Source organism: Enterobacter cloacae complex sp. SHL012, from assembly GCF_049237505.1.
GTDB lineage: Bacteria > Pseudomonadota > Gammaproteobacteria > Enterobacterales > Enterobacteriaceae > Enterobacter > Enterobacter kobei.
The window spans coordinates 1,199,426-1,430,111 of record NZ_JBMKIZ010000001.1 but is presented as its reverse complement, the minus strand read 5'-3'; the positions used below and the strand labels follow the sequence as shown (position 1 = coordinate 1,430,111).

The 230,686-nt window shown below is 55.0% G+C and carries 204 protein-coding genes, 2 tRNA genes and 1 pseudogene (2 of these 207 cut by a window edge); 138 read left to right on the top strand and 69 right to left on the bottom strand.

Annotation, left to right across the window (positions count from 1 at the left end; translation table 11 throughout):
• A protein-coding gene (gene lpxP, locus ACOTY9_RS06720; RefSeq protein ID WP_087529900.1) for a kdo(2)-lipid IV(A) palmitoleoyltransferase crosses the window boundary here: on the bottom strand, window positions 1–399 show its beginning. 522 nt of this gene lie to the left of the window's left edge; 399 of the gene's 921 nt are visible here — the first part of the coding sequence; it begins with the start codon at window positions 397–399; its stop codon lies off the left edge, out of view.
• A 768-nt stretch (window positions 400–1,167) separates the two neighbouring features.
• Between lpxP and tssB the strand changes: the two genes are divergently transcribed.
• The 24 genes from tssB (at window position 1,168) to ACOTY9_RS06600 (ending at window position 31,600) form a co-directional block, all read left to right on the top strand.
• Complete coding sequence (gene tssB / locus ACOTY9_RS06715) at window positions 1,168–1,665, top strand: type VI secretion system contractile sheath small subunit (RefSeq protein WP_014884714.1); 498 nt, start codon at window positions 1,168–1,170, stop codon at window positions 1,663–1,665.
• A gap of 32 nt (window positions 1,666–1,697) precedes the next feature.
• Window positions 1,698–3,242 (top strand): type VI secretion system contractile sheath large subunit, encoded by a 1,545-nt coding sequence (tssC, locus tag ACOTY9_RS06710; RefSeq protein WP_318594572.1) that lies wholly within the window; start codon window positions 1,698–1,700, stop codon window positions 3,240–3,242.
• 18 nt (window positions 3,243–3,260) lie between these two features.
• Window positions 3,261–4,598, top strand: a complete 1,338-nt coding sequence (gene tssK / locus ACOTY9_RS06705; RefSeq protein WP_050861908.1) for a type VI secretion system baseplate subunit TssK — start codon at window positions 3,261–3,263, stop codon at window positions 4,596–4,598.
• Window positions 4,595–5,248 carry a type VI secretion system protein TssL, short form gene (tssL, locus tag ACOTY9_RS06700; protein ID WP_050861909.1) on the top strand — a complete coding sequence of 218 codons (654 nt, stop codon included), beginning with the start codon at window positions 4,595–4,597 and terminating at the stop codon, window positions 5,246–5,248. Before tssK ends, tssL begins: the two co-directional genes overlap by 4 nt.
• A 3-nt stretch (window positions 5,249–5,251) precedes the next feature.
• Window positions 5,252–6,976 (top strand): OmpA family protein, encoded by a 1,725-nt coding sequence (locus ACOTY9_RS06695; RefSeq protein WP_348565357.1) that lies wholly within the window; start codon window positions 5,252–5,254, stop codon window positions 6,974–6,976.
• Between the two features lie 4 nt (window positions 6,977–6,980).
• A complete protein-coding gene (gene hcp / locus ACOTY9_RS06690; RefSeq protein WP_014884709.1) occupies window positions 6,981–7,472 on the top strand; it encodes a type VI secretion system effector Hcp in 492 nt (163 codons plus the stop codon).
• Between the two features lie 168 nt (window positions 7,473–7,640).
• Window positions 7,641–10,280, top strand: a complete 2,640-nt coding sequence (tssH, locus tag ACOTY9_RS06685; protein ID WP_059372467.1) for a type VI secretion system ATPase TssH — start codon at window positions 7,641–7,643, stop codon at window positions 10,278–10,280.
• On the top strand, window positions 10,273–10,827 hold the full coding sequence (locus ACOTY9_RS06680; RefSeq protein WP_348565358.1) for a type IV secretion protein Rhs: 555 nt from the start codon (window positions 10,273–10,275) through the stop codon (window positions 10,825–10,827). Before tssH ends, ACOTY9_RS06680 begins: the two co-directional genes overlap by 8 nt.
• Window positions 10,821–11,288, top strand: a complete 468-nt coding sequence (locus ACOTY9_RS06675; RefSeq protein ID WP_045134534.1) for a putative T6SS immunity periplasmic lipoprotein — start codon at window positions 10,821–10,823, stop codon at window positions 11,286–11,288. Before ACOTY9_RS06680 ends, ACOTY9_RS06675 begins: the two co-directional genes overlap by 7 nt.
• A gap of 370 nt (window positions 11,289–11,658) precedes the next feature.
• The gene (locus ACOTY9_RS06670) at window positions 11,659–14,199 is read left to right on the top strand and encodes a type VI secretion system tip protein VgrG (protein WP_318594570.1); all 2,541 of its coding nucleotides are present in this window, start codon (window positions 11,659–11,661) and stop codon (window positions 14,197–14,199) included.
• Between the two features lies 1 nt (window position 14,200).
• Window positions 14,201–16,222, top strand: coding sequence for a lipase family protein (locus ACOTY9_RS06665; protein WP_248197048.1), 2,022 nt, complete (start codon window positions 14,201–14,203; stop codon window positions 16,220–16,222).
• A complete protein-coding gene (locus ACOTY9_RS06660; protein WP_348565360.1) occupies window positions 16,215–16,988 on the top strand; it encodes a hypothetical protein in 774 nt (257 codons plus the stop codon). The genes ACOTY9_RS06665 and ACOTY9_RS06660 overlap by 8 nt, the downstream gene beginning before the upstream one ends.
• A 108-nt stretch (window positions 16,989–17,096) precedes the next feature.
• On the top strand, window positions 17,097–17,867 hold the full coding sequence (locus ACOTY9_RS06655; RefSeq protein WP_248197046.1) for a hypothetical protein: 771 nt from the start codon (window positions 17,097–17,099) through the stop codon (window positions 17,865–17,867).
• Window positions 17,868–17,870: 3 nt separating this feature from the next.
• The gene (locus tag ACOTY9_RS06650; RefSeq protein ID WP_248197045.1) at window positions 17,871–18,671 is read left to right on the top strand and encodes a hypothetical protein; all 801 of its coding nucleotides are present in this window, start codon (window positions 17,871–17,873) and stop codon (window positions 18,669–18,671) included.
• Between the two features lie 810 nt (window positions 18,672–19,481).
• A complete protein-coding gene (locus ACOTY9_RS06645; protein ID WP_071601076.1) occupies window positions 19,482–19,748 on the top strand; it encodes a PAAR domain-containing protein in 267 nt (88 codons plus the stop codon).
• A gap of 3 nt (window positions 19,749–19,751) precedes the next feature.
• Window positions 19,752–20,912 (top strand): hypothetical protein, encoded by a 1,161-nt coding sequence (locus ACOTY9_RS06640; RefSeq protein WP_180262533.1) that lies wholly within the window; start codon window positions 19,752–19,754, stop codon window positions 20,910–20,912.
• Window positions 20,899–24,303 (top strand): ImcF-related family protein, encoded by a 3,405-nt coding sequence (locus tag ACOTY9_RS06635; protein ID WP_248197044.1) that lies wholly within the window; start codon window positions 20,899–20,901, stop codon window positions 24,301–24,303. The genes ACOTY9_RS06640 and ACOTY9_RS06635 overlap by 14 nt, the downstream gene beginning before the upstream one ends.
• The gene (gene tssA, locus ACOTY9_RS06630; protein ID WP_421637318.1) at window positions 24,303–25,895 is read left to right on the top strand and encodes a type VI secretion system protein TssA; all 1,593 of its coding nucleotides are present in this window, start codon (window positions 24,303–24,305) and stop codon (window positions 25,893–25,895) included. Before ACOTY9_RS06635 ends, tssA begins: the two co-directional genes overlap by 1 nt.
• A gap of 20 nt (window positions 25,896–25,915) precedes the next feature.
• Window positions 25,916–27,679, top strand: coding sequence for a type VI secretion system baseplate subunit TssF (gene tssF, locus ACOTY9_RS06625; protein WP_421637317.1), 1,764 nt, complete (start codon window positions 25,916–25,918; stop codon window positions 27,677–27,679).
• Window positions 27,634–28,737 carry a type VI secretion system baseplate subunit TssG gene (gene tssG, locus ACOTY9_RS06620; protein ID WP_045281768.1) on the top strand — a complete coding sequence of 368 codons (1,104 nt, stop codon included), beginning with the start codon at window positions 27,634–27,636 and terminating at the stop codon, window positions 28,735–28,737. The genes tssF and tssG overlap by 46 nt, the downstream gene beginning before the upstream one ends.
• The gene (gene tssJ / locus ACOTY9_RS06615; RefSeq protein WP_074165035.1) at window positions 28,718–29,254 is read left to right on the top strand and encodes a type VI secretion system lipoprotein TssJ; all 537 of its coding nucleotides are present in this window, start codon (window positions 28,718–28,720) and stop codon (window positions 29,252–29,254) included. The genes tssG and tssJ overlap by 20 nt, the downstream gene beginning before the upstream one ends.
• On the top strand, window positions 29,247–29,699 hold the full coding sequence (gene tssE / locus ACOTY9_RS06610; protein ID WP_023331001.1) for a type VI secretion system baseplate subunit TssE: 453 nt from the start codon (window positions 29,247–29,249) through the stop codon (window positions 29,697–29,699). Before tssJ ends, tssE begins: the two co-directional genes overlap by 8 nt.
• A gap of 14 nt (window positions 29,700–29,713) precedes the next feature.
• Window positions 29,714–30,184, top strand: coding sequence for a hypothetical protein (locus ACOTY9_RS06605; RefSeq protein WP_180253192.1), 471 nt, complete (start codon window positions 29,714–29,716; stop codon window positions 30,182–30,184).
• Window positions 30,185–30,280: 96 nt separating this feature from the next.
• Complete coding sequence (locus ACOTY9_RS06600) at window positions 30,281–31,600, top strand: VasL domain-containing protein (protein ID WP_248197041.1); 1,320 nt, start codon at window positions 30,281–30,283, stop codon at window positions 31,598–31,600.
• A gap of 44 nt (window positions 31,601–31,644) precedes the next feature.
• On the opposite strand, the gene ACOTY9_RS06595 is transcribed toward ACOTY9_RS06600, so the two are convergent.
• Together ACOTY9_RS06595 and ACOTY9_RS06590 are read right to left on the bottom strand one after the other, a co-directional pair.
• A tRNA-Arg gene (locus tag ACOTY9_RS06595) sits at window positions 31,645–31,716 on the bottom strand.
• A gap of 75 nt (window positions 31,717–31,791) precedes the next feature.
• Window positions 31,792–32,721, bottom strand: coding sequence for a formate/nitrite transporter family protein (locus ACOTY9_RS06590; protein WP_063433924.1), 930 nt, complete (start codon window positions 32,719–32,721; stop codon window positions 31,792–31,794).
• A 315-nt stretch (window positions 32,722–33,036) separates the two neighbouring features.
• Between ACOTY9_RS06590 and mlaA the strand changes: the two genes are divergently transcribed.
• Window positions 33,037–33,789 carry a phospholipid-binding lipoprotein MlaA gene (gene mlaA / locus ACOTY9_RS06585; protein ID WP_023330994.1) on the top strand — a complete coding sequence of 251 codons (753 nt, stop codon included), beginning with the start codon at window positions 33,037–33,039 and terminating at the stop codon, window positions 33,787–33,789.
• 44 nt (window positions 33,790–33,833) lie between these two features.
• Here mlaA and fadL read toward each other — a convergent pair whose 3' ends face one another.
• Complete coding sequence (fadL, locus tag ACOTY9_RS06580) at window positions 33,834–35,117, bottom strand: long-chain fatty acid transporter FadL (protein ID WP_014884687.1); 1,284 nt, start codon at window positions 35,115–35,117, stop codon at window positions 33,834–33,836.
• A gap of 372 nt (window positions 35,118–35,489) precedes the next feature.
• Between fadL and ACOTY9_RS06575 the strand changes: the two genes are divergently transcribed.
• The 4 genes from ACOTY9_RS06575 (at window position 35,490) to sixA (ending at window position 40,163) form a co-directional block, all read left to right on the top strand.
• Window positions 35,490–35,774 carry a YfcZ/YiiS family protein gene (locus tag ACOTY9_RS06575; RefSeq protein WP_014884686.1) on the top strand — a complete coding sequence of 95 codons (285 nt, stop codon included), beginning with the start codon at window positions 35,490–35,492 and terminating at the stop codon, window positions 35,772–35,774.
• Window positions 35,775–36,010: 236 nt separating this feature from the next.
• Window positions 36,011–37,321 (top strand): acetyl-CoA C-acyltransferase FadI, encoded by a 1,311-nt coding sequence (gene fadI / locus ACOTY9_RS06570; protein WP_032635967.1) that lies wholly within the window; start codon window positions 36,011–36,013, stop codon window positions 37,319–37,321.
• Window positions 37,321–39,468, top strand: a complete 2,148-nt coding sequence (fadJ, locus tag ACOTY9_RS06565) for a fatty acid oxidation complex subunit alpha FadJ (RefSeq protein ID WP_248197039.1) — start codon at window positions 37,321–37,323, stop codon at window positions 39,466–39,468. Before fadI ends, fadJ begins: the two co-directional genes overlap by 1 nt.
• Before the next feature lie 209 nt (window positions 39,469–39,677).
• Window positions 39,678–40,163 (top strand): phosphohistidine phosphatase SixA, encoded by a 486-nt coding sequence (gene sixA, locus ACOTY9_RS06560; RefSeq protein ID WP_014884683.1) that lies wholly within the window; start codon window positions 39,678–39,680, stop codon window positions 40,161–40,163.
• A 47-nt stretch (window positions 40,164–40,210) separates the two neighbouring features.
• Here sixA and smrB read toward each other — a convergent pair whose 3' ends face one another.
• Window positions 40,211–40,762 carry an endonuclease SmrB gene (smrB, locus tag ACOTY9_RS06555; RefSeq protein WP_014884682.1) on the bottom strand — a complete coding sequence of 184 codons (552 nt, stop codon included), beginning with the start codon at window positions 40,760–40,762 and terminating at the stop codon, window positions 40,211–40,213.
• Between the two features lie 145 nt (window positions 40,763–40,907).
• On the opposite strand from smrB, the gene prmB reads away from it, so the two are divergent.
• From prmB to ACOTY9_RS06525, 6 genes are read left to right on the top strand one after another with little or no spacing between them, the layout of a single operon-like run.
• The gene (gene prmB / locus ACOTY9_RS06550; protein WP_014884681.1) at window positions 40,908–41,840 is read left to right on the top strand and encodes a 50S ribosomal protein L3 N(5)-glutamine methyltransferase; all 933 of its coding nucleotides are present in this window, start codon (window positions 40,908–40,910) and stop codon (window positions 41,838–41,840) included.
• A 60-nt stretch (window positions 41,841–41,900) separates the two neighbouring features.
• Entirely contained in the window at window positions 41,901–42,986 is a 1,086-nt protein-coding gene (gene aroC, locus ACOTY9_RS06545; RefSeq protein WP_318594567.1) for a chorismate synthase, read from the top strand.
• A 2-nt stretch (window positions 42,987–42,988) separates the two neighbouring features.
• Complete coding sequence (gene mepA / locus ACOTY9_RS06540) at window positions 42,989–43,813, top strand: penicillin-insensitive murein endopeptidase (RefSeq protein ID WP_014884679.1); 825 nt, start codon at window positions 42,989–42,991, stop codon at window positions 43,811–43,813.
• Window positions 43,813–44,622: a sulfite exporter TauE/SafE family protein gene (locus ACOTY9_RS06535; RefSeq protein WP_023330989.1), complete on the top strand. Its 810-nt coding sequence runs from the start codon at window positions 43,813–43,815 to the stop codon at window positions 44,620–44,622. The genes mepA and ACOTY9_RS06535 overlap by 1 nt, the downstream gene beginning before the upstream one ends.
• On the top strand, window positions 44,622–45,167 hold the full coding sequence (locus tag ACOTY9_RS06530; protein WP_014884677.1) for an elongation factor P hydroxylase: 546 nt from the start codon (window positions 44,622–44,624) through the stop codon (window positions 45,165–45,167). Before ACOTY9_RS06535 ends, ACOTY9_RS06530 begins: the two co-directional genes overlap by 1 nt.
• Window positions 45,168–45,180: 13 nt before the next feature.
• Complete coding sequence (locus ACOTY9_RS06525; RefSeq protein WP_014884676.1) at window positions 45,181–45,456, top strand: YfcL family protein; 276 nt, start codon at window positions 45,181–45,183, stop codon at window positions 45,454–45,456.
• 97 nt (window positions 45,457–45,553) lie between these two features.
• Here the strand turns inward: ACOTY9_RS06525 and mnmC are convergent, their stop codons facing one another.
• Window positions 45,554–47,551 carry a bifunctional tRNA (5-methylaminomethyl-2-thiouridine)(34)-methyltransferase MnmD/FAD-dependent 5-carboxymethylaminomethyl-2-thiouridine(34) oxidoreductase MnmC gene (gene mnmC, locus ACOTY9_RS06520; RefSeq protein ID WP_348565361.1) on the bottom strand — a complete coding sequence of 666 codons (1,998 nt, stop codon included), beginning with the start codon at window positions 47,549–47,551 and terminating at the stop codon, window positions 45,554–45,556.
• A 158-nt stretch (window positions 47,552–47,709) separates the two neighbouring features.
• Between mnmC and fabB the strand changes: the two genes are divergently transcribed.
• Both fabB and ACOTY9_RS06510 read left to right on the top strand, forming a co-directional pair.
• Window positions 47,710–48,927, top strand: coding sequence for a beta-ketoacyl-ACP synthase I (gene fabB / locus ACOTY9_RS06515; protein ID WP_014884674.1), 1,218 nt, complete (start codon window positions 47,710–47,712; stop codon window positions 48,925–48,927).
• Between the two features lie 68 nt (window positions 48,928–48,995).
• Window positions 48,996–50,174, top strand: coding sequence for an MFS transporter (locus ACOTY9_RS06510; RefSeq protein ID WP_348565362.1), 1,179 nt, complete (start codon window positions 48,996–48,998; stop codon window positions 50,172–50,174).
• Between the two features lie 84 nt (window positions 50,175–50,258).
• On the opposite strand, the gene flk is transcribed toward ACOTY9_RS06510, so the two are convergent.
• Complete coding sequence (gene flk, locus ACOTY9_RS06505; RefSeq protein ID WP_348565363.1) at window positions 50,259–51,263, bottom strand: flagella biosynthesis regulator Flk; 1,005 nt, start codon at window positions 51,261–51,263, stop codon at window positions 50,259–50,261.
• Between the two features lie 113 nt (window positions 51,264–51,376).
• On the opposite strand from flk, the gene pdxB reads away from it, so the two are divergent.
• The 15 genes from pdxB (at window position 51,377) to hisP (ending at window position 65,439) form a co-directional block, all read left to right on the top strand.
• On the top strand, window positions 51,377–52,513 hold the full coding sequence (gene pdxB, locus ACOTY9_RS06500) for a 4-phosphoerythronate dehydrogenase PdxB (RefSeq protein WP_023338578.1): 1,137 nt from the start codon (window positions 51,377–51,379) through the stop codon (window positions 52,511–52,513).
• Window positions 52,514–52,580: 67 nt separating this feature from the next.
• Complete coding sequence (locus ACOTY9_RS06495) at window positions 52,581–53,594, top strand: aspartate-semialdehyde dehydrogenase (protein ID WP_023330985.1); 1,014 nt, start codon at window positions 52,581–52,583, stop codon at window positions 53,592–53,594.
• A complete protein-coding gene (gene truA, locus ACOTY9_RS06490; protein ID WP_014884669.1) occupies window positions 53,594–54,406 on the top strand; it encodes a tRNA pseudouridine(38-40) synthase TruA in 813 nt (270 codons plus the stop codon). Before ACOTY9_RS06495 ends, truA begins: the two co-directional genes overlap by 1 nt.
• 28 nt (window positions 54,407–54,434) lie before the next feature.
• Window positions 54,435–55,094 (top strand): DedA family protein, encoded by a 660-nt coding sequence (locus tag ACOTY9_RS06485; protein ID WP_014884668.1) that lies wholly within the window; start codon window positions 54,435–54,437, stop codon window positions 55,092–55,094.
• A 154-nt stretch (window positions 55,095–55,248) separates the two neighbouring features.
• A complete protein-coding gene (accD, locus tag ACOTY9_RS06480; RefSeq protein WP_014884667.1) occupies window positions 55,249–56,154 on the top strand; it encodes an acetyl-CoA carboxylase, carboxyltransferase subunit beta in 906 nt (301 codons plus the stop codon).
• 70 nt (window positions 56,155–56,224) lie between these two features.
• Window positions 56,225–57,493 (top strand): bifunctional tetrahydrofolate synthase/dihydrofolate synthase, encoded by a 1,269-nt coding sequence (folC, locus tag ACOTY9_RS06475; protein WP_014884666.1) that lies wholly within the window; start codon window positions 56,225–56,227, stop codon window positions 57,491–57,493.
• Entirely contained in the window at window positions 57,483–58,169 is a 687-nt protein-coding gene (gene dedD / locus ACOTY9_RS06470; RefSeq protein WP_023330982.1) for a cell division protein DedD, read from the top strand. The genes folC and dedD overlap by 11 nt, the downstream gene beginning before the upstream one ends.
• Before the next feature lie 219 nt (window positions 58,170–58,388).
• Window positions 58,389–58,877 (top strand): colicin V production protein, encoded by a 489-nt coding sequence (gene cvpA / locus ACOTY9_RS06465; protein WP_000262116.1) that lies wholly within the window; start codon window positions 58,389–58,391, stop codon window positions 58,875–58,877.
• A 33-nt stretch (window positions 58,878–58,910) separates the two neighbouring features.
• Complete coding sequence (gene purF, locus ACOTY9_RS06460; RefSeq protein WP_014884664.1) at window positions 58,911–60,428, top strand: amidophosphoribosyltransferase; 1,518 nt, start codon at window positions 58,911–58,913, stop codon at window positions 60,426–60,428.
• An 89-nt stretch (window positions 60,429–60,517) separates the two neighbouring features.
• Window positions 60,518–61,087, top strand: coding sequence for a UbiX family flavin prenyltransferase (locus tag ACOTY9_RS06455; protein WP_248180834.1), 570 nt, complete (start codon window positions 60,518–60,520; stop codon window positions 61,085–61,087).
• 290 nt (window positions 61,088–61,377) lie between these two features.
• Complete coding sequence (argT, locus tag ACOTY9_RS06450) at window positions 61,378–62,160, top strand: lysine/arginine/ornithine ABC transporter substrate-binding protein ArgT (protein WP_014884662.1); 783 nt, start codon at window positions 61,378–61,380, stop codon at window positions 62,158–62,160.
• 226 nt (window positions 62,161–62,386) lie between these two features.
• Window positions 62,387–63,169: a histidine ABC transporter substrate-binding protein HisJ gene (gene hisJ / locus ACOTY9_RS06445; RefSeq protein ID WP_045281760.1), complete on the top strand. Its 783-nt coding sequence runs from the start codon at window positions 62,387–62,389 to the stop codon at window positions 63,167–63,169.
• An 88-nt stretch (window positions 63,170–63,257) separates the two neighbouring features.
• The gene (locus tag ACOTY9_RS06440) at window positions 63,258–63,944 is read left to right on the top strand and encodes a histidine ABC transporter permease HisQ (protein WP_014884661.1); all 687 of its coding nucleotides are present in this window, start codon (window positions 63,258–63,260) and stop codon (window positions 63,942–63,944) included.
• On the top strand, window positions 63,941–64,657 hold the full coding sequence (locus ACOTY9_RS06435) for an ABC transporter permease (protein ID WP_008502590.1): 717 nt from the start codon (window positions 63,941–63,943) through the stop codon (window positions 64,655–64,657). The genes ACOTY9_RS06440 and ACOTY9_RS06435 overlap by 4 nt, the downstream gene beginning before the upstream one ends.
• A gap of 8 nt (window positions 64,658–64,665) precedes the next feature.
• Window positions 64,666–65,439 carry a histidine ABC transporter ATP-binding protein HisP gene (hisP, locus tag ACOTY9_RS06430; protein WP_014884660.1) on the top strand — a complete coding sequence of 258 codons (774 nt, stop codon included), beginning with the start codon at window positions 64,666–64,668 and terminating at the stop codon, window positions 65,437–65,439.
• A gap of 122 nt (window positions 65,440–65,561) precedes the next feature.
• Here hisP and ACOTY9_RS06425 read toward each other — a convergent pair whose 3' ends face one another.
• The 4 genes from ACOTY9_RS06425 to yfcG form a co-directional block, all read right to left on the bottom strand.
• A complete protein-coding gene (locus tag ACOTY9_RS06425; RefSeq protein ID WP_023330979.1) occupies window positions 65,562–66,071 on the bottom strand; it encodes a GNAT family N-acetyltransferase in 510 nt (169 codons plus the stop codon).
• Between the two features lie 44 nt (window positions 66,072–66,115).
• Window positions 66,116–67,009 (bottom strand): TIGR01777 family oxidoreductase, encoded by an 894-nt coding sequence (locus ACOTY9_RS06420; RefSeq protein ID WP_023330978.1) that lies wholly within the window; start codon window positions 67,007–67,009, stop codon window positions 66,116–66,118.
• Window positions 67,010–67,022: 13 nt separating this feature from the next.
• The gene (gene folX / locus ACOTY9_RS06415) at window positions 67,023–67,391 is read right to left on the bottom strand and encodes a dihydroneopterin triphosphate 2'-epimerase (RefSeq protein ID WP_023330977.1); all 369 of its coding nucleotides are present in this window, start codon (window positions 67,389–67,391) and stop codon (window positions 67,023–67,025) included.
• 75 nt (window positions 67,392–67,466) lie between these two features.
• Window positions 67,467–68,096, bottom strand: a complete 630-nt coding sequence (gene yfcG, locus ACOTY9_RS06410) for a GSH-dependent disulfide bond oxidoreductase (RefSeq protein WP_014884653.1) — start codon at window positions 68,094–68,096, stop codon at window positions 67,467–67,469.
• A gap of 141 nt (window positions 68,097–68,237) precedes the next feature.
• Between yfcG and yfcF the strand changes: the two genes are divergently transcribed.
• Genes yfcF through yfcD form a run of 3 tightly spaced genes read left to right on the top strand, consistent with a single transcriptional unit; the run spans window position 68,238 to window position 70,112 of the window.
• Window positions 68,238–68,882: a glutathione transferase gene (yfcF, locus tag ACOTY9_RS06405; RefSeq protein ID WP_032635979.1), complete on the top strand. Its 645-nt coding sequence runs from the start codon at window positions 68,238–68,240 to the stop codon at window positions 68,880–68,882.
• A gap of 56 nt (window positions 68,883–68,938) precedes the next feature.
• Window positions 68,939–69,490, top strand: a complete 552-nt coding sequence (gene yfcE, locus ACOTY9_RS06400) for a phosphodiesterase (RefSeq protein ID WP_014884651.1) — start codon at window positions 68,939–68,941, stop codon at window positions 69,488–69,490.
• A 55-nt stretch (window positions 69,491–69,545) separates the two neighbouring features.
• Window positions 69,546–70,112, top strand: a complete 567-nt coding sequence (yfcD, locus tag ACOTY9_RS06395) for an NUDIX hydrolase YfcD (protein ID WP_006811396.1) — start codon at window positions 69,546–69,548, stop codon at window positions 70,110–70,112.
• A gap of 3 nt (window positions 70,113–70,115) precedes the next feature.
• Here yfcD and ACOTY9_RS06390 read toward each other — a convergent pair whose 3' ends face one another.
• Entirely contained in the window at window positions 70,116–71,135 is a 1,020-nt protein-coding gene (locus tag ACOTY9_RS06390) for a LacI family DNA-binding transcriptional regulator (RefSeq protein ID WP_014884650.1), read from the bottom strand.
• Window positions 71,136–71,368: 233 nt separating this feature from the next.
• On the opposite strand from ACOTY9_RS06390, the gene ACOTY9_RS06385 reads away from it, so the two are divergent.
• From ACOTY9_RS06385 to ACOTY9_RS06365, 5 genes are all read left to right on the top strand, one after another.
• Window positions 71,369–71,812, top strand: a complete 444-nt coding sequence (locus ACOTY9_RS06385; RefSeq protein ID WP_014884649.1) for a PTS sugar transporter subunit IIA — start codon at window positions 71,369–71,371, stop codon at window positions 71,810–71,812.
• 79 nt (window positions 71,813–71,891) lie between these two features.
• Complete coding sequence (locus ACOTY9_RS06380; protein WP_014884648.1) at window positions 71,892–72,164, top strand: PTS sugar transporter subunit IIB; 273 nt, start codon at window positions 71,892–71,894, stop codon at window positions 72,162–72,164.
• Window positions 72,165–72,185: 21 nt separating this feature from the next.
• Window positions 72,186–73,577 (top strand): PTS ascorbate transporter subunit IIC, encoded by a 1,392-nt coding sequence (locus ACOTY9_RS06375; protein ID WP_014884647.1) that lies wholly within the window; start codon window positions 72,186–72,188, stop codon window positions 73,575–73,577.
• Window positions 73,574–74,404: a transketolase gene (locus tag ACOTY9_RS06370; RefSeq protein WP_023338574.1), complete on the top strand. Its 831-nt coding sequence runs from the start codon at window positions 73,574–73,576 to the stop codon at window positions 74,402–74,404. Before ACOTY9_RS06375 ends, ACOTY9_RS06370 begins: the two co-directional genes overlap by 4 nt.
• Window positions 74,397–75,350, top strand: coding sequence for a transketolase family protein (locus ACOTY9_RS06365; protein WP_058691111.1), 954 nt, complete (start codon window positions 74,397–74,399; stop codon window positions 75,348–75,350). Before ACOTY9_RS06370 ends, ACOTY9_RS06365 begins: the two co-directional genes overlap by 8 nt.
• Window positions 75,351–75,464: 114 nt before the next feature.
• Here the strand turns inward: ACOTY9_RS06365 and pta are convergent, their stop codons facing one another.
• Entirely contained in the window at window positions 75,465–77,606 is a 2,142-nt protein-coding gene (gene pta / locus ACOTY9_RS06360) for a phosphate acetyltransferase (RefSeq protein ID WP_014884644.1), read from the bottom strand.
• 76 nt (window positions 77,607–77,682) lie between these two features.
• Entirely contained in the window at window positions 77,683–78,885 is a 1,203-nt protein-coding gene (ackA, locus tag ACOTY9_RS06355; RefSeq protein WP_014884643.1) for an acetate kinase, read from the bottom strand.
• A gap of 337 nt (window positions 78,886–79,222) precedes the next feature.
• On the opposite strand from ackA, the gene yfbV reads away from it, so the two are divergent.
• From yfbV to ACOTY9_RS06335, 4 genes are all read left to right on the top strand, one after another.
• The gene (gene yfbV, locus ACOTY9_RS06350; RefSeq protein ID WP_014884642.1) at window positions 79,223–79,678 is read left to right on the top strand and encodes a terminus macrodomain insulation protein YfbV; all 456 of its coding nucleotides are present in this window, start codon (window positions 79,223–79,225) and stop codon (window positions 79,676–79,678) included.
• A gap of 92 nt (window positions 79,679–79,770) precedes the next feature.
• A complete protein-coding gene (locus tag ACOTY9_RS06345; RefSeq protein ID WP_008502874.1) occupies window positions 79,771–80,265 on the top strand; it encodes a YfbU family protein in 495 nt (164 codons plus the stop codon).
• An 11-nt stretch (window positions 80,266–80,276) separates the two neighbouring features.
• Window positions 80,277–80,936, top strand: coding sequence for a sugar phosphatase (locus ACOTY9_RS06340; protein WP_421637316.1), 660 nt, complete (start codon window positions 80,277–80,279; stop codon window positions 80,934–80,936).
• Window positions 80,937–81,011: 75 nt separating this feature from the next.
• Complete coding sequence (locus ACOTY9_RS06335) at window positions 81,012–82,844, top strand: SLC13 family permease (RefSeq protein ID WP_023338572.1); 1,833 nt, start codon at window positions 81,012–81,014, stop codon at window positions 82,842–82,844.
• A gap of 52 nt (window positions 82,845–82,896) precedes the next feature.
• On the opposite strand, the gene yfbR is transcribed toward ACOTY9_RS06335, so the two are convergent.
• A complete protein-coding gene (gene yfbR, locus ACOTY9_RS06330; protein WP_023330968.1) occupies window positions 82,897–83,496 on the bottom strand; it encodes a 5'-deoxynucleotidase in 600 nt (199 codons plus the stop codon).
• Between the two features lie 118 nt (window positions 83,497–83,614).
• Window positions 83,615–84,829 (bottom strand): alanine transaminase AlaA, encoded by a 1,215-nt coding sequence (gene alaA, locus ACOTY9_RS06325; RefSeq protein ID WP_003861471.1) that lies wholly within the window; start codon window positions 84,827–84,829, stop codon window positions 83,615–83,617.
• Between the two features lie 940 nt (window positions 84,830–85,769).
• On the opposite strand from alaA, the gene lrhA reads away from it, so the two are divergent.
• From lrhA to nuoN, 14 genes are all read left to right on the top strand, one after another.
• The gene (gene lrhA, locus ACOTY9_RS06320; protein WP_014884638.1) at window positions 85,770–86,708 is read left to right on the top strand and encodes a transcriptional regulator LrhA; all 939 of its coding nucleotides are present in this window, start codon (window positions 85,770–85,772) and stop codon (window positions 86,706–86,708) included.
• Between the two features lie 630 nt (window positions 86,709–87,338).
• Complete coding sequence (gene nuoA, locus ACOTY9_RS06315; protein ID WP_014171000.1) at window positions 87,339–87,779, top strand: NADH-quinone oxidoreductase subunit NuoA; 441 nt, start codon at window positions 87,339–87,341, stop codon at window positions 87,777–87,779.
• Window positions 87,780–87,794: 15 nt separating this feature from the next.
• Entirely contained in the window at window positions 87,795–88,469 is a 675-nt protein-coding gene (gene nuoB / locus ACOTY9_RS06310) for an NADH-quinone oxidoreductase subunit NuoB (RefSeq protein WP_003861482.1), read from the top strand.
• Window positions 88,470–88,558: 89 nt separating this feature from the next.
• The gene (gene nuoC, locus ACOTY9_RS06305) at window positions 88,559–90,361 is read left to right on the top strand and encodes an NADH-quinone oxidoreductase subunit C/D (protein ID WP_014884637.1); all 1,803 of its coding nucleotides are present in this window, start codon (window positions 88,559–88,561) and stop codon (window positions 90,359–90,361) included.
• 2 nt (window positions 90,362–90,363) lie between these two features.
• Window positions 90,364–90,864: an NADH-quinone oxidoreductase subunit NuoE gene (gene nuoE, locus ACOTY9_RS06300; protein ID WP_014884636.1), complete on the top strand. Its 501-nt coding sequence runs from the start codon at window positions 90,364–90,366 to the stop codon at window positions 90,862–90,864.
• The gene (nuoF, locus tag ACOTY9_RS06295) at window positions 90,861–92,198 is read left to right on the top strand and encodes an NADH-quinone oxidoreductase subunit NuoF (protein WP_003861487.1); all 1,338 of its coding nucleotides are present in this window, start codon (window positions 90,861–90,863) and stop codon (window positions 92,196–92,198) included. The genes nuoE and nuoF overlap by 4 nt, the downstream gene beginning before the upstream one ends.
• A 54-nt stretch (window positions 92,199–92,252) precedes the next feature.
• Window positions 92,253–94,976: an NADH-quinone oxidoreductase subunit NuoG gene (gene nuoG, locus ACOTY9_RS06290; RefSeq protein ID WP_421637315.1), complete on the top strand. Its 2,724-nt coding sequence runs from the start codon at window positions 92,253–92,255 to the stop codon at window positions 94,974–94,976.
• Window positions 94,973–95,950 carry an NADH-quinone oxidoreductase subunit NuoH gene (nuoH, locus tag ACOTY9_RS06285; RefSeq protein WP_008500211.1) on the top strand — a complete coding sequence of 326 codons (978 nt, stop codon included), beginning with the start codon at window positions 94,973–94,975 and terminating at the stop codon, window positions 95,948–95,950. The genes nuoG and nuoH overlap by 4 nt, the downstream gene beginning before the upstream one ends.
• A gap of 13 nt (window positions 95,951–95,963) precedes the next feature.
• Window positions 95,964–96,506 carry an NADH-quinone oxidoreductase subunit NuoI gene (gene nuoI, locus ACOTY9_RS06280; RefSeq protein ID WP_003861491.1) on the top strand — a complete coding sequence of 181 codons (543 nt, stop codon included), beginning with the start codon at window positions 95,964–95,966 and terminating at the stop codon, window positions 96,504–96,506.
• 10 nt (window positions 96,507–96,516) lie between these two features.
• Window positions 96,517–97,071 carry an NADH-quinone oxidoreductase subunit J gene (gene nuoJ, locus ACOTY9_RS06275; RefSeq protein ID WP_008500212.1) on the top strand — a complete coding sequence of 185 codons (555 nt, stop codon included), beginning with the start codon at window positions 96,517–96,519 and terminating at the stop codon, window positions 97,069–97,071.
• The gene (gene nuoK, locus ACOTY9_RS06270) at window positions 97,068–97,370 is read left to right on the top strand and encodes an NADH-quinone oxidoreductase subunit NuoK (RefSeq protein WP_003861496.1); all 303 of its coding nucleotides are present in this window, start codon (window positions 97,068–97,070) and stop codon (window positions 97,368–97,370) included. Before nuoJ ends, nuoK begins: the two co-directional genes overlap by 4 nt.
• Window positions 97,367–99,208: an NADH-quinone oxidoreductase subunit L gene (nuoL, locus tag ACOTY9_RS06265; protein ID WP_014884634.1), complete on the top strand. Its 1,842-nt coding sequence runs from the start codon at window positions 97,367–97,369 to the stop codon at window positions 99,206–99,208. Before nuoK ends, nuoL begins: the two co-directional genes overlap by 4 nt.
• A gap of 76 nt (window positions 99,209–99,284) precedes the next feature.
• Window positions 99,285–100,814 carry an NADH-quinone oxidoreductase subunit M gene (nuoM, locus tag ACOTY9_RS06260; protein ID WP_014884633.1) on the top strand — a complete coding sequence of 510 codons (1,530 nt, stop codon included), beginning with the start codon at window positions 99,285–99,287 and terminating at the stop codon, window positions 100,812–100,814.
• Window positions 100,815–100,820: 6 nt separating this feature from the next.
• Window positions 100,821–102,278, top strand: a complete 1,458-nt coding sequence (gene nuoN / locus ACOTY9_RS06255) for an NADH-quinone oxidoreductase subunit NuoN (protein WP_014884632.1) — start codon at window positions 100,821–100,823, stop codon at window positions 102,276–102,278.
• Between the two features lie 90 nt (window positions 102,279–102,368).
• Here the strand turns inward: nuoN and ACOTY9_RS06250 are convergent, their stop codons facing one another.
• Window positions 102,369–103,373, bottom strand: a complete 1,005-nt coding sequence (locus ACOTY9_RS06250; protein WP_014884631.1) for a chemotaxis protein — start codon at window positions 103,371–103,373, stop codon at window positions 102,369–102,371.
• A gap of 64 nt (window positions 103,374–103,437) precedes the next feature.
• Window positions 103,438–104,355 (bottom strand): ribonuclease BN, encoded by a 918-nt coding sequence (rbn, locus tag ACOTY9_RS06245; RefSeq protein WP_045268979.1) that lies wholly within the window; start codon window positions 104,353–104,355, stop codon window positions 103,438–103,440.
• A 71-nt stretch (window positions 104,356–104,426) separates the two neighbouring features.
• Between rbn and ACOTY9_RS06240 the strand changes: the two genes are divergently transcribed.
• From ACOTY9_RS06240 to menE, 8 genes are all read left to right on the top strand, one after another.
• Window positions 104,427–104,888, top strand: a complete 462-nt coding sequence (locus ACOTY9_RS06240; RefSeq protein WP_023338569.1) for a GNAT family N-acetyltransferase — start codon at window positions 104,427–104,429, stop codon at window positions 104,886–104,888.
• A gap of 53 nt (window positions 104,889–104,941) precedes the next feature.
• Window positions 104,942–105,247: a stress response protein ElaB gene (gene elaB / locus ACOTY9_RS06235; protein WP_008500219.1), complete on the top strand. Its 306-nt coding sequence runs from the start codon at window positions 104,942–104,944 to the stop codon at window positions 105,245–105,247.
• A gap of 86 nt (window positions 105,248–105,333) precedes the next feature.
• Window positions 105,334–106,629, top strand: a complete 1,296-nt coding sequence (menF, locus tag ACOTY9_RS06230) for an isochorismate synthase MenF (protein ID WP_282374524.1) — start codon at window positions 105,334–105,336, stop codon at window positions 106,627–106,629.
• A gap of 88 nt (window positions 106,630–106,717) precedes the next feature.
• On the top strand, window positions 106,718–108,388 hold the full coding sequence (gene menD / locus ACOTY9_RS06225; protein WP_348565364.1) for a 2-succinyl-5-enolpyruvyl-6-hydroxy-3-cyclohexene-1-carboxylic-acid synthase: 1,671 nt from the start codon (window positions 106,718–106,720) through the stop codon (window positions 108,386–108,388).
• On the top strand, window positions 108,385–109,161 hold the full coding sequence (gene menH / locus ACOTY9_RS06220) for a 2-succinyl-6-hydroxy-2,4-cyclohexadiene-1-carboxylate synthase (protein WP_348565365.1): 777 nt from the start codon (window positions 108,385–108,387) through the stop codon (window positions 109,159–109,161). The genes menD and menH overlap by 4 nt, the downstream gene beginning before the upstream one ends.
• The gene (menB, locus tag ACOTY9_RS06215) at window positions 109,158–110,015 is read left to right on the top strand and encodes a 1,4-dihydroxy-2-naphthoyl-CoA synthase (protein WP_013098093.1); all 858 of its coding nucleotides are present in this window, start codon (window positions 109,158–109,160) and stop codon (window positions 110,013–110,015) included. The genes menH and menB overlap by 4 nt, the downstream gene beginning before the upstream one ends.
• Window positions 110,015–110,980, top strand: coding sequence for an o-succinylbenzoate synthase (gene menC / locus ACOTY9_RS06210; protein ID WP_063614232.1), 966 nt, complete (start codon window positions 110,015–110,017; stop codon window positions 110,978–110,980). Before menB ends, menC begins: the two co-directional genes overlap by 1 nt.
• A complete protein-coding gene (gene menE, locus ACOTY9_RS06205) occupies window positions 110,977–112,338 on the top strand; it encodes an o-succinylbenzoate--CoA ligase (protein ID WP_179121085.1) in 1,362 nt (453 codons plus the stop codon). The genes menC and menE overlap by 4 nt, the downstream gene beginning before the upstream one ends.
• Here the strand turns inward: menE and ACOTY9_RS06200 are convergent, their stop codons facing one another.
• From ACOTY9_RS06200 to ACOTY9_RS06190, 3 genes are read right to left on the bottom strand one after another with little or no spacing between them, the layout of a single operon-like run.
• Window positions 112,339–113,853: a tripartite tricarboxylate transporter permease gene (locus ACOTY9_RS06200; protein ID WP_348565366.1), complete on the bottom strand. Its 1,515-nt coding sequence runs from the start codon at window positions 113,851–113,853 to the stop codon at window positions 112,339–112,341.
• Between the two features lie 11 nt (window positions 113,854–113,864).
• On the bottom strand, window positions 113,865–114,296 hold the full coding sequence (locus ACOTY9_RS06195) for a tripartite tricarboxylate transporter TctB family protein (protein WP_014884622.1): 432 nt from the start codon (window positions 114,294–114,296) through the stop codon (window positions 113,865–113,867).
• A gap of 11 nt (window positions 114,297–114,307) precedes the next feature.
• Window positions 114,308–115,288, bottom strand: a complete 981-nt coding sequence (locus ACOTY9_RS06190; RefSeq protein WP_032635989.1) for a Bug family tripartite tricarboxylate transporter substrate binding protein — start codon at window positions 115,286–115,288, stop codon at window positions 114,308–114,310.
• Window positions 115,289–115,429: 141 nt separating this feature from the next.
• Between ACOTY9_RS06190 and tctD the strand changes: the two genes are divergently transcribed.
• The 4 genes from tctD to ACOTY9_RS06170 all read left to right on the top strand — a co-directional run bounded on the left by tctD (window position 115,430) and on the right by ACOTY9_RS06170 (window position 119,462).
• The gene (gene tctD, locus ACOTY9_RS06185) at window positions 115,430–116,104 is read left to right on the top strand and encodes a transcriptional regulator TctD (protein ID WP_014884620.1); all 675 of its coding nucleotides are present in this window, start codon (window positions 115,430–115,432) and stop codon (window positions 116,102–116,104) included.
• On the top strand, window positions 116,091–117,500 hold the full coding sequence (locus ACOTY9_RS06180) for a sensor histidine kinase (protein ID WP_023330956.1): 1,410 nt from the start codon (window positions 116,091–116,093) through the stop codon (window positions 117,498–117,500). Before tctD ends, ACOTY9_RS06180 begins: the two co-directional genes overlap by 14 nt.
• A 129-nt stretch (window positions 117,501–117,629) precedes the next feature.
• Window positions 117,630–118,169 carry a YfaZ family outer membrane protein gene (locus ACOTY9_RS06175; RefSeq protein ID WP_023330955.1) on the top strand — a complete coding sequence of 180 codons (540 nt, stop codon included), beginning with the start codon at window positions 117,630–117,632 and terminating at the stop codon, window positions 118,167–118,169.
• Window positions 118,170–118,262: 93 nt separating this feature from the next.
• Window positions 118,263–119,462, top strand: a complete 1,200-nt coding sequence (locus tag ACOTY9_RS06170; protein ID WP_348565367.1) for a nicotinamide mononucleotide deamidase-related protein YfaY — start codon at window positions 118,263–118,265, stop codon at window positions 119,460–119,462.
• A gap of 32 nt (window positions 119,463–119,494) precedes the next feature.
• Here the strand turns inward: ACOTY9_RS06170 and glpC are convergent, their stop codons facing one another.
• Genes glpC through glpA form a run of 3 tightly spaced genes read right to left on the bottom strand, consistent with a single transcriptional unit; the run spans window position 119,495 to window position 123,517 of the window.
• The gene (gene glpC, locus ACOTY9_RS06165; RefSeq protein ID WP_058691102.1) at window positions 119,495–120,685 is read right to left on the bottom strand and encodes an anaerobic glycerol-3-phosphate dehydrogenase subunit GlpC; all 1,191 of its coding nucleotides are present in this window, start codon (window positions 120,683–120,685) and stop codon (window positions 119,495–119,497) included.
• Window positions 120,682–121,899 carry a glycerol-3-phosphate dehydrogenase subunit GlpB gene (gene glpB, locus ACOTY9_RS06160; RefSeq protein WP_348565368.1) on the bottom strand — a complete coding sequence of 406 codons (1,218 nt, stop codon included), beginning with the start codon at window positions 121,897–121,899 and terminating at the stop codon, window positions 120,682–120,684. Before glpB ends, glpC begins: the two co-directional genes overlap by 4 nt.
• Complete coding sequence (glpA, locus tag ACOTY9_RS06155) at window positions 121,889–123,517, bottom strand: anaerobic glycerol-3-phosphate dehydrogenase subunit A (RefSeq protein ID WP_047026911.1); 1,629 nt, start codon at window positions 123,515–123,517, stop codon at window positions 121,889–121,891. Before glpA ends, glpB begins: the two co-directional genes overlap by 11 nt.
• A gap of 252 nt (window positions 123,518–123,769) precedes the next feature.
• Here glpA and glpT point away from each other — a divergent pair, with 252 nt between their 5' ends.
• On the top strand, window positions 123,770–125,122 hold the full coding sequence (gene glpT / locus ACOTY9_RS06150) for a glycerol-3-phosphate transporter (protein WP_014884613.1): 1,353 nt from the start codon (window positions 123,770–123,772) through the stop codon (window positions 125,120–125,122).
• Window positions 125,123–125,133: 11 nt separating this feature from the next.
• Window positions 125,134–126,189, top strand: coding sequence for a glycerophosphodiester phosphodiesterase (gene glpQ, locus ACOTY9_RS06145; RefSeq protein ID WP_348565369.1), 1,056 nt, complete (start codon window positions 125,134–125,136; stop codon window positions 126,187–126,189).
• A gap of 81 nt (window positions 126,190–126,270) precedes the next feature.
• On the opposite strand, the gene yfaE is transcribed toward glpQ, so the two are convergent.
• From yfaE to ubiG, 4 genes are all read right to left on the bottom strand, one after another.
• On the bottom strand, window positions 126,271–126,525 hold the full coding sequence (gene yfaE, locus ACOTY9_RS06140; RefSeq protein ID WP_008500234.1) for a class I ribonucleotide reductase maintenance protein YfaE: 255 nt from the start codon (window positions 126,523–126,525) through the stop codon (window positions 126,271–126,273).
• A complete protein-coding gene (gene nrdB / locus ACOTY9_RS06135; protein ID WP_014884611.1) occupies window positions 126,525–127,655 on the bottom strand; it encodes a class Ia ribonucleoside-diphosphate reductase subunit beta in 1,131 nt (376 codons plus the stop codon). Before nrdB ends, yfaE begins: the two co-directional genes overlap by 1 nt.
• Before the next feature lie 100 nt (window positions 127,656–127,755).
• Window positions 127,756–130,041, bottom strand: coding sequence for a class 1a ribonucleoside-diphosphate reductase subunit alpha (nrdA, locus tag ACOTY9_RS06130; protein WP_014884610.1), 2,286 nt, complete (start codon window positions 130,039–130,041; stop codon window positions 127,756–127,758).
• Window positions 130,042–130,388: 347 nt separating this feature from the next.
• On the bottom strand, window positions 130,389–131,117 hold the full coding sequence (ubiG, locus tag ACOTY9_RS06125) for a bifunctional 2-polyprenyl-6-hydroxyphenol methylase/3-demethylubiquinol 3-O-methyltransferase UbiG (RefSeq protein WP_014884609.1): 729 nt from the start codon (window positions 131,115–131,117) through the stop codon (window positions 130,389–130,391).
• Between the two features lie 146 nt (window positions 131,118–131,263).
• Between ubiG and gyrA the strand changes: the two genes are divergently transcribed.
• Both gyrA and rcsC read left to right on the top strand, forming a co-directional pair.
• Entirely contained in the window at window positions 131,264–133,900 is a 2,637-nt protein-coding gene (gene gyrA / locus ACOTY9_RS06120; RefSeq protein WP_348565370.1) for a DNA topoisomerase (ATP-hydrolyzing) subunit A, read from the top strand.
• 134 nt (window positions 133,901–134,034) lie between these two features.
• Window positions 134,035–136,881 carry a two-component system sensor histidine kinase RcsC gene (gene rcsC / locus ACOTY9_RS06115; protein ID WP_023330948.1) on the top strand — a complete coding sequence of 949 codons (2,847 nt, stop codon included), beginning with the start codon at window positions 134,035–134,037 and terminating at the stop codon, window positions 136,879–136,881.
• A 79-nt stretch (window positions 136,882–136,960) separates the two neighbouring features.
• Here rcsC and rcsB read toward each other — a convergent pair whose 3' ends face one another.
• A complete protein-coding gene (gene rcsB / locus ACOTY9_RS06110; protein WP_003859405.1) occupies window positions 136,961–137,611 on the bottom strand; it encodes a response regulator transcription factor RcsB in 651 nt (216 codons plus the stop codon).
• Window positions 137,612–137,627: 16 nt separating this feature from the next.
• Window positions 137,628–140,300, bottom strand: a complete 2,673-nt coding sequence (gene rcsD / locus ACOTY9_RS06105) for a phosphotransferase RcsD (protein WP_421637314.1) — start codon at window positions 140,298–140,300, stop codon at window positions 137,628–137,630.
• Between the two features lie 743 nt (window positions 140,301–141,043).
• Here rcsD and ACOTY9_RS06100 point away from each other — a divergent pair.
• The 6 genes from ACOTY9_RS06100 to mgtE all read left to right on the top strand — a co-directional run bounded on the left by ACOTY9_RS06100 (window position 141,044) and on the right by mgtE (window position 148,415).
• Complete coding sequence (locus ACOTY9_RS06100; RefSeq protein ID WP_014884606.1) at window positions 141,044–142,159, top strand: porin OmpC; 1,116 nt, start codon at window positions 141,044–141,046, stop codon at window positions 142,157–142,159.
• 115 nt (window positions 142,160–142,274) lie between these two features.
• Window positions 142,275–143,330 (top strand): FAD:protein FMN transferase ApbE, encoded by a 1,056-nt coding sequence (gene apbE / locus ACOTY9_RS06095; RefSeq protein WP_047026907.1) that lies wholly within the window; start codon window positions 142,275–142,277, stop codon window positions 143,328–143,330.
• 72 nt (window positions 143,331–143,402) lie between these two features.
• Window positions 143,403–144,461 (top strand): bifunctional DNA-binding transcriptional regulator/O6-methylguanine-DNA methyltransferase Ada, encoded by a 1,059-nt coding sequence (gene ada / locus ACOTY9_RS06090; RefSeq protein ID WP_348565730.1) that lies wholly within the window; start codon window positions 143,403–143,405, stop codon window positions 144,459–144,461.
• Window positions 144,461–145,117 carry a DNA oxidative demethylase AlkB gene (gene alkB, locus ACOTY9_RS06085; RefSeq protein WP_421637313.1) on the top strand — a complete coding sequence of 219 codons (657 nt, stop codon included), beginning with the start codon at window positions 144,461–144,463 and terminating at the stop codon, window positions 145,115–145,117. The genes ada and alkB overlap by 1 nt, the downstream gene beginning before the upstream one ends.
• Window positions 145,118–145,186: 69 nt before the next feature.
• A complete protein-coding gene (locus ACOTY9_RS06080) occupies window positions 145,187–146,830 on the top strand; it encodes a multidrug ABC transporter permease/ATP-binding protein (RefSeq protein WP_348565372.1) in 1,644 nt (547 codons plus the stop codon).
• 148 nt (window positions 146,831–146,978) lie between these two features.
• The gene (mgtE, locus tag ACOTY9_RS06075; RefSeq protein ID WP_014884601.1) at window positions 146,979–148,415 is read left to right on the top strand and encodes a magnesium transporter; all 1,437 of its coding nucleotides are present in this window, start codon (window positions 146,979–146,981) and stop codon (window positions 148,413–148,415) included.
• Here mgtE and ACOTY9_RS06070 read toward each other — a convergent pair.
• Entirely contained in the window at window positions 148,378–149,667 is a 1,290-nt protein-coding gene (locus ACOTY9_RS06070) for a SulP family inorganic anion transporter (RefSeq protein WP_023330943.1), read from the bottom strand. The two genes, mgtE and ACOTY9_RS06070, sit on opposite strands and share 38 nt — an antisense overlap.
• 187 nt (window positions 149,668–149,854) lie before the next feature.
• Here ACOTY9_RS06070 and mqo point away from each other — a divergent pair, with 187 nt between their 5' ends.
• Window positions 149,855–151,504: a malate dehydrogenase (quinone) gene (gene mqo / locus ACOTY9_RS06065; protein ID WP_014884599.1), complete on the top strand. Its 1,650-nt coding sequence runs from the start codon at window positions 149,855–149,857 to the stop codon at window positions 151,502–151,504.
• Window positions 151,505–151,584: 80 nt separating this feature from the next.
• On the opposite strand, the gene eco is transcribed toward mqo, so the two are convergent.
• The gene (gene eco / locus ACOTY9_RS06060) at window positions 151,585–152,085 is read right to left on the bottom strand and encodes a serine protease inhibitor ecotin (protein WP_045134317.1); all 501 of its coding nucleotides are present in this window, start codon (window positions 152,083–152,085) and stop codon (window positions 151,585–151,587) included.
• A gap of 208 nt (window positions 152,086–152,293) precedes the next feature.
• Here eco and ACOTY9_RS06055 point away from each other — a divergent pair, with 208 nt between their 5' ends.
• Window positions 152,294–152,554: a DUF2534 family protein gene (locus ACOTY9_RS06055; RefSeq protein ID WP_008500962.1), complete on the top strand. Its 261-nt coding sequence runs from the start codon at window positions 152,294–152,296 to the stop codon at window positions 152,552–152,554.
• A 271-nt stretch (window positions 152,555–152,825) separates the two neighbouring features.
• Here ACOTY9_RS06055 and ACOTY9_RS06050 read toward each other — a convergent pair.
• A pseudogene (locus ACOTY9_RS06050) lies at window positions 152,826–153,524 on the bottom strand (recombinase); the annotation flags it as partial.
• 12 nt (window positions 153,525–153,536) lie between these two features.
• Between ACOTY9_RS06050 and ACOTY9_RS06045 the strand changes: the two are divergent.
• Window positions 153,537–154,946, top strand: coding sequence for a hypothetical protein (locus tag ACOTY9_RS06045; protein WP_421637312.1), 1,410 nt, complete (start codon window positions 153,537–153,539; stop codon window positions 154,944–154,946).
• Window positions 154,947–154,974: 28 nt separating this feature from the next.
• Here ACOTY9_RS06045 and ACOTY9_RS06040 read toward each other — a convergent pair whose 3' ends face one another.
• Together ACOTY9_RS06040 and ACOTY9_RS06035 are read right to left on the bottom strand one after the other, a co-directional pair.
• A complete protein-coding gene (locus ACOTY9_RS06040) occupies window positions 154,975–155,988 on the bottom strand; it encodes an acyltransferase (protein WP_348565373.1) in 1,014 nt (337 codons plus the stop codon).
• A 364-nt stretch (window positions 155,989–156,352) separates the two neighbouring features.
• Window positions 156,353–157,429 (bottom strand): acyltransferase family protein, encoded by a 1,077-nt coding sequence (locus tag ACOTY9_RS06035; RefSeq protein WP_248197012.1) that lies wholly within the window; start codon window positions 157,427–157,429, stop codon window positions 156,353–156,355.
• Window positions 157,430–157,537: 108 nt separating this feature from the next.
• Here ACOTY9_RS06035 and ACOTY9_RS06030 point away from each other — a divergent pair, with 108 nt between their 5' ends.
• Window positions 157,538–157,777, top strand: a complete 240-nt coding sequence (locus tag ACOTY9_RS06030) for a hypothetical protein (protein ID WP_248197010.1) — start codon at window positions 157,538–157,540, stop codon at window positions 157,775–157,777.
• Window positions 157,777–158,097: a hypothetical protein gene (locus ACOTY9_RS06025; RefSeq protein ID WP_248197007.1), complete on the top strand. Its 321-nt coding sequence runs from the start codon at window positions 157,777–157,779 to the stop codon at window positions 158,095–158,097. Before ACOTY9_RS06030 ends, ACOTY9_RS06025 begins: the two co-directional genes overlap by 1 nt.
• A gap of 96 nt (window positions 158,098–158,193) precedes the next feature.
• Here the strand turns inward: ACOTY9_RS06025 and ACOTY9_RS06020 are convergent.
• From ACOTY9_RS06020 to ACOTY9_RS06010, 3 genes are all read right to left on the bottom strand, one after another.
• Window positions 158,194–158,270: transfer RNA gene (locus tag ACOTY9_RS06020), tRNA-Pro, on the bottom strand.
• Between the two features lie 71 nt (window positions 158,271–158,341).
• On the bottom strand, window positions 158,342–160,102 hold the full coding sequence (gene yejM / locus ACOTY9_RS06015) for an LPS biosynthesis-modulating metalloenzyme YejM (RefSeq protein ID WP_023330941.1): 1,761 nt from the start codon (window positions 160,100–160,102) through the stop codon (window positions 158,342–158,344).
• A gap of 19 nt (window positions 160,103–160,121) precedes the next feature.
• The gene (locus ACOTY9_RS06010) at window positions 160,122–160,349 is read right to left on the bottom strand and encodes a YejL family protein (protein ID WP_014884596.1); all 228 of its coding nucleotides are present in this window, start codon (window positions 160,347–160,349) and stop codon (window positions 160,122–160,124) included.
• 134 nt (window positions 160,350–160,483) lie between these two features.
• On the opposite strand from ACOTY9_RS06010, the gene yejK reads away from it, so the two are divergent.
• Window positions 160,484–161,491, top strand: coding sequence for a nucleoid-associated protein YejK (yejK, locus tag ACOTY9_RS06005; protein WP_014884595.1), 1,008 nt, complete (start codon window positions 160,484–160,486; stop codon window positions 161,489–161,491).
• A 50-nt stretch (window positions 161,492–161,541) separates the two neighbouring features.
• Here the strand turns inward: yejK and rplY are convergent, their stop codons facing one another.
• On the bottom strand, window positions 161,542–161,826 hold the full coding sequence (gene rplY, locus ACOTY9_RS06000) for a 50S ribosomal protein L25 (RefSeq protein ID WP_014884594.1): 285 nt from the start codon (window positions 161,824–161,826) through the stop codon (window positions 161,542–161,544).
• A gap of 125 nt (window positions 161,827–161,951) precedes the next feature.
• On the bottom strand, window positions 161,952–163,712 hold the full coding sequence (locus ACOTY9_RS05995; protein WP_045281821.1) for a DEAD/DEAH box helicase: 1,761 nt from the start codon (window positions 163,710–163,712) through the stop codon (window positions 161,952–161,954).
• A 280-nt stretch (window positions 163,713–163,992) separates the two neighbouring features.
• On the opposite strand from ACOTY9_RS05995, the gene rsuA reads away from it, so the two are divergent.
• The 3 genes from rsuA to ACOTY9_RS05980 all read left to right on the top strand — a co-directional run bounded on the left by rsuA (window position 163,993) and on the right by ACOTY9_RS05980 (window position 166,536).
• The gene (gene rsuA / locus ACOTY9_RS05990) at window positions 163,993–164,700 is read left to right on the top strand and encodes a 16S rRNA pseudouridine(516) synthase RsuA (RefSeq protein ID WP_014884592.1); all 708 of its coding nucleotides are present in this window, start codon (window positions 163,993–163,995) and stop codon (window positions 164,698–164,700) included.
• A 15-nt stretch (window positions 164,701–164,715) separates the two neighbouring features.
• Window positions 164,716–165,912 (top strand): Bcr/CflA family multidrug efflux MFS transporter, encoded by a 1,197-nt coding sequence (locus ACOTY9_RS05985; RefSeq protein WP_023330939.1) that lies wholly within the window; start codon window positions 164,716–164,718, stop codon window positions 165,910–165,912.
• Window positions 165,913–166,191: 279 nt separating this feature from the next.
• Window positions 166,192–166,536, top strand: a complete 345-nt coding sequence (locus tag ACOTY9_RS05980; protein WP_014884590.1) for a YejG family protein — start codon at window positions 166,192–166,194, stop codon at window positions 166,534–166,536.
• A 3-nt stretch (window positions 166,537–166,539) separates the two neighbouring features.
• Here ACOTY9_RS05980 and yejF read toward each other — a convergent pair whose 3' ends face one another.
• The 9 genes from yejF to ACOTY9_RS05935 form a co-directional block, all read right to left on the bottom strand.
• Complete coding sequence (gene yejF, locus ACOTY9_RS05975; protein ID WP_421637311.1) at window positions 166,540–168,129, bottom strand: microcin C ABC transporter ATP-binding protein YejF; 1,590 nt, start codon at window positions 168,127–168,129, stop codon at window positions 166,540–166,542.
• Between the two features lies 1 nt (window position 168,130).
• Window positions 168,131–169,156 (bottom strand): ABC transporter permease, encoded by a 1,026-nt coding sequence (locus tag ACOTY9_RS05970; protein ID WP_014884588.1) that lies wholly within the window; start codon window positions 169,154–169,156, stop codon window positions 168,131–168,133.
• Window positions 169,156–170,250, bottom strand: coding sequence for a microcin C ABC transporter permease YejB (locus ACOTY9_RS05965; protein WP_059372068.1), 1,095 nt, complete (start codon window positions 170,248–170,250; stop codon window positions 169,156–169,158). Before ACOTY9_RS05965 ends, ACOTY9_RS05970 begins: the two co-directional genes overlap by 1 nt.
• A 9-nt stretch (window positions 170,251–170,259) precedes the next feature.
• The gene (locus ACOTY9_RS05960) at window positions 170,260–172,065 is read right to left on the bottom strand and encodes an extracellular solute-binding protein (RefSeq protein ID WP_063434014.1); all 1,806 of its coding nucleotides are present in this window, start codon (window positions 172,063–172,065) and stop codon (window positions 170,260–170,262) included.
• A gap of 74 nt (window positions 172,066–172,139) precedes the next feature.
• Window positions 172,140–173,696 (bottom strand): cyclic di-GMP phosphodiesterase, encoded by a 1,557-nt coding sequence (locus tag ACOTY9_RS05955; protein WP_248082913.1) that lies wholly within the window; start codon window positions 173,694–173,696, stop codon window positions 172,140–172,142.
• Between the two features lie 127 nt (window positions 173,697–173,823).
• Window positions 173,824–174,393 (bottom strand): bifunctional murein DD-endopeptidase/murein LD-carboxypeptidase, encoded by a 570-nt coding sequence (mepS, locus tag ACOTY9_RS05950; protein WP_014884584.1) that lies wholly within the window; start codon window positions 174,391–174,393, stop codon window positions 173,824–173,826.
• A 415-nt stretch (window positions 174,394–174,808) separates the two neighbouring features.
• Window positions 174,809–175,522, bottom strand: coding sequence for a phosphatase PAP2 family protein (locus tag ACOTY9_RS05945; RefSeq protein WP_014884583.1), 714 nt, complete (start codon window positions 175,520–175,522; stop codon window positions 174,809–174,811).
• A gap of 33 nt (window positions 175,523–175,555) precedes the next feature.
• Window positions 175,556–176,542, bottom strand: a complete 987-nt coding sequence (locus ACOTY9_RS05940; protein ID WP_045134310.1) for a CobW family GTP-binding protein — start codon at window positions 176,540–176,542, stop codon at window positions 175,556–175,558.
• Window positions 176,543–176,665: 123 nt separating this feature from the next.
• On the bottom strand, window positions 176,666–178,132 hold the full coding sequence (locus tag ACOTY9_RS05935; protein ID WP_348565376.1) for a fructuronate reductase: 1,467 nt from the start codon (window positions 178,130–178,132) through the stop codon (window positions 176,666–176,668).
• 205 nt (window positions 178,133–178,337) lie between these two features.
• Between ACOTY9_RS05935 and uxuA the strand changes: the two genes are divergently transcribed.
• On the top strand, window positions 178,338–179,528 hold the full coding sequence (gene uxuA, locus ACOTY9_RS05930) for a mannonate dehydratase (RefSeq protein WP_348565377.1): 1,191 nt from the start codon (window positions 178,338–178,340) through the stop codon (window positions 179,526–179,528).
• Window positions 179,529–179,648: 120 nt separating this feature from the next.
• Here uxuA and yeiP read toward each other — a convergent pair whose 3' ends face one another.
• Entirely contained in the window at window positions 179,649–180,221 is a 573-nt protein-coding gene (gene yeiP / locus ACOTY9_RS05925; RefSeq protein ID WP_014884579.1) for an elongation factor P-like protein YeiP, read from the bottom strand.
• A 161-nt stretch (window positions 180,222–180,382) separates the two neighbouring features.
• Between yeiP and ACOTY9_RS05920 the strand changes: the two genes are divergently transcribed.
• On the top strand, window positions 180,383–180,637 hold the full coding sequence (locus tag ACOTY9_RS05920) for a YkgJ family cysteine cluster protein (protein WP_014884578.1): 255 nt from the start codon (window positions 180,383–180,385) through the stop codon (window positions 180,635–180,637).
• Here ACOTY9_RS05920 and setB read toward each other — a convergent pair.
• Window positions 180,634–181,815: a sugar efflux transporter SetB gene (gene setB / locus ACOTY9_RS05915; protein ID WP_071922037.1), complete on the bottom strand. Its 1,182-nt coding sequence runs from the start codon at window positions 181,813–181,815 to the stop codon at window positions 180,634–180,636. The two genes, ACOTY9_RS05920 and setB, sit on opposite strands and share 4 nt — an antisense overlap.
• Window positions 181,816–182,176: 361 nt before the next feature.
• On the opposite strand from setB, the gene fruB reads away from it, so the two are divergent.
• The 3 genes from fruB to fruA are packed head-to-tail and all read left to right on the top strand — an operon-like array spanning window position 182,177 to window position 185,953.
• Complete coding sequence (gene fruB / locus ACOTY9_RS05910; protein WP_023330930.1) at window positions 182,177–183,307, top strand: fused PTS fructose transporter subunit IIA/HPr protein; 1,131 nt, start codon at window positions 182,177–182,179, stop codon at window positions 183,305–183,307.
• Window positions 183,307–184,245, top strand: coding sequence for a 1-phosphofructokinase (fruK, locus tag ACOTY9_RS05905; RefSeq protein WP_008500936.1), 939 nt, complete (start codon window positions 183,307–183,309; stop codon window positions 184,243–184,245). The genes fruB and fruK overlap by 1 nt, the downstream gene beginning before the upstream one ends.
• A 16-nt stretch (window positions 184,246–184,261) precedes the next feature.
• The gene (gene fruA / locus ACOTY9_RS05900; protein WP_047625337.1) at window positions 184,262–185,953 is read left to right on the top strand and encodes a PTS fructose transporter subunit IIBC; all 1,692 of its coding nucleotides are present in this window, start codon (window positions 184,262–184,264) and stop codon (window positions 185,951–185,953) included.
• Between the two features lie 45 nt (window positions 185,954–185,998).
• Here the strand turns inward: fruA and nfo are convergent, their stop codons facing one another.
• Entirely contained in the window at window positions 185,999–186,856 is an 858-nt protein-coding gene (nfo, locus tag ACOTY9_RS05895; RefSeq protein ID WP_014884574.1) for a deoxyribonuclease IV, read from the bottom strand.
• Window positions 186,857–186,920: 64 nt separating this feature from the next.
• Window positions 186,921–187,967, bottom strand: a complete 1,047-nt coding sequence (locus tag ACOTY9_RS05890) for a YeiH family protein (RefSeq protein WP_014884573.1) — start codon at window positions 187,965–187,967, stop codon at window positions 186,921–186,923.
• 97 nt (window positions 187,968–188,064) lie between these two features.
• Here ACOTY9_RS05890 and yieE point away from each other — a divergent pair, with 97 nt between their 5' ends.
• On the top strand, window positions 188,065–188,931 hold the full coding sequence (gene yieE, locus ACOTY9_RS05885) for a DNA-binding transcriptional regulator YeiE (protein ID WP_014884572.1): 867 nt from the start codon (window positions 188,065–188,067) through the stop codon (window positions 188,929–188,931).
• Window positions 188,932–189,101: 170 nt separating this feature from the next.
• Window positions 189,102–190,571: a lysine-specific permease gene (gene lysP / locus ACOTY9_RS05880; RefSeq protein WP_014884571.1), complete on the top strand. Its 1,470-nt coding sequence runs from the start codon at window positions 189,102–189,104 to the stop codon at window positions 190,569–190,571.
• Window positions 190,572–190,625: 54 nt separating this feature from the next.
• Here lysP and ACOTY9_RS05875 read toward each other — a convergent pair whose 3' ends face one another.
• On the bottom strand, window positions 190,626–192,611 hold the full coding sequence (locus tag ACOTY9_RS05875) for a ligand-gated channel protein (protein ID WP_045268787.1): 1,986 nt from the start codon (window positions 192,609–192,611) through the stop codon (window positions 190,626–190,628).
• 259 nt (window positions 192,612–192,870) lie between these two features.
• A complete protein-coding gene (fghA, locus tag ACOTY9_RS05870) occupies window positions 192,871–193,698 on the bottom strand; it encodes an S-formylglutathione hydrolase (RefSeq protein ID WP_045268786.1) in 828 nt (275 codons plus the stop codon).
• Between the two features lie 138 nt (window positions 193,699–193,836).
• Here fghA and ACOTY9_RS05865 point away from each other — a divergent pair, with 138 nt between their 5' ends.
• The 7 genes from ACOTY9_RS05865 to mglC all read left to right on the top strand — a co-directional run bounded on the left by ACOTY9_RS05865 (window position 193,837) and on the right by mglC (window position 202,031).
• Window positions 193,837–194,985 carry a YbfB/YjiJ family MFS transporter gene (locus ACOTY9_RS05865; protein WP_032636021.1) on the top strand — a complete coding sequence of 383 codons (1,149 nt, stop codon included), beginning with the start codon at window positions 193,837–193,839 and terminating at the stop codon, window positions 194,983–194,985.
• A 102-nt stretch (window positions 194,986–195,087) separates the two neighbouring features.
• Window positions 195,088–195,756 carry a GTP cyclohydrolase I FolE gene (folE, locus tag ACOTY9_RS05860; protein ID WP_014884567.1) on the top strand — a complete coding sequence of 223 codons (669 nt, stop codon included), beginning with the start codon at window positions 195,088–195,090 and terminating at the stop codon, window positions 195,754–195,756.
• A gap of 18 nt (window positions 195,757–195,774) precedes the next feature.
• Complete coding sequence (yeiB, locus tag ACOTY9_RS05855) at window positions 195,775–196,932, top strand: DUF418 domain-containing protein YeiB (protein ID WP_023338540.1); 1,158 nt, start codon at window positions 195,775–195,777, stop codon at window positions 196,930–196,932.
• Window positions 196,933–197,087: 155 nt separating this feature from the next.
• Window positions 197,088–198,110, top strand: a complete 1,023-nt coding sequence (gene galS / locus ACOTY9_RS05850; RefSeq protein ID WP_348565378.1) for an HTH-type transcriptional regulator GalS — start codon at window positions 197,088–197,090, stop codon at window positions 198,108–198,110.
• Window positions 198,111–198,406: 296 nt separating this feature from the next.
• Entirely contained in the window at window positions 198,407–199,405 is a 999-nt protein-coding gene (mglB, locus tag ACOTY9_RS05845) for a galactose/glucose ABC transporter substrate-binding protein MglB (RefSeq protein ID WP_014884564.1), read from the top strand.
• A 79-nt stretch (window positions 199,406–199,484) separates the two neighbouring features.
• On the top strand, window positions 199,485–201,005 hold the full coding sequence (gene mglA / locus ACOTY9_RS05840) for a galactose/methyl galactoside ABC transporter ATP-binding protein MglA (RefSeq protein WP_014884563.1): 1,521 nt from the start codon (window positions 199,485–199,487) through the stop codon (window positions 201,003–201,005).
• Between the two features lie 15 nt (window positions 201,006–201,020).
• The gene (gene mglC, locus ACOTY9_RS05835; protein ID WP_013097952.1) at window positions 201,021–202,031 is read left to right on the top strand and encodes a galactose/methyl galactoside ABC transporter permease MglC; all 1,011 of its coding nucleotides are present in this window, start codon (window positions 201,021–201,023) and stop codon (window positions 202,029–202,031) included.
• Between the two features lie 37 nt (window positions 202,032–202,068).
• Here mglC and ACOTY9_RS05830 read toward each other — a convergent pair whose 3' ends face one another.
• The 6 genes from ACOTY9_RS05830 to ACOTY9_RS05805 form a co-directional block, all read right to left on the bottom strand.
• Window positions 202,069–202,506: a helix-turn-helix transcriptional regulator gene (locus ACOTY9_RS05830; RefSeq protein WP_045134301.1), complete on the bottom strand. Its 438-nt coding sequence runs from the start codon at window positions 202,504–202,506 to the stop codon at window positions 202,069–202,071.
• Entirely contained in the window at window positions 202,503–202,790 is a 288-nt protein-coding gene (locus tag ACOTY9_RS05825) for a hypothetical protein (RefSeq protein WP_047625326.1), read from the bottom strand. Before ACOTY9_RS05825 ends, ACOTY9_RS05830 begins: the two co-directional genes overlap by 4 nt.
• 297 nt (window positions 202,791–203,087) lie before the next feature.
• Window positions 203,088–203,801 (bottom strand): outer membrane permeability protein SanA, encoded by a 714-nt coding sequence (gene sanA, locus ACOTY9_RS05820; RefSeq protein ID WP_032636024.1) that lies wholly within the window; start codon window positions 203,799–203,801, stop codon window positions 203,088–203,090.
• A 127-nt stretch (window positions 203,802–203,928) separates the two neighbouring features.
• Window positions 203,929–204,813, bottom strand: a complete 885-nt coding sequence (gene cdd, locus ACOTY9_RS05815; RefSeq protein WP_014884560.1) for a cytidine deaminase — start codon at window positions 204,811–204,813, stop codon at window positions 203,929–203,931.
• A 129-nt stretch (window positions 204,814–204,942) separates the two neighbouring features.
• Window positions 204,943–205,638 carry a CidB/LrgB family autolysis modulator gene (locus ACOTY9_RS05810; RefSeq protein ID WP_014884559.1) on the bottom strand — a complete coding sequence of 232 codons (696 nt, stop codon included), beginning with the start codon at window positions 205,636–205,638 and terminating at the stop codon, window positions 204,943–204,945.
• Entirely contained in the window at window positions 205,635–206,030 is a 396-nt protein-coding gene (locus ACOTY9_RS05805; RefSeq protein ID WP_014884558.1) for a CidA/LrgA family protein, read from the bottom strand. Before ACOTY9_RS05805 ends, ACOTY9_RS05810 begins: the two co-directional genes overlap by 4 nt.
• A gap of 168 nt (window positions 206,031–206,198) precedes the next feature.
• On the opposite strand from ACOTY9_RS05805, the gene dusC reads away from it, so the two are divergent.
• From dusC to ACOTY9_RS05790, 3 genes are all read left to right on the top strand, one after another.
• Window positions 206,199–207,131 (top strand): tRNA dihydrouridine(16) synthase DusC, encoded by a 933-nt coding sequence (gene dusC, locus ACOTY9_RS05800; protein ID WP_023330920.1) that lies wholly within the window; start codon window positions 206,199–206,201, stop codon window positions 207,129–207,131.
• 151 nt (window positions 207,132–207,282) lie between these two features.
• A complete protein-coding gene (gene mdtQ / locus ACOTY9_RS05795; protein ID WP_348565379.1) occupies window positions 207,283–208,701 on the top strand; it encodes a multidrug resistance outer membrane protein MdtQ in 1,419 nt (472 codons plus the stop codon).
• Window positions 208,702–208,751: 50 nt separating this feature from the next.
• On the top strand, window positions 208,752–209,516 hold the full coding sequence (locus ACOTY9_RS05790; protein ID WP_080286613.1) for an SDR family oxidoreductase: 765 nt from the start codon (window positions 208,752–208,754) through the stop codon (window positions 209,514–209,516).
• A gap of 60 nt (window positions 209,517–209,576) precedes the next feature.
• On the opposite strand, the gene ACOTY9_RS05785 is transcribed toward ACOTY9_RS05790, so the two are convergent.
• The gene (locus tag ACOTY9_RS05785) at window positions 209,577–210,149 is read right to left on the bottom strand and encodes a DedA family protein (protein ID WP_014884554.1); all 573 of its coding nucleotides are present in this window, start codon (window positions 210,147–210,149) and stop codon (window positions 209,577–209,579) included.
• Between the two features lie 157 nt (window positions 210,150–210,306).
• Here ACOTY9_RS05785 and ACOTY9_RS05780 point away from each other — a divergent pair, with 157 nt between their 5' ends.
• The gene (locus ACOTY9_RS05780; RefSeq protein WP_014884553.1) at window positions 210,307–210,894 is read left to right on the top strand and encodes a Yip1 family protein; all 588 of its coding nucleotides are present in this window, start codon (window positions 210,307–210,309) and stop codon (window positions 210,892–210,894) included.
• 167 nt (window positions 210,895–211,061) lie between these two features.
• Window positions 211,062–211,985, top strand: a complete 924-nt coding sequence (gene pbpG / locus ACOTY9_RS05775; protein ID WP_014884552.1) for a D-alanyl-D-alanine endopeptidase — start codon at window positions 211,062–211,064, stop codon at window positions 211,983–211,985.
• Window positions 211,986–212,078: 93 nt separating this feature from the next.
• Here pbpG and ACOTY9_RS05770 read toward each other — a convergent pair whose 3' ends face one another.
• Both ACOTY9_RS05770 and dld read right to left on the bottom strand, forming a co-directional pair.
• A complete protein-coding gene (locus tag ACOTY9_RS05770) occupies window positions 212,079–212,633 on the bottom strand; it encodes a GNAT family N-acetyltransferase (protein WP_014884551.1) in 555 nt (184 codons plus the stop codon).
• Window positions 212,634–212,745: 112 nt separating this feature from the next.
• Entirely contained in the window at window positions 212,746–214,494 is a 1,749-nt protein-coding gene (dld, locus tag ACOTY9_RS05765) for a D-lactate dehydrogenase (protein WP_050862520.1), read from the bottom strand.
• 187 nt (window positions 214,495–214,681) lie between these two features.
• On the opposite strand from dld, the gene bglX reads away from it, so the two are divergent.
• The 5 genes from bglX to ACOTY9_RS05740 all read left to right on the top strand — a co-directional run bounded on the left by bglX (window position 214,682) and on the right by ACOTY9_RS05740 (window position 220,878).
• The gene (gene bglX, locus ACOTY9_RS05760; protein ID WP_023337541.1) at window positions 214,682–216,979 is read left to right on the top strand and encodes a beta-glucosidase BglX; all 2,298 of its coding nucleotides are present in this window, start codon (window positions 214,682–214,684) and stop codon (window positions 216,977–216,979) included.
• Between the two features lie 147 nt (window positions 216,980–217,126).
• A complete protein-coding gene (gene osmF, locus ACOTY9_RS05755; RefSeq protein WP_014884549.1) occupies window positions 217,127–218,044 on the top strand; it encodes a glycine betaine ABC transporter substrate-binding protein OsmF in 918 nt (305 codons plus the stop codon).
• A 12-nt stretch (window positions 218,045–218,056) separates the two neighbouring features.
• Entirely contained in the window at window positions 218,057–219,214 is a 1,158-nt protein-coding gene (locus ACOTY9_RS05750; RefSeq protein WP_348565380.1) for an ABC transporter permease, read from the top strand.
• Entirely contained in the window at window positions 219,207–220,157 is a 951-nt protein-coding gene (locus ACOTY9_RS05745) for an ABC transporter ATP-binding protein (RefSeq protein ID WP_045134295.1), read from the top strand. The genes ACOTY9_RS05750 and ACOTY9_RS05745 overlap by 8 nt, the downstream gene beginning before the upstream one ends.
• A complete protein-coding gene (locus ACOTY9_RS05740; protein ID WP_023330914.1) occupies window positions 220,141–220,878 on the top strand; it encodes an ABC transporter permease in 738 nt (245 codons plus the stop codon). Before ACOTY9_RS05745 ends, ACOTY9_RS05740 begins: the two co-directional genes overlap by 17 nt.
• Here ACOTY9_RS05740 and ACOTY9_RS05735 read toward each other — a convergent pair.
• A complete protein-coding gene (locus ACOTY9_RS05735) occupies window positions 220,853–220,966 on the bottom strand; it encodes a protein YohO (protein WP_010433613.1) in 114 nt (37 codons plus the stop codon). The two genes, ACOTY9_RS05740 and ACOTY9_RS05735, sit on opposite strands and share 26 nt — an antisense overlap.
• A gap of 69 nt (window positions 220,967–221,035) precedes the next feature.
• On the bottom strand, window positions 221,036–221,776 hold the full coding sequence (mlrA, locus tag ACOTY9_RS05730) for an HTH-type transcriptional regulator MlrA (RefSeq protein WP_014884545.1): 741 nt from the start codon (window positions 221,774–221,776) through the stop codon (window positions 221,036–221,038).
• Window positions 221,777–221,993: 217 nt separating this feature from the next.
• Here mlrA and ACOTY9_RS05725 point away from each other — a divergent pair, with 217 nt between their 5' ends.
• Genes ACOTY9_RS05725 through ACOTY9_RS05715 form a run of 3 tightly spaced genes read left to right on the top strand, consistent with a single transcriptional unit; the run spans window position 221,994 to window position 224,909 of the window.
• Window positions 221,994–223,679, top strand: a complete 1,686-nt coding sequence (locus ACOTY9_RS05725) for a sensor histidine kinase (RefSeq protein WP_014884544.1) — start codon at window positions 221,994–221,996, stop codon at window positions 223,677–223,679.
• On the top strand, window positions 223,673–224,392 hold the full coding sequence (btsR, locus tag ACOTY9_RS05720) for a two-component system response regulator BtsR (RefSeq protein WP_014884543.1): 720 nt from the start codon (window positions 223,673–223,675) through the stop codon (window positions 224,390–224,392). The genes ACOTY9_RS05725 and btsR overlap by 7 nt, the downstream gene beginning before the upstream one ends.
• A gap of 46 nt (window positions 224,393–224,438) precedes the next feature.
• A complete protein-coding gene (locus tag ACOTY9_RS05715) occupies window positions 224,439–224,909 on the top strand; it encodes a DUF1456 family protein (RefSeq protein WP_014884542.1) in 471 nt (156 codons plus the stop codon).
• Window positions 224,910–225,003: 94 nt separating this feature from the next.
• On the opposite strand, the gene metG is transcribed toward ACOTY9_RS05715, so the two are convergent.
• Window positions 225,004–227,037, bottom strand: a complete 2,034-nt coding sequence (gene metG, locus ACOTY9_RS05710; RefSeq protein ID WP_023337540.1) for a methionine--tRNA ligase — start codon at window positions 227,035–227,037, stop codon at window positions 225,004–225,006.
• 136 nt (window positions 227,038–227,173) lie between these two features.
• On the opposite strand from metG, the gene apbC reads away from it, so the two are divergent.
• A complete protein-coding gene (gene apbC, locus ACOTY9_RS05705) occupies window positions 227,174–228,283 on the top strand; it encodes an iron-sulfur cluster carrier protein ApbC (protein WP_023330911.1) in 1,110 nt (369 codons plus the stop codon).
• Window positions 228,284–228,378: 95 nt separating this feature from the next.
• Here the strand turns inward: apbC and ACOTY9_RS05700 are convergent, their stop codons facing one another.
• Together ACOTY9_RS05700 and ACOTY9_RS05695 are read right to left on the bottom strand one after the other, a co-directional pair.
• Window positions 228,379–228,834 carry a GNAT family N-acetyltransferase gene (locus ACOTY9_RS05700; RefSeq protein ID WP_014884539.1) on the bottom strand — a complete coding sequence of 152 codons (456 nt, stop codon included), beginning with the start codon at window positions 228,832–228,834 and terminating at the stop codon, window positions 228,379–228,381.
• Entirely contained in the window at window positions 228,809–229,141 is a 333-nt protein-coding gene (locus ACOTY9_RS05695) for an RcnB family protein (protein ID WP_008500887.1), read from the bottom strand. Before ACOTY9_RS05695 ends, ACOTY9_RS05700 begins: the two co-directional genes overlap by 26 nt.
• 477 nt (window positions 229,142–229,618) lie before the next feature.
• Between ACOTY9_RS05695 and ACOTY9_RS05690 the strand changes: the two genes are divergently transcribed.
• On the top strand, window positions 229,619–230,686 hold the 5' portion of the coding sequence (locus tag ACOTY9_RS05690) for a polysaccharide export protein (RefSeq protein WP_250128109.1). The gene runs 72 nt beyond the window's last position; 1,068 of the gene's 1,140 nt are visible here — the first part of the coding sequence; its start codon is at window positions 229,619–229,621; its stop codon lies off the right edge, out of view.

Below are 230,686 nucleotides of genomic sequence, written 5' to 3'. Positions count from 1 at the left end.
AAAGTGAACGCCCACAACCATCACACCGCGGTTTTGCAACTGCGCGCGTTTAAGGTTGTCCAGCCCTTCGACATCAAACCACTTGCGGACGCGTTCATCCGACCAGAACCAGGCCATACCGGTTTCGAGCAGCGCCATACCGATAGATTTAAAGTTTTCAGAGATCAATTTTTCGCGCTCTTCAGCATTGTACTGAGGAAAGCAAAGCTCGATGTTTTTGCGCGCGATGGCTTCGCGACGTTTCAGGAAATAGCGAGAGGCGCTGCCCAGTTTCGACCCCAGCAAACGCAGCACAGGGTAGGGAAGTTGCACCAGCAGCCAGAGTACGCCAAGACCAAACCATGTAAACCAGTAACGCGGGTGTAAAAACGCACGTTCAAATTTGGATTGAGACAAGATAGTAAAACCTATGTGAAGCCTGTAAAGGTAGCGCAGCGTGTGCGATACGACGTGCCATTAAGACCGTTCTTCAAGGTGATGGTTTCAGGCTTTACCGAACTTTACGGCGTTGCCTGACCACTGCTGATTTGGGTGGGCGGCGTAATGTAGCACCGTTATACGTTATGTGCTATTACTCGTTTTTGATTAAAAAAGCGGCAGTCAAGGAGGTGGTTGATTTTACAGTTTTTATAGGCATGTCAGTCATGAGAACACCTTCCACCTGAGTCGGGCAGGAAGCCTCTTCGAGAGAGGATGGATTAAAAGCGCTATTTTTTTGTGGCAGATTCCGTATTCATATTTTTTTTTACCTCTTCGTTTAATAAATAAGAATTTTCTTTGTGAAAGTTCTTATTTATTATTCATCCAATGAATGGAGTGCCTGAGTCCATAATTTATTCATCTTTCCTTTTATCGAGTCTAAAGCAGTTCTCTCCTGTGTTTTTGATATAGTGCTGTGATGCAAATCAAAACAATATTGTTTTTTTAGCATCTGACTGGCTGCAACCTCTTTTACGATACAAATATTTGTTTTACAGAAAAAGAGTAGCTTCTTTTTCTGGGTTGGTCTGATAAGTTGCAATAATATCTTAGAGGAAAATTCTTAAGAATTTTCTAATTGCGGATAAATGATCTGTGTATTTGATTTGCGGTCGATCATTGTTCTAATATTGCGCATCAAGAACGATACCGTGAAGTTTGCATCGCAAAACAAAGAGGGATGATCAAATGTCTGACAGTTTTCAGAATGAAGTGCCTAAGGCACGTATTAACCTGAAGCTTGACCTGCATACTGGCGGAGCAAGCAAGAAAATGGAATTACCCTTAAAACTGCTTGTTGCCGGTGATTTCAGTAATGGTCAGGATGCTGCGCCAATATCTGAGCGTGAAAAAGTTAACATCACCAAAAATAATTTCGACAGTGTTCTTTCCGAATATTCCCCAAAAGTTAATCTGAGCGTCAAAAACACCCTGTCAGATGATGGTGGTGAGGACAATATTGAGCTGACTTTCCAGAGCATGAAAGATTTCACGCCAGAGCAGGTGGCTGCCCAGATACCACAGCTGAAGGCGATGCTGGCGATGCGCAACTTACTCCGCGATCTTAAGGCCAACCTGTTGGATAACCAGACTTTCCGAAAAGAGCTGGAAAAAATCGTTCTTGACCAGTCACTTAGCGCTGAATTGCGCAATGAATTATCCGCACTGGCACCCAAAAAAGCTTAACCATCACGATGTTTTAACGGATTAATCAAGGAATGCTCATGTCTGTACAAAATAATATTGCTGGCGGTGAAAGCATGGTGCTGGAACGTCCTGCTGCGAGTGGGGTTTACGCCTCCCTGTTTGAGAAAATCAACTTAAGTCCCGTCTCTGAATTGAGCGCCCTGGATATCTGGCAGGACGCGCAGGCGATGTCGGATGCGACCGCTGATGAACGTCTGACGGCAGGTATGCAGGTTTTCCTGGAATGTCTGACCAAAGCCGGTGCGAAAGTCGAAAAACTGGATAAAAGCCTGATTGATCACCACATTGCTGAACTCGATTACCAGATCAGCCGTCAGCTGGACGCGGTAATGCACCATGAGGAGTTTCAGGCAGTTGAAGGTCTGTGGCGCGGAGTGAAGTCGCTGATTGATAAAACAGATTTTCGCCAGAACGTGAAAATTGAGCTGCTGAGTATGTCTAAAGAAGACCTGCGTCAGGACTTCGAAGACAGCCCGGAAATCATCCAGAGTGGTCTGTATAAACACACCTATATTGATGAATATGACACCCCAGGCGGCGAGCCAATTGCGGCACTGATTTCCGCATACGAGTTCGATGCTTCAGCGCAGGATGTCGCGCTGCTGCGCAACATCTCTAAAGTCTCCGCTGCTGCGCACATGCCGTTTATCGGCTCTGCAGGTCCAAAATTCTTCCTTAAAGAGTCCATGGAAGACGTCGCTGCAATTAAAGATATCGGTAACTATTTTGACCGCGCAGAGTACATCAAGTGGAAATCTTTCCGCGATACCGACGACGCTCGCTATATCGGCCTGGTCATGCCGCGCGTACTGGGACGTTTACCGTACGGGCCGGATACCGTTCCCGTTCGCAGCTTCAATTATGTCGAAGAGGTCAAAGGTCCGGATCACGACAAATACCTGTGGACGAATGCCTCCTTTGCCTTTGCTTCCAACATGGTGCGTAGCTTTATCAATAATGGCTGGTGCGTACAGATTCGTGGTCCGCAGGCCGGTGGTGCGGTTCAGGACCTGCCTATCCATCTTTACGATCTCGGTACCGGCAATCAGGTAAAAATCCCGAGCGAGGTCATGATCCCCGAAACCCGCGAATTTGAGTTTGCGAATCTGGGCTTCATTCCTTTGTCCTACTACAAAAACCGCGACTATGCCTGCTTCTTCTCGGCTAACTCAAGCCAGAAACCGGCGCTGTATGACACCGCAGATGCAACGGCTAACAGCCGCATCAACGCGCGTCTGCCGTATATCTTCCTGCTGTCGCGTATCGCCCATTACCTGAAGCTGATTCAGCGCGAAAACATCGGTACCACGAAGGATCGCCGTCTGCTTGAACTGGAGCTGAATACCTGGGTTCGCAGTCTGGTCACTGAAATGACCGATCCGGGCGATGAACTGCAGGCGTCTCACCCGCTGCGTGATGCGAAAGTGGTTGTTGAAGATATTGAAGACAACCCGGGCTTCTTCCGCGTGAAGCTGTACGCGATCCCTCACTTCCAGGTCGAAGGCATGGACGTCAACCTGTCACTGGTTTCCCAGATGCCGAAGGCGAAATCGTAAGGCGAGGGGTAATCAGGGATGAAAATTTACCGCCCACTTTGGGAGGATGGGGCCGCTCTGGCCCCGCAACAATTCCAGCAGCAGGCCCGCTGGAGTGAACACGTTGCCGACATGGTCGCCCGGATGGGGTTTTCTCATCCCTGGGGTGTGGTTGTGGCAGAATTTGACGATGCTGCACTGGCGCTCTCGCGCCTGAATGCCATCCGTCTGGTCGTACGTTTCCAGGATGGCACGATTGTTGATACGGATCTGGCAGATAATATTCCGCCGGTCTGTGACTTGTCTGCTGCAAACGGCTCTGAGGCTGTTGAGGTGGTTGCCGCATTGCCGCTGCTGAGCGCCAGTGGTGGCAACCTCGATAACGGACAGGACAGTGAGCGCCCGCGTCGCTGGAAAGCTGAGCGTGTGGTGGTGCAGGAGCTGGCCGGTCACGAAAGCGGGGAACTCGCGATCCTGCGTCATGCGCTGACCCTGCGCCTCTCCAGCCAGGAAAACGCAGCATACCTGACCTGTCCGGTGGCCCGTCTGATACGTAATGCACAGGGGCAGTGGAGCCGGGACCCGTCCTTTATCCCGCCAATGCTGTCTGCTGCTGCCAGTCCGTGGCTTGCCACCGAACTGGGTGATCTGCTGGTCCGTCTGCAGGCCCGTCGCCGTCGCCTGATGGCCATGCGCCGGGAAAGCAATGAGCGGATGGCCGACTTTGCGGTCGCGGATGTCTCCCTGTTCTGGCTGCTCAATGCCCTGAACAGCGCTGAGCCGGTGCTGACGGAACTGCTTCAGACGCCTGAGCGTCACCCGGAACTGTTGTACCGCGAACTGACCCGTCTGGCCGGCAGCCTGCTGACCTTCTCTCTGGAACACGACGCGGGGGATATTCCTGCTTATCAGCATGATGAACCGGAGCGGGTATTCCCGCCGCTGCTGGCACTGCTCGATAAGCTGCTGGAAGCGAGCCTGCCGTCACGGGTGGTGAGTATCCACCTGGAGCATCAGGATCAGATCTGGAAAGGTGCCCTGCACGATGCGCGCCTGCGCGAAGGGGCGGATTTCTACCTCTCCGTACGTTCCTCCATGCCGAACCATGAGCTTCAGACGAAATTCCCGCAGCTGTGTAAAGCGGGCAGCTTTGAAGATGTGTCGGATGTGGTGAATGTGGCTCTGAGCGGGATGGTTATCAGGCCGCTGACCCATGTGCCAGCCGCTATCCCGTTACGCCTTGAGAACCAGTATTTCTCGCTGGATCTGAGTAGTGAGGCAGCGCGGGCGATGCTGGAAGAGGGAAGCTGCACCTTCTATACCCCGCGCTCACTGGGGGATGTGAAACTTGAACTCTTTGCGGTGCTGCGCACATGAATACATCAGAAATAAGTCAAATTGAGCGTATTTTCTACCCCGGCTGGCTGATGGCCAGCCAGCTGCGGGGCGGACAGGAGGTTCGTGACGGGGAAGGTCTCTATCGTCGGGCCTGCCGTCTGGTGCAGGAGGCAAAAGCGGCGCTCACGGAGGCAGGTTACAGCGACATCAGCTGTGACCATATGGTGTATACCCTGTGTGCACTGCTTGATGAGAGCGTGATGAACCGGGGAACCACCGATGATGGCTATCTGACCTGGCGGCGTGACCCGCTGCAGGCACACTTCTTTGGCACTCTCAATGCCGGTGAGGAGTTGTGGGAAAGGATCCGGGACCTGCTGAAAGAAACCGCCCCTGACGCCGCCGTCCTGACCTGTATGCACCGGACTCTGCAACTGGGGTTTGTGGGGCAATATCGTGCCCAGGATGATGAGCGTCGGGAAGATATTCTTCGCGCGCTTGCGGAACGGGTACCGGCCTTTACGCTGGCACAGGACGCTCCCATTGTGGCCCGGGCATCACGCCTGCGCAGCGGCCGTCGCGGGTACTGGCTGAGCTGGGTTGTGGCCGCTGTCGCCCTGGTGGCGCTCTGGTTCTTCCTTTCGTCTTCGCTTACCGAACTGGTAAGCCAGACCGTCAGGCCGGGGTAAGCGATGCGGGATGCATACCGAAGTCTGTTAACTGCCCTGGGTGCTGTACTGGCGCTGTGGCTCATCCTGGGATTCTGGCCACTGTCCTCGGGCAGCCGTGTGGCACTCAGTCTGCTGGTTGTGCTGGTGTCCGTGGTGATGCTCTGGCGTCAGCGCCGGGCTTCTCAGGCACGGGCGACCGCTGTCCGGGAAATTGTGGATGAAAATCTGCCGCCGGAAGATTTTCAGGGTGCGGTGATCCTTGTTTGTGGCGACAACAGCCCACTGTTTGTGTCCGGCTCCCGTCACCGGGAAACCCGACAGGGCTGGTATCTGTGGGTGAAGGATGCGGAGCAGTTGCCACTTCTGGCACAACACCTGAGCCTGGTGCGTCCGGCTCAGGTGTCGCAAATCTCCGTCATGCTGGCGGTGGTACCTGAACAGCACACCTCCGGCGATGATTTTACCCAGAATCTTCGGGGCTGGCAGCGTGCTGTCGTCCAGTGCCGTGCGGCATTTGGCACTATCCCCCCGCTGTGGACCGTGACCTGGGTATCTCCTCCTGTGGCCTGTGCAGAGGCTGAGCCCGTCTGGTTTACCACGGTAAGCCCGCGAAGCGGTATTCAGGTGTATCAGCCCGGTCAGGGCAATGTGTCACTGGCGGATTGGCCTCTGGAAATTGGAACGGACAGGCGTCTTTCGCGTTTGAGCCATGGCCTGTGGCTGGACAGTCTGCTTGCCTGGCAAAACAGCGCGGTGAACGACCTGCTGTCGGTACGGCGGGGGGAGTTACCGGTGATGACGCCCTGCGTGCAGGGTATGTGCATAGTGCCGGTGAGTGGTATCGCGGGCAATCTCTGGCAACAACACATCACTTCCGTGACGGCGCTGCCACCGGATGCCTTTGTGAGCACCGAGCCACTGCCGCTGCCTGAACTGCTGCTGCCGGCGTTGCCGCGCCGACGTGGCGTGAGCCGCAGGATGGTGTTCTGGCGTTATGCCGGATTACTGGGCGGGATTTTTCTCGCGCTGGCGATGCTGGCGTCCTGGATGAACAACCAGCTCCTCATTCGTAATGTTGGCGATCACCTTGCGTTATATCACCAGCTGACGGGTCAGCCTGTTGCCCCGAAACTGCGTGCGCAGCAGCGCCTGCGGGCCGATGGCGCATTGCTGGACGACTGGCAACGTCGCGGGGAGCCACTGCGTTATCGCCTGGGTCTGTATCAGGGACTGCGACTGATTCCGCCTGTTGAGGCCGCAGTCAGTGACTGGGCACCTCCGCCACCGCCGCCTCCGGTCATTAAGAAAATTATTCAGGGTCCGAAAACCATTCGTCTCGACAGCATGTCGTTGTTCGACTCCGGAAAATTTGTGCTCAAAGCGGGGTCTACCAAAATGCTGGTGAATTCTCTGGTGGGCATCAAAGCGAAGCCGGGCTGGCTGATTGTCGTATCCGGCCATACCGATAACACCGGAAATCCGCAACTGAACCAGATGCTCTCGCTGAAACGTGCCGAGGCAGTGCGCAACTGGATGCGAGACACCGGCGACGTACCTGAAAGCTGTTTTGCTGTGCAGGGCTATGGCGAAAGCCGTCCTGCTGCAACCAACGACACCCCGGAAGGGCGTGCGCTCAACCGCCGTGTCGAAATCAGTCTGGTGCCGCAGGCGAACGCCTGTCAGCTACCCGGCAAACACCCGGCGCCATCGCAGGATGATGGCGCATCACAATTAAATGGAGAGTAATTCCATGGCAATTCCTGTTTATCTTTGGCTGAAAGACGATGGCGGCGCGGACATTAAAGGGTCTGTAGACGTTCAGGACCGTGAAGGCAGCATCGAAGTGGTGGCTCAGGAACACAACCTGTACATCCCGACCGATAACAATACCGGCAAGCTGACCGGGACGCGTATCCACACGCCATTCCTGTTCACCAAAGAAATCGATTCCTCCAGCCCATATCTTTATAAGGCTGTGACCACGGGTCAGACCCTGAAGTCTGCGGAATTCAAGTGGTACAAAATCAACGACGCGGGCCAGGAAGTGGAGTATTTCAACACCAAACTGGAAAACGTGAAGGTGGTGAAGGTGAATCCTGAAATGTATGACGTTAAGGATCCTTCTAAAGAGAAGCACAACCACCTTGAGCGCGTTGAACTGCGTTACGAAAAAATCACCTGGACCTACAAAGACGGCAACATCATTCATTCCGACTCCTGGAACGAACGCGCTACTGCGTAAGTCGCAAGCGGGCAGGTTTTCCTGTCCGCTTTTCTCTTTGCTGAACGTCTGCCGCTGCAGGCGCTGAGCAAAGAAAACATCACATCCCGGAAACAGACCTTATGGGCCTCGGTAACGGCCAGGGGCGGTAGCGTGTCAGAAAGGTCCACAACAGTGAGTAAAACCAACATGGAAAACCCGGCAATCCTCCTTCGACGTCTTAATCCATACTGCGCGCGGGCAATGGAAGGTGCAGCTTCGCTCTGCCAGACTCGCGCGCATGCAGAAATTCTGCCGGAGCACTGGCTGCTGAAGCTGCTGGAGCAGGGGGAAGGTGACCTGACGGTGCTGGCTCGCCGCTACGAATGGGATATGGACGGCATCTGGCAGGATTTACTGGGCTGGCTGGATAAACAGCCGCGCTCGGTACGCCACCGGCCGCAGCTTTCAGAAAGCATCCAGTCTCTGATGCAGCAAGCCTGGCTGATAGCCTCACTGGCGGGTGAAGAACATATCCGCAGTGTGCATTTACTGATGGCACTGGTTGAGAAACAAAACCTGGTGCGCTGCAACGGTCTGTGGCCTTTGCTGACCCTGGGCCAGAGTCAGCTTGAGCGTCTTCGACCGTTGCTTGATGCGCAGTCAGATGAACGTCCGGAAGTGCAGCAGGAAGCGGAACTGGCGCAAAGTCATGGTGGAGAAGTCGAGTTCGTCGGGCGCCCTGTGGGTGCAGAAGTAAAAGAGGGAGAACTCAACCCTGCATTGCAGAATGCGCTGGATAAATTCACCCTTGATGTCACTGCGAAGGCAAAAGAAGGCAAAATCGATCCGGTGTTCGGTCGTGACACCGAAATTCGTCAGATGGTGGACATTCTTTCCCGTCGACGCAAAAACAACCCGATTCTGGTTGGCGAGCCGGGCGTGGGCAAAACCGCACTGGTTGAAGGCCTGGCGCTCAGAATCGCCGAAGGCAATGTGCCGGAATCACTCAAAACCGTGGTGCTACGTACGCTTGACCTCGGCCTGCTGCAGGCGGGCGCGGGTGTGAAGGGGGAGTTTGAACAGCGTCTGAAAAACGTCATTGATGCAGTACAGCAGTCCCCGGTACCCGTTCTGCTGTTTATCGACGAAGCGCATACCATCATCGGTGCAGGCAACCAGGCCGGTGGCGCGGATGCAGCCAACCTGCTGAAGCCCGCGCTGGCGCGGGGTGAACTGCGGACAATTGCGGCCACCACCTGGTCTGAATACAAACAATACTTTGAGCGCGATGCAGCCCTGGAGCGCCGCTTCCAGATGGTGAAAGTCGATGAGCCGGATGACGATACCGCCTGCCTGATGCTGCGGGGCCTGAAATCCCGCTACGCCGAACATCACCATGTGCACATTACCGATGATGCGGTTCGTGCCGCAGTTACCCTGTCGCGCCGTTATCTGACGGGACGTCAACTTCCTGATAAAGCGGTGGATCTGTTGGATACCGCTGCCGCCCGCGTACGCATGAGCATCGACACGGTTCCGGAGCAACTTATTCGTTATCGCGCATCTATCACCGCGCTCGACATGGAGAAGCAGGCGCTGCTGGAAGATATCGCGATTGGCAATCAGAGTCATGCTGGACGTCTGAGCGCGATAGAGCAGGAAGAGGTAAACTTGATTGTGGCGCTCGATGAACTCGAAAGCCAGTATGGTCAGGAACTGAAGCTGACCGCTCAATTGCTCGAAAGCCGTCAGGATATCTCGCGCCAGAGCGAGACTCACCAGCTGCATCAGGAGCTTAACGAGATGCAGCGCGGTAACCCGCTGCTCTCCCTGGATGTGGATGTACGTACCGTTGCCAACGTGATAGCCGACTGGACAGGTGTGCCGTTGTCATCGCTGATGAAAGACGAGCAGACCGAACTGCTGACGCTGGAAAATGAAATAGGGAAGCGTGTGGTCGGGCAGGATACGGCGCTTAAGGCCCTCGCTCAGCGTCTGCGCGCGGCAAAAACGGGCCTCACGTCCGAGAACGGCCCGCAGGGCGTATTCCTGCTGGTGGGGCCGAGTGGTGTCGGGAAAACTGAAACCGCGCTTGCGCTGGCCGATGTCATGTATGGCGGCGAGAAGTCACTCATCACGATTAACCTTTCTGAATACCAGGAGCCGCATACGGTTTCGCAGCTGAAAGGCTCGCCGCCGGGCTATGTCGGGTACGGTCAGGGCGGTATTTTGACCGAAGCCGTGCGAAAACGACCATATAGCGTGGTACTACTGGATGAAGTGGAAAAAGCCCACCGTGACGTCATGAACCTGTTCTATCAGGTATTCGACCGGGGCTTTATGCGTGATGGAGAAGGTCGTGAAATCGACTTCCGCAATACCGTTATTCTGATGACCTCCAACCTCGGCAGTGACCACCTGATGCAGTTGCTGGAAGAACAGCCTGACGCCACCGAAGGCGACCTGCACGAATTGCTGCGCCCGATATTACGTGACCACTTCCAGCCGGCACTGCTGGCCCGCTTCCAGACCGTGATTTACCGTCCTCTGGCGGAAGCGGCTATGCGCACCATCGTGGAGATGAAGCTGTCACAGGTCAGTAAGCGGCTGAACCGACACTACGGCCTGCGGACGCATATTGAAGAGAGCCTGTATGACGCGCTGACCGCCGCCTGCCTGCTGCCGGATACTGGTGCGAGGAATGTTGACAGTCTGCTGAATCAGCAGATTCTGCCGGTGCTGAGTCAGCAGTTGCTGAGCCATATGGCGGCGAAGCAGAAACCACACTCCCTGACTCTGGGATGGAGTGAGGAAGAGGGCATAGGGCTGGAGTTTACACATGGCTGATGAAACGCAGGATTGGTTCAGAATCAAAGAGGGTGGTGTCAGACTACTCACGGCGGGGGAAATACAGCTGGCGCAATCCGTTTTTTTATCCACCATTGATTATTCGAAAGTATGGATACACAGAGAAAGTTATCTCCCTTTCAATTTACAGGATAACAATACGGCGATGACCCCGAACGGGGAGATCTATTTTCGTGATCTATATTTCGATGATTTCTCACAGACAACCGACAGTCTTCAGCATCTGTTCATCCATGAAATAAGTCATGTCTGGCAGCGTGGAAAAGGAATGAATGTGATCTTCAGAGGGCTGGTGAGCTGGATGGTGAGTTACCGTTATACCCTTGATGGTCGTCTCTTAAGCGAATATCCGATGGAGCAGCAGGCGCAGATTATTGCAGATAATTTTGTTTTACAGACTTTTGGGTATGAAATCTGGAGTCACCTTGAAAATAAAAGATACCCCGATATTACGCTCGATGGGGATACTTCTGAGTCGGTGATACGTGAGGGATATAAAAATGCTTTGAGGGGCTTTCCATGGTGAGACGTAACTATTTTATTAAGCTTAACTCTTTGTTGTTAACGTTTTTTTGTCTTCCAATCCTGACGGGATGCCCTGGACCAGGTGACAGATTTCGTTTTGATGAAACTGCAAAGGTGAGTAAAAAGGGTGATAATGTTTGCGTGAATATTGATAATGCACAAGATTATCAGCCAGTAGATATGGGTATCAATCTGCGAGGGACGCCTTCAATGGAGAAAGATTTTAATTTTTCCCCCGGCCTTAAGGTTATTGAAGGTGAATTATGTATTCCTCCATCTTATTTTAATTTTAAAGATGGTAGCAAGTATATAGTTGAGTTTGTACTTCATCCAACACTTGATAATAAAGAAGCGAGAAGCTTTGTTGTTGGTGTCGGTATTAATAATGATCAAGTGTATAATTTCCCTTTGACAGATCGCGAATTCGCAAGGCCGTATGGTTCAATTAAGGCTCCAGAATAGCAAGTGTAATAAGTGTCCGTATTTAAATTTTTTTGTAAATATATAGCTTAATCTTTTGTTTCCTGACGTTGGGGTGGCTAGTAGATTGAAATTTTCATCTTATTTCTGTTTGTTATCGTTGGTGTTCTATTTCTACCTGAAGCTTTTATTTACACGTTTGTTAAGCGTTTTATTCCCATCAGTGGTAATGGGGAAAATGCGATGGACAACTTTGAAATGACCGTGTTGCTGGTTAAAGCCCTCATGTGTGCTGTCGTGGCTGGAACCGTAATCACCCTTTTTCGTACTCGCTGAGTACCCTGATTGAACCTGTTACTTACCCGTTGGCAATAAAGTCATGGACTGCAGGTTATCCCATGGAGTCAATATCATGAGTCTGACAGATACGCTTAAGAACACCCTGTCTGCGCTAACTGAAGGCGGGCTGAACCGCTATCGTCTGGATATTCCGTCCTGCACAGCCTTACTGGATGTGGAAACTTTCAGCGGTAAGGAGTTTATGAGTGAGCTTTATTACTACCAGGTTATCTTTACCAGCAGCGATCAAAATATCAGTTCAGCGCAACTGCTGACTAAGCCTGCCACGCTGACCATGGGGACCGGGCCTCTGATGGGGATGACCGGGCAGAAAGTGGTGCATGGTGTGGTGACGCATTTTAAGCGTATCAGTGGCTCACGTGACCAGGCGACGTACCAGATTATTATTGAGCCGTTCCTGTCTTTGCTGCGCAATCAATTCCGTACCCACCGCTTTTTCGTTAATAAGTCAGTACCGGAAGTTGTCACTGAAGTATTGCAGGAGCATGGCCTGAAAGGTTGGGAGTATGAGTTCACCCTCAAAGCTGACTATCCGAAGCGTGAACAGATTAACCAGTACAAGGAAAACGATCTCGCGTTCATTGAGCGTCTGCTGGCTGAAGTGGGGATTTTCTACTTCTTTACCTTGCAACCCGACACCCAGACTGAGGTGGTGCATTTTGCAGACAAGCAGAGTGCATGGACGTTCGGTAAGTCGCTGCCACTGAGCAGTCCATCGGGCATGAGTGACAATGCAGCGGACTCGGTATGGGGGGTTCACGTCCGACAGAACGTAGTTGAGCGCTCTGTCACCGCCAGTGATTACAATCACCGTGAAGCCCAGAATATCCTGACTTCTGTACCGGCAGACATGACGAGGGGTGATGGTGAAGGTGTGACCTACGGTGATGTGTATCACTACCTGCCACGTCATCTTGAACGCGGCGACAAAATCACCCCCGCAGCAGAAACCGGCAACTTCTGGGCACGCCTTGAACATGAACGTTTCCTGTCCGGGCAGACGACTATCAGCGGCAGTAGTAATGATGCCCTGCTTTCTCCGGCCCAGGTGCTGACCATCAGTGAACGTGTGGTGTCGCCTACCCTGCCATCAGAAACGGACAACGGCATTATCATTACCCGCACGAGCTATATCGCCAGTCGTAAAGATGCCCTGATGGTGATGTGGGAGGGGATGCCATATTACGAGAACCGATGCTGGCGACCTGCCGCTAAAAAGCGCCCGGTGGTCAGCGGCACGCTGATGGCGCGTGTGACCAGTGCCAAAGATAACGACATCTACGCCTGGCAGGATGCATCCGGCATGTACCGGGTGAAGTTTGATGCTGACCGTGATGATAAGCGTCAGGGCCAGGAAAGTATGCCTGTGCGTTTTGCCAAACCCTACGGCGGCGACAAGTATGGCTTTCACTTCCCGCTGATACAGGGGACTGAGGTTGCCATTGCGTTCCATGAGGGCGATCCGGATCGTCCGTATATTGCCCATGCCCTGCACGATTCCCGTCATGTTGATCACGTCACGGAAGCCAACAGTACGCGCAACGTCATTCGAACAGCTGGCCTGAACAAGCTGCGGATGGAAGATAAGCGGGGAGAAGAACACGTTAAGATCAGTACAGAGTACGGCGGTAAGACGCAGCTTAATCTGGGGCATAATGTCAATGCAGACAGAGCATTACGTGGTGAAGGCGCAGAACTGCGAACTAATGACTGGGTCAGCGTTCGTGGGGGGAAGGGGGTTTTGCTTACTGCAGATGCGCAACCTGATGTCGGCAGTAAAATGCTTGAAATGGACAGCGCTATTGAACAACTCGAACAGGCTCTCACGCTGGCAAGAAGCCTGCAGGCTGCGGCTAAAGGGGCGAAGGCAACGGTATCCGATATCGACAGCCAGAAGACACTTAACCGTTCACTGAAATATCTAAAAATGCCAGGAATGCTGGCCAGTGCGCCAGCCGGAATAGGCATTCTGAGCCCTGAGGCTGTCCGGCTTGCTTCAGGCGGGGCAAGTATTGGTCTGATGTCCGGGAAAAACACTGATATCAGCACCGGGCAATCGTTCACTGTAGCGGCAAGCGAGGCTGTAAGTTTGTTTGCACAGGCTGCAGGAATAAAAATGTATGCCGGGGCAGGGAAGGTTGATATTCAGGCGCAGGCGGATGCCATGAATGTCTCGGCGCTACAGGACATCACCATCACCAGTGGTCAGGGAAGTGTAAAGGTGAATGCCAGCCAGGAGCTGGTTTTAAGTTGTGGGGGCGCTTATATAAAGCTTAGCGGCGGGAATATTGAACTGGGATGCCCGGGGAATATTTTACTGAAAGCCGCGAATGTCAATCAGACCGGACCTGCCAGTTTAGATACACCACCTGTGACTTTTCCTAAAGGGTACAGCGAAGGGTTTACCACAACGTCATCAGCCAGTGGGGCAGTCAAGCCCTTCACCACATATAAAATTACGACGGCTGAAGGGGACGTTTATGAGGGCATTTCTGGTGCAGATGGAAAGACATCTCCAATATTTACGTCTATGCCATCGCAGTTAAAAATTGAATATCCGCGAAATATTGCCGATAGCCAGGAGGGCGAATAAAATGACTACAGCTGTATCCTCACTATGCCGTAAAAATCCTCATGCTCCATGCGAAGAGCAAATGCCATATTGGGTCGAATTTCAACTTGTAGATGAACAGAATGAACCTGTCGCGAATATGCCATGGACTGTGGAAAGTGCCCATCCGGTTTCCGGGCTAGTAGAGGGATTCACTTATTCTGGTCACAGCGATGCTGACGGGCTAATCAGGGTCGACATGCCGCACGGTCTGGAGCTGAGACTGACTTTAGACAGTAATCAGCTGGTAACGGAAATGGAAAAACGCGCCTTGCGTGTTAGCAGGGATGCGGAAAATGATTCTGTTGTTCGTCCTGGGGCAGAAGGGAAGGGCTATATCTGGCACTATGCGGTAGTGGGAGAGCTCTGCCAGAGTTCCCCAAACCTGGAATTAAGGCCCGGAGAAATGTTGCCCGCATATCACTTCCCTGCAAAAACAGCATTTAAGGGAATTAAAATCCGTACAAATGAACTTGAAAAACGCCATGTGATTGAAATATGCCCCTTCAGGGCCTGGGAGCTTGTTCTGCATCATCAAAAGGATTATTCCATTACGAATGGAATTAACCTTGGGGCAGCAGCAACGCTTGCTTATGCAGATGACAGCACTCTGGATACGGTGTCAATCACGCGCTTTTTTATTAACCAGTGTCAGGATCTTTCCCGCTTGCCTCAGCTTTATAAAGACGGCTCTGCATGGAATACTCTGGTACAGGATATTCCCTTCAGCGATCGGTATTATCCCCCGGTGTTTATGGATACCTCACGGGATACTTCACCTAAGGTGGATAAGAAGAATTCACAGGCAACAGCACAGACAGGAGTCGATACTGCTGCGACAGAGGCAGACGGTGATACGCAGCTTTATTATGTTTATAACGCGAATAAGGTGATCGTTGCCTGGCGCGGAACGGCCAGCTTGTTTGATGTGGGGACGGATCTTGCGTTCAGGCCGGTAAGTTCTCAAGTCTGTGATAAAGATAAAACGCAATGTACTGGCTTACTACCTGCTGGAAAAGTGCATACCGGGTTCTGGAGTGGATACAGAAGAATTGATAAAAAATTTAGTAAAGAAATATCAAAGTTGGAGCAATTGGCCGGTGAGCGGGATTTGTTTATTTGTGGTCATAGCTTAGGTGGCGCATTGGCATTAATTCATTCGGCAAAATTGAAAAATATCAATCCAGTTCTTTACACCTATGGCATGCCCCGAACCTTCACCCGCGATGCCGTAATGCAATTGTCGGAGATTACCCATTTCCGCCATATCAATGATAACGATCCGATTCCAGCCGTACCCGCGGAAGCCAACCTGGATAATGAGTTATATAAACTCTGGGGATGGTTGGGGGGAACGCTCGGTTTTTTCTGGTCAGTGGGTGAACTTCTCGCTTACCAGATGGTTGCCTGGGGAGACTGCTTCTGGCACCACGGTAATACGGTGGCCTTTCTCACCGCCACCCAGAGCAGGGAGTGGAAAGAGTGTAAGAGAGACTTGCCAACGCCGGCAGGGTGTATTCCTATCAGAAATTCACTTCCTCTAAAGGCTAAACTTTACCTCGTGCCTGCGCTGGCGGAACAGGAGATGCAGCAGGCTGGCCAGCAGCAAAAAGAGTTTAAAGCGTCATTAACGCAGGCAGATCTAAATAACTTTTTCCCCAAAGGCAGCAATCCGGACAGAGGCGTTAATTTAAATCTTCTTGAACATTTTATGACCTCCTATATGCCCTATATGTATAACAAGGTGTTAGAGCTGATTGATAATGCCGGGATAGTGGAAAAGCGTACCTTTACTGAGCATCGTTATAATGTTGATTCATTCAGGGAGCAGATGGAAGAAAATAAAAATGGCATACCGGAGAAAGAGTTAGCAAGAAATAACATCTTTCTGAGTATAGAAGGGCTGCTTGGTGTATCGCTTTCCCCTACGTTGTCTATGCCGTCTGGCAACAATACGCTTTTGCGGTTTGCTCAATACGGAGAAGAGGTGATGGAAAATGTATAATCAATCAAAAATTATTCTGCTTTCCCTGGTGTTGTTTTCCTCGGCGGGTTGCAGCATAAGTCGGGCCGTAAATAAAACGTTATCTCCACCGGCCGATACAAAATGGGTCAATATTGAAGTAAAAAATCCGTCTCAGTATACGAAACCGTTTCCGCTCGAGGTCAGATACATCTCGTATGAATGCATGAAAAAAAGAATCAGTGGATTTGATGGCTCAGTGATCATAGAACCCAGCTATAACGTTATTGGGATCCCCATGCAGCAAGAGGGCGGGGATATCTGGAAAGCAAAAGTTGCTATGACTGGCGGTGGCTCGTGTAAATGGACCCTGAGTGCGGTCAATTTAGGTATCGAGTATATCGATGCGACACATCTTGGCAAAGACCTTGTACCTGGCACTGCCGTAGGGGTGTCACTCGCTTTTGACAATGATGCTTCTCGTAATGGGCAATATAAAGCTGTACATGGAGATTTGAAGTTATCGCCGAAATACTATCCGTATATAATAAGGTGGAGGTTAATTCGTAATAGAAGTGATTTGACTCTTTTAGGTGCTCAGGACTTTTTCTTATATCATGTTGTTGATGTGAATAATATTTCATTTGAACCATTGATCGATGAAGGCAAGATTACTCAGTATATTGAGCCAGAAAAGAAAATAAAAGGTGTTCACTCTAAAATAATATATCCAGATGGCAGTGTTATATCCGATGGGACTGTATTTCCTGACTTCGATAAAGTCGATAAGATGAAGGTGGGTAAATAATAATGGAAAGATATTGCATTTAACGTGTGTCGGGTTAATTAACTATCATGCTTATGCGCCAGTATTATGCTTTACGGTTTGCTCAATACGGAGAAGAGGTGATGGAAAATGTATAATCAATCAAAAATTATTCTGCTTTCCCTGGTGTTATTTTCCTCGGCGGGTTGCAGCATAAGTCGGGCCGTAAATAAAACGTTATCTCCACCGGCCGATACAAAATGGGTCAATATTGAAGTAAAAAATCCGTCTCAGTATACGAAACCGTTTCCGCTTGAGGTCAGATACATCTCGTATGAATGCATGAAAAAAAGAATCAGTGGCTTTGATGGCTCCGTTATCACAGAACCCAGCTATAACGTTATTGGGATCCCCATGCAGCAAGAGCGCGGGGATATCTGGAAAGCAAAGGTTGCTATGACTGGCGGTGGCTCGTGTAAATGGACCCTGAGTGCGGTCAATTTAGGTATCGAGTATATCGATGCGACACATCTTGGCAAAGACCTTGTACCCGGTACGGCGGTAGGGGTCACGCTTGCTTTTGATAATGATGCTTCTCGTAATGGACAGTTTGATATTTTATCTGATAGCAATCCTATTTTTTCTTCGACTTATTACCCATTGATTAAAACTAACAAAATGATTCGTGAAAACGATTCTCTAAATATCTTTGGTGAAGAGAATTTTTTACAAAAGAAAATAACTAAATTAACTGGCTCTGTAACTGTTAAGTTTATACCTAATTTAGATGAATCAAAAATAGTAAAAATGGTTGCACCAAAAGAGCATAAAGTTGGTGTGTTTTATAAAATTATTTATCCTGATGGTACTGTTGTATCTGATGGTTCGACTCATCCAGATATCAGGAGAATGGAAAAATAGGATATGTCTAATCAATCAAAAATTATTCTGCTTTCCCTGGTATCGTTTCTTGTGGCGGGTTGCAGCATAAGTCGGGCCGTAAATAAAACGTTATCCCCGCCAACGGATACAAAATGGGTCAATATTGAAGTAAAAAAACCGTCTCAGTATACGAAACCGTTTCCGCTTGAGGTCAGATACATCTCGTATGAATGCATGAAAAAGAGAATCAGTGGTTTTGATGGTTCGTCGGTCACTGAACCGAGCTATAACGGAATGAAAATCCCGCTCCAGCAGCAGGGGAAAAGCGATGTCTGGATTGCTAAGGTTGCGATGAGCGGGGGTGGGTCATGTGACTGGACATTGAGCGAAATTAATCTGGGTATAGAATATACTGATGCTACCCACCTTGGGAAAGGCCTTATCCCGGGTTCTGCTGTTGGTGCAACGGTTGCATTTGATAATGATGCATCAAGAAATGGTCAATTTGACACAGTGGCGGGGAATGATTTTAATTACACTCCAAAATACTATCCTTTTATAAAAAAATGGAATGATAGCCCACAGTCTACTATGCGGGATAAATTATATCTTTTCGGTAAGGAAGATGCGTTTTGGAAAGTGAAGTTGGACTATAAACCTAACGAAAATATTTTAATAAATTACAATCCCTCTATAGACGAAAGTAAAAAAGTATTGATGATATTCCCTAATAAGAAGGGGAAAGATGCTATGTACTCTTTTGTCTATCCAGATGGGAGCGTCATTTCATCAAAAAACACAACACCTGATTTTAGCAAAGTCAACGGATCTGGTGGGAAATAATCTGCTGATCAGCTTTGTTTTCCCTCTTTGAGGGAGACGTGATTTTGCTTACTAAGATAAAGTTAATGATACTGCTTCTGGCCGTTTTTATGGCTGGAGGGGGCAGTCGAGTGATCAATTGAGTACTCTTGCCGCCTGTAGATGCCAATTTTATAGCCATAGAAGTTCACAATCCCTCTTATTACACTAAACAGTTTCCGCTTGAGGTCAGATACATCTCGCATGAATGCATGAAAAAAAGAATCAGTGGATTTGATGGCTCAATTATCACAGAGCCAAGCTATAACGTTATTGGGGGCCTCATGCGGCAAGATAGCGGGGATATTTTGCTGGTGGTGGTTCATGTAAATGGACGTTGGGTGCGGTCAATTTCGGTATCGAGTATATAGATGCGATACTTCTTGGCAAAGATCTTGTTACTGGCACGGTGGTTGGTGTGACTCTCGCCTTTGATAATGATGCTTCTCGCAATGGATAATTTACCTTTGTCATTGAGGATGTAGATTTATCCCCTAAACATTATCCTTATATAAAAATAAAAGTTGAGGGAGGGATAGCTTATCGCTATTTGGTAAGAGAGACTTTCTATCATTGCGTGTTGGTGATGTTAGTTCAATGCCCCCCCCTTAAATAGATAAGGAGGAAATAACAAGGTTTGTTGGGTTAGAAAAGAAAATGAAAGGTGAATATCTAAATGTTATTTGTACGGATAGAAGTATTGCTCCTGAAAGAACGTTTTTCCCTGATTTTGATAAGATCGATAAAATGAAAGTTAAATGATTTTTGTTTATTTTGTTTCGAGAATTCAACATGACAAAAGGCTTGGTTTTGCTTGGTGACAAAACTTCTCACGGTGGAAAAGTGATCTCTGCCTCCTCCAATATTACTGTCGACGGAAAAAAAGCAGCATTAGTCGGGGACATGGTGAGTTGCCCGATTGAAGGTCATGGCACAAATCCAATTGTAGAAGGATCACCGCATCGGACATTCAATGGTCGCGCTGTTGTCGTCGATGGCTGCAAATGCCAGTGCGGTTGTACTGTAATTTCAAGTGCTCAGAACAGCACGGTAGGATAATCAATGGGCTGGGAAAGGACGAAAGCAACAACAATGGAGTTGCCTCCTGAGCCATCTTTCACGGGATGGCTGTTGGCAGGTGGTGTTGCCGCGGTTGTGGGTATTTTGCTGTTTATCTTGCATGCATCAGGCATGGTTAAGGCACTGGCTGTATTCAATATCTGGTGGCTGGCATCCAGCCCGGTTCTTGGCTGGTTTTTCCTGTTTTGTTTGCGGGGATGGTTGTGGGGCAGAACGGTCAATGAACATCAGTTTTTGCAGAAGGAAGCTGAATACGGACAGCAACAGTGGGAAGCCTGGGCTGGACGCTATCTGGCCGTACTTGGAAGCAGCATACTGCTACCTTCCGGAGTGACCTCTTACGCCATTGCCAAATCAGATGCTGCAGACGGGCCGCAATTTCTTTCACTGACCTGCCATTTTGATGCGCAATCAGCGAAGTCCACTTCCTTACTCGAACAGGGTCTGGCCGGTGTACAAAGCGCGATCGCTATGTTGCCTGCGATAGTGCCGTTCAATGTTACCATTGTGAGCGACTTGACTTCGCCGGACTTTGAGACACGGTTTCGTGAATCATGGGGAAGAATTTACCCTGGTCGTGTGCTGACAGGTTCGGTTTCGTTTTGTAAAACTCTCTCTTTTGCCTGGATCGAAGAGCGCCTGAAAAATCCCGTTTTCGATATCGATCTGATCCTGATATTGCAGCATCAGGGTGCTGAACAGTATTCCGATGCACTCGCAGCGATGGTACTTACCAGCGATGATGTTGCTGAAAAATACCAGCTTTCACACTCTGCCCGCATATTGCGACCGATGCCGCTGGACATGACTAATTTCAGGGCTGATATAGGTTTGTTCCTCGAAACACAAACGATCGCCTGTCAGACGTCAAACGTGTTTTGTGATTACGGGCACTGGAATGGCTGGTTTGCTGATCTAATGACCGCGTCTCAATCGCATCTGACACCATGGGTGCCCCAGGAAATTGATGTACTGGAAAAATATAACGGAATTCCAGGGGGCGGGAGTGCGTGGCTTTTAGCCACATTACTGGCCGACATAGTGTTCGTCAGCAACAAACCTGTTTTAGGGCTGTTTACCTCAGGTGCTGATCGTTTTGTCAGTACTGTTACCTCAGGGAGTGGAAATAATGATGCCGGGTAGTACATGGAGCAGAGGGGGGCTTGTCGGCATAATAGCCTGCATCTCAGCGATTATAGTGGCCTTGATCCTGCATTTGGGGCCCTCGTATGGCCTTGATACCCGACTGAAGCAAGTGCTTGCATTTGTTGCCGTATGGATAGTATTGCTAATTGTTTTCTATACGCCGTTCATGTTCCGGTACATGCGGGAAAAGTATCACCGCTGGCGGGAGCAGAAGAACAATGCGTTGCCTTCTGATGAATCAAGAGTTGCCCTGACTCCGCCTCGCAATGTCACCGTTGATACCATCCGCCTCGCCATGCGCAACCTCTACGGTCGCCGCTGGGGCTGTAAAACGCGCATTCTGCTGATAACTGGCCCCGCCGCTGAAGTGGAGCAACTGACCCCAGGCCTGACGGGCCAGCTCTGGCAGGAAGACCGGGGCACGCTGTTGCTGTGGGGCGGCGACCTCAATACCCCAGCCGACAGTGCCTGGCTGACCGCGCTGCGTAAACTGCGCCATCGCCCGGCTGACGGACTGGTGTGGGTGACCTCGGCTTTTGACCAACTCTCAGTACCAGGGCTGGAGCAGCCGCCGCCGGTACCGTCAGAAAGCACCATGGATTCCCTGTCTCATGCCATCAGCAGCCGCATGGATGCGCTGGGCTGGAAGCTTCCGCTGTATGTCTGGTCCCTGCACCCGCGCGCCGGTAAACCGGAAGGTCGCATTACTCAGGCGACTGGCTGTCTGTTGCCTGCCGATTGTCGTACCGAAGCGCTGGCAGAGCAACTCTTCGCCCTGACGCCAGATCTGACTTCACAGGGTCTGCAGCAGACCTGCAGTGAAGTGAAACATAACTTCTTACTGACGCTTGCCGACCAGCTCATTCGTGAGCCACAGAGTGTGACCGCACCGCTGTCGGTGATGCTTAATCCGTACCGCCCGCTGCCGCTGGCGGGCATCGCGTTCAGCCAGCCTTCAGCTGGTACTGAGCGCAGCGTTCAGCACCACTGGGGCATGGATAAACGCTGGGATGTGCTGCCTGAATCTGTCCGGATGCTGCCTGTCGGGCTGCGTCCGCGCAAACCGGGCATTCCATGGCGTAAAGTGTTTGCATCGGTTGTCGCCCTGGCGATGATGGGCTGGGCTGTGTGGATGGGCATCGCGTATGTCACCAACCGCAGCCAGATTGACGGTGCTAATGTACAGGCCGCACTTGCCGCCCGACAGAATCAGCCGCTGGAGCAGCGCCTGCATGCCCTGTCTGAACTGCAGAAAACCCTGGCTCGTTTGCAATACCGTTCAGAGCATGGCGTGCCGTGGTACGAGAAGGCCGGGCTGAGCCAGAACAACGCCCTGCTGGCGGCACTCTGGCCGCGTTATCAGGATAGCGCACTGCCGCTGTTGCGGGATGCATCTGCAAACCATCTGCAAAAACAGATTAATGCCTTTAATGCACTGCCGCCGGACAGTCCGCTGCGTGAGCAGATGGCAAAAACCACTTATGACCAGCTCAAGCTCTACCTGATGCTGGCCCGTCCGGAACATATGGATGCCGCCTGGTTCAGCTCTGCTTTGCTGAACGACTGGCCCAAGCGTAACGGTGTGAAAGACGGGGTCTGGCAGGGGATGGCTCCCTCTCTGTTGTCGTTCTGGGGCGCGCAACTGATTGCGCATCCGGAGTGGAAACTCCGTACTGATGAGGGCATGGTCAGCCAGGCGCGTTCCCTGCTGGTTCGCCTGATGGGCGTGCGTAACAGTGAATCAACGCTGTACCAGAAGATGCTCTCTCAGGTGGCGCACCTGTATGTCGATATGCGCCTCGAAGATATGACCGGGGATACCGATGCATCCCGTCTGTTCAGCACCACCGAAATTGTGCCGGGCATGTTTACCCGCCAGGCCTGGGAGCAGGCGGTGCAGCCCGCTATTGAAAAAGTGGTGAAAGCTCGCCGGGATGAACTCGACTGGGTGCTCACGGACAGTAAGCGTCAGGTGAATAAACAGGATGAAACCTCACCGGAAGCGCTGAAGCAACGCCTGACGGAGCGTTACTTCGCCGACTTTGGTGGTGCCTGGCTGGAGTTTCTGAACAGTCTGCGCTGGAACCAGGCCGCGACGTTGTCGGACTCCATTGACCAGCTGACGCTGATGGCCGATGTGCGCCAGTCCCCTCTTGTGGCGCTGATGAACACCCTCAATGTGCAGGGACGCACCGGACAGACCAGCGAGGCGATTTCTGACTCCCTGGTGAAATCCGCGAAGAACCTGCTGGGCGGTGACAACAAAGATGCCTTTGACCAGAGTGCCGGTGTTCACGGGCCGCTGGATGCGTCCTTTGGTCCGGTACTGGCCCTGATGGACAAGAGCCGCACCGGTGCGCAGGAACTGAGCCTGCAGTCGTACCTGACCCGCGTGACGCAGGTCCGTTTGCGCCTTCAGCAGGTGACCAACGCCGCCGACCCGCAGGCGATGACTCAGACCATTGCCCAGACGGTATTCCAGGGAAAAGCCGTGGATCTGACTGAAACCCGTGACTACGGCAGTCTGATCGCCGCCGGTCTGGGGCAGGAGTGGAGCGGATTTGGGCGGACGGTGTTTGTGAATCCCATGGAGCAGGCCTGGCAGCAGGTGCTGACCCCGGCGGCCGACAGCCTCAATGCCCAGTGGCAGCAGGCCGTCGTGGCTGAGTGGAACAGTGCTTTTGGAGGCCGTTATCCATTTAACAACTCCAGCAGCGATGTTTCTCTTCCGCTGCTCGCCAAATACCTCAACGCGGATTCCGGGCGTATCGCCCGGTTCCTGCAGACCCGCCTCAAAGGTGTGCTGCACAGAGAGGGCAACCACTGGGTACCTGACAGCATCAACTCGCAGGGCCTCGCCTTTAACCCGGCATTCCTCAACGCCATTAACACCCTGAGTCACATTTCGGATGTGGCCTTCACCGAAGGCAATGCTGGCATGAACTTCGAACTGCGCCCGGGCACAGCCGATGGTGTGATGCAGACCGACATGATTATCGACAGCCAGAAGCTGACTTATGTGAACCAGATGCCGGCGTGGAAGCGCTTCACCTGGCCTGCTGATACTGAAGCCCCGGGGGCCAACCTGAGCTGGATTAGCACGCAGGCCGGGACCCGTCAGTACGCCGATATTCCGGGTAGCTGGGGGCTGATTCGCATGCTCGATAAAGCCAGCGTAAAAGCATATCCGGGCGTGGGCAGCAGCTACAGCCTGAGCTGGAAGGCCCCGGACGGTCGCATGCTCAATTATACCCTGCGTACTGAAGCGGGTGAGGGGCCGCTGGCGCTGCTGAAGCTGCGTAACTTCCGCCTCCCGGAAACCATATTCAGCACGACCGGCGCTGCGGCATCAGGTCAGGTCGCCAGCGATGCAGAGGAGGTCTACTGATGAGTACGCTGAACACGTTACTGAGTGCCTGTCAGGCAGAAGAGGAACCATTACTTGTAGCAACCCGTGAGCGTGTGGCGCAGTGGGATAACTGGCTGCAGCCGCTGTCCGGACCCTCGCCCGCTGGCGAAGACCCAGGCTATGACGATGACTTCCAGCAGATGCGAGAAGAGGTCAATAAACTCTCCGGCGCGGATATCGAACTCATCTGTCGTCTGGCGGAGAAGCTGCTGACCACCACTGCCAAAGACATTCGCGTCGCGACGTACTACTGCTGGGCAAAGCTGCATCGTGAAGGCGAGCAGGGGCTGGCTGAGGGCCTTGAACTACTGACCGGACTACTGGAGCGCTTTGGACCACAGCTGCACCCGCAGCGTGACCGCAGCCGTAAGGCCGCGCTGGAATGGCTGGGCGGTTCGCGTATGACTGACAGCCTCTCTCTCTACCCGGAAGTCGTCAGGGAAAATGCGGAACGTACCACCGGTGCACTGCTGTTGTTAGCACATCTTACGGAGAAAGAAGCGGAAGAAACCCGCCCGGAGCTCAATGCGCTGTATGGCGCGCTAGAAAGCCGGTTGCAGAAAGGCGGGGGCGTGGATGCGGTGGTGCCACAGAATGTCTGCAGCGAACCGCAAAACCCGATCGGTCACAGCGATTCCCCGTCAATCGGGCGGATCACCTCCGGTCAGGATTTGCTGGCCCAGGCCCGCACCCTCACCGAATACCTGCGTGAACAGCCGGATGGCTGGCTGTCAGCTCACCATCTGATGAAAAGCCTGCGTCATGACACCCTGCGGGCCATTCCGGCACCGGATGCACAGGGGCGTACCCGTATCGAACCGCCAAGAGCAGACCAGCGTGCGTTGCTCAAGCGTTTGTATCTGCAGCAAAACTGGGCTGAGATGCTGGAAACGGCGGACAGCACCTTTTCCCGCGGTGCCAATCACCTGTGGCTGGATTTGCAGTGGTACATTCACCAGGCGCTGACGAAATCAGGTCAGGACACTCTGGCTGGCATCATTGCTGCCGACCTGAAAGGACTGCTGACCCGCCTGTCCGGGCTGGAGACGCTGGCGTTCAGTGACGGTACGCCGTTTGCGGACGAAGTGACGCTGAACTGGATCCAGCAGAGCGTGCTTGATACCACGGGCGGGTGGGGCAACGACACGCCATCAGTCCCGGTCACCGCCGGTAACGATGACATTCTGGCGCTGGAGCCGGAAGCCGTGGCACTGGCCGACAGTGAAGGCCTGGATGCCGCGCTGGGCTGGTTGCAGACCCGGCCGGGCATGACCACCGATCGTCAGAAGTGGCTGTTGCGCCTGCTGATGGGTCGCATTGCTGAGCAGTACGGAAAAAATGACCTGGCGGTGCATCTGTTTGCAGAGCTGGGTGAGCGTGCAAGAGAAGTGACCCTCAGTGAGTGGGAGCCAGAGCTGCTGTTTGAGGTACAGGCCCGCCATCTGAAACTCCTGCGCCTGAAAGCCGGTCGCAGCGAGGCTGACAAAGCACGCCTTACGCCGGTGATGGACCAGCTGCTGGCCGGACTGATAACCGTTGACCCTGCTCGCGCCGCCGTACTTTGCGGTTAGATCCACAGGAATATGAATAAATGGAAGATTTAACCCTGCGTTATTACGACGCAGAAATGCGCTACCTGCGTGAAGCCGCGAAAGAGTTCGCGCAAACCCACCCCGATCGGGCAGCAATGCTCGACCTGGATAAGGCTGGTACACCCGATCCGTATGTTGAACGTCTGCTTGAAGGGTTTGCCTTCTCAATGGGGAGGCTGCGCGAAAAAATTGACGACGACCTGCCGGAACTGACGGAAGGGCTGGTCAGCATGCTCTGGCCACACTACCTGCGCACCATTCCGTCCCTCTCGGTGGTGGCACTGACCCCGGCCCTGCATTCCATGAAAATGGCGGAAGTGGTGCCCGCGGGTCTTGAGATATATTCCCGTCCGGTAGGGCCGAAGAACACCGTCTGTCGCTACCGCACCACCCAGGATGTGATGCTCAATCCCCTGAGCGTTTCGGGCATTACCATGACCACTGAGCCCGACGGTCGTTCGCTGTTGCGGATGCGTTTTGCCTGCAGCAGCCAGGCAGACTGGTCCGGAGCTGACCTTAGCCACCTGAGCCTCTATCTCGGGGCGGATGCACCCGTCAGCAGCCAGCTGCACCTGATGCTGACCAGGCGTCAGGCTGCCCTGTATATGCGTCTGCCCGGGCAGACCGACCGTATTCGCCTCGACGGGTATTTCTCGCCGGGTGGTTTTGCGGAAGAAGACAGCCTGTGGCCGAAGGGCGATACCGCCTTCAGTGGTTACCAGCTGCTGCTGGAGTATTTCACCTTCCGTGACAAGTTTATGTTTGTTCACCTCAACGGCCTGGATGGCATTACACCGCCTGCCGGAGCGGAGTATTTCGACATCGAAGTCGTGTTCAGCACACCGTGGCCATCAGAGCTGCAGGTCACCGATGACGCGGTTCGTCTGCACTGTGTGCCGGTGATTAACCTGTTCACACTGGAAGCTGACCCGCTCACCATTACCGGGCTTGAAAGTGAGTACCTGCTGCGCCCCAAACGTCTGCAGGACGGACACACCGAGATTTATTCGGTGGATTCGGTGACAGGCTCAAACCGGACCAGTGATGCAGAGTATGTGCCGTTCAGCAGCTTCAGGCACAAGGGCGGGATGATGCGCCGTCATGCACCACCCCGTTACTTCCACACCCGTGTGAAACGCAGCGTCACCGGGCTGTATGACACCTGGCTTATCCTCGGTGGCCACCAGTGGGAAGATGACCGCTTGTTTGAGCGTGAAGCTGTCTCGCTGCAAATCACCGGCACCAACGGCCAGCTGCCGCGCCGTGCGCTACAAAGCACGCTGCTTGACCGTTGTGAGCAGGTGGTCAGTACACAACTTTCAGTACGCAACCTCTGCAAACCAACGCTGCCTGTTTACCCGCCAGCGGAAGACCGTTTCCACTGGCGGGTGCTGAGCCACCTTGGCTCCGGATTCCTGAATATGATGAGCACCGCTGAAGTGCTGCGCGGGACGCTTGCACTGTATAACTGGCAGGAAGATGAACTGAACACCCGACGCCTGGAGGCGATTCAGCAGGTGGCGCATCATCGCCTTCAACGTTTTGAGCAGGGTTACCTCCTGCGGGGGCTGGATATCGAAGTGACCCTCGACAGCAACGGCTTCACTGGTGAGGGCGATATTCACCTGTTCGGCGAAATGCTCAACCGATTCTTTGCGCTTTATGCCGATATGAACCAGTTCAACCAGCTCACCCTCATCGTACAGCCAGAAGGAAAATGTATCCGGTGGAAAGAGAACCACAGTCCGCGCCTGCCCGGCTGATAGCGCTGCTGGGTGACCGGCTGCCATACATGAATTTTTACCGTTTCTGTCGGTTGCTGGAGCAGAGCCAGCCGGATAAACCGGTCACCGGCAGCACATGGCAGGTACGGCATGAGCCGGTGCGCTTCCGGCCCCATCCAGGCATGAGTTTTCCGGCATCTGAAATCAAAGGGATTGAGCAGCCTGAGTATCCGCATCTTCCGCCGACTGTACGTATCACCTTTATGGGGCTCTACGGCGTGGAGTCTCCACTGCCGACGCACTATATCGATGACATTACCCAGCGACGGGAAGGGTATGAGGCCACCGCGGATTTCCTCGATATCTTTAACCATCGGCTGATTACCCAGTATTACCGTATCTGGCGTAAATATTCATACCCGGCGACTTTCGAAGAAGGCGGTAAGGACAAAACCTCGCAGTACCTGCTGGGACTGGCCGGGCTCGGGATTAACGGCTGCACGGACAGTATCGCGACCCCGGCTTCGCGCTTTCTGGCACTGCTGCCGGTCATGTTACTGCCGGGGCGTACCGCAGAAGGCATGGCCTCGCTGGTGCGCCTGCTGGCACCCAACACGCAGGCGAAAATCTGGCACCATGACAAACGCCGTGTGCCGCTGAAGAAGCCACTGACCATGAGCGTCAGCCAGCCCGTCTCCCTGACAAATCGCCCGGTGATGGGCAGCTATGCCACCGATGTGAACAGTCAGGTACTGATGCGTCTGTACACCTCGAATCCGGCTGAAGTACAGGGCTGGTTACCAGGCGGCGAGCTTCACACGGATTTAATGGCATTGCTGCATGTGTATCTTGGGTCACGGCTCGACGTTCGCCTGCAGTTGTGTGTCGATCGTAGCCTGTTGCCGGACGCGACAATGAGCATTAAACCTGAGGTCGGCGCAGTACAGTTGGGCCGCACCGCCGTAATGCGGCCGCTAAATGCGGCGAACACTGCCGCACATTGCAAAACAATAACCATCAATCTTGGCCGCTATGAGCGGGTACAGGAAAATATACACCGCAGGGAGACCGATGAAGATGGCGATTACCGCTGGTAAATTTCCTCTGGCTGCGCTGGCCGCCGGTATCACACTGATGCTGACGGGCTGTGGGCTGACTCAAAAAGTGACTGACGGCACCGTTGCTGTGACCAAATCTATTTTTTATAAGCAGGTAAAAATTCTCCACCTCGATATCCGTGCCCGCGAGGCCGTGAACAACAACGCCGGTGGTGTAGCACTGTCGACAGTGGTGCGTATTTATCAACTTAAAGACCGTAAGACCTTCGACAGCACGGACTACCCGTCTCTATTTAAAGCCGATAGTGAGGCCATTAATGCAGATCTGGTGGCAGAGAAAGATATCCGCCTGCAACCGGGCGGTGCTGCGACGGTGGATATGCCAATGGAGGAGGACGCTCAGTTCGTGGCAGTGGCAGGGATGTTTATGTCACCGGACCAGACGAACAATACCTGGCGCGTTGTGCTGAGCCGTGATGATCTTGATCCGGATAAAGCACGGGTTATTGAGGCGGGCAACAACCGATTGACCCTGCAGGTGCTGAAAGATGAGTGAGTCATCCAGTCCTTCACTTTATGAAACGCTTTACGGCAATTTCACCGGCGGCTTAGATCTTCATCAGGTCAGCGAGGAAAATCAGGTCATTCTGTCGGTACTGGATAACATGCAGCGCGTTCTCAACTGCCGCGCCGGCACGCTGGCGCATCTGCCCGACTATGGCTTGCCGGATATGACCAAAATCCTCCAGGGTATGCCAGGTACCGCCCATGAACTGATGGGCACCCTGTCGGCTGTCCTGCTCAAATATGAACCCCGCCTGAAAAGGATAGATGTGGTCCTGCTGGAGCAAAACGTACCTGGCGAGCTGCGTTATGCCATTGATGCTGAGCTCAAAGGTATCGGCCTGGTGCGCTACGGCACCGAGTTTATGCCGGAAGGGCGGGTTCTCCTGCGGCATCTTAAGCAACAGCAATATCTCGATACGAAAACTCGTCTTTAAGGCCAGAAAACACCATGTCAGTAAAATCACAGTTCCTCAAAAAACTACAGGCCAGACAGCCAGTTCCGGTTGCGTTTACCAGCAAAACTCAGGCCGATATTGCAGCGTTCCGCCAGCGAATGGCACAGCTTCAGGAGCAAATGGACGCGTGGCTGAAAGCTACCGGACTGAATGTGGAGCCGTTCACTGCATCGGTCACGGACCTGCTGGTGGAGGGCGGGGCTTTTGACATTCCCGGTATCGTCCTGCATTACGACGACCGGTCTGTAACGTTTACGCCGGTATTTTTGTACGGTCAGGGCGTGACCGGATGTGTGGAAGCGGCCTTTCACAATAAAGGAAGCATATCGTCACTGGGGCGTTTATTTATGCGTTCAGGTACGGTGAGCGACTGGACCTATACTCCGGCGGATGCATTATCACGTTCTGGACAGCGTTTTGATGAGAGCACATTTTTTGGTCTGATTCTGGCGCTTCTGCCATAGCTGCGGGTACTGCAGCCCCCTCTGAATATGCAGCACGCGAAGCCGCATAAACGACGACCTTCACTCACTCCTGATACGCCAAATGGACGACTGGCCATGAATGACATTATCCCACGTAAAATCAAAACCGGCGGCGACCCGCGCACGCTACCGGACTATACCGCCCTGCGTGATGAGCTGAGTAAGCTCACCCATCCGGCGCGTCCAGACGTTAACTGGCGGCATGTCGAAAAACTTTGTCTTTCACTGTTTGAGCAGAACGGCGTGGAGCTTCAGACGCTGGCCTGGTACACGCTGGCTAGGACGCAGCTGGCCGGATTATTCGGGCTCAATGAAGGCCTGGCGATACTGGAGGCGCTGATTAGTCATCAGTGGGGGGCGATGTGGCCACAGCCGGTTCATGCCCGCATGGAAATCCTCAGCAGTCTGAGTCAGCGTCTGCAGCAACGGATGCGCTCGCTCCCGCTCAATTACAGCGACCTCAGCCAGCTGTACCAGGCTGAGCAACGGCTCACCGCGCTGGGGGAGATACTGCAGCGCCTGGAGCTTAAGCATCATAGCCAGCTGGATACGTTGCGTACCCTGATGCACAACAGTGCTGTCCGGCTGGAAAACAGCGAGGGAGCAACCGTCTCTGCCAGTAGTCCTGTTGAAGAAGATAACGCCCGGAGCGAAGCAGTAAAATGGGTGTATGTCGCACAGTCGGAGTACCCGGCGAATGTTGACGTTCAGACGGCAATACCCGGTCCGATGAAAAAGTGGAAATCTTTCGTCGCCGGGATGGGGACCATGCTGGTGATAAGCGCACTTGCACTATGGGGTTGGCAGTATCTTCACCGTACTGACCCGCTACAGGCTCAGCTTGCAGCCTCATTGTCACCTTTGCCTGTACCTCTGTCACCAGAACAGCTTAAAACGTTGCGCCAGCAATCTTCGTTACCGAAAACGGCGATCGCGCAAACGCAGCAGCAACTTGCCCTGCTGGATAAATTGCCTCCTGACTGGAGTATGACTTACAGCCGAAAACTCACGGAACAGGCTGAGATGTTGTGGCCGGAGCAGGCTAAGCCTCTGGTTCAGCAGTGGCAGCAGCAACGGAATGCCGCGGCGTTACCAACAGAACAACTGAACGGCTGGCATCAGGGAATGGCGACGCTGGAGAAGTTGAGTCACCGCCTGAACGGTCTGGATGAGCAGAAGGGGAAATACATTACCGTCAGTGAGCTGAAGTCAGTGGTTTTTTCCGCTATGCAGTCATTTAATCAATCGATACCGGCTGAAGAACAGCTCCGACGACTGTCGCAGTATCCTGCTGGAAATGTACTTCCTGAAGGGGAGAAGACTCAACTTGAGCTGCATTTAAAACAACTGGCAACACGTTATGCTCAAATAAAACAGGACGCCTCTGCTCAATGAGTTGATGGGGCGAAATTGGCTGAAAAAAGAGAGAAAGGTCAAAGTGTCCCCTGCAGGAATCGAACCTGCAACTAGCCCTTAGGAGGGGCTCGTTATATCCATTTAACTAAGGGGACGAGGCGGCACGAGTATAGCGTTATTTACACTTTGCGTTAAGCGCATCGCCGCCTGACTGCTCAAAGAGTCACCATTCAGTCCGTTTTTTTTGCCGAATTGCCCTCATTCTCTTGCGCCTTTAGCTCAGCTTTGCGTTTGTTAGACATGTCGTTACGGATTTGGGCATGGCTTAACAGCGCGAAGATAAACGTTCCGCCGCAGATATTCCCGGCCAGCGTCGGAAGGGCGAACGGCCAGAAAAAATCAGTCCAGTGAAGCGTACCATTAAAGACCAGATAAAGTATTTCAACGGTACCGACCACAATATGCGTGGTGTCCGCCAGGGCAATCAGCCAGGTCATCAGTATGATCACCACAATTTTGGCGCTGCCTGCGGAAGGAAACATCCACACCATCGTGGCGATAATCCAGCCGGAGATGATGGCGTTTGCGAACATTTCGGCCGGCGTGTTTTTCATCACGTCCATGCCAATTTTCACAAACGCATCCCGGGTAGGTTCATCAAAGATCGGCATATACTCAAACGCCCAGGCGGCGATACCCGTGCCGATAATGTTACCCAGCAGGACCACGCCCCACAAACGCAACAATAAACCGAAATTGCCGAGGGTAGGATTTTGCATCACTGGCAGAACGGCAGTCACCGTGTTTTCAGTAAACAGCTGCTGGCGGGCCATGATGACAATAATAAAGCCGAAGGTATAGCCGAGGTTCTCCAGTAAAAAACCGCCGGGGACACCCTCAAGTTGAACATGAAATATCCCTTTTGCGAGCAGTGACGCGCCCATTGACAGTCCCGCAGCGATGGCTGACCAGAAGAGGGCCATGGCATCGCGCTCCATCTCCTTTTCGCCATCCTGGCGTATATGTTCGTGAATTGCCATCGCGCGGGAGGGGAGGCGATCTTCATCAACTTCTATCTTCTCGCCGCGCGCTTTCTCCTCGCTCTCAATTTCAATATCCTCTTTACTCTCTGCAATTTTGTCTTCACCCACTTCTTTCATAACGGCTCCCGGAGGTTGATCTTTCTTTTAAGCGTAGCGGCTTTTATCAGGATGCCTGTGGGGATGCTCTTAAATTGGCGGCAATGACAACAAAGGTGAGACATCTCTTTCAAAGGCATTATAAAATTGCCAGCGAAACGAATTCCAAAAGCCAGGCTATGCTGAGATCAGAGCCACGGTGTTTATTGCCCGTGCTTGTGCTCATAGACATCGGTAAACGTGCTGTTACAATCACTTGCACGTTTACAGACGGAGCGCCAGATGCTTCGTTACGGATGGCAATCAACGATAGCCATACTGAACAGGGAGATATTTATGAAACTTCGGCTGTCGGCGCTTGCGCTGGGCATGACGATGCTTGTGGGCTGCGCCAGCTCCGGGGAGCAAACGGGACGCTCCGATCCTCTCGAAGGATTTAACCGCTCCATGTATAGCTTCAACTACAACGTGCTGGATCCGTATGTGGTTCGGCCGGTGGCAGTGGCATGGCGCGATTATGTTCCACAGCCTGCGCGTAACGGGCTAAGCAACTTTACCAGCAACCTCGAAGAGCCCGCGGTTATGGTGAACTACTTCCTGCAGGGCGACCCGTATCAGGGGATGGTGCACTTTACCCGCTTTTTCCTGAACTCCATTCTGGGGATGGGCGGCTTTATTGATGTCGCTGGCATGGCGAACCCGAAACTGCAGCGTGAACAACCGCACCGCTTCGGCAGCACCCTGGGGCATTATGGCGTAGGTTATGGTCCGTATGTCCACCTGCCGTTCTATGGCAGCTTCACCGTGCGTGATGATGGCGGCGATATGGTCGATACGCTGTATCCGGTCCTGTCGTGGCTGACCTGGCCGCTGTCGATTGGTAAATGGACGGTGGAAGGGATTGAAACCCGTGCGCAATTGCTCGACTCAGACGGTCTGCTGCGCCAGTCTTCCGATCCTTACATTATGGTGCGCGAAGCATACTTCCAGAATCACGATTTTATTGCCAACGGTGGCAAGCTGAAGCCGGAGGAGAATCCAAACGCGAAGGCTATCGAAAACGAACTCAAAGATATCGATTCGGAATAAATAAAAAAGGTGAGCGATGCTCACCTTTTTCGATTTCAGTGCGCTTAGAACGCGTAGTTAAAGTTCGTACCGAACAGCCAGGCTTTACCTTCAGAGGTAAACTCGTACGGACCTTCCTGGAACGTCACTTTCTGACCGTGCATATAAGATACGCCCGCATCGATGGACGCATTCTCGTTGAACGCATATGTCGCACCAGCACTTAACCAGAAGCGGTCCTGATCCGGAATGGAAATGGAACGTTTGTCTGCCGGAACCGGGCTGTCGTCAAATGCGATACCGGAGCGGAAAGTCCAGTTTTTATCGTAGTAGTAGGTGGTACCCAACGCAATACGATAGGCGTCGTGGAAGCTTTCATCCTTATAGAACAGCGTTTGACCATTGTTGCCGGTTGCTTTCAGCTCCTGGAACTGGCTCCAGCTGGTGTAGGCCAGGCTATAGTGAATAGCCCATTGTGGTGCCACGCGGTTGTAACCGGAGACTTCCCACATTTCTGGTAAATGCAGCGACAGTGAACCTGGAACTGTCTGGTTTGAAGTACCCCATGGAATGGTGGTACCCGCGCCTGGAACCAGGTTGTTGACTGGTGCCAGGATGCCGCTCTTGTAATCGCCGTCGAAGTCAATTTTCACTTCGGAACGATAGGTCAGGCCCCAACGGTTGTTTTTGTCCAGCTCATACAGGATACCGGCGTTCCAGCCATAGCCCCACTCATCACCTTTCAGGCTGGCAATTTTATTGCTGTTTTTCGGCAGGCTGGCAGTCTGCTCGCCGGAGTAACGCTCAATTTTTGCATCAGCGTAGACGGCATCAAAGCCCAGACCAAAGCTCCAGCTGTCGTTCAGACGATAAGCACCGCTCAGGTTCAGGTTCAGCGTCGTAAGATCGGTTTTACCGCCGTATTCACCTGCCGGATAGTTGTTATTGAATTCAGTTGCAAGGCCGTAGTTGGACGTGACGGACGCCCCCCAGCCAAATTGCTCATTAATAGGTGCAACGAAGTGCAGGTTGGGTACCCATGCGGTCGGGGCAATATTGTCCGCTTTCAGGCTCGCACCTGTGTAAGGCGACTTGCCAGAAATGTTGACATCAGGATCGATATATACCGCACCCGCAGAGAAGGTCGGGCGATCGAACATCATGATCAGTGCAGGGTTACGGCTGGCGTTACCTGCATCATCAGCAATTGCACCTTCCCCAGAATACGCGCGGCCAAGGCCAGAGGAAGAAAATTCGTTTAACTGAAAGCCCGCTGACCAGGCGGAAGTGGAGACGATTGCCACTGCGACTGCCAGCGCAGTCTTGTTGAACAGGGTTTTCTGGCTCATGACCATAACCTCATTGAGTTATTTTTATTCAATAATTGTTACATACCGTAACAGGAGCGCGAAGTGTAGGGTCTGAGGTTTGACAGACAAATCAGACCAGTGGCCAGAGTATAGGTCTGACCAGCTGGGATGTTGCAAGTTTGTTTATTAATATTTTCAAACATGTTTCATGAAACGAGATCTGGTTGGCAAAAATGTGACCATCGCGACTCAGTCAAAAGGGTGGTTTTTGTTTTAGATCATTTTTTAGTGTGATATTGGTCACTTATCCGATTTTGCGCCATTAACGGCTGGAGAGAGCCTGCGCCGGGGCGTAAAATAGCAGCATCGTGTTTATCTCGCGCGCTGCGCGAATACAGAGGAAATTGAGCTATGAGTAAATGCAGTGCTGATGAAACCCCGGTTTGCTGCTGTATGGATGTTGGCACCATCATGGACAACTCCGATTGCACAGCGTCTTACAGCCGTGTGTTCACCAACCGCGCTGAAGCGGAAGAAACCCTGTCCGCGCTGAGCAAGCGTGCGCGTGATGTTGAATCCGATCCGTGCGAAATCAAATCTACCTTCACCGAGGTGGACGGCGGCGTGAAGCTGGATATTGACTTCGTGTTTGCCTGCGAAGCAGAAACGCTGATTTTCCAGCTGGGCCTGCGTTAATTCCTGCGGGCTGGTGCCCTCACCCCGACCCTCTCCCACGGGAGAGGGTGCAAACACTAAAAACGGTAACCTACGGGTTACCGTTTTGCTTTTACCTCGGGGCATTTTCTTTTTCTTCTCTGTGTCTTACCTCGCACTTTTTCGTTTCCCCAATTGGCTGAATGTAAAAAAATGGTTAAGACTATTATCAGGTCAGACCACTTAACGTTTGCGTCAATTTTTTACAGGGGAGTGTTATGAGTCAGGCATTACCGCTTATTACCCGTCAGGGCGATCGCATTGCCATTGTCAGTGGTTTGCGTACGCCGTTTGCGCGTCAGGCAACGGCGTTTCATGGCATACCGGCTGTCGATCTGGGGAAAATGGTGGTGGGGGAGATGCTGGCTCGCAGCGAAATTCCGCCTGAGGTCATTGAACAGCTGGTTTTCGGCCAGGTGGTTCAGATGCCTGAAGCTCCCAATATTGCGCGAGAAATTGTCCTCGGCACCGGGATGAGCGTTCATACGGATGCCTATAGCGTCAGCCGCGCCTGCGCGACCAGTTTTCAGGCGGTGGCTAACGTGGCGGAAAGCCTCATGGCGGGCACCATTCGCGCCGGGATCGCCGGAGGCGCTGATTCCTCTTCGGTACTGCCTATTGGCGTCAGTAAAAAGCTGGCCCGTATTCTGGTGGATGCAAACAAAGCCCGCACGACCGGTCAGAAGCTCAAACTCTTCTCGCGTTTACGTCTGCGCGACCTGATGCCTGTACCCCCTGCTGTCGCTGAATATTCTACCGGCCTGCGCATGGGCGATACCGCGGAACAGATGGCGAAAACCTACGGCATTACCCGTGAGCAGCAGGACGCGCTGGCGCATCGTTCACATCAGCTGGCGGCGAAAGCCTGGTCAGAGGGCAAGCTCACCGACGAGGTGATGACCGCCTATACGCCTCCTTATCGGGAACCACTGGTTGAAGACAACAATATCCGCGGTACCTCGACGCTGGCGGATTACGCCAAACTGCGTCCGGCGTTCGACCGTAAACATGGCACCGTGACTGCGGCCAACAGTACACCGTTGACGGATGGGGCAGCCGCCGTGATCCTGATGACCGAATCCCGCGCGAAAGAGCTGGGCATCACCCCTCTGGGCTATTTGCGCAGCTATGCCTTCACCGCCATTGATGTCTGGCAGGACATGTTGTTAGGTCCGGCCTGGTCCACGCCGCTGGCGCTGGATCGCGCAGGGCTGACGCTGGCTGATTTAACCCTGATTGATATGCACGAAGCCTTCGCCGCACAAACCCTGGCAAACGTACAGCTGCTGGCAAGCGAGCGTTTTGCACGTGATGTGCTGGGGCGCGCCCATGCCACGGGTGAAGTGGATCAAAGCAAATTCAACGTGCTGGGTGGTTCGATTGCCTATGGTCATCCGTTTGCGGCGACAGGGGCGAGGATGATTACTCAGACATTACACGAGCTACGTCGCCGCGGTGGCGGGTTTGGCCTGGTGACCGCCTGTGCGGCGGGTGGCCTGGGTGCTGCAATGGTTCTGGAGGCTGAATAATGGAAATGACATCTGCATTTAACCTGACGGTTCGCCTCGATAACGTCGCCGTGATCGCCATTGATGTGCCTGACGAAAAAATGAATACCCTGAAGGCGGAGTTTGGCACTCAGGTTCGCGCAATGCTCAGGCAGATCCGCGAAAACAAGGCCATTCGCGGTCTGGTGTTTATCTCGGCCAAGCCGGATAACTTTATTGCCGGGGCCGACATTAACATGATCGCCCGGGCGCAAAGCGCGCAGGAAGCGGAAGATCTTGCGCGTCAGGGGCAGCAGGTGATGGCCGAGATCAACGCGCTGCCGATCCCGGTGATTGCCGCGATCCACGGTGCTTGTTTGGGTGGTGGACTGGAGCTGGCGCTGGCCTGCCACAGCCGCATTTGTACTGACGATGCGAAAACCGTTCTGGGCCTGCCGGAAGTGCAATTAGGTCTCCTGCCTGGTTCCGGTGGCACGCAGCGTCTGCCGCGCCTGGTAGGGGTTAGCACCGCGCTGGAAATGATTCTCACCGGCAAGCAGCTGCGCGCCCGTCAGGCGCTGAAAGCCGGTCTGGTTGACGATGTCGTTCCCCACGCGATTTTACTGGAAGCTGCTGTAGAACTGGCGCTGAAAGGTCGCCAGCCAAAACGTCCTCTTCCGGTGCGAGAGCGTGTGCTGGCGGGTCCTCTGGGAAGGACGATCCTGTTCAACATGGTGGGCAAAAAGACCGAACAAAAAACCAAAGGCAACTACCCGGCGGCGAAACGGATCCTGGAGGTGATTGAAACCGGGTTGTCACAGGGAAGCAGTAGCGGCTACGCCGCTGAAGCCAAAGCCTTTGGCGAGCTGGCGATGACGCCGCAGTCACGGGCGCTGCGCAGCATTTTCTTCGCCAGCACAGAGGTGAAAAAAGATCCGGGCAGCGAGGCTGAGCCTGCTCCGCTGCGTGCAATTGGCGTGCTCGGGGGTGGGCTGATGGGCGGCGGCATTTCTTTCGTTACCGCAAGTAAAGGGAAACTGCCGGTACGCATCAAAGACATTAACCCTAAGGGAATCAACCACGCGCTGCAGTACAGCTGGCAGAACCTTGATCAAAAGGTCAAGCGCCGCCATATCAAGGCAAGCGAGCGTGATAAAACCCTGGCGATGATCTCCGGCACGACGGACTACAGCGGTTTTGCGCACCGCGATCTGGTGATTGAAGCCGTATTTGAAGATCTGGCGCTCAAGCAGCAGATGGTGGCGGACGTTGAACAGCATTGCGCGCCGCATACCATTTTTGCCTCGAATACGTCGTCATTACCCATCGGCGATATCGCAGCGAAAGCCGGACGTCCTGAGCAGGTGATTGGTCTGCACTTTTTCAGCCCGGTAGAAAAAATGCCGCTGGTGGAGGTGATCCCTCACGCTACAACCAGCCCGCAAACCATCGCTACCGTGGTGAAGCTGGCGAAAAAACAGGGCAAAACCCCCATCGTGGTTGCGGACAAAGCCGGCTTCTACGTCAACCGTATTCTGGCGCCGTACATCAACGAAGCGATGCGGCTGCTGACGGAAGGGGAGAAGATTGATCACGTCGATGAGGCACTGGTAAAGTTTGGCTTCCCCGTTGGTCCTATCCAACTTTTGGATGAGGTGGGAATAGACACCGGCACTAAAATTATACCTGTACTGGAAGCCGCTTATGGCGATCGTTTTGCGCCGCCTGCAAATATTGTTTCTGCAATTTTGAAGGACGATCGCAAAGGCAGAAAAAATGAACGCGGTTTCTATCTTTACGGCGCGAAAGGGCGTAAAAGCAAGAAACAGGTCGACCCTTCTGTTTATGGGCTTATCCCGACCTCAGGTCAGGGGAGACTCTCCGCCGTTCAGTGTGCTGAACGTTGTGTGATGATGATGCTCAATGAAGCGGCACGCTGCTTTGGTGAGCAGGTGATCAAGAGCGCACGGGATGGCGACATCGGCGCCGTATTTGGTATTGGTTTCCCGCCGTTCCTTGGCGGCCCGTTCCGTTACATGGATACACTCGGCGCGGGTGAAGTGGTGGCTATTTTGCAACGTCTGGCAACGCAATATGGCCCGCGGTTTACACCGTGTGACGAATTATTGCAGATGGCGGAACGGGGCCAGACATTTTGGCCTGCAAGGGAAACTGTCCTCGTAAGCTGAGGTCAAAGAAGGGTAAATCCCGACGTGAATGAACCTGTTCTGGCGATTTTGTAAACAGAGATTGACTATACTTACGCCATTGAGGTAAAAAACAGCGTTTCATTCACCGAATGGATCAGGCACAATGCCCGGCCATCGGGTTTTCTACCTCAGAGCATTTATCGCGGGTAGTCAACGCCGGTGATTCTGGTTAACAAAAGCGGTGCAATATGCAAGTTTTTATCATGCGTCACGGCGACGCGGCACTCGATGCCGCCAGTGACTCAGTACGTCCTTTAACAGTCTGTGGTTGCGACGAATCTCGTCTGATGGCCACCTGGCTTAAAGGCCAAAAAGTGGATATCGAACGCGTTCTGGTGAGTCCGTTCCTGCGTGCAGAACAGACGCTGGACGTGGTAGGGGAGTGTATGAACCTGCCATCCAGTGTCGATGTTCTTCCTGAACTGACGCCATGCGGTGATGTCGGCCTTGTCAGCGCCTACCTTCAGGCACTGTGCAATGAAGGTGTCGCTTCCGCACTGGTCATTTCCCACCTGCCACTGGTTGGCTATCTGGTTTCTGAGTTGTGCCCGGGCGAAACGCCGCCAATGTTCACCACATCCGCCATTGCCAACGTCACCCTCGACGAAACCGGCAAAGGGGTCTTTAACTGGCAAATGAGTCCATGCAACCTGAAGATGGCAAAAGCTATCTGACGTGACGTGCGACAGGGCGGGGTGCAAATGTGCTTCCCGCCATGCTGTCAGGGCAACTCAGGCGGTTGCCACTCCTCAACTTCTATCAACACCAGCAATGCGGCATCTCCGCCGTACTCTTTGGGTGCCTGATGAAACGCCATCACATGCGGATGCTGAGCCAGCCACAGCGGCGTTTGCTGCTTAAGAATATGTTTCCCATGGCCGTGCATCACGCAGGCGCAAAACACGTGTTCGCGGCGACAGGCGGCGATCAGTGCCCCCAGCTCCTGTTTCGCCTGCATCTGCGTTAACCCGTGCAGATCGAGAAACAGCTCCGGTGAATAATCACCCCGACGTAATTTTTTCAGCTCAAAGTGGCTGACGTCCTCGCGCACGTATTTCACCGCGCCCTGCGTATTTAGCAGCGGTTGAAACTCATCTGAAAAATAGTGGCTGTTATCAGCCTGCTCCTGCAGCAGTCGTTTGACCGGAACGTCGCTGATTTTTTTACGCTGCGGGCGATGGACAATGGTGTCCTGCGTGATTTTACGCGTCCCGGTCATCAGCTGGCGGAAGAGAGCCTGATCCTCCTCGCTGAGCGATGTTTTCTTTTTCATTCGTCACTCTCATCTCGTATTTCCGATAGTGTACCCGACTAAACGCATTTTTTAACCTCAAGCGCGACGCGTCATTGCTGATTTATCGCCGTCTTCATGGCAAACTAGCCGCCGAAAATTATGCGAGCATGCCCTGGAGGAAAGAGTGGATAAAATATTTGTCGATGAAGCAGTAAACGAGCTGCATACCATACAGGACATGTTGCGCTGGTCGGTTAGCCGCTTCAGCGCCGCCAACATCTGGTACGGTCATGGTACCGATAACCCGTGGGATGAGGCCGTTCAGCTGGTGCTGCCGTCTCTTTATCTGCCGCTGGATATTCCGGAAGACATGCGCACCGCGCGCCTGACCTCCAGTGAAAAACACCGCATTGTTGAGCGGGTGATCCGCCGCGTCAACGAACGCATTCCGGTCGCCTACCTGACCAACAAAGCCTGGTTCTGCGGCCACGAATTCTATGTTGATGAGCGCGTGCTGGTGCCGCGTTCACCGATTGGTGAGCTGATCAACAACCACTTTGAAGGCCTGATCCACCATCAGCCGCAGCACATTCTGGATATGTGCACCGGCAGCGGCTGCATCGCGATTGCCTGCGCCTATGCCTTCCCTGAAGCGGAAGTGGACGCCGTCGATATCTCTACCGACGCGCTGGCCGTCACCGAGCACAACATTGAAGAGCACGGCCTGATCCATCACGTTACGCCAATCCGCTCGGATCTGTTCCGCGACCTGCCGACGCTGCAGTACGACCTGATCGTCACTAACCCGCCGTACGTCGACGCGGAAGACATGTCCGATCTGCCAAATGAATACCGTCATGAGCCGGAGCTGGGTCTGGCGTCAGGCACTGACGGCCTGAAGCTGACCCGCCGCATTCTGGCCTGCGCGCCGGATTACCTGACCGACGACGGTGTTCTGATTTGTGAAGTGGGCAACAGCATGGTACATCTGATAGAGCAGTACCCGGATGTGCCGTTCACCTGGCTTGAGTTCGATAACGGCGGTGACGGCGTCTTTATGCTGACCAAAGCGCAGCTGCTCGACGCGCGCGAATACTTCAGTATCTATAAAGATTAATCCAGCGGGCTTCGGCCCGTTTCACAACGCTCAAACACAAACAACAACATCGGAGCCGTGATGGCAGGAAACAGTATTGGACAGATATTCCGCGTGACCACCTTTGGTGAGTCGCACGGGCTGGCTTTAGGTTGTATCGTTGACGGCGTACCGCCCGGCATCGAACTGACAGAAGCTGATTTGCAGCACGACCTTGACCGCCGTCGTCCGGGCACCTCTCGCTACACCACGCAGCGTCGCGAGCCGGATCAGGTCAAAATTCTCTCTGGCGTCTTTGAAGGCCGCACCACCGGGACCAGCATTGGTCTGCTGATCGAAAACACCGACCAGCGTTCTCAGGACTACGGCGCTATTAAAGACGTATTCCGTCCGGGCCATGCTGACTATACCTACGAGCAAAAGTACGGTTTCCGCGACTATCGCGGCGGCGGACGCTCTTCCGCGCGTGAAACCGCGATGCGCGTGGCGGCGGGTGCCATTGCCAAAAAATACCTGCAGCAGAAATTTGGCATCGTCATTCGCGGCTGTCTGACCCAGATGGGCGATATTCCGCTGGCCATTAAAGACTGGGACCAGGTTGAGCAAAACCCGTTCTTCTGCGCCGATGCCGACAAGCTGGATGCGCTGGACGAGCTGATGCGTGGCCTGAAAAAAGAGGGTGACTCCATTGGGGCGAAGGTCACCGTGGTGGCCGACGGCGTGCCGCCAGGCTGGGGCGAGCCGGTGTTTGACCGTCTCGACGCTGACATTGCGCACGCGCTGATGAGCATCAACGCGGTGAAGGGCGTAGAGATTGGCGACGGGTTTGACGTGGTTCACCTTCGCGGCAGCCAGAACCGCGACGAAATCACGAAAGCGGGCTTCCAGAGCAACCATGCGGGTGGCATCCTCGGCGGGATCAGCAGCGGGCAGCAGATTGTTGCGAATATTGCCCTGAAGCCAACCTCCAGCATTACCGTGCCGGGCCACACGATTAACCGCTCTGGCGAAGAAGTTGAGATGATCACCAAAGGACGTCACGATCCTTGCGTGGGGATCCGTGCGGTGCCGATCGCAGAAGCGATGCTGGCGATCGTGCTGATGGATCACTTCCTGCGCCAGCGCGCGCAGAATGCGGATGTGACGACCACCATTCCACGCTGGTAACCATGAAAAAAACCGCAATTGCTCTGCTGGCGTTGCTCGCCAGTGGAGCCAGTCTGGCCGCCACGCCGTGGCAAAAGATCACCCATCCGGTGGCGGGCAGCGCGCAGTCTATCGGCGCCTTTTCGAACGGCTGTATCGTCGGCGCGCAGGCGCTTCCGCTGCAATCGGATACTTATCAGGTGATGCGTACCGACCAGCGCCGTTACTTCGGTCACCCTGACCTGGTGCTGTTTATTCAGCGACTGGGAAACCAGGTACATAACCTGGGGCTGGGGACGATGCTGATTGGCGATATGGGCATGCCTGCGGGCGGGCGCTTTAACGGCGGGCACGCCAGCCACCAGACCGGACTGGATGTCGATATCTTCCTGCAGCTACCGAAAACACGCTGGACGTCCGCGCAACTGCTGAAACCGCAGGCGCTGGATCTGGTGGCGAGTGACGGTAAGCGCGTGGTGCCCTCCCTGTGGACGCGGGATGTGTCCAGCATGATCAAGCTGGCAGCAGAAGATAACGACGTCACGCGGATCTTTGTGAATCCGGCCATCAAACAACAGCTCTGCCTGGATGCCGGAACTGACCGCGACTGGCTGCGCAAAGTGCGCCCGTGGTTCCAGCATCGTGCGCACATGCACGTTCGTTTGCGTTGCCCGGCAAACAGCCTGGAATGTGAAGATCAGCCGTTACCTCCGCCAGGCGATGGCTGCGGTGCGGAGCTGCAGAGCTGGTTTGAACCGGCAAAACCTGGAACCTCTAAGCCTGAGAAGAAGACACCGCCTCCGTTGCCGCCTTCCTGCCAGGCGCTACTGGATGAGCATGTACTTTAATGGATAATTTCGTCGATCTGTTTATGGTGTCCCCGCTGCTGCTGGTGGTGCTGTTTTTTGTTGCCATGCTAGCCGGGTTTATTGATGCGCTTGCTGGCGGCGGCGGGTTGTTAACGGTACCCGCGCTGCTGGCGGCGGGCATGAGCCCCGCTCAGGCACTGGCCACCAACAAACTTCAGGCCTGCGGCGGCTCGCTTTCGGCATCGCTCTATTTTATCCGCCGCAAGGTGGTGAGCCTCGCCGATCAGAAGCTCAATATTTTGATGACCTTTATCGGCTCGACGTCGGGCGCGCTGCTGGTGCAGCACGTACAGTCCGATATTTTGCGCCAGATCCTGCCGATTCTGGTTATCTGCATCGGTCTCTACTTCCTGCTGATGCCAAAGCTCGGTGAAGAAGACCGTCAGCGTCGCTTGCATGGCTTGCCGTTTGCCCTGATAGCCGGGGGCTGTGTCGGTTTTTACGACGGCTTCTTTGGCCCGGGCGCAGGCTCGTTTTACGCGCTGGCGTTTGTGACGCTGGCCGGTTTTAACCTCGCTAAATCTACCGCCCATGCCAAAGTGCTTAATGCGACCTCTAACCTTGGTGGCCTGTTGCTGTTTATCATTGGCGGCAAGGTCATCTGGGCAACCGGTTTTGTCATGATGGCAGGGCAGTTCCTGGGCGCGCGCGCGGGCTCGCGCCTGGTATTAAGCAAAGGACAGAAGCTGATTCGCCCGATGATCGTCATCGTTTCGGCGGTCATGAGCGCAAAGCTTCTTTATGACAGCCATGGACAGGAGATCCTCCACTGGTTGGGGATGAACTAATGAACAGTACGCATAACTACGAACAGCTGATTGAGATTTTTAACGGCTGCTTTGCTGATGATTTTAATACCCGTCTGATTAAAGGCGACGACGAACCGATCTATCTTCCTGCTGATGCCGAAGTGCCGTACAACCGGATCGTCTTTGCGCACGGCTTTTACGCCAGCGCGCTGCATGAAATTTCGCACTGGTGTATTGCGGGGAAAGCGCGTCGCGAGCTGGTGGACTTCGGCTACTGGTACTGTCCGGACGGACGCGACGCCGCAACCCAGGGCCAGTTTGAAGATGTGGAAGTGAAACCGCAGGCGCTGGAATGGCTATTCTGTGTCGCGGCGGGTTTCCCGTTCAACGTCAGCTGTGACAACCTCGAAGGCGACTTCGAGCCAGACCGTATCGTCTTCCAGCGCCGCGTGCATGCACAGGTGATGGAATATCTTGAGAAAGGCATCCCGGAACGTCCGGCCCGCCTGATCGAGGCTTTACAGAATTATTACCACACGCCGGTGATCACGGCGGAATGCTTCCCCTGGCCGGAAGATCTTTAACTGAGGAAAAAAGATGATCGCAGAATTTGAATCACGCATTCTGGCGTTAATTGATGACATGGTGGAACACGCCAGTGATGATGAGCTGTTCGCCAGCGGTTATCTGCGTGGTCACCTGACGCTGGCTGTTGCCGAGCTGGAGGCAGGAGACGATCATTCTGCCGAAGCAGTGCATGATGAAGTCACCCGCAGCCTGGAAAAGGCGATTCAGGCGGGTGAACTGTCCCCGCGCGACCAGTCTCTGGTGCTGGGCATGTGGGACACGTTGTTCCAGCAGGCTAAACGCTAAGTCATCGTATTTCGCCCGGTGGCGCTGCGCTTACCGGGCCTACGAATATCCCCTCTCCCTGTGGGAGAGGGTTAGGGTGAGGGCACCCGTCCGCACCCTACTTAACCTTCTTCCCCTTCAGCAGTTTTCGCACCCACAATCGATTCGGGTTCAGCCCCGCAAGCGTTGTTCTGTCCAGCGGTAGCGGTTCGTTGCTCATTTGTGCGGCTAAGGCTTCAGCCAGTAGCGGTGCAGAACACAATCCACGCGAACCCAGCCCACCCAGCATAAACAGTTCGGGATAAACCGGTGCAGCTACCGCCGTTTCCTGGTGGTTTGCAAGGTCGTGATAGGCTTCAAGCGTTGCCTCATAGTCCGGCACATTCCCCATCATCGGTAGATGATCGCGCGTTGCGCAGCGCACGCCACAGCGGGCCGCGCCTTCGCTGACGTCAACCTCTTTCGCCCACGCTGCATCCGGGAAGCAGTCAATCAGGCGCTGGCGGTTTTGCTGTTGATCCGCCTCGCTGTAGCGCATATCCGCTTCGCCACGATGATAGCTCGCCCCGATGCAGTGATGACCATTAGACGGATTTTGTGGCGTCAGATAGCCGTCATAGCACAGCACCTGACGCAGTTTGCCCAGTTCGGACGTAGTAGGGATATGACTCACCTGGCCGCCGACCGGATAAACCGGCACGGATTCTGTCTGGATAAACTGGTTGATGCTATGTCCGTTCGCCAGCACAACGCTGGCATGGCTTGCCTCTTTGCCATCAGCAAAACGCAAATTCCAGCGTTCTGTTCGGGACAGCGATTCAACCTTGTGGGCATAGTAGACCGTCAGCCCGCGTGACTGCGCAAGGTCAATCGCCGCAGCGGTCAGTTCAGCCGGGCACAGCCAGCCGCCGAGCGGATACTGAATGCCCTCGCAGCCGGTTTCAATGCCGGTGGTGTTGGCGGCCTCTTGCGCGCTTACCGCCCGCGCAATGTCTTCCGGCAGTCCCAGGGACAGCATCTGCGCGATTTTTTGCTGACTTCTCTCATCCCAGCCGAGCTGCGTCACGCCGCACCATTCATGATCGAACGTCACCGGCAGGGCATCATACAGGCGACGGGCAAAGGTAAAGGCCGCCGGGAAAAACTGGAACAGTGCCGGATCGTGCGCGCTTAAAAGGGGATAGAGCGCCCCCTGGCGGTTGCCGGAGGCCCCACCTGCAGGCGCATCGTCAGCACAATAAAGCGTCACCTGCCAGCCACGTTGGATAAGCGCAAGAGACAGCAGGGCGCTGGCGATCCCTCCGCCTGCTATCGCCACTTCCCGTGACGCGCTGGCGCTGCGCGCAAACCAGGGTGCACTGGCGGGGATGTCCAGCGTCTGCTCCATCCTGCCGACCAGCATGTCGCGCTTGCGGCCAAAACCTTTGGTTTTCTGCATGGTAAAGCCCGCTTCCTGCAAGCCGCGGCGAACAAAGCCTGCTGAGGTGAAGGTGGCGAGCGTTGCGCCCGGACGCGCCAGTCGCGCCATCGCGTTAAACAGATGCTGGCTCCACATATCCGGGTTTTTGGCAGGCGCAAAACCGTCCAGGAACCACGCGTCCACCGTCTGATTCATCGCATCATCAAGCTTATCGGTAAGGTCGTTGATGTCGCCCAGCCACAAATCCAGCGTCACGCGTCCGCCGTCCAGAATCAGACGGTGGCAGCCCCCAATGTGAGACGGCCACTGCGCCTGAAGCTGTTCAGCCCAGGTGGCAAGCTCCGGCCAGCGTTGATGGGCCAGGCGCAGATCGTGCGCGGTGAGCGGGAATTTTTCGAAACTGATGAAATGTAATCTTTGTAGCGTAGCCTCAGGGTGGGCAGCGTGAAACTGGTCAAACGCCTGCCAGAGGGTCAGAAAATTGAGCCCGGTGCCGAATCCGCTTTCCGCGACCACAAACAGGCTCCGCGGATGCTCCGGGAAGCGGGTGCTGAGCTGGTTTCCGTCGAGGAAAACATAGCGAGTTTCTTCGAGTCCGTTATCATTAGAAAAATAGACGTCATCAAAATCTCGGGAAACAGGTGTACCCTCAGCGTTGAATTCGAGGTTGGCGGGATGTATAGCGTTTTGTTTCACGTAAGTTACTCGTCTGACAGGCAGTGGCACGATCTTAACGATGTGAGTCCATCGGTGCAAATTTCCGCAGAAAATGTCTGATCGGACTTGTTCGGCGTACAAGTGTACGCTATTGTGCGACTCGAAACTTACTATAGTGCGACTTACAGAGGTATTGAATGAAACGTGCAGTGATTACTGGCCTGGGCATTGTTTCCAGCATCGGTAATAACCAGCAGGAAGTCCTGGCATCTCTGCGTGAAGGACGCTCCGGGATCACTTTCTCTGAAGAGTTTAAAGATTCAGGTATGCGTAGCCACGTATGGGGTAACGTCAAACTGGACACCACCGGTTTGATTGACCGCAAAGTGGTTCGTTTCATGAACGATGCCTCTATTTATGCTTATCTCTCCATGCAGGAAGCGATTGCAGATGCAGGTCTGAGCGCGGAAGTTTACCAGAACAATCCCCGCGTAGGTCTTATCGCTGGTTCCGGCGGCTCATCTAAAGCGCAGGTATTCGGTGCTGACGCAATGCGTAGCCCGCGTGGTCTGAAAGCGGTAGGTCCGTACGTGGTCACCAAAGCCATGGGCTCTGCGGTTTCCGCATGCCTGGCCACTCCGTTCAAAATCCACGGTGTGAACTACTCCATCAGTTCCGCGTGTGCGACGTCCGCACACTGCATCGGTAACGCGGTTGAGCAGATCCAGCTGGGTAAACAGGACATCGTCTTTGCTGGCGGCGGCGAAGAGCTGGGCTGGGAAATGGCCTGTGAGTTCGACGCGATGGGCGCTCTGTCCACCAAGTACAACGAAACCCCGGAAAAAGCGTCCCGTACTTACGACGCGCACCGTGATGGCTTCATCATCGCAGGCGGCGGCGGTATGGTTGTGGTTGAAGAGCTGGAGCACGCGCTGGCACGTGGTGCGCATATCTACGCTGAGATCGTGGGCTACGGCGCAACGTCTGATGGCGCCGACATGGTTGCGCCATCCGGTGAAGGTGCGGTGCGCTGCATGAAGATGGCGATGCACGGCGTTGATACGCCAATCGACTACCTGAACTCTCACGGTACCTCTACTCCGGTAGGCGACGTGAAAGAGCTGGGTGCAATCCGCGAAGTCTTCGGCGACAACAGCCCGGCAATTTCTGCCACCAAAGCAATGACCGGTCACTCTCTGGGTGCTGCGGGCGTGCAGGAAGCTATCTACTCTCTGCTGATGCTGGAAAACGGCTTTATCGCCCCAAGCATCAACATTGATGAGATGGACGAGCAGGCTGCTGGCCTGAACATCGTGACGAAACCAACGGAAGCGACACTGACCACCGTCATGTCTAACAGCTTCGGTTTCGGCGGCACGAACGCGACGCTGGTAATGCGTAAGTACAAAGCATAAGCGTTTGAATGTATAGTAGAAGGGAACCGGAAGGTTCCCTTTTTTTATGCCTCAACACGGAGTTATGCATGAAGGCTGTTATCCCAGAGAAGAGCGCCCCTTCCGGTAACCTTTCCCTTTTCCGAATCGCCTTTGCGGTATTTCTGACCTACATGACCGTTGGCCTGCCGCTGCCGGTGATCCCACTGTTCGTTCATCAGGAACTCGGCTATGGCAACACCATGGTCGGCATTGCCGTGGGCATTCAGTTTTTAGCCACGGTGCTAACCCGCGGGTACGCCGGACGGCTGGCAGATCAGCATGGTGCAAAACGCTCGGCGTTACAGGGGATGTTTGCCTGTGGTCTGGCGGGCGGGGCATGGCTGTTAGCCGCGCTTTTGCCGGTAGACGCAGGGTATAAATTTGCGCTGCTGGTGCTGGGACGTTTAATCCTTGGCTTTAGTGAAAGCCAGCTGCTGACCGGTACCCTGACCTGGGGAATGGGCCTGGTGGGGCCTGCTCGTTCGGGCAAAGTGATGTCCTGGAACGGCATGGCTATTTATGGCGCGCTGGCCGCTGGTGCACCGCTGGGACTGCTGATCAATAGCCAGTTTGGCTTTGCGGCGCTGGCAGCCACCACCATGGTGTTGCCGCTGCTGGCGTGGGCGTTTAACGGCTCGGTACGTAAGGTACCCGCTCACAAAGGGGAGCGTCCTTCCCTGTGGAGCGTGATCGGCCAAATCTGGCAGCCGGGTCTGGGCCTGGCGCTGCAGGGCGTAGGTTTTGCGGTGATTGGCACGTTCGTCTCGCTCTACTTTATGAGCCGCGGCTGGGCGATGGCCGGATTTACGCTCACCGCGTTTGGCGGGGCGTTTGTGCTGATGCGCGTGTTCTTCGGCTGGATGCCGGATCGCTTTGGTGGCGTGAAGGTGGCGGTGGCATCGCTGATGATAGAGACCGTTGGCCTGCTGCTGCTGTGGCACGCACCGGTCGCCTCTGTCGCGCTGATTGGCGCAGCACTCACCGGCTGCGGTTGCTCGTTGATTTTCCCGGCGCTGGGCGTGGAAGTCGTGAAGCGTGTGGCCCCGCAGGTGCGTGGTACAGCACTCGGCGGCTATGCGGCGTTTCAGGATATCTCATACGGAGTAACAGGACCGCTGGCCGGACTGCTGGCCACCTCGTTTGGATACCCGTCCGTCTTCCTGGCCGGTGCCATTTCTGCGGTCGTGGGGATCGTGGTGACGCTGGTGGCGTTTCGTCGGTCGTAGTTTTTGCCCGGTGGCGCTTCGCTTACCGGGCCTACAACCGCACTGGCCTTAGGCCGGGTAAGGCGAAGCCGCCACCTGGCAGTGTTAAGCAACCAGCCAGAAAATCGCCAGCGCAATCAGTAACGCAATAAACAACAATCCCGGACGGGCAGAAAGCGTTCTGAACGTCTCCACAACGGGCGCAAAAAGCGGGCTGTAGATCGGCTGAATGTTTCTTGCCTCCGGTACGACGCCTTCCCGCTCGGCGCGGCGCACGAAGATTTGATTGAGCACATCCTGCACCTGCGCGGTGGTCAGTACCGTTTGCGGTGTCGCCTGCCAGTTCTGCTGGGCGTAATCCCGAATCGCCTCGAACTCGTGCGGTTCCAGCGGCTGTTTAAGTGCAGCCTGAACGGTATGCAGGGTAGGGGCGCTCTGGGTGCTGAGCGTCTGGCGCGCCTGTAGCCAGGTCACCAGATGGGGAAACTGTTTGGCCGGGATCAACTCGCCCGCCTTTACGCCGGACAGTTCGAGCATGGATTGCCAGATAAGCTTTGTTGACTCGCCGGTGGCGGCGGCCAGTTTGGTCACCATTTGATTCAGCGTGTTGTGCTCAGCAGGCAGCAGCGAACGCTCGGTCGCTGGCCGCAGCTGCGGCTGTGGGATCGACAGCTGATTGTTCTGCAACAGCGTCAGCACGGTTTTAAGCTGGTCTGGCGTCAGCTGGCTCAGGGCCGTCTGGCCATACTGCTGGCGGATAAAGTCGCTGACCGCCTGACGGTTATTTCCCTGGCCGAGCAGCTCGGTCAGTTGCGTGACAATCTGCCGCGTGGTGTGGTTCTGCTGTGCGGTCGTAATACGCTGGTTGAGATTTTGCTCGGCAGCAGGGAAATGTCGCGACTGCAGCGGTGCGTCGTTCCTTACGCCTAAATCATGCTTTACCCCGGCCCAGACTTCCGCGTTTTGCTGTGAAGTCAGCGCAATCAGGCGCGTGATCAGTCGCTCCAGCACGGTGCGCTGTTGCGTGGATAGCGGTTGTTCACCGGCAACGTTTGGCGTGACAGGGCCTTCACCCGGAGGGCGTGGCGGCGTACCTGAAATGGGCTGCATCGTCAAAAATCCTTAAAGTCAAAACTCAGCGTAAACCTGGCAGACGTATATGCCTGGCGGCCAGATTATGGCACACTTGGCAGGTTTACTTCCTCTCAAACAGGTACTCAGACGTGAAAATCCTCGTTGATGAAAATATGCCTTATGCCCGTGAGCTGTTTAGCCGCCTGGGTAACGTTAAGGCTGTCCCTGGTCGCCCGATCCCGGTCAACGAACTGGATGACGCAGACGCGCTGATGGTGCGCTCGGTGACCAAAGTAAATGCGTCGTTGCTCGCCGGAAAAGCGATTAAGTTTGTCGGAACCGCAACGGCAGGGACCGATCATGTGGATGACCAATGGCTGAAGCAGGCGGGGATCGGCTTTTCCGCCGCGCCCGGCTGTAATGCTATTGCCGTCGTGGAATATGTCTTCTCCTCTTTGCTGATGCTGGCCGAGCGCGACGGTTTTGTGCTGAAAGACCGCACCGTGGGGATCGTCGGGGTGGGTAACGTGGGTGGACGCCTGCAAAAGCGCCTGGAGGCGTTAGGTATTCGCACGCTGCTGTGCGACCCACCGCGTAAAGACAACGGTGACGAAGGGGATTTCCGCTCGCTGGATGAGCTGGTTGAACAGTGTGATGTGCTGACGTTCCACACGCCGCTGTTTAAAGAGGGCCCCTATACGTCCCTGCATCTTGCCGATGAAGCACTGATCCGTCGTCTGAAGGCTGGCACTATTCTGATAAATGCCTGCCGTGGCCCGGTGGTGGACAACGCCGCGCTGCTGAAATGTCTGAATGAAGGACAAGACCTCCGCGTTGTGCTGGACGTCTGGGAGCCGGAGCCGGATCTTAACGTTGAACTGCTTAACAAGGTGGACGTAGCCACTGCGCATATCGCGGGCTATACGCTTGAAGGCAAAGCCCGCGGCACAACGCAGGTGTTTGAAGCCTACAGCACGTTTATTGGCCATCCGCAGCAGGTGGCGCTGGATACCTTACTTCCCGCACCTGAATTTGGCCGCATTACCCTGCACGGCCCGCTCGATCAGGCAACGCTGAAAAGGCTGGTGCATTTGGTGTATGATGTGCGCCGCGATGATGCGCTGCTGCGTAAAGTGGCGGGGATCCCGGGTGAATTTGACAAGCTGCGTAAGAACTATGTTGAGCGCCGCGAGTGGTCGTCCCTGTATGTGATGTGCGACGACGCAACGGCCGCGACGCTGCTGAAAAAACTGGGTTTTAACGCCGTTCATCACCCGGCGCATTAATGTCTTCTTAATGCTCCCTGTCGGATACTCCGGCAGGGACGCTTTTTTATTTCTGGAGTAAACCACCATGTCTGAAGGCTGGAACATTGCCATTTTAGGTGCCACCGGTGCCGTGGGCGAAGCCCTGCTCGAAACCCTTGCTGAGCGTCAGTTCCCGGTGGGCGATATCTATGCGCTGGCGCGTACCGATAGCGCGGGTGAGCATCTGCGCTTTAACGGTAAATCCGTCATGGTCCAGGATGCGGCTGCGTTTGACTGGACCCAGGCGCAGCTGGCATTTTTCGCCGCAGGTGCTGAAGCCACGGCGTCTTACATCGAAGAGGCGACCAATTCAGGTTGCCTGGTGATCGACCTGAGCGGTCTGTTCGCCATGGAGCCGGACGTGCCGCTGGTGGTGCCGGACGTCAACCCGTATGTCCTGGCTGACTACCGTAACCGTAATATCATCGCGGTACCGAACAGTCTGACCAGCCAGCTGCTGACCGCGCTGAAACCGCTGATTGACGACGGTGGCCTGTCGCGTATCACCGTCACCAGCCTGCTGTCTGCCTCCGCAAATGGCAAAAAGGCCGTCGATGCGCTGGCCGGGCAGAGCGCGAAGCTGCTGAACGGTATCCCGATTGATGAGGATGATTTCTTCGGTCGCCAGTTGGCGTTCAACATGCTGCCACTGCTGCCGGATCGTGAAGGTTCCGTGCGCGAAGAGCGCCGTATCGTCGACGAAGCGCGCAAAATTCTGCAGGATGAGGGGCTGATGATCTCCGCAAACGTCGTGCAGTCGCCGGTATTCTACGGTCACGCGCAGATGGTAGGTTTTGAAGCCCTGCGCCCGCTGGCGGCGGAAGAAGCGCGCGATGCGTTTGGCCGCGGTGAAGATATCGTACTTTCCGAAGAGAGCGAGTTTCCGACGCAGGTGGGTGACGCCACCGGTAGCGCCCATCTTTCAGTCGGTTGCGTGCGGAACGATTACGGTATGCCGGAGCAGGTTCAGTTCTGGTCCGTTGCGGACAACGTTCGTTTTGGCGGCGCGCTGATGGCGGTCAAAATTGCTGAGAAACTGGTGCAGGAGTACCTGTACTGATGTCAGAAGTGGAACAAAAGCCGGTTCATAAAATTGCCCTCGGTATCGAGTACGATGGCAGTAAATATTATGGCTGGCAGCGTCAGAATGAGGTGCGAAGCGTCCAGGAAAAGCTGGAGAAAGCGCTCTCTCAGGTGGCAAACGAGCCGATTAACGTTCTGTGCGCAGGCCGTACGGATGCGGGTGTTCACGGTACCGGGCAGGTGGTCCACTTTGAAACCACTGCCGTGCGCAAAGATGCCGCCTGGACGCTGGGTGTAAATGCGAATTTACCTGGTGACATTGCGGTGCGTTGGGTGAAAGCTGTGCCGGATGATTTTCACGCGCGCTTCAGCGCGACGGCGCGTCGCTACCGCTATGTCATCTACAACCAGCGTCTGCGTCCGGCGGTGCTAAGCCAGGGCGTAACGCATTTTTATGAACCGCTCGATGCTGAACGCATGCATCGTGCCGCGCAGTGTCTGATTGGTGAAAATGACTTTACGTCGTTTCGTGCGGTGCAATGTCAGTCCCGTACGCCGTGGCGTAACGTTATGCACATAAACGTCAGCCGTTTTGGCGCGTATGTGGTGGTGGATATCAAAGCCAATGCCTTTGTACATCATATGGTGCGGAATATTGTAGGCAGCCTGATGGAAGTGGGTGCCGGACACCAGCCGGAGAGCTGGATTGCAGACCTGCTGGCAGCGAAGGACAGAACGCTTGCGGCAGCCACGGCGAAAGCAGAAGGACTGTATCTGGTTGCGGTAGACTATCCGGATCGGTTTGACCTGCCAAAACCGCCAATGGGCCCGCTGTTTTTAGCGGACTAAACAAAGGTGCAATTAAGGCTTAGACAATATGGACGTAATACGTTTTCTGATTGATTTCATTCTGCATATTGATGTTCACCTGGCGGAACTGGTCGCGCAGTATGGCGTCTGGGTTTATGCCATCCTGTTCCTCATTCTGTTCTGTGAAACCGGTCTGGTCGTTACCCCCTTCCTGCCGGGGGACTCCCTGCTGTTTGTTGCGGGTGCGTTATCGGCCCTACCGACCAATGACTTGAACGTGCATCTGATGGTGGTGTTGATGGTGATTGCCGCAATTATCGGGGATGCCGTCAACTATACCATTGGCCGGGTGTTCGGTGAGCGCTTGTTCAGCAATCCTGATTCGAAAATTTTCCGTCGCAGCTATTTAGATAAAACCCATGCGTTTTATGAACGTCATGGCGGAAAAACCATTATCCTTGCGCGTTTTGTGCCTATTGTGCGCACATTTGCACCGTTTGTGGCGGGAATGGGGCATATGTCCTATCGTCATTTTGCGATGTATAACGTCGTGGGCGCGCTGCTGTGGGTGCTGTTGTTTACCTATGCAGGCTACCTGTTTGGCGACTTGCCGGTGGTTCAGGAAAACCTTAAGTTACTGATTGTAGCGATTATTGTGCTTTCCGTACTGCCTGGCGTTATCGAGATTATTCGTCACAAACGCGCGGCGGCAAAGCAAGCGAAGTAAATGCACGCTGGCGGTTCGACCACTTTTTTATCCAAAGTTTCGGGCTGTTATGTTTTAATGTGCAACATTCATGGTCTGTTGGAGGCAAAAATGGCATTATTCGCCTCTTATAGCAAAACTGGCATACGACCAGGTTCAGGCAGAAAGGTTATCAATGAGCTGGATTGAACGAATTAAAAGCAACATTACCCCAACGCGCAAAGCGAGCATTCCTGAAGGGGTATGGACGAAGTGTGATAGCTGCGGCCAGGTTCTGTACCGTGCAGAGCTGGAACGCAATCTTGAAGTGTGTCCGAAGTGTGACCACCATATGCGTATGTCGGCGCGTAACCGCCTGCATAGCCTGCTGGACGAAGGTTCACTGGTAGAACTGGGCAGCGAGCTTGAGCCAAAAGATGTGCTGAAGTTCCGCGACTCCAAAAAATACAAAGATCGTCTGGCCTCTGCACAGAAAGAGACTGGCGAGAAAGACGCGCTGATCGTCATGAAAGGCACCCTACATGAAATGCCGGTTGTCGCCGCGGCGTTTGAGTTCTCCTTTATGGGGGGCTCAATGGGCTCTGTCGTGGGCGCACGTTTTGTGCGTGCCGTTGAGCAAGCGCTGGAAGATAACTGCCCGCTGATCTGCTTCTCTGCCTCTGGCGGAGCACGTATGCAGGAAGCGCTGATGTCTCTGATGCAGATGGCGAAAACCTCTGCGGCGCTGGCGAAAATGCAGGAACGCGGTCTGCCTTACATTTCCGTGCTGACCGACCCAACCATGGGAGGCGTCTCTGCAAGCTTCGCGATGCTGGGCGATCTGAACATTGCTGAGCCAAAAGCATTGATCGGTTTCGCTGGTCCTCGCGTCATTGAGCAAACCGTTCGTGAAAAACTGCCGCCGGGCTTCCAGCGCAGTGAGTTCCTCATTGAGAAAGGCGCCATCGATATGATCGTCCGCCGTCCGGAAATGCGCCTCAAACTGGCAAGCGTTCTGGCGAAGCTGATGAATCTGCCCGCGCCAAACCCGGATGAGCCGCGCGAAGGCGTGGTGGTACCGGATCAGGAACCCGAGGCCTGATAACTGAAAAGGGCAGGGCCAGATGGCGCTGCCCTTTTGCTTTATAACCTGCTAATGACAACCGGGCATCATGGAAAATAAAAGCATTCCTCAAGCCACGTCGCCCCTGGCCGCGTGGCTTTCTTATCTGGAAAACCTGCACAGTAAAACCATTGATATGGGGCTTGAGCGCGTAAGCCAGGTTGCCGCGCGTCTGGGCGTGCTGAAACCTGCGCCTTTCGTTTTCACCGTCGCAGGCACCAACGGTAAAGGCACTACCTGCCGTACGCTGGAATCCGTCCTGATGGCGGCGGGTTACAAGGTTGGCGTTTACAGCTCACCACACCTGGTACGTTACACTGAGCGGGTTCGCGTGCAGAACAGCGAGCTGCCGGAATCGGCGCATACGGCGTCGTTCGCGGAAATCGAAGCCGCGCGAGGTGATATCTCGTTAACCTATTTCGAGTACGGCACGCTTTCGGCATTGTGGCTGTTCAAACAGGCGCAGCTGGATGTGGTGATTCTGGAAGTGGGTCTTGGCGGGCGGCTTGATGCCACCAATATGGTGGATGCGGACGTGGCGGTGGTCACCAGTATCGCGCTGGACCATATCGACTGGCTAGGGCCGGATCGTGAAAGCATTGGTCGCGAGAAGGCCGGTATTTTCCGGGCGAATAAACCCGCCGTGGTCGGTGAGCCGGATATGCCGCACACTATTGCTGACGTGGCCCAGGAGAAGGGCGCTCTGTTGCTGCGCCGTGGCGTTGACTGGCAATATGAGGTTCAGGATAACGGCTGGCGCTTTAGCGATGCGCAGGGAATGCTGGACAACCTGCCGCTGCCGCAGGTGCCACAGCCTAACGCGGCAACCGCGCTGGCGGCATTGCGCGCCAGCGGATTAGCGGTCAGCGATCAGGCGATCCGCGACGGCATTCAGAATGCGCTGCTGCCGGGACGTTTTCAGATTGTGAGTGAGTCACCGCGCCTGATCCTGGACGTGGCGCACAACCCACACGCAGCGGCGTACCTCGCAGGACGTCTCAAATCGTTACCAAAAACCGGGCGCGTGCTGGCGGTTATCGGTATGCTTCATGATAAAGATATCGGTGGCACGCTGGCCTGCATGGAGAGTGTGGTCGATAGCTGGTATTGTGCTCCTCTTGAGGGGCCGCGTGGTGCGACGGCCGAGCAGTTGATGGAACATCTCGGCAAAGGCGCAATCTATAGTAGCGTGGCTCAGGCCTGGCATGCCGCGATGGCGGATGCTAAACCAGAAGATACCGTGCTGGTGTGTGGCTCTTTCCACACGGTGGCACATGTCATGGAAGTGATGGACGCGGGGAGAACCGGTGGCGAGTAAGTTTCAGAACCGTTTAACAGGAACCATTGTGCTGGTCGCGCTCGGGGTGATTATTCTTCCCGGGCTGCTCGACGGGCAGAAAAAGCATTATCAGGACGAGTTTGCAGCCATTCCGCTGGTGCCGAAACCGGGCGACCGTGATGAACCGGATATGCTGCCTGCGGCGACACAGGCGCTGCCTGCCCAGCCGCCGGAAGGGGCGGCTGAAGAAGTTCGCGCGGGCGATGCCGCTGCGCCGTCGCTCGACCCGTCGCGTCTGGCGGCGAATAACAACATCGAGATTGATCCGGTACCGGTAGAGAAGCCTAAGCCTGTTGAAAAACCGAAGCCGGTAGAGAAACCGCAGCCGAAGCCAACGCGTGATAAAGCGGCAGAGCAACTGGCTGCTGCGTCAGAAACCCCTCCGCCAGCGAAGCAAGACGCAGCCCCGACCGGCAAAGCCTATGTTGTGCAACTGGGCGCGTTGAAAAACGCCGATAAAGTTAACGAGGTCGTGGGTAAACTGCGCAGCGCGGGCTATCGTGTTTACACTTCACCTTCCACGCCGGTGCAGGGTAAAATTACCCGTATCCTTGTGGGGCCGGAAGCGTCTAAAGATAAGCTGAAAGGCTCGCTGGGTGAGCTGAAGCAGATCTCCGGTCTGAGCGGTGTGGTGATGAACTATAGCGCGAACTGATAAGATCTCCCCCTCACCCTAACCCTCGCCCCCCAAGGGAGAGGGCCGGGGTGAGGGGGAGAAGACGTCCACAGAGATGTCAAAAGGACCGTGGCGTTGATTATTTTTTCAGCGCCTTTTTTATTTACGCGCGGGAAGGAAATCCCTACGCAAACGTTTTCTTTTTCTGTTAGAATTCGCCCCGAACTGGATGACAGGGCGTTAAATCGTGGGACACATATGGTCTGGATTGATTACGCCATCATTGCGGTGATTGGTTTTTCCTGTCTGGTTAGCCTGATCCGTGGCTTTGTTCGTGAAGCGTTATCGCTGGTGACTTGGGGTTGTGCTTTCTTTGTTGCCAGTCATTACTACACTTACCTGTCTGTCTGGTTCACGGGCTTTGAAGATGAACTGGTCCGAAATGGAATCGCCATCGCGGTGCTGTTTATCGCGACGCTGATTGTTGGTGCTATCGTCAATTACGTGATAGGTCAGCTGGTCGAGAAAACCGGTCTGTCAGGAACGGACAGGGTACTCGGGATCTGTTTCGGGGCGTTGCGAGGTGTGCTGATTGTGGCCGCCATCCTGTTCTTCCTGGATACCTTCACCGGGTTCTCCAAAAGTGAAGATTGGCAGAAATCGCAGCTCATTCCTGAGTTCAGCTTCATCATCAGATGGTTCTTTGACTATCTGCAAAGCTCGTCGAGTTTTTTGCCCAGGGCATAAACCCTGAGATGTGGCTTAACGAGGAAAAGACGAATGTGCGGTATTGTCGGTATCGCCGGTTTCATGCCGGTAAACCAGTCGATTTATGACGCGTTAACGGTGCTTCAGCACCGTGGGCAGGATGCTGCGGGTATCATCACCATTGATGCAAACAACTGCTTCCGTTTACGTAAGGCGAATGGCCTGGTAAACGATGTGTTTGAAGCCCGCCATATGCAGCGTCTGCAAGGTAATATGGGGATCGGTCACGTTCGTTATCCTACTGCTGGCAGTTCCAGCGCCTCTGAGGCACAGCCTTTCTACGTCAACTCACCGTATGGCATCACCCTTGCCCATAACGGTAACCTGACCAACGCCCATGAGCTGCGTAAAAAGCTGTTCGAAGAGAAACGTCGCCACATTAACACCACCTCTGATTCTGAAATCCTGCTCAACGTGTTCGCCAGCGAGCTGGATAACTTCCGTCACTACCCGCTGGAAGCAGACAATATCTTTGCTGCCATTGCTGCGACCAACCGCCAGATCCGCGGTGCATACGCCTGCGTGGCGATGATTATCGGTCACGGTATGGTTGCCTTCCGCGATCCAAACGGCATTCGTCCGCTGGTGCTGGGCAAGCGCGACCTTGGCGATGGCCGTACCGAATATATGGTTGCCTCTGAGAGCGTGGCGCTGGATACCCTGGGCTTCGAATTCCTGCGTGACGTTGCGCCGGGCGAAGCGGTGTATATCACCGAGAAGGGCCAGCTGTTTACCCGTCAGTGTGCCGACAACCCGGTCAGCAACCCGTGCCTGTTTGAATACGTCTATTTCGCCCGCCCGGACTCCTTCATCGACAAGATTTCCGTCTACAGCGCGCGCGTAAATATGGGCACGAAGCTCGGCGAGAAGATTGCTCGCGAATGGGACGATCTCGACATCGACGTGGTTATTCCTATCCCGGAAACCTCCTGCGATATCGCTCTGGAAATTGCCCGTATTCTGGATAAACCTTACCGTCAGGGCTTCGTGAAGAACCGCTACGTTGGCCGCACCTTCATCATGCCGGGCCAGCACCTGCGCCGTAAGTCTGTACGTCGTAAACTGAACGCCAACCGCGCCGAATTCCGTGATAAGAACGTTCTGCTGGTGGATGACTCCATCGTGCGTGGTACCACCTCTGAGCAGATTATCGAGATGGCGCGCGAAGCGGGGGCGAAGAAAGTGTATCTGGCGTCTGCCGCACCGGAAATTCGCTTCCCGAACGTGTACGGTATCGATATGCCAACCGCCAATGAGCTGATTGCCCACGGTCGCGAAGTGGACGAAATTCGTCAGATTATCGGCGCCGATGGCCTGATTTTCCAGGATCTGAACGATCTTATCGACGCGGTGCGCGCCGAGAACCCGGAGATTCAGCAGTTCGAATGCTCCGTGTTTAACGGCGTCTATGTGACGAAAGACGTCGACCAGCAGTACCTTGACTATCTTGATTCGCTGCGCAACGACGATGCGAAAGCCGTTCAGCTGCAAAACGATCTCGAAAGTTTAGAGATGCACAACGAAGGTTGATCTCTCTGCAGGTGAGGGCGCTCGCCCTCACTTGCAACTCCCCGCGAAATCCTGCACAGTCTGCCCTGAAATCAGTAAGGGCGAAAATCATGAAACGACTCATTGTTGGGCTCAGCGGTGCCAGTGGCGCCATTTACGGCGTACGTCTGCTGCATGTTTTGCGCGACGTAGCGGAAGTCGAAACCCATCTGGTGATGAGCCAGGCGGCGCGACAAACCCTCTCCCTTGAAACCGATCTCTCCCTGCGTGATGTTCAGGCACTGGCCGACGTCGTGCACGACGCGCGCGATATCGCCGCCAGCATCTCCTCAGGCTCGTTTAAAACCGCTGGCATGGTGATCCTGCCCTGTTCAATTAAAACGCTCTCCGGCATTGTGAACAGCTATACCGACACGCTGGTGACGCGCGCGGCGGATGTCGTGCTGAAGGAACGTCGCCCGCTGGTGCTTTGCGTGCGGGAAACGCCGCTACATCTGGGGCATTTGCGCCTGATGACCCAGGCCGCCGAGCTGGGCGCCGTGATCATGCCGCCGGTACCGGCGTTTTATCATCGCCCGCAGTCGCTGGATGATGTGATCAACCAGACCGTCAACCGCGTGCTGGATCAGTTTGATATCGACCTGCCGGAAGATCTCTTCACCCGCTGGCAGGGAGCCTGATTCTGTGCACACATGCTGTGCATGAAAAGAGACGTTGCCCTGTTTCAGGGCAATTATGCAACGGCGATCATATCCTCGACATTTAATTCGTTTTTTCCCTTTTTCTCTCTCCGGTTCGTTCGGCAGACCTGCTATCTTTCACCATTAAGGCAATATCGCAACGTTTTATTAACATATTTAACGTCGAAGTTTTGACCAGACGGCAATGTGGCATAAGACCTGCAAGAGAAGCCTGCAACACAACACACAACACAATACATAATAAAATCACGGTACTTGAGGGTAAATGTATGAAGAAGACGGTTCTGGCTCTGTCTTTGCTGGTGGGGTTAAGTGCGGCGGCAGGTAGCTATGCAGCGCTTCCACAGACGGTTCGTATCGGTACAGACGCAACCTACGCGCCATTCTCTTCCAAGGATGCGAAAGGCGATTTCGTGGGGTTTGATATCGATCTGGGAAATGAAATGTGCAAACGCATGCAGGTGAAATGCACATGGGTGGGCAGCGACTTTGACGCATTAATTCCGTCGCTGAAAGCCAAGAAAATCGACGCCATTATCTCTTCTCTCTCTATCACCGAAAAACGTCAGCAGGAGATTGCCTTCTCTGACAAGCTCTACGCCGCTGATTCACGTCTGATTGCCGCTAAAGGCTCCCCGATCCAGCCGACCATCGACTCGCTGAAAGGCAAGCATGTTGGCGTGCTCCAGGGGTCAACGCAGGAAGGTTATGCCAATGCCAACTGGCGCGAGAAGGGTGTCGACGTGGTTGCCTATCAGAATCAGGATCTGATTTACTCTGACCTGTCGGCGGGCCGTCTGGATGCCGCATTCCAGGATGAAGTCGCCGCGAGCGAAGGCTTCCTGAAGCAGCCAGCCGGGAAAGACTACGCTTTTGCAGGCCCGTCCGTGAAAGACAAAAAATACTTTGGTGACGGCACCGGTATTGGCCTGCGTAAGGATGATACCGAGCTAAAAGCCGCCTTTGACAAAGCGTTTACAGAGCTGCGTAAAGACGGTACTTACGACAAACTGGCGAAGAAATACTTCGACTTCAACGTCTACGGTGACTGAGACCTGACGGTGATGCACTGAAAAGAGGCATCAGGCGAAGGGGTGATCCAGTATGGTGCGTTAAATGCACTATATTGGATCGCTTTGTGCATACTTACGCATTTATAATGCAAAATATCCCGGCCCGAAGGCATTAATCTTTGCCTGAAGGTGGGGATTAATGGCACATTAGCACCACCCCGTCGTCGTAAAAATCCCGTATGAAGACAGTTTGTTGAGGACAAATATGAAAAAACTCGTGTTGTCACTATCTCTGGTGCTGGCCTTTTCCAGCGCCACCGCGGCATTCGCAGCCATTCCGCAGAAAATCCGTATTGGTACCGATCCAACCTATGCGCCGTTTGAATCGAAGAATTCAAAGGGTGAGCTGGTGGGTTTTGACATCGATCTGGCCAATGAGCTGTGCAAACGCATCAAAGCGCAATGTACCTACGTTGAGAACCCGCTGGACGCGCTGATCCCATCCTTGAAAGCAAAAAAAATCGACGTAATTATGTCCTCGCTCTCCATCACTGAAAAACGCCAGCAGGAGATTGCCTTCACCGACAAACTCTACGCGGCCGATTCACGTCTGGTGGTGGCGAAGTCTTCTGATATTCAGCCAACGCTTGAGTCGCTGAAGGGCAAACGCGTGGGCGTGCTGCAGGGCACCACCCAGGAAACCTACGGTAACGAACACTGGGCGCCGAAGGGGATCGAAATTGTCTCCTATCAGGGCCAGGAAAATATTTACGCAGACCTGACGGCCGGCCGTATTGATGCGGCATTCCAGGATGAAGTCGCGGCAAGCGAAGGCTTCCTGAAAACGCCGATGGGCAAAGATTACAAGTTCGGCGGTCCGTCCATTAAGGATGTGAAGTTGTTCGGTGTGGGTACCGGTATGGGCCTGCGCAAAGAAGACAACGAACTGCGCGAAGCGCTGAACAAAGCGTTTGCGGAAATGCGCGCTGACGGTACCTATGACAAGCTGGCGAAAAAGTACTTTGATTTCAATGTGTACGGCGGCTAATCGCTCCGTCAAATAACGTGCGGCCCCTCCCGATGCGGGAGGGGAAAAGACACGGTTTCACCACTCACGATACGACAGGGCTCGCGGTATGCTGTACGGATTTTCTGGCGTCATTTTACAGGGCGCGCTTGTCACCCTTGAGCTGGCTATCAGCTCCGTGGTGCTGGCGGTGCTGATAGGTCTGGCGGGCGCAGGGGCGAAGCTTTCGGCTAACAAACCGCTGGCGCTCATTTTTGAAGGCTATACCACGCTCATTCGCGGCGTACCCGATCTGGTGCTGATGCTGCTCATCTTTTATGGTCTGCAGATTGCGTTAAACAGCGTAACGGATGCGATGGGACTGGGACAAATTGATATCGACCCGATGGTGGCCGGTATTATTACCCTCGGTTTTATCTACGGTGCCTACTTCACCGAAACCTTCCGCGGTGCTTATATGGCCGTGCCGAAAGGTCACATTGAGGCGGCAACCGCATTTGGTTTTACCTCTTCACAAACGTTTCGCCGGATCATGTTCCCGGCCATGATGCGCTATGCGCTGCCGGGCATTGGTAACAACTGGCAGGTTATCCTCAAAGCGACGGCGCTGGTCTCTTTGCTCGGTCTGGAAGATGTGGTCAAAGCCACTCAGCTGGCAGGTAAAAGCACCTGGGAGCCCTTCTACTTTGCGGTGGTCTGTGGCGTGATCTATCTGGTCTTTACGACCGTCTCCAATGGTGTGCTGCTTCTGCTTGAGCGTCGCTACTCCGTGGGTGTGAAGAGGGCTGACCTGTGATTGAGATTATTCAGGAATACTGGAAATCCCTGCTGTGGACGGATGGCTATCGCTTTACCGGCGTGGCGATCACGCTGTGGCTGCTGATTTCGTCCGTGGTGATGGGCGGCATTCTGGCGGTGTTTCTCGCCATTGGCCGCGTGTCGAACAATAAATTTATTCAGTTCCCCATCTGGCTGTTTACCTATGTCTTTCGCGGTACGCCGCTGTACGTGCAGCTGCTGGTCTTCTATTCAGGCATGTACACGCTGGAAATCGTAAAAGGCACGGAAATGCTGAATGCGTTCTTCCGTAGCGGCCTGAACTGTACGGTGCTGGCGTTGACGCTCAACACCTGTGCCTATACCACCGAGATCTTTGCCGGGGCTATTCGTTCCGTGCCTTATGGTGAGATTGAAGCGGCGCGGGCGTATGGCTTTTCGTCGGTAAAACTTTACCGCTGCATTATTCTGCCATCGGCGCTGCGTATTGCGCTGCCTGCGTACAGCAACGAAGTGATTCTGATGCTGCACTCCACTGCGCTTGCCTTTACCGCGACGGTGCCGGATCTGCTCAAAATCGCGCGCGATATTAACTCCGCGACCTATCAGCCGTTTACCGCGTTTGGCATTGCGGCGGTGCTCTATTTAATTATCTCTTATGTCTTGATTAGCCTGTTCCGCAAGGCTGAAAAACGCTGGTTGCAGCATATAAAACCTTCTTCGACGCACTGAGAAAGATGATGGCTGAGAACAAATTAAACGTTATTGATTTGCACAAACGCTACGGCGAACATGAAGTGCTGAAAGGGGTGTCGCTGCAGGCGAATGCAGGCGACGTAATCAGTATCATCGGCTCATCCGGCTCGGGTAAAAGTACCTTCCTGCGCTGCATTAACTTCCTCGAAAAACCGAGTGAAGGCTCGATTGTGGTGAGCGGGCAGAATATTAATCTGATACGTGATAAAGACGGCCAGCTGAAGGTGGCGGATAAGAATCAGCTGCGTCTGCTGCGCACGCGTCTGACCATGGTGTTCCAGCACTTCAACCTCTGGAGCCATATGACGGTGCTGGAGAACGTGATGGAAGCGCCGATTCAGGTGCTGGGCCTGAGCAAACAGGAAGCCCGCGAGCGCGCGGTGAAATACCTGGCAAAAGTGGGTATCGACGAGCGTCAGCAGATGAAATACCCGGTGCACCTCTCCGGCGGTCAGCAGCAACGTGTCTCCATCGCCCGCGCGCTGGCGATGGAACCCGAAGTGCTGCTGTTCGATGAACCGACTTCAGCGCTGGATCCTGAACTCGTTGGCGAAGTGCTGCGCATCATGCAGAAGCTGGCCGAAGAGGGCAAAACGATGGTGGTGGTGACGCACGAGATGGGCTTTGCCCGTAACGTTTCTAACCACGTCATCTTCCTGCATCAGGGCAAAATTGAAGAGCAGGGCCATCCGGACGACGTCTTAGCGAATCCGCAAAGCCCGCGTCTGCAGCAGTTCCTGAAAGGCTCCCTGAAATAACGGGGGTTTTCCCTCTCCCCGTGGGAGAGGGTTGGGATGAGGGCATCAGACCGCAGTACAGCCCAATCGCCCGGTGGCGCTTCGCTTACCGGGCCTACAAAAACCGCAGTGCCGCCCGGCATTCAGACCGCACCACACTCCAGCCGATAGACCCAGTCGTCATACCGCACCCCATTAATTTCATATGCCTTTTCCAGGACCTGCGTACGCACAAACCCGGCTTTCTCCAGCACGCGCACCGACCCGCCGTTATCCGCCAGCACAAACGCGTTAATGGCCTTCACGCCGGTCTGGTTAAAGGCGTAATCACACACCGCGCGCAGCGCCTCGCTGGCAATACCTTTCCCCTGCGCAGCAGGCACAACCGTATAGCCGATATCTGCCTCTTCATGATTCGCCGGGCTGATTTGCAGGCCAATATCGCCAAGCGGGGTCTCCTCATCCCGAAAACGGATCACGAAAACATGCTCGGCCATCAGGCGCGCGGCAAACACGCGTCGGGTCTCTTTTTCCGGCGCGATGGCGGACATATAGCGCATGATGTCGCGGTTTTCACGCAGCGAGCGGAAGAAGGCCCAGTCGGTGGGTTCGAAAGGGGTGAGATGAAGCCGGGGAGTGGTGATGGTTGCCATTGTTACGCCATTTCATCGGAACATGGCGTACAACTGTAACATATTCACCTCACCACATCCCCCAGCGCCTCTTCTAAGTCATACCAGCGGAACGCGAACCCCGCCGCTTCCAGCCGTTTGGGTAGCGCCCGTTGTCCGCCTAATACCAGCACGGACGCTTCACCCATCATCAGGCGGATTACCGTGGCAGGTACGCGCAATATCGCCGGGCGATGCAGGGCGTGCCCCAGAGCGTGAGCAAACTGTTCATTACGCACCGGATATGGCGCGACCATATTAAACGGTCCGCGCAGATCGTTATCCAGCAGCCAGAGAATGCCGTTGACCATATCGTCGATATGGATCCACGCCAGATACTGACGGCCGTTGCCAATCGGTCCACCGAGTCCCAGCTTAAAAGGCGGGAGCATTTTGCCCAAAATACCGCCGTTCGGCGCCAGTACCACACCGGTACGCAGCAGGCAGACGCGGGTACGATCGCTTTGCGCCGCACAGGCGATGCGTTCCCACTGGGCACAGAGTTTATGGGTAAATTCGTTGTGGGGCGGCTCTTCCTCGGTCACCACCACTTCGCCAAGATCGCCGTAATAGCCCGTCGCTGAGCCCGAAATCAGCACCGACGGCGGCGTGTGGCTGTTGCGAATCAGCTCAACCAGCTTCTCGGTGATGTTCCAGCGGCTGCTGCAGAGCCGCTGTTTCTGCTCTTCGGTCCAGCGCTTATCGGCAATGGGTTCACCCGCGAGGTTGATGACGGCATCAAAGCCGTCCAGATTCTGCTGCTCAGCCAGCCCTTTCCAGATGTCGACGCCTGCGCCCAGCACCTGACGCGCTTTTTCCGGGCTGCGCGTCACCACGGTGATGTCATGATGCAGCGCCTGAAGACGCGCAATGAGATGGCGACCAATCAGGCCCGTACCGCCGGTCAGCAAAATCTTCATACAACCTCCAGGTTTATCCCTGGCGTCGCCAGCTTAACGTCATAGAGACGGAGTCGGCGTAGCGCAGGGCGTGAAGTTTATCGATCTCTACTTCAGCATAAGTGACCCAGTGATGATCGCGTGCGATATCGAGCACATCCTGAGTTAATTTCTCCAGCAGAGAGAAGCGGTTGTTCTCCACGTACTGAATGATGTTTTTGGTTATCGTGCGGTAGTTCAGCGCGTCATTGATGTCTTCGCTGGCCCGCGCTTTGTCGGCGGGATAGTGAATAACCACATTAATGACAATATCCTGACGGTTGGCAATCTCTTCCTCTTTGATACCGATGAAGGTACGCAAGCGTAAATTTTTTATACGAATAATCGCGTCTGGCTGTGACATTGCAGGTCTTCTCCGTGTCAGTAATTGCCGCCCATAATACATGAGAGGCTTGCAGGCACACAGCCTCCTATAAGGTTAAATCTGCTGGATTTTTTGCAGTGCGCGTTCGGTGGCCGGGCGGGTACGGATACGTTCAAACCAGTTGTTCACCGCCGGGTAGGACGCGAGATCAATCCGGTGTTTTTCATGGGTATTCACCCACGGCCAGCAGGCGATATCGGCAATGCTGTAATGATCTCCCCCAAGCCACGGCGTTTTTTCCAGCCGCTGGTTTAGCACGCCATACAGACGTTGCGTCTCCACCTGATAGCGTTCTATCGCATAAGGGATGGGCTGCGGGGCGTAAGCGGTAAAATGGTGATTCTGTCCCAGCATGGGCCCAAGTCCGCTCGCCTGCCAGAAGAGCCATTGCAAGGTATGGTGACGTTCACGCAGCTCCCCGCTCAGGAGTTTGCCGGTTTTCTCCGCCAGATAGAGCAAAATTTCGCCGGATTCAAACAGGCTCAACGGTCTTCCCCCGTCGGCCGGCTGATTGTCAATAATGGCCGGAATTTTATTGTTCGGCGAGATAGCCAGAAAGAGAGGACTGAACTGTTCACCTTTGCTGATATCCACGCGAATGATTCTGTAATCCAGTTCGGCTTCTTCGAGAAAGAGGGTGATCTTATGGCCGTTTGGGGTAGGGGCGTAATAAAGGTCAATCATTCTCAACTCCTGTCCATGCGAATAGTAGTGCCACGACAACTGAGTATAGGTAATTGTTGTAAATCGTGAGTTTTCATCAAGTGACAGCGGGGCAAAGAGATTATATGTTGAGTAAAAAACCGATCAGCCGATGAGGATGTTATGAACCAGCCCCTAATCACGTTGTGGTCCGATGCGAATTTCTTTTCCCCCTATGTCATGAGCGTGTACGTTGCGCTGGCTGAAAAAGGGCTTACTTTTACGCTGAAGACCGTTGATCTCGACGGCGGGGAACATCTCAAACCGCAGTGGCAGGGTTACGATCTCACCCGACGCGTGCCGGTGCTGGAGGTTGACGGCTTTGCGCTGAGCGAATCATCAGCGATCGATGAATATCTGGAAGATCGTTTTGCGCCGCCCGAGTGGGAACGGATCTATCCTCACGATCTGCAAAAACGCGCCCGTGCGCGGCAGATCCAGGCGTGGCTACGTAGCGACCTGGTGCCGATTCGTGTAGAGCGCTCGACGGATGTCGTGTTTGCCGGGGTGAAAAAGCCAGCTTTGAGCGCGGAAGGCACGAACAGCGCCCAAAAACTGATTGAAACGGCCACGTCGCTTCTCGCGCATGGCAATCCGAACCTGTTTGGTGAATGGTGCATTGCCGATACCGACCTGGCGCTGATGCTGAACCGCCTGATCCTCAACGGCGATGAAGTCCCTCAGTTGCTGGTGGATTATGCAGCGTTCCAGTGGCAGCGCGCCTCTGTGCAGCGCTATGTGGCACTCTCCGCTAAGCGCGCGGGCTGATAAGCCCTGACGCTTCAGGTATGATAAGGGCAGTGAGTTTTCCGAGGGAGAGACGAATGAAATTGATGTTTGCGTCGGATATCCATGGATCGCTGCCCGCGACCGAGCGCGTGCTTTCTCTGTTTGCGCAAAGCGGCGCGCAATGGCTGGTGATTCTGGGGGATGTGTTAAACCATGGCCCGCGCAATGCGCTGCCGGAAGGCTATGCCCCTGCGCAGGTCGCGGAGAAGCTCAATCCGTTTGCCTCGCGCATCATTGCCGTGCGCGGTAACTGCGACAGCGAAGTCGACCAGATGCTACTGCACTTTCCCCTTACCGCTCCGTGGCAACAGGTACTGCTGGAAAACAGCCGCCTGTTCCTCACCCACGGGCACCTTTTCGGCCCGGATAATCTCCCGGCACTCGCGGCTGGCGATGTCCTGGTTTACGGTCATACTCATATTCCGGTGGCTGAAAAACGCGGTGAAATTTATCACGTTAACCCGGGGTCGGTCAGCATACCGAAAGGCGGATATCCTGCGAGCTATGGCATGCTGGATGGAAATACCCTGAGCGTTATCGCACTTAATGATCAGCAAGTTATTGCGCAGGTAGCGATTAATCCGTAAGTTACACCTCAACTGCAAACGCGCCGAAAGAGCGCTTAGACGAGAAGGTTTCCCGATGGTGGAGCAGAATCATTTGGCAAGTACTGAATGGGTTGACATTGTCAGCGAAGAAAATGAAGTGATCGCGCAGGCCAGCCGCGAACAAATGCGTGCAGAGCGTCTGCGTCACCGTGCAACCTACATTGTTGTGCATGACGGCATGGGCAAGATTCTGGTTCAGCGTCGCACGGACACGAAAGATTTTCTGCCAGGTATGCTGGATGCCACAGCGGGTGGTGTCGTGCAGGCCGATGAAGTGCTGCTGGATTCCGCGCGTCGTGAAGCGGAAGAAGAGTTAGGGATTGCCGGTGTGCCATTTGCTGAACACGGGCAGTTCTATTTCGAAGACGAACATTGCCGCGTCTGGGGCGGACTGTTTAGCTGCGTTTCCCACGGGCCTTTCGCCCTGCAGGAAGAAGAAGTGAGCGAAGTCTGCTGGATGACGCCGGAAGAGATTACCGCGCGTTGCGACGAGTTCACGCCGGATTCGTTAAAAGCACTGGCGCTGTGGATGACCCGCAACGCCAAAAACGAATCCGCTAAGCCGGAAAATAAAGCGGAAAAAGAGGAAGAGGCTGAATAAGCCTTAACAGCTTTCCCGCAGACACAGGCTGGACGCGATGGGTTTATGGTCGCGCCAGTCTCCATCATTCAGACGTTCCAGTAACGCTTTCCCGGCCTCAATCCCAATCTTTCGATGCGGTACCGCCATGGTCGTCAGCGGCGGCTGACAGACGCGGCTGACGTCGCTATCCCCAAAGCCCACGACGGCAAGATCGTCCGGCACTTTGATGCGCCGACGCTGACACTCATACAGCGCACCGCAGGCCAGTTCGTCTGAAACGCATACCAGCGCATCCAGCTCCGGCCACGCCAGCAGAAACTCAGGCAGCTGCGCCGCACCGGTCGAGAAACTCGGCGGCATGGCGGCGTTAATTACCCGGTTCGGCGACAGATGATGGCGCAGCATCGCTTTGTACCAGCCCTGTAAATGCTGTTGAAAAATCCACTGTTCCTGGTTGGCGCACAGCAGGCCGATATTCTGGTAGCCGCGCTTAATAACCATTTCTGTTAGCTCATACATGGCCGCCACGTTATCAATCCCGATATTCATATCAATCGGGTCGGCGCGCATAGCACCCATCTCCATCACCGGGATGGAGGCATTTTTCAGCCAGTGGCGAACGGTGTCGGTATGCTCCACGCTGAGCAGGATCGCGGCGGCAATATTTGACGCCAGCAGCGTTTCCAGCAGCTTTTCCTCCTGTTCAAGACGATGCTGAGACTCGGCCAGCATGATCTGGTATCCGGCAGGCTGAAGCACCTGCTGTAGCCCGGCAAACATCTCTGAACACCCAGCTTCGGAAAGATTAGGAACAACCATTGCGATCGTCCATGACGACGCCGATGCCAGTGCGCTGGCGGCGAGATTGGGCATATAACCCAGTTCCTGCACCGCAGCTTCAATTTTTTCACGCAGTTTATCGGAAACCTGTTCCGGCGTGCGGAGCGCACGGGAGACGGTCATCGTGCCAACTCCGGCAAGCTGTGCGACATCCGCGAGCGTGACTTTTCCGGTACTGCGCCGTTTTCGGGTTAAAGACATACACCTTCCTGCTGACCAGACGCGTTCTTATTTCCTTCACTCCAGGTGACAGGCAGTATACGCCTTAAATCCCTTTTTTTGCTGTGATTTCACACGATGATGGCATTTTGATAGCGCTATCACACTTCTGCATGTTAATCGTTGATAGCGCTATCTTTGTGACCGGGATCGCAGTCAAGGATTGATGGGTTGAATAAAGTTTGCTCATCTTTGGCGTGACGACGGAGTGAAAAGTGCTCAAAAAGTGGATATATGATACAACCATCACGCTTCAGGAGAGCGTTGAAAGCTGGCCTCAGGCGCTGGAGATATGCGCGAAACCGTTACTGGAGCTGCAGGTGATTGAACCGGAATACGTGACAGCAATCATTCAGCAGCACCATGCTTTAGGACCGTATTATGTGCTGGCACCAGGGCTGGCCATGCCGCATGCGCGGCCGGAAGAAGGCGCCAAAGGACTGGGGTTGTCATTACTAAAACTAAAACAGGGTGTCTCTTTTGGTGCCGGGGAGTTTGACCCTGTCGATGTCATTATTATGCTCGCGGCACCGGACAAACATAGCCATATCGAGATGATCTCATCGCTGGCAGAGTTATTTTCCAGCGACGAAGATATGGAAAAATTACATCAGGCTAATACCCTGGAGGACATTAAAACCATTATTGACCGCTTCTGATTTAATTCTTTAATCCGATTATTCACAACATTACGCGCCAGCGTGATGGGGCGTGCTCTACTCATAAAAGGGGACAACAATGAAAATCATGGCTATTTGTGGGTCTGGCCTGGGCAGCAGTTTTATGGTCGAAATGAACATTAAAAAGGTGCTCAAAAAGCTGGAAATTGACGCCGAGGTTGAACACTCCGATCTCTCCTCCGCCACGCCGGGCGCGGCTGACCTGTTCGTGATGGCAAAAGATATTGCCGCCAGCGCCAGCGTACCGGAAAGCCAACTGGTGGTGATCAATAACATCATTGATATCAACGAACTTGAAGCGCAACTGCGCGCCTGGTTCGAAAGACAATAATCCTGATAAGGCGAGGTGGATATGTTTATCCTTGAAACGCTGAATTTCGTTGTTGATATTTTAAAAGTCCCTTCGGTGTTGGTCGGATTAATTGCCTTGATCGGTCTGGTTGCGCAGAAAAAAGCGTTTTCAGATGTGGTGAAGGGAACCATTAAAACGATTCTTGGTTTTATTGTGCTGGGCGGTGGCGCCACGGTGCTGGTGGGGTCATTAAATCCATTGGGGGGTATGTTCGAGCACGCCTTTAATATTCAGGGCATCATTCCCAATAATGAAGCGATTGTTTCGATTGCGCTGGAAAAATACGGTGCCTCTACCGCGCTGATAATGGCGTTTGGGATGGTGGCGAATATTATCGTCGCGCGCTTTACCCGTCTGAAGTACATCTTCCTGACCGGGCACCACACGTTTTACATGGCGTGCATGATTGGCGTAATTCTCACCGTGGCGGGCTTTGAGGGGGTAGGGCTGGTCTTTACCGGATCGCTGATCCTCGGCCTGATTATGGCTTTCTTCCCGGCCATTGCGCAGCGTTACATGAAGCGCATCACCGGCAACGATGAGATCGCCTTCGGCCACTTTGGCACCCTTGGCTACGTGCTGTCTGGCTGGATTGGCAGCAAAGTCGGCAAAGGCTCTCGTTCAACCGAAGAGATGAACCTGCCGAAGAACCTGAGCTTCCTGCGCGACAGTTCGATCTCTATCTCCCTGACGATGATGATTATCTACCTGATCATGGCGGTGAGCGCCGGGCGGGAGTACGTCGAAGCCACCTTCAGCGGCGGTCAGAACTACCTGGTTTATGCCATTATCATGGCGATCACCTTCGCGGCGGGCGTTTTCATCATCCTGCAGGGCGTGCGCCTGATTCTGGCGGAAATCGTCCCGGCCTTTACCGGCTTTTCTGAAAAACTGGTGCCGAACGCACGTCCCGCGCTGGACTGCCCGGTGGTCTACCCGTATGCGCCAAATGCCGTGCTGATTGGCTTCCTGTTCAGCTTCCTCGGGGGGATTGTCGGGCTGTTCATCTGCGGGCAGTTCAGCTGGGTGCTGATCCTCCCGGGCGTCGTGCCGCACTTCTTTACCGGTGCAACGGCGGGCGTGTTCGGTAATGCCACCGGCGGACGTCGCGGGGCGATGATAGGCGCCTTCGCCAATGGTCTGCTGATTACCTTCCTGCCGGTTCTGCTGCTGCCGGTGCTGGGCGCGATTGGCTTTGCTAACACCACCTTCTCGGACGCCGATTTCGGCGCGGTGGGGATTGTGCTCGGTAACCTGGCGCGCTTCCTGTCACCGCTTGCCATCACCGGGCTGGTCGTGGCGCTGTTCGCGCTGCTGGTGGCCTACAACCTGTTTGCGAAAAACAAACCTGCGGGCGGTAACGCGCAGGAAAATACCGGAGCCAAATCATGAATGAGAATGAGATAACCGAGCTGGCGCGCCAGATTCGCCTTGAGACGCTGAAATCGCTGACGCAGCTCGGATTTGGACACTACGGCGGCAGCATGTCGGTGGTCGAAACGCTGGCCGTGCTGTACGGCGCGGTGATGAAAATCGACCCGGCGGATCCGGACTGGCCAGAGCGTGACTACTTTGTCCTGTCGAAAGGACATGCGGGCCCGGCGCTGTACAGCACGCTGGCGATCAAGGGCTACTTCCCGGTGGAGGAGCTGAGCACCCTGAATCAGAACGGTACGCGTCTGCCGAGCCATCCGGATCGCCTGAAAACGCGCGGCGTGGATGCGACCACCGGTTCGCTGGGGCAGGGGATTTCCATTGCTGGCGGGATGGCGCTATCGCACAAGCTCGCGGGGCGACCGAATCGGGTTTTCTGCATTGTCGGTGACGGCGAGCTGAACGAGGGACAGTGCTGGGAAGCCTTCCAGTTTATTGCCCACCATCGTCTGAACAATCTGACGGTATTCGTCGACTGGAACAAACAGCAGCTGGATGGCGAACTGGATGAAATCATTTGCGCGTTTGACCTCGAAGGGAAATTCCGTGCCTTTGGTTTTGACGTGGTGACCGTGAAGGGAGACGACATTCCGGCGCTGCTGGACGTGACGTCGCGCGTGCCGGCGAAAGACGCCCGCCCGCAGGTGGTGATCCTCGACAGCATTAAAGGGCAGGGGGTGCCGTATCTCGAACAGCTCAGCAATTCGCACCACCTGCGATTGACCGCGGAGAGCAAAGCGGCCCTCAACGAGACGATTCGCCAACTGGAGGCTTCACATGATTAAGGTTGCACCGGCAGGACAGAAAGACGCCGTTGAGATGCGCAAGGTCTACGCGGGCTTCGTGGCAAAGCAGATTGAGGCCGGAAGCGAGATTATCGCCCTGGAAGCGGACCTGATGAGTTCGATGGCGATGGACGGCGTGGCGCGTGATTATCCGCAGCACGTGATTAACTGCGGCATCATGGAGGCCAACGTGATCGGTACAGCTGCCGGGCTGTCGCTCACCGGTCGCAAACCGTTCGTGCATACGTTCACCGCGTTTGCCAGCCGACGCTGCTTCGACCAGCTGTTTATGTCCCTGGACTATCAGCGTAACAACGTGAAGGTGATAGCCTCGGATGCTGGCGTGACGGCCTGTCACAACGGCGGGACGCATATGTCGTTCGAGGATATGGGCATCGTGCGCGGTCTGGCGCACTCGGTGGTGCTGGAGGTGACCGACGCGGTGATGTTTGACGATGTGCTGCGCCAGCTTATCGATCTGGAAGGCTTCTACTGGGTACGCACCATCCGTAAGCAGGCGCCGAGCGTGTATGCGCCGGGCTCAACCTTCACCATCGGCAAAGGCAACGTGCTGCGTGAGGGAAGCGATATTACGCTTATCGCCAATGGCATTATGGTAGCGGAAGCGCTGGAGGCGGCGCGTCAGCTGGAGCAGGAGGGGGTCAGTGCAGCGGTTATTGATATGTTCACCCTGAAGCCCATCGACCGTATGCTGGTGAAAAACTACGCTGAGAAAACCGGGCGCATCGTGACCTGTGAAAACCACAGCATTCACAACGGCCTTGGCTCGGCGGTGGCGGAAGTGCTGGTGGAAACCTGCCCGGTGCCAATGCGACGCGTGGGGGTGAAAGAGCGTTACGGTCAGGTGGGGACGCAGGACTTCCTGCAGAAGGTGTACGGCCTGACGGCACATGACATCGTGTCGGCGGCGCGAGAGCTGCTGTAATAAAAAAGGCGACCCTTTGTGGTCGCCTTTTTGTTGCCCGGTGGCGCTAGCGCTTACCGGGCCTACGGTCCTGTAGGCCGGATAAGCGAAGCACCATCCGGCAAGACCTTACAATTACTGCTGCTGTGAAGACTGGATCGCCGTCAGCGCGATGGTATAGACGATATCGTCAACCAGCGCACCACGGGACAGGTCGTTCACAGGTTTGCGCATACCCTGCAGCATTGGCCCGATGGAGATCAGGTCTGCTGAACGCTGTACCGCTTTATAGGTGGTGTTACCGGTGTTCAGATCCGGGAAGATGAACACGGTAGCGCGACCTGCAACCGGAGAGTTCGGCGCTTTGGATTTTGCCACGTCAGCCATCACGGCGGCGTCGTACTGCAGCGGACCGTCGATCATCAGATCCGGACGTTTTTCCTGAGCAATACGGGTCGCTTCACGCACTTTCTCTACGTCGCTACCTGCACCAGAAGTACCGGTGGAGTAGGAGAGCATCGCAACGCGCGGCTCGATGCCGAAGGCAGTCGCGGAATCTGCGGACTGAATAGCGATCTCAGCCAGCTGCTCTGCGGTTGGATCCGGGTTGATCGCGCAGTCGCCGTAAACATAAACCTGTTCAGGCAGCAGCATGAAGAACACGGAGGAGACCAGAGAACTGCCCGGTGCGGTTTTGATCAGCTGCAGCGGTGGACGAATGGTGTTTGCGGTGGTGTGAACTGCACCGGAAACCAGACCGTCAACTTCGTCCTGCTCCAGCATCAGCGTACCCAGCACCACGTTGTCTTCCAGCTGCTCGCGCGCAACGGCTTCGGTCATGCCCTTGCTCTTACGCAGTTCAACCAGACGGGCAACGTAGCTTTCACGAACCACTTCAGGGTCAACGATTTCGATGCCCGCACCCAGCTCAACGCCCTGAGACGCCGCAACGCGGTTGATCTCATCCGGGTTACCCAGCAGCACACAGGTCGCGATGCCGCGCTCTGCACAGATAGCCGCCGCTTTAACGGTACGTGGCTCGTCACCTTCTGGCAGAACAACGCGTTTGCCCGCTTTACGCGCCAGCTCGGTCAGCTGGTAACGGAATGCAGGAGGAGACAGACGGCGGCTGCGCTCGGAGGTCGCGGTCAGGGATTCGATCCAGTCTGCGTTGATGTAACCTGCAACGTATTCCTGAACTTTCTCGATACGCTCGTGGTCATCAACCGGCACTTCCAGGTTGAAGCTCTGCAGGCTCAGGGAGGTCTGCCAGGTGTTGGTATTCACCATGAAGACCGGCAGGCCAGTGGCAAACGCGCGTTCGCACAGCTTGCTCACGCGTGGGTCCATCTCGTAAGCGCCGGTCAGCAGGATGGCACCGATCTCTACGCCGTTCATCGCCGCCAGACACGCTGCAACCAGCACGTCAGGACGATCGGCAGACGTTACCAGCAGGGAACCTGCGCGGAAGTGTTCCAGCATGTGCGGAATGCTACGCGCACAGAAGGTCACGGACTTCACGCGGCGGGTATTGATATCGCCTTCGTTGACGATGGTCGCGTTCAGGTGACGCGCCATATCGATTGCACGGGTGGCAATCAGATCGAAGCTCCAGGGTACCGCGCCGAGAACAGGCAGCGGGCTGGAATCCTGCAGTTTAGCCGGATCAACTTTGATGACTTTCGCTTTGGAAGAGTCGTCGAAGATCTCAGACAGGTCTGGGCGAGTACGGCCCTGATCGTCAACCGGGGCGTTCAGTTTGTTCACGATCACGCCGGTGATGTTGGTGTTTTTCGTGCCGCCGAAGCTGCTGCGTGTCAGTTCGATACGCTCGTTCAGCTGTTCCGGGGTATCAGTGCCCTGGGACATGACGAAAACGATCTCTGCGTTCAGGGTTTTCGCGATTTCAAAGTTCAGAGACTGAGCAAACTGGTGTTTGCGCGTCGGGACCAGACCTTCAACCAGCACCACTTCTGCGTCCTGCGCATTTGCATGGTAGTTGGCGATGATCTCTTCCATCAAAACGTCTTTTTGGTTGCTGGAGAGCAGCGACTCAACGTGACTCATCTTCAGCGGTTCAGCCGCAGGCAGATTGGAGTTTTTGCGAACGATGGTGGTGGTCTGGTCAGGCGCATCGCCACCGGCACGAGGCTGGGCGATTGGCTTAAAGACGCTCAAACGAACGCCTTTGCGTTCCATAGCACGGATTACGCCAAGGCTGACGCTGGTCAGGCCGACGCTGGTTCCGGTAGGGATCAGCATAATAGTACGGGACACGGTTTATCCTCTTTCGTTACCGCCGACACGGGGCGGGTTACAAAACAGCACCGCCAGCATTGCTGGCGGTGTGGAATCAGGCAGTCAGGCGGTGTGCGTCTTGCGCGATGACCAGCTCTTCGTTAGTTGGGATAACGATAGCCGGACGGGTGCCTTCTTTGTTGATGAAGCCAGACTTGCCGAAACGCGCAGCCAGGTTACGCTCGTGATCAACGTCGAAGCCCAGAACGCCGAGTTTGCCCAGAGACAGTTCACGAACCATAGCCGCGTTCTCACCGATACCACCGGTGAAGATAACCGCGTCCAGACGACCGTCCATCAGCGCAGTGTAAGAACCGATGTATTTCGCCAGACGGTGGCAGTAAACGTCCATTGCACGTTTAGCGTCTGCTTTCTCTGCGTAGTTGTCTTCAACATAGCGGCAGTCGCTGGTGACTTCGGTCAGACCCAGCAGGCCAGACTCTTTAGTCAGCATTTTGTTGATGTCGTCAACGCTCATGCCCAGAGTGTCGTGGAGGTGGAAGATGATCGCCGGGTCGATGTCACCGGAACGGGTACCCATCACCAGACCTTCCAGCGGGGTCAGACCCATGGAGGTATCAACACATTTACCGTTGCGGATAGCAGAAACAGAACCACCGTTGCCCAGATGGCAGGTGATGATGTTCACTTCTTCAACAGGTTTGTTCAGGATTTTTGCGGCTTCCTGAGTCACAAAGAAGTGGCTGGTGCCGTGCGCGCCGTAACGACGTACGCCGTGCTCTTTGTACAGGCTGTATGGCAGGGCATAGAGGTAAGACTCTTCCGGCATGGTCTGATGGAACGCGGTGTCGAACACGGCCACGTTTTTGTCTTTCAGATTCGGGAAGGATTTCAGCGCTTCAGCGATACCGATCAGGTGCGCCGGGTTGTGCAGCGGAGCAAAAGAGGCAGAATCTTTGATGCCCTGGATAACAGATTCGTCGATCACGACGGAGCTGGTGTATTTTTCGCCGCCGTGGACGATACGGTGACCAATCGCAGTCAGCTGAGCAGACAGTTCTGGTTTTTGTGCCAGAATAGTGTTAACGATAAAGTTCAGCGCTTCACTGTGAGCGGCGCCTGCACCTAAAGCCGCTTCTTGTTTGCTGCCGTCCATCTTCCACTTGATACGTGCTTCAGGCAGATGGAAACATTCGGCCAAACCAGAGAGGTACTCGTCACCGTTGAGCGCATCGATGATGGCGAATTTCAGTGAGGAGCTACCGCAGTTCAGAACCAGTACTAACTTACTCGACATGGAAGTACCTATTATTGATACGTGGCTAAAAAAACGTCAGTGAGTCTAACAGCGTAACGCATGATGACTCGGACATTTATGATTAACATCATGCCAAACAAACATTGTGGCATGATGGAAGAAATAACTATGATTTTATGCCATTTTGCACAATTTTCAGCCAATGGCATAATGTGCGATAATTTGACGAGTGAATGATTCTCGTCTATGGCCCAATCAGGCTGGCACAGGATACCCGATACGGGGTAGCGATGACAAAATATTTTGAACGTTGTCATAGCCTGTTGTGGTTTTGCACAAAAATTTTAATTTTTATACGTGAAGTTGAGGTAAAGCCATGTCGACACCCGAAACCCCTACCGTGAATTTCTTCAGTCTGTTTCGTCGGGGACAGCATTACGCAAAGACGTGGCCGATGGAAAAGCGCCTTGCGCCAATGTTTATTGAGAATCGCACCATCCGCGCCACGCGCTACGCGATTCGCTTTATGCCCCCTGTCGCCATTTTTACCCTGTGCTGGCAAATAGCGTTAGGCGGACAGCTTGGCCCGGCCGTGGCGACAGCACTCTTTGCGTTAAGCCTGCCGATGCAGGGGCTGTGGTGGTTAGGAAAACGGTCCATCACGCCACTGCCACCTTCTATTTTACACTGGTTTTATGAAGTCCGTGGAAAACTGGAGGAGGCCGGGCAGGCGCTTGCTCCGGTTGAAGGCAAGCCTGATTACCAGGCGCTGGCGGACACGTTAAAGCGCGCTTTTAAGCAGTTGGATAAAACATTCCTCGATGACTTGTGATTGATCATCGAAACGACCAACAAAAAAAGGCACAGTAACAAACCGTTACCGTGTCTTTTTTTTACAGTGCAATGCGCTACAGGAGTCGAAAGATGGAAATGACCCATGCTCAACGTCTGATTTTGTCTAACCAGTACAAAATGATGACAATGCTTGATCCCGATAACGCTGCGCGCTACAGCCGCCTGCAGACTATCGTCGAACGGGGGTTTGGTTTGCAAATGCGCGAACTGGACCGCGAGTTTGGTGAGTTGAAAGAAGAAACCTGCCGCATCGTGATCGACATTATGGAGATGTACCACGCGCTGCATGTTTCCTGGACTAATCTCAAAGATCAGCAGTCCATTGACGAGCGCCGTGTCACCTTCTTAGGCTTTGATGCAGCGACGGAAGCGCGTTATCTGAGCTATGTCCGCTTTATGGTGAATACCGAAGGGCGTTATACCCACTTCGATGCGGGTACCCACGGCTTTAACGCGCAGACCCCAATGTGGGATAAATACCAGCGCATGCTGAGCGCGTGGCACGCCTGCCCGCGTCAGTACCATTTAAGCAGCAACGAAATTCAACAAATCATTAATGCCTGACGGAGGTGCGTGTGCAGTGTAGAGGTTTTCTGTTTGATCTGGACGGTACGCTGGTGGATTCGCTGCCGGTTGTGGAGCGTTCATGGTGCCATTGGGCTGGCAGGCATGGTATCGACCATCAGGACGTACTGAATTTCATCCATGGCAAGCAGGCCATTACATCATTGCGGCACTTCTTAGCGGGGCGTTCTGAGGAAGAGATTCAGGCGGAGTTCACATACCTGGAGCAGATTGAGGCCACCGATACGGAGGGTATCACTGCACTGCCTGGCGCACGCGAACTGCTTGAACATCTTAACGAAGCGCAGATCCCGTGGGCTATCGTCACGTCCGGCTCTGTTCCGGTCGCGCATGCCCGTCACAAAGCGGCCGGTTTACCGAAGCCCGAGGTGTTCATTACCGCTGAACGCGTTAAACGCGGCAAGCCAGAGCCGGATGCGTTTCTGCTTGGCGCTGAACTGCTGGGCCTCGCTCCCGCTGAGTGCGTGGTCGTGGAAGACGCGGCGGCCGGCGTGCTGGCCGGGCTGAACGCCGGGAGTCACGTCATTGCCGTTAACGTTCCGGCGGGGTCTCCCCGGCTGAGTGAGGCGGACTTTGTGCTGGATTCCCTGACGGCACTGGCGGTGTCTAAGGCGCCCGATGGCGTTGTAACCGTCTCGCTAAAAATGTAATCCCATGATTTAGCCCCACGTTGCTGGGGCTTTTTTATGGCAAAATTCCTCATCTTCCACTGACAAGGATAGGTTGTGAACGGTGAACTGATTTGGGTCCTGAGCCTGCTTTTAATCGCCATTATTCTCTTCGCCACAGGCAAGGTGCGCATGGATGCCGTTGCCCTGTTTGTCATCGTCGCGTTTGTGCTGAGCGGCACGCTTACGCTACCGGAAGCTTTCTCCGGGTTCAGCGATCCTAACGTTATCCTGATTGCCGCCCTGTTTATTATTGGCGACGGCCTGGTGCGCACCGGTGTGGCGACCATCATGGGCGCGTGGCTGGTTAAAGTGGCCGGCAGCAGTGAAACCAAAATGCTGATCTATCTGATGCTGACGGTTGCCGGGCTGGGGGCGTTTATGAGCTCAACGGGCGTGGTCGCTATTTTTATCCCGGTGGTACTGAGCGTCTCCATGCGGATGCAAAGCTCGCCGTCGCGACTGATGATGCCTCTGAGTTTTGCCGGTTTGATAAGCGGTATGATGACGCTGGTGGCGACGCCGCCGAACCTGGTCGTCAACAGTGAGCTGCTCCGGGAAGGTTTTCAGGGCTTCAGCTTTTTCAGCGTCACCCCGTTGGGTCTGGTGATTCTGGCGATGGGCGTGGTCTATATGCTGCTGACCCGTTTTGCCCTGAAAGGCGAGAACCAGGACAAAAACAAAGACGGGTGGAAGCGGCGCACTTTCCGCGATCTCATCAAAGAGTACCGCCTCACCGGGCGGGCACGGCGTCTGGCCATTCGCCCCGGCTCGCCGATGGTCGGCCAGCGTCTTGACGACCTGAAACTGCGCGAGCGCTATGGGGCGAACGTGATCGGCGTGGAACGCTGGCGCCGTTTTCGCCGGGTGATCGTCAACGTCAATGGCGTATCGGAATTTCGGGCGCGTGACGTCCTGCTGATCGATATGTCCACTGCGGATGTGGATTTGCGCGAGTTCTGCAGCGAACAACTGCTGGAGCCAATGGTGCTGCGCGGGGAGTATTTCTCCGATCAGGCGCTGGATGTCGGTATGGCTGAAGTCTCGCTGATCCCCGAGTCCGAACTGTTGGGCAAAACCGTGCGCGAAATGGGGTTCCGCACCCGGTATGGCCTGAACGTCGTGGGGCTGAAGCGCGACGGCGTGGCGATGGAAGGGGCCGTCGTGGATGAACCGATCCTGCTGGGGGATATCTTCCTTGTGGTGGGAAACTGGAAGTTGATTAGCCAACTCGGGCAAAAAGGGCGTGATTTTGTGGTGCTCAACATGCCGGTTGAGGAGAGCGATGCGTCTCCGGCGCACAGCCAGGCGCCGCACGCGATTTTTTGTCTGGTGCTGATGGTCGCGCTGATGCTGACCGATGAAATTCCAAACCCCATAGCCGCCATCATTGCCTGTCTGCTGATGGGGAAATTCCGCTGTATCGACGCCGAGAGCGCTTATAAAGCCATTCACTGGCCGAGCATCATTCTTATCGTGGGGATGATGCCTTTTGCCCTCGCGCTGCAAAAAACCGGCGGGGTAGATTTAATCGTTAAGGGGCTCATGGACATGGGCGGCGGGTACGGACCGTATTTGATGATGGTGTGCCTGTTCATTATGTGCGCCACGATCGGGTTGTTTATCTCCAATACCGCCACGGCGGTGCTGATGGCACCCATTGCGCTGGCGATGGCGAAATCCATGGGCGTGTCACCCTACCCGTTTGCGATGATGGTGGCGATGGCGGCTTCCGCGGCATTTATGACGCCGGTTTCATCCCCGGTCAATACGCTGGTTCTGGGGCCAGGAAATTATAAATTCAGTGATTTTGTAAAGATTGGCGTGCCATTCACCGTGCTGGTGATGGTGGTGTGCGTGGTGTTAATTCCGGTTTTATTCCCGTTTTAGCGTGAGCGCAGAAACGTAGGCCGGGTAAGGCGAAGCCGCCACCCGGCTAAAATTACAACGGTGAATCCTGGCTAATCTCATCCAGCGATAAATGGAAGCTCGGCACAAACACCTGCATGAAGTAGTCCATCTCTTCGCTGCGGCGGGATGCCAGCGTTTTTTCCAGACGCGTTTTCGCCAGTAAAAACTCGTTATTGCCCGCAGACAACTCTTCAAGACACTTCAGATAGGCGCACAGCGCGTCGGCCTGTTTGACCAGCGACTTTTCATCTTCCGTATACTGATGCTCGTCGATGAGCGGTTCAAAGATATCGCGCAGCTCCTCCGGCACCATGTCGATCAACTTCTGCTGGGCGATTTTCTCAATGGCCTTATATTCCTGCGCAATCTGCGAGTTGAAATATTTCACCGGCGTCGGCAGATCCCCGGTTAACACTTCTGACGCGTCGTGGTACATCGCCAGCAATGCGATGCGCTCGGCATTCACCTGCCCGTTAAATTTGCGGTTTTTAATGGCGGCCAGCGCGTGCGCGACCATGGCAACCTGAAGACTGTGCTCTGATACGTTCTCTGTTCGCACGTTGCGCATCAGCGGCCAGCGGTTGATAAGTTTCAGGCGGGAGAGGTGGGCAAAGAAATGACTCTGACTCATAGGTTACCTTTTGTCTTCACTGCGACAGGACTTCATTGTGCGGGGAGGGGAGGCAAGATGCAAATTTGCGGATTTTGTAGGCCGGGTAAGCGCAGCGCTACCCGGCAGAATGGCTACGTTACTGATGATAACCTGAGAGGAATCGCCCGAAGCGGCTGATAGCCATTTCGAGATCGTCCTCGCGCGGCAGCGTCACGATACGCACATGGTCCGGCCACGGCCAGTTAAATGCCGTCCCCTGAACCAGCAGCACTTTTTCCTGCAACAGGAAATCGAGCACCATCTTCTGATCGTCGTGAATATTGAAGCGCTTCGCGTCGATTTTCGGGAACATATAGAGTGCCCCATTTGGCTTCACGCAGGAGACGCCCGGGATATCGTTGATCAGCTCCCACGCGCGGTTACGCTGTTCGTACAGTCGGCCACCAGGGACGATAAACTCGCTGATGCTCTGATAGCCACCGAGCGCGGTTTGGATTGCATGTTGTGCCGGCACGTTGGCGCAAAGACGCATAGACGCCAGCATTTCCAGCCCTTCAATATAGCCTTTGGCGTGCTTTTTCGGGCCGTTGAGTACCATCCAGCCCTGGCGGAAACCGGCCACGCGGTAGGTTTTAGACAGGCCGTTAAAGGTAACGGTCAACAGGTCCGGGGCCAGCGCGGCAATGGAGTGGTGTTGCGCCGCGTCATAGAGGATCTTGTCGTAAATTTCGTCGGCAAAAATGATCAGGTTGTGCTGGCGGGCGATCTCAACGATCTCCATCAACAGCTCTTTTGAGTAGACCGCGCCCGTCGGGTTGTTCGGGTTGATAATTACGATGCCGCGCGTGCGAGGGGTAATCTTCGCGCGAATATCATCCAGATCCGGGAACCAGTCAGAGGATTCGTCGCAAAGATAATGGACAGCTTTACCGCTGGACAGTGATACGGCAGCCGTCCACAGCGGATAGTCTGGCGCGGGAACCAGCATTTCGTCACCGCTGTTCAGCAGCGCCTGCATGGCCTGGACGATCAGTTCAGATACACCGTTGCCAATGTAGATATCTTCTACGGTAACGTCACGCATGCCGCGAGCCTGGTAGTGCTGCATAATGGCTTTACGTGCGGAATAAAGTCCTTTTGAGTCGCAATAGCCTTGCGCTGTGGGCAGGTTGCGGATCACATCAACCAGAATCTCATCCGGCGCTTCAAAACCAAATGGCGCAGGGTTACCAATGTTGAGCTTCAGAACCTTATTGCCTTCTTCCTCAAGGCGTTTTGCCTCTTTCAGAACCGGGCCACGTATGTCATAACAGACGTTATCTAGCTTGCTGGATTTTTCGATAGGGGACATGAACCTTTAACCTTTTCGCTATTATTGCCACTCCCTGCCGTGGAAGTCAGCACGGAATAATGTACTCCCCCCACGCTTCGTTTTGAAGGGTGTGCAGTAGAAGATTTTGTGCATGTTGTGAAATTCTGGTGAATCTTTTTTGCTGTTTGTTGACGCTTTTACTGTCGTAACGTAAGGTCAAATGCGCTAGTCAAGGGTGATTGTGCTGAAAATAATTGTAAAAAATGGATATTATCCCGGTGGAAAATAAATGACCCGTAGAGGAGAGACAGAAGTCACGCTGCGTGACTTTTCGTAAAACCTGAGTGTTGAAAAAATCTTGCAGTAATAGCCTGCAGCGGCTAAAAGTTACTCATGTGAAAATAATGTTAAGTGTTATTAATGAATGACCTTAATCGAAATTAAAATTTATTTATTATTAACCAACAAAATGCAACTTTAGTTAATTTTAATAAAATTAGTTGAGAACCTTAACAAAGCGCTTTACTCCTTAATATTGCAATAAGACTTATAAATAAAGTGGATTTGGGTTAAGATGTCTTTAGGTAAAGCAGATGAAAGATACCCAAATGTTGTATATCTGAAACTGGTTTTCCGATTTAATTGATTGTTATTGTTAGAGTTATCTCTGGCTGGAATGTGTAAAACATCTCCTGCTACGTTGACAGCGCTGCGATAAAGATGGCAGAAAAGGTGTCACGCCTTTAATGTAATTTACATAAACCTGCGAACATCTAAATATCCTGAACGTTTAAGAGAATAAAAATATCGTCATGAAACGTGCTTTCTGACTGTTGATATAAAGCAGCACAATAACTATCTGTCAGGCAGTCTGCCGGGCCGGGATGCGAGGGAAAATCTTCAGAGGGAATTGCTTAACTGTTACACACACAGCTTCAACCCGGGCAGCTCCGCACGAGCAACCTGAAAGTGAATAGATATGATAAATGCAAATCGTCCGATAATGAATCTCGACCTCGATCTGCTGAGAACGTTTGTTGCGGTCGCCGATCTCAACACTTTTGCAGCAGCTGCTGCCGCCGTCTGCCGAACTCAGTCCGCCGTTAGCCAGCAAATGCAGCGGCTTGAGCAACTGGTCGGTAAAGAGCTTTTTGCCCGTCACGGACGCAATAAGCTCTTAACGGAACACGGTATTCAGCTACTGGGTTATGCCAGGAAAATTCTTCGCTTTAATGATGAAGCATGTATGTCACTTATGTTTAGCAACCTTCAGGGGGTGTTAACCTTAGGGGCATCTGATGAGTCAGCGGATACGATATTACCGTTTCTTCTCAACCGAATTAGTTCGGTTTATCCGAAGCTTGCGCTGGATGTGAGCGTCAAGCGCAATGCTTTTATGGTTGAGATGTTAAATGAGAATAAGGTCGATCTGGTGGTCACCACGCATCGTCCCGGGCAGTTTGATTGCCTGACGTTGCGCAGATCGCCAACGCACTGGTATTGCGCGGCTGAATATGTGTTGCAAAAAGGGGAGCCCGTTCCACTGGTTTTACTGGACGATCCGAGCCCTTTCCGCGATATGGTGCTGACGGCATTAAATGAAGCCAATATTCCATGGCGTCTGGCGTATGTAGCGTCCACGCTGCCTGCGGTGCGTGCCGCCGTCAAAGCAGGACTTGGCGTAACGGCCCGTCCGGTGGAGATGATGAGCCCTGACCTGCGCGTTCTCGGTAAATCTGATGGTCTTCCTGCGCTGCCAGATACTGAGTATCTGCTTTGCCATAATGCGTCCAGTCATAACGAGCTGGCGAAAGTGGTGTTCGAGGCGATGGAAAACTACCATAACCCGTGGCAGTACGAGCATGTTACCTCCGAAGGAGGGGATGATTCCCTGATCGTTGAAGGTGACTTTGAGTGATCAAACGCTCAAAATTCTGGTAACAAAATGTAAGTGTAAAAAAAAGCCACTCGTGTCGTTTTCGCACGCAGTGGCTTTTTTTTGTCAATATTATCCCTGTTTGACGAAGGGGCTTCATAAATAGGGTCTATTTATCAATGTTATAAATGCTTTTGCTTAAATTCTGTTCGTTTTCAGTTCTAACTTCATCCATAACCTAACGATGTTAAAAAAACAGCAAATATGTTGCTGGTTTTTTGGTTGAATTAACAAAAGCGTGTCTCAGATCAAGAAAATACTCCTATTTGGGGGGAGGAATCGTTGGCAAATCCTGTCAAAATAGGAGGGTTATTTTTTTTACTTCCAAAACGGACACGATTCAACAACCTGCATTTGACGGAAAGTCATGTACCCACCAGGGTTAAAGGGCACCAAATGTTAATGAGAATCGCTCGATGTAATTTAATGTGAAGAAACCTTTGTTAAAGTTGACAAAAGGTTATAGAAAGGAGTAAAAAACCCCATCATTTTGCTGTCTACGTCTCATTTCAGACAGTTAGTGTAAGGTTATTTGTTCCTCCCCATGAATCGATGTGATGCCTATCTGCCAGCAAGAGCAGTGTCGTCGGTATCACTTTTGATGAGTAAGCAATGAGTATGTCAACATCCACAGAAGTCATCGCTCATCACTGGGCATTCGCAATCTTTCTTATTGTAGCCATTGGCCTGTGCTGCCTGATGTTAGTCGGCGGCTGGTTCCTGGGCGGTCGCGCCCGTGCAAGGCACAAAAACACACCTTTCGAATCAGGTATTGATTCAGTAGGTTCCGCTCGCTTACGCCTGTCTGCCAAGTTCTATCTGGTAGCGATGTTCTTCGTCATCTTCGACGTGGAAGCGCTCTACCTGTTCGCATGGTCGACCTCCATCCGCGAAAGTGGTTGGGTGGGCTTTGTCGAGGCCGCAATTTTCATTTTAGTGTTACTGGCCGGTCTGGTTTATCTGGTGCGTATTGGCGCGCTTGACTGGACGCCTGCGCGTTCACGTCGTGAACACATCAACCCGGAAAACAGTATCTCTAATCGTCAGCAGTAACAGCGAGGCAATAAGATGGATTATACGCTCACCCGCATAGACCCTAACGGTGAGAATGACCGTTACCCCCTGCAAAAACAGGAGATCGTAACCGACCCCCTGGAGCAAGAAGTCAACAAAAGCGTGTACATGGGCAAACTCGAACATGCCATGCACGATATGGTCAACTGGGGTCGTAAGAACTCTATCTGGCCCTACAACTTTGGCCTTTCTTGCTGCTACGTTGAAATGGTGACGTCATTCACTGCGGTGCATGACGTTGCGCGTTTTGGCGCCGAGGTACTGCGTGCATCCCCGCGTCAGGCTGACCTGATGGTGGTAGCCGGTACCTGCTTTACCAAGATGGCACCTGTTATTCAGCGTCTTTATGACCAGATGCTGGAGCCAAAATGGGTTATTTCCATGGGCGCATGTGCAAACTCTGGCGGCATGTACGACATTTATTCCGTTGTGCAGGGCGTTGATAAGTTCATTCCGGTGGATGTTTACATCCCGGGCTGCCCGCCGCGTCCAGAAGCCTACATGCAGGCGCTGATGCTGCTGCAGGAGTCTATCGGTAAAGAGCGTCGTCCGCTTTCATGGGTTGTTGGCGATCAGGGTGTCTACCGCGCGAACATGCAATCTGAGCGCGAGCGTAAACGTGGTGAACGTATTGCCGTCACCAACCTGCGTACGCCTGACGAAATTTAATTTGCGCCTGTGGGCCTGGAGAACACCTTCGCATATCACTACTCAAATAGCGCGAAGCCAGGCTTAACAGTCACCACGGACCATTTGCAATGGTGAACAATATGACCGACTTAACCGCGCAAGAAGCCGCATGGCAGACACGGGATCATCTGGATGACCCCGTCATTGGCGAACTGCGCAACCGTTTTGGGCCGGATGCCTTTACCGTTCAGGCGACCCGCACCGGGGTACCCGTTGTTTGGGTGAAGCGTGAACAATTACTGGAAGTGGTCGATTTCCTCAAGAAATTGCCAAAACCTTACGTCATGCTGTTTGACTTACACGGCATGGATGAGCGTCTGCGTACTCACCGCCAGGGTCTCCCTGCTGCGGATTTTTCCGTTTTCTACCACCTGATCTCAATAGACCGCAACACGGATATCATGCTCAAGGTGGCATTGTCTGAAAACGACATGCATCTGCCGACGATCACCAAACTTTTCCCGAACGCGAACTGGTATGAGCGTGAAACCTGGGAAATGTTCGGCATGACCTTCGACGGTCACCCACATCTGACGCGCATCATGATGCCGCAGACCTGGACCGGCCACCCGCTGCGTAAAGACTACCCGGCACGAGCAACCGAATTCGACCCGTTTGAGCTGACCAAAGCCAAGCAGGATCTGGAGATGGAAGCACTGACCTTCAAGCCGGAAGACTGGGGCATGAAGCGCGGTACCGAAAACGAGGACTTCATGTTCCTCAACCTCGGTCCGAACCACCCGTCTGCGCACGGTGCATTCCGTATTATTCTTCAGCTTGATGGCGAAGAGATTGTCGACTGCGTTCCTGACATCGGTTACCACCACCGTGGTGCTGAGAAGATGGGCGAGCGTCAGTCCTGGCACAGCTACATTCCGTATACCGACCGTATCGAGTACCTCGGCGGTTGCGTCAACGAAATGCCTTACGTGCTGGCCGTTGAGAAACTGGCGGGTATCGTTACGCCGGATCGCGTTAACGTGATTCGCGTAATGCTGTCAGAACTGTTCCGTATTAACAGTCACCTGCTGTATATCTCCACGTTCATTCAGGACGTCGGCGCGATGACCCCGGTCTTCTTCGCCTTTACCGATCGTCAGAAAATCTACGATCTGGTGGAAGCGATTACCGGTTTCCGTATGCACCCGGCCTGGTTCCGTATCGGCGGTGTGGCACACGATCTGCCGCGCGGCTGGGATCGTCTGCTGCGTGAATTCCTTGACTGGATGCCAAAACGTCTGGCCTCTTACGAGAAAGCCGCACTGCGCAACACCATCCTGAAAGGCCGTTCCCAGGGCGTTGCTGCCTACGGCGCAAAAGAAGCGCTGGAGTGGGGGACGACAGGTGCAGGTCTGCGTGCGACCGGTATTGATTTCGACGTGCGTAAAGCCCGTCCTTACTCTGGATATGAGAACTTCGACTTTGAAGTCCCGGTGGGCGGCGGTGTTTCCGACTGCTACACCCGCGTGATGCTGAAAGTGGAAGAACTGCGCCAGAGTCTGCGCATCCTTGAGCAGTGCCTCAACAATATGCCGGAAGGCCCGTTCAAAGCGGATCACCCGCTGACCACGCCGCCACCGAAAGAGCGCACGCTGCAACATATCGAAACCCTGATCACTCACTTCCTGCAGGTTTCCTGGGGCCCGGTCATGCCGGCGCAAGAATCCTTCCAGATGATTGAAGCGACCAAGGGTATTAACAGTTACTACCTGACCAGCGACGGCAGCACCATGAGCTACCGTACCCGCGTGCGTACGCCGAGCTTTGCGCACCTGCAGCAGATCCCGTCCGCCATTCGCGGCAGTCTGGTCTCCGACCTGATTGTGTATCTGGGTAGTATCGATTTTGTTATGTCAGATGTGGACCGCTAATTATGCACGAGAATCAACAACCACAAACCGAGGCTTTTGAGCTGAGTGACGCAGAGCGTGCCGCCATTGAGCACGAGATGCACCACTACGAAGACCCGCGTGCGGCGTCCATTGAAGCGCTGAAAATCGTACAGAAACAGCGTGGTTGGGTGCCGGATGGGGCGATCTACGCGATCGCAAAAGTGCTGGGTATTCCGGCCAGTGACGTAGAAGGCGTAGCCACGTTCTACAGTCAGATCTTCCGTCAGCCGGTGGGCCGCCATGTGATCCGCTACTGTGACAGCGTGGTCTGCCACATTACCGGTTATCAGGGCATTCAGGCTGCCATTGAGAAGAAACTCAATATCAAGCCGGGCCAGACCACGTTCGATGGTCGCTTTACTCTGCTGCCAACCTGCTGCTTGGGTAACTGCGACAAGGGGCCGACCATGATGATTGATGAGGATACTCACAGCCATCTGACGCCGGAAGCGATTCCTGACCTGCTGGAGCAGTACAAATGAAAACTGTAATTCGTACTGCTGAGACGCATCCGCTGACCTGGCGTCTGCGTGATGACAAACAGCCGGTATGGCTTGACGAATACCAGAGCAAAAACGGCTATGCCGGTGCGCGTAAAGCCCTTGGCGGCATGGCGCCGGACGACATCGTTAACGCGGTGAAAGAGTCGGGCCTGAAAGGCCGCGGCGGCGCAGGTTTCTCCACCGGTCTGAAGTGGAGCCTGATGCCGAAAGACGAATCCATGAACATCCGTTACCTGCTGTGTAACGCGGATGAAATGGAGCCGGGCACCTATAAAGACCGCCTGCTGATGGAACAGCTGCCGCACCTGCTGGTGGAAGGCATGCTGATCTCCGCGTTTGCACTGAAAGCCTACCGTGGCTACATCTTCCTGCGCGGTGAGTACATCGAAGCGGCGGAAAACCTGCGTCGCGCGATTGCCGAAGCCACCGAAGCCGGCCTGCTGGGTAAAAACATCCTGGGCACTGGCTTTGACTTTGAACTGTTCGTGCACACCGGTGCAGGGCGATATATCTGCGGTGAAGAGACCGCGCTGATTAACTCCCTGGAAGGCCGCCGCGCGAACCCGCGTTCCAAGCCACCGTTCCCGGCAAGCTCCGGCGTATGGGGTAAACCGACCTGCGTCAATAACGTTGAAACCCTGTGTAACGTTCCGGCTATCCTCGCCAACGGCGTGGAGTGGTATCAGGGCATCTCTTCAAGTAAGGATGCCGGTACCAAGCTGATGGGCTTCTCCGGTCGCGTGAAAAACCCGGGTGTCTGGGAACTGCCGTTCGGTACCACCGCACGCGAAATTCTTGAAGACTACGCGGGCGGCATGCGTGATGGCCTGAAATTCAAAGCCTGGCAGCCAGGTGGGGCAGGGACAGACTTCCTGACCGAAGCCCACCTTGACCTGCCGATGGAATTCGAAAGCATTGGTAAAGCAGGCAGCCGTCTGGGTACGGCGCTGGCGATGGCCGTCGACCACGAGATCGGCATGGTTTCGCTGGTGCGTAACCTGGAAGAGTTCTTTGCCCGCGAGTCCTGCGGCTGGTGTACACCTTGCCGTGACGGACTGCCGTGGAGCGTGAAGATCCTGCGTGCTATCGAACGCGGCGAAGGTCAGCCGGGCGATATCGAGACACTTGAGCAACTGTGTCGATTCCTTGGCCCTGGTAAAACCTTCTGTGCCCACGCACCGGGTGCCGTCGAGCCGCTGCAGAGCGCGATTAAATATTTCCGCGACGAATTCGAAGCAGGCATCAAGCAGCCGTTCAGCAATACCCATTCTATCAATGGGATTCAGCCGAACCTGCTGAAAGCACGCTGGTAAAGACAGAATTTTGATTAACGCTCGGTTACGACCGAGCCAACTGGAAGCATGCTAATGGCTACGATTCATGTAGACGGCAAAGAATACGAAGTCAACGGGGCGGACAACCTTCTGGAAGCTTGTCTGTCTCTTGGCCTCGATATTCCGTACTTTTGCTGGCATCCGGCGCTGGGCAGCGTCGGTGCTTGCCGCCAGTGTGCGGTGAAGCAATATCAAAACGCGGAAGACACGCGTGGTCGCCTGGTGATGTCCTGTATGACGCCAGCCACCGAAGGCACCTTTATTTCGATTGATGACGAAGAAGCCAAACAGTTCCGCGAAAGCGTGGTGGAGTGGTTGATGACCAACCACCCGCACGACTGTCCGGTCTGTGAAGAGGGCGGTAACTGCCACCTTCAGGATATGACCGTAATGACCGGTCACAGCTTCCGTCGCTATCGCTTTACTAAACGTACCCACCGTAACCAGGATCTGGGGCCGTTCATCTCTCACGAAATGAACCGCTGCATCGCCTGCTACCGCTGCGTGCGTTACTACAAAGACTACGCAGACGGTCAGGATCTGGGCGTGTATGGCGCGCATGACAACGTCTACTTCGGTCGCCCGGAAGACGGAACGCTGGAAAGCGAGTTCTCCGGTAACCTGGTAGAAATCTGCCCGACCGGCGTATTCACGGATAAAACCCACTCCGAGCGTTACAACCGTAAATGGGACATGCAGTTTGCGCCTAGCATCTGCCAGCAGTGTTCCCTCGGCTGTAACACCAGCCCGGGTGAGCGTTACGGCGAACTGCGTCGTATCGAAAACCGTTACAACGGTACCGTTAACCACTACTTCCTGTGCGACCGCGGTCGTTTCGGCTATGGCTATGTGAACCTGAAAGACCGTCCGCGTCAGCCGGTTCAGCGCCGTGGTGACGACTTCATTACCCTGAACGCTGAGCAGGCGATGCAGGGCGCGGCAGATATTCTGCGTCAGTCTAAGAAAGTGATCGGTATCGGTTCCCCGCGCGCCAGCATCGAAAGCAACTTCGCGCTGCGTGAGCTGGTTGGGGCTGAGAACTTCTATACCGGCATCGCCGAGGGCGAGCAGGAACGTCTGCAGCTGGTTCTGAAAGTGCTGCGTGAAGGCGGTATTCATACCCCTGCGCTGCGCGAAATTGAATCCTACGATGCGGTTCTGGTGCTGGGTGAAGACTTGACTCAGACCGGCGCACGCGCGGCTCTGGCGGTTCGTCAGGCGGTGAAAGGAAAAGCACGTGAAATGGCTGCGGCGCAGAAAGTGGCTGACTGGCAGATTGCGGCGATCCTGAACATCGGTCAGCGTGCGAAGCATCCTCTGTTTGTGACCAACGTCGACAACACCCGTCTGGACGATATCGCTGCGTGGACCTACTGCGCGCCGGTTGAAGATCAGGCACGCCTTGGCTTTGCCATCGCCCACGCGCTGGACAACAACTCTCCCGCCGTTGAACTGGATCGCGATCTGCAAAACAAGGTTGACGTGATTGTTCAGGCTTTGGCAGGTGCGAAGAAACCGCTGATTATTTCCGGTACCAACGCCGGTAGCGCGGAGATCATTCAGGCGGCAGCTAACGTGGCGAAAGCGCTGAAAGGCCGTGGTGCAGATGTTGGTGTGACCATGATTGCCCGTGCGGTGAACAGCATTGGTCTGGGTATGATTGGCGGCGGCTCGCTGGAAGCGGCGTTAAGCGAAGTGGAGTCTGGTTCTGCGGATGCCGTTGTGGTGCTGGAAAATGACCTGCATCGCCATGCTTCTGCCGCTCGCGTTGACGCCGCGCTCTCCAAAGCGCCGCTGGTCATGGTCATCGACCATCAGCGCACCGCGATCATGGACAAAGCACACCTGGTGCTCTCTGCGGCAAGCTTCGCAGAAAGTGACGGTACCGTTATCAACAACGAAGGTCGCGCACAGCGTTTCTTCCAGGTCTATGATCCGGCGTACTACGACAGCAACACCGTGATGCTGGAAAGCTGGCGCTGGCTGCACTCCCTGCACAGCACCGTACAGAGCCGTGAAGTGGACTGGACGCAGCTTGACCACGTTATCGACGCGGTGGTGGAAAAACTGCCTCAGCTGGCGGGCATTAAAGATGCAGCCCCTGAAGCAAGCTTCCGTATTCGCGGCCAGAAACTGGCACGTGAACCGCACCGCTACAGTGGCCGTACCGCAATGCGTGCCAACATCAGCGTACACGAACCGCGTCAGCCGCAGGATAAAGACACCATGTTCGCCTTCTCAATGGAAGGGAACAACCAGCCGTCTGCGCCGCGTTCGCAAATCCCGTTCGCATGGGCTCCGGGCTGGAACTCCCCGCAGGCGTGGAACAAGTTCCAGGCTGAAGTGGGCGGTTCCCTGCGCCACGGTGATCCGGGCGTGCGTCTGATTGAAGCGTCTGAAACCGGTCTGGATTTCTTCACGACCGTGCCAGCAAGCTTCCAGGCCCAGGACGGTAGCTGGCGTATTGCGCCGTACTACCATCTGTTCGGTAGCGACGAGCTGTCCCAGCGTTCACCTGTCTTCCAGACCCGTATGCCGCAGCCGTATATCAAGCTCAACCCGGCGGATGCCGCAAAGCTTGGCGTTAACGCGGGTGCGAATATTGCCTTTAGCTATGACGGCCAGACCATCAGCCTGCCGCTGATTATCTCTGAAAGTCTGACAGCAGGGCAGGTGGGTCTGCCGATGGGTATGCCAGGCATCGCGCCGGTTCTGGCGGGTGCGCGTCTTGATAATCTGCAGGAGGCAAAAGCATGAGTTGGTTAACGCCGGATCTTATCGACATCCTGCTGAGCATTCTGAAAGCGATTGTTATCCTGCTGGTGGTGGTCACCTGCGGCGCGTTCATGAGCTTCGGTGAACGTCGTCTGCTCGGTCTGTTCCAGAACCGTTACGGACCGAACCGCGTGGGCTGGGGTGGTTCACTCCAGCTGGTCGCGGACATGATCAAGATGTTCTTTAAAGAGGACTGGATCCCGCGCTTCTCGGACCGCGTGATCTTTACGCTGGCGCCGATGATCGCCTTCACCTCGCTGCTGCTGGCATTTGCTATCGTTCCCGTTAGCCCGACCTGGGTGGTCGCTGACCTGAATATCGGCATTCTGTTCTTCCTGATGATGGCAGGCCTCGCGGTTTACGCGGTCCTGTTCGCAGGCTGGTCCAGTAACAACAAATACTCGCTGCTGGGTGCGATGCGTGCTTCCGCGCAGACGCTGAGCTACGAAGTGTTCCTGGGACTCTCCCTGATGGGCGTGGTGGCGCAGGCCGGTTCATTCAACATGACCGACATCGTCAACAACCAGGCTGACATCTGGAACGTTATCCCGCAGTTCTTTGGTTTTATTACCTTTGCTATCGCGGGCGTGGCAGTGTGTCACCGTCACCCGTTTGACCAGCCAGAAGCCGAACAGGAACTGGCCGACGGTTACCACATCGAATATTCCGGTATGAAGTTCGGTCTGTTCTTCGTGGGCGAGTACATCGGTATCGTCACCATTTCCGCGTTGATGGTAACGCTGTTCTTTGGTGGCTGGCATGGCCCGTTCTTACCGCCGTTCATCTGGTTCGCGCTGAAAACCGCGTTCTTCATGATGATGTTCATTTTGATTCGCGCAGCGTTACCGCGTCCACGTTATGACCAGGTAATGTCCTTCGGCTGGAAAGTGTGCCTGCCGCTGACGCTCGTCAACTTGTTGGTAACGGCAGCTGTCATTCTCTGGCAGCAGCCATAAGGGGCTATAGACCATGACCTTAAAAGAATTACTGGTAGGCTTCGGTACCCAGGTACGCAGTATCTGGATGATCGGCCTGCACGCGTTTGCCAAACGCGAAACCCGGATGTACCCGGAAGAGCCGGTATATCTGCCGCCGCGCTACCGTGGCCGTATTGTGCTGACGCGCGACCCGGACGGTTCCGAGCGCTGCGTTGCCTGTAACCTGTGTGCGGTAGCGTGTCCGGTCGGCTGTATCTCTCTGCAGAAAGCAGAGACGGTAGATGGCCGCTGGTACCCTGAGTTCTTCCGCATCAACTTCTCACGCTGCATTTTCTGCGGTCTGTGTGAAGAAGCGTGCCCAACCACGGCGATTCAGCTGACTCCAGACTTCGAGCTGGGTGAGTACAAGCGTCAGGACCTGGTGTACGAGAAAGAGGATCTGCTGATTTCCGGTCCGGGCAAATACCCGGAATATAACTTCTACCGGATGGCGGGTATGGCAATCGACGGCAAAGATAAGGGCGAAGCAGAGAACGAAGCTAAGCCTATCGACGTCAAGAGCCTGTTACCGTAAGGAGAGGGCAATGGAATTCGCTTTTTATATCTGTGGCCTTATCGCCATCCTGGCTACGCTGCGAGTGATTACGCACACCAATCCGGTGCATGCGCTGCTGTACTTAATCATCTCGCTGCTGGCTATCTCCGGGGTGTTCTTCGCACTGGGCGCGCACTTCGCCGGTGCGCTGGAAATCATCGTCTACGCCGGGGCCATTATGGTGCTGTTCGTGTTCGTGGTGATGATGCTGAACCTGGGCGGCTCTGAAATTGAGCAGGAACGTCAGTGGTTAAAACCGCAGGTGTGGATTGGCCCGGCAATTTTGTCGGCCATCATGCTGGTTGTGATTGTTTACGCCATTCTGGGCGTGAACGATCAGGGCATCGACGGCACGCCGATCGGCGCTAAAGAGGTGGGTATCACGCTCTTTGGCCCATACGTTCTGGCGGTGGAACTGGCCTCTATGCTGCTGCTGGCAGGCCTGGTGGTTGCTTTCCACGTTGGTCGCGAAGAGCGTGCTGGCGAGGTGCTGAGCAACCGCACTGACGACCGCGCGAAAAGAAAAACGGAGGAGCGCGCATGATCCCCTTAACACATGGACTGATCCTCGCTGCGATTTTATTCGTTCTGGGTCTGACCGGTCTGGTTATCCGCCGCAATCTGCTGTTTATGCTGATCGGTCTGGAAATCATGATTAACGCCTCCGCGCTGGCCTTCGTGGTCGCCGGAAGCTACTGGGGCCAGACCGATGGTCAGGTGATGTACATTCTCGCCATCAGCCTCGCGGCTGCCGAAGCGAGTATTGGCCTGGCGCTGTTGCTGCAGCTCCATCGTCGCCGCCAGAATCTGAACATCGATTCAGTAAGTGAGTTGCGTGGATGAACATGCTTGCCTTAACCATTATTTTTCCGCTGATTGGCTTCGTGCTGCTGGCGTTTTCTCGCGGCCGCTGGTCTGAGAATCTGTCTGCGACCGTGGGCATTGGCTCAATCGGTCTGGCTGCGCTGGTCACAGCGTATGCGGGGATCGACTTCTTTAACAACGGACGTCAGCCTTTCAGCGTGCCGCTGTGGACCTGGATGTCGGTCGGTGATTTCAACATCGGCTTCAACCTGGTGCTGGACGGCCTCTCGCTGACCATGCTCTCCGTGGTCACCGGCGTTGGCTTCCTGATCCACATGTTCGCCTCCTGGTATATGCGCGGTGAAGAGGGTTACTCCCGCTTCTTCGCCTACACCAACCTGTTTATCGCCAGCATGGTGGTTCTGGTGCTGGCCGATAACCTGCTGCTGATGTATCTGGGCTGGGAAGGTGTGGGTCTGTGTTCTTACCTGCTGATTGGCTTCTACTACACCGATCCGAAGAATGGCGCAGCGGCCATGAAAGCGTTCGTCGTGACCCGCGTGGGTGACGTCTTCCTCGCTTTCGCGCTGTTCATTCTTTACAACGAACTGGGCACGCTGAACTTCCGCGAAATGGTGGAACTGGCGCCAGCGCACTTCGCTGCAGGCAACAACATGCTGTGGTGGGCAACGCTGATGCTGCTGGGTGGCGCTGTGGGTAAATCCGCACAGCTGCCGTTGCAGACATGGCTGGCCGACGCGATGGCGGGTCCAACCCCTGTCTCCGCACTGATCCACGCCGCGACCATGGTCACCGCCGGTGTCTACCTGATTGCGCGTACCCATGGCCTGTTCCTGATGACCCCGGAAATTCTGCATCTGGTGGGTATCGTCGGTGCGGTCACGCTGGTGCTGGCAGGCTTTGCTGCGCTGGTACAGACCGACATCAAACGCGTTCTCGCGTACTCCACCATGAGCCAGATTGGTTATATGTTCCTGGCGCTGGGCGTTCAGGCGTGGGACGCGGCCATTTTCCACCTGATGACGCACGCGTTCTTTAAAGCGCTGCTGTTCCTCTCATCCGGTTCGGTGATTCTGGCCTGCCACCACGAGCAGAACATCTTCAAGATGGGCGGACTGCGTAAGTCCATTCCGCTGGTGTATGTCTGCTTCCTGGTGGGCGGCGCGGCGCTGGCGGCACTGCCGCTGATCACCGCGGGCTTCTTCAGTAAGGACGAAATCCTTGCGGGTGCCATGGCGAATGGTCATATCAATCTGATGGTTGCGGGTCTGGTCGGTGCATTCATGACCTCCCTGTATACCTTCCGTATGATTTTCATCGTATTCCACGGTAAAGAACAAATTCACGCTCACGCAGGGAAGGGGATTACCCACCACCTGCCGCTGATTGTGCTGCTGGTACTGTCCACCTTCGTTGGCGCAATGATTGTGCCGCCGCTGCAGGGCGTACTGCCAGACACCACCGAGCTTGAGCACGGTCGCGTTCTGACGCTTGAAATCACCTCCGGTGTGGTCGCTATTGCGGGCATCCTGATTGCGGCATGGCTGTGGCTGGGCAAACGCACGCTGGTGACCGCCGTTGCCAACAGCGCGCCTGGCCGTCTGCTGGGCACCTGGTGGTACAACGCGTGGGGCTTCGACTGGCTGTACGACATGATCTTCGTTAAGCCGTTCCTGGGCATCGCGTGGCTGCTGAAGCGCGACCCACTGAACAGCCTGATGAATATCCCGGCGATCCTCTCCCGCTTTGCAGGTAAAGGCCTGCTGTACAGCGAGAACGGTTACCTGCGCTGGTATGTGGCGTCCATGAGCATCGGTGCGGTTGTCGTGCTGGCGCTGCTGATGGTGTTGCGTTGATCGTTAAGTGAATTTTATTCGAATTCGTTGAAAATCAGGCCCCTGCTGGGGGCCTTAAAAAGGAATGTAAATCGCCATGTTACTACCCTGGCTAATATTAATTCCCTTCATCGGCGGCTTCCTGTGCTGGCAGACTGAACGCTTTGGCGTGAAGATGCCGCGCTGGATCGCGCTGATCACCATGGGATTGACGCTCGCGCTTGGCCTGCAACTGTGGTTGCAGGGCGGTTACTCACTGACCCAGTCTGCGGGCATCCCGCAGTGGCAGTCTGAGTTCATCCTGCCCTGGATCCCACGTTTTGGTATCACCATCCACCTGGCGATTGACGGTCTGTCGCTGCTGATGGTGGTGCTGACCGGTCTGCTCGGTGTTCTGGCGGTACTCTGCTCCTGGCGAGAAATCGAAAAATACCAGGGCTTTTTCCACCTGAACCTGATGTGGATCCTGGGCGGCGTGATCGGCGTGTTCCTTGCCATCGACATGTTCCTGTTCTTCTTCTTCTGGGAGATGATGCTGGTGCCGATGTACTTCCTGATCGCGCTTTGGGGCCACAAGGCATCCGACGGTAAAACGCGTATCACGGCGGCGACCAAGTTCTTCATCTACACCCAGGCGAGCGGTCTGGTGATGTTGATTGCCATTCTGGCGCTGGTGTTTGTTCACCATAACGCGACGGGCATCTGGACCTTCAACTACGAAGATCTGCTGAAAACCCCGATGTCGCACGGTGTTGAATACCTGCTGATGCTGGGCTTCTTCATCGCATTCGCGGTGAAAATGCCGGTGGTTCCGCTGCACGGCTGGCTGCCAGACGCGCACTCTCAGGCACCCACTGCGGGTTCCGTTGACCTGGCGGGCATCTTGCTGAAAACCGCGGCCTACGGTCTGCTGCGCTTCGCGCTGCCGCTGTTCCCGAATGCGTCCGCTGAGTTTGCCCCGATTGCCATGTGGCTCGGTGTGATCGGTATCTTCTACGGTGCCTGGATGGCCTTCACGCAGTACGACATCAAGCGTCTGATTGCCTACACCTCCGTTTCCCACATGGGCTTCGTGCTGATTGCCATCTACACCGGCAGCCAGCTGGCGTACCAGGGCGCGGTGATCCAGATGATTGCGCACGGTCTGTCCGCTGCCGGCCTCTTCATCCTGTGTGGTCAGCTGTACGAACGTCTGCACACGCGTGACATGCGCATGATGGGCGGTCTGTGGAGCAAAATTAAATGGCTGCCAGCGCTCTCCATGTTCTTCGCGGTTGCCACCCTGGGGATGCCAGGCACCGGTAACTTCGTCGGCGAATTTATGATTCTGTTCGGCAGCTTCAAAGTGGTGCCGGTGATCACCGTGATCTCCACCTTTGGTCTGGTGTTCGCTTCCGTCTACTCGCTGGCGATGCTGCACCGCGCTTACTTCGGTAAAGCGAAGAGCGAAATTGCTGCACAAGAACTGCCGGGGATGTCGCTGCGTGAGCTGTTCATCATCCTGCTGCTGGTCGTACTGCTGGTGCTGCTGGGCTTCTTCCCGCAGCCGATTCTGGATACCTCGCACAGTGCGATGGGCAACATCCAGCAGTGGTTTGTTAATTCTGCTTCTACTACAAGGCCGTAAATCGCCATGACAATAACTCCACAACAACTGATTGCGCTGCTACCGCTGCTGATCGTCGGATTGACGGTGGTGGTTGTGATGCTCTCCATTGCGTGGCGACGCAATCACTTCCTGAATGCCACGCTGTCGGTCATCGGCCTGAACGCCGCGTTAGTCTCTCTCTGGTTTGTTGGCCAGGGCGGTGCGATGGACGTCACGCCGCTGATGCGCGTTGACGGCTATGCCATGCTCTACACCGGTCTGGTGCTGCTGGCGAGCCTGGCGACCTGTACCTTTGCGTACCCATGGCTCGAAGGCTACAACGACAACAAAGAAGAGTTTTATCTGCTGGTTCTGATTGCGGCGCTGGGCGGCATTCTGCTGGCGAATGCTAACCATCTGGCCGCGCTGTTCCTCGGTATTGAGCTGATCTCTCTGCCGCTGTTCGGTCTGATTGGTTACGCCTTCCGTCAAAAGCGCTCTCTGGAAGCAAGCATCAAGTACACCATCCTGTCTGCTGCTGCGTCCTCGTTCCTGCTGTTTGGTATTGCGCTGCTGTACGCACAGTCCGGTAACCTCTCTTTCATGGCGCTCGGCAAGAGCCTCGGCGACGGCATGCTCCACGAGCCGCTGCTGCTGGCGGGTCTGGGCATGATGATTGTAGGCCTTGGCTTTAAACTCTCACTGGTTCCGTTCCACCTGTGGACACCAGACGTATACCAGGGCGCGCCTGCGCCGGTGTCGACCTTCCTGGCGACAGCGAGCAAAATCGCTATCTTCGGTGTGGTCATGCGTCTGTTCCTGTACGCGCCGGTGGGTGACAGTGAAGCGGTTCGCGTGGTGCTGGGCATCATCGCGTTCGTCTCCATCATCTTTGGTAACCTGATGGCGCTGAGCCAGACCAACATCAAGCGTCTGTTGGGCTACTCGTCCATCTCTCATCTGGGCTACCTGATGGTGGCGCTGATTGCGCTGCAGAGCGGTGAAATGTCGATGGAAGCCGTGGGCGTGTATCTGGCCGGTTACCTGTTCAGCAGCCTCGGCGCCTTCGGCGTGGTGAGCCTGATGTCCAGCCCATACCGTGGCCCGGATGCCGACTCACTGTTCTCTTACCGTGGTCTGTTCTGGCACCGTCCGATCCTGTCCGCGGTGATGACCGTGATGATGCTCTCTCTGGCGGGTATCCCGATGACGCTGGGCTTTATCGGTAAATTCTACGTGCTGGCCGTCGGTGTGCAGGCACACCTGTGGTGGCTGACTGCCGGTGTGGTTATCGGTTCCGCGATTGGTCTCTATTACTACCTGCGCGTTGCCGTGAGCCTCTACCTGAGCGCGCCTCAGCAGCTCAACCGCGATGCGCCATCTAACTGGCAGTACAGCGCCGGTGGTATCGTAGTGCTTATCTCAGCCCTGCTGGTGCTGATCTTCGGTATCTATCCGCAGCCGCTGATTGATATCGTGCAGCGAGCGATGCCATTAATGTAAAAGTAAAACCCGCCTCGGCGGGTTTTTTTATGGTTTTCTCCCTCTCCCTGTGGGAGAGGGACGGGGTGAGGGCACCAGCCCGCACCAGACCTAAGCCAGCTGCTTCCGGCTAATCAACGGCCCATCAATCTTCTTCATCGAGCGATCCAGCACCTCTTCAATCACCGACGACAGCTCGTTCAGCTCAAACTTCGCCACGTACCCGTCCGCCTTCACCTTGCGAATATGGTCTTCGTTGGCGTTGCCGGAAAGGGAAGAGTGGATCACCACCGGAATATCCTTCAGTACCGGGTCGGTTTTGATTTTGCGCGTCAGCGTAAAACCGTCCATCTCCGGCATTTCGAGGTCGGTCAGCACCAGGGCAATCTTATCGGTGATCGGCACACCTTCGGCCTGCGCCTGAGCGGCCAGCAGGCTAATTTTTTCCCACGCATCTTTGCCGGTGATATGCAGCTGCGCCGGGATCTCCATCGCCTGCAAACCTTTCTCCAGCATCGAGCGCGCCACTTTGGAATCTTCCGCCACAATCGCCACGGAACCCGGCTTGATGTTGAATTTAGTGGTCTTCAGATTCGTGGCGTGCAGGTCGTGATTCGCCGGGGTGATGTCATACAGGATCTGCTCAACGTCCAGCACCATCGCCAGTTCGTTGGTATCGGCCTTCTCGTCCAGGCAGGCAATACTGGTGATGTAGCGCCCGCTGACGGCAGTTTCCGCCGCGTGCACCTGCTTCCAGTCCAGACGCATGATGTTCTCAACCGACTCCACGGCAAACGCCTGCACGCTGCGGGCATATTCGGTAATCAGCAGGATGTTCAGCCCGGTGGTGGGTTTACAGCCCGCCACGGCGGCCAGATCGATAACCGGGATCACCTGATCGCGAATATTCACCATCCCCATCAGCGGAGACTTCATCCCGGCAGGTTTCGTGAACTCCGGCATCGGTACAATTTCGCGCAGCTTGAAAACGTTAATACCAAACAGCTCGGATTTATTGTCGTTCAGAGAGGTGCCAAGACGGAACAGCAACAGTTCAAAACGGTTCGACAGGGTCAGATTCGCCCTGTCATCAATATCTTTCTGGAAATTATCCATTCTACCCTCGAGAGAAATGCTGGCCTTTTAATCGTTATCGGCATCCTGAGGGAAAAATGAAGGGCTAAACGCTGACCTTAGCGAAATCTTCGGCCAGCTCACATTCCGGGAACAGCGCCCGACACTCTGCCAGCAGGCTTTCGCACCCCCGCGCGTCGTAACGCGAGCTGACATGGGTGATAATGAGCCTGCCGACAGCTGCGTCACGGGCAAGCAGCGCCGCCTGACGCGTTGAGCTATGGCCCCGACTGTTGGCTTTCTCTTCCATGGCCGTCTCCAGCGTGGCTTCATGCACCATCACGTCCACGCCCTGAGCAAGCTGAACGGCGGCAGGGCACGGTGCCGTGTCGCCAAAAATGGCCAGTTTTTTGCCCGGCTGAGGTGCGGCGAGATAATCCTGGCCGTTGATGATGCGCCCGTCCTCCAGCGTAACGTGCTGTCCGTGCTTCAGGCGCTGGAACAGCGGTCCAGGCTTTACGCCATCGGCGATGAGCGCGGCGGCATCCAGTGCGCCGGGTTTGTCGTGTTCCTCAATGCGGTAGCCATAGCACTCCACCGGATGATTAAGCGGTCGGGCGGTGACCTGATAATCCCCATCGTCGAAAACCAGGCCTTCGGTAATCTCAACGACCTCAAGCGGATAGTCGGTCCAGGAGCCGCTGAGGCGTAGCGCGGTTTCAACAAATTCCCGGATCCCCACAGGCCCATAAATCGTCAGCGGGTTGGCATTACCGGCCATTGAGCGGCTGCAAAGCAAACCGGGAAGGCCAAAAAGATGGTCGCCATGCAGGTGAGTGATGAAAATTTTATCCAGCTTGCCGGGGTGATAAGCGGTATGTAAAAGCTGATGTTGTGTCCCTTCACCACAGTCAAACAGCCATAGTCCGCCACGGGTGGGATGTTTAAGATCCAGCAGTATCGCGGTCACATTTCGTGATCGGGTTGGCACGCCAGCAGACGTCCCCAGAAAAATCAGTTCCATAATGCAATCAGCCCTTTGCCGAACGGGGAGGGGTTTAGTATAACGTGATGAACCCCAGGAAGGAGAAAGAGATGATCCAGTGGCAAGATTTACACCATAGTGAGCTCACCGTTCAGTCGCTCTACGCGCTGCTCAAACTGCGCTGCGAAGTGTTTGTGGTTGAACAAACCTGTCCGTATCAGGATATCGACGGTGATGATCTCACAGGGGAAAACCGTCATATTCTCGGCTGGAAGGATAACGAGCTGGTGGCGTATGCGAGGATTCTGAAAAGCGAGGACGATTTTGAGCCCGTCGTGATAGGTCGCGTCATTGTCAGCAACAAAGCACGGGGCGAAAAACTCGGCTATCAGCTGATGGAAAAAACGCTGGATGCGTGTCGGAAACAGTGGCCGGACAAGGCGTTATACCTGGGCGCGCAGGCGCACCTGCAACCCTTCTACGGCCATTTTGGTTTTACGCCGGTTACCGACGTTTATGACGAAGATGGCATCCCGCACATCGGCATGGCACGGGAAGTGAAACAGGCGTAATGGCACGTCGTTGTCTATAGTTAGCGGACTGGTGTACTAACATGGAGAAAAATATGTCATTTCAATCCTGGGATACCCGTATCGACGACGACCTGGCTTTGCTGAGCGAAACGCTGGAAGAGGTGTTACGTTCCTCGGGCGACCCTGCCGATCAGAAATATATTGAGTTAAAAGCCCGTGCTGAACAGGCGCTGCATGAAGTGAAAAACCGCGTCAGCCATGCGTCTGACACTTACTACTACCGTGCCAAAAAAGCGGTTTATCGTGCCGATGACTATGTCCATGAAAAACCGTGGCAGGGCATTGGGGTGGGTGCTGCCGTAGGGCTGGTGCTGGGTCTGCTGCTGGCCCGTCGTTAAGCCGCTTAACCACTCCCTATACGTGGGTACTGCTATTTATGTTCAGTACCCCGTATAATATGCGGTTTTAACAGGGAGAGGTTCGCGTGAATTCGATTTTCCTTGCGCTGGAGCAACTGCAAAGCCAGCTTTCGCAAGCGTTACCCGCCACACCCGGCCTGCGTCATTTCGACGTCTCTTTCCCGTTAAACGACGCCTTCGATCCTCTCGCCTGGCTTGGCGAGCAGCAGTGCTATCCGCAATTTTACTGGCAGCAGCGTAACGGTGATGAAGAGCTGGCTGCGCTGGGGGCGGTCACCCAATTTTCCTCTCTGGCGCTGGCCTCACAGTTTTTGAGTGCAGAACATGCGCCAAAAGAGACTCGCATCTGCGGCCTCAACGCATTCAGCCCGGAGCAGGGCAGTCTTTTTCTGCCGCGCCTGCTCTGGCGACGTACCGCTGGCAACGCCACCTTGCGCCTGCAGCTGTGGAGTGAGAGCTCGCTTCAGGACGACGCGCGCACTGCCCTGGAATTACTCCAGCAACTCCGTCCAGCCAGAGCCATTCGTCCGCTGTCTGTCCAGGTTGAGCGCGAAACGCACCTGCCGCAAAAACCGGAATGGTTGACCCTGATCGGCAAGGCGACGGAGACTATCGCGCGCGGCGATTTCGAAAAGGTCGTGCTTGCCCGGGCCACCGATCTGCAGTGTAAACAGCGGGTTAATCCTGTCGCTCTGATGGCCGCCAGCCGCGCCCTGAATCTCAACTGCTATCATTTCTGCATGGTATTCGACGCCCGCAACGCGTTCCTCGGCTCCACGCCCGAGCGCCTCTGGCGGCGACGTGGCAAGCTGCTGCGCACCGAAGCGCTGGCGGGCACCGTCGCCAGCCATACGGATGATAAACAGGCGCAGCGCCTGGGCGAGTGGTTGCTGAATGATGATAAAAACCAGCGTGAAAATATGCTGGTCGTGGAAGATATCTGCCAGCGTCTTCAGCACCATACGCAGACGCTTGAGGTATTGCCTGCTCAGGTCGTCCGGCTGCGTAAAGTCCAGCATTTACGACGCTGTATCTGGACGGAGCTAAAACAGGCCGATGACGAATTGTGTCTGCATGTGCTCCAGCCGACAGCCGCCGTTGCCGGGCTTCCGCGACAGCCCGCGCGTGCGTTTATCCACAACGTTGAGCCTTTCAACCGCGAATGGTACGCCGGTTCGGCCGGGTATTTATCGCCCGATCAAAGCGAGTTCTGTGTGGCGTTGCGCTCGGCGCGCGTCCAGGATGACGCCCTGCGGCTCTACGCCGGGGCGGGCATCGTCAGCGGATCTGACCCGGAGCAGGAGTGGCAGGAGATCGAAAACAAAGCTGCTGGCTTGCGCTCTCTGCTCCTTAGGGATTAATACTGATTCGCGCAATCCCGATTCATATCAAAATTCCAATTTTTTCTATTATTTATACTGTGTCGCATTCTTGATACCGGACAATCTCATGTCAGTAAGTTCTTTTAACCGACGCTGGGCGGCGGTGATCCTTGAAGCCCTGACGCGCCATGGCGTCAGGCACGTGTGTATTGCACCGGGTTCTCGCTCAACGCCGCTGACGCTGGCGGCCGCCGAAAATCGGGCATTGATTCATCACACCCATTTTGATGAGCGTGGCCTTGGGCATCTGGCGCTTGGGCTGGCAAAGGTCAGCAAAGAACCTGTGGCGGTGATTGTCACCTCCGGTACCGCCGTGGCGAACCTCTACCCGGCCCTGATTGAAGCCGGGCTAACCGGTGAAAAGCTGATCCTGCTGACGGCCGACCGTCCTCCTGAGCTTATCGACTGCGGAGCGAATCAGGCCATTCGTCAGCCGGGACTCTTTTCTTCGCATCCTTCGCAGACGGTTTCGCTGCCGCGTCCTACCCAGGATATTCCGGCAAGCTGGCTGGTCTCCACCGTCGATCACGCCATCGAGACATTGCGCAGCGGGGCGTTGCACATTAACTGTCCATTTGCCGAGCCGCTGTATGGCGAACTGGACGATACCGGCCTTGACTGGCAGCGCTCCCTCGGTAACTGGTGGCAGAGTGAAAAACCGTGGCTGCGCGGGCAAACGCATCTTGAGAGCGCGAAACAGCGCGACTGGTTCTTCTGGCGCCAAAAACGCGGCGTGGTTATTGCCGGGCGCATGAGCGCCGCCGAAGGCAGGCGGGTCGCCGAATGGGCGCAAACCCTCGGCTGGCCGCTGATTGGCGACGTGCTTTCCCAGACCGGTCAGCCGCTGCCGTGCGCCGATCTCTGGCTCGGGAATGCAAAGGCGGTCACTGAGCTTTCACAGGCGCAGATTGTGGTTCAGATCGGCGCCAGCATGACCGGGAAACGCCTGCTGCAGTGGCAGGCGACCTGCACGCCGGAAGAGTACTGGCTGGTCGACCCGCTGGAAGGGCGGCTTGACCCGGCGCACCATCGCGGCCGCCGTCTGGTGAGCAACATTGAGAGCTGGCTGGACCTGCATCCGGCGGAAAAACGTCAACCCTGGGCGGTGGCAATCCCCGAATTGTCTCGTCAGGCGTGGGAAATCACCAAAGCGCACTGTGAGACATTCAGCGAAGCCGGTCTGGCGCACCGTATTCGTCAGTATCTGCCTGAACAGGGCCAGCTGTTTGTCGGTAATAGCCTGGTGGTGCGTCTGATTGATGCCTTTTCGAAGTTGCCTGCGGGCTACCCGGTTTACAGCAACCGCGGCGCCAGCGGCATCGACGGGCTGATCTCGACGGCGGCGGGCGTGCAGCGCGCCAGCGCGAAATCGACGCTGGCGATCGTGGGCGATCTCTCCGCGCTTTACGATCTCAACGCGCTGGCGCTGCTGCGTCAGGCTTCCGCACCGTTTGTGCTGATCGTCGTGAACAACAACGGCGGGCAGATTTTCTCTCTGTTGCCAACGCCCCAGAGCGAGCGTGAGCGCTTCTATCTGATGCCGCAGAACGTGCAGTTTGAACATGCCGCGGCAATGTTCAGCCTGAAATACCACCGCCCGGAGAGCTGGCAACAGCTGGAAGCCGCGTTAAGCAGCGCCTGGAAGCAACCGGGCGCGACGCTGATTGAGCTGGTCGTGAACGATGCCGACGGTGCGCAGAGCCTGCAAAGCCTGCTGGCACAGGTGAGTCAGCTGTGATCCTCGCAGGCGTGCAGCAGACCGGAGAACCAGGCTATCCCTGGCTGGTCTTTTTGCACGGTTTTTCCGGAGACTGCCGCGAGTGGCAGGTTGTCGGGGAGACGCTGAGCGAGTATCCCCGGCTCTATCTTGACCTGCCGGGGCACGGTGAATCCCGGAATATTACCGTGACGGGGTTCGAGGAGATGAGTACGTTACTTACCCGAACACTGATTAGTTACAACATACTTAACTACTGGATGGTGGGGTACTCCCTCGGCGGCCGCATTGCGATGTTTCACGCCTGCCAGCAGCCGAAGGGGCTGTTGGGCGTGATGGTTGAGGGCGGACATCCGGGCCTGCAGAACGCCGACGATCGCCATGCGCGGCGGGTATCCGACCACCGCTGGGCGACACGTTTTCGCACCGAACCGCTGGATAAGGTCTTTGCTGACTGGTACCAGCAGCCGGTGTTTGCCTCTCTCCCGGACGCTGAGCGGAAGGCGCTTATTACCCTGCGCAGCCAAAACAACGGCATAACGCTGGCGAAAATGCTTGAAGCGACCTCGCTGGCCGGGCAGCCGGATTTACGTCCCGCGCTCAGCACCCGCCATTTCTCTTTTGATTACCTCTATGGCGAACGTGATAAAAAGTTCGCGGCCCTTGCCGCTGAACTGCACGCCGTTCGCCATGAAATTCCAAACGCCGGACACAACGCCCACCGGGAAAACCCCGCTGCGGTCGCCGCGAGTCTGGCTCAGATACTGCGTCTTCGAACAAAGGACACTCTATGATCTATCCTGATGAAAACATGCTTTACGCGCCGGTCGAATGGCAAGACTGCTCCGAAGGCTACACCGACATTCGTTACCACAAATCCGCTGACGGCATCGCCAAAATCACCATCAACCGTCCGCAGGTGCGTAACGCCTTCCGTCCGCTGACCGTCAAGGAGATGATCCAGGCCCTGGCGGATGCTCGCTATGACGATAACATCGGCGTGATTGTCCTGACCGGCGAAGGTGAGAAAGCCTTCTGCTCCGGTGGCGATCAGAAAGTGCGCGGTGACTACGGCGGATACCAGGACGATGCGGGTACGCATCACCTGAACGTGCTCGATTTCCAGCGCCAGATCCGCACCTGCCCGAAACCGGTGGTGGCGATGGTGGCGGGTTACTCCATCGGCGGCGGTCATGTGCTGCACATGATGTGTGACCTGACCATTGCCGCCGAGAACGCCATCTTCGGCCAGACCGGTCCGAAAGTGGGCTCTTTCGACGGCGGCTGGGGCGCTTCCTACATGGCGCGCATCGTCGGGCAGAAAAAAGCGCGTGAAATCTGGTTCCTGTGCCGTCAGTACAACGCCCAGGAAGCGCTGGATATGGGCCTGGTGAATACCGTGGTACCGATTGCCGATCTCGAAAAAGAGACCGTCCGCTGGTGCCGTGAAATGCTGCAAAACAGCCCAATGGCGCTGCGCTGCCTGAAGGCGGCACTCAACGCTGACTGTGACGGTCAGGCGGGCCTGCAGGAGCTGGCGGGCAACGCCACCATGCTGTTCTACATGACCGAAGAGGGTCAGGAAGGACGCAACGCGTTTAACGAAAAACGCCAGCCTGATTTCAGCAAATACAAACGGAACCCGTAATGCGTCGCGCGCAGGTTTACCGCTGGCAGATACCGATGGACGCGGGCGTGGTGCTGCGTGAACGGCGGTTAAAAACCCGTGATGGCTTCTTTGTGCATCTCCAGCAGGGTGAGCGAGAAGGCTGGGGCGAGATTTCGCCGCTGCCGGGCTTTAGCCTGGAATCGCTCGATGATGCACAGGCTGCGCTGCTGGCGTGGGCAGGTGCGTGGCGCGAGGGCGCGAACCCGGCGTTGCCGGACGTGCCTTCTGCGGCCTTTGGTATCAGCTGTGCGCTGGCAGAACTGGAGGGCAGCCTGCCGGAAGAGGGCAATTACCGCGCGGCACCGCTGTGCACGGGCGACCCGGACGAGCTCTTTGCGTTGCTCTCCACCATGCCGGGCGAGAAAGTGGCGAAAATTAAGGTCGGTCTCTACGAAGCGGTGCGCGACGGAATGGTTGCCAACCTGCTGCTGGAAGCGATTCCCGATTTGCACCTGCGTCTTGACGCAAACCGCGCCTGGACGCCGCTTAAGGCGCAGCAGTTTGCGAAATACGTCAACCCGGCGTACCGCAGCCGCATCGCCTTCCTGGAAGAGCCGTGCAAAACCCGCGACGATTCGCGCGCGTTTGCTCGTGAAACGGGGATTGCTATCGCCTGGGATGAAAGCCTGCGCGAAGACGATTTTGAATTTATTGCCGAGCCGGGCGTCAGCGCAGTGGTGATTAAACCGACGTTAACCGGCAGCCTGGCGAAGGTCCGCGAGCAGGTTGCCGCGGCGCATGCGCTGGGTCTGACGGCGGTGATCAGTTCGTCGATTGAGTCCAGCCTTGGGCTGACCCAACTGGCACGTATTGCCGCCTGGTTAACGCCTGACGCTGTCCCCGGCCTCGATACGCTGAACCTGATGCAGGCTCAGCTTCTCCGCCAGTGGCCGGACAGCGCGCTGCCGTGCCTCAGCGTTGAGGCGCTGGAGCCGCTGCTATGAGTTTTACCGACTGGCCATGGCGGCACTGGTGTGCGCAGTTTGCCGATAAACCTGCTCTCAGGCTGAACGACGACGCGCTGAGCTGGCAACAGCTGTGCACGCGTATCGATCGCCTTGCCGCGGGCTTTCATCAGCAGGGGGTGGAGGAGGGTGACGGTGTTCTGCTGCTGGCCTATAACCACCCGCAAACGCTGATGGCATGGCTGGCGCTGCTCCAGTGCGGCGCGCGTATTCTTCCAGTGAATCCACAGCTGCCGCGTCCGCTGCTGGACGTGCTGCTCCCCCAGATGACCCTGCGCTTTGCGCTGGTGCTGGACGGCAGCTACGACGCTCTTCCTGCCCTGAGCATGCGTGAGCCAGCCGACGCGTACCGCGTTGCATGGCAACCGGCGCGGCTGGCCTCGATGACGCTCACCTCCGGCTCGACCGGGCTACCGAAGGCGGCGGTGCATACCTGTGCCGCCCACCTTGCCAGCGCACGCGGCGTGTTGTCGCTGATGCCCTATGGGGACAACGACGACTGGCTCCTTTCGCTGCCGCTGTTTCACGTTTCCGGTCAGGGAATTTTATGGCGCTGGCTGGTGGCCGGGGCACGCTTAACGGTGCGCGAGAAACAACCTCTGGAACAGGCGTTACGCGGCTGCACCCACGCCTCGCTGGTGCCGACCCAGCTCTGGCGTCTGCTTAATCGTCACAAGCCTGTTGCACTGAAAGCGGTGCTGTTGGGCGGGGCTGCAATCCCCGTTGATTTAACACAGCAGGCGCGCGAACAGGGTATTCACTCCTTCTGCGGTTACGGCCTCACCGAGTTTGCCTCTACCGTCTGTGCGAAAGAGGCAGACGGAGAGCCGGACGTAGGGTATGCGCTGCCGGGCAGAGAGGTGCAGGTCGTTGACGGTGAAGTCTGGATCAGGGCTGAAAGTATGGCTTCCGGCTACTGGCGGGACGATGCGCTGATGCCGTTGACCAATGCGCAGGGATGGTTCGCCACCCGCGACCGTGGGGAATGGCATAACGGGCGACTGACGATTTTAGGCCGCATAGACAATCTCTTTTTCAGCGGAGGAGAGGGGATCCAGCCGGAATCGCTGGAACGTGTTATCGCCGCACACCCGCAGATTAACCAGGTGTTTATCGTCCCGCTGGACGATGCCGAGTTTGGACAACGTCCGGTGGCGGTGGTGGAGTGCGAGCCGGGAACGGATATCGCGCAATTTCCTGACTGGATCCAGGGCAGACTGGCGCGCTTTGAGCAGCCGGTCCACTGGCTGGTACTGCCGGCGGAGCTAAAAAATGGCGGGATTAAGATCTCCCGCCAGGCGTTAAAACAGTGGGTGAATGCCCAGCTGTCGGCGTAATTATCCGATATCCGGCTCCGGTTTGCGCTGGCGACGGCGCAGCAGGCGTAATATCGGCGGCACCACAATCACCATGATTGCCAGCGCTAACAGGACCTTCGCGACGCTGCTGTCCCACAGGATCGACATATTGCCGTTACTGATGGACAGCGCGCGGCGCAGGTTCTGCTCCAGCATCTCGCCAAGCACGAACCCCAGAATCAGCGGTGACATCGGGAAGTGCATCTTACGGAGTATGTATCCCAGCACGCCCAGGACCACCATCAGCACCAGGTCAAACGTGGTGCTGTGCACCGCGTACACCCCTACAGCAGAGACGGCGGCAATCGCCGGGACCAGGAACCACAGGGGAATGGTCAACATGCGGGTGAACAGCCCAATCAGCGGGATATTCATCACCAGCAGCATCACGTTAGCGATCAGCAGGGCGGCAATCAGCCCCCAGACAATATCCGGCTGCTCGGTAAACATTGCCGGTCCCGGCGTGATGTTGTAGAGCGTCAGGGCGCCCATCATCACCGCCGTGGTGCCGGAGCCCGGTACGCCAAGGGTCAGCATCGGGATAAACGAGCCACAGGCCGAGGCGTTATTGGCCGCCTCAGGCGCCGCCACGCCGCGAATATCGCCTTTACCAAAGCTGTCGCTGTTGCCGCTGAGCTTTTTCTCGGTCATGTAGGTAATGGCGCTGGCGATGGTGGCCCCGGCGCCCGGCAGGATGCCGACAAAGAAGCCAATTACCGATGAGCGCAGCGTGGTGCCGATGCACTGCGCGCCCTCTTTAGCGCTAAAGAGCATCCGGCCGGTTTTGCGCACCAGCGTCTGCCCGCTGCTGGTATGTTCCAGCATCAGTAAGATTTCAGAGACAGAGAACAGACCAATCACGACCACGATAAACTGCACGCCGTCGGACAGGTGAACGCTGTCGAAGGTAAAGCGATAGACCCCGGTGTTGGCATCCACGCCGACGGTGGCTAACCCTAAGCCAATCAGCGCGGACAAAAACGACTTGAGCGGATTTTGCGCCATCATGCTGCCGAGACAGGCAATGGCAAACACCATCAGGGCAAAATATTCTGCCGGACCAAACGCCAGCGACCACTGGGCCAGCGCAGGCGCAAACAGAATGATGCCGCCAATGGCAACCAGCGAGCCAAAGAACGAACTGACCGCTGAAATGGAGAGCGCCACGCCCCCGCGACCCTGTCGCGCCATCGGATAGCCATCCAGCGCGGTCATGATCGCCGCCGCATCTCCCGGCACGTTAAGCAGGATCGACGAGATGCGCCCGCCATATTCACAGCCGATATAGACCGTTGCCAGCAGGATCAGCGCCGATTCCGCAGGCAGATGCAGGGCAAAGGCCAGCGGAAGTAAAATTGCTACCCCGTTGATCGGCCCAAGACCCGGCAGCAGGCCGACAATCGTGCCCACGAAACAGCCGATCAGGGCGATCACCAGGTTTTCCGGGGTCATCGCCACGGCGAACCCCTGTGAGAGGTAAATCCAGGTATCCATAGCGTGCTCCGTTAATTAAGCCAGGCGCCGAGCGGTAACGTCACGTCCAGCAGGCGGTCAAAGGCGTACCACAGTAAAATCCCCATCACCACGCCTGAGATCCCTGCCGCAGGCAGGGTGGCGTTAAACAGCATGCCGATCACCATCGTCAGGATGGCGGTCGCCACCGGGAAGCCGAGCCATTCAAAGCCCCAGGCGTACATCAGCAGGACAATGACCATCACCAGCAGACGCTGCAGAATGCGACGCGGTGGCCACTCGACGGTGTCCGGGTGGCGCAACAGCAGCGCCACCGAGCAGAGCAGCATCAGGCCGACGATGCCCATCGGGAAGGGGCGTGGCCCTACGGGTTCATAGCTGTATTCGCTGTGGATCTGCCAGGCGACAAACATCCCGCCAACGCAGAGCAGCAGCCATATCCCGGCAAAAATACGATCGCTCATAGCGCCTCCGGTTATTTCGCCAGACCAAAGGCTTTCGCCTGCTCGCGGTAGTCATTCACCTGTTTTTTGACGTACTCATCCAGTGGCTTACCGGTCAGGTTAAATTCAAACAGCCCGCGCAAATCGCGCTGTTTCTTAAACTCTTCGGTCTGCTGGAGTGTGTTGAACGCGTCGACCCACCATTGGTACTCGGCATCGGTCACTTTTGGCCCGACGAAGAACCCGCGGATGATCGGCCAGACCAGGTTGTAACCCTGCTCTTTGGCGGTCGGCACGTTAGCCAGCTGTCCCGGCAGACGGTTTTCCGAGAAGACCGCCAGCACGCGGATTTTGTCCCCGTTCAGGTAGGGCACCATCTCGCTGAGATCGCCGGAAACGGCCTGAACGTGGTTGCCCATCAGTGCCGTAACCGGCTCGCCGCCGCCTTCAAAGGCCACGTAGCGCATTTTGTGTGGGTCAACCTTCGCCTGTTGCGCGAGAAGGGCGGCTTTCATCCAGTCCTGGCTACCGATCGACGCGCCTGCGCCAATCACCACGCTGTTCGGATCTTTTTCCATGGCGGTGAGCAGGTCTTTCAGGGACTTCCACGGTGAGTCGGCACGCACGGCAATCATCCCGTAGTCGGTACCGACGGTCGCCAGCCAGCGCACGTCATCCACGCCATACCGGCCAAACTTGCCCTGAGACAGGTTCAGCAGTGAACCACCGGAGAAGGCCACCACCGTCCCCGCTTCCGCAGGTCGTTGTGCGACGATGGCGTTATAGGCCACCGCGCCCACGCCGCCGGGCATGTAGGTCACGCGCATCGGTTTCTCGATGGCCTTCGTCTCCAGCATGCTGACCTGAATCAATTTGCAGGTGAGATCGAAACCGCCACCCGGTTTGGCCGGGGCGATACATTCGGTACGGGACGGGGCGTCCTGCGCCTGAACGACAGAGGTACTCAACAGGAATGCGCTTGCAGCAAGGGTAGAAAGTAAGTGTTTTTTCATCGTTTATCCTCACGCCGGGGTACGGGTATGGGTCTTTTTTCTGATTATGTGAACCGCCTTGTAGCGGTTCCGTTGCGTGATTGTTAAAACAATAACCTTTCATTTCCCTTTCAATGGGGAACCAACTTTACAGGATGTGACATGCGTCTCTTACTCGCAGAAGATAATCGTGAGCTGGCTCACTGGCTGGAGAAAGCGCTGGTGCAGGAGGGCTTCGCCGTGGATTGCGTGTCTGACGGGCGTGCCGCCGACCATCTGCTGCAGGGGGAACATTACGCGGTTGCTATTCTGGACATCGGCATGCCCGGTTTTGATGGCCTGGAAGTGGTCCATCGCCTCAGAAAACGGGGGCAGACGCTGCCCGTCCTGTTCCTGACTGCGCGCAGCAACGTGGCGGACCGGGTAAAGGGCCTGAACGCCGGGGCGGATGATTATCTGCCAAAACCGTTTGAGCTGGAGGAGCTTGACGCCCGGCTGCGTGCCCTGTTGCGCAGAAGCGAGGGGCGCACGCAGGAACGCCAGCGTCTTGGGGAGCTGGAGTATGACGACGAGGGCTTTTTCCTGCTCCGCGATGAACCGCTTTCCCTGACGCCGCGCGAGCTCTCTCTGCTGAAAGTGCTGATGCACCGCCGCACCCGTCCGGTTTCGCGGCAGCAGCTTTTTGACCAGGTGTTCAGCCTGAACGACGATGTCAGCCCTGAAAGTATCGATCTTTATATTCACCGCTTGCGAAAGAAGCTCACCGGCAGCGGCGTGCGGATCACCACGTTACGGGGGCTGGGATACGTGCTGGAGTGCGGCGATGAGAGGGTTTAAGCCGCAGTCGCTCTACCTGCAACTGCTGCTTTTTCTTGGCCTGCCGCTACTGTTGCTGTGGGGATTGTCAGCCTTTAACAGCTACGTCAGCGCGTTGCAGGCGGCCACGCAGGCTTACGACCGCACGCTGTTATCCTCTGCCCGCACCATCTCGGAACGGCTGGAGGTACGCGACGGCAAGCTGGCGGTGGACGTGCCCTGGGTGGTGCTTGATAGCTTTGAGCTCAACATGAACGACCGGCTCTATTACAAGGTGGTCGACCCCGACGGGCGGGTGATCTCCGGCTATGACGATCTGCCGAAGATGCCGCCTGCAACATCGCGTACCACGCTCTACCCCGCGCTGGCGTGGTTTTACCATACCGAATATCGCGGGCAGGCGATTCGGGTGGCGCGTCTGCTGCAGCCCGTGAATCAAGATTCTATTTTTGGCATGGCGGAAATTTACGTTGCGGAGACGCTCCAGTCACGCCGCTATCTCGCCAGCCAGTTGCTCTTTTCATCCTGGGTTTCGCAGGGGCTGCTGGTGCTGCTGACGCTGGTGCTAACCGCCTGGATGCTGCGCCGCGTGTTGCGCCCGATGCGCCAGCTCTCCTCGCTGATGGTGCGGCGCGAGCCGGGCCTGCTGGCACCGCTGCCGGAGCTGCTGCCCTGGTCCGAGACCCGGCTGCTGATTGTGGCTTTTAACCGCTATATCGACCGTCTGCGCGGCGTGCTTTCGCGTCAGGAACGTTTCAACGCGGATGCATCGCACCAGCTCAAAACGCCACTGGCGGTACTTAAAACACAGGTGTCTGTCGCGCTTACTCGCCAGGATCCCGCTTTGTGGCAGGAGAGTCTGCGGGCAATGAACGCCACGCTGGATGAGACTATCGTACTCACCGAGCGGCTGTTGCAGCTTTCGGCGGTGAAGGGGAGAGAGCAGGGCGATCGTCAGTTCTCGCCTGTGGATCTGGTTCAGGTGGTGCAGAACTGCTGCTTCTCCCGACTGGCGCAGGCGCGGAGCAAAGGGATCGATCTGGGTTACGACGGTGTGGAGCAGCCGGTCATGATCGAAGGCGATGACGTCCTGCTGGGCGAACTGTGCGCTAACCTGCTGGAGAACGCGATTAAATATACGCCAGCAGGCGGGACCGTGACCGTTTTCCTGCGCGCGGAGGCCGGTGCCGTTGAGCTGCGCGTTGAAGACAGCGGCCCCGGCATTGAAGAGGATCAGATCCACCAGGCGATGCTCCCTTTCCACCGCCTGGACAACGTCGGGGACGCTGCCGGTTCCGGGATCGGGCTGGCACTGGCGGGTGACATTGCCCGGCTGCACCGCAGCCATTTGCAACTCAACCGCAGTGAATCCCTGGGTGGCCTGTGTGTCAAAATGCGCTTTCTGTTGCTTGCATAAAAAAGCCGCAAGTTTCAAATCGTTACAATCTTCCCCCCCGCCGCACGCAGAGTGCTTGATCCCCGGGAGACTCAGGTTAAAATCTCGCGGTTTTGGGACTTCTCTATAACATTGCGCGGGATCATGACAATGAAAAAAGTGGCATTACTGGGCTTCGGCCTGATGGTTGTATCTGCGGCGGCTAACGCCATCAGCTTCAACGGCTCGGCGGGTCAGGACTATACCCACCTGGGCTTTGGCCTGGGAACAGAGACTTCCGGTCTGGCGATGACCGGTGGTTGGACGCATAACGATGACGACGGCGATGCGGCAAGCCTCGGTCTGGGTCTGAACATTCCTCTTGGTCCATTCCTGGCGACCGTCGGCGGTAAAGGTATCTATACCAACCCGAACGACGGTGACGAAGGGTATGCGGCAGCGGTGGGTGGCGGCCTGCAGTGGAAAATTGGCGACAGCTTCGGTCTGTTTGGCGAGTATTACTACTCTCCGGACTCGCTCTCCAGCGGTATCGACAGCTATGAAGAAGCCAACGCCGGCGCGCGCTGGACCATCATGCGTCCGATTACCATCGAGGCGGGCTATCGCTACCTGAACCTGGCGGGCAAAGACGGCAACCGCGACAACGCGCTGGCCGACGGTCCCTATGTGGGCGTAAGCGCAGGCTTCTAATCCTGTCGGCGCGGCGTTCCGTCGCGCCAGTTTCTCTCTTCTCCCTCCCGCGTTTGCGCTATAGTGTTTTCACCAAATAAGCGGGAGAACACAATGATTAACGTGGAGATGTTATCCACCGGCGACGAAGTGCTGCATGGACAAATTATTGATACCAATGCTGCCTGGCTTGCCGATCTTTTCTTTGAGCAAGGATTACCGTTAACGCGTCGCAATACGGTAGGCGACAATCTTGTGTCGCTGGTCAGCATTCTGCGTGAGCGGAGCGAACACTGCGATGTGCTGATCGTGAATGGCGGACTCGGTCCTACCAGTGACGATCTCAGCGCGCTGGCCGCCGCAACCGCAAAAGGTGAAGGGCTGGTGCTGCATGAGGCATGGCTTTCACAGATGGAACGCTTTTTCTCCGAACGTGGCCGCGTTATGGCCCCCAGCAACCGCAAGCAGGCTGAAATCCCCGCCAGTGCTGAGCTGGTTGATAACCCGGTCGGCACCGCGTGCGGGTTTGCCCTGCAGCTGAACCGTTGCCTGATGTTCTTCACGCCCGGCGTACCTTCCGAATTTAAAGTGATGGTTGAGCAGCAGATCCTGCCGCGCCTTCGCGACCGTTTTACCCTGCCTGAACCTCCGCTGTGCCTGCGACTGACCACGTTTGGCCGTTCTGAAAGCGATCTGGCCCAGAGTCTTGACCACCTGCAATTGCCGCCGGGCGTGTCCATGGGCTATCGCTCCTCTATGCCGATCATTGAGCTCAAGCTGACAGGACCGGCGACGCAGAAAGCGGCGATGCTGGCCCTGTGGCCCGAAGTGCAGCGCGTGGCGGGCGAGAGCCTGATCTTTGAAGGGACGGAGGGGTTGCCTGCGCAGATTGCGAAGCACCTGCAGGATCGTCAGCTGAGCGTGACCTTAAGCGAGCAGTTCACCGGTGGCTTGCTGGCGCTGCAATTGTCGCGCGCCAGCGCGCCGCTGCTGGCCAGCGAAGTGGTGCCGTTCCAGCAGGAGACCCTGGCGCAAACCGCCCGCTGGGCCTCGGAGCGACGGGTTAAACATTTTGCCGGTCTGGCGCTGTTCGTGGGTGGGCTGGATGAGGAACACCTTAACGTCGCGCTGGCGACGCCGGAGGGGACCTGGGCTCTGAGGGTCAAAATGAGCATCACTCGCCACAGTCTGGCGGTGCGTCAGGAAGTCTGCGCCATGATGGCGCTGAATATGCTGCGCCGCTGGCTCAATGGCAAAGAGGTTGCCAGCGAGCACGGCTGGATTAACGTTGTTGAGTCGCTGTTCGTCGAGTAATGTTTGTGCCGGGGCGTTCGCCCCGGCCATGTTCAGCCCAGCGCGTTCGCCAACAGGGTAATCGGATGCTCACAGCGCTTGCTGGTGGACATCTCAATCTGCCATTTACAGGTTTCGCAGTCGGTCACCACGATATCCGCGCCGCTCTCTTCAATCTGGCGGAACAGCGGGGCGCCAATCGCCTGGGAGGTTGCGTAGTTTTCGCGCTTAAAGCCGTAGGTTCCCGCAATCCCGCAGCAGCGCGAATCCAGCACCGTCAGCTCAAGTCCGGGAATTAACCGCAGCAGCTCAAGCGTATAGAGCGACCAGCCCATTTTCTCCATATGACACGGGGTGTGATACACCACTTTCAGGGGCAATTTCCCCAGCGGCAACGTCTGCCCGCTATCGAGCTTGCGCCACAGGAAGCGTGTCGCCAGCTCGATGTGCTCGCGCAGGCCGGTATTATCCACGTCCAGCAGATGCGGGTACTCATCGCGCAGGGTGAAGGTACAGGTGGACGAGGTCGCCAGCACCGGAATACCTTTATCGACAATCGCTTCGCGCAGTGACGTGACATTGCTCTGAGCCTGCCTGCGCGCTTTATCGGTAAACCCGTTGGCGATCAGCGGTACGCCGCAGCACTTCTCTTTGTTCAGTAGCTGAACGCCCGTTCCCATGGCGTTCATCACCTTCAGCAGATCTTTGCCCAGCTGCGGGTGGTTGTAATTCACATAGCAGCCGTGGAAAAAGGCCACCTGGTCGGCGTACTGCGCCTGCTCCGCCGCGACGGATTTGTACCAGCGGCGGAAGGTGCCGTGAGAATATTTCGGCAGGCTGCGGTGATGGTCTATCTTCAGCGTGGCATCCAGCAGCTGGCGCACCGGCTTGAGCGAGGTCGCGGCATTCACCAGCGGTGCAAACGGCGTCGAGACGCTGCCCATCAGATCGGTATGGCTCAGAATTGCGTCACGCAGCGTCGGCTTTTGCGTGCTGTAGCGCGCCCGGGCGCGCTGGATGATATCGCCGATTTTCACATCCGACGGGCAGGCAACTTCGCAGCGTTTGCAGTTGATACAGTATTTCAGCGCCTCGTCGTACAGCTTACCGTCCTTCAGGCGCAGACGCTCGCCGTCCGGCCCGGCCTGCTTTGGTCCGGGATAGCGCGGGTTCACGCCGCTGACCGGGCAGACGGTCGTGCAGACCGTGCATTTAATGCAGCTTTCAAAACGGGTATCGTTCATTGTTCCGCCTCCGCGCGCTGGCTAATCTGCTCTGCCACATACAGCGCCGTGACGGCGCAGACCCCGCCACCGCACCCCTGAGTTATGGGATCGTATCCGCCCAACAGCGAGCCAATGGCAAAGAGATTCCTGACGGGCTTACCGGAAAGTTGCGGGTGCAGCTGGTTATCAACCATCACGCCGAACTGTTGCCAGGGCTGCGGCGAGAAGAAATCACTCTGATACCAGTCCGCGCGGGAGGCGCCTTGCCGGACATCAAGCCCCATAATGGCTTCCCGGATGCCCTCCCGGCTGCTCAGCAGCCCGTTGCTGAAGAAACTGCCGCTTGCCAGCACCGTATAGCGGGCGCGAAGCGGAATATCACCGTGGTTGCGGGTCCAGATTTCGCTCACCGCGCCGTCCGTCAGGGTGATTTTTTTCACCTCGTCACCCGCCATCCACACGCCGCCCTGCGCCACAAACTGGCGCTGGAGCTGGGTATGCAGGCGAATGCCGGGCACGGAAGGGGGAAGCGTTGGCAGCAGGCCGAGCGAGCAGGGCAGACGGTCCGACAGCCAGTGCCACAGGCGGTTATCGCTGAGTCCAAAGCAGGCAGGCATCAACAGCGTATCGCAGGTTTCACCGAGCGGTCTGAGCGCCTCATACAGCAGCGGCCATCTGTCTTCGTTATCCAGAAAGCGGGCGATATTCACCGCGCGAAACTCGCTCGGGTTTTCGCGCAGGACATCCAGTTCAGGCAGTTCTATCTCTGCCGTCTCGGCGTTCACGCCCTGGCGACACAGTGACGCCGCCGCAAGATGGGGCTGAAAATCAAGAAAGCCGCTAATACCCACGACCCGTACCCGTCCTGTGCTCACAGGGGCAACGGGGACCTCCTCCGGGCTGAGCCATGCGGAACGCAGGGTGCCAAGCGGCGTGATGCGTTGATGATTTTGCCTGGCGCTCCCCTTCAGACGCGCACCGCAGTCAGCCAGCAGCGCTTCGGTTTCCAGCGCAAAGCGGTCAATATGCTGCGCGCCAACCCGATGATACGGGTGCTCTGGCGGCAGTTTGTCGCGGTACGTGTCGTCCACCAGATCCAGCGATCCCGAAGAGAAGTGCAGGGCACTCTGGCCCCGGGTGATAATGGCGCAGCGCAGCCCCTGCTTCGTGAGCTTGATGCCACAGAGCAAGCCCGCCAGCCCGCCGCCGACAATCACGGTATCAAATTTCATCGTGTTGCTCCTTCTCAAGACCGCAAAGCCCCTGGTAGACCCAGCGGGTAAACTCGCTCTCACGCAGGGCATCGCCCCAGGCGACAGGCTGAATGCCTTTCCAGCGCTCGTTTAAAAAGGCGCTGAGCTGATCGAGCGACTGGGTGGCAGTCGTGGTATGAAAACGCTGCAGCAGACCCGCCGCACGGCAGGCGCACAGTTCACCCTGGCAGGTTCCCATGCCGACGCGGGTGCGACGGCGGAGATCGAGCAGGCTCTTGACCGTCAGGTTCTCCACCGCGTATTGCACCTCGCCCGCGGTGACGGCTTCGCACTCGCACACCAGGCTGCGGCTCAGCCGACCTTCGCCGAGCCAGACCGGCGTTCTGTCCCCGTGGCGGTAAATCGCGGAACCGCGCAGCGGGGCGGGCAGGGAGATGATTTTTTGCAACGTTTTTTCGGTGGACTGACGCGATCCCGGCAGCGGTTGTTCTGCCGTCACGCACGGTTCGGTATTCCCCAGCTTGCGGCAGACTGCATCGGTGGCCCATTCTGCCATCAGGCGGTAGGTCATTAATTTGCCGCCTGTAATGGTGATAAATCCGTCCATGCCGTCGCGTTCGGCGTGGTCGAGCAGCACGATGCCCCGGCTAACGTTACGTCCGCTCGGATCGTTATCGCTGGCGACAAGAGGACGCACGCCCGCGTAGGCACGCAGAATACGCGTCTGGGCCATCACCGGGGCCAGTTTCTCGCCTTCACGCAGCAGGATATCCACCTCTTCGGCGGTCACGCGGTTGTAGTCAATGTCGCTGTAGTCGACGTGGGTTGAGGTCGTACCAATCAGCGAAATGGTATCGCCCGGCACGAGGATATCGGCATCAGACGGTTTGCGGCAGCGGTTGATCACATGGTTATTGATGCGATGGTCGAGGATCAGCAGCGAGCCTTTCGCCGGGAACATGCGCACCGACAGGTCAGCGTATTCTGCAATGCGCTGCCCCCAGATCCCCGCGGCATTAATGACGACGGAGGCAAACAGCTCGCTGTGTTCGTGGTATTGCGTATCAAACACCCGCACGCCGCAGACGCGATGGCCTTCGCGGATAAGTCCGGTCACTTCATGCCCGGTCAGAATGCGCGCTCCATGTTCCCGGGCATCCAGCATATTGGCGGCGGTCAGGCGGAACGGATCGACGGTGCCATCCGGGACTTTCACTGCGCCAATAAGCGCCGGGTTGACTGACGGTTCCAGCTGCCGTGCCCGCGCCGGATCCATGGCCTCCGCCTGAATACCTGCTGCGTTACAGGCGGTGATAAAGGTTTCCTGAAAGGCGAGGTCATCTTCGGGAAGGGTGATAAAGAGGCCATCGGTCGGTTCAATGCAGTGGCGGGCGATACGCTTGAGGATCTGGTTTTCCGCAATACATTCCCGTGCCGACTCACCGTCAGTGACGGCGTATCGCGCGCCGCTGTGGAGCAGACCGTGGTTTCGCCCGGTCGCGCCCGTGGCAATATCGTGGCGTTCCAGAAGCGTGACGCTTAATCCGCGAAGGGCGCAATCGCGAGCGATACCGGCGCCGGTGGCACCACCGCCAATGATAATCACATCGCTGTAGCGAGGATCGTGAATTGTCATTGTCTTCCCTCAATGTTCGTTTTTTTATCATTTAGCCACATGAAAACTGTGGTTTGTTTGATTTCGAACATAAACGCGCGAAATTCGAAAGTGAAACGTGATTTCATGCGCTTTTTTGCGCATTCTGTCATATTTCTGTAACAATCTGTGCGTTGATTCACAGTAACAATCACCATGATTTCTTAACATCCCCGGCTCTGGAATTCAGGTGCGAGCCACCTGCTCATTCAATTCAAGGCCACGGAGGCTGTCATGCTCAGTATTTTCAAACCCGCGCCGCATCGGGCGCGTCTGCCAGAGGCAGAGATTGATCCGCTATACCGTCGTCTGCGTTGGCAAATTTTCCTGGGGATCTTCTTCGGGTACGCGGCGTACTATCTTGTGCGTAAAAACTTTGCGCTCGCCATGCCGTATCTGGTGGAGCAGGGCTTTTCACGCGGCGATCTGGGGTTCGCGCTGTCGGGGATCTCTATCGCGTATGGTTTTTCCAAGTTCATTATGGGGTCCGTGTCGGATCGCTCGAATCCGCGCGTGTTTCTGCCCGCCGGTCTGATTCTGGCGGCTGCGGTGATGTTGTTCATGGGTTTTGTGCCGTGGGCAACCTCCAGCATTGCCGTTATGTTCGTGCTGCTGTTCCTCTGTGGCTGGTTCCAGGGGATGGGATGGCCGCCATGCGGACGTACCATGGTGCACTGGTGGTCGCAGAAAGAGCGCGGCGGCATTGTGTCGGTGTGGAACTGCGCGCATAACGTGGGTGGCGGTATTCCGCCGCTGCTGTTCCTGCTGGGGATGGCCTGGTTCAACGACTGGCACGCTGCGCTCTACATGCCTGCGTTTGGCGCCATTCTGGTGGCGATTATTGCCTTCGCGCTGATGCGCGATACGCCGCAATCCTGCGGCCTGCCGCCGATTGAAGAGTATAAAGACGACTACCCGGATGATTACAGCGAGAAGCATGAAGAAGAGCTGACCGCGAAGCAGATCTTCATGAAGTACGTGCTGCCTAACAAACTGCTGTGGTACATCGCGGTGGCCAACGTGTTCGTTTATCTGCTGCGGTACGGCATTCTGGACTGGTCACCGACCTACCTGAAAGAGGTGAAACACTTTGCGCTGGATAAATCCTCCTGGGCCTACTTCCTGTATGAATACGCGGGGATCCCGGGCACGCTGATCTGCGGCTGGATGTCGGACAAAGTGTTTAAAGGTAACCGTGGTGCAACAGGCGTGTTCTTCATGACCCTGGTGACCATCGCCACCGTGGTGTACTGGCTCAACCCGCCGGGCAACCCGGGCGTAGACATGGCCTGTATGATCGTCATCGGCTTCCTGATTTATGGCCCGGTCATGCTGATTGGCCTGCATGCCCTGGAACTGGCACCGAAAAAAGCGGCGGGCACGGCGGCAGGCTTTACCGGTCTGTTCGGCTACCTGGGCGGTTCAGTCGCGGCGAGCGCCATCGTGGGCTACACCGTGGACTTCTTCGGTTGGGACGGCGGCTTTATGGTGATGATTGGCGGTAGCGTGCTGGCGGTACTGCTGTTGATTGTCGTAATGATCGGTGAGAAACGTCACCACGCTGAAGTGCTGGCGCGTCGTCAATAAGGAACATGACCATGAAATTATCTCATTTAACCACCGGTCTGCTGCTGGCGGGCCTGATGACAGGCTCCGCGCTGGCGGCGGATAAAATCGTGATTGCCCACCGCGGCGCGAGCGGCTATCTGCCGGAGCATACGTTGCCGGCGAAAGCGATGGCCTATGCGCAGGGCGCGGATTATCTGGAGCAGGATCTGGTGATGACGAAGGACGACCAGCTGGTCGTCCTGCATGATCACTATCTTGACCGCGTAACGGACGTGGCGGAGCGTTTCCCGGACCGCGCGCGTAAAGATGGCCGTTTCTACGCCATTGATTTCACCCTGGCGGAGATCCGCTCCCTGAAGTTTACCGAAGGGTTCGAGATTGAAAACGGCAAGAAGGTACAGGTCTATCCGGGACGTTTCCCGATGGGCAAATCTGACTTCCGTATTCACACCTTCCAGGAGGAGATAGAGTTTGTTCAGGGGCTGAACCACTCGACCGGTAAAAATATCGGTATCTACCCGGAAATCAAAGCGCCGTGGTTCCATCATCAGGAAGGGAAGGATGTTGCCGCGAAAACCCTGGAGGTCCTGAAGCAGTACGGCTACACCAGCAAGAAGGACAAAGTTTACCTGCAGTGTTTTGACGCCGCCGAGCTGAAGCGCATTAAAACCGAGCTGGAGCCGAAGATGGGGATGGATCTCAATCTGGTGCAGCTGATTGCCTACACCGACTGGAATGAAACCCAGGAGAAACAGCCGGACGGGAAGTGGGTGAACTACAACTACGACTGGATGTTTAAGCCAGGCGCGATGAAGCAGATTGCGCAGTACGCTGACGGCATCGGGCCGGATTACCACATGCTGGTGGCAGAAGGCTCCACGCCGGGTCACGTGAAGCTGACGGCGATGGTGAAAGAGGCGCATGCCAGCAAGATGCAGGTCCATCCGTATACCGTGCGTGCAGACCAGCTGCCGCCGTATGCCACGGACGTGAATCAGCTTTATGAGGTGTTGTATAACCAGGCGGGCGTGGACGGGTTGTTTACGGATTTCCCGGATAAAGCGGTGAGTTTTTTGAAGGATTAACACTGGAATTGCCGGGTGGCGGCTGCGCCTTACCCGGCCTACGAACTAACCCTCTCCCACAGGGAGAGGGAACCAGGGCAATTACATCTCGATCTCAATATCGCCTTTTGCCCGGCAGCAGCAGGGCAAAATTTCCCCTTCGTTGATAAAGGCCAGCGGTTCAGTCAGCCAGTCCACCTGGCCGGCGACCAGACGGCAGCGGCAGGAGCCGCAATAGCCGGAACGACACTGGTACTCTACTTCTACCTGATGCGCCTCAAGCGCCACCAGCAGAGAAGGATGCTCCTCCCGACACAGCACCTCAGTGCCGGAAAGACTTAACGTAACGCGTGACATCAGAGCTGGAAGTCGCTCAGGTCGTCAGTGTTGACTTCAGAATCAATCTGACCGACCAGGTAAGAACTCACCTCCACTTCCTGAGGCGCAACCTGCACGTTATCGGACACCAGCCAGGTGTTGATCCACGGGATTGGGTTAGAACGCGTCTGGAACGGCAGGTCGAGACCGACAGCCTGCATACGGATGTTGGTGATGTACTCAACGTACTGGCAGAGAATGTCTTTGTTCAGGCCAATCATGGAACCGTCGCGGAACAGGTAGTCTGCCCACTCTTTCTCCTGCTGAGCTGCCAGCACGAACAGGTCATAGCACTCCTGCTTGCACTCTTCGGCGATTTCCGCCATCTCCGGGTCATCCGTGCCGCTGCGCAGCAGGTTCAGCATGTGCTGGGTGCCGGTCAGGTGCAGGGCCTCGTCGCGGGCGATCAGACGGATGATTTTGGCGTTGCCTTCCATCAGCTTACGCTCGGCAAAGGCGAAGGAGCAGGCGAAGCTCACGTAGAAGCGGATCGCTTCCAGCGCGTTGACGCTCATCAGGCACAGGTACAGCTGTTTTTTCAGCGCGCGCAGGTTCACGGTAACGGTTTTACCGTTCACGTTATGGGTACCTTCGCCCAGCAGGTGCCAGTAGCTGGTCATCTCGATCAGTTCGTCGTAATAGTGCGCAATGCCTTCCGCACGCTTCTGGATCTGCTCGTTGGTGACGATATCGTCAAACACCACCGCCGGATCGTTCACGATGTTGCGGATGATATGCGTATAAGAGCGGGAGTGAATCGTCTCGGAGAACGCCCAGGTTTCCACCCAGGTTTCCAGCTCGGGAATGGAAATCAGCGGCAGCAGCGCTACGTTCGGGCTACGGCCCTGAATGGAATCCAGCAGCGTCTGGTACTTCAGGTTGCTGATGAAGATATGCTTTTCGTGATCCGGCAGCGACTGGTAATCAATGCGATCGCGGGAGACGTCTACTTCTTCCGGACGCCAGAAGAAGGAGAGTTGCTTTTCAATCAGCTTTTCGAAGATGTCATATTTTTGCTGATCGTAGCGTGCCACGTTGACCGGCTGGCCAAAGAACATCGGCTCTTTGAGCTGGTCGTTTTTCGTCTGTGAAAATGTGGTGTATGCCATTGCGGTGAGTCCTGTTGAGATTTTATTGCCCGGCAACACTGCGTTTGCCGGGCCTACAAAACCGTAGGCCGGGTATGCGTAGTGCCACCCGGCGAAGTGCTTAGATCTTACATGCGCCGCTTTCGCAGCCATCGTCCTGAATTGACGGTACCATGTCGTCCTGCGCGTCTTCTGCACCGTCACGGGTGTTGTGATAGTACAGCGTTTTCACGCCAAATTTGTAGGCGGTCAGCAGGTCTTTCAACAGCTGCTGCATCGGTACCTTGCCAGACGGGAAACGCGTCGGGTCATAGTTGGTATTGGCAGAGATCGACTGGTCGATAAACTTCTGCATGATACCCACCAGCTGCAGGTAGCCGTCGTTGTTTGGCATTTCCCACAGCAGCTCGTAGTTGTTCCCGAGTGTTTCGTAGTCCGGTACCACCTGACGCAGCACGCCGTCTTTCGACGCTTTAATGCTGACGTGGCCGCGCGGCGGCTCAATACCGTTAGTGGCGTTGGAGATCTGCGAAGAGGTCTCAGACGGCATCAGGGCAGAGAGCGTGGAGTTGCGCAGACCGTGAGTCTTGATGGACTCGCGCAGGCCTTCCCAGTCAAGGTGCAGCGGCTCGCTGACGATCGCATCCAGGTCTTTCTTGTAGGTGTCGATCGGCAGAATGCCTTTTGCATAGGTGGTTTCGTTGAACCACGGGCATGCGCCTTGCTCTTTCGCCAGTTCGTTAGACGCTTTCATCAGGTAATACTGAATGGCTTCGAACGTCTGGTGCGTCAGGTTATTGGCGCTGCCGTCGGAGTAACGCTTACCGTTTTTCGCCAGCCAGTAGGCGAAGTTAATCACGCCGATACCCAGGGTACGACGACCCATCGCGCCACGTTTAGCGGCCGGAATTGGGTAATCCTGGTAGTCCAGCAGGGCGTCGAGCGCGCGAACCGCCAGCACGGCCAGCTCTTCCAGCTCGTCCAGGCTTTTAATTGCACCCAGGTTGAACGCAGACAGCGTACACAGTGCAATTTCGCCATTTTCGTCGTTCACGTCTTCCAGCGGCTTGGTCGGCAGGGCGATCTCAAGGCACAGGTTAGACTGGCGTACTGGCGCAACCACCGGATCAAACGGGCTATGGGTGTTGCAGTGGTCAACGTTCTGGATGTAGATACGGCCGGTAGAGGCACGCTCCTGCATCATCAGGGAGAACAGGTCGACCGCCTTCACGCGCTGCTTGCGGATGCTGTCGTCTTTTTCATATTTGGTGTACAGACGCTCGAACTCGTCCTGATCGGCGAAGAACGCGTCGTACAGGCCCGGGACGTCGGACGGGCTGAACAGGGTAATGTCTTCCCCTTTCAGCAGACGGGTGTACATCAGTTTGTTGATCTGTACGCCGTAGTCCATGTGACGCACGCGGTTGCCTTCCACGCCACGGTTGTTTTTCAGCACCAGCAGGCTTTCCACTTCCAGGTGCCACATTGGGTAGAACAGGGTCGCAGCACCGCCGCGCACGCCGCCCTGAGAGCAGGATTTCACTGCCGTCTGGAAGTGCTTGTAGAACGGGATACAGCCGGTGTGGAACGCTTCACCGCCGCGAATCGGGCTGCCCAGTGCACGGATACGACCGGCGTTGATGCCGATACCGGCGCGCTGGGAGACGTATTTCACAATGGCGCTGGAGGTCGCATTGATGGAATCCAGGCTGTCGCCACACTCGATCAGTACGCAGGAGCTGAACTGACGGGTAGGGGTACGCACGCCAGACATGATTGGCGTTGGCAGAGAAATCTTGAACGTCGATACCGCATCGTAGAAACGCTTCACGTAATCCAGACGGGTGTCACGCGGGTAGTTTGAGAACAGGCAGGCGGCCACCAGAATATAGAGGAACTGGGCGCTTTCGTAGATCTCACCGGTAACGCGGTTCTGAACCAGGTATTTGCCTTCGAGCTGCTTCACCGCCGCATAGGAGAAATTCATATCGCGCCAGTGATCGATAAACCCGTTCATCTGCTCGAACTCTTCTTCCGTATAGTCTTCCAGCAGATGCGTGTCGTATTTGCCCAGCTCAACCATTTTCACCACGTGATCGTAAAGCGCAGGCGGCTCAAACTGGCCGTAGGCTTTTTTACGCAGGTGGAAAATCGCCAGACGTGCAGCAAGGTACTGATAATCCGGTGCGTCGCGGGAGATCAGATCTGCCGCTGCTTTGATAATCGTTTCGTGGATATCAGACGTTTTGATGCCGTCGTAGAACTGAATGTGGGAACGCAGTTCAACCTGGGAGATAGATACGTTGTTCAGTCCTTCTGCTGCCCAGTCGAGAACTCGATGGATTTTGTCCAGATTGATACGCTCGGTCGTCCCGTCGCGCTTTGTCACCAGCAGACTCTGATTCATGTGGGTTTTACCTGTCCGTGAAATAAAAAATATCCCCCGCTTATCCACAGAATCGTCTTGTGACTAACTCTGTGGATAAATACTACATATAGGGGGTTTGCGATAAGAAAAACGCTATATGGTGAGTATTCTAGTATCGAATCTTTTCAGCACAAGGGTTGATTTTGACGTTAAATTGAGGTTGTGAAAGGGTAAAAAAGGCTAAGTCCTCGTACCGTAAGGCCTGGACGACATGTCAATAATTAAGAAAAAAAATTCAAAATTTGATCGAGTGCTGATTTCTTCAACGGGAGGGCAGAATTGCGCAACATGATGTCGCGCAATCTTTATAAGAATAACGAATGACGTTAGTCGTTTTTGGCGGTTGTATGCAACATATAGTTAACATCCACGCCCGGGGCGAGTTTGAATTTATCGGTCAGCGGATTGTAGTGCAGGCCGGTAATGTGCTGCTCTTTAAGCCACGTCCGATCAACCCAGCTCAGTAATTCAGCAGGCTTAATGAATTTCTTCACGTCGTGCGTGCCTTTTGGCACCATGCGCAGCACATATTCCGCGCCGACGACGGCCATCAGCCAGGCTTTACCGTTACGGTTGATGGTTGAGAAGAAGACCTGACCGCCCGGTTTCACCAGTTTTGCGCAGGCGTTCACCACGGATTGCGGATCGGGAACGTGTTCCAGCATCTCCATGCAGGTCACCACATCATACTGGTGGGCATGTTTTGCCGCGTGTTCTTCCACGGTTTCCTGCACGTATTCAACCTGGATCCCTGACTCCAGCGCATGGAGACGGGCCACCTGCAAGGGTTCAAAGCCCATATCCAGACCGGTGACCGTCGCGCCTTCGCGCGCCATGCTCTCCGCCAGGATGCCGCCGCCGCAGCCGACATCAAGCACCTTCTTACCGAACAGGCCGCCGGAACGCTCCGCGATATAGCCCAGACGCAGCGGGTTAATGCGATGCAGCGGTTTGAACTCACCTTCGAGATCCCACCAGCGGGACGCCACCGCTTCAAATTTGGCAATCTCTTCGTGGTCAACGTTGTGAGCCACCGGGGATTTTTCGGCATTCATGGGCGCTTTTACTCCTTATTTAGCAAGACAAAGGAGTATATCAGGCAATCCCCATGAATAAAGCGTATAGGTTTACCTCAATCACCGCGGCTGTGTTATAATTTGCGACCTTTGAATCCGGGATACAGTAGAGGGATAGCGGTTAGATGAGCGACCTTGCGAGAGAAATTACACCGGTTAACATCGAGGAAGAGCTGAAGAGCTCCTATCTGGACTATGCGATGTCGGTCATTGTTGGCCGTGCGCTGCCGGACGTCCGCGATGGCCTGAAGCCGGTACACCGTCGCGTACTATACGCCATGAACGTATTGGGCAATGACTGGAATAAAGCCTACAAAAAATCTGCCCGTGTCGTTGGTGACGTAATCGGTAAATACCATCCCCATGGTGATTCCGCGGTGTACGACACTATCGTCCGTATGGCGCAGCCATTCTCGCTGCGTTACATGCTGGTAGATGGTCAGGGTAACTTTGGTTCTATCGACGGCGACTCCGCCGCGGCAATGCGTTATACGGAAATCCGTCTGGCGAAGATTGCCCATGAGCTGATGGCCGACCTGGAAAAAGAGACGGTTGATTTCGTTGATAACTACGACGGCACGGAAAAAATCCCTGACGTCATGCCGACGAAAATCCCTAACCTGCTGGTGAACGGCTCGTCCGGTATCGCCGTGGGTATGGCAACTAACATTCCGCCGCACAACATCACGGAAGTGATCAACGGCTGCCTGGCCTATATCGAAGATGAAGACATCAGCATTGAAGGGCTGATGGAGCACATCCCGGGCCCGGACTTCCCGACGGCGGCGATCATCAACGGTCGTCGCGGTATTGAAGAAGCGTACCGCACCGGTCGCGGCAAGATTTACATCCGTGCCCGCGCCGAAGTGGAAGCGGACGCTAAAACCGGCCGTGAAACCATTATTGTTCACGAGATCCCGTATCAGGTGAACAAAGCCCGTCTGATTGAAAAAATCGCCGAGCTGGTAAAAGAAAAACGTGTTGAAGGCATCAGCGCGCTGCGTGACGAGTCTGACAAAGACGGTATGCGCATCGTGATTGAGATCAAACGCGACGCGGTGGGTGAGGTTGTACTGAACAATCTGTACTCCCAGACTCAGCTTCAGGTCTCCTTCGGTATCAACATGGTGGCACTGCACCATGGTCAGCCGAAGATCATGAACCTGAAAGAGATCCTGAGCGCGTTCGTGCGTCACCGCCGCGAAGTGGTGACCCGCCGTACCATCTTTGAACTGCGCAAAGCGCGCGACCGTGCGCACATCCTTGAAGCGCTGGCGGTTGCGCTGGCCAACATCGACCCGATCATTGAACTGATCCGTCGCGCGCCAACCCCGGCAGAAGCAAAAGCCGGACTGGTATCCCGTCCGTGGGATCTGGGTAACGTGGCGGCGATGCTGGAGCGTGCGGGTGATGACGCGGCGCGTCCTGAGTGGCTGGAACCTGAGTTCGGCGTACGTGACGGTCAGTACTACCTGACTGAACAGCAGGCCCAGGCGATTCTGGATCTGCGTCTGCAGAAACTGACCGGCCTTGAGCATGAAAAACTGCTCGACGAATACAAAGAGCTGCTGGAGCAGATTGCCGAGCTGCTGCACATTCTGGGCAGCGCAGAGCGCCTGATGGAAGTGATCCGCGAAGAGCTGGAGCTGGTCCGCGACCAGTTTGGCGACGATCGCCGCACCGAAATCACCGCGAACAGCTCTGATATCAACATTGAAGATCTGATCAACCGCGAAGATGTGGTGGTCACGCTGTCTCACCAGGGCTATGTGAAGTATCAGCCGTTGACCGACTATGAAGCACAGCGTCGTGGCGGCAAGGGCAAGTCTGCGGCACGTATTAAAGAAGAAGACTTTATTGACCGTCTGCTGGTGGCCAACACCCACGACACGATCCTCTGCTTCTCCAGCCGTGGCCGTCTGTACTGGATGAAAGTCTATCAGCTGCCTGAAGCGAGCCGTGGCGCGCGTGGTCGTCCAATCGTCAACCTGCTGCCGCTGGAAGCGAACGAACGTATCACCGCCATTCTGCCGGTACGCGAGTACGAAGAGGGCGTGAACGTCTTTATGGCGACCGCCAGCGGTACCGTGAAGAAAACCGCGCTGACCGAGTTCAGCCGTCCACGTTCCGCCGGGATCATCGCGGTGAACCTGAACGAAGGCGACGAGCTGATCGGTGTGGATCTGACCTCCGGTTCTGATGAAGTCATGCTGTTCTCTGCGGCCGGTAAAGTGGTGCGCTTCAAAGAGAACGCCGTGCGCGCAATGGGTCGTACAGCGACCGGTGTACGCGGTATCAAACTGGCGGGTGAAGATTCCGTTGTTTCCCTGATCGTTCCTCGCGGCGAAGGTGCAATCCTGACCGTCACCCAGAACGGTTACGGTAAACGTACCGCGGAAAGCGAATACCCGACCAAATCACGTGGCACGCAGGGCGTTATCTCTATTAAGGTTACCGAGCGCAACGGTTCCGTTGTGGGTGCGGTACAGGTCGATGATGCCGACCAGATCATGATGATCACTGATGCCGGTACGCTGGTGCGTACACGCGTATCTGAGATCAGCGTGGTGGGTCGTAACACCCAGGGCGTTATCCTCATCCGTACTGCGGAAGATGAAAACGTGGTGGGTCTGCAGCGCGTGGCTGAGCCGGTGGATGACGAAGAGCTCGATTCCATCGACGGTAGCGTTGCGGAAGGTGACGATGAAATCGCGCCGGAAGCGGACACCGACGATGATGCAGCGGATGACGCTGACGAGTAATGTCTCCTGACGCAAAAAGGGCCGGATTCCGGCCCTTTTCTTTTACGTAAGCAGACAAGTGAACGTTGCGGCAAGCCGCGTTTACCGCTACCTTAACCACATTCTTTTGACCCCGACGGCGGAGCCTCGCCCCTTTGAAATACCTCGTCTCCTTTCGTACCACGCTGAAAGTTTCTCGCTATCTGTTCCGGGCGCTGGCGCTCCTGCTTTGGTTGCTGGTGGTCCTGCTGTCGGTGTTCTACATCGTCAACGCGCTGCACAAGAAAGAAGCGGAGATCCGCCAGGAGTTTAATTTAAGCTCCGATCAGGCCCAGCGTTACATTCAGCGAACATCTGATGTAATGAAGGAGCTGAAGTATATTGCCGAAAACCGACTGACGGCGGAAAACGGCATCCTGGCGCTTCGCGGGCGTAATGACAAAACCGAAGTGCCGGACTTCCAGCCGCTGTTCCCGGACTCCGACTGCTCCACCATGAGCAACACCTGGCGCGGGTCGCTGGAATCCCTCGCCTGGTTTATGCGCTACTGGCGCGACAATTTTTCCGCCGCCTACGATCTCAATCGCGTCTTCCTGATTGGCAGCGAAAATCTCTGCATGGCTGACTTCGGCCTGCGCGACGTGCCCGTCGAGCGTGATGATGCGCTGAAAAGCCTGCATGAGCGTATTGTGAAATATCGCAATGCGCCGCAGGACGAGCGCGGGAATAACATCTTCTGGATTAGCCAGGGGCCGCGCATGGGCGTGGGCTATTTCTACGCGCTGACGCCGGTTTACCTCGGTAACCGCCTGCAGGCGCTGCTGGGCATTGAGCAGACTATCCGCATGGAAAACTTCTTCACGCCAGGCAGCCTGCCGATGGGTGTGACCATTCTGGATGAAAACGGACATCAGCTGATCTCGCTTGCCGGGCCGGATAACCGTTTGAACGTCGATCCGCACTGGATGCAGGAACGCTCGTGGTTTGGTTACACCTCCGGCTTTCGTGAGCTGGTGCTGAAAAAAAGCCTGCCACCGTCGTCGCTGAGTATCGTCTACTCGCTGCCGGTCGATATGGTGCTGGAGCGGATACGCATTCTGATTATGAATGCAATTCTGCTCAACCTGCTGGTGGGAGGGGCGCTGTTTACGCTGGCGCGCATGTATGAGCGAAGAATCTTTATTCCCGCCGAAAGCGACGCCCAGCGTCTGGAAGAGCACGAGCAGTTTAACCGTAAGATAGTCGCCTCGGCACCGGTGGGGATCTGTATTCTGCGTACTCAGGACGGGACCAACATCCTGAGTAACGAGCTGGCGCACAACTATCTGAACATGCTGACGCATGAGGATCGTCAAAGGCTGACGCAAATCATCTGCGGTCAGCAGGTAAACTTTGTCGACGTACTCACCAGCACCCATACCAACCTGCAGATCAGCTTTGTTCACTCCCGCTATCGTAATGAAAACGTGGCGATTTGCGTGCTGGTGGATGTCTCCGCACGCGTGAAGATGGAGGAGTCGCTGCAGGAGATGGCGCAGGCGGCGGAGCAGGCCAGCCAGTCGAAATCTATGTTCCTTGCCACCGTCAGCCACGAGCTGCGTACGCCACTGTACGGGATTATCGGTAACCTCGACCTGTTGCAGACGAAAGAGCTGCCGAAAGGGGTCGACAGGCTGGTGACGGCAATGAACAACTCCTCCAGTCTGCTGCTGAAAATCATCAGCGATATTCTCGATTTCTCTAAAATTGAGTCTGAGCAGTTGAAAATCGAACCGCGGGAGTTTTCGCCGCGTGAAGTGATGAACCACATCAGCGCCAACTATCTGCCGCTGGTGGTGCGTAAACAGCTGGGTCTCTACTGCTTTATTGAACCGGATGTGCCGCTGACGCTGCACGGCGATCCGATGCGCCTGCAGCAGGTCATCTCTAACCTGCTTAGCAACGCCATCAAATTCACCGATATTGGCTGTATCGTGTTACACGTCTGCCGGGCGGGGGATTACCTGAGCATTCGCGTCCGTGACACGGGTGTAGGCATCCCGGCGAAAGAAGTGGTTCGCCTGTTCGACCCGTTCTTCCAGGTCGGTACCGGCGTGCAGCGTAACTTCCAGGGCACCGGTCTGGGGCTGGCGATTTGTGAGAAGCTCGTCAGCATGATGGACGGTGATATCTCGGTGGATACCGAGCCCGGCATGGGCAGCCAGTTCACCATCCGTATTCCGCTCTATTCGGCTCAGTATCCGGCAAAAGCGACGGTTGACGGGCTGAGCGATAAGCGCTGCTGGCTGGCGGTGAATAACGCTTCGCTAAATGATTACCTGACGGCGCTGCTTACCCATAGCGGCGTGAGGGTGTGCCGCTATGAAGACCAGACGCCGGACGCGGATGACGTGCTGATCGCCGACGAGATGCCGGAACAGGCGTGGCAGGGGAGAGGAACGGTACTCTTCTGTCGTCGCCACATTGGCATACCGGTTGAACGTGCGCCGGGAGAGTGGGTACACAGTGTCGCCACGCCGCATGAGCTGTTGAGCCTGCTGGCACGCATCTACAAAGTGCAGCTGGAAGAGAACGACGGAGCCGGTGAATTGCCGTCACCGGAAGGTCTGGCGTCAGTGAATGACGATATGATGATTCTGGTCGTGGATGACCATCCGATTAACCGCCGACTGCTGGCAGACCAGCTCGGGTCGCTTGGCTACCAGTGCAAAACGGCCAATGACGGTGTGGACGCGCTGAATGTGCTGAGTAAAAATCATATTGATATCGTTCTCAGTGACGTCAACATGCCTAACATGGACGGCTACCGTCTGACGCAACGTATCCGCCAGCTTGGCCTGACGTTGCCGGTGGTGGGCGTCACGGCGAACGCGCTGGCGGAAGAGAAACAGCGATGCCTGGAGTCAGGCATGGACAGCTGTCTGTCGAAACCGGTCACGCTGGACGTGCTGAAGCAGACCTTGTCGGTCTATGCGGAACGCGTCAGGAAAACGAGGATATAAAAAAGGCCCTTTCGGGCCTTTTTTATTTGCCCGGCGGCGCTTCGCTTGCGCGAACACCACCCGGCATTTACTGCGGTGATCAATCCTTGTCCGTCGCGCTCAGCGTCACGGAGGAGAGATAGTTCAGCAGGGCAATATCGTTGTCCACACCCAGCTTCATCATTGCGGATTTCTTCTGGCTGCTGATGGTTTTAATACTGCGGTTCAGCTTCTTGGCAATCTCGGTCACCAGGAAACCTTCAGCGAACAGGCGCAGAACTTCGCTCTCTTTCGGTGACAGACGTTTGTCACCGTAGCCACCCGCGCTGATTTTTTCCAGCAGACGAGAGACGCTCTCAGGCGTGAACTTCTTGCCTTTCTGCAGCGCAGCGAGCGCTTTTGGCAGATCGGTCGGTGCGCCTTGTTTCAGCACAATCCCTTCGATGTCCAGATCCAGCACGGCGCTCAGGATCGCCGGGTTGTTGTTCATGGTCAGAACAATGATCGAGATGTCCGGGAAGTGACGTTTGATATATTTGATGAGCGTAATCCCATCACCGTACTTATCTCCAGGCATGGAGAGATCGGTAATGAGCACGTGTGCATCAAGCTTTGGGAGGTTATTGATCAGTGCTGTAGAGTCTTCAAATTCACCGACTACATTCACCCACTCGATCTGTTCAAGCGATTTGCGAATACCGAACAGTACAATCGGATGGTCATCGGCAATAATTACGTTCATATTGTTCATGTATAAGGCTACCTTGCTACAGCAAGCTTTTGACGTAGTCGTCAATGTCGCTGATGTATTTTTCAATGCCAGAGGCATCTTTCTCACGAATTAGATGTTCCAGCGTTTCACATAACTGCTTGCCGGGAACCAGATTAAGCATGGCAAATACCCCTTTAAGCCGGTGTGCTGTCTGCGCCAGCGCTGCAAAATCATTCGCAGCGGACTCAGTATACAACCGCTTAACATCATCTGGTACTGTATCAACAAAGAGTGAATAGTATCCGCTGGCGTGAAGCTCGGCGTTTTCATTGCCGCCTAACGGAGATTCCGTTATCTCATCCTGCGCCAGCTGCTCTTCTATTAGTTGTAGTACAGCTTCCTGCATCGCATTGCTTATATTAAAGTTGACGCGCAGCTGGCCAGGGCCGATTTTCCGCACGCCTGACTCATCATCGCTTAAAAGCAAGCCCGAGGCAGTAAGATTAGACGGATTATCCGTTAAAAACAGATCAAATTCTTGACTTGCCAGTCGTTCATCCGGCGTGATGCAGGCCGCGCCCCAGTTTTCTAACTGACGCACCACGATGTTGCGAATCTCGTTTGAGGTCACATCCACCATCGCCACCACGTCATCCAGCAGGCGCTCTTCATCTTCTTCCTGCGGATTGACGGCCATTTTCACGTGCAGAGAGTAGCGAGTGCCGAGCGATTCACGTGCTTTGATATTCAGGTGGCCGCCGAGCTTACGCGCCAGCTGATCGCACAGCCAGAAGGTCAGGGCGTTAGCCTTACCGTAATGATCGCTTTGTGTGTCATTCAGGAACGGGAAGTGCAGATTATCAATTTCACTCGTCGTGACGCCTTCCCCGGTGTCCAGAATGCGGAACGTCAGGCGATCTTCTGCCGACTCGTCGGTGCTCACTTCGAGGGTGATCTTGCCGATCTGCGTGGTGGTCACGGCATACTGAATAATCATCAGCAGAATGCGACGTAGCGCTTCGCGATCGCCATGGCGTTCGTCATTCGCCGGTAAATGGTTGTTGATCAGCAGCTGCAGACCTTTACGCTTGATCACCGGCAGGACTTCCGGAACCACTTCATCGATCAGATCCTGAATGGAGAAGAGGGAAGGCGTACCTTTCCAGAAATCATTCTCCAGCATGTTCGCTAACTGGATCTCATCCACCATACGAACCAGCGAGTCGGCCTGGCAGGCAAGCTGGTGGCTTTCAGAGGTGTTTAACGCCGCCGCCTGGGTTGCCAGCGTTTTTAATGGCTGTTTGAAGGCGTCGCCAATATTCTGCATAAAGGCGGCGCGCCCCTGCTGGTTCTTCTCATACAGCCTTTGCGCCTGCTTGAGTTTCTTATTCACCAGCACTTCGCGATCCTGGTCGCGGATAATGAAGATTTGCGTGCGTGGGGCCACCTGACTGCGGAACTGACGGATCTCGTACAGTTCATTATTGATGGTGGCCTGAATAACCCCCTGGTGCTGATCCGCCATGGTGGTGATGTTCTGCAGGTTAAGATGCGGCAGCAGATGGTCTGCAATTTTATTGCTCATCACCGTGCGGTTCGCTTCCTGATCGTGGACTAATACGCCCAGCGGCAGCACGGAAACAATCTCTTCATTGAGCGCGCGTAACACGTGAAGTTCATTCGTGTTGCCCGCGGTGACCGCAGAGGCGTCGCTCTGACGTCCTGGCTGGAAGCGGAAGGTGCTGTAGCCAAACAGGGCCAGCGCCAGCAGGCCGATATTCAGCAGCAACGGCAGCAAAATATTTTGCAGGGTATCGAGCAGCAGGGTGCCAAACGGTACCTGCCACACCAGGCGCATGCCGGTTGAGTTCAGTGACGAGGCAATTTCAATTTTCGAGCCGTTAAAGGAGATGGTGACGCTCTCTGCGGCCTCTTTGTCCGACGCCGCGCGCATGTTCTGGGTACTGCTGTCTGGCTCCATACGGAAGCTGTCGAGTGGCATATCCGGCGGGATCAAATCATTAATAGGCAAATCAAACGCCACGACCGTCGCCAGATGTCCCGGCTGGTTGAACGTGGTACGCAGGGTAAAATAGTGACCATTTTGCCAGGCCAGGCGGCGCAGCGATGAGAAACTTTCACGCTCATCAAGGGCATTCGCCTGCTGCAGCATTTCTGCACGGCGGGAATCGACGATGCCGCCAACGGTCGTCTCTTTAAAACCAGAAGAGAGATCTTTCAATGGCAGCGTCGAGATCAGGATCATGCTGTTGTCCTGACCATTCAGATAGTACATCGACCACGGCACCGTCTCGGCACCCCAGAGGGTATCCAGATAGGTTGAAATACGCTGCGTCATCTCAAGCGTTGCGCTGTCGTGAGAGCCAAAGATAAGCGCCTCAGTCTTACGCTGCGGTTTTTCGAGATAGTAGACATCCTGCTTAAGCCGGGTCTCCTGAAGCCCATCCCCCGATGCGCTTGCAGGCGCTGCGGCAATATTGTCGTAAATCTGCCAGGTGGCGTAGCGCCAGGTATCAATGCGCTTGTGGACGGCATGAGTGATATCAACCACCTGGTAGCTCTTGTCCTTCAGCCAGGCGTTTACCGCGCTCTGCACCATCACGCCCAGGGTGACTAATAACACAACGATCAAAAGAAGAAAGAAACGGGTGATGCTCCCGGGAAGAAGGGAGAATTTGCTCGGGGCGGTAGTTTCAGTCTGACTCATTGATATCTTTAACCCGTAATGGTCGTGCTCTGTGGCGATAGGGCAGTATAAAGGGTAATACCTGAATTTCCAGCGCCACTGGCCTGGAACAGGCGACTTTTTCAGGGAACACTGAGGAAGAGGCGATGTGCGTTAAAAGTGTACAAGTTCACGATGCGTGTACAAATAAAAGAAACTTCTCGCCAGTAAATAGCACGAATTAACAAGAAATTAAGTTTCTGCTGAATTTTTGCACGTTGGTTGACCCTCGTAACGGGATTAGTTAATAGTCGTTACAATTTCGTGCTGGTAGCACATAAAAAGAAAAGTTACGTAAAGAAGGGTAAAAAAAAACCGAATGCGATGCATTCGGCTCAATTAGGGATAAACAGACATTCAAAACTGAATGACGGTAATAAATAAAGTTAATGATGATAGCGAGAGCTATTTTAGAGATTAGGAGCGATCTTGTTTTGTCATTCAGTGCTGTAACGATTTATATCCCAACTCATTGAAATTTAATGGAATAATATTAATTTTGATAATAAATGCTAATTTTCTAAGCTATTTGTGCTTTGTAAAAGTTCCTTGATATTAACATTCTGAAACATGTTGATAGATGAATGAAACATCTTCAAAGTTTTCGTATCATATTCGCATTGGATTATTCTGTAATTTTGCGGAGAATGAAATTGCCGACTGGTTAATGAGGGTTAGCCAGTAAGCAGTGGCAATTATAAGGCATATAACAGAGGGTTAATAAAATGAAAGTTAAAGTACTGTCCCTCCTGGTACCAGCACTGCTGGTAGCAGGCGCAGCAAATGCGGCTGAAATTTATAACAAAGATGGCAACAAATTAGATCTGTACGGCAAAGTTGATGGTCTGCACTATTTCTCTGACGACAAGAGTGCTGACGGTGACCAGACCTACATGCGTCTTGGCTTCAAAGGTGAAACTCAGGTTAACGATCAGCTGACCGGTTACGGCCAGTGGGAATACCAGATCCAGGGCAACACAACAGAAAGCGACAACCAGGCCTGGACCCGTGTGGCGTTTGCTGGTCTGAAATTCGCTGAAGCGGGTTCTTTCGATTACGGTCGTAACTACGGTGTGATCTACGACGTAACATCCTGGACTGACGTGCTGCCAGAATTTGGTGGTGATACCTACGGTGCAGACAACTTCCTGCAATCTCGTGCTAACGGCGTGGCAACCTACCGTAACCAGGACTTCTTTGGTCTGGTGGATGGCCTGAACTTTGCTCTGCAGTATCAGGGTAAAAACGGTAGCGTAAGCGGTGAAAACGACACCGGTCGTAGCACCCTGAAACAGAACGGTGACGGTTACGGTGCGTCCCTGACCTATAACCTGGGCGAAGGCTTCAGCATCGGTGGTGCAATGTCTTCTTCCAAACGTACCGCCGATCAGAACAACACGGCTAACCCAGCTCTGAAAGGCGAAGGCGATCATGCCGAAGTCTATACGGGTGGCCTGAAATACGATGCCAACAACATCTATCTGGCCGCGCAGTACTCTCAGACTTATAACGCAACACGTTTCGGCAACTCTCAGAGCAGCAGCGATATCTACGGTTTCGCTAACAAAGCGCAGAACTTCGAAGTGGTTGCTCAGTACCAGTTCGACTTCGGCCTGCGTCCATCCGTGGCTTACCTGCAGTCTAAAGGTAAGGACATCGAAGGGTATGGCGACCAGGATCTGCTGAAATATGTTGATGTGGGTGCGACTTACTACTTCAACAAAAACATGTCTACCTACGTGGATTACAAAATCAACCTGGTTGATGAAAATGAGTTCACCCGTCAGGCCGGTATCGGTACTGATGATATCGTCGCGCTGGGTCTGGTTTACCAGTTCTAATCGCGTCGTAGTATGACTTAGGGGCCTGGTGGCCCCTTTTTTGTGCGTGTTTTTGGATCTCACAATTGACCCGTTTTGGTGTACTCTTGCCGCCCTGGCATGAGGATAATAATGAATGGATATGACTTTTTTACGCGCCAGCTTTCTGGCTATGCTTTTTTTCCTGACCGCATGTAACGATCCCGCCCCCGTGGCGAAAACCGACGCACCCGCTGCCACGGTGCTCGAAGGCAAAACGATGGGCACCTTCTGGCGCGTCAGCGTGATGAACCTCGATAAAACGCGCACGGAAGAACTTCGCGGCAAAATCCAGGCTCAGCTGGACGCCGACGATCAGCTGCTGTCGACCTACAAAAATGACTCGGCGCTGATGCGCTTTAACCTCTCCACCAGTACGTCTCTGTGGCCGGTGAGTGAAGCGATGGCTGATATCGTCACCGAGTCCATTCGCGTGGGATATAAAACCAACGGTGCGATGGACGTGACCGTCGGGCCGCTGGTGAACCTCTGGGGATTTGGCCCGAATAAACAGCCGGTGGTGACGCCCGATCAGGCGGCTATTGATGATGCCCGTGCCCGGACAGGGCTGCAGCATCTGACGGTGATCAATCAGTACGGCCAACAGTACCTGCAAAAAGATATCCCCGATCTGTTTGTCGATCTGTCGACGGTAGGGGAAGGCTACGCGGCGGATCACCTTGCCGCGCTGATGACGCAGGAAGGCATTTCGCGCTATCTGGTCTCCGTGGGCGGCGCGTTAGTCAGCCGGGGCATGAACGCCAGCGATAAACCGTGGCGCGTAGCGATTCAAAAACCGACCGATCGGCAAAATGCCGTGCAGGCGATAGTCGATATCAACGGACATGGCATCAGCACCTCCGGGAGTTACCGTAACTATTACGAGCTTGACGGGAAGCGCATCTCGCATGTTATTGATCCGCAGACCGGGCGGCCGATCGCGCATAATCTGGTCTCGGTGACGGTGATTGCGCCGACGGCGCTGGAAGCCGATGCCTGGGATACCGGCTTAATGGTCCTCGGCCCGGAAAAAGCGAAAGAGGTGGTTCGTCAGGAAGGGCTGGCGGTGTATATGATCACCAAAGAGGGCGACGAGTTTAAAACCTGGAGCTCGCCGCAGTTCAACAGTTTCCTGGTGAGCGACAAAAATTAAAAAGCAAGGTTGCGGGTTTTTTATCAGTGGCACTCAGGCACGCTACAGGTATGCTTGTAAGAGGAGCTGATGATGAAAAATCCAACCTATATGACCGATGAGGATCGCTGGCAGGCTGTACTGGCTCGCGATCCGCGTGCTGACGATCAGTTTGTCTTTGCCGTGCAAACGACGGGGATTGTCTGTCGTCCGTCCTGCCGGGCACGTCACGCCCTGCGTAAAAACGTCCACTTTTATCCTGATGTTCACCATGCCATTGAGGCAGGGTTTCGCCCGTGCAAGCGCTGTATGCCGGATAAACGCGATCCGCAGCAGCAGAAGCTGGCGAAAGTGGAGCACGCCTGTCGCCTTCTGGAGCAGGATCCTGCGTTAACGCTGGACGGTCTGGCGCAGCAGGTGGCCATGAGTCCTTTTCACTTCCACCGGCTGTTTAAGTCCGTCACCGGGATGACGCCAAAAGCCTGGCAGCAGGCGGCGCGCGGTCAACGTCTGCGCACGGCGCTTGCCCAGGGGGATACCGTTACCGATGCCGTGCTGGCCGCAGGCTTTCCCGACAGCAGCAGCTATTATCGTAAAGCCACGGATGCGCTGGGTATGACGGCGAAACAGTACCGCAAAGGCGACGTGGCGGTGCAATACGCCATCGACGACTGCTCATTAGGACGCTGTCTGGTTGCTGAAAGCGAGCGGGGGATTTGCGCAATACTGCTCGGTGACGACGATGCCGAATTAGCCAGGGAGCTGGCGACGCTGTTTCCAAAAGCAGAGCCCGCGCCGCAGGAAGATGCCTTCGCGCAGCGTATCCGCCAGGTGATTGCCAGTATTGATAACCGCGCAGCGCCGCTTGAACTGCCGCTGGATATACGCGGAACCGCGTTCCAGCAGCGAGTCTGGCAGGCCCTTCGTGAAATTCCCTGCGGTGAAACGGCAAGTTATCAGCAGGTGGCGCAGGCGATTGGACAACCCAACGCGGTACGTGCCGTCGCGGGAGCCTGTGCGGCAAACAGGCTGGCGATTGTGATCCCCTGTCACCGCGTTGTCCGTAACGATGGCGCACTGTCGGGTTACCGATGGGGGACGGCGCGAAAAGCGCTATTGCTAAAACGTGAGGCGAAACGCCTGGAGGGATAATGCTCGATCTTTTTGCGGATGCGGAACCCTGGCAGGAACCACTGGCACCGGGGGCGGTTATTTTGCGTCGCTTCGCGCTCTCCCGTGCGGCGGCGCTGCTTGCGGGTATAGAAGAGGTGACGGCGGTTTCCCCGTTTCGCCATATGGTCACGCCGGGCGGTTACACGATGTCGGTGGCCATGGCGAACTGCGGCGAATTAGGGTGGGCGACGAATGAACGAGGCTACCTGTATGCGCCGAACGATCCCGCGACCGGCCAGCCGTGGCCCCCGATGCCTGCGGTTTTTCAGGCTCTCTGCCACGAGGCTGCCGTTGCCGCTGATTATCCTGACTTCCGACCGGATGCCTGCCTGATTAACCGCTACGCCGTCGGCGCGAAACTCTCCCTGCATCAGGATAAAGATGAACCCGATCTCCGGGCACCCATCGTCTCGGTATCGTTAGGGCTTTCTGCCGTCTTCCAGTTTGGCGGATTACACCGAAACGATCCGCTCAAACGCATTATGCTGGAGCATGGCGACGTGGTGGTGTGGGGCAGGGAATCGCGGCTGTATTATCACGGCATTCAGCCTCTGAAACCCGGGGTGCATCCCCTCACGGGCGAGTACCGTTTTAACCTGACGTTTCGCCAGGCAGGGTTTAGTAAACAAAAATAAGAATTATTCTTGATGTACACGCCGGGCAGTTTACACTGCTGGCTGATTTTTATTGTCCGGATTGCCTGCATGCAACTACTTCACCTTGTCTGGCGTCAGTATCGCTGGCCCTTCATTGCCGTCATGGCGTTAAGCCTTGCCAGCGCCGCATTGGGTATTGGCCTGATCGCGTTTATTAACGTGCGGTTGATTGAAATGGTCGATACCTCACTCTCTTTTTTGCCAGAGTTTCTCGGCCTGCTGCTGCTGTTGATGGCGGTTACGCTTGGCTCTCAGCTGGCGCTAACCGCGCTCGGCCACCATTTCGTTTTCCGTTTGCGCAGCGAATTTATCAAGCGGATCCTGGACACTCAGGTTGAACGGGTGGAGCAACTTGGCAGCGCCTCCCTGCTGGCGGGGCTGACCAGCGACGTGCGGGCTATCACCATCGCGTTTGTTCGTCTGCCGGAGCTGGTGCAGGGGATCATTCTGACCTTTGGCTCGGCGGCTTATCTTGCCTGGCTCTCCAGTAAAATGCTGGCGGTGACCGCTCTGTGGATTGCCATTACCATCTGGGGCGGCTTTGTGCTGGTGTCACGCGTCTATAAACATATGGCGGTGCTGCGCGAAACGGAAGATAAACTGTATAACGATTACCAGACGGTGCTGGAAGGGCGCAAGGAGCTGACCCTGAACCGCGAGCGCGCCGAGTATATCTTCAATCATCTCTATATCCCGGACGCGCGCGAATATCGGCATCACATCATCCGCGCCGATACTTTCCACCTGAGCGCGGTGAACTGGTCAAATATCATGATGCTGGGTGCCATTGGCCTGGTATTCTGGATGGCGAACAGCCTGGGCTGGGCGGACACCAACGTGGCGGCAACCTACTCACTGACGCTGCTGTTTTTACGCACGCCGCTGCTCTCGGCGGTCGGCGCATTGCCCACCTTGCTGAGTGCGCAGGTGGCGTTTAACAAGCTCAAAAAATTCGACCTCGCGCCATTTAAGGCGGAATTCCCTCGCCCGCAAGCCTTCCCGGACTGGCATACGCTGGAGCTGCGCGACGTGATGTTCCGCTATCAGGACAACGCCTTCTCCGTGGGGCCGGTCAACCTGACGATTCACCGCGGCGAACTGCTGTTCCTCATCGGCGGTAATGGCAGCGGTAAATCCACGCTGGCGATGCTGCTCACCGGACTCTACCAGCCGCAGTCGGGCGAGATTTTGCTGGACGGTAAGGCGCTGAGTGCCGGGAAACCTGAGGACTACCGCAAGCTCTTTTCGGCGGTATTTACCGACGTCTGGCTGTTCGATCGGCTGCTCGGTCCTGAAGGGCAGCAGGCCAATCCTGTGCTGGTGGAAAAATGGCTGGCACAGCTGCAGATGTCGCACAAGCTGGAGCTGCAGGACGGTAAAATTCTTAACCTGAAGCTCTCTAAAGGGCAGAAGAAGCGCGTGGCGCTGCTGCTGGCGCTGGCGGAAGAGCGCGATATCATTCTGCTGGACGAATGGGCGGCGGATCAGGATCCTCACTTCCGCCGTGAGTTCTATCAGGTGCTGCTGCCGCTGATGCAGGAGATGGGCAAAACCATTTTCGCCATTAGCCACGACGATCACTACTTCATTCACGCTGACCGTCTGCTGGAGATGCGCGATGGCAAGCTGAGCGAGTTGACCGGTGACGAGCGTGAGGCGGCCTCGCGTGATGCGGTGGCGCGCACGGCCTGATGCCCTCACCCTAACCCTCTCCCACAGGGAGAGGGGATAGATCGTGGCCGTAATGCCGTTTTTTTCTTCATCCCGTCCCGTTGTTTATTCTTATTTACATATCCTCGCGCTATGCTTAACGCCAACTCATTTAATGGATTTATGATTGATGTCGGTATTAAAGAAAAACAGCGCCAGGCAGCGCGATCAGGAGCGTGCGCGACTCATCTGGCTTCTCACGACCGATAAAGCGGTCACTTCTACGTTATTAGGCAAACTGACCCTGGCTGAGCAATATGATGTCGGCACTTTAGCCGACGATATTGCTGAGGTAGGTGCGCTGGTTGCTCATTTACCCCCGCCGGATCTGGCGGATACGCTCGAAGCACTTCCCTCCGAAGAGCGTCACGCCCTGTGGCGTCTGGTGCAGGATCACGAGCGCGGGCAGGTACTGCTTGAAGCTTCGGAAAACGTCTGGGATGACCTGATCGACGAGATGAGCGACCGGGACATCCTCGATGCGCTGCAAACGCTGGATATCGACGAACAGATTTACCTTGTACAACACCTGCCGCGTAACCTGACCGGTCGCCTGCTGGCCTCCCTGCCTGCCGATGAGCGCGCGCGTGTCCGTCAGGTGATGCACTACGAGAAAAATAGCGTCGGCGCGATCATGGAGTTTGGCGTTATCACGGTGCGTCCGGACGTCACGCTCGGTACCGTGCAGCGCTACCTGCGTCGCCTGGGCAAGATGCCGGATAACACCGATAAACTGTTCGTTACCTCGCGGGATAAAACCCTGCTGGGCGAGCTGGAGCTGAAAACGATCCTGCTTAACAGCACCCAGCGGCGAGTCAGTGAGGTGATGGAAAACGAGCCGATGGTCTTCTCTCCGGAAGACGATGCTGAAAAAGCGGCACGTACCTTCGAACGTGACGATCTCGTGAGTGCGGCCGTCGTGGATTCCGTCGGCAAGCTGATGGGCCGTCTGACGGTTGATGAGATCGTTGACGTGGTCTACGAAGAGACCGATAACGACCTGCGCGCGCTCGGGGGGATCAGCGCCGAAGATGACGTCCACGCCTCCGTCGGTAAGGCGGTGAAAACGCGCTGGGCGTGGCTTGCCATTAATTTGTGTACCGCCTTTATCGCCTCCCGCGTAATCGATGGCTTTGAACACACCATTTCACAGCTGGTGGCCCTGGCGTCATTGATGCCGATTGTGGCCGGGATTGGCGGCAACACCGGAAACCAGACCATCACGATGATCGTCCGCGCGCTGGCGCTGGAAAATATTCAGCCCGGCAATTTCGCCTTTCTGATCTTCAGGGAGATGGGGGTGGCGCTGATCAACGGCCTGGTGTGGGGCGGCATTATGGGGGGCATCACCTGGTGGCTGTATGACGATATGGCCTTAGGTGGGGTGATGATGCTGGCGATGGTGCTGAATTTACTGGTGGCATCGATGATGGGGGTCATTATTCCACTGACCATGACCAAACTGGGGCGCGACCCCGCGGTGGGGTCGAGCGTGATGATCACTGCCATCACCGATACCGGTGGTTTCTTTATTTTTCTTGGGCTTGCAACGCTTTTTCTGCTTTAAGACGACGTTTAATGCGGGCGGGAAGCAGTGCCATGAGGATAATCCCCCCCAGCACCCCAATAGCCAGGTTACCGGTTGATACCGTTGCGGCGACCGTCACCAGCATCACGACGGTTTCCGCAACCGGTGCATTTTTTACCGTTGCGGGCTGAATGCTGTGCCAGCTGAAGGTTTTGATGGCGACTATCGCCATAATGCCTGCCAGCACCGCCATCGGAATTTTAGCCATCACGTCGCTCAGCGCCGTCACCAGCACCAGTAAAACGATGCCAGCCGCTAACGTTGAAATACGGCTTCGGCCTTTCCCCATCTCCACGTTGACGATGGTTTGTCCAATCATCGCGCAGCCTGCGATCCCGCCATAGAGCCCGGCCAGGATATTGCCCACGCCCAACCCGATGCTTTCACGGCGTTTACTGGACGGGGTGACGGTCAGTTCATCCACCAGCTTCGCCGTCAGCAGTGACTCCAGCAGCCCGACGAACGCAATGCTTAACGCGCACGGCCAGATAATGCTTAACGTTTCTATGTTCAGGGGGACCAGCAGTTCCGTCAGTCCCGGTAACCCGCCACTCATCGAGCCTTCATCACCCACCGTCGGCAGAATTTGTCCGCTGGTAACGGTGAACACCGTGAGCACCACTATCGCAATCAGCGGGGAAGGGATGCTTTTGATATAGCGCGGCACCCACAGCACGATAAGCAGCGTGAGCACGAACAGGCCGACGATTAACGGGCTTCGGCTCCAGAAGTGCGGAACCTGAGCAAAGAAAATTAAGATGCCGAGGGCGTTAACAAACCCGGTCATCACCGACTGAGGGATAAAGCGCATCAGCCTTGCCATGCCCAGTGCGCCAAACAGTATTTGGATCACCCCCGCCATGAGAACTGCCGGAAGAATGTACTGCACGCCGTGCTGGTGCACCATCGGGCCAATAACCAGCGCCACGGAACCGGCCGCCGCCGTGACCATCGCCGGACGACCGCCCAGCACAGACAAAGCAAAACACAACACCACGGAGGCGATCAGGCTGACTTTGGGATCAACGCCTGCAACCACCGAAAATGAGATCACTTCAGGGACCAGGGCCAGGGCGGTAATGACGCCCGCCAGCGTTTCACGCATCAGAAGTTTTGGCGAGCTAAGGACCGTGGTGACGCGGTCTTCGCCGGGTACAGCAGAATGGGGTAAGGACATAACTCTTCGCAGATTAGGGCAGGCTTCCGTGCGCGCGATCACAAAACGCCACATACTAGCCAGTAAACCCACGATTTACCAGCCACATCGATAATTCCTTACAAACAACCCACCATTAAATTTCACAATTACAATAATTTCGTAACCTTTAAACAATATTTAAAAGTTGTTACCGTGCCTCCGCAGCTTTTTTCACCTGCAATTTCCACGCATCAAGCACTTTTACACTAAGGCATAAATTATGAAAAAAATGACTGCCATGCTCTTTTCTCTGGCCGTGGGGCTTAACACCGTCTCTATGGCGGCGAAAGCTGACACCCCTAAAGAGCAGGAAACGGACGTCCTTTTAATTGGTGGCGGTATCATGAGCGCCACGCTGGGAACCTATCTGCAAGAACTTCAGCCGGACTGGTCCATGACCATGGTCGAGCGCCTTGATGGCGTGGCGCAGGAAAGTTCGAACGGCTGGAACAACGCCGGTACCGGACATTCGGCACTCATGGAACTGAACTATACGCCGCAGAAAAAGGACGGTTCCATTAGTATCGAGAAGGCGGTAGAGATCAACGAAGCGTTTCAGATCTCACGCCAGTTCTGGTCTCACCAGGTCAACAGCGGCGTGATGCATGACCCGCACTCCTTCATTAACACCGTACCGCACATGAGCTTTGTGTGGGGCGAGCAGAACGTCAACTTCCTGCGCGCGCGTTACGCTGCGCTGCAGCAGAGCACGCTCTTCCGTGGGATGAAATACTCTGAAGACCACGCTCAGATCAAAGAGTGGGCGCCGCTGGTGATGGAAGGTCGTGACCCGAACCAGAAAGTGGCCGCGACCCGGACCGAAATTGGTACCGACGTTAACTATGGCGAAATTACCCGTCAGCTGGTGACGTCTCTGAAGAAGAAAGAGAACTTCAACCTGCAGCTCAGCACCGAAGTGCGTGGTTTTAAGCGCAACGCGGATAACAGCTGGAGCGTGACCGTTGCCGATCTGAAAAACAACGAAGCCGAGCACGTCATCAAGGCGAAGTTTGTCTTTATTGGTGCCGGTGGGGCGGCGCTGAAACTGCTGCAGGAGTCCGGTATTCCTGAAGCTGACGACTATGCGGGCTTCCCGGTTGGCGGTCAGTTCCTGGTATCCGAGAACCCGGAAGTGGTGAATCGTCATCTGGCAAAAGTGTACGGTCAGGCTTCCGTCGGTGCACCGCCGATGTCTGTTCCGCACATCGACACCCGTATGCTTGACGGTAAGCGCGTGGTGCTGTTCGGACCGTTCGCGACCTTCTCCACCAAGTTCCTGAAAAATGGCTCCCTGTGGGATCTGCTCAGCGCCACGACCACCTCTAACGTCAAGCCGATGATGGACGTGGGTCTGGATAACTTCGATCTGGTGAAATATCTCATCAGCCAGGTGATGCTCTCTGACGAGGAACGCTTCGAGGCGCTGAAAGAGTACTATCCGCAGGCGAAGAAAGAAGACTGGCGTCTGTGGCAGGCGGGACAGCGCGTTCAGATCATCAAGCGTGACCCGAAAGAGGGCGGCGTGCTGCGTCTGGGTACGGAAGTGGTGAGCGATAAGGATGGCACGATTGCCGCGCTGCTGGGCGCGTCACCGGGTGCATCTACTGCTGCGCCAATCATGCTGCACCTGATGGAAAAAGTGTTTAAAGATAAAGTTGCCAGCCCGGAATGGCAGGCGAAGCTGAAAACGATTATTCCATCCTACGGTACGAAGCTGAACGGGAATGTCGACGCGACGGAGCAGGAGCTGGAATACACCAGCCGCGTATTGCAGTTGCAATATGTGAAGCCGCAGGCAGCGGATGCTGCGCCAAAGGCGGAACTGAAGCCGCAGGCGGAAAACAAACCGGTTGCGGATATCGCCCTGTAAGGTAAAAGCAAAACGGTAACATTCGTTACCGTTTTTAGTGTTGTAGGTCGGGTAAGGCGAAGCCGCCACCCGACTTAATTTCAACGTACTACCGCTTGTCCGACATTCTCATCCGCTTTCCATACGCGGTATTTCACTTCTACGTTTTCAGGCGTATACACCACGACAGGCAACTTGCTGTTATAGCGCAGCAGACTGTTATCACCCAAATATGCCGTTACAAATTTCTTCTCTTTCTTGCCGTCCGGGCACGCCATCATGGTGGAGACGGGGGAGGTCACTTTGTCGAAGACGTAGTAATCGTAGCCCCAACCTTCCAGCGTTTTGCTCTCCAGCTGGCCGCCCAGTCGGTGCTGGTTACAATCCACTTCCAGCGTTTTACCAATCAACAGCTCCACTTTGTAGTTCGCTTCGTCCTGCAGAACCGGTAGCTGAATCACCTGACGTTTCATCCCTTTGTCCGCTTTCGGATAGGGGGCAACTTTTTCCAGCGGCTGCTCTTTTTGGGTTTCGCTGGCGAAAGCGCCGGTGCTGATGCACGCGGCAATCAGGGCGATGGCAAATTTAGGTGCGTTTTTCATTGTCATTCCTTTATGTCAAAACGAGCAGAATCAGATTAGCATAACACTTATGAATGATTAGCGTCATTTACTTACATTTTCAATATAAGTGGTGTAATAAACCTTACTTACACTATAAATCCAGTTTTTTGTGCTGAAATGGTATCTGGCGGCAGATCGTGTTATTTTGAACGCCACATAATGTTATTCATCTGTAAAGGGAAGAGAGATGGTTCGTGCAAAACTGAAAACACCTGAAGGCCGCAAGTTCCTCCTGGCGCTACTGGTTGTGTTTATGATTGCGGCCGCGTGCGTAGGGCGGGCAACCATTGTTGGCGTTATCGAACAGTACAACATTCCCCTCTCCGCCTGGACCACCAGCATGTATGTTCTGCAATCGGCGATGATCTTCGTTTACAGCCTTGTCTTCACCGTTCTGCTTGCCATCCCGCTGGGTATTTTCTTCCTGGGTGGACGTGAGAAGCACTAAGCGCCGACGTGCGATAAGGAAGCCATCCTGCGGGGTGGCTTTTTTATGCATAAAAAAAACCAGCCATAAGAGGCTGGTTTTCAATGTATTTTTGGTCGGCACGAGAGGATTTGAACCTCCGACCCCCGACACCCCATGACACCCGCATATATAGCTTCTAAGCCGCGCCACTACTGGCTTGCAGGTCGTTTGTCTGTGTAAACAAACAGTGATTTTTACGCATTATATGCACTATATACATCAATGGGTTAGGGGGTAGTTTCGCCATGACCTAGCTTGCCTTAATCTCACCGTGTGGGACCATAACCCAGTCGATATGATTGCTGGTATAAATCTTTGTTGATTTAGCGTCACTATGGGCCATCCTTCCTTGAGGATCGATACCCTGGCTATCAAACAAATGCGCAGCCAGTGCCCTTATCTCGTGAAATGTTGGGCGCTCATCCATCGGAAGATGATCACATAATCTAAGCTTGTCACGTAGTGCAGAGAAGGAACGGCTTAGATAATCAGGTGCTACCTGAGTAGGGTGCGAAACCTCTTTACTACGTTTATTATTTCTTTCTGGTATTCGGTGTACGGCATAAGGACTGGCAACACTATCCCGGCTATCGTCAATAATCCTCTTCAGTTCCCCTCCAATTGGGATCGCTACGTGTGATGCCTCTTTCTTTTGAACCTTCTGACGATGGATGTACAAAGTACCGTAGATTCCGTTATCAGGTTCGTCTAGCCATACACATCCACAAATACCATTTTTCGGTTCCTTAATCGAATATTTTATTCGCGAAACTTCGAGCCGCGCGTGTGTTGTCTGAAGTGCCAAATCCATTGCTGTCCTTAACCATGGTTCCGCCGCGTTTCTCATGGCAATGAAGACGTCCAAAGGAAGACGTTTACGTTTCTTCTCTTCAACGCGGCGCATTTTTTTACGTGCTGCCGGGTTATCCATCATTAATGATTCATCAACAACGAGGCGTTGGTGTATGACGCAGATGGTATTGGCTGGAAAATGGTTAAACAGCCTGTGCAAAGCGCCCGTGCCTTCGGAGTTTTGGGTAATGGCGTCGATGACCTGGCGGCTATTCAACTTGGGGCTGATTTTGTTGGGCAAAATGGCGGAGGGGTCTTGTATGTTGAGTCTCTCAATGGATTCAATGATGTAGAGCTGGGTGATTCTTTAACAATAACATTCTCTGGTGTAGAAATTAAGCTTGGTGATGGAGTGCATGTACACACAGAAACGGCTACTCCAAATAAAGGATATTGTATTGGTTTTGGTGGTTCACTAACTGCAGAGAGTGGCAGGATAAAGGGAGTTGGAATTAGCGGTGGTTCCGTTTCCGCTAATGGCTCTGGTAATCTTGACAATGCCATTGGATTCGCAGGTTGTGAAGATTTCTACGCTGAAGATATATCTATCCCTAATGCTGATAGAAAAGCAGTTACGGCACAGGTAAACGTAGTTAATGGCAAGTTTAAAAACATAAGGATTGGCACTACCGGTTATGACGCAGTGTCCATAGAGGGTGACACTCTTAACCATGCGATCAGATCCAGAAACTTTGTCATTGAAGATATTACCATAGAGTCTGCCGGAAGAGATGGAGTTAATTGCTCAGGTGATTCCGATACTGATCATACTGACCAAATCATATTGAAAAATATCAGGGTGAACAGTGCAACAAGAAATGGAATGACATTTACTCAATGTGATAATGTTTATATCGAGCCTGATACAAGAGTAAACAATTGTGGTGGTTATGGCATTTCTTTTGCATCATGTCTTGAGGTGTCTGGTGGTGCTCAAATACTCAACACCCAGTCCTCTGCACTTGTTCCGGTTAGCTGCAATAGATTCGCATTTTATGCCCGCATTAAAAATGCCGGTCTTTCTGGTGCAGGTATTAACGATGCCATCTATATTAATGCCCCATTATCACCGAATTTTATTAAAGCAATAGTATACGGCATATCGCATCGCTATCTTTTCAATAACGCCAGTTCATTAAATGGACATGTGATTACTTTCCCTTCACATGATTACATGCCGCCAGGGACGGCTGGATTGTTTGCTGGTACAGTTGCAACAGTTAAGGTCGATGCGCCAAGCATGCCAACATTTACAGAAACGGCTAACCCTAACGTAATAAGCTATGAAAGCTTCCTGCTCTCTCCTGCGTCATCATTTACAATGACAACAATGAACGGGGCGTTACCTGGGAAGTTTGTTACTGTGCAGTTTAACAGGAGTGTTACCGTTGCGCATGGTACAACACCAGGAACAATACGTTTGAAAGGTTCAGCCAACGTGACCCCGGCAGCTGGCAGTGTGATGATGTTTTCGTATACATCTGAGGGACTTTGGCGAGAAGTTTCCCGTAATTCCTAATGAAGAAAGCGCCCCAGTGGGGCGCCTATTAGAACATTCTTTTCATAAATGGAATTTTTGAACCGAAATAAGAAAATATACAGGATGTGAAAAACACAATTAGTGTGGTTATTAGTATGTAGTATTCAGTAGGGTTAACATCACCACCTATATGAAATTCTTTTGCCAGAGGCCATATAAACAAGGTGTGTATGCAGTAAACCCCTAGCGCAAAAGAAGAAAACATGTTGGCAATATTAACTATTATAGCATTTTCGATTTTCATGGAGATGAAGAAATAAAATAATGCTATTGCACCTATAATTACAAAAGGTGATAAATAACTATAGAATGTTCCGTTAGGCTTACCTGAGTTATAGCTAAAATGTTTTGTAAGATACATGGTAAGCAAACTTAATAGTATGTATAAAAACAGTGAAGCAACTGCTGCGAAACTATCCCTTTCCGATTGATTGTCTTTTATCCACGCCCCAACAAAAAAGAAACCTATATAACCATATATGGTGGTTAGCTGAAATAACCCTGTGCTAATAGTCATTCCAAAAGTTGAGTTCAATACAGGGATTACTGATGAGGTCAAAAACCAAATGCCGATAAAAATTAATCTCTCTTTCGCACTACTGTTTTTGTATATTTTGGAAATGAAAGGGGTAAACAAATAAAGCCCGAACATTGCATATAGAAACCAAAGGTGTGCAGACGCTGGGCGGTTAAATAGCTCTGTAGCGTTGTAAAGAGGAGCGCCAATATATATGTAATTATATAAATAAAAAACACCACTCCAGAAAACAAGAGGAGGTATTATTTTTGTAAATCTCTTTTTGTAGAAGGTTGTAGCAGATTCGTCTCTTGTGATAAGAAAATAACCAGAGATCATAAAGAAAATTGGGACGCAAACGCGTGAGAATGAATTATAAAAATTAGATACATCCCACTCTGCCTTTCCAATTTTTGGGAAGTTGACGGCAGATACATGGATAAGTATCACCATAAAACTTGCAACTATTTTTAGTAAATTTATATTTGGACTATTTTTATCCATTTTTTAAGTCGCTCATCATCCAGTAAGTAAAATTTCAATGTTTTCGTATACATAGAGTTTAACACCAGACATCCACTTGATCGACCCTCACATTTAGCGATTCTGTATGTGTATATACAGTATTTATCGTGAGGTGAATATGCCACGCACAGCAGACATACCTACCGCCTTGTTGCAGTCACTGAGCCTTTCCTTCCTCCTTCTGCTACCACCTTCACAATGACCACAATGAGCAATCCATATGTCGGTAAAAAAGTTACAGTGAGATTCAATGGAAATGTAACCGTTCAGCATGCCGGGGGAGGGACGTTACGGCTTAAAGGGGCAACAAATGTTACCCCTGCTGCCGGATCGATAATGGTATTCATGTCCTCTTCTGGTTCAATAAGGATTGAGGTTTCAAGAAGTTTTTAACTGAAAAGTACAGGTGATTTGCAATGGCTGGCAATGCTATGGCAAAGGAGACATAAAGAGGCATGCTAAACCATGATTTATAGTGGGTAAATGCGTCTGTCTTTTGAATGCTGTACATGCCAGCCTTGTAAAATACTATGTCCAATAATATAAATGAAAGTATGTGATAGGACATTATTGATTTAGTCCTCTTACCAATAAATAGGAGCCACTGACAACTATTTCCTGAAACAGCGATAGACATAAACATAACGATATAAATACCGCAGGCTGCCTGCGCTATGGTTATCACAGAGCCGTAAGGATATGATGATATTGACATAATGAAATCACTTGTCACACCATAACTACGCAAAAGATAGATAATTACACAGCACATCAGAGCAATGAACGGGCTAGTGAAAACATTTATGAATTGACGTAATGAATTCCCTATCATAAAGAACATTAATGCAACCAGTGACTGCACAACAAGGTTTGCTGCCTGAGACGTCTTGGCTGGACTTATTACATCTATGGCAAATACCCCTAACAGTATACCGGCACAAAATAATATAGCCGCAGCCCCTTCAATTCCTTTGTTATATGTTATCTTACATATAAAGAAGCAGGCTGTAGATGCAATTGTGTAGGCTACCAAAAACCACGCCACAACAAACAGCCTGTTATTAGCAAAGTTATACTGAAATGCGGTGGTTATAGTTGTTATTGGGTTGGAAATGAATGCATTTCCTAACACAGGGATGGAGTAATGCTTTGATATAAGCTCAGAAATAAAACCAGTTATTAAGTAAGTTAAAGCAGCGTAAAGTACAATGGACTTTGAAATAGACTTAAGAAAGTGAGATGTTTTTTTTCTGTAATTTAATGTCATCCCACCTATAAAAAAGAATAACGGCATGTGGAAGGTATAAGGTTTAAAGAGGTTCATCACACTTGCATCGTAGTGCCCAAGCACGACAAAAAAAATCCCAATCGCCTTTGCGTAATCAAGAGTAAGTGATTCAGAACTAGAGAATTTTTGCATTATGTTAACCATTAAACTCATTTTTTTTAGTTTATCACCTTATCGACACTTGATCGATATAGTCGATGGATAATTCTGTATATACATACAGTTATTTTTGAGGTGAACATGCCACGTACAGCAGACAAAAACACCGCCTTCAGTGCAGCAATACAGCTCAACGAGAAGGGTTACCGTTACCTGAGCACAGACAACTTCATAGCGAAGTTGCGAGAGATGAACTGGCACTTAAGTCGGGAAGACGCGAACTCCTGGATTGAACGCTACCAGCCAGATTTCGCTGACAAGACGACAGACGGAAGCGATAACCGTTACTGGATCCTGCGCAACATGGGGAGGGTTTTCTAATGGGCTTTGCTTCACCGGCAATGGATTACCAGGAACAGCGGTTGACCATTGATCTGCTGTGTGGAATTGATGGGAACTGCAGGGTAATAGAAACTTCATGTGGATGGGCAGTAATTAATATTGTGTTAAGGCCAGAGCAGGGAGACACGCTACTGGTAAGAATGGATAACAGAAATGAGTTTGCAAAGCTTTATGGTGAGGCATTAATTACTGAGGATGGTGAAGCTATAGAGGGTGACGCTCTGGATGACGTAGAGGTTTTTGGCGTGCTAACCCATAGTCTTAACCGGGTTGGGAATACCGATTACGTGCCAATTTAATATGGTGTTCAACCATCATTTCACCATAGTTTCACCATTGAGATTTCACAGCAATAAAAAAACCAGCCATAACAGGCTGGTTTTAAAGAGTGTTTTTGGTCGGCACGAGAGGATTTGAACCTCCGACCCCCGACACCCCATGACGGTGCGCTACCAGGCTGCGCTACGTGCCGACGCATAAAAAGATACTACTCGATTCCGTTTCGAATGCAAGAGAATCTGTCGCTAACTGGTTTATAATTAATCAGTTAGCGATAAAGCGCTTCTCATCCGTCAGGACCTGCAGCAACAGGCTCAGCTGCGGTTTCTGGTCCTTCAACCGTTCACCCTGCAGATTATACGTCTGGTAATTTCCGTTACTGTTCAGCACCAGCGTCAGCGTCGGTGTGGTCACCGCCAGCGTGTTACCGTCTGCTGATGTCACCCAATTATGGCGACGCGCGGCGCTGAAGAGATCCTGCCCCTGCGAATACTCGTTTGCTGGCGTACTGACGTGCAGCAGGCGTTGCATCAGGGTCGTCATAACATCTTTATGTTCAGTGAGCATATTGATGCGCTGCGCCGGCGTTCCCGGCCAGTGGATCACCAGCGGTACATGCAGGTTCGGGCGTGACCAGCTCATGCTCTTCGTTTCGTCGCCGAGCGGTACACCATGACCTGCGGTCACAATCACGACAGTATTATCGAGCTTGCCTGATTCGCGTAGCGCGTCAAGAACGCGGCCGATCTGCGCGTCAACATTGCTGGCCGCACGGCTGTATCGGCGGGCAAAGCCAGTCTGGTTGCTGTCGTCAAGCGTGGTGCCGTTAAAGGCCACCCACGAGAACCAGCGGTTATCTTCCTGGGCGTAGCGCTGCAGCCAGTTTATCCACTGGTTTGCGGTCTGGGTATCAGACTGGCTCTGCGCAGCAGGCAGCGAGAAATCAGACAACAGCGCCTGGCGGTAGAGTGGGCTGTTAAAGCCATCGGATGAGAACAACCCTAACTGATAGCCTTGCTGATTCAGTCCGGTAATAAGCGCCGCAGGAATGCGCGCAGCCAGTACGCCATCCATGTATCCGGCAGAAATGCCATAGAACAGGCCAAAGATGCCCGCATCGGTAGTGTTCCCGGAACTCATATGCTGGGTGAACGAGACGTTTTGACTCGCGAAATCGGCCAGCGCAGGCATCTGCTTCTCGTAACGGGAATAGTTCAGACCATCGACGGTAATCAGCAGGACGTTTTGTCCGCGGCCCATATCGCGATAGCGCAGTTCACTCAGCGGATACTGAACGCTGACCGCTTCCGGATTACCCTGTTCGACCAGACGACGCTGATACTCCTGGGCATCTAACAGGCCGTGTTTCTCAAGGAAGCGACGGGCCGTCATTGGGTACGAGAGCGGCAGGTTGGCACGCTGCATCGTAATGGGGCGATAGAAGTTCGCATCCGCCCAGATGTACATGATGTGCGAACTGATAAATGAGATGAAAAAGAGTGCGGCGACGGGCTTGGCGTAGTGGCGGCGTCGGGTCAGGCTGCGGAGCTTTTGCCAGCTCCAGGTGGCGAACAACATCTCAATCAGCAGGATCACCGGGACGCTGATAAACATCAGCTGCCAGTCACGAGCCGTTTCGTTCTGGTCAGGGTTGATCACCAGTTCCCAGACGATAGGGTTAAGATGCAGGTGGAAACGGGTGAACACTTCACTGTCGATAAGCAGTAGCGTCATCCCTGCTGTGGCAAGGATTGCGGATAAGAACCGCATCAGACGCTGCGACATGACGATAAACGTCAGAGGAAACAGGATCAGCAGATAGGTGGCGAATACCAAAAAGCTAAAATGACCGACAACGCTTATCCAGGAGTAGATACGCCCGGTTAGCGTGGTTGGCCAGTCTGCGACAAACAGATAACGACAGCCAATCACCGCCGCTAACAGAATGTTAAACAGGGCAAACCAGTGTCCCCAGCTGACCATCTGGGAGACTTTTTCACGGTAGCGCTGACGATTCGTCACCATAAACTGTTGTTCGTTTCCCTTAATGGGCCTGGTCGTTGCTGACGGATGACTGTAACGCCTGGGCGAAAGATTTTGCGATCGCCTGACGCTGAGCCGGAGCAACGCTGGTGTTGATAAGGTTGGTGACCATATTTCCCAAAACCATCAGGGAGAGATCGGTCGGCGTTTTATGTTTTTCCAGTACGTTGACCAGCTCACTGAGCAGTTGTTCAACGTGTTCATCACTGTAGCGGGAATGTTGTGGCATAAATCAAAATCAGTTTGTTGATGAAAGGGCAACATATTACCGTAGCAACAGCTTTTTTTCCCCTTTTTTATCTGTTGTTGCACACATGTCCTGGTGGTGGTTGAATACCGCCCGGTCTAAAAGGAGAGTTTATCATGAGTCTGGAAATCAACCAGATTGCCTTGCACCAGCTTATCAAGCGTGATGAGCAAACCCTTGAAGTGGTGCTACGCGATTCGTTACTGGAACCCACGGCGACCGTTGTGGAAATGATGGCTGAGTTGCATCGCGTCTACAGCGCCAAAAATAAAGCCTATGGTCTGTTCAGCGAAGAGAGTGAACTGGCTGATAGCCTGCGCCTGCAGCGTCAGGGGGAAGAGGATTTCCTGGCGTTTAGCCGCGCGGCCACCGGGCGTCTGCGCGACGAGCTGGCAAAATATCCGTTCGCTGACGGCGGCATCGTCCTGTTCTGCCACTATCGCTACCTGGCGGTAGAGTATCTGCTGGTTACCGTGCTGAATAACTTGAGCAGCATGCGCGTGAATGAGCAACTGGATATCAGCTCGACGCATTATCTGGATATCAACCATGCGGATATTGTGGCGCGGATTGATTTGACCGAGTGGGAAACCAACCCGGAATCGACCCGCTACCTGACCTTCCTGAAAGGGCGTGTGGGCCGCAAAGTGGCCGATTTCTTTATGGATTTCCTCGGCGCCAGCGAAGGACTTAACGCCAAAGCGCAGAACAAAGGGCTGTTGCAGGCGGTAGATGACTTTACGGCTGAGGCGCAGCTCGATAAATCTGAACGCCAGAACGTGCGTCAGCAGGTTTACAGCTACTGCAACGAACAGCTGCAGGCGGGGGAAGAGATTGAGCTGGAGTCGCTGTCAAAAGAGCTGGCGGGCGTCAGCGAAGTCAGCTTCCAGGCGTTCACCGCAGAGAAAGGCTATGAGCTTGAAGAGAGCTTCCCAGCGGATCGCAGTACGCTGCGTCAGTTAACCAAATTTGCCGGGAGCGGCGGTGGGTTAACCATCAACTTCGATGCCATGCTGCTGGGGGAACGTATCTTCTGGGATCCTGCCACCGATACGCTGACCATCAAAGGCACGCCGCCAAACCTGCGCGATCAGCTTCAGCGTCGCACCTCGGGCGGTAAATAACCGCCATAAAAAACCCCGCCGAAGCGGGGTTTTTCTCGACAGGCTTGCGATTACGCGCGAACGAAGTCGATGTGAGTCAGTTTTGGCTTGAACGCGTGACGCTGAACAGCCTGAACTTTCACTTTTTCTTCTTTACCGCCAACAACGATGGTCAGAACTTCGCTGTAGAATTCAGCTTTGGTCTGCAGGTTCCATACTTTGTCGTGATCCAGTTCGATTGCAACTGGAGCAGCTTCGCCACCGTAAACGATAGCCGGGAACTTGTTAGCGGTACGCAGGCGGCGGCTCGCACCCTTACCCTGCACGTTACGTACTTCTGCTTCGATAGTGAACATTGATTTCTCTCTGTATTTAAAACCCTACTACAGGCGACCCAGCAGCAGGTGAGTGTTCTGCCCCACGGATGTGAAGCGGGCGGCATTTTATACTCAAACGCCGCTCACATCAATGAAAAGTCCTGCTAACCACGCAATTCGTTTGCCCGACGATAGCGACCTTCATAGTCAAAGACCTTCTCACGTACCTGCCAGAACTGGCCTTTTTTGCGGGCGACAACAAAATCCGGATGGCGCAGCAGCGCCTGCTGATGCACGATATCCGCCACGGTGATCCAGCGCAGCGGCACGCCAGGCGTGCGGGTATGCGGGCGGATAAACAGTTGCTCAAATGCCGTGCGCTGGGCTGGCGTCTGTACCCGGAACCGCTCGCTGACGTCAGCGCCGTCCTCGTCGTAATAGGTAATTTTTAGCCACTCGCCTTTTTCATCCGCGCCCGGCTGTAAGGCCATGCCGGAACAGCGCAGCACCAGCGCATCTTTCAGCTTCAGCGCCGCTTTCAGCATGTCGTCCGGGTCGACCAGCACCGTGTCGCACTCACGGCAGCGGCGGGCGGCAATGTCATTTTCGGCGTTGCACTGTGGACAGTTTTTGAAACGAAAACGGAAATCGCACTGCTCGCGATGCCCGTCATCATCTTCAAACCAGCCCTGACAGCGGCGGCCAAAGTGTTCAATCAGCGTGCCGTCGGCGGTGGTTTTCCCCCAGAAGGTGTTGGCAAACCCGCAGGCTGGACAAAACACCTGTACCGGCACGTTGTCACTTTTGCCTTTTGGCGTGCCCACTTCGGGAGAGTAAAGATCGTGCGGGTTACCGGCGTAATCGAGGATCAGACAGTCAGTTTTGCCCGGTGCCAGGCGCAGACCACGACCGACAATCTGCTGATACAGGCTGACGGATTCCGTCGGGCGCAAAATCGCAATCAGGTCGACGTGCGGGGCGTCAAAACCGGTGGTTAACACGGAAACATTCACCAGATAGCGGAACTGCTGGGCTTTAAACGCCTCAATCAGCCTGTCACGCTCAGGGCCGGGCGTTTCGCCGGTAATTAACGCGGCATCGTCAGCGGGGAGCAGTCCGGTAATTTCTCGCGCGTGCTCGACTGTCGCGGCAAAGATCATCACCCCTTTGCGCGTCGCGGCAAACTCCTCAATCTGGCTGATGATATGCGGCGTTATGCGCTTTTGCTTATTCAACTCCTGGTTGAGATCCGCTTCGCTGAATAAGCCGTTGCTCTGCGCCTGTAACCGGCTGAAGTCGTACTGTACCACCGGCATATCCAGCCGCTCGGGCGGCGTCAGGTAGCCGTGTTTAATCATGTAGCGCAGCGGAAGTTCGTAGATACAGTCGCTGAACAGCGCTTTTTCATCGCCACGCACCATGCCGTGATAATGAAAGCGGTAAATCCAGCCTTTGCCCAGGCGAAACGGGGTTGCCGTCAGGCCCAGCAGGCGTAAGTGAGGGTTCACCTCTTTCAGGTGCGTGAGGATTTGCTGATACTGGCTGTCGTCGTCATCGCTGATGCGGTGACACTCGTCGACAATCAGCAGCGAAAATTCGCTGCGAAACAGATCCAGGTTGCGGGCGACCGACTGCACGCTGCCAAAGACAACCTTACCGTGGCTCTCTTTACGCTTGAGCCCGGCGGCGAAAATATCGGCCTCCAGCCCCAGCGCGCAATACTTGGCGTGGTTCTGCGCGACCAGCTCTTTGACGTGCGCCAGCACCAGCACGCGGCCACGCGCCAGGCGGGCCAGTTCGGCAATGACCAGGCTTTTGCCTGCGCCGGTCGGGAGGACAATCGCTGCCGGTTCCCGGTGTTTGCGAAACCAGGCGAGGGTGGCGTCAACGGCTTCCTGCTGATAGGGACGAAGTGTAAAAGTCATGGTGTCTCAGTTTCGTTAATCCGCATATATACCCGTCATACTTCAAGTTGCCTGTGCGTTGGCTGCACTCGTTCACCCCGGTCACTTACTTATGTAAGCTCCCGGGGATTCACTCCTTTGCCGCCTTCATGCAACTCGAATTATTTAGGGTATAGATAGTATGCCACGAAACTTTTTCCCTTGAGTGGCGCAACCAGACCATTATACTGAACCGTTCCTGACTGCTTCTTTTTCGGACGCACGGTCCGACTTCCAGCACCATTAAGGCTAAAAAGATTTCATGCGACTTGATAAGTTTATCGCTCAGCAACTCGGCGTAAGCCGCGCTATTGCCGGGCGCGAAATTCGCGCCAGCCGCGTTACCGTGGATGGCGACATTGTGAGAGACAGCGCTTTCAAACTTCAACCTGAGCATCAGGTTGAATACGACGGCAATCCGCTGACCCAGCAGAACGGCCCGCGCTACTTCATGCTCCACAAGCCGGAAGGCTACGTCTGCTCAACGGACGATCCCGATCACCCGACGGTACTCTATTTCCTCGACGAACCGGTGGCGCATAAGCTGCATGCCGCGGGCCGCCTCGACATCGACACCACCGGGCTGGTGCTGATGACCGACGACGGGCAGTGGTCACACCGTATTACTTCCCCACGTCACCACTGCGAGAAAACCTATCTGGTCACGCTGGAGTCGCCGGTTGCGGATGACACTGCAGAGCAATTCGCGAAAGGCGTTCAGCTGCATAATGAAAAAGACCTGACTAAACCGGCGGTGCTGGACGTGATCACGCCGACGGAAGTCCGTCTTACCATCAGCGAAGGGCGTTACCATCAGGTTAAACGCATGTTTGCCGCAGTGGGTAACCGCGTTGTCGGTCTGCATCGCGAACGTATTGGCGCAATCGCGCTCGATCCCGACCTGGCGCCTGGCGAATATCGCCCGCTGACGGAAGAAGAGATCGCCAGCGTCGGTCTGCCTTCGCACTAATTTCAGGAGATTTCTGTGACCACCAGGCCACACTCGTCGTTCAAAATTGTCTTCATTCTTGGCCTGCTGGCCATGTTGATGCCGCTGTCTATAGATATGTATCTGCCCGCGCTGCCGGTCATTTCCGCGCAGTTTGGGGTACCTGCTGGCAGCGCACAGATGACGCTCAGCACCTATATTCTCGGCTTTGCTCTCGGCCAGTTATTGTACGGCCCGATGGCCGACAGCCTGGGGCGCAAACCGGTTATTCTGGGCGGAACGCTGGTCTTTGCCGGGGCGGCGGTGGCCTGCGCGCTGGCGCAAACCATCGATCATCTGATTTTCATGCGATTTTTGCACGGTCTGGCCGCTGCTGCAGCGAGTGTGGTGATCAACGCCCTGATGCGTGATATCTACCCGAAAGAAGAGTTCTCCCGCATGATGTCGTTTGTCATGCTGGTGACGACGATTGCGCCGCTGGTGGCTCCGATGGCCGGTGGGGCGGTTCTGGTGTGGTTTAGCTGGCATGCGATTTTCTGGATCCTGGCGCTGGCTGCACTGCTGGCCTCGGCAATGATTTTCTTCTTTATTGATGAAACGCTTCCTGCCGAGCACCGCCAGAAATTCCACATTCGCACCACAATAGGTAACTTTGCCTCGCTGTTTCGCCACAAGCGCGTGCTGAGCTATATGCTGGCAAGCGGGTTCAGCTTCGCCGGGATGTTCTCCTTCCTGAGCGCCGGGCCGTTTGTTTATATCGAGCTGAACCATGTTTCTCCGCAGCACTTCGGCTATTATTTTGCGCTCAATATCGTCTTCCTGTTTGTACTGACTATTATTAACAGCCGCTTTGTCCGGCGGGTCGGCGCGCTGAACATGTTCCGCGCCGGGCTGTGGATCCAGTTTGTGATGGCTGTCTGGCTGGTGGTCAGTGCATTCCTGGGCGTGGGCTTCTGGGCGCTGGTGATTGGCGTGGCGGCCTTTGTGGGCTGCGTGTCGATGATATCCTCAAATGCGATGGCGGTGATCCTCGATGAATTCCCGCATATGGCGGGAACTGCATCGTCACTGGCGGGGACGTTCCGCTTCGGCATTGGCGCCATCGTCGGGGCATTACTGTCTATGGCGACCTTCACCACGGCCTGGCCTATGCTATGGGCGATGGCGTTTTGCGCAACCAGCTCCGTCCTCTTCTGTCTTTATGCCAGCCGACCACGGAAAGTGGCTCATTGATGAGCAGATAAGGCCCGACAGGGCCTTTTTTGTTGATACATATCAACCAAACCCGCGTTCGTTTATCCCGTGTTTGTTTATTTTATGTAAAATCTATTTATGTAAAAAGTCACATCATTGTATTCAAAAAGGTTGAGTTAGATCGCAGAAACGGGTACATATAGCGCCGACGTGAACCTCTATACCGATAAAAAAGCGCTGAATAGTGCAGGTTAGCGATGATGTGTTACTATAAATGTAAATAAATTGTGAAGTAAATTTTGCTTCCGGGGAACGAACGTGAATACATTACAACTCTCCATTGTCCATCGCTTGCCCCAGAGCTATCGCTGGTCGGCGGGTTTTGCAGGTTCGAAAGTTGAACCGATTCCGCAAAACGGCGCGGGCAGTGACAATTGCCTCGTGGCGCTCAAACTGTTGAGCCCAAGCGACGAAAATGCGTGGCGGGTGATGGAGCGTCTCAGTCAGGCCCTGACGGATATCGAAGTGGACAGCTCCGTACTGGAGTGCGAAGGCGAGCCGTGCCTGTTTGTTAAAAGCCAGGATGAATTTGCCGCCACCTGCCGTCTGAAAAACTTTGGTGTTGCGATTGCTGAGCCTTTTTCCGGCCAGTACCCGTTCTGAGCGCTAGTCTGCTGCCAGCAGCTGGCGCTTGTAGCTCTGCGTTGGCGCAGTAAATACGCGCTGGCATTCCCCCTGTTCGACCACCTCACCCTGTCGCAAAACAATCACCTGATGGCATAGCGCCCGTACCACCTGCAGATCGTGGCTGATGAAGATATAGGCCAGCCGATGCTTTTCCTGTAGCCCTTTCAGCAATGCCAGAATCTGCGCCTGGACGGTTCTGTCCAGAGAGGAGGTGGGTTCATCCAGAATAATCAGCTCCGGTTTCAGGATCAGCGCACGGGCGATGGCGATACGCTGGCGCTGCCCGCCGGAAAATTCCGCCGGATAACGGTGACGGGTATCGGGATCTAAGCCCACTTCGGCCATCGCCAGTATGACCTCCTGCTCACGCTGCTGCGCGTTCAGGCCGGGCTGGTGAACGCGCAAACCCTCTTCGACAATCTGCAATACGCTGAGCCGCGGGTTAAGTGAGGAGTTGGGATCCTGAAACACCACCTGCATACGCGGGCGCACCGGCAACATCTGGCGGCGGTTCCAGCGGTGCACCGGCATGTCGTCAAAAAGGATCTCGCCCTGAGAGGCAATTAAGCGCAGCAGTGCCAGACCGGTGGTGCTTTTACCCGAACCGGATTCGCCCACCAGCCCCAGGGATTCACCGGGACGCAGCGAGAAGCGGATATTTTTCAGGACCGGGTTTGGGTCGACGATACGCCGCAGAATGCCTTTGCGTATCGGGAAGGAGACGGACAAATCCTCAACGCGCAGCAGCGGAGTGCTGTCCGCTGTGAGCGGAACCGGGTCGCCGGAAGGTTCGCTGTTGAGCAGACGTTGCGTATAAGGGTGCTGTGGCGCGCTCAGCAGCGTGGATGCGCTATTCTGTTCAACGCATCGGCCGTTTTGCATGACCGCGACGCTGTCCGCCAGCTTTTTCACAATACTCAGGTTGTGCGTGATAAACAGCAGGCTCATGTTCAGCTCGTCGCGCAGCTCCCGCAGCAGCGTCAATATTTGCCCCTGCACCGTCACGTCCAGCGCCGTCGTCGGCTCGTCGGCAATTAACAGTTCGGGCCGGGTGAGCAGAGCCATAGCAATCATCACTCGCTGGCGTTCACCGCCGGAGAGCTGATGCGGAAAATCATTCAGCCGTTTGGCCGCATTGCGTATGCCCGTCCGTTCAAGACAATCCAGTATTTCCCCCCGCGCAGCCTCTTTGCGCATGCCCCGGTGCAGAGACAAGACTTCATAGAGCTGTTTCTCCAGGGTATGCAGGGGGTTGAGAGAGACCATGGGCTCCTGGAAGATCATGGCAATTTTATTGCCGCGAATACCGCGCAGGGTATGTTCGTCGGCATGAAGCAGTGAACTGCCGTGAAAAAGAATATCCCCCTGCGGATAGCTCGCCGGTGGTGAAGGCAGCAGCCGCAGGATAGAGAGCGCTGAAACACTCTTACCTGAACCGGATTCCCCCACCAGGGCCAGCGTTTCACCGCGCTGGATCTGCAGCGACAAATCGGTGACCACGGTGCGCGTCTCACCCTGTTTCGAGAAAGCAATCGACAGGTTATCAATACTGAGAAGAGGCTGGGTCATCTTATACCGCCTTATTGGGGTCAAAGGCATCGCGCACGGCTTCGCCAATAAAAATCAGCAGCGAAAGCAGCACGGCCACGGAAAGAAAGGCGGTGATGCCTAACCACGGTGCCTGAAGGTTATTCTTGCCCTGCAGCAGCAGTTCGCCGAGCGACGGTGAGCCCAACGGCAGGCCAAAGCCCAGAAAATCCAGCGAGGTGAGGGTGGTAATGGAGCTGCACAGAATAAACGGCAGGAAGGTGAGCGTGGCCACGACGGCATTAGGCAGCATATGGCGGAAGATGATCCCCCGGTCGCTCACCCCAAGCGCCTGCGCGGCGCGAATATAGTCGAAATTGCGGGTGCGCAGGAACTCCGCTCGCACGACACCCACCAGCGCCATCCAGCCGAACAGAACGGTGATGCCGAGCAGCCACCAGAAGTTCGGCTGTACCACGCTGGACAGCAGGATGATCAAAAATAGCGTTGGCATACCGGACCAGACTTCGATGATACGCTGGCCCCACAGGTCAATTTTCCCGCCGTAGTAGCCCTGAACGGCACCCGCCACCACGCCCATCACGCTGGAGAAGAGTGTCAGCATCAGCCCAAAGAGAATTGAAATCCTTGTGCCATAGAGAATGCGTGCCAGCACATCACCACCGTTAGCGTCCGTCCCCAGCCAGTTTTGCGTCGAGGGTGGGGAAGGGAAGGGGGTCGTGGTGGCAAAGTTTATGCTGTTCGCACCAAAACGCACCGGCGCCCAGAGGGCCCAGCCGTGCTGCTCAATCTGCTGGCGCAGCCACGGATCCTGATACTCCGCCGGTGTTGCAAACGGGCCACCAAAGTCGCTTTCACTGTAGTTAGCCAGCACCGGCACATACCAGCGGTCGTTAAAATGCACCAGCAGCGGTTTGTCGTTGGCGATAAGCTCCGAACACATGCTCAGGACAAACAGGACGGCAAAAATCCACAGCGACCAGTAGCCGCGACGGTTGTGGCGAAAACGGGCCCAGCGGGCCTGGTTGACGGGGCTTAAACGCGGCATCAGCGGCCCTCAAAATCAATTCGGGGATCGACCAGCGTATAGCTGATATCGCTGACGATATTCAGCAGCAGGCCAATCAGGGTGAAAATATAGAGTGTGCCAAACATCACCGGATAATCACGCGACACGGTGGCCTCATAGCCCAGCAGCCCCAGACCGTTGAGCGAGAACATCACCTCTATCAACAGTGAGCCGGTAAAAAACATACTGATGAACGTGGCGGGAAATCCGGCAATCACCAGCAGCATGGCGTTGCGGAAGACGTGTTTCCACATAATCTGCTTTTCGCTGACCCCTTTGGCGCGGGCCGTGACAACATACTGCTTGCGGATTTCATCGAGAAACGCGTTTTTGGTCAGCATGGTCAGAGCGGCAAACCCACCGATCACCGTTGCCAGAACCGGCAGCGTGATATGCCAGAGATAGTCGGTGATTTTCTGATACCACGGCAGCGTGCTGAAATCGGCGGAGACTAAACCTCGTAGCGGGAAGATGTCGAAATAGCTGCCCCCGGCAAAGAAGACGATCAGCAGGACGGCAAACAGGAACGCCGGGATGGCATAGCCGATGATGATGAAGGTGCTGCTCCAGATATCGAAGCGGCTGCCGCTGTAAACCGCTTTACGGATCCCGAGCGGGATAGAGACCAGGTAGATAATCAGCGTTCCCCACAGCCCCAGCGTGACCGAAACCGGCAGGCTTTGCTTTATCAACGTTAACACTGACGCACTGCGAAACAGGCTATCGCCAAAATCAAAGCGGATATAATCCCAGAGCATCTTGAAATAGCGCTCGTGAATGGGCTTATCGAAGCCGTAGCGGTGGGTGATCTCGGCGATCACCTCAGGATCAAGCCCGCGCCCGCCGCGATAGTGGCTTTCACTGATATTCCCCACGCCGGTACGCGCATGGCTCGCGCCCATGCCTTCTCCGCCGCCGCCGGGCATGCCGCCGTTGTTACCAAACTCAATAGCAGCAATCGCCTGATCGACCGGGCCGCCGGGGGCGATTTGCACGATAAAAAAGTTAATGGTGATGATGGCCCACAGCGTGGGAATGACCAGCAGCAGACGGCGAATCAGATAGGCACCCATGATGATTCCTTATCGCCGCTCAGCGGGCAGTCTGGCGGCTTTATTGACGTCATACCACCAGGTGTCAAAGCCCAGCGAGTAGACAGGGCGCACGGCAGGTACGGAGAATTTATCCCAGCGTGCCAGACGGTCTTCGCCCATATACCACATGGGCAGCATGTAGTAGTTCCAGGTTAAGACCCTGTCGAGGGCACGGCCGAGCGGCAGGAGTTTTGCTTTATCGCCCTGCGCCGCCACTATTTTCGCAATCAGCGCATCAATCGCCGGGCTTTTTACCCCTGGCGCATTGTATGATGAGTCGATGTAGCTGGAAGCCCAGGAAATTTGCAGGTCCGAGCTCGGCCACGGCTGAGCCGGCCACAGACGCTGCATCATGTCGTAATCACGGTTGCGCATGCGGTTGGTGATCTGCGCGTTATCGACCTGGCGAATGTTCATGGTAATCCCCAGTCGCTCCAGGTTGTGCTTAAACGGCAGTACCCACTGATCGTTGCCCCCGGATGAGAGCAGCAGCTCAAAGCTGAGAGGCTTACCCGTTTTGGCATCCACGCGCTTTTGATTTTTAAGGTGCCAGCCCGCCTCATCCAGCAGCTTGCTGGCCTTAAGCAGGTTGTCGCGGTCGTAGCCGTCACCGTTTGAGGCCGGGGGCTGAAAGACCGTGGTAAACACCTCCGGCGGCACTTCCGCCTTCAGCGGGGCCAGCAGAACCAGTTCGTCGGCTTTCGGATAATCACGCGCGGCATATTCCGTATTCTGGAAATAGCTGTTCGCACGGCTGTAAGCCCCGTAAAACAGCGCTTTGTTCATCCATTCAAAATCAAAGGCCAGGGAAATCGCTTCCCGAACGCGGCGGTCAGCGAATACCGGACGCTGAATATTAAACGCCAGCCAGCGCGTGTCCTGGGCGGATTCGTTTTTATGCTCGTCTTTAACGATATAGCCTTTCGCGAAATTCTTGCCGATATAACGGGTCGCCCAGTTTTTCGCGCTGCTCTCCACGCGTAAATCGAAGGCGCCCGCTTTGAACGCTTCAAATGCGACATTATCGTCAAGGTAGTAATCATAGCGAAGGGTGTCGAAATTCCAGCGCCCACGGTTTACCGGCAGGTTTGCCGCCCAGTAATCTTTCACCCGGGAATAGACCACGTACTGCCCCATGCGCCAGTCGGTGATGCGGTAGGGGCCGCCGGCCAGCGGCGGCGTGGAGAGCGGGTCGCTGAGCTTATGATTTTTCCAGAACGATTCAGGCATAACCGGCAGCGAAAACAGGCTGAGCATATTCTCTTTATTCGGCTCACTCAGCTCAATGCGCACGGTCAGGGGGGCAATGGCGCGCACCGTTGCGCCTTTATACACAATGCGGAACTGGGGTACGCCTTCGGTCATAAATTTATGAAACGTAAAGGCCACGTCGCTGGCCTTAACCGGCGAGCCATCGTGAAAACGGGCCCGAGGGTTGAGCGAAATTTCGGCCCAGGCGAAGTTATCCGCATAGCGGACATTATCAGCAATCAGCGGATAGTAGCTGCCGGGTTCATCATCGGAGGTCACAAAAAGCGTATCGTAAAGGGATTCCGTTCGCGCCGCCGCGACGCCACGCAGGGCGAAGCGGTTAAAGTTGTCAAATGTTCCCGTGGCGGAGAGCGTGACCTTTCCGCCTTTGGGGGCGGCAGGATTGACGTAATCGAAGTGCGTAAAATTGACCGCGTACTTTGGCTCGCCAATCACGGCGAACGCGATGTTTTCTTTGATGGTTTGCGCCTGGCTCGACAGGCTTGCTAATACCAACAAAAGCAACATGAAGCGCATAAACATCTCGCGGCGGCTCCCTTTTTTACAGACCGGCTCAGTTAAGCTGAATAATAAGTGACGTCACAGGCAATGTGAAATTATTCGGCCTGAGACGACACCTTATTTTGCCAGGTGCGGAACTGTTCCAGCGGCATAGGACGGCTAATCCAGTATCCCTGCAGGAAGTGGACGCCATGCTCACGCAGCCAGGCAGCCTGTTCCGGCGTTTCCACCCCTTCCGCAACGGTTAACATATTCAGCTTTCTTGCCAGCGTCAGCACAGCATCCAGCACCGGAGAGGTGACGGTTTCGGTGCCAATTGCGTTGACAAACCCACGGTCGATTTTCAGGTAGTCCATGGTGAAATGTTCAAGATAGATCAGCGCACTGTGGCCGGTACCGAAATCATCAATGGCGATTTCGAATCCTTCGTTATGTAGCCATTCGAAGAGGCTGCTGGCTTCCCGATGGTTAAGCATGTCGCGCTCGGTGATCTCCAGCACGATCTGGAAGTAATCTGGCGGCAGTAAGCTTTTGAAGGTGCGCATATCATCTTTGAAGCTTTCCGCATGCAGATGCCCCGGCGCGATATTGATCCCCAGTTTTGCGCCCGGCGGCAGCACGGTTTGTAACACCGGCGCATCGCGAATGATGAGGTCAAACAGATGCAGCGTCAGCGGGACAATCAGTTTTTGCGCTTCGGCAAAATTGATAAAGGCGTCCGGTGGGATCTCACCCATGGTCGGGTGTTTCCAGCGCATCAGCACTTCAACGCCCCGCATCTGAAGTGCATCCGTATCCACCACTGGCTGATAAACCACATAAAACTGACCGCGCTTGATGGCGCTCAGAATTTCTTTGCCCGGGTTGAGACGCAGGGTGAGGATGTAGAAGTTAAGCGACCCTGCCGCAATCCCGCATAACAGTCCGAAGAACAGGGCGAAGAGGATCTCGTCGCTCGTCCACTCCCTGGCGTACAGTTTGATGGTCAGAGGGACCTCTGTGAGCGTCGCGGTGCGCGCAGGCGTTTGATGTAAATCACGCGCCCTGACGAGGGTGCTTGAGGCGGTGGATAATGCATTGTCGCCGATGATAATCGCGATGCCGGCAAACTCTTCCTGGCGCGCGGTATAAAGCAGGTACGGCGTCAGGTTGAGATTCACCGAGGTGAATACACCGCCGTCCTTCACTAACGGATTACGATACCAGATGGCAATGGCGGGTCTGTTGGGCAGCATGGGCGTGCCGGGCAGCAGTGCGATATCAATCTGCTTGTTGATGTGCAGTTCGGGTATCAGCTCCTCCATCGGCGTATTCATCGGCCCTGTGGCTGACGAGCAGAACGCCATTTTGTTTCTGACCAGCAGAAAGGCGCGCACGTTGATGCTGAAGGCCGCGCGCGAGGTAAGCTCCGCGTTAACGTCCTGGCAATTATTCAGCGTGAGCGGCTGGAGTACGTCGATCGAGGTTTTCAGCTCCTCGAAATAGTTCTCCATGTAGATGCTCACATCCTTAATTAGCGTATCGAATCGGATTTCCCGCTTATGGTAGCTCCAGAAAAATTGCAATGAGCCCAGGAGGATAGCCGCGATCAGGCCGGTAATAATGCTGATGAACAGTATCTTGCGATGACTGGCGAAGTAGCGGGTGAGCATAAACGTCGTGATTCCTGAATTGCCGCTGATTATATTCAGTGTAACGGGCAAAAAAAAGCACCGCCTAAGCAGTGCTTTTTTTTATTATATCGCCAGCCAAGGGATAACCAGCGATACAATCATGATATTAACTGCGTGTCAGTACGCGGCGCGCTTCGTTGTAGCGCTTCTTCCAGTACGGTTCGTTCATGCTGGAGATGGTGACGCCGCTGCTGGTGGAGGCATGTACAAACTGGTCATTACCAATGTAGATGCCAACGTGTCGACCTGTTGAACCAGCACGGAACAGAACTAAGTCACCGGTGCGCAGTTTGGTGCGGGAAATTGACTTGCCCATCTCCTGCTGTTCGTAGGTCGAACGCGGAAGATCTAATCCAAATTGCTCACGGAACGTACGTTGTACAAAACTGGAACAGTCAATACCTTTTTTAGTATTGCCGCCAAGACGATAACGCACGCCTTTCCAGTCAGCATACTGGTCCATAATACGGGACTTCACGTCCAGATTACGTACCATATTTTCAAATTCATCCTGAGAAGCTTGCAGTGAAGAGGAATCTTCCGTTCCCACAACACGCGTCTCAGGATGCATATTCTTTGCGGTGTTCGATGTACTACATGCAGATAACAGTACCGCGACTGCTATCGCCGGGATCCCCCGTAAGATATATCTCAGAAACGGTTGAGATTTGACCATTTTGTTTATTTTCCCTTGAAGTCCTTAACGACAAATATCGTTATAAAAATGCCAAACGTGACGAGACTAATTATCTGTACACAATGAGACAATTGTTTCTGATGACATTTGTGGCACAGCGCACAAAATTATTCACCATCGAAATAATTATCCCTATGGGGCAAAACGAGTTCGAGATTAACCGATTGCCTGGGGTATTGCGAGTAAAAAAACCGTTTTTTTTATAAGAAATTGTGATACGGAAAGTAAAAATGGGCAATTGCTCAAAATAGCGGCAGATCCGCAGCGTTATCGCGCAATTGCTTCATTTTTATCATGAATACGATGACGAGAATATGACAGCGTGAAAGGATCGGGGGACGTGATCTATCAGGGATCGCAATGATCCCTGACGATTAACGTTAAAAAACGGTAGTTATTTGTTTAATACTTGTTGCTTTCTGCGCGGGAGATAGCGATCAAAAACGGCAATCAGGCGATCGCTCAAGGGGGTCATCAGCACCCACGGCAGACCAATCAGCACTGCTGAAAGAGAACCCACGACAATATCCGTCAGCCAGTGAGCGCCAATCATCACGCGCGGGAAGGCAAATATCACCACAATAAGCAGGGCAATAGTGAATGCCTTCTTGCCGAAATAGCGCAGCATGAAACCCGAAAAAATAAGCAGCATCATGCCGTGATCGCCCGGAAAACTGTCTTTCGACGCATCTTTCGTTGGAATATGCAGCAATTCGCTGACGCGGTAAATATTCGGGAAAGAGAGCGACGGGCTGGCGCGTTTTACCGGCATCAGATGTTGCGCCAGCTGATTAATAACCACCGCAGCCAGAAGCATCACCAGACCGATGATCAGGATACGGCGACGCCCTGTGCCATCCTCTTTGAGCCAGAAAGAGAGCATCAGACCGCCCATCGCCAGCAAGGAAATGCCGTCGAAGGCGCGGTTGTTGGTGATCGCCACCAGCCACAGAAACGCATCGCTCTTCACCAGCGCCTGGTTGAAGAAATGAAACAGGCCTGAATCCAGCGGGAACCAGAAACCGTGATTCGCCGGGATATACCAGGAGAAAAAGAGCGCCAGACCGGCGACATTAAGCAGTAATATCAGGGGAAATCGAGTTGTCATAACGTTCAGCATAGAGTGAAAACTGGGGCAACGTTAGCCGCCTGAACTTAAACGAAGCTTCAACAGGCTGGACTGCAGGGCATTCCAGTCGGCGTTAACCGCACTAATTAACTCTATTCGGCTATCCGGCGGCGCGACGTTTTGCGTTTCGATAAAGAAATCCTCGCCCTGGCGGTTGATCCGCACCATCCCGTCTGGCGTGCGCATAATGCCTTTTACGCGATCAACCGGCGCAAGTCTGGCCCACTCAAGGGTGCCTATGGTGTCGAAAACCGTATCGGCATCGAAAATCCATCCGCAGGCCTGATATCCCTGGCCGCTGTTCAGATTACGTCGCCAGCGCTGGTGCTCTGGCAGGCTAAGCGCCGCCAGTCCCTGTTTAACGGGATGGTGATGAGCATGCTCCGCGCTGGCCGGGAGTTCCGCCAGATTCTGGCGAGGAAGGTCGAGCAGGGCGCTATCGATTTTTCCCTGGGTGGTCTGCACGCGGGTACGATTGCCGCCGAAGTGTTGCCACCACGCCTCCAGCGCGGCCTGGCTTTCCGCCGTGGCGCGATCTTCTTTATTAGCGACAATAACGTCCGCCGAGGCGAGCTGATCGCGGAAGTTCTCATTGGCCACCGCTTTTTCATCAAGCAGCAGACGCGGGTCGAGCAGGCACAGGGTGGCGCGCAGATCGATCCACGGCTCGTAGACCGGTGCGGTCAGCAAATCGAGGATCTGCTTCGGATGGCCCAGACCGGTAGGCTCAATCAGCAGGCGGTCCGGTTTACCCTGACGCAGCAGCGTATTGAGCCCGACCTGCATCGGCAGGCCATTGACGCAGCACATGCACCCGCCGGGGATCTCTTTAATCATTGCGCCACTCTCTGACAGCAGCGCACCATCAATGCCCACTTCGCCAAATTCATTGACCAGTACGGCCCATTTTTCTGCAGGATCTTTATTCGCCAGCAGATGGAGAATTGAGGTGGTTTTACCGCTGCCGAGAAAACCGGTGATGAGGTTCGTTTTGGTCACATGCACTCCAGTCGAGAATTGTGATGCTATAACACTATTCTCTTATCCTGGCGAAAAACGTACCCAATGAGAAGGGGAAGGGCGAACGGAGGCGACGTCCGTTCGCGTTAAGCGCAATAATCGTTAAATATTTAACGTTTCTATAACAGCCTGACGGGCGCCGCGGCGGGTGATGCGCGCGTATGCCTCGCTTACCGCCTCAACAAATACGCTATTCTGGGGGAGATCGTGGCCAAAGACTTCGCTCAGCCCCAGCAGCGCGTTAACGCGGTCAGCGTCGCGGCTGGCCCCGACAATCGCGCGAATTTTATCGCTGAGGGGATCGCGAACATCAATCGCGTTGCCGCGTTCGTCGGTACCGCTGACGTACCGTATCCAGCCGGCAACGCCCAGTGCCAGAAGAGGCCAGTCGGTATTTCGCTCAAGGTGGATGCGGATGCCATCCAGCATCCGTTGCGGCAGTTTCTGGCTACCGTCCATCGCAATCTGCCAGGTCCGGTGTTGCAGCGCCGGGTTGGCGAAGCGCGCAATCAGGCTGTCGGCATAGGCGGTCAGGTCCACATCCTTTATACGCAGCGTAGGCGCCTGCTCCTCCAGCATTAACCGCCGGGCGGCTTCACGGAAGGCGGCATCCTCCATACATTCATTAATATGCGCGTACCCGGCGAGGTATCCCAGATACGCCAGGAAAGAGTGGCTGCCGTTGAGCATGCGTAATTTCATCTGTTCCCACGGCAGAACGTCCTGCACCATCTGGACACCTGCCACTTCCCACTCCGGACGCCCGGCAACAAAATTATCTTCCACCACCCACTGAATAAACGGCTCGCAGCTGATGGCACACGGATCGTCGACGCCGAGCGCATCGGCGATTTCTGCAAGCGAGGCCTCCGTCGCCGCGGGAACAATTCTGTCGACCATCGTGCCCGGAAAACTCACGTGGCCTTCGATCCACTCCGCCAGCGCCGGGGAACGTTTCTGCGCCATGCCAAGCACGGCATTTTTCACCACGTGGCCATTGTCAGGAATATTGTCACAGGAAAGCACGGTAAACGCTGGCAAACCTCGCTCGCGGCGGCGATGTAGCGCCTCGACCAGGATCCCAGGCGCAGAATGCGGTTCGGCGGGGTTGTCCAGGTCGTGCTGGATCCGCGCGTTTTGTCGATCCAGCTTACCGGTCGCGGGATCGATGCAGTAGCCTTTCTCGGTGATGGTGAGCGATACAATCGCCACCTGGGGCTCACAAAATTTCTCAATAATGGCGGACAGGGAATCAAGCTTTGCATTCAGGCATTCATGAACGGCGCCGACAATGATTGGCTGATTTCCTTCAGCACCTTTCTCCAGCACGGTAAACAGATGATCCTGCGTGCGCAGCTGGCCCATCAGCACATCGCCGCTAAAGAGGCTAATCTCACAAATCCCCCAGTCGCCGCCTTTTTCATTCAGCACCCGGTTTGTTAACAGCGCCTGGTGCGCGCGGTGAAATGCGCCAAAGCCAAAATGGACGATCCGGGAGCGTAATTGCTTGCGATCGTAGCGAGGTTGCTGAACATGGGCAGGAAGCGAGGTGGAGGCAATTGTCTTCATGAAATACACACCTGATTAACCATTAATTAACAATGCCAGTGTAAAGTTATATGACAGCAAATAAAATTGGTGAGCCGTAAATATCCCCGTTCTGTGAGTTAGATCAATCAACGTGTGGCGGTATGTTGACCCTGTACGCTAAACATGTATGGTAGTCGTCATTGCAGTAACGCATATTGGTATAACAACTTTAGAGGGTGAGGCAATGGAACAAACCTGGCGTTGGTACGGGCCGAACGATCCGGTTTCTCTTGATGATGTGCGTCAGGCTGGCGCAACGGGTGTCGTGACGGCGCTGCATCACATTCCTAACGGCCAGGTCTGGCCGGTTGAGGAAATTCAACAGCGCCAGGCGCTGCTGGCGGAGAAGGGATTAACCTGGTCTGTCGTGGAGAGCATTCCGGTCCACGAAGATATCAAAACCCATTCCGGGGATTACCAGACCTGGATTGCGAACTACCAGCAGAGCATTCGCAACCTGGCGGCCTGCGGCGTTGATACGGTTTGCTATAACTTCATGCCTATTCTGGACTGGACGCGGACCGATCTGGAATACCCGATGCCGGACGGCTCAAAAGCGCTGCGTTTCGACCAGATTGCCTTTGCGGCATTTGAGCTGCACATCCTGAAACGCCCTGGCGCCGACGCGGATTACACCGCTGAAGAGCAGCAGCAGGCGCTTCAATGGTTTAATGACGCGAGTGCAGCGGATATTGAAAAGCTGACCCGCAACATCATTGCGGGCCTGCCGGGCGCAGAAGAGGGGTACACGCTGGACCAGTTCCGCGCGCGTCTGGCGGAATACGGCGATATTGATAAGAACCAGCTGCGTGAAAACATGGCTTATTTCCTGCGCGCTATCGTACCGGTTGCGGAAGAAGTCGGCGTGCGTCTGGCCGTGCATCCGGACGATCCACCGCGTCCTATCCTCGGTCTGCCGCGCATCGTTTCCACTATCGAAGATATGCAGTGGCTGAAAGAGACGGTCAACAGCATCTATAACGGCTTTACCATGTGTACGGGTTCCTACGGTGTTCGCGCGGATAACGACCTGGTGCAGATGATTGAAGCCTTTGGCGATCGCATTCACTTCACGCATTTGCGCGCAACCTGCCGGGAGGATAATCCTAAGACCTTCCACGAAGCCGCGCACCTGGGCGGAGACGTCAATATGGTCGCGGTGGTCGATGCCATCCTGGCAGAAGAGGCGCGTCGTAAGCAGGCTGGCGATGTCCGTCCTATTCCGTTCCGCCCGGACCACGGGCACCAGATGCTGGACGATCTGCGCAAGAAAACCAACCCAGGCTATTCGGCGATAGGCCGACTTAAAGGGATGGCGGAAGTGCGCGGCGTTGAGCTGGCGCTGAAGATGACGAAGTATCCGGAGCTTCTGTAACCGGAATTGCCGGGTGGCGGCTTCGCCTTACCCGGCCTACAGAAACAAAAAACCAGCTTCAGAGCTGGTTTCGTAGGCCCGGTAAGCGTAGCGCCACCGGGCGAAAAGCACGATACGCTATCAGTCAGCGCGACCCATATAGCGTTTTTCTTCGATATGGATGCGGATCTTCTCGCCTGCGGAGAGGTATTCCGGTACCTGCACAACCAGACCGGTGGTCAGAGTGGCAGGTTTGTTGCGGGCACTTGCGGATGCGCCCTTGATGCCAGGTGCCGTCTCAACGATTTCCAGATCGACGGTCTGAGGCAGTTCCAGCGCCAGCAGCACGCCATCCCAGGTCAGAACCTGCATGTCAGGCATACCGCCTTCAGGGATGAACAGCAGCTCTTCTTCAATCTGATCTTTGGTGAAGATATACGGGGTGTAATCTTCTTTATCCATGAACACGTACTCGTTGCCGTCGACGTAAGAGAAATCAACATAGCGACGGGTCAGGGTCACGGTATCGACAATATCGTCACCTTTAAAGCGCTCTTCCACTTTCAGGCCGGTACGCACATCGGCAAAACGCATTTTGTACAGCGTGGCAGCACCACGGGCGCTAGGGGCCTGAATGTCGATGTCTTTCACAATCAGCAGTTTGCCGTTGTAATTCAGTACCATACCTTTCTTAATTTCGTTCGCTCTTGGCATTGCAATAATCCTGTTTACGGGAGGTAAAAAATATCGCGCCAAATTACTCGTGCGCGGCCTTTCAGGCAAGCGGAATTCGTGGCTTTTGCTATCAACGCACAAAAGGTGTTACTGTGCGCCCGATGCCCGACTGCACGGGCTTCGTCACTGAGAGAGCATGTATGGATTGTCGTCCAGATTGCGGCGCGTGCTGTACCGCTCCGTCCATTTCAAGCCCGATACCCGGAATGCCGGAGGGCAAGCCCGCCAATACCCGCTGTGTTCAGCTCTCTGAATCCAACCTGTGTATGATCTTTGGTTCGCCCCTGCGCCCGAAGGTCTGCTCCGGGCTACAGCCTGGGGTCGAGATGTGCGGCAGTTCGCGCGCGCAGGCGATGATCTACCTGCTTGAGCTGGAAGCGCTCACCGCGCCTTAAACGTCTTTGATTCTCGCCAGACAGCCAATGGTCAGCGTACACATCACCAGCGCAATCCAGAACACCGTGTGGTAGTTCCAGATCTCAGCAACGACCCCGGCCATGGAGCCTGCTATAATCCAGCCCACGCGCGTGGTATTAGTATAAAGGGTGGTCGCTGAGCCTGCCTGGCCCGGCATCAGATCCTGGAAGTAGAGCATGCCAATCCCCGCCAGAATCCCGATATAGATGGCGTTCAGCAGCTGTAAAGCCAGCAGCAGCCCCGGCGTATGGACCGTCAGCATACCAACGTAGAACAGCAGCCCGGCGACGGCCGCGATGCGCATCAAAAAACGTTTTCCGAAACGCTTCGCGTAATAGCCCGCTATCAGCATGGTCGGGATCTCCAGACCGGCAGCGGTGCCCATCATTATGCCGGCCAGTTTCTCCGGCAGATGCAGTTCATCAATAATAAACAGCGGCATGTTAATGATATACAGGCTGTTGGTGCCCCACATCAGCGTGCAGATAATAAACAGCAGCAGGGCATCGCGACGATTACGGCGCGGGGCCTCCAGGACGCCTGTCGCCACTTTGGGCTCTTTGCGCATTGACGGCAGGAAGCACCACACCATCGCACCGCACGCCACAAACGCGACCGCCGCGCTCAGGTACATCATCGTAAAGCCAAACCCCATCGCCAGCGCGTAAGCCAGCGGCGGGCCAATCACCCACGCCAGCGACACCTGAGCACGTAGGACCGAGCTGAACATCACCGCTTCACGCCCGGTATGGTCGGCATGCTCGCGGGCGAGGGCAAACAGCTGCGGGTTGGCGGTTGAGCCAAAGCTGCTCAGAAAAACCCCCACGAACAACAAAATGAAGTAGCTACGGTTCCAGGCAAACAAAACGCAGGCCAGGACGCCCATCAGGCAGCAGAAAACGATCAGGCTTTTACGATCGCCTTTTCGGTCGGAACGGCCCGCCAGGAACTGGCTTACCAGGATGCCGATAATGGCGCTCCCGGTAAAAAAGAAGCCAACCATCGCAGGACGGGCGTGAACCTCGTTGGTCAGGAATAAGCTCAGTGTTGGGGTTTGCAACGCGCCAGCAATGCCCGTGAAGAAGGCAACAATCAGGAACGCCGTTGACGTCAAATCGAAGGGCTTCGGCGAGGTGGCCGCAGGGGTGTTATGCATGTTTTATAATTAGCGAGTAACAGAGAGGGGCGGAGTTTACGCCGTTAGCTAAAAAATAAACAGTGGACGAGGTCAATGATGCCACGAAAAATCAAAATGGCATTTCAACTTCTCATCCTGCTGGCTGAACTTAGCTGAAACTGATTTGCTGAACTTCAGCAAAATTCAGCTGAATGCGGAAGAAATGTGCTGCATCTCTAAATTCTGAGATCGGAAATACGACTTTTCTTGCAAGACATTGCAGAAAGCGCAAGACTTTTTGAAACGTTTCAGCGCTATCTTGTTTTAGCAAACGGAGCAGGCTAGCGTATTTTTTCTCATGTAAGCTGAAACGATTCACTTTCAGCAGGAGAGGAGAACCATGTTCCAGTTATCTGTTCAGGATATTCACCCGGGCGCTCAGGCCGGGGATAAAGAAGAGGCTATTCGTCAGGTTGCCGCTGCCCTTGTGCAGGCAGGCAACGTCGCGGACGGCTACGTAAACGGTATGCTGGCGCGCGAGCAGCAGACCTCCACCTTCCTCGGTAATGGGATTGCCATTCCGCACGGTACAACAGACACCCGCGACCAGGTGCTGAAAACCGGCGTGAAGGTTTATCAGTTCCCGCAGGGCGTGCTCTGGGGCGAAGGTCAGGTAGCGTATGTGGCTATCGGCATTGCGGCCAGCAGCGACGAACATTTGGGCCTGCTGCGTCAGCTAACGCATGTCCTGAGCGATGACGCCGTGGCAGAACAGCTGAAGTCAGCGACAACCGCTGAAGAGCTGCGTGCCTTGCTGATGGGTGAAAAACAGAGTGAAGCGCTGAAACTGGATAATGACACGCTGACGCTGGATGTTGTGGCTTCGGATCTGGTCACGCTGCAGGCGCTGAACGCGGGTCGTCTTAAAGAAGCCGGGGCGGCTGATGCCACCTTTGTGACGCGCGTGATTAACGACAAACCGTTGAATCTTGGCCAGGGTATCTGGCTGAACGACAGTGCTGAAGGCAACCTGCGCAGTGCTATCGCGGTGAGCCGTGCAGCCACAGCGTTTGACGTTGAGGGTGAGCCTGCCGCCATGCTGGTCACCGTGGCGATGAACGATGAGCAGCCAGTGTCGGTGCTGAAGCGTCTGGGCGATCTGCTGCTGAATAACAAAGCTGAAAAACTGCTGAACGCGGATGCTGCCACCGTGCTGGCTCTGCTGACCAGTGATGACGCGCTGACGGATGACCTGCTGACCGCTGAGTTCGTGGTACGTAACGAACACGGCCTGCACGCCCGTCCAGGCACCATGCTGGTGAATACCATTAAACAATTCGAAAGTGAGATCACCGTGGCTAACCTTGATGGCACGGGCAAACCGGCCAACGGCCGTAGTCTGATGAAAGTGGTCGCGCTGGGCGTGAAGAAAGGTCACCGTCTGCGTTTCACCGCGCAGGGTGCTGATGCTGAACAGGCGCTGAAAGCGATTGGCGACGCCATCGCGGCAGGTCTGGGGGAGGGCGCATAATGAGCAGACGTGTTGCGACTATTACGCTGAACCCGGCATATGACCTGGTGGGGTTTTGCCCGGAGATTGAGCGCGGCGAAGTAAACCTCGTGCGTACCACTGGCCTGCATGCTGCGGGCAAAGGGATTAACGTCGCGAAAGTGCTCAAGGATCTCGGTATCGATGTCACCGTGGGTGGATTCCTCGGTAAAGATAACCAGGACGGTTTCCAGCAGCTGTTCAGCGAGCTGGGCATTGCTAACCGCTTCCAGGTCGTTCAGGGCCGTACCCGTATCAACGTCAAGCTGACGGAGAAAGACGGTGAAGTGACTGACCTGAACTTCTCTGGCTTCGAAGTCACCCCGTCAGACTGGGAGCGCTTTGTTAACGACTCTCTCACCTGGCTCGGTCAGTTCGACATGGTGTGCGTCAGCGGCAGCCTGCCGTCTGGCGTGAGCCCGGAAGCGTTTACCGACTGGATGACGCGCCTGCGTAGCCAGTGCCCATGCATTATTTTCGACAGCAGCCGTGACGCACTGGTTGCGGGTCTGAAAGCGTCTCCATGGCTGGTGAAGCCGAATCGCCGCGAACTGGAGATTTGGGCTGGCCGTAAGCTGCCAGAATTAAAAGATGTGATTGATGCAGCCCATGCGCTGCGTGAGCAGGGTATCGCTCACGTCGTGATCTCGCTGGGTGCAGAAGGCGCGTTGTGGGTTAACGCTTCTGGCGAATGGATTGCCAAACCGCCGTCAATGGAAGTTGTGAGTACCGTTGGCGCTGGGGATTCGATGGTTGGCGGCCTGATTTACGGCCTGCTGATGCGTGAATCCAGTGAACATACGTTACGTCTTGCCACCGCCGTTGCAGCCCTGGCCGTGAGCCAGAGCAATGTCGGTATTACCGATCGTACCCAGTTAGCCGCGATGATGGCGCGCGTTGACTTAAAACCTTTTAACTAACAGCAGGAGAGGAATAATGAAAACGCTGCTGATCATTGACTCCGGTCTCGGACAGGCTCGCGCCTATATGGCGAAGACCCTGCTGGGCGCGGCGGCACAAAAAGCACACCTGGACATCATTGATAACCCGGGTGATGCTGAACTGGCGATTGTTCTGGGTGATAAAATCCCTGCGGACAGTGCGCTGAACGGTAAAAAAGTGTGGCTGGGCGATATTAATCGCGCGGTGGCACATCCAGACCTGTTCCTGAGTGAAGCGAAAGGCCACGCGTCGGTTTACAGCGCACCTGTCGCGACAGCACCGACCGCGGCTGCGGCCACCGGGCCGAAACGCATTGTGGCGGTAACGGCGTGTCCAACTGGGGTAGCGCATACCTTTATGGCGGCTGAAGCCATTGAAACCGAAGCGAAAAAACGCGGCTGGTGGGTAAAAGTCGAAACCCGTGGCTCCGTGGGTGCCGGTAACGCCATCACCCCGGAAGAAGTGGCGGAAGCCGATCTGGTGATTGTGGCGGCCGATATCGAAGTCGATCTGGCGAAGTTTGCCGGTAAGCCGATGTACCGCACCTCAACCGGCCTGGCGCTGAAAAAGACCGCTCAGGAATTTGATAAAGCGCTGGCGGAAGCCAAACCTTACCAGGCTACCGGTGCGGCTAAAACCGCCACCGAAGGGAAGAAAGAGTCTGCGGGGGCCTACCGTCACCTGCTGACGGGTGTGTCTTACATGCTGCCGATGGTGGTGGCGGGTGGTCTGTGTATCGCGCTGTCGTTTGCGTTTGGTATTACAGCATTTAAAGAAGAAGGTACGCTTGCGGCTGCGCTGATGCAGATCGGCGGGGGGTCAGCGTTCGCGCTGATGGTGCCGGTTCTGGCAGGCTTTATCGCTTTCTCCATCGCTGATCGTCCTGGTCTGACGCCGGGTCTTATTGGCGGTATGCTGGCCGTCAGCACCGGTTCCGGCTTTATCGGCGGTATCATTGCTGGCTTCCTGGCCGGTTACGTCGCGAAGCTGATCAGCTCGAAGCTGAAGCTGCCGCAGAGTATGGAAGCGCTGAAACCGATTCTCATCATCCCGCTGATTTCCAGCCTGGTGGTGGGTCTGGCGATGATTTACCTCATCGGTAAACCGGTAGCGGGCATCCTGACGGGTCTGACCCACTGGCTGCAAACCATGGGTACGGCGAACGCGGTTCTGCTGGGCGCAATCCTCGGCGGTATGATGTGTACCGATATGGGCGGTCCGGTGAACAAAGCGGCATACGCGTTTGGCGTTGGCCTGCTGAGTACCCAGACCTACGCGCCGATGGCGGCGATCATGGCGGCCGGTATGGTGCCACCTCTGGCGCTCGGCCTGGCGACCATTATCGCCCGTCGTAAGTTCGACAAAGCGCAGCAGGAAGGCGGTAAAGCGGCGCTGGTGCTGGGTCTGTGCTTCATTACCGAAGGTGCAATCCCGTTCGCGGCGCGTGATCCAATGCGTGTGCTGCCATGCTGTATCGTGGGCGGTGCGGTGACGGGGGCCATCTCCATGGCGATTGGCGCGAAGCTGATGGCACCACATGGTGGTCTGTTCGTCCTGCTGATCCCAGGCGCAATCACCCCGGTACTGGGTTACCTGCTGGCAATCATTGCCGGTACGCTGGTGGCGGGACTCTCTTACGCGGTGCTGAAACGTCCGGAAGCGGAAGTGGTTGCAAAAGCAGCGTAAGCGATAAGCAACAAAAAAGCCGGGTGCGAAGCAACCCGGCTTTTTTTATGCCGCCTGTTCAGCGGTCTGCTGTGCCTTGAGCCAGGCGATCTCTTCCGCCCAGATATCCGGATTAATGGTTTCCAGCACCATGGGGATACCGTCGAAACGGGCATCCTGCATAATAAAGCGAAATGCATCGTGACCGATATTGCCTTCGCCCAGGCTATGGTGGCGGTCAACCCGGCTACCAAAGGCGCTTTTCGCATCGTTGAGGTGCATACCGCGCAGGTACTTGAAGCCAACGATGCGCTCAAACTCATCGAACGTGTTTTTCGTTGCCTCGGTTGTACGCAGATCGTAACCGGCCGCAAACGCGTGACAGGTATCAATGCACACGCCCACGCGGGATTTATCTTCCACGCCGTCGATGATCGCCGCCAGATGTTCGAACTTAAAGCCGAGATTGCTGCCCTGACCGGCGGTGTTTTCGATCACCGCGGTCACGCCGTTGGTTTTCTCCAGGGTGATGTTGATGGACTCAGCAATACGCGCCAGACAGGCGTCTTCGTCGATCTGCATCAGATGGCTACCCGGATGGAAGTTCAGCAGCGTCAGCCCCAGCTGTTCACAGCGCTGCACTTCATCAAGGAACGCCTCGCGGGATTTATCCAGCGCTTCCTGAACCGGATGACCGAGGTTAATCAGATAGCTGTCGTGGGGAAGGATCTGGCCCGGCCCGTAGTGGTATTTTTCACAGGCGGCTTTGAAATCATCAATCACGTCGGTGGTGAGCGGTGCGGCGCGCCACTGGCGCTGATTTTTGGTGAACAGGGCGAAAGCGGTTGCCTCGATTTCGGCGGCGCGAATGGCGGCGTTTGCAAGGCCACCTGCAGCGCTGACGTGCGCTCCAACATATTTCATAAAAAGACTCCTGTTAACCCGAAACGCTTATCATAACGGGTTAACAGGAGAACGACGAGAGGGTTTATGCCATCAGGCTGTGTACGGCGAGGTTAATCGCGCCGCCGCCCACAATCAGCCAGATAAAGAGCACCAGCGCCATCAGCAGCGGTTTTGCGCCGGCTTTTTTCAGGGCGCTGACGTGCGTGGTCACACCCAGAGCCGCCATCGCCATGGCCAGCAGCACCGTATCCAGCGTCACCAGCATATCCACGACCGCTTTTGGCAGCAGGTGGAACGAGTTAAAGATAGCGACCACGATGAACAGGATCGCAAACCACGGAATGGTGATTTTGCTTTTCTCGCTGCCACCTGCCGGAGCCAGTTGCTTAACCCGCGCGGCCAGGAAAATCAGGAACGGGGCCAGCATCATGACGCGCAGCATTTTGGCGATGACCGCGGCATTTTCCGCTTCCGGATTGATGGCGTGACCTGCCGCGACCACCTGCGCCACCTCGTGCATCGTCGAACCGATATAGATGCCGTAGGTTTCCGGGCTAAACCAGTGCGCCACCAGCGGATACATAGCCGGATAAAGGAAGATTGCCAGCGTACCGAAGATAACCACCGTCGCGACGGCCACCGTCACTTTACTGGCTTCAGCTTTAACGACCGGTTCCGTTGCCAGTACCGCTGCCGCACCGCAAATGCTGCTGCCTGCGCCAATTAACCAACTGGTCTGCTTGTCCAGGCCAAACACCTTCTGGCCGATAAAGCACGCCAGCATAAAGGTGCTCGAAAGGGTCAGGACATCAATGGCAATCCCGCTCACGCCGACATCCGCAATCTGCGAAAAGGTCAGGCGGAAGCCGTAAAGAATAATGCCCAGACGTAATAAATGTTGTTTGGCGAAAATGACGCCCCCGTCGCAGGATTTCCAGATGTGCGGGTAGACGGTATTCCCGACCACCATGCCGAGCAAAATAGCCAGCGTTAAGGCACTAAACCCGGCACCGGCTACTGCCGGTATACTGCCGCCCCATAAGGCCACACCGGTGACGACGGCGCTGAGCGCGAGACCCGGCACGAAGTGCCACACTGTACGATGATGTTGTAAGGTGAGTTCTGACATAACCTTCTCCTTTGTCTGGCTAAAGGTTACGGCGATCTGGCTTAAAAATAAAATTGATTATATACTTATAATCAATCTATATAAGTGGTAAGTGACCATGCACATTACATTGCGTCAGCTGGAAGTGTTTGCCGAAGTGCTGAAGAGCGGCTCTACGACTCAGGCGTCACAAATGCTGGCGCTCTCTCAGTCTGCCGTTAGCGCGGCGTTGACCGATCTCGAAGGACAGTTAGGCGTTCAGCTTTTCGACAGGGTAGGGAAGCGTCTGGTGGTCAATGAGCATGGCCGCCTGCTTTACCCGCGCGCGCTGGCTCTGCTGGAGCAGGCTATCGAAATTGAACAGCTGTTCCGCGAAGACAACGGCGCGATCCGCGTTTTTGCCAGCAGTACCATCGGTAACTACATCCTGCCGGAAGTGATTGCCCGCTATCGCCGGGATTTTCCCTCGTTGCCGCTGGAGATGAGCGTGGGTAACAGCCAGGACGTCATCAACGCGGTGATCGATTTTCGCGTGGATATCGGTCTCATTGAAGGTCCGTGCCACAACGTCGATATCATCGCCGAGCCCTGGCTGGAAGACGAGCTGGTGGTGTTTGCCTCCCCGGCCTCTTCTTTATTACAGGGCGAGGTGACGCTGGAGCGCCTGGCGCAGGCTCAGTGGATCCTGCGCGAGCAGGGTTCCGGCACGCGTGAAATTGTCGATTACCTGCTGCTGTCTCATTTGCCGCATTTCCAGCTGGGAATGGAGCTGGGGAACTCGGAGGCGATTAAGCATGCGGTGCGTCATGGACTGGGTATCAGCTGCCTTTCCCGACGCGTGATTGCCGAACAGCTTGAGACGGGATCGCTGGTGGAAATTCCTGTTCCATTGCCGAAACTGGTGCGCACGCTGTGGTGCATCCATCATCGTCAGAAACACCTTTCCAGTTCGCTGCAGCGTTTTCTGCGCTATTGCGAGATGTGAAATTGCCCCTCATCCTGGCCCTCTCCCCAAAAGGGGGAGGGAAAAATGATGCTTTACTTATAATCCTGGCCGCGTCATGAAGCTCTCTTATAACTGAGTATTTCTGCCGGAAGGAACGCCGATCGTCTGCTACAATCGCGCCTCATTTATTGAATGGACAGCATTTTCACATGGTTTCAGAAACTAAAACCACAGAAGCGCCCACGCTACGTCGTGAACTCAAGGCGCGTCACCTGACGATGATCGCCATTGGCGGCTCCATCGGTACAGGTCTTTTCGTTGCCTCTGGCGCAACGATTTCGGCAGCTGGCCCGGGTGGGGCATTATTCTCTTATATCCTGATTGGCCTGATGGTCTACTTCCTGATGACCAGCCTGGGTGAACTGGCGGCATACATGCCGGTATCCGGTTCGTTTTCGACCTACGGACAAAAATACGTGGAAGAAGGCTTCGGCTTCGCGCTGGGCTGGAACTATTGGTACAACTGGGCTGTTACCATCGCCGTTGACCTCGTCGCCGCACAGCTGGTGATGACCTGGTGGTTCCCGGACACGCCGGGCTGGATCTGGAGCGCGTTGTTCCTGGTCGTCATTTTCCTGCTGAACTACATCTCCGTACGCGGGTTTGGTGAAGCGGAATACTGGTTCTCTTTGATCAAAGTGGCAACCGTCATCATCTTTATCGTCGTCGGTGTGGCGATGATCGTTGGTATTTTCAAAGGGGCAGAGCCTGCGGGCTGGAGCAACTGGACAATAGGCGATGCGCCGTTTGCCGGTGGGTTCTCGGCCATGATTGGCGTGGCGATGATTGTCGGCTTCTCTTTCCAGGGCACTGAGCTGATTGGTATTGCGGCCGGTGAATCTGAAAACCCGGAGAAGAACATTCCTCGCGCGGTGCGTCAGGTCTTCTGGCGTATCCTGCTGTTCTACGTGTTCGCGATCCTGATTATCAGCCTGATCATTCCGTATACCGATCCAAGCCTGCTGCGTAACGATGTGAAAGACATCAGCGTCAGCCCGTTCACTCTGGTCTTCCAGCACGCGGGACTGCTCTCTGCGGCGGCGGTAATGAATGCGGTGATCCTGACGGCAGTGCTGTCAGCGGGTAACTCCGGTATGTACGCGTCCACCCGTATGCTTTACACCCTGGCCTGCGACGGTAAAGCGCCGCGCATCTTCGCTAAACTGTCTCGCGGTGGTGTGCCACGTAACGCTCTGTACGCCACCACGGTGATTGCCGGTCTGTGCTTCCTGACCTCCATGTTCGGCAACCAGACGGTTTACCTGTGGCTGCTTAACACTTCCGGGATGACGGGCTTTATCGCCTGGCTGGGCATTGCCATCAGCCACTATCGCTTCCGTCGCGGTTACGTAATGCAAGGTCATGATCTGAACGACCTGCCGTATCGCTCAGGGTTCTTCCCGCTGGGGCCAATTTTCGCCTTCATTCTGTGTCTGATTATTACGCTGGGTCAGAACTATGAAGCGTTCCTCGCGGATACTATCGACTGGGGCGCCGTCACGGCAACCTACATTGGTATTCCGCTGTTCCTGATCATCTGGTTTGGTTACAAACTGACGAAAGGAACACACTTCGTTCGCTACAGTGAAATGGAATTCCCGGAACGATTTAAACAATAACCGCAATTCCTCTCTTTCAGCCCGCTCATTCGAGCGGGCTTTTTTATGGGGCGGTTAGAAGCTGTAAGTCATGCCCACGGTATAACGACGTCCATCAAGCACGGTGTCATACGTATCGTAATCAATTTGCTTATCGAGCACGTTATACACACCGGCAGTCACAAGCAGGTTTTTGTTCGCGTTGTAGCGCAGACCCACATCCACCTGGGTATAGGACGGTGTACCCTGGGACATTGATGTACGGCTCAGATACTCAGACGTTTTACCGCGTAGGTTCAGACGACTCCAGAAGCCGACGTCTGGTGTCGCCTGCCAGTCCAGGGTGGTATTGAACATATGTTTTGGCATTTTGTTCAACGGCTTACCGGAGAACTGGCCGCTCTTCTGCTCGGATTCCGTATAAGTGTAGTTGGCAGTCCAGTTCACATCGCGCGTGATTTTCCAGCCGAAGGTAGACTCCACGCCGCGCATGTTGGCTTTGTCCACGTTGACGCGGTCGCTCACGAAATCATAGCTGTGATCGCCAATCGTACAGGCGGGATCGGAACTGCTGTTACAGCGGCGAACTTCAGTAATTTTGTCTTTGAAGTCGGTATTGAACAGCGTCACACCGGCATTAAGATTGTCGTTATTATCCCAGAGCAGGGCGATCTCTTCACTCAGACTCTTCTCTGGTTTCAGGTCCGGGTTGCCAACGATGATACCGTCAAGACGGCCACCACCCGTTACCTGCCCCCAGCTGGCAGACGACTGACGCAGGTCCGGTGCACGGTAGCCCGCAGAAACCCCGCCTTTCAATGTCCACTGATCGGCGAGGTGCCATACACCGTAACCACGTGGCGTCCAGTTAGTACCATAGTTTTGGTCTTTGTCCATGCGCAGGCCGCCGGTTAACGTAAAGCTTTCCGTCATTGCCCATTCATCTTCGGCAAACAGTGCCCAACTCCAGCGTGTCAGTTTGTTCAGGCCATCGGCAGCCTCCAGCTGATTGCCGTTGTCGCGCAGTTTCTCATAGCGATATTGCCCGCCGAGAGTCAGGGTATGATCGGCGAGGAAGATCTGGTTCTGGTTGTTGAAGGTGGTGTTGTACGAGCGCATTTCTCGATCCGGATTATTCGTCTCTTCCTGTTGGATATAGCTGGTGGTATTGAAGTCGTCGTAATAACCGCTGTGGGTTAATGAGTAGGTGGTATGTTCATAGCGGGTTTCGCTTTTGGTATTTGGTGTACAGGTCGTTCCACGGCAGGTTTCCGTCGCTTTCGACATCCCCGGCGTGCTGTTTCTGTCCTGAAGTTCACGGGCAAAGTCGAGGTCGAAATCATTTTGCTCGTCCGGCGTGAAATTCAACGTAATACCGCCGTTACGCATTTTCTGCTCGTTATACCCGTTCACAATCTTATCTTCTGCGCGGCGTGACAAAAGCCCCGTCACTTTTGCGCCAAGCAGCCCGTCAATCAGGGGACCTGAAGCGTAGGCGTTGGTCTGAAAGATATCACCGGAATCATTGTTTTCCTGGAAGGTTGCATCGCCATGCAACGAACCTGTCCAGGCTTTGGTGTTCGACACTTTTTTGGTAATGACGTTGATGACTCCACCCATAGCATCAGAGCCGTAAAGTGAGGACATCGGGCCACGGATAACCTCGATACGCTCAATGGACTCCAGCGGCGGCAGCCAGCCTTGTTCAATGCCCGAGTTGTCGCTGTTTGGGCGGGTACTGCGCGTACTCACGCGTTTGCCGTTCACCAGGAACAGCGTGTACTGCGACGCCATGCCGCGAATACTGATATCACTGCTGCTCCCGCCGCCAGTAACGACGACGCCCGGGACGTCTTTCAGGGCATCGGTGACATCACGGTAGGCTTTATCTTCAATCTGCTGTTTTGAAATCACCGAGATGGAGGCGGGGGCATTCTGGATTTTTTGTTCAAAACCCGTCGCAGTGACGACAACGGTGTCCTGATCGGCTGCGTGAACGAAGGAGGAAAGTGTGGCGGCGCCAATGGCAGCGGCCAGCAATTTAACGCGTGGTATTGTCATTTGTACATTCCATATAAAAAGAAAAAAACTCCATCGGGATAACCCTGAGAACTGTATGTATTTGTCTTGTAAGAACTCTTTGTGATGGAGAAGAGTCTGGAATTGTACAAAAGAATGTATAATTGTAAACACAAATGATAATTGAAATCATTTGCGTTTGATGTGTTGGCAAGAAAATAGCCTGGATTCAAGCGGATAGGATTATGTCAATAAGGGGAAAAGCCCGACAGGCGAGAGGCTATCGGGCAAATAGCGAAAATTACGCGAACAAATGCGCCGCGTGGAAGCGGAGATGATCCTCAATAAAGGAGGCCATAAAGTAATAGCTGTGGTCATATCCTGGCTGAATGCGCAGCGTGAGCGGCCAGTCCTTCTGGCGTGCCGCTTCAGCTAAAACGGCGGGCTGGAGTTGCCCGGCGAGGAACTGATCCGCATCGCCCTGATCGATAAGCATCGGGATCGCATTCGCTGAGTCGCTCGCCAGCATCAGCGTACAGCTGTCCCATTCCTGCCATTTCGTTTCATCTTTGCCCAGATAGTGGGTGAAGGCTTTTTGTCCCCACGGTACCTGCGTTGGGTTAACAATCGGCGCGAACGCAGAGACGCTGGTATATTTCCCGGGGTTTTTCAGCGCCATGATTAGCGCCCCGTGTCCGCCCATGGAATGTCCGCTGATGGCGCAGCGATCGTTTACCGCGAATTCGGCCTGAATCAGCGCAGGTAGCTCGTCACGGATGTAGTCATACATACGATAATGACTCGCCCACGGCTGCTCGGTCGCATTCAGGTAAAACCCGGCGCCTTTACCCAGGTCGTATCCTGCATCATCCGCCACATCGTCCCCACGGGGGCTGGTATCGGGCATCACCAGCGCGATACCCAGCTCGGCCGCAATACGCTGCGCACCGGCTTTGGTTGTGAAGTTTTCGTCGTTGCAGGTCAGGCCAGAAAGCCAGAACAGAACAGGCGGATTCTCTGCCGGAGGCAGGAAAATACTGAACGTCATGGCGCAGTTCAGCGTGGTGGAGTCGTGCCGCCAGCGCTGCTGTCGACCTTCAAAACAACGGTGCTCTTCGAGCAGTTCCATGCAAGGCTCCTTAATGAGAATAGCTATTCATTAGCATCATAATACAGCGTTTTCATTTACCTGTGAGCAACTTTCACTTTCGCGGAACGGCAAGATGTTGCATCATAAATTTACTTTTCTTTAACAATTGGAGCGGTCATGGCGCTGCGTATCGCGCTTAGTGGGTTTGTCGTTCTGGTGGTGGCGATGGGGATAGGGCGCTTTGCCTTTACGCCTCAGGTACCGCTGATGATTGCCGCCGGGCAACTTACGCTCACCAGCGCAGGCCTGGTGGCGGCGATGAATTATCTTGGCTATCTGGTGGGAGCATGGGATGCCATGCGCGCGCACCGCTTTGTTGAAACGCGGCTCTGGCTCGGCATTACGGGTGCGGTTGCATTGACGCTGCTCTCCGCGGCGGCGGATAACGCCGTCGTACATGGCCTGCTGCGCTTTGCGATCGGCTGCATGAGTGGCTGGTCAATGGTACTCATTGCCGCCTGGACCAACGAGCGGCTGGGGCAACTGGGTAAACCGGGGCTCAGTGCTGCGGTGTTTGCCGGCCCCGGCGCGGGTATCGCCCTGAGCGGCCTGCTCGCGGTCTATATTCAGGCGAAATCCCTTTCGGCCGGTGCGGCGTGGCAGATCTACGGCGTGCTGGCGCTCGTGTTGATTGCGCTGGTGGCACGCTATCTGCCGCGTGCGGGTCAGCTTCATCGCCCGGGGACTGCGCCTGAGCCGCTGCGGCTGACCGCGGATTTAAAGCGCCTGGTCTGGAGCTACAGCCTGGCGGGATTTGGCTATATCCTTCCGGCGACCTTTTTATCGCAAATGGCCGCCGTGCGCTTTCCCGGCAGCCTGTTTGCCCAGTTTGTCTGGCCGATTTTTGGTCTCGCCGCTGTGGTGGGGATTGCGCTCAGCATTGCCTTGCGACATATCTCCACGGCTAACCGCAGGCTGGCTATCGTGCTGTGGCTTCAGGGCGCGGGTGTCCTGGCGGCCTGGCTGCTGCCGGGCATCGGCGGTTTGCTGACGGGCGGGCTGCTGGTAGGTGGCGGGTTCCTTTGCGCCGTGCAGCTCTCTCTTTTATACGGCCGAGAGCTGGCACCGAACCACACGCGTTATATGGCGGGACTGCTCACCACCGGGTATGCCATCGGGCAGTTGATTGGCCCGGTGACGTCGGCATTATCGACCTGGCTAACCCACCGGCTGGAGCCTGCGCTGGGGCTGGCGGGCGTCGCGTTGTTCATCGGCGGCGCGCTGGTCTGGAATCGTCACGCTGAAAGGCAACAGCAATTGCAATAATTATCGTCGTGAATACTGGATTATGTGCGTCGCCTCACGCACAATGAGCGCATACTTTTGCCACAACGAGGGCGAAAGACGCCACACCTGCAGGAGAAGAAAATGTCATCACTCAGTAAAGAAGCTGCCCTGGTCCATGAAGCCCTGCTTGCGCGCGGTCTCGAAACGCCATTGCGTCCGCCCGTTGAGGATATGGACAATGAAACCCGTAAAAGTCTGATTTCCGGGCATATGACCGAGATCATGCAACTGCTGAATCTCGATCTGAGCGATGACAGTCTGATGGAGACGCCTAAGCGCATCGCGAAAATGTACGTCGACGAAATTTTCTCTGGCCTGGATTACGCCAACTTCCCGAAAATTACCGTCATTGAAAATAAGATGAAGGTGGACGAGATGGTCACGGTACGTGATATCACGCTGACCAGCACCTGCGAACATCACTTCGTCACTATCGACGGTAAAGCGACCGTGGCTTACATTCCGAAAGATACGGTGATTGGTCTGTCGAAGATCAACCGTATTGTGCAGTTCTTCGCGCAGCGTCCTCAGGTTCAGGAGCGTCTGACGCAGCAGATCCTGATTGCCCTGCAAACGCTGCTGGGCACCAATAACGTGGCGGTCTCTATTGATGCCGTTCACTACTGCGTGAAAGCCCGCGGCGTACGTGATGCGACCAGTGCAACCACCACCACTTCGCTGGGCGGTCTGTTTAAATCGAGCCAGAACACCCGCCAGGAGTTCCTGCGCGCCGTGCGTCACCACAACTAATCTCACAGGGCAGGGACCATGGAGCGAAACGTCACGCTCGATTTTGTTCGCGGCGTCGCCATACTGGGTATCCTGCTGCTGAATATTAGCGCCTTCGGTCTGCCGAAGGCAGCTTATCTCAATCCCGCCTGGTACGGCGACATCACCCGAAGCGATGCCTGGACCTGGGCAATCCTTGATCTGTTTGCCCAGGTTAAATTCCTCACGCTCTTTGCCCTGCTGTTTGGCGCAGGACTACAGCTTCTGCTTAAACGCGGCACCCGCTGGATCCAGTCGCGCTTAACCCTGCTGGTGATCCTCGGTTTTATCCACGGTCTGTTCTTCTGGGACGGCGATATTCTTCTCGCGTATGGGTTAGTCGGGCTTATCTGCTGGCGTCTCATTCGTGATGCGCACAGCGTGAAAAGCCTGTTTAACACCGGCGTGATGCTTTACCTCATGGGGCTTGGGGTGCTGCTGCTGCTGGGGATGATCTCTGGCGAAGCGACCAACCGTTCCTGGATCCCGGATGCTGCAAACCTCCAGTACGAGCAGTTCTGGAAGCTAAAAGGCGGTACGGAAGCCATTAGCAACCGGGCGGATATGCTGGGGGATAACCTTCTTGCGCTGGGGGCGCAATACGGCTGGCAGCTGGCAGGGATGATGCTGATGGGGGCGTCATTGATGCGCACCGGGTGGCTGAAAGGGGAGTTCAGCCTGCGTCATTATCGTCGCACCGGGGCGGGGCTGGTTCTGCTCGGCGTGCTGATAAACCTCCCGGCGGTGATGACACAGTGGCACATTCACTGGGATTATCGCTGGTGCGCTTTCCTGCTCCAGGTACCGCGTGAACTGAGCGCGCCATTCCAGACCATCGGCTACGCGGCGCTAATATATGGCTTCTGGCCGCAGCTTTCTCGCCTGTGGCTTGTCAGCGCAGTCGCCTGCGTCGGGCGCATGGCGTTAAGCAATTACCTCCTGCAAACGTTGATATGCACCACGATTTTCTATCGCTTTGGCCTGTTTATGAAATTCGACCGCCTCGGGCTGCTGGCGTTTGTTATTCCGATCTGGGCGGTTAATCTGGCGTTTTCCGTTATCTGGCTGCGTTATTTCCGTCAGGGGCCGCTGGAGTGGGTGTGGCGTCAGTTAACCGCACATGCTTCAGGGGTATCATTGAGTAATACATCCAGATAACGATCTGGATCACAATCATTAACAAAACGGATGTAAGCGTTTTCATGACTGTGAGCTTCTTCACGTAGTCCCTTTTCTCTCGCTGCCAAAATAGCCACCTTGCTAAACACAGGGGGTGTCTGTGAGTTGCTGCAATCCTTTGAAGGATGGTGAATATGATCACCATTCGTGATGTCGCCCGTCTGGCGGGCGTTTCTGTGGCTACCGTCTCCCGCGTGCTGAACAACAGTGCGCTGGTGAGCCCTGAAACCCGTGAAACCGTAATGAAAGCCGTGACCCAGCTCGGATACCGGCCAAATGCCAACGCGCAGGCGCTTGCCACGCAGGTCAGCGATACCATCGGCGTGGTGGTGATGGATGTCTCAGACGCCTTTTTCGGTGCGCTGGTGAAAGCGGTCGATGTGGTTGCCCAGCAGCATCAAAAATATGTGCTGATTGGCAACAGCTATCATGAGGCGGAGAAAGAGCGTCATGCCATCGAAGTACTGATTCGCCAGCGCTGTAACGCCCTGATTGTTCACTCCAAAGCCTTAAGTGATGAAGAGCTTGCCGGGTTTATGGGACAGATACCGGGCATGGTGCTGATTAACCGGATTGTGCCGGGCTATGCCCACCGCTGTGTTGGGCTGGATAACGTCAGCGGCGCCATGATGGCCACCAAAATGCTTATCAATAACGGCCATCAGCGGATCGGTTATCTTGCCTCCAGCCATCAAATTGAAGATGACGCGTACCGGCGTGAGGGCTGGCAAAACGCCCTGAAAGAACACGGCATTACCGCATCAGAGAGCTGGATCGGCACCGGTACGCCTGACATGCAGGGCGGTGAGGCGGCAATGGTGGAGTTGCTGGGCCGCAATCTGCAGCTTTCTGCGGTGTTTGCGTATAACGACAGCATGGCAGCGGGCGCGCTGACGGCACTGAAAGATAACGGCATTGCGGTGCCGCAGCATTTGTCGTTGATTGGCTTTGACGACATTCCGATCGCCCGTTACACCGACCCGCAACTGACCACGGTGCGCTATCCCATTGCTTCTATGGCAAAACTGGCTACTGAACTGGCTTTACAGGGAGCCGCAGGGCTGCTGGATCCTGGGGCGACGCATTGCTTCATGCCAACCCTGGTGCGTCGACATTCCGTCGCGTCGCGGCAAATTGTGGCTCCGATCACTAACTGATTACATGAGGTGATGTAACCGTTTTCAATCTGTGAGTAAATTCACAGTATCTTAACAAGGCGCTGACTATGATGTCAGCGTTTTAGCAGCTGAAACGCTATGTAACGGTGATTATTCACTTTAACAGTAGCCAATGTGCCGCAAACAACGAATAAAACGCATTTCTGGAGCGTTACCGACCACGGAAGAGAGAAATTTTATAAGTGAACGTCGGCTGTCAGTAACGTTTTATTAACATCTGCCTGCCGCTCGTTATTCACCAGAACTACCCTGCATAAAAAAAAACCGGAGATACCATGAATAAGAAGGTGTTGACCCTGTCTGCTGTAATGGCAAGCATGCTTTTTGGTGCAGCAGCGCACGCTGCAGATACCCGTATTGGTGTGACGATTTATAAATACGACGACAACTTCATGTCTGTTGTACGTAAAGCTATCGAGAAAGATGCGAAAGCAGCGCCAGACGTACAGCTGCTGATGAATGACTCCCAGAATGACCAGTCCAAACAGAACGACCAGATCGACGTTCTGCTGGCGAAAGGCGTGAAAGCCCTGGCGATCAACCTGGTTGACCCGGCTGCAGCAGGCACGGTGATTGAAAAAGCGCGCGGCCAGAATGTGCCAATCGTCTTCTTCAACAAAGAACCTTCCCGTAAAGCGCTGGATAGCTATGACAAAGCGTATTACGTCGGTACTGACTCCAAAGAGTCCGGCATTATTCAGGGCGATCTGATCGCGAAACACTGGGCAGCGAACCCGAACTGGGACCTGAACAAAGACGGTCAGATCCAGTTCGTTCTGCTGAAAGGCGAACCTGGTCACCCGGATGCTGAAGCGCGTACGACTTACGTTATCAAAGAGCTGAATGATAAGGGCCTGAAAACCCAGCAGCTGGCATTAGATACCGCGATGTGGGATACCGCCCAGGCGAAAGATAAGATGGATGCCTGGCTGTCCGGCCCTAACGCGAACAAAATCGAAGTGGTTATCGCCAACAACGATGCGATGGCAATGGGTGCGGTAGAAGCGCTGAAAGCCCACAATAAATCGTCCATTCCGGTATTCGGTGTGGATGCCCTGCCAGAAGCGCTGGCGCTGGTTAAATCTGGCGCGATGGCCGGTACCGTTCTGAACGATGCCAATAACCAGGCGAAAGCCACCTTCGATCTGGCGAAAAACCTCGCTGACGGTAAAGGCGCGGCAGATGGCACCAGCTGGAAAATTGACAACAAAATCGTTCGCGTACCTTACGTGGGCGTAGACCAGTCCAACCTGGCTGAGTTTATCGGTAAATAAGTGAGTTAACCTGTCTCCACTGGGCGCAATTCGTTGCGCCCTTTTATAACGCGATATGCGAGGCCAACAAGGTATAATTATGGTCAGCACAACTACTCAGTCAACCGGTGAATACTTGTTGGAAATGAACGGTATTAACAAGTCATTTCCCGGTGTTAAGGCACTCGATAATGTTAATTTAAAAGTCCGTCCTCACTCTATTCATGCATTAATGGGGGAGAACGGTGCGGGTAAATCAACATTATTAAAATGTCTTTTTGGGATCTATCAAAAAGATTCTGGCAGCATTCTTTTTCAGGGGAAAGAGATCGATTTCCATTCAGCGAAAGAAGCACTGGAAAACGGTATCTCGATGGTTCACCAGGAATTAAACCTGGTACTGCAACGTTCCGTTATGGATAACATGTGGTTGGGGCGTTATCCAACCAAAGGTGTCTTTGTCGATCAGGACAAAATGTATCGTGACACCAAAGCGATTTTTGATGAGCTGGATATTGATATCGATCCGCGCGCTCGCGTGGGAACCTTATCCGTCTCACAAATGCAGATGATCGAAATTGCCAAAGCGTTCTCCTATGATGCGAAAATCGTCATCATGGACGAACCGACATCGTCATTAACGGAAAAAGAGGTTAATCACCTTTTTACCATTATTCGTAAGCTGAAAGAACGCGGCTGCGGCATTGTCTACATCTCTCACAAAATGGAAGAGATCTTCCAGCTGTGCGATGAGATTACCATCCTGCGCGACGGCCAGTGGATTGCCACGCAGCCGCTGGAAGGGCTGGATATGGACAAGATCATCGCCATGATGGTTGGCCGCTCCCTTAACCAGCGCTTCCCGGACAAAGAGAACAAGCCGGGTGAAGTGATTCTTGAAGTGCGCAATCTCACCTCGCTGCGTCAGCCGTCCATCCGCGATGTCTCCTTCGACCTGCACAAAGGCGAAATCCTGGGGATTGCCGGTCTGGTGGGGGCAAAGCGTACCGACATTGTGGAAACCTTGTTTGGTATCCGTGAGAAGGCCCAGGGCACCATTACGCTGCACGGAAAGAAAATTAACAACCACAATGCCAACGAAGCCATTAATAACGGTTTTGCGCTGGTAACGGAAGAACGTCGTTCGACGGGTATTTATGCTTATCTGGATATTAACTTTAACTCGTTAATTTCTAATATTCGTAATTACAAAAATAAAGTCGGACTGCTGGATAACTCCCGCATGAAGAGCGATACCCAGTGGGTGATTGACTCCATGCGCGTGAAAACGCCTGGCCACCGCACGCAAATTGGTTCGCTTTCGGGGGGTAACCAGCAAAAAGTCATTATCGGACGTTGGTTATTAACCCAGCCAGAAATTCTGATGCTGGATGAACCTACCCGTGGCATTGACGTCGGCGCAAAGTTTGAAATTTATCAGCTGATTGCCGAGCTGGCGAAAAAGAATAAAGGGATCATTATTATTTCTTCCGAAATGCCGGAACTGTTAGGGATCACAGACCGTATTCTGGTTATGAGCAATGGTCTCGTTGCCGGTATTGTTGACACCAAAACGACAACGCAAAACGAAATTTTGCGTCTTGCGTCTTTGCACCTTTAAGATCAGGGGCTCCTCATGAGTGCGTTAAATAAAAAAAGTTTTCTCACTTACCTGAAAGAAGGCGGAATTTACGTTGTTCTTTTAGTCCTGCTGGCCATTATCATTTTCCAGGACCCTACGTTCTTAAGTCTGCTGAACCTGAGTAACATTCTGACCCAGTCTTCCGTGCGTATTATCATTGCGCTGGGCGTGGCGGGACTTATCGTCACCCAGGGTACTGACCTTTCTGCCGGTCGTCAGGTCGGCCTGGCGGCGGTTATTGCTGCAACCCTGCTGCAGTCGATGGAAAACGCCAACAAGGTCTTCCCGGAAATGGCGACCATGCCGATTTTCGTGGTGATCCTGATTGTCTGCGCCATCGGCGCGGTGATTGGCCTGATCAACGGTATCATCATCGCTTACCTGAACGTGACGCCATTTATCACCACGCTGGGTACGATGATCATCGTTTACGGTATCAACTCCCTCTACTACGACTTCGTGGGCGCGTCTCCTATCTCGGGCTTTGACAGCGGCTTCTCAACCTTCACGCAAGGGTTTATCGCGCTGGGCAGTTTCCGCCTGTCGTATATCACCTTCTATGCGCTGATCGCGGTGGCGTTCGTCTGGATCCTGTGGAACAAAACGCGCTTTGGTAAAAACATCTTTGCTATCGGCGGTAACCCGGAAGCGGCGAAAGTCTCCGGCGTCAACGTGGCCCTGAACCTGCTGATGATCTATGCCCTGTCCGGGGTGTTCTACGCCTTCGGTGGGATGCTGGAAGCGGGTCGTATCGGTTCTGCAACCAACAACCTCGGCTTTATGTACGAACTGGATGCGATTGCAGCCTGTGTGGTCGGCGGCGTCTCCTTCAGCGGCGGCGTGGGTACCGTACTCGGTGTGGTCACCGGTGTGATCATCTTCACCGTGATCAACTACGGCCTGACCTACATCGGCGTGAACCCGTACTGGCAGTACATCATTAAAGGCGCGATTATTATCTTCGCTGTTGCGCTGGATTCACTGAAGTACGCACGTAAGAAGTAAGCTCAACAATGAAAAACCCGCAGCGATGCGGGTTTTTTTATGAGAAAAGTGAGGCTATCAGCGATTTTGAAATGGGCACCAGCCCGGTTTGAAGCCCGAAGGGTTTAAAGATTTTGTTAATGATGTCAGCGGAATAGTTGCCTCTGTTATTTTCTACATCTGACAATGTTTTTCGGGATACGCTGACTAATTTTGCATATTCATCCTGTTTTAGCCCCAACACCTCGACCCTGAGTTTCCTCAGTGCTTCTCCTTGCGTGATTTTACCCAACAATATGTCCCGAATGGCTGCGTGCAAGAGATCCTGACGATCGCGTGTATCGACGCGTGTTAAGCCTGGTGAAACGCGTTGCCTGTTTACCTGCGTTAACTTGTCAGGATCCTCTGCGTCGTCATGATGTCTCCTTCCATTTGCGCTGCGTATACGGGCTAATGTTTGCAGAAACTCTGACTCTGTCTTATCGGGTGTTTTCATAATAAGCCCCAGCGGGAAAGTTTGTCTGGAATAAAGCGAAAACCGATTGCAGGCATTTCCAGTATCTGTTTTGGAACACCGCGCGCCGCCAATCTTTCCGGTAGGTCGACGAGTTGAACGGCTGTCTCATGCAGGGCGTTAAGCAACGTCGAAGGGGGAATCCACTCCGCCAGCTCCGGTTGCGCCACCTGCCGCGGCGCCTCTTTCCTGGGCATAATCCAGAAAGTCGGCTGCCCGCTCGATGACGTCCGTAACCGTAAACGTTTTAGCGCTTGCGAATTCATTCCATTCCGGTACGGATTCTTTAATGCGTAAATTCCCAACAGGGGACATTGTGCCAAATTTTAGCAATAAAAAATTTTGCTGGCTGAGTGGTAATTCACTGATACCAAGCGCATTTATCCAGTAGCGACGACTGGCGCCGGCGGGAATGATATCGTCGATGAATCGCAGCCAGCCTGGATTTCCGTGGTCATTAAAAAAAAGTGATACGGGGTGATTAAGGCAAGTAATGCCACTTATATCTCACATTATCCATTTTTTGAGAGGTTAATGAGTAATATATTACTCATTGTGCAAATTTATTTTTTCTTCTGCAGATCAAGCAGTTGCTCCGGCGTCACAGCCGGGTAACCCTGCGCGTCTTCCGGTACTTCATGCATCGCCGGAATCGGCACCAGCGGGCCTAAAAAGCGCGGTTCACGTTTGAAAATGTAGAGGTCCGCCAGCGCGCCAAAGCGCGCGCCAAATTCGCGCACGCGCACGCTCAGCATATCTTTAGGCGACGGCACCGCGTAGCACTGCGCCTGAATACCCATATGCAGCGCAATAAACAGCGCGCGCTCGCAGTGGAAACGCTGGGTGATGATGATGAAGTCGTTGGTGTCGAACACTTTGCGGGTGCGCACGATGGAGTCGAGGGTGCGGAAGCCTGCGTAGTCGAGCACGATGTCGGCAGGATCCACGCCTGCGGCAATCAGGTCCTTACGCATCGTCACCGGTTCGTTATAGCTTTGCAGCGCGTTATCACCGCTTAACAGCAGATAGTTCACCTTGCCGCTGTTGTAAGCGTTCAGCGCGCCCTGAATTCGGTAACGATAATACTGGTTGATCACCCCGGTGCGGTAATACTTGGCGGTGCCGAGTACCACGCCCACCTGGCGATAGGGCAGGTCCTGCAGGTCATCAAAGATGTAAGGGGCGGTTTTCCAGCTCATCCAGCGGTCGAGACCCAGCACGATCAACAGCAGTATGCCGACCAGGACAGACAGGCTGTAAAAAACGCGCTTTAACATGGAGATGGCTCGTTCGTGGATGAAAGTTCACTCAGGCTACTTTACCCGTCTGGTTAGCGCAAGAAACAGCGACTCAACTGAGGGGTTTTTCAGCAATGTGGCGGACATTTCAGTCCGCCGGAAGGATTTATGCCAGCAGTACGCGGTCGATCGTCGTGCAGCCTAACGCCTTGAGCGTCGCAGCGGTGGCATCCCACTGAATCAGTGGCGCATCGGCCTTTTCGGCCAGAATTGCGCGCTGAATGTCGGGGTAGTCGTAGCCGTTCAGGCTCAGCAGGTTGAGCGCACCCTGCAGCGGCGGCAGCGTTGGGTTAAACGCGGCGTTTTCCGCATAGCTGCCGGTGAAGATACGGCCATCGCGGCACTGCAGCGCCACGCCGCTTGGGGCGTTACTGTACGGAGTGTGGCTCTTGTTAGCCGCACGAATGGCCGCTTCGCTCAGGTCATCGCCGGACAGGGCGAAACCATGATCCTGCTCGTCCATCAGCAGCGTTTTAATGTCCAGATCTTTCGGGCCGAAGGCATCCGGCAGGTAATCGCCCAGCGTATGTGGCGCACGTCCCGGCAGGTTGATGCGCAGTTGCAGCCCGCTGTTCAGCTCGTTCATAAACTGACGGCAGTGGCCGCACGGCGTGTAGTTCACGGTGATGGCGCTCAAGGCCTTTTCACCGCGCAACCAGGCGTGACTGATAGCGCTCTGCTCCGCATGAACGGTTTGCTGCATGGTTGCGCCCAGGAACTCCATGTTTCCACCGAAGTACCAGGTTCCGCTGACGCCGCGCGCAATAGCGCCGACGTTGAAGTGGGAGAGATCGGCACGCGCGCAGGCGGCAGCCAGGGGCAGCAGTGCGAAAGCCAGCGCGTCTTCGTCCAGTCCCGCTGCTTGTTTCAGCATGGTGACCTGCTCTGCCGTCAGCAGGGCGGGGAAATGTGCATCTGCCAGGACGGGAGCAAGGGCTGATTGCAAATTCTCTGCAAGCTGAGCGAAGGCAGCTTGAAAACGTGGGTGCATGGCGTTTGCCTCATAAAGGTTAATGGATCGGTAGTTTACGGAGCCGCTGGGGCTTTATATGTGATCCACTTCTCATTATGTATGCAACTTATGAAATCAAAATGAAATTTGCGCGACGCATCGCAAATTTTAGCCCATCACCGCCAGTATCAACGGGAAAATGAACGGGGCGAGCAGGGAGGTGATAATCCCGCATATCACCAGCGCCAGGGAGCTAAAAGCCCCTTCCTGATAGTCCAGCTCCGCGCAGCGGGCGGTACCCAGGGCGTGCGAGGCGGTACCCATCGACAATCCCCGCGCCGCTTTAGTATGGATCCGCATCGCGTTCAGGAGGGTGTGACCAAACACCGCGCCGAGAATACCGACGAAAATGACGCACATCGCGCTGATGGCCGGGATCCCGCCGAGGCTGCCGCCTACCGCCATTGCGATAGGTGTGGTCACCGATTTAGGCAGAATAGAGGCCGCAATTTGTGGCGAAGCGCCCATCAATAGCGCCACCGACGTGCCGGTGATCATCGCCACCAGGCTGCCCACAAAACAGATAGTAATGATGGATTTCCAGCGGGCGCGGATCTGGTGCAGCTGCTCATATAAAGGAAAGGCGAGGGCCACAACGGCGGGTTGCAACAGGTCGTTTAAAATTTTGCTGCCGGCAAAGTAACGTTCGTAAGGGATGCCGGTGAGCAGCAGGAAAGGAATAATTACCACCATCGCCACCAGCAGGGGGTTGAGCAGCGGCATTTTGAAGCGTGCGGCAAGTTTACGCGCGGCGAAGAAGACCAGCAGGGTTAACGGCAGAGACCACCAGATATTAGCCATCATTTTTTTGTTTTCTCCCCGATGACGTTACGTTCGCCATGTACCAGATGTGAACTCCAGCTCACAACAAGGAAAACCACCAGCGTGCTAACTGCGCAGGAGACCACAATCGGGCCGAACTGGGCTTTGAGCAAATCAAAATACTGCATGACCCCGACGCCGATGGGCACGAAAAGCAGCGCCATATAGCGGATGAGGACGAAACAGCCGGGGTTAACCCACTTTGCGGGCAGAATTTGCAGCGCCAGTAAAACAAAGAGGATCAGCATGCCGATAATGCTGCCAGGAATGGTGATAGGCAGCAGCGACGCGATAAAAATCCCGGCATACAGGCAGGCGTAAATCAGGACGAATGCGCGCAGATATTGCCAGATAATGTTCAATGATTTGCTCATGGTGATAGTCCTTGATGAAACGCATTCATCATACAATTAAACCTGAAAATGTGCCACGGATCACATCATGAATTTTGAGCATACCAGACATTCCGGAATGGAACGCCGGGCTTTCCACATACATACAGAGCAGCTACTATAGCGCGTCTTTTTTCACAGGTACTCAGAATGCGTGTTTTACTGGCCCCGATGGAAGGCGTGCTCGACTCTCTTGTGCGCGAGCTGCTTACCGAGGTGAACGATTACGATCTCTGCGTGACGGAGTTTTTGCGCGTGGTCGATATGTTGCTGCCAGAAAAGTCATTCTACCGTCTCTGTCCTGAACTGCACCGCCAGAGCCGGACGCCTTCCGGTACGCTGGTGCGGATCCAGCTGTTAGGCCAGTATCCTGAATGGCTGGCGGAAAACGCCGCCAGGGCCGTGGCGCTGGGTTCTTATGGCGTCGATCTCAACTGCGGCTGTCCGTCAAAGCTGGTCAACGGCAGCGGCGGCGGGGCAACGCTACTCAAGGATCCTGAGCTGATTTATCGCGGCGCAAAAGCCATGCGCGAGGCGGTACCCTCGCATCTGCCGGTCACCGTGAAAGTTCGTCTGGGCTGGGACAGCGGAGATAAGCAGTTTGAAATTGCCGATGCGGTGCAGCAGGCTGGGGCCACCGAGCTGGTGGTGCATGGCCGCACCAAGGAAGATGGTTATAAAGCTGAGCGGATTAACTGGCAGGCGATTGGCGAGATCCGCAAACGGCTCACTATTCCGGTGATCGCTAACGGCGAAATCTGGGATTACGAAAGCGCGCAGGCATGCCTGAAAGAGACGGGCTGCAATGCGGTGATGATTGGCCGCGGTGCGCTGAACGTGCCCAACCTCAGTCGCGTCGTGAAATATAACGAACCGCGTATGCCATGGGCTGACGTGGTGACGCTGCTGCAAAAATACAGCCGTCTGGAAAAGCAGGGTGATACCGGTTTGTATCACGTCGCGCGCATCAAGCAGTGGCTGAGCTATTTACGTAAAGAATACAGCGAAGCGCTGGGGTTATTTCAGGCGATCCGCACGCTCCAGACGTCGGCTGAAATTGCGCGGGTCATTCAGTCAAAATAACTAGCGGTAATATTTAAATTTAAATAATTCACTAGGTGAATATTTTGCTAATTATGTAAATGTATAACAATTTGCGGATTGCCACGCGTTACTAAAAAACGGAAAGTCATCAAGCGTAAGTTGCGCCTTTATTTTTTGAGTGCATGGCGTAATGAAACGTTTTCTTATTTTATCTCTGAGTGCTCCCCTTGTTTTTATGCTGGCTGCGTGCGCACCGGAACATTCCACGGTAGCGCCAATAAAAACGCAGGCGACAGCTGCATCTATAAATACCCGACTTAACCATGCGGACTGGCCGAAAAACGAATGGTGGAAAGAGTATAACGACCCGCAGCTAAATGCGCTTATTGCGAAAGCGATAGCGGATGCCCCGGATATGCAAATTGCCCGGCAACGTATTACGCTCGCGGAAGCACAGGCGAAGGCCGCTATTGCTGCCGATGGCCCACAACTGGATTTTTCTGCGGATGTTGAACGGCAGAAAATGTCGGCAGAAGGCCTGATGGGCCCGTTCGCGCTGACCGATCCGGCAGCGGGAACGACCGGCCCATGGTACACCAATGGCACCTTCGGCCTCACGGCGGGGTGGGATCTGGATCTGTGGGGGAAAAATCGCGCCCGGATTGCCGCGCGTATCGGTAAAGTGAATGCGCAAAAAGCGGAGCTGGAGCAGACTCGCCAGCTGCTTGCCAGCAGCGTTGCGCGCCTTTACTGGGCGTGGCAGACCCAGGCCGCTGCCGGGGATGTCCTTTCCCAAATTAAGCAGGAGCAGAAAAATATTATCGATGCCGATCGTGAACTGTATCAGCACGGTATTACCTCCTCGGTGGAGGGCGTCGAAACCGATATTTATGCCAGCAAAACGGATGAAAAGTTAGCGGACGTGAAGGGCAAAATGAAGGCCATTGAGGCGCGACTGACTGCGTTGACCGGTACATCGGCCATAGCGCTTACGCGCCATGCGTTGCCTGCGACAGAAGCCTCGCTCCCTTCAACGCTGGGATATGAACTGCTGGCGCGCCGCCCGGATCTTCAGGAGGCGCACTGGTATATCGAAGCCTCCCTGAGCGAGGTGGAGGCCGCCAGAGCAGCATTCTATCCTGACGTGAATCTGATGGCCTTCTTACAGCAGGATGCCCTGCACCTCAGCGATCTGTTCCGCTCTTCCGCTCAGCAGATGGGCGTGACCGCCGGTTTGACCCTGCCGATTTTCGACAGCGGCAGGCTGAACGCCAATCTGGATAGTGCCCAGGCGCAGAATAACCTCTCTGTCGCGAACTACAACAAAGCGGTGGTGGAGGCGGTGAATCAGGTGGCGCGTACGGCCAGCGAAGTCGAAACCCTGTCGGCAAAAAACCGTCACCAGCAGCAGGTCGAAAAAGACGCGGCACGTGTAGTGGCGCTGGCGCAGGCTCGTTTTAGGGCAGGTATCCTTGCAGGGGCGCGGGTCAGCGAAGCCAGAATCCCGGCGCTTAAAGAACACCTTGAGACGGTCATGCTGAAAGGACAGTATATCGACGCCACGCTGCAACTGACGTCGGCGCTGGGGGGCGGCTATCATCACGGCTAAAAAGAGGCGTTATCTATACTTATCTCTTTGGTGTTTTTCAGGAGGTGAGTATGACCAGAGTAGCGATTGTTACCGCATCGGATTCCGGGATTGGTAAAACCACGGCCCTGATGCTGGCAGAGCGCGGGTTTGATATTGGCATTACCTGGCACTCTGATGAAAAAGGTGCGCTGGAAACCTGCCGTGAAGTGGAAGCGAAGGGGCAGCGAGCAGAGGCTGTCCATCTCGATTTAAGCACGCTCCCGGAAGGTGCTGAAGCCATTGACGTGCTGATTGCGCGTTTCGGTCGGCTGGACGTGCTGGTTAACAATGCCGGGGCGATGACCAAAGCGCCCTTCCTGGAGATGCCGTTTGACGACTGGCGGAACATCTTCACCGTCGACGTGGACGGTGCGTTTCTCTGTTCGCAGATTGCGGCACGGCAGATGGTGAAGCAGGGGGAAGGAGGGCGAATTGTCAACATTACCTCGGTGCATGAGCACACGCCGCTGCCGGAGGCCAGCGCCTACACCGCTGCGAAACATGCGCTCGGCGGCCTGACCAAATCCATGGCGATAGAACTGGTTAAGCACAACATTCTGGTGAACGCCGTCGCGCCGGGTGCCATTGCCACACCCATGAACGATATGGACGACAGCGAAGTGAAAGAAGGCTCAATGCCGGAAATCCCACTGGCGCGTCCCGGACATACGAGAGAAATCGCCAGCCTGGTGGCGTGGCTGTGCGACAGCGACGCCAGCTATACCACCGGGCAATCGTTTATCGTTGACGGGGGTTTTATGCTGGCGAATCCGCAGTTTAAGCCGGAGGGATAGCTACTTTTTGCCCTCTCCCTGTGGGAGAGGGTGAGGGGCAGGGCATCAGGCCGCATCCGGCTACGCCTCATCCCGCGCCTTTTCCCGATGTTTCAGCCACAGCCTGACGCCAATCACCGCCACAACCACGACAAGCAACCATGCCCAGTGCTTCAGATGCTGGTCGAGATTATGCAGCCACGGACCTATCACCTCGCCTCCCACGTAACCGAGCGTCGTAAAGATCAGCGCCCAGGCAACGGCGCCAAGAATATTCAGCGGCAGGAAAATTTTCGGGGGCAGACGGCTGGCGCCAATCAGTATCGGCCCGATTATCCTGAAGCCGTACATAAAACGGGTGCCTATAACGAACAGGTAAGGGTGGCGCTGGATCAGGCGCTGCGCGCGGTTAATTTTCTTTTTGTGTTTAGCGAAACGCTTGAGAAGCGTCGGACCAAAGCGCAGACCCAGAAAGTAGAGTAGCTGATCGCCAATCATGCCGCCCAGCGCGACCGCAGCGACGACCAGCGGAAATTTCAGTAAGCCCTGATGCGCGGCGACGCCGCCTAACAGCGTGATGGTTTCACCTTCTGCCACGCTACCAATGACCAGCGCGGCATAGCCATATTGTTCAATGAGTGCGTTAATATCCATTACGTAAATGTTATCTCCCTCAGCGTACCTCGTTTAATCATATACCCCATGAATCAACAGCGGGGAAATCAACGGAAATTTCCCACTGTACATAAAATAATCTAAAGCCTGCATTATACTTAAGGTATCGCTGACGGGCCGACAACAAGGGGGCGCTATGAACCATGTCTGGGGACTTTTCTCCCATCCCGATCGTGAAATGCATGTCATCAAAAGTGAGAACGAAACGGTCTCGCATCATTACACCCACCATGTGCTGCTGATGGCCGCGGTGCCGGTAATATGCGCGTTTATTGGCACAACACAAATCGGCTGGAATTTCGGTGACGGCACCGTGGTTCAGCTTTCCTGGTTTACCGGGCTTTATCTTGCCATTCTCTTTTATGGCCTGATGCTGGCGGGCGTGGCGGTCATGGGGCGTGTCATTCACTGGATGGCACGTAACTATCCGCAACGTCCATCGCTGGCGCGCTGTATGGTCTTCGCTGGATACGTCGCGACCCCGCTGTTCTTAAGCGGTATTGTTGCACTGTATCCACTGGTCTGGTTGTGCGCACTGATCGGTACGATTGCTCTCTGTTACACAGGTTATCTGCTGTATCTGGGGGTTCCAACCTTCCTGAATATCAACAAAGAAGAGGGGCTGAGCTTCTCCAGCTCCACACTGGCTATCGGTGTGCTGGTGCTGGAGGCGTTACTGGCACTGACGGTTATTCTTTGGGGTTATGGATACCGTCTCTTCTAAGCTCACTGCATTGCTGGCGTAAATGCCAGCAATGCAGCATCTGTTCACGATTATCCGCTGGCGACAAAGCACTGTGACGGCTATGATGCCGAAGCCAGCCTGCGTTTATCCGTCGACGCAGGCGGTGTACGTCATTACGTGCGTGAATAATTATCAGAAGTCTCACCATGCTGAAATTCCGAGTCTCTTTACTTAGCCTGGCGCTGTTGCTGGGGGCGTCCGCTGCTGTGCCAGCCGTCGCTAAAACGCCCGCGGTGACCACTGCTGCTGCCCAGCCGCAAATTGCATCCGGCAGCGCGATGATTGTCGACCTCAACACCAATAAGGTGATTTACGCCAGCCATCCGGACCTGGTGCGCCCGATCGCTTCAATAACCAAATTAATGACCGCGATGGTGGTGCTTGATGCCCATCTGCCGCTGGACGAAAAACTGAAAGTGGATATCAGCCACACGCCAGAGATGAAAGGGATCTACTCTCGCGTGCGCCTGAACAGCGAAATCAGCCGTAAAAACATGCTGCTGCTGGCGCTGATGTCATCCGAAAACCGTGCGGCCGCGAGCCTGGCACACCACTATCCTGGCGGTTACGACGCGTTTATTCGCGCGATGAACGCCAAAGCCAAAGCGCTGGGGATGAACAATACGCACTATGTTGAACCGACGGGTCTGTCGATTAACAACGTCTCGACGGCCCGCGATCTGACGAAACTGCTGATTGCCAGCAAGCAGTATCCGCTGATTGGCCAGCTCAGCACGACCCGTGAAGAGATGGCGACCTTTGCCAACCCGGCCTATACGCTGCCGTTCCGCAACACTAACCATCTGGTTTACCGGGATAACTGGAACATTCAGCTAACGAAAACCGGATTCACCAACGCGGCAGGACACTGTCTGGTGATGCGTACCGTGTTTAACGGTAAGCCGGTGGCGCTGGTGGTGATGGATGCCTTCGGGAAATATACTCACTTTGCGGATGCGAGCCGCCTGCGGACCTGGATTGAGACCGGGAAAGTGCAGCCTGTACCGGCCGCGGCTTTGACGTATAAAAAGCAGAAAGCGGAGCAGATGGCGACGGCGCAGAACGATTAGGTACCTCTGCGTGCTGATGCCCTCACCCCAACCCTCTCCCACAGGGAGAGGGAGAACACACTAAAAACGGTAACCCAGGTTACCGTTTTGCTTTTATTCCGGCAGCGTCCAGTCCCCGTCGTTGAGCGGGCGCTGCATAATCACCGTATCCCGCCAGTCGCCTTTCTTGTATCCCACGCTGCGCAGCTGACCGACAATCTCGAAGCCATGCTTTTTATGCAGCCGCAACGAACCGGCGTTGTTATTGCCATCTCCCACTACGGCAATCATCTGCCGCCACGGGCCTTGTTCGCAGCGTGCGATAAGCGCATCCATTAATGCTGTGCCAAAACCGCGGCCGGTGGTGCTGGCGTCCACGTAAATCGACTCTTCCAGGGTATAGCGGTAGGCGTGTCGCGGTCGGTAAGGACTGGCATAGCAGTAACCCACCACGATGCCGCGATACAGCGCGATGAGCCACGGTAAACCGTTCTCAGCCACGCTTTTCATACGCTGGCGCATTTCGTCGATAGTCGGGGGGACTTCTTCAAATGACGCGCGTCCGTGAAGCACATGCCAGGCATAAATTGCGGTGATGGCATGCACATCATCGGGAAGGGCGTCGCGCACTTCCAGTTCGGTTTCGGATAAAACGTCAACAGCCGACATGATGTGCCTGCTCCTCGTGATGGCATGCCGGAGAAACGTTTCTCCGGCGACAGACCGTTACTCTATTACGATTAACAAGTGCTAAACAATCTCTCAAATTTGGCTGTAGGAATTAATCAGACGCTTGCGTTAAGTGCTGCTCCGCGTCTGGGCTCTCTTTCCAGTATTTCTTCCGCGTTGTTTTACCAATGCCGGGGTTCATGCTGTTTGTAGGGTCATTCTCGCGATAAAACTGCTTAAGTGCGTCAGGAGCTTTATAAAGATGCCCGACGTTGTGTTCCGCAGGATATTGTGCGCCACGCTCGTGAAGAAGGGCGAGCATCTGCTCTTTCAGTTCGTGGGCATCAACTCCTTTTTTGACAATGTAATCCTGATGGAAGACATAGCACATAAAATGGCCGTAATAGAGCTTATGCACCAGCTTGCTGTCGATTTCCGGCGGCAAATGCTCAAACCACTCGGTGTCGTTACGGCGCAGGGCAATATCCAGCGCCAGGATATCTTCCACCTCGTCGGAGTGTACTGCCTGGTAACGGATAGCGGCTCCCGCCGCGGCAAAACGGTGCAGGAAGGCTTTGCTGCCCTCTTCAGGGGTACAGGCGAAGAAATCCCCTTCGGCGGTTTTGAAGAAGTCGGTCAGCCAGGCCTGCGCTTCGGCAATCCCGTCCCCGGCCATTTTCAGCAGCAGATGATGTTCGTACTTATCACGCCAGGTTTTCATTCGCTCCGGCAAATGCGCCGGGAAAACGTTGCCCAGTTTCTGCATAAAGCGGTCGGTGAAGTGAGGTTTGAACAGCGACACTTTCTCCAGCATCGCATCGGTGCGGCCCTTCATGGTGAAGAAGAACGGCATTTTGTCGGTGCCGAGCTTGTCGATCATCAGGAACGTATCTTTGCCGTAACGCTCGGCAATGTCGTAAATGTCCCGATGCATATATTCGCCCGCCACCGGCAGGTGGGTGAATTCGCCCAAAATATGACGACGGATTTCGGTTAACACTTCAGGCTGGTTGGTGCCGATATAAAACACCTGCTGCTTTTTCTCTGCCGGGAAGGTGTCGAGACGCACCGCGAAAACGGCAAGCTTGCCCGCACAGCCGGAGGACTCAAACAGACGGTCCGGGTCGGCGTTATAGCGCGCCGGCGTATCGGCGTCGATATCCCGCACGCGGGTCACGTAGTCGTGATCGTGCGCGTGGCGGCCGTCGTGCTGCACGTCTTCGTCCTTCACGCGATCGTCGTCGAGCTTGCTGAGGATCTGCTCTGGCGTTACGCCGAGATCGATTCCCAGGTGGTTCACTAGCGTCAGCTTGCCGTTTTCATCGATACGGGCAAACAGCGACATCTCGGTGTAGGCCGGGCCGCGCTGCACCAGCGAGCCGCCGGAGTTATTGCAGATCCCACCGACGACCGAGGCGCCAATGCAGGAGGAGCCGATCACCGAATGCGGTTCGCGTCCCAGCGGCTTAAGCGCTTTTTCCAGCGAGTAAAGAGTGGTACCTGGGAAGGCGAGTACCTGCTCGCCTTTATCCAGCAGATGCAGCTTGTCGAGGCGCAGAGTGCTGATAATCACGATGTCACGATCGTAATCGTTGCCGTTCGGCGTAGAACCTTCGGTCAGGCCGGTGTTGGCCGCCTGCATTAATATAATCTTGTCGGCGGCAACGCAGGCGCTCAGCACGCGCCACAGTTCCAGCAGCGTGCCCGGAAAGACCACCGCCAGCGCCTCGCCCTGACCGGAGCGGAAACCCTTACGGTAGCGGGCGGTTTTAGCCGGGTCGGTAAGCAGGTGAGAGGAGCCAACCAGGCGCGACAGTTCGTTAATGAATGTTTTGTTATCGTCAGTTCGAACAGAAGACATCTTCCACTCCTTGTGGTGGGGCAAATTTCTCGCTGTAAAGCATAGCGCGATTAACAGTTTCGCGGTCTACTATTCATGAGAAAAATCAGAGAATAACCCTGCAAGCAAAAGAGGGTTTATGGCACACTGCGCTTTTCGCCCGGACCGGTGGCCTTCTTCCGGCGGTTAATGATGAGAGAGTAACGACATGAGATGGATATGTTCTTTAGGTGTCGCCGTCAGCCTGGCGCTGCAGCCTGCGCTGGCAGATGAATTGTTTGGCAATCACCCGCTTACGCCTGAAGCCCGGGACGCATTTGTCACGGAACTGCTTAAAAAGATGACGGTTGATGAGAAGATCGGCCAGCTGCGTCTGATAAGCGTCGGCCCGGATAACCCGAAAGAGGCCATCCGGGAGATGATCAAAGAAAGCCAGGTGGGCGCCATCTTTAACACCGTCACCCGCCAGGATATCCGCAAAATGCAGGATCAGGTGATGGCGCTTAGCCGCCTGAAGATCCCTCTCTTCTTCGCCTATGACGTGGTACACGGCCAGCGCACCGTCTTCCCTATCAGTCTCGGCCTGGCCTCCTCCTTTAACCTCGATGCGGTGAAAACCGTCGGTCGCGTGTCGGCTTATGAAGCGGCGGATGACGGCCTGAACATGACCTGGGCTCCGATGGTCGATGTCTCGCGCGATCCGCGCTGGGGCCGCGCATCGGAAGGCTTCGGTGAAGATACGTATTTAACCGCCACGATGGGCAAAACCATGGTGGAAGCGATGCAGGGCAAAAGCCCAGCAGACCGCTATTCGGTGATGACCAGCGTCAAACACTTCGCGGCCTATGGCGCAGTGGAGGGCGGTAAAGAGTACAACACTGTCGACATGAGCCCGCAGCGCCTGTTCAACGACTATATGCCGCCGTACAAGGCAGGGCTGGATGCAGGCAGCGGCGCGGTGATGGTGGCGCTTAACTCGCTGAACGGCACGCCGGCGACCTCCGATTCGTGGCTGCTGAAAGACGTGCTGCGTGACCAGTGGGGCTTTAAGGGCATCACCGTGTCTGACCACGGCGCGATTAAAGAGCTGATCAAACACGGCACTGCATCCGACCCGGAAGACGCCGTGCGCGTGGCGCTGAAGTCTGGCATTAACATGAGCATGAGCGATGAATACTACAGCAAATACCTGCCGGGGCTGGTGAAGAGCGGCAAGGTGACGATGGCGGAGCTGGACGATGCCACGCGCCACGTGCTGAACGTGAAATATGACATGGGGTTGTTTAACGATCCGTACAGCCACCTGGGGCCAAAAGATTCAGACCCGGCGGACACCAATGCTGAAAGCCGCCTGCACCGCAAAGAAGCGCGTGATGTGGCGCGCGAAAGCCTGGTGCTGCTGAAGAACCGCCTCGACACGCTGCCGCTGAAAAAATCCGGCACCATTGCCGTGGTGGGCCCACTGGCTGACAGCAAACGCGACGTGATGGGCAGCTGGTCTGCGGCAGGCGTCGCCGATCAGTCCGTGACCGTGCTGACCGGTATCAAGAGCGCCGTCGGTGAAAACGCCAAAGTGGTGTACGCCAAAGGGGCAAACGTCACCAATGATAAAGACATCGTCACCTTCCTCAACCAGTACGAGGAAGCGGTGAAGGTCGATCCGCGCACGCCGAAAGAGATGATCGACGAAGCGGTAAACGCGGCTAAGCAGTCGGACGTTGTTGTCGCGGTCGTGGGCGAAGCGCAGGGGATGGCGCATGAAGCTTCCAGCCGTACCGATATCACTATTCCGCAGAGTCAGCGCGATCTGATTGCCGCCCTGAAAGCCACCGGCAAGCCGCTGGTGCTGGTGCTGATGAACGGTCGTCCGCTGGCGCTGGTGAAAGAAGACCAGCAGGCAGATGCCATTCTGGAAACCTGGTTCGCCGGTACCGAAGGCGGTAACGCTATCGCCGACGTGCTGTTTGGCGATTACAACCCGTCCGGCAAGCTGCCGATGTCCTTCCCGCGCTCTGTCGGGCAGATCCCGGTTTATTACAGCCACCTGAACACCGGTCGCCCGTACAACGCCGACAAGCCGAACAAGTACACGTCACGTTACTTCGATGAAGCCAACGGCCCGCTGTATCCGTTTGGTTATGGTCTGAGCTACACCACCTTCAAGGTCTCCGAGGTGAAAATGTCGGCCCCGACCCTGAAGCGTGATGGCAAAGTGACCGCCAGCGTCGAGGTGACCAACACCGGCAAGCGCGAAGGGGCAACGGTGATTCAGATGTACGTGCAGGATGTCACTGCGTCGATGAGTCGTCCCGTGAAGCAGCTGCGTGGTTTCGAAAAGGTTGACCTGAAACCGGGTGAAACCAAAACCATCAGCTTCCCGATTGACGTGGATGCGCTGAAGTTCTGGAACCAGCAGATGAAATACGATGCGGAACCCGGCAAATTTAACGTCTTTATCGGGGTGGACTCCGCTCGCGTGAATAAAGGCGAGTTCGAACTGCTGTAACCTTTCCTGCCTTTGCATCCCCCCGTCCTGCGGGGGATGCATCTTACCTTATGCTAAAAAGGCATTTTGACGGTTAATTCTGCCGTTTTAAGCTACGCTTTTCTCTCAAGCCTCTGAAAAAGGCAGCAAAAAAATGAGGATAGCGGAATGACGATTATTAAGGGGATGTTGGGATCGGCGGCATTACTGGCGGCGCTGAGTGTGCCGTTACAGGCGGCGGAGCCGGTAAAAGTGGGTTCCAAGATCGATACCGAAGGCGCGCTGCTCGGGAATATTATTTTGCAGGTGCTGGAAAGCCACGGTCTGAAAACCGTCAATAAAGTCCAGCTCGGCACCACGCCCGTGGTGCGCGGGGCGATTACCTCCGGCGAACTGGATATCTACCCGGAATACACCGGCAACGGGGCATTCTTCTTTAAAGATGAAAACGATCCGGCATGGAAAAACGCCAAAGCCGGGTATGAGAAAGTCAAAAAACTCGACGCGGAACAGAACAAACTGGTCTGGCTGACCCCGGCTCCGGCCAACAATACCTGGACCATCGCTGTGCGCAAAGATGTGGCGGAGAAAGGTAAGCTGACCTCACTGACGGATCTTAGCCGCTACCTGAAAGAGAAGGGTGATTTTAAGCTTGCGGCGTCCGCAGAGTTTATCGAGCGTCCTGACGCGCTGCCCGCGTTCGAAAAAGCCTACGGTTTCAAACTCGACCAGGCGCAGCTGCTCTCTCTGGCGGGCGGGGATACTGCGGTGACCATCAAAGCCGCAGCGCAGCAAACCTCGGGTGTTAATGCGGCCATGGCCTACGGTACCGATGGCCCGGTGGCGGCGCTCGGCCTGCAGACCCTGACCGATCCTAAAGGCGTTCAGCCGATTTACGCCCCGACCCCGGTCGTGCGTGAGGCGGTGCTGAAAGCCCATCCGGAGATTGCCGACTGGCTCAAGCCGGTCTTCGAAAAGCTGGATGAAAAAACGCTGCAGCAGCTGAATGCCAGCATTGCCGTCGAGGGACTGGATGCCAAAAAAGTGGCCGCCGACTTCCTGAAACAACAAGGGCTTGTGAAGTAACGGGAAAGGGCTGTGCCAATAAAATGTCATAACCGCGTACTGCTGCTGTTGGCCTGCACGGCCATCGCGGCGGTCGCGTTACCGTTTGTGAATGTCGCCCCTAACCGCCTGATGTCGGGGGAGGGAAAAGCGCTCTGGCAGGTCTGGTCGTTTACGCCGGGGTGGCTGGCGGCGTCGCTGGGCGCGTGGGTGATCCTGTCGCTCTGGCAGGGACGCCAGGCGCAGTGGCTGACGCTGCTCCTCTCCGAAGGGCTGTTTATTCTCCTGTTCTGGAGCGCCGGACTGGCGGCGACGCATATGGCGTCGGCGGAAAGTCCACTGGCGAGGACCTCTATAGGCAGCGGCCTCTGGCTGTGGCTGGCGCTCTGTTTGCTGGCCTGCAGCGATGCGATTCGTCGACTCATCTCCAGTGCCGTCTGGCGCTGGGTACTGAATGCGCAGATTTGGTGTATACCATTGTTCCTGCTGTTCAGCGGGGAGCTGAACAATCTCTCGCTGTTAAAAGAGTACGCCAACCGCCAGGAGGTATTTGATGATGCCCTGGCGCAACACCTGACGATCCTCTTCGGCACGCTCCTTCCGGCGCTTCTGCTCGGGATTTCGCTGGGCATGTGGTGTTACCGCCATCCTTCCCGCCAGGGCAGCATTTTTGCCGTGCTCAACGTCATCCAGACGATTCCTTCCGTTGCGCTGTTTGGCCTGCTGATAGCCCCGCTGGCCGGGCTGGTGAAGTCGTTTCCGGTGCTGGGCGCGGCAGGCATCGCCGGAACGGGATTAACCCCGGCGCTTATCGCGCTGGTGCTCTATGCACTGTTGCCGCTGGTGCGCGGCGTGGTCGCGGGGTTAAGCCAGGTCGCGCCGGATGTGCTGGAAAGCGCCCATGCCATGGGGATGAGCGCGCGGCAGTGTTTCTGGAAGATACAGCTCCCGCTGGCGCTACCCCTGCTGCTGCGCAGCCTGCGGGTAGTTGCCGTTCAGACCGTGGGCATGGCGGTGATCGCCGCGCTGATTGGCGCGGGTGGCTTTGGTGCGCTGGTGTTCCAGGGGCTGCTGAGCAGTGCTCTCGATTTGGTGTTGCTGGGCGTGGTGCCCACGATTGCGCTGGCGGTGGTTGTCGACGCGCTGTTTGCCTTATGGCTCGCGCTGCTCAGGAGAAGCGCCAATGATTGAATTTCATGATGTCAGTAAAACCTTTGCGGGTCGCCCGGCGGCGAGCCATCTCAACCTGAACTTTGCCGAGGGCGCGTTTTCCGTGCTGATTGGTACGTCAGGGTCGGGAAAATCCACCACGCTGAAGATGATCAACCGTCTGGTCGAGCATGACAGTGGGCTGATCCGCTTTGCCGGGGAAGAGATCCGCAGTCTGCCGGTGCTGGAGTTGCGCCGTCGGATGGGCTATGCCATTCAGTCCATCGGACTGTTTCCCCACTGGACGGTGGCGCAAAACATTGCCACTGTGCTGCAGCTGGAGAAATGGTCGCGGGCTAAAACGGCTGACCGGGTGGAGGAACTGATGTCTCTGCTGGGGTTAGAGACTGCCTTGCGCGACCGCTATCCGCACCAGCTTTCCGGTGGGCAGCAGCAGCGCGTGGGCGTGGCGCGCGCGCTGGCGGCCAATCCGCAGGTGTTGCTGATGGACGAACCCTTTGGTGCGCTGGATCCGGTAACGCGCGGGGCGCTGCAGACGGAAATGACCCGTATTCACCGCATTCTCGGAAGGACGATTGTCCTCGTGACGCACGATATTGATGAAGCTCTGCGTCTGGCTGACCATCTGGTCCTGATGGATCACGGCGAAGTGGTGCAGCAGGGCGCGCCGCTCGCGCTGCTGACCAGCCCGAAGAACGACTTTGTGCGTGAGTTTTTTGGCCGCAGCGAGCTGGGCGTCAGGTTGCTCTCCCTGCGCACGGTCGGTGACTATATGCGTCGACAGGATACGTCGCTCGCCGGTGAACCGCTACAGGCGCAAATGACCCTGCGGGATGCTCTCTCCGCGTTTGTGGCGCGCCAGTGTGAAGTGCTACCCGTTTCGGATGCCCGGGGGGCACCGTGCGGAAGCTTACATTTTCGCGATCTGCTGGCCGGGGAGGTGACGCGTGAAGGCTCTGCGTGATCCGCTCCTCTGGCTGGTAGCGCTGTTTGTCGCCTTACTGTTTTTGATGCCTCACAGCGCGGTACTGTTCAGCGCACTTTTCCCTGGGCTGCCGCGCCCGGTGTACCAGCAGGAGAGCTTTATTAATCTCGCCGTGGCGCATCTCTGGCTGGTGGCGCTCTCCAGCACTGTCGCGATTGTGCTGGGCACAGGTGCGGGTATCGCGGTGACCCGGCCTGCCGGGCGGGAGTTTCGTCCACTGGTGGAAACCATCGCGGCTATTGGACAGACCTTTCCGCCGGTGGCGGTGCTGGCCATTGCGGTGCCGGTCATGGGATTTGGTCAGCAGCCTGCGCTTATCGCGCTGATTTTATACGGGGTGTTGCCCATTCTGCAGGGCACGCTGGCGGGTATTGCGGCTGTCCCGGCATCGGTGTTAAGCGTGGCAGAAGGGATGGGGATGAGTCGCTGGCAGCGGCTGCGCAAGGTGGAACTGCCGCTTGCAGCACCGGTTATCATTGCCGGGATCCGCACGTCGGTGATTATTAACATCGGGACGGCGACCATTGCGTCTACGGTGGGGGCCAATACGCTAGGAACGCCGATCATTATCGGCTTAAGCGGGTTTAACACGGCTTATATTGTGCAGGGGGCGGTGCTGGTCGCGCTGGCGGCTATCGTCGTCGACCGCCTTTTTGAGCGGCTGGCGATGTACCTCAGCCGACACCGCCACGAACAATAAACGAGTACCCTGCCAGCATTACGCCGCCGATACCGCTTACGGCCATCAGGACAAAAAGGGTAATCACGGCCAGTTTGGTTGCCTTCATCATGTGCTCCTGTTGTTAACGGAACAATTATACGGTGAAGCGCAGCTGTTAATGAACCATTAAATGCCGTTATGGCTCATCCGGGCCAAGGGAATAAACCGGATACCCATTCTCACGCCATTCCGTCAGCAGCTGTTGCTGCGTGGCGGACGGCACTTCGCCACACCAGACCAGCAGAGTCTGGCCGTCGAAAAACTCAGGCTTAAGCTGCGCCAGCGAGTGCGCAAGGACATCCACGCGCCAGCCCTGTTGGGTGGCAATCCACGCTTCCAGCCACAGGCGGGTGGTGTCGTGCACGTTCCAGCCGACCACCAGCGCATCTTTTCCGGCCTTGTTCTTCGCCGAGGCGAGGCAGACGGCAATGTAGTTAATCAGCACGCCGTCGAGCATGCTGAGCAGCGCCTGCAGGGTGGACTGCTGGCATTGCAGGCGTCGACGGAGCGGAATGAAAAGATGGGCGATGAGCGTCTGTGCCGGATAATCGCGGCCCTGCTCTTTGATCCATGCGCGCAGGCGCTGCACATTACCCGCCTGCAGGAGCCGCAGCAGGGTTTCCTGCTGTTCGCGCCAGAGGTGCTGCGTGTCCGGGTCGTCGTGGCTCAGCAAGGACTTCACTTTACCGACCTGCACGCCGTTGTCTATCCAGCTTTTAATTTCGCGGATCCGGTCAATATCGGCATCGTTGAACAGGCGATGTCCGCCGTCCGTTCTCTGCGGTTTAAGCAATCCATACCGTCGCTGCCACGCCCGTAGGGTAACGGGATTGATATCACAAAGGAGTGCCACTTCACCTATCGTGTAAAGCGCCATATTTGCCCCCTGGCTTACGCGTTCCCAGCTTAACTGTAGACCCACTTTGCCGAACCAGGAAGGATTGATTGATTTTTGAACAAATAATGCGAAGGATGCGCGATGATCGGAAAAAGGTGTGATAACGGACACGATTTTGCGCTTTTTTGGGATGCTTCAAAGAAAGCAAACCTGCAACAGTGTATGTTACGCGTTTTTAGCGTGTGCGGTTTTGAGTATGTACGAGTTTAATCTAGTGCTGCTGTTGCTTCAGCAGATGTGCGTGTTTCTGGTCATCGCCTGGCTGATGAGCAAAACGCGTCTTTTTATCCCGCTGATGCAGGTTACCGTACGTCTGCCGCATAAGCTGCTCTGCTACGTCACCTTCTCTATTTTTTGCATAATGGGGACTTATTTTGGTCTTCATATCGAAGATTCTATCGCCAATACGCGCGCGATCGGCGCGGTGATGGGCGGGCTGCTTGGCGGCCCCGTCGTCGGTGGCCTTGTGGGGTTAACCGGCGGGCTGCATCGTTATTCCATGGGCGGGATGACGGCGCTCAGCTGTATGATCTCTACGATCGTGGAAGGGCTGCTTGGCGGCCTGGTACACAGCTACATGATCAAGCGGGGCCGCCCGGATAAAGTTTTTAGCCCGCTCACTGCCGGGGCGATCACCTTTGTGGCCGAAATGGCGCAGATGGCGATCATCCTGCTGATTGCCCGTCCCTTTGACGATGCGCTGCACCTGGTCAGCAGTATTGCGGCCCCGATGATGGTGACTAACACCGTCGGCGCGGCGCTGTTTATGCGCATTCTGCTTGATAAACGCGCCATGTTTGAGAAGTACACCTCGGCCTTTTCTGCCACGGCGTTGAAGGTTGCCGCCTCGACCGAAGGGATCCTGCGCCAGGGCTTTAACGAGGAGAACAGCATGAAGGTGGCGCAGGTGCTCTACAAAGAGCTCGATATCGGCGCGGTCGCCATCACCGATCGCGAAAAGCTGCTGGCGTTTACCGGCACCGGAGACGATCACCATCTGCCGGGCAAACCTATCTCCTCAACCTATACGCTGCGGGCCATTGAAACCGGCGAAGTAGTGTATGCCGATGGTAACGAAGTGCCTTATCGCTGCTCGCTGCATCCGCAGTGTAAGCTGGGCTCCACGCTCGTCATTCCGCTGCGCGGTGAAAATCAGCGGGTGATGGGCACCATCAAGCTGTATGAGGCGAAAAACCGCCTGTTCAGCTCCATCAACCGCACGCTGGGGGAGGGGATCGCTCAGCTGCTGTCAGCGCAAATCCTCGCCGGGCAGTATGAACGGCAGAAAGCCCTGTTAACGCAGTCTGAGATTAAGCTCCTGCATGCGCAGGTTAATCCGCATTTCCTGTTTAATGCCCTGAATACGCTTAAAGCGGTGATCCGCCGTGATAGCGATCAGGCCGCGCAGCTGGTGCAGTTTCTGTCGACCTTTTTCCGCAAGAACCTGAAACGTCCGTCAGAGATAGTGACCCTGTCCGATGAAATTGAGCACGTGAACGCCTATCTGCAGATTGAGCAGGCGCGTTTCCAGTCTCGCCTGCAGGTGTCGCTTTCCGTCCCGGATGACCTGGCGTATCAGCATCTTCCGGCCTTTACCCTGCAGCCTATCGTGGAAAATGCCATCAAACATGGAACTTCGCAGCTGCTCGGGATCGGAGAGATCACGATTGCTGCCAGCCGTTTTAACCATCATCTGGTGCTGGATATTGAAGATAATGCCGGGCTTTATCAGCCTTCCACGTCGGGCGGGCTAGGGATGAGCCTGGTGGATAAACGTCTGCGTGCCCACTTTGGCGACGACTGCGGTATTACCGTGGCCTGTGAGCCGGACCGATTTACCCGTATTACCGTTCGACTGCCGCTGGAGGAAAACGCATGTTAAGAGTGCTGATTGTGGATGATGAGCCGCTGGCACGGGAAAACCTGCGCGTTCTGCTGCAGGAGCAGCCAGATATTGAGGTTGTGGGAGAGTGTGCGAACGCCATTGAGGCCATTGGTGCCGTGCATAAGTTGCGCCCTGACGTGCTGTTCCTCGACATTCAAATGCCGCGTATCAGCGGGCTGGAGATGGTAGGTATGCTCGACCCGGCGCATCGTCCCTACATCGTGTTTCTGACGGCCTTCGACGAGTATGCCGTTAAGGCTTTTGAGGAGCACGCGTTTGATTATTTACTCAAGCCGATTGAAGAGAAGCGGCTGGAAAAGACCCTGAACCGGTTACGCCAGGAGCGAACCGTCCAGGATGTCACGCTGCTGCCAGAGAACCAGCAGCCGCTGAAATTTATCCCGTGCACCGGGCACAGCCGAATCTATCTTTTGCAGATGGATGATGTGGCCTTCGTGAGTAGCCGACTGAGCGGCGTGTTTGTCACCAGTGCAGAGGGAAACGAAGGATTTACCGAACTGACTCTGCGCACGCTGGAGAGCCGCACGCCGCTGATCCGCTGTCATCGTCAGTATCTGGTGAACATGGCGCATCTGAAAGAGATCCGCCTGGAAGACAACGGCCAGGCCGAGCTGGTCCTGCGCGCCGGGCAGACTGTTCCCGTCAGCCGCCGCTATCTGAAAAGTTTGAAAGAGGCGATTGGCCTGTAAAGCTGGTACACTGCGCGCCATTGCATCATCGACATTCGAAGGCTCTATGCTCAGTAACGATATTCTCCGTAGCCTGCGCTACACCCTGAAAGCAAACAACAACGACATGGTGCGCATTCTTGCACTGTCCGACATGGAATCCACGTCTGCAGGCTTTGACACCTGGATGACCAAAGAGGATGAAGAGGGCTTCGTGCGCTGCCCCGACATCATTTTGTCGGGTTTCCTGAACGGTCTGATTTATGACAAGCGTGGCAAAGATGAGTCCGCCCCGGAGCTGGCGCTGGAGCGTCGCGTGAACAACAACACGGTACTGAAAAAGCTGCGCATCGCGTTCTCGCTGAAAACGGACGATATTGTGGCGATCATGACGGAGCAAAAATACCGCGTATCCGTGCCGGAAGTGACTGCCATGATGCGCGCGCCGGACCACAAAAACTACCGCGAGTGCGGCGATCAGTTTCTGCGTAATTTTCTGCGCGGGCTGACCCACCGGGTGCATCACCCTAAAGCGTAAAGGCGGCATGGGTGCGGCCTGATGCCCTCACCCCGACCCTCTCCCACAGGGAGAGGGAGAACAAAAAAGCCGGAGATAATCTCCGGCTTTTTTGTTATTTCACCTGCTGACCCGGCTTCGCGCCTTCGTCAGGGCTTAACAGGAAAATGTCTTTCCCGCCGGGGCCTGCGGCCATCACCATTCCCTCAGAGATGCCGAAGCGCATTTTACGCGGTGCCAGGTTCGCCACCATCACGGTCTGACGGCCAATCAACACCTGTGGATCCGGGTAGGCTGAACGGATGCCGGAGAAGACGTTGCGCTTCTCGCCGCCCAGATCCAGCGTCAGGCGCAGCAGCTTGTCAGAGCCTTCCACGAATTCCGCGTTTTCAATCAGCGCTACGCGCAGGTCAACTTTGGCGAAATCGTCAAAGGTGATGGTTTCCTGAATCGGATCGTCCGCCAGCGGGCCGGTCACCGGTGCTGTAGCGGCCTTCACCTCTTCTTTAGAGGCTTCGACCAGGGCTTCAACCTGCTTCATCTCAATGCGGTTATACAGCGCTTTGAAGGTGTTCACCTTGTGGCTGAGCAGCGGCTGCTGGATAGCATCCCAGGTCAGTTCGGTGTTCAGGAAGGCTTCAGCACGCGCGGCCAGCTGCGGCAGAACCGGTTTCAGCCAGGTCATCAGCACGCGGAACATGTTCAGACCCATGGTGCAGATCGCCTGCAGATCGGCGTCGCGGCCTTCCTGTTTGGCAACCACCCATGGCGCCTGCTCGTCTACATAGCGGTTGGCAACATCTGCCAGCGCCATGATTTCACGAATGGCTTTACCGAATTCACGGCTTTCCCACGCTTCGCCAACCGCAGCGGCGGCGTCAGTGAAGGTTTTATACAGCTCAGGATCGGCCAGCTCTGCGGAGAGCACGCCGTCAAAGCGTTTGGCGATAAAGCCTGCGTTACGGGACGCCAGGTTCACCACCTTGTTGACGATGTCCGCGTTCACGCGCTGGACGAAATCTTCCAGGTTCAGGTCAATGTCGTCGATGCGAGAGGAGAGCTTCGCCGTGTAGTAGTAGCGCAGGCTATCCGCGTCGAAGTGGTTCAGCCAGGTGCTGGCTTTAATGAACGTCCCGCGAGATTTAGACATCTTCGCGCCGTTAACCGTCACGTAGCCGTGCACGAACAGGTTGGTCGGCTTGCGGAAGTTGCTGCCTTCCAGCATTGCCGGCCAGAACAGACTGTGGAAGTAAACGATGTCTTTACCGATGAAGTGATACAGCTCGGCAGTGGAATCTTTCTTCCAGTATTCGTCGAAGCTGACGGTGTCGCCACGCTTGTCGCACAGGTTCTTGAAGGAGCCCATGTAGCCGATGGGTGCGTCCAGCCAGACGTAGAAGTATTTGCCCGGTGCGTTCGGGATTTCGAAGCCGAAGTACGGCGCATCGCGGGAGATATCCCACTGTTGCAGACCGGATTCGAACCACTCCTGCATCTTGTTCGCCACCTGCTCCTGCAGCGCGCCGCTGCGGGTCCACGCCTGCAGCATTTCGCTGAAGGATGGCAGGTCAAAGAAGAAGTGCTCGGAATCACGCATCACAGGCGTAGCGCCGGACACCACGGATTTCGGCTCGATAAGCTCAGTCGGGCTGTAAGTTGCGCCACACACTTCGCAGTTATCGCCGTACTGATCCGGTGATTTGCATTTCGGGCAGGTGCCTTTGACGAAACGGTCCGGCAGGAACATGCCTTTTTCCGGATCGTACAGCTGAGAGATGGTGCGGTTTTTGATAAAACCGTTCTCTTTCAGACGCGTGTAGATTAGCTCCGACAGCTCACGGTTCTCGTCGCTGTGGGTGGAGTGATAGTTGTCATAGCTGATGTCAAAGCCAGCAAAATCGGTCTGATGCTCCTGACTCATTTCGGCAATCATCTGCTCCGGGGAGATACCCAGCTGCTGCGCTTTCAGCATGATCGGCGTACCGTGAGCATCGTCTGCACAGATGAAGTTTACCTCGTGGCCGCGCATTCGCTGGTAACGGACCCAGACATCAGCCTGGATATGCTCCAGCATGTGGCCGAGGTGGATTGAGCCGTTGGCGTACGGCAGGGCGCACGTTACCAGAATTTTTTTCGCGACTTGAGTCATAGTAGGCATTACTTCTTTTAACTGTGAAAAGGGTTTTCGATATTACCAAAAGGGGCATTATTAAGTAAGCACAAACCGCGGCCTTTCAGGTAAACTTGTTGTCTAAGGTCTTATTCACAAGAACAAAGGAGTCGGGATGAGTTCTCAATCCCAGGCCAAATCACCGGAAGCCTTACGAGCAATGGTCGCCGGGACGCTGGCTAACTTTCAGCATCCAACCCTGAAACATAATCTCACGACGCTGAAAGCGTTACACCACGTTGCGTGGCTGGACGATACGCTGCACATTGAGCTGCAGATGCCCTTCGTCTGGAGCACCGCCTTTGATGCGCTGAAAGAGCAGACCAGCTCTGAGCTGCTGCGCATTACCGGAGCGAAAGCGATCGACTGGAAGCTGAGCCACAGCATCGCCACGCTGAAGCGTGTGAAGAATCAGCCTGGCGTGAACGGTGTGAAAAACATCATCGCCGTGAGCTCAGGTAAAGGCGGGGTGGGCAAATCGTCTACCGCAGTAAACCTGGCGCTTGCGCTGGCGGCGGAAGGGGCGAAGGTGGGTATTCTCGATGCCGATATCTATGGTCCGTCCATTCCAAACATGCTGGGTGCGGAAAACCAGCGTCCAACCTCGCCGGACGGTACGCATATGGCGCCGATCGTGGCGCATGGGCTGGCGACCAACTCAATCGGTTACCTGGTGACTGACGATAACGCCATGGTCTGGCGCGGCCCGATGGCCAGCAAAGCGCTGATGCAGATGCTGCAGGAAACCATGTGGCCGGATCTCGATTATCTGGTGCTGGATATGCCGCCGGGTACCGGTGATATCCAGCTGACGCTGGCGCAGAACATTCCGGTAACGGGCGCTGTGGTGGTGACCACACCGCAGGACATCGCGCTGATCGACGCCAAAAAAGGCATCGTCATGTTCGAAAAAGTGGAGGTGCCGGTACTTGGTATCGTTGAGAACATGAGCATGCACATCTGCAGCAACTGTGGGCACCACGAGCCAATCTTTGGTACTGGTGGCGCAGAAAAGCTGGCCGAACAGTATCATACCCAACTGCTGGGTCAGATGCCGCTGCATATCACCCTGCGCGAAGATCTGGACAGTGGAAAACCGACGGTTGTTAGCCGTCCGGACAGCGAATTTGCGGATATGTATCGTCAGCTGGCGGGGCGCGTTGCGGCGCAGCTTTACTGGCAGGGCGAAGTCATTCCGAGCGAAATCGCGTTCCGCGCGGTGTAATTCCTCTGCGCTTTAATGCCGGGTGGCGCTTCGCTTACTCGGCCTACAAATGGCACCATCACGTAGGTCGGGTAAGGCGAAGCCGCCACCCGACGTTAACTCAGCCGATAATGCATCAGATAGTACTCTCCGTCCGGAGAATCACCCGTTGCCTCAATGTGCCAGCCATGTCGCTGGTAAAACGCAATAGCCCGCCTGTTCTTCACCAGACACTTCAGTGCACCCGTGCTGGTAAACGTTTTCTGTACGTGCTCAAGTAACAGATGTCCGACACCCAGGCTCTGATACTGCGGATCAACAAACAGGTTGTGCAGAAAATTATCGTTGGTCCAGACGGAAGCAAACCCCAGGCGATGGCCGTCCTGCTCCGCAACCCAGATGGCTTCGTCCCGGGTAGCGGCGTCGAAATCTTCCAGATGCCAGCCAGAGTCATCAAGCCAGGGCCAGGCATCGCGTCGGGCGTGGAGATAGAGCGTGCGCAGGAAAGGCCGATCGCTCTCCTGCCACGGACGGATGACGATCGTATCAGCGATGATAGAAGATATCCCCATTATAGGCTTTGTAGATTTTGCCATCTGCATCGCCAATCAGGACGTAGTTTTCGCCCATGTAGGTCCAGTGGGTCCCTGCATCCGGTGCCGGCAGGTTACGCAACTGATACTGTTTGATGGTGTATTCGGGCGTTTGATACTGCGCCGGTGCGGTATCGCCGATTTTGAACTTAGTGAAATCAGCGATGAACTCTTGTTCCTCATAGGCTTTGATGCCTGATGGCGCAGCGGCGGTTTGCGGGGCAGAAAATGCGGATCCCGCCAGAGACAGTAATACACCCAGAAGCAGCAATTTACGCTTAGCCATTTTTTCTCCAGTGATATCGTTACAGATGTTTTGTCTGCGGGCGCGCGTATGAAGCAAGGCAGACAGTCCATTTTAAGGATCAACGCAAGCCGTGTATGAAAAAAATGTAACAAAAATGGACAGTTTTGTGTAGTCGAACCGTGTGGGTCTTATTTGTGTGGTCGATATTTACCATTACTAATATTTGTTATTTTTATTAATCTATTCTGAAAATAACTTTTAGCATCAAAATTGCGCGGTTAAGCGAATGCTTTACTGAGGAATACCCTTTAGTATCATCCTTCGGATGAAGTGATATTACTTTTGATTTTATTAGGCGATTGTGCATCGGCTCAGTTTTTTATAGCGGATGTATTCGTTTTTTAGAATTTCATGGTAATGCCATTAAAATAATAACTAATTATATTTCATGGTGTTAGTTGCATTCTTTTTGCAGATGTAACGCCTGGCGCAACGATAAACCAACATTTTATATAAATGAAAAACACAACTGCATTATCACTACTCTTTCTTTTTCTTAGCCAGTTAACAGGGTGTGTATTTTCACCGGGTCAGCACTTAAGTCTGTCTGGAAAAAAAGTTACGCCGAGTGAAGGAATTAATCATCAACTGGATAAACGTGTAGAAATTTTTCCAGTGACCCCTGGGTTGATTGAAAAACTGCGTCCGCCCGTGTCGAAATCTCAGGCGAATCCTAATCTGGATGAGCAGCTCAAAAACTGGGAATACCGTATTGGCACAGGCGACATCCTGACGGTCACCGTCTGGGATCACCCTGAATTAACGACGCCTGCCGGGCAGTATCGTAGCGCGAGCGATGCGGGCAACTGGGTCAACGCCGACGGTACGCTTTTTTACCCCTATGTCGGTAAGCTGCACGTAGCGGGCAAAACAGTTTCACAGATACGTGAAGAGATTACCGCGCGGCTGGATAAGGTCATTGAGAGCCCTCAGGTGGATGTCAGCATAGCCTCCTTCCGTTCGCAAAAAGCCTATATCACTGGTGAGGTAGAGAAATCGGGCCAGCAGCCCATTACCAATATTCCACTGACGGTGATGGATGCAGTCAACGCTGCTGGTGGGCTATCTGCGGATGCCGACTGGCGGAATGTGGTACTCACGCATAATGGTCAGGACTCACGTCTTTCCCTCTATGCCCTGATGCAGCACGGCGATTTAACGCAAAACAAGCTGCTTTATCCTGGCGATATCTTGTTTGTTCCCCGAAACGACGCGCTGAAAGTGTTCGTGATGGGGGAGGTGGTTAAACAGAGCACCCTTAAAATGGATCGTAGCGGCATGACGCTGGCCGAAGCGCTGGGAAATGCTGGCGGCTTAAACCAGAACATGGCCGATGCCACCGGCATTTTTGTTATTCGACAGGTAGCGAAAAAAGGCGACGCGGACAAAATTGCCAACATCTATCAACTGAATGCAGAAGATGCGTCAGCCATGGTACTAAGCACGGAATTTCAGCTGGAGCCGTATGACATTGTCTATGTGACCACCGCACCGCTTTCACGCTGGAATCGCGTCATTACCCAA

Excerpts from the sequence above, each read along its gene's own strand:
- tssB (WP_014884714.1), top strand. The coding sequence starts at position 1,168 with ATGTCTGACAGTTTTCAGAATGAAGTGCCTAAGGCACGTATTAACCTG.
- tssC (WP_318594572.1), top strand. The coding sequence starts at position 1,698 with ATGCTCATGTCTGTACAAAATAATATTGCTGGCGGTGAAAGCATGGTG.
- tssK (WP_050861908.1), top strand. The coding sequence starts at position 3,261 with ATGAAAATTTACCGCCCACTTTGGGAGGATGGGGCCGCTCTGGCCCCG.
- tssL (WP_050861909.1), top strand. The coding sequence starts at position 4,595 with ATGAATACATCAGAAATAAGTCAAATTGAGCGTATTTTCTACCCCGGC.
- ACOTY9_RS06695 (WP_348565357.1), top strand. The coding sequence starts at position 5,252 with ATGCGGGATGCATACCGAAGTCTGTTAACTGCCCTGGGTGCTGTACTG.
- hcp (WP_014884709.1), top strand. The coding sequence starts at position 6,981 with ATGGCAATTCCTGTTTATCTTTGGCTGAAAGACGATGGCGGCGCGGAC.
- tssH (WP_059372467.1), top strand. The coding sequence starts at position 7,641 with ATGGAAAACCCGGCAATCCTCCTTCGACGTCTTAATCCATACTGCGCG.
- ACOTY9_RS06680 (WP_348565358.1), top strand. The coding sequence starts at position 10,273 with ATGGCTGATGAAACGCAGGATTGGTTCAGAATCAAAGAGGGTGGTGTC.
- ACOTY9_RS06675 (WP_045134534.1), top strand. The coding sequence starts at position 10,821 with ATGGTGAGACGTAACTATTTTATTAAGCTTAACTCTTTGTTGTTAACG.
- ACOTY9_RS06670 (WP_318594570.1), top strand. The coding sequence starts at position 11,659 with ATGAGTCTGACAGATACGCTTAAGAACACCCTGTCTGCGCTAACTGAA.
- ACOTY9_RS06665 (WP_248197048.1), top strand. The coding sequence starts at position 14,201 with ATGACTACAGCTGTATCCTCACTATGCCGTAAAAATCCTCATGCTCCA.
- ACOTY9_RS06660 (WP_348565360.1), top strand. The coding sequence starts at position 16,215 with ATGTATAATCAATCAAAAATTATTCTGCTTTCCCTGGTGTTGTTTTCC.
- ACOTY9_RS06655 (WP_248197046.1), top strand. The coding sequence starts at position 17,097 with ATGTATAATCAATCAAAAATTATTCTGCTTTCCCTGGTGTTATTTTCC.
- ACOTY9_RS06650 (WP_248197045.1), top strand. The coding sequence starts at position 17,871 with ATGTCTAATCAATCAAAAATTATTCTGCTTTCCCTGGTATCGTTTCTT.
- ACOTY9_RS06645 (WP_071601076.1), top strand. The coding sequence starts at position 19,482 with ATGACAAAAGGCTTGGTTTTGCTTGGTGACAAAACTTCTCACGGTGGA.
- ACOTY9_RS06640 (WP_180262533.1), top strand. The coding sequence starts at position 19,752 with ATGGGCTGGGAAAGGACGAAAGCAACAACAATGGAGTTGCCTCCTGAG.
- ACOTY9_RS06635 (WP_248197044.1), top strand. The coding sequence starts at position 20,899 with ATGATGCCGGGTAGTACATGGAGCAGAGGGGGGCTTGTCGGCATAATA.
- tssA (WP_421637318.1), top strand. The coding sequence starts at position 24,303 with ATGAGTACGCTGAACACGTTACTGAGTGCCTGTCAGGCAGAAGAGGAA.
- tssF (WP_421637317.1), top strand. The coding sequence starts at position 25,916 with ATGGAAGATTTAACCCTGCGTTATTACGACGCAGAAATGCGCTACCTG.
- tssG (WP_045281768.1), top strand. The coding sequence starts at position 27,634 with ATGTATCCGGTGGAAAGAGAACCACAGTCCGCGCCTGCCCGGCTGATA.
- tssJ (WP_074165035.1), top strand. The coding sequence starts at position 28,718 with ATGGCGATTACCGCTGGTAAATTTCCTCTGGCTGCGCTGGCCGCCGGT.
- tssE (WP_023331001.1), top strand. The coding sequence starts at position 29,247 with ATGAGTGAGTCATCCAGTCCTTCACTTTATGAAACGCTTTACGGCAAT.
- ACOTY9_RS06605 (WP_180253192.1), top strand. The coding sequence starts at position 29,714 with ATGTCAGTAAAATCACAGTTCCTCAAAAAACTACAGGCCAGACAGCCA.
- ACOTY9_RS06600 (WP_248197041.1), top strand. The coding sequence starts at position 30,281 with ATGAATGACATTATCCCACGTAAAATCAAAACCGGCGGCGACCCGCGC.
- ACOTY9_RS06590 (WP_063433924.1), bottom strand. The coding sequence starts at position 32,721 with ATGAAAGAAGTGGGTGAAGACAAAATTGCAGAGAGTAAAGAGGATATT.
- mlaA (WP_023330994.1), top strand. The coding sequence starts at position 33,037 with ATGAAACTTCGGCTGTCGGCGCTTGCGCTGGGCATGACGATGCTTGTG.
- fadL (WP_014884687.1), bottom strand. The coding sequence starts at position 35,117 with ATGAGCCAGAAAACCCTGTTCAACAAGACTGCGCTGGCAGTCGCAGTG.
- ACOTY9_RS06575 (WP_014884686.1), top strand. The coding sequence starts at position 35,490 with ATGAGTAAATGCAGTGCTGATGAAACCCCGGTTTGCTGCTGTATGGAT.
- fadI (WP_032635967.1), top strand. The coding sequence starts at position 36,011 with ATGAGTCAGGCATTACCGCTTATTACCCGTCAGGGCGATCGCATTGCC.
- fadJ (WP_248197039.1), top strand. The coding sequence starts at position 37,321 with ATGGAAATGACATCTGCATTTAACCTGACGGTTCGCCTCGATAACGTC.
- sixA (WP_014884683.1), top strand. The coding sequence starts at position 39,678 with ATGCAAGTTTTTATCATGCGTCACGGCGACGCGGCACTCGATGCCGCC.
- smrB (WP_014884682.1), bottom strand. The coding sequence starts at position 40,762 with ATGAAAAAGAAAACATCGCTCAGCGAGGAGGATCAGGCTCTCTTCCGC.
- aroC (WP_318594567.1), top strand. The coding sequence starts at position 41,901 with ATGGCAGGAAACAGTATTGGACAGATATTCCGCGTGACCACCTTTGGT.
- mepA (WP_014884679.1), top strand. The coding sequence starts at position 42,989 with ATGAAAAAAACCGCAATTGCTCTGCTGGCGTTGCTCGCCAGTGGAGCC.
- ACOTY9_RS06535 (WP_023330989.1), top strand. The coding sequence starts at position 43,813 with ATGGATAATTTCGTCGATCTGTTTATGGTGTCCCCGCTGCTGCTGGTG.
- ACOTY9_RS06530 (WP_014884677.1), top strand. The coding sequence starts at position 44,622 with ATGAACAGTACGCATAACTACGAACAGCTGATTGAGATTTTTAACGGC.
- ACOTY9_RS06525 (WP_014884676.1), top strand. The coding sequence starts at position 45,181 with ATGATCGCAGAATTTGAATCACGCATTCTGGCGTTAATTGATGACATG.
- fabB (WP_014884674.1), top strand. The coding sequence starts at position 47,710 with ATGAAACGTGCAGTGATTACTGGCCTGGGCATTGTTTCCAGCATCGGT.
- ACOTY9_RS06510 (WP_348565362.1), top strand. The coding sequence starts at position 48,996 with ATGAAGGCTGTTATCCCAGAGAAGAGCGCCCCTTCCGGTAACCTTTCC.
- flk (WP_348565363.1), bottom strand. The coding sequence starts at position 51,263 with ATGCAGCCCATTTCAGGTACGCCGCCACGCCCTCCGGGTGAAGGCCCT.
- ACOTY9_RS06495 (WP_023330985.1), top strand. The coding sequence starts at position 52,581 with ATGTCTGAAGGCTGGAACATTGCCATTTTAGGTGCCACCGGTGCCGTG.
- truA (WP_014884669.1), top strand. The coding sequence starts at position 53,594 with ATGTCAGAAGTGGAACAAAAGCCGGTTCATAAAATTGCCCTCGGTATC.
- ACOTY9_RS06485 (WP_014884668.1), top strand. The coding sequence starts at position 54,435 with ATGGACGTAATACGTTTTCTGATTGATTTCATTCTGCATATTGATGTT.
- accD (WP_014884667.1), top strand. The coding sequence starts at position 55,249 with ATGAGCTGGATTGAACGAATTAAAAGCAACATTACCCCAACGCGCAAA.
- folC (WP_014884666.1), top strand. The coding sequence starts at position 56,225 with ATGGAAAATAAAAGCATTCCTCAAGCCACGTCGCCCCTGGCCGCGTGG.
- cvpA (WP_000262116.1), top strand. The coding sequence starts at position 58,389 with ATGGTCTGGATTGATTACGCCATCATTGCGGTGATTGGTTTTTCCTGT.
- purF (WP_014884664.1), top strand. The coding sequence starts at position 58,911 with ATGTGCGGTATTGTCGGTATCGCCGGTTTCATGCCGGTAAACCAGTCG.
- ACOTY9_RS06455 (WP_248180834.1), top strand. The coding sequence starts at position 60,518 with ATGAAACGACTCATTGTTGGGCTCAGCGGTGCCAGTGGCGCCATTTAC.
- argT (WP_014884662.1), top strand. The coding sequence starts at position 61,378 with ATGAAGAAGACGGTTCTGGCTCTGTCTTTGCTGGTGGGGTTAAGTGCG.
- hisJ (WP_045281760.1), top strand. The coding sequence starts at position 62,387 with ATGAAAAAACTCGTGTTGTCACTATCTCTGGTGCTGGCCTTTTCCAGC.
- ACOTY9_RS06440 (WP_014884661.1), top strand. The coding sequence starts at position 63,258 with ATGCTGTACGGATTTTCTGGCGTCATTTTACAGGGCGCGCTTGTCACC.
- hisP (WP_014884660.1), top strand. The coding sequence starts at position 64,666 with ATGGCTGAGAACAAATTAAACGTTATTGATTTGCACAAACGCTACGGC.
- ACOTY9_RS06425 (WP_023330979.1), bottom strand. The coding sequence starts at position 66,071 with ATGGCAACCATCACCACTCCCCGGCTTCATCTCACCCCTTTCGAACCC.
- ACOTY9_RS06420 (WP_023330978.1), bottom strand. The coding sequence starts at position 67,009 with ATGAAGATTTTGCTGACCGGCGGTACGGGCCTGATTGGTCGCCATCTC.
- folX (WP_023330977.1), bottom strand. The coding sequence starts at position 67,391 with ATGTCACAGCCAGACGCGATTATTCGTATAAAAAATTTACGCTTGCGT.
- yfcG (WP_014884653.1), bottom strand. The coding sequence starts at position 68,096 with ATGATTGACCTTTATTACGCCCCTACCCCAAACGGCCATAAGATCACC.
- yfcF (WP_032635979.1), top strand. The coding sequence starts at position 68,238 with ATGAACCAGCCCCTAATCACGTTGTGGTCCGATGCGAATTTCTTTTCC.
- yfcE (WP_014884651.1), top strand. The coding sequence starts at position 68,939 with ATGAAATTGATGTTTGCGTCGGATATCCATGGATCGCTGCCCGCGACC.
- yfcD (WP_006811396.1), top strand. The coding sequence starts at position 69,546 with ATGGTGGAGCAGAATCATTTGGCAAGTACTGAATGGGTTGACATTGTC.
- ACOTY9_RS06390 (WP_014884650.1), bottom strand. The coding sequence starts at position 71,135 with ATGTCTTTAACCCGAAAACGGCGCAGTACCGGAAAAGTCACGCTCGCG.
- ACOTY9_RS06380 (WP_014884648.1), top strand. The coding sequence starts at position 71,892 with ATGAAAATCATGGCTATTTGTGGGTCTGGCCTGGGCAGCAGTTTTATG.
- ACOTY9_RS06375 (WP_014884647.1), top strand. The coding sequence starts at position 72,186 with ATGTTTATCCTTGAAACGCTGAATTTCGTTGTTGATATTTTAAAAGTC.
- ACOTY9_RS06370 (WP_023338574.1), top strand. The coding sequence starts at position 73,574 with ATGAATGAGAATGAGATAACCGAGCTGGCGCGCCAGATTCGCCTTGAG.
- ACOTY9_RS06365 (WP_058691111.1), top strand. The coding sequence starts at position 74,397 with ATGATTAAGGTTGCACCGGCAGGACAGAAAGACGCCGTTGAGATGCGC.
- ackA (WP_014884643.1), bottom strand. The coding sequence starts at position 78,885 with ATGTCGAGTAAGTTAGTACTGGTTCTGAACTGCGGTAGCTCCTCACTG.
- yfbV (WP_014884642.1), top strand. The coding sequence starts at position 79,223 with ATGTCGACACCCGAAACCCCTACCGTGAATTTCTTCAGTCTGTTTCGT.
- ACOTY9_RS06345 (WP_008502874.1), top strand. The coding sequence starts at position 79,771 with ATGGAAATGACCCATGCTCAACGTCTGATTTTGTCTAACCAGTACAAA.
- yfbR (WP_023330968.1), bottom strand. The coding sequence starts at position 83,496 with ATGAGTCAGAGTCATTTCTTTGCCCACCTCTCCCGCCTGAAACTTATC.
- alaA (WP_003861471.1), bottom strand. The coding sequence starts at position 84,829 with ATGTCCCCTATCGAAAAATCCAGCAAGCTAGATAACGTCTGTTATGAC.
- lrhA (WP_014884638.1), top strand. The coding sequence starts at position 85,770 with ATGATAAATGCAAATCGTCCGATAATGAATCTCGACCTCGATCTGCTG.
- nuoA (WP_014171000.1), top strand. The coding sequence starts at position 87,339 with ATGAGTATGTCAACATCCACAGAAGTCATCGCTCATCACTGGGCATTC.
- nuoB (WP_003861482.1), top strand. The coding sequence starts at position 87,795 with ATGGATTATACGCTCACCCGCATAGACCCTAACGGTGAGAATGACCGT.
- nuoC (WP_014884637.1), top strand. The coding sequence starts at position 88,559 with ATGGTGAACAATATGACCGACTTAACCGCGCAAGAAGCCGCATGGCAG.
- nuoE (WP_014884636.1), top strand. The coding sequence starts at position 90,364 with ATGCACGAGAATCAACAACCACAAACCGAGGCTTTTGAGCTGAGTGAC.
- nuoF (WP_003861487.1), top strand. The coding sequence starts at position 90,861 with ATGAAAACTGTAATTCGTACTGCTGAGACGCATCCGCTGACCTGGCGT.
- nuoG (WP_421637315.1), top strand. The coding sequence starts at position 92,253 with ATGGCTACGATTCATGTAGACGGCAAAGAATACGAAGTCAACGGGGCG.
- nuoH (WP_008500211.1), top strand. The coding sequence starts at position 94,973 with ATGAGTTGGTTAACGCCGGATCTTATCGACATCCTGCTGAGCATTCTG.
- nuoI (WP_003861491.1), top strand. The coding sequence starts at position 95,964 with ATGACCTTAAAAGAATTACTGGTAGGCTTCGGTACCCAGGTACGCAGT.
- nuoJ (WP_008500212.1), top strand. The coding sequence starts at position 96,517 with ATGGAATTCGCTTTTTATATCTGTGGCCTTATCGCCATCCTGGCTACG.
- nuoK (WP_003861496.1), top strand. The coding sequence starts at position 97,068 with ATGATCCCCTTAACACATGGACTGATCCTCGCTGCGATTTTATTCGTT.
- nuoL (WP_014884634.1), top strand. The coding sequence starts at position 97,367 with ATGAACATGCTTGCCTTAACCATTATTTTTCCGCTGATTGGCTTCGTG.
- nuoM (WP_014884633.1), top strand. The coding sequence starts at position 99,285 with ATGTTACTACCCTGGCTAATATTAATTCCCTTCATCGGCGGCTTCCTG.
- nuoN (WP_014884632.1), top strand. The coding sequence starts at position 100,821 with ATGACAATAACTCCACAACAACTGATTGCGCTGCTACCGCTGCTGATC.
- ACOTY9_RS06250 (WP_014884631.1), bottom strand. The coding sequence starts at position 103,373 with ATGGATAATTTCCAGAAAGATATTGATGACAGGGCGAATCTGACCCTG.
- rbn (WP_045268979.1), bottom strand. The coding sequence starts at position 104,355 with ATGGAACTGATTTTTCTGGGGACGTCTGCTGGCGTGCCAACCCGATCA.
- ACOTY9_RS06240 (WP_023338569.1), top strand. The coding sequence starts at position 104,427 with ATGATCCAGTGGCAAGATTTACACCATAGTGAGCTCACCGTTCAGTCG.
- elaB (WP_008500219.1), top strand. The coding sequence starts at position 104,942 with ATGTCATTTCAATCCTGGGATACCCGTATCGACGACGACCTGGCTTTG.
- menD (WP_348565364.1), top strand. The coding sequence starts at position 106,718 with ATGTCAGTAAGTTCTTTTAACCGACGCTGGGCGGCGGTGATCCTTGAA.
- menB (WP_013098093.1), top strand. The coding sequence starts at position 109,158 with ATGATCTATCCTGATGAAAACATGCTTTACGCGCCGGTCGAATGGCAA.
- menC (WP_063614232.1), top strand. The coding sequence starts at position 110,015 with ATGCGTCGCGCGCAGGTTTACCGCTGGCAGATACCGATGGACGCGGGC.
- menE (WP_179121085.1), top strand. The coding sequence starts at position 110,977 with ATGAGTTTTACCGACTGGCCATGGCGGCACTGGTGTGCGCAGTTTGCC.
- ACOTY9_RS06200 (WP_348565366.1), bottom strand. The coding sequence starts at position 113,853 with ATGGATACCTGGATTTACCTCTCACAGGGGTTCGCCGTGGCGATGACC.
- ACOTY9_RS06195 (WP_014884622.1), bottom strand. The coding sequence starts at position 114,296 with ATGAGCGATCGTATTTTTGCCGGGATATGGCTGCTGCTCTGCGTTGGC.
- ACOTY9_RS06190 (WP_032635989.1), bottom strand. The coding sequence starts at position 115,288 with ATGAAAAAACACTTACTTTCTACCCTTGCTGCAAGCGCATTCCTGTTG.
- tctD (WP_014884620.1), top strand. The coding sequence starts at position 115,430 with ATGCGTCTCTTACTCGCAGAAGATAATCGTGAGCTGGCTCACTGGCTG.
- ACOTY9_RS06180 (WP_023330956.1), top strand. The coding sequence starts at position 116,091 with ATGAGAGGGTTTAAGCCGCAGTCGCTCTACCTGCAACTGCTGCTTTTT.
- ACOTY9_RS06175 (WP_023330955.1), top strand. The coding sequence starts at position 117,630 with ATGAAAAAAGTGGCATTACTGGGCTTCGGCCTGATGGTTGTATCTGCG.
- ACOTY9_RS06170 (WP_348565367.1), top strand. The coding sequence starts at position 118,263 with ATGATTAACGTGGAGATGTTATCCACCGGCGACGAAGTGCTGCATGGA.
- glpC (WP_058691102.1), bottom strand. The coding sequence starts at position 120,685 with ATGAACGATACCCGTTTTGAAAGCTGCATTAAATGCACGGTCTGCACG.
- glpB (WP_348565368.1), bottom strand. The coding sequence starts at position 121,899 with ATGAAATTTGATACCGTGATTGTCGGCGGCGGGCTGGCGGGCTTGCTC.
- glpA (WP_047026911.1), bottom strand. The coding sequence starts at position 123,517 with ATGACAATTCACGATCCTCGCTACAGCGATGTGATTATCATTGGCGGT.
- glpT (WP_014884613.1), top strand. The coding sequence starts at position 123,770 with ATGCTCAGTATTTTCAAACCCGCGCCGCATCGGGCGCGTCTGCCAGAG.
- glpQ (WP_348565369.1), top strand. The coding sequence starts at position 125,134 with ATGAAATTATCTCATTTAACCACCGGTCTGCTGCTGGCGGGCCTGATG.
- yfaE (WP_008500234.1), bottom strand. The coding sequence starts at position 126,525 with ATGTCACGCGTTACGTTAAGTCTTTCCGGCACTGAGGTGCTGTGTCGG.
- nrdB (WP_014884611.1), bottom strand. The coding sequence starts at position 127,655 with ATGGCATACACCACATTTTCACAGACGAAAAACGACCAGCTCAAAGAG.
- nrdA (WP_014884610.1), bottom strand. The coding sequence starts at position 130,041 with ATGAATCAGAGTCTGCTGGTGACAAAGCGCGACGGGACGACCGAGCGT.
- ubiG (WP_014884609.1), bottom strand. The coding sequence starts at position 131,117 with ATGAATGCCGAAAAATCCCCGGTGGCTCACAACGTTGACCACGAAGAG.
- gyrA (WP_348565370.1), top strand. The coding sequence starts at position 131,264 with ATGAGCGACCTTGCGAGAGAAATTACACCGGTTAACATCGAGGAAGAG.
- rcsB (WP_003859405.1), bottom strand. The coding sequence starts at position 137,611 with ATGAACAATATGAACGTAATTATTGCCGATGACCATCCGATTGTACTG.
- rcsD (WP_421637314.1), bottom strand. The coding sequence starts at position 140,300 with ATGAGTCAGACTGAAACTACCGCCCCGAGCAAATTCTCCCTTCTTCCC.
- ACOTY9_RS06100 (WP_014884606.1), top strand. The coding sequence starts at position 141,044 with ATGAAAGTTAAAGTACTGTCCCTCCTGGTACCAGCACTGCTGGTAGCA.
- apbE (WP_047026907.1), top strand. The coding sequence starts at position 142,275 with ATGGATATGACTTTTTTACGCGCCAGCTTTCTGGCTATGCTTTTTTTC.
- ada (WP_348565730.1), top strand. The coding sequence starts at position 143,403 with ATGAAAAATCCAACCTATATGACCGATGAGGATCGCTGGCAGGCTGTA.
- alkB (WP_421637313.1), top strand. The coding sequence starts at position 144,461 with ATGCTCGATCTTTTTGCGGATGCGGAACCCTGGCAGGAACCACTGGCA.
- ACOTY9_RS06080 (WP_348565372.1), top strand. The coding sequence starts at position 145,187 with ATGCAACTACTTCACCTTGTCTGGCGTCAGTATCGCTGGCCCTTCATT.
- mgtE (WP_014884601.1), top strand. The coding sequence starts at position 146,979 with ATGTCGGTATTAAAGAAAAACAGCGCCAGGCAGCGCGATCAGGAGCGT.
- ACOTY9_RS06070 (WP_023330943.1), bottom strand. The coding sequence starts at position 149,667 with ATGTGGCGTTTTGTGATCGCGCGCACGGAAGCCTGCCCTAATCTGCGA.
- mqo (WP_014884599.1), top strand. The coding sequence starts at position 149,855 with ATGAAAAAAATGACTGCCATGCTCTTTTCTCTGGCCGTGGGGCTTAAC.
- eco (WP_045134317.1), bottom strand. The coding sequence starts at position 152,085 with ATGAAAAACGCACCTAAATTTGCCATCGCCCTGATTGCCGCGTGCATC.
- ACOTY9_RS06055 (WP_008500962.1), top strand. The coding sequence starts at position 152,294 with ATGGTTCGTGCAAAACTGAAAACACCTGAAGGCCGCAAGTTCCTCCTG.
- ACOTY9_RS06040 (WP_348565373.1), bottom strand. The coding sequence starts at position 155,988 with ATGGATAAAAATAGTCCAAATATAAATTTACTAAAAATAGTTGCAAGT.
- ACOTY9_RS06035 (WP_248197012.1), bottom strand. The coding sequence starts at position 157,429 with ATGCAAAAATTCTCTAGTTCTGAATCACTTACTCTTGATTACGCAAAG.
- ACOTY9_RS06030 (WP_248197010.1), top strand. The coding sequence starts at position 157,538 with ATGCCACGTACAGCAGACAAAAACACCGCCTTCAGTGCAGCAATACAG.
- ACOTY9_RS06025 (WP_248197007.1), top strand. The coding sequence starts at position 157,777 with ATGGGCTTTGCTTCACCGGCAATGGATTACCAGGAACAGCGGTTGACC.
- yejM (WP_023330941.1), bottom strand. The coding sequence starts at position 160,102 with ATGGTGACGAATCGTCAGCGCTACCGTGAAAAAGTCTCCCAGATGGTC.
- ACOTY9_RS06010 (WP_014884596.1), bottom strand. The coding sequence starts at position 160,349 with ATGCCACAACATTCCCGCTACAGTGATGAACACGTTGAACAACTGCTC.
- yejK (WP_014884595.1), top strand. The coding sequence starts at position 160,484 with ATGAGTCTGGAAATCAACCAGATTGCCTTGCACCAGCTTATCAAGCGT.
- rplY (WP_014884594.1), bottom strand. The coding sequence starts at position 161,826 with ATGTTCACTATCGAAGCAGAAGTACGTAACGTGCAGGGTAAGGGTGCG.
- ACOTY9_RS05995 (WP_045281821.1), bottom strand. The coding sequence starts at position 163,712 with ATGACTTTTACACTTCGTCCCTATCAGCAGGAAGCCGTTGACGCCACC.
- rsuA (WP_014884592.1), top strand. The coding sequence starts at position 163,993 with ATGCGACTTGATAAGTTTATCGCTCAGCAACTCGGCGTAAGCCGCGCT.
- yejF (WP_421637311.1), bottom strand. The coding sequence starts at position 168,129 with ATGACCCAGCCTCTTCTCAGTATTGATAACCTGTCGATTGCTTTCTCG.
- ACOTY9_RS05970 (WP_014884588.1), bottom strand. The coding sequence starts at position 169,156 with ATGCCGCGTTTAAGCCCCGTCAACCAGGCCCGCTGGGCCCGTTTTCGC.
- ACOTY9_RS05965 (WP_059372068.1), bottom strand. The coding sequence starts at position 170,250 with ATGGGTGCCTATCTGATTCGCCGTCTGCTGCTGGTCATTCCCACGCTG.
- ACOTY9_RS05960 (WP_063434014.1), bottom strand. The coding sequence starts at position 172,065 with ATGTTTATGCGCTTCATGTTGCTTTTGTTGGTATTAGCAAGCCTGTCG.
- ACOTY9_RS05955 (WP_248082913.1), bottom strand. The coding sequence starts at position 173,696 with ATGCTCACCCGCTACTTCGCCAGTCATCGCAAGATACTGTTCATCAGC.
- mepS (WP_014884584.1), bottom strand. The coding sequence starts at position 174,393 with ATGGTCAAATCTCAACCGTTTCTGAGATATATCTTACGGGGGATCCCG.
- ACOTY9_RS05945 (WP_014884583.1), bottom strand. The coding sequence starts at position 175,522 with ATGACAACTCGATTTCCCCTGATATTACTGCTTAATGTCGCCGGTCTG.
- ACOTY9_RS05935 (WP_348565376.1), bottom strand. The coding sequence starts at position 178,132 with ATGAAGACAATTGCCTCCACCTCGCTTCCTGCCCATGTTCAGCAACCT.
- uxuA (WP_348565377.1), top strand. The coding sequence starts at position 178,338 with ATGGAACAAACCTGGCGTTGGTACGGGCCGAACGATCCGGTTTCTCTT.
- yeiP (WP_014884579.1), bottom strand. The coding sequence starts at position 180,221 with ATGCCAAGAGCGAACGAAATTAAGAAAGGTATGGTACTGAATTACAAC.
- ACOTY9_RS05920 (WP_014884578.1), top strand. The coding sequence starts at position 180,383 with ATGGATTGTCGTCCAGATTGCGGCGCGTGCTGTACCGCTCCGTCCATT.
- setB (WP_071922037.1), bottom strand. The coding sequence starts at position 181,815 with ATGCATAACACCCCTGCGGCCACCTCGCCGAAGCCCTTCGATTTGACG.
- fruB (WP_023330930.1), top strand. The coding sequence starts at position 182,177 with ATGTTCCAGTTATCTGTTCAGGATATTCACCCGGGCGCTCAGGCCGGG.
- fruK (WP_008500936.1), top strand. The coding sequence starts at position 183,307 with ATGAGCAGACGTGTTGCGACTATTACGCTGAACCCGGCATATGACCTG.
- fruA (WP_047625337.1), top strand. The coding sequence starts at position 184,262 with ATGAAAACGCTGCTGATCATTGACTCCGGTCTCGGACAGGCTCGCGCC.
- nfo (WP_014884574.1), bottom strand. The coding sequence starts at position 186,856 with ATGAAATATGTTGGAGCGCACGTCAGCGCTGCAGGTGGCCTTGCAAAC.
- ACOTY9_RS05890 (WP_014884573.1), bottom strand. The coding sequence starts at position 187,967 with ATGTCAGAACTCACCTTACAACATCATCGTACAGTGTGGCACTTCGTG.
- yieE (WP_014884572.1), top strand. The coding sequence starts at position 188,065 with ATGCACATTACATTGCGTCAGCTGGAAGTGTTTGCCGAAGTGCTGAAG.
- lysP (WP_014884571.1), top strand. The coding sequence starts at position 189,102 with ATGGTTTCAGAAACTAAAACCACAGAAGCGCCCACGCTACGTCGTGAA.
- ACOTY9_RS05875 (WP_045268787.1), bottom strand. The coding sequence starts at position 192,611 with ATGACAATACCACGCGTTAAATTGCTGGCCGCTGCCATTGGCGCCGCC.
- fghA (WP_045268786.1), bottom strand. The coding sequence starts at position 193,698 with ATGGAACTGCTCGAAGAGCACCGTTGTTTTGAAGGTCGACAGCAGCGC.
- ACOTY9_RS05865 (WP_032636021.1), top strand. The coding sequence starts at position 193,837 with ATGGCGCTGCGTATCGCGCTTAGTGGGTTTGTCGTTCTGGTGGTGGCG.
- folE (WP_014884567.1), top strand. The coding sequence starts at position 195,088 with ATGTCATCACTCAGTAAAGAAGCTGCCCTGGTCCATGAAGCCCTGCTT.
- yeiB (WP_023338540.1), top strand. The coding sequence starts at position 195,775 with ATGGAGCGAAACGTCACGCTCGATTTTGTTCGCGGCGTCGCCATACTG.
- galS (WP_348565378.1), top strand. The coding sequence starts at position 197,088 with ATGATCACCATTCGTGATGTCGCCCGTCTGGCGGGCGTTTCTGTGGCT.
- mglB (WP_014884564.1), top strand. The coding sequence starts at position 198,407 with ATGAATAAGAAGGTGTTGACCCTGTCTGCTGTAATGGCAAGCATGCTT.
- mglA (WP_014884563.1), top strand. The coding sequence starts at position 199,485 with ATGGTCAGCACAACTACTCAGTCAACCGGTGAATACTTGTTGGAAATG.
- mglC (WP_013097952.1), top strand. The coding sequence starts at position 201,021 with ATGAGTGCGTTAAATAAAAAAAGTTTTCTCACTTACCTGAAAGAAGGC.
- ACOTY9_RS05830 (WP_045134301.1), bottom strand. The coding sequence starts at position 202,506 with ATGAAAACACCCGATAAGACAGAGTCAGAGTTTCTGCAAACATTAGCC.
- ACOTY9_RS05825 (WP_047625326.1), bottom strand. The coding sequence starts at position 202,790 with ATGAATTCGCAAGCGCTAAAACGTTTACGGTTACGGACGTCATCGAGC.
- sanA (WP_032636024.1), bottom strand. The coding sequence starts at position 203,801 with ATGTTAAAGCGCGTTTTTTACAGCCTGTCTGTCCTGGTCGGCATACTG.
- cdd (WP_014884560.1), bottom strand. The coding sequence starts at position 204,813 with ATGCACCCACGTTTTCAAGCTGCCTTCGCTCAGCTTGCAGAGAATTTG.
- ACOTY9_RS05810 (WP_014884559.1), bottom strand. The coding sequence starts at position 205,638 with ATGATGGCTAATATCTGGTGGTCTCTGCCGTTAACCCTGCTGGTCTTC.
- ACOTY9_RS05805 (WP_014884558.1), bottom strand. The coding sequence starts at position 206,030 with ATGAGCAAATCATTGAACATTATCTGGCAATATCTGCGCGCATTCGTC.
- dusC (WP_023330920.1), top strand. The coding sequence starts at position 206,199 with ATGCGTGTTTTACTGGCCCCGATGGAAGGCGTGCTCGACTCTCTTGTG.
- mdtQ (WP_348565379.1), top strand. The coding sequence starts at position 207,283 with ATGAAACGTTTTCTTATTTTATCTCTGAGTGCTCCCCTTGTTTTTATG.
- ACOTY9_RS05790 (WP_080286613.1), top strand. The coding sequence starts at position 208,752 with ATGACCAGAGTAGCGATTGTTACCGCATCGGATTCCGGGATTGGTAAA.
- ACOTY9_RS05785 (WP_014884554.1), bottom strand. The coding sequence starts at position 210,149 with ATGGATATTAACGCACTCATTGAACAATATGGCTATGCCGCGCTGGTC.
- ACOTY9_RS05780 (WP_014884553.1), top strand. The coding sequence starts at position 210,307 with ATGAACCATGTCTGGGGACTTTTCTCCCATCCCGATCGTGAAATGCAT.
- pbpG (WP_014884552.1), top strand. The coding sequence starts at position 211,062 with ATGCTGAAATTCCGAGTCTCTTTACTTAGCCTGGCGCTGTTGCTGGGG.
- ACOTY9_RS05770 (WP_014884551.1), bottom strand. The coding sequence starts at position 212,633 with ATGTCGGCTGTTGACGTTTTATCCGAAACCGAACTGGAAGTGCGCGAC.
- dld (WP_050862520.1), bottom strand. The coding sequence starts at position 214,494 with ATGTCTTCTGTTCGAACTGACGATAACAAAACATTCATTAACGAACTG.
- bglX (WP_023337541.1), top strand. The coding sequence starts at position 214,682 with ATGAGATGGATATGTTCTTTAGGTGTCGCCGTCAGCCTGGCGCTGCAG.
- osmF (WP_014884549.1), top strand. The coding sequence starts at position 217,127 with ATGACGATTATTAAGGGGATGTTGGGATCGGCGGCATTACTGGCGGCG.
- ACOTY9_RS05745 (WP_045134295.1), top strand. The coding sequence starts at position 219,207 with ATGATTGAATTTCATGATGTCAGTAAAACCTTTGCGGGTCGCCCGGCG.
- ACOTY9_RS05735 (WP_010433613.1), bottom strand. The coding sequence starts at position 220,966 with ATGAAGGCAACCAAACTGGCCGTGATTACCCTTTTTGTCCTGATGGCC.
- mlrA (WP_014884545.1), bottom strand. The coding sequence starts at position 221,776 with ATGGCGCTTTACACGATAGGTGAAGTGGCACTCCTTTGTGATATCAAT.
- ACOTY9_RS05725 (WP_014884544.1), top strand. The coding sequence starts at position 221,994 with ATGTACGAGTTTAATCTAGTGCTGCTGTTGCTTCAGCAGATGTGCGTG.
- btsR (WP_014884543.1), top strand. The coding sequence starts at position 223,673 with ATGTTAAGAGTGCTGATTGTGGATGATGAGCCGCTGGCACGGGAAAAC.
- ACOTY9_RS05715 (WP_014884542.1), top strand. The coding sequence starts at position 224,439 with ATGCTCAGTAACGATATTCTCCGTAGCCTGCGCTACACCCTGAAAGCA.
- metG (WP_023337540.1), bottom strand. The coding sequence starts at position 227,037 with ATGACTCAAGTCGCGAAAAAAATTCTGGTAACGTGCGCCCTGCCGTAC.
- apbC (WP_023330911.1), top strand. The coding sequence starts at position 227,174 with ATGAGTTCTCAATCCCAGGCCAAATCACCGGAAGCCTTACGAGCAATG.
- ACOTY9_RS05700 (WP_014884539.1), bottom strand. The coding sequence starts at position 228,834 with ATGGGGATATCTTCTATCATCGCTGATACGATCGTCATCCGTCCGTGG.
- ACOTY9_RS05695 (WP_008500887.1), bottom strand. The coding sequence starts at position 229,141 with ATGGCTAAGCGTAAATTGCTGCTTCTGGGTGTATTACTGTCTCTGGCG.